The sequence below is a fragment of the Cupriavidus metallidurans CH34 genome (genome assembly GCF_000196015.1).
In the GTDB taxonomy this organism is placed as follows: Bacteria; Pseudomonadota; Gammaproteobacteria; order Burkholderiales; family Burkholderiaceae; genus Cupriavidus; species Cupriavidus metallidurans.
In genome coordinates this window covers 2,115,525-2,346,210 of record NC_007974.2, presented here as the reverse complement: position 1 = coordinate 2,346,210, position 230,686 = coordinate 2,115,525, and the positions used below count along the sequence as shown (strand labels likewise).

At 60.9% G+C, this 230,686-nt stretch carries 190 protein-coding genes, 1 tRNA gene, 2 pseudogenes, 1 riboswitch and 1 other annotated feature (2 of these 195 only partly in view); of the genes and pseudogenes, 109 read left to right on the top strand and 84 right to left on the bottom strand.

Annotated elements, in window-relative coordinates:
* From RMET_RS28565 to RMET_RS28550, 4 genes are all read left to right on the top strand, one after another.
* On the top strand, nt 1–1,324 hold the 3' portion of the coding sequence (locus tag RMET_RS28565; protein WP_011519999.1) for an MDR family MFS transporter. It extends 251 nt beyond the left edge of the window; only the last 1,324 of its 1,575 coding nucleotides appear in the window; its start codon lies off the left edge, out of view; it ends in the stop codon at nt 1,322–1,324.
* Nucleotides 1,325–1,326: 2 nt separating this feature from the next.
* On the top strand, nt 1,327–2,784 hold the full coding sequence (locus RMET_RS28560) for an efflux transporter outer membrane subunit (protein ID WP_011519998.1): 1,458 nt from the start codon (nt 1,327–1,329) through the stop codon (nt 2,782–2,784).
* Between the two features lie 303 nt (nt 2,785–3,087).
* Nucleotides 3,088–3,915 carry a mechanosensitive ion channel family protein gene (locus RMET_RS28555; RefSeq protein WP_011519997.1) on the top strand — a complete coding sequence of 276 codons (828 nt, stop codon included), beginning with the start codon at nt 3,088–3,090 and terminating at the stop codon, nt 3,913–3,915.
* A 21-nt stretch (nt 3,916–3,936) separates the two neighbouring features.
* A complete protein-coding gene (locus tag RMET_RS28550; RefSeq protein ID WP_011519996.1) occupies nt 3,937–5,541 on the top strand; it encodes a phospholipase D family protein in 1,605 nt (534 codons plus the stop codon).
* 20 nt (nt 5,542–5,561) lie between these two features.
* Here the strand turns inward: RMET_RS28550 and RMET_RS28545 are convergent, their stop codons facing one another.
* Both RMET_RS28545 and RMET_RS28540 read right to left on the bottom strand, forming a co-directional pair.
* Nucleotides 5,562–5,948, bottom strand: coding sequence for a hypothetical protein (locus tag RMET_RS28545; protein WP_011519995.1), 387 nt, complete (start codon nt 5,946–5,948; stop codon nt 5,562–5,564).
* A gap of 50 nt (nt 5,949–5,998) precedes the next feature.
* Nucleotides 5,999–7,000, bottom strand: a complete 1,002-nt coding sequence (locus RMET_RS28540) for a LysR substrate-binding domain-containing protein (RefSeq protein ID WP_011519994.1) — start codon at nt 6,998–7,000, stop codon at nt 5,999–6,001.
* Between the two features lie 166 nt (nt 7,001–7,166).
* Between RMET_RS28540 and RMET_RS28535 the strand changes: the two genes are divergently transcribed.
* Entirely contained in the window at nt 7,167–8,441 is a 1,275-nt protein-coding gene (locus RMET_RS28535) for an MFS transporter (protein WP_035821915.1), read from the top strand.
* A 133-nt stretch (nt 8,442–8,574) separates the two neighbouring features.
* A complete protein-coding gene (locus tag RMET_RS28530; protein ID WP_011519992.1) occupies nt 8,575–9,087 on the top strand; it encodes a hypothetical protein in 513 nt (170 codons plus the stop codon).
* A gap of 64 nt (nt 9,088–9,151) precedes the next feature.
* Here the strand turns inward: RMET_RS28530 and RMET_RS28525 are convergent, their stop codons facing one another.
* Both RMET_RS28525 and RMET_RS28520 read right to left on the bottom strand, forming a co-directional pair.
* Nucleotides 9,152–9,493, bottom strand: coding sequence for a hypothetical protein (locus RMET_RS28525; protein WP_008649522.1), 342 nt, complete (start codon nt 9,491–9,493; stop codon nt 9,152–9,154).
* Between the two features lie 32 nt (nt 9,494–9,525).
* Nucleotides 9,526–9,993 (bottom strand): hypothetical protein, encoded by a 468-nt coding sequence (locus RMET_RS28520; RefSeq protein ID WP_008649524.1) that lies wholly within the window; start codon nt 9,991–9,993, stop codon nt 9,526–9,528.
* Nucleotides 9,994–10,123: 130 nt separating this feature from the next.
* On the opposite strand from RMET_RS28520, the gene RMET_RS28515 reads away from it, so the two are divergent.
* Together RMET_RS28515 and RMET_RS28510 are read left to right on the top strand one after the other, a co-directional pair.
* Complete coding sequence (locus RMET_RS28515) at nt 10,124–11,716, top strand: diguanylate cyclase domain-containing protein (RefSeq protein ID WP_017514213.1); 1,593 nt, start codon at nt 10,124–10,126, stop codon at nt 11,714–11,716.
* A gap of 76 nt (nt 11,717–11,792) precedes the next feature.
* Nucleotides 11,793–11,879: transfer RNA gene (locus RMET_RS28510), tRNA-Leu, on the top strand.
* A 63-nt stretch (nt 11,880–11,942) separates the two neighbouring features.
* Here the strand turns inward: RMET_RS28510 and RMET_RS28505 are convergent.
* The 3 genes from RMET_RS28505 to RMET_RS28495 form a co-directional block, all read right to left on the bottom strand.
* Complete coding sequence (locus RMET_RS28505; protein WP_011519989.1) at nt 11,943–13,211, bottom strand: D-amino acid dehydrogenase; 1,269 nt, start codon at nt 13,209–13,211, stop codon at nt 11,943–11,945.
* Between the two features lie 173 nt (nt 13,212–13,384).
* A riboswitch (glycine riboswitch) is annotated at nt 13,385–13,484 on the bottom strand.
* A 34-nt stretch (nt 13,485–13,518) separates the two neighbouring features.
* On the bottom strand, nt 13,519–14,073 hold the full coding sequence (locus tag RMET_RS28500) for a cytochrome b/b6 domain-containing protein (protein WP_011519988.1): 555 nt from the start codon (nt 14,071–14,073) through the stop codon (nt 13,519–13,521).
* A gap of 2 nt (nt 14,074–14,075) precedes the next feature.
* Nucleotides 14,076–14,342: a PepSY domain-containing protein gene (locus RMET_RS28495; protein WP_011519987.1), complete on the bottom strand. Its 267-nt coding sequence runs from the start codon at nt 14,340–14,342 to the stop codon at nt 14,076–14,078.
* A 208-nt stretch (nt 14,343–14,550) separates the two neighbouring features.
* On the opposite strand from RMET_RS28495, the gene RMET_RS28490 reads away from it, so the two are divergent.
* Nucleotides 14,551–14,874, top strand: coding sequence for a DUF190 domain-containing protein (locus RMET_RS28490; RefSeq protein ID WP_011519986.1), 324 nt, complete (start codon nt 14,551–14,553; stop codon nt 14,872–14,874).
* A gap of 9 nt (nt 14,875–14,883) precedes the next feature.
* On the opposite strand, the gene RMET_RS28485 is transcribed toward RMET_RS28490, so the two are convergent.
* From RMET_RS28485 to RMET_RS28475, 3 genes are read right to left on the bottom strand one after another with little or no spacing between them, the layout of a single operon-like run.
* On the bottom strand, nt 14,884–16,107 hold the full coding sequence (locus RMET_RS28485; RefSeq protein WP_011519985.1) for an aminotransferase-like domain-containing protein: 1,224 nt from the start codon (nt 16,105–16,107) through the stop codon (nt 14,884–14,886).
* 29 nt (nt 16,108–16,136) lie between these two features.
* Complete coding sequence (locus RMET_RS28480) at nt 16,137–17,156, bottom strand: DUF1338 domain-containing protein (RefSeq protein WP_011519984.1); 1,020 nt, start codon at nt 17,154–17,156, stop codon at nt 16,137–16,139.
* A gap of 57 nt (nt 17,157–17,213) precedes the next feature.
* Nucleotides 17,214–18,206 carry a Bug family tripartite tricarboxylate transporter substrate binding protein gene (locus tag RMET_RS28475; RefSeq protein ID WP_011519983.1) on the bottom strand — a complete coding sequence of 331 codons (993 nt, stop codon included), beginning with the start codon at nt 18,204–18,206 and terminating at the stop codon, nt 17,214–17,216.
* A gap of 160 nt (nt 18,207–18,366) precedes the next feature.
* Between RMET_RS28475 and RMET_RS28470 the strand changes: the two genes are divergently transcribed.
* The 3 genes from RMET_RS28470 to RMET_RS28460 all read left to right on the top strand — a co-directional run bounded on the left by RMET_RS28470 (nt 18,367) and on the right by RMET_RS28460 (nt 21,782).
* Nucleotides 18,367–19,272, top strand: a complete 906-nt coding sequence (locus RMET_RS28470) for a LysR substrate-binding domain-containing protein (RefSeq protein WP_011519982.1) — start codon at nt 18,367–18,369, stop codon at nt 19,270–19,272.
* Nucleotides 19,273–19,482: 210 nt separating this feature from the next.
* Nucleotides 19,483–20,430 (top strand): Dyp-type peroxidase, encoded by a 948-nt coding sequence (locus RMET_RS28465; protein ID WP_011519981.1) that lies wholly within the window; start codon nt 19,483–19,485, stop codon nt 20,428–20,430.
* 353 nt (nt 20,431–20,783) lie between these two features.
* Entirely contained in the window at nt 20,784–21,782 is a 999-nt protein-coding gene (locus RMET_RS28460; RefSeq protein WP_011519980.1) for a LysR family transcriptional regulator, read from the top strand.
* A 3-nt stretch (nt 21,783–21,785) separates the two neighbouring features.
* Here RMET_RS28460 and RMET_RS28455 read toward each other — a convergent pair whose 3' ends face one another.
* The gene (locus RMET_RS28455; protein ID WP_011519979.1) at nt 21,786–22,292 is read right to left on the bottom strand and encodes a DUF6630 family protein; all 507 of its coding nucleotides are present in this window, start codon (nt 22,290–22,292) and stop codon (nt 21,786–21,788) included.
* Nucleotides 22,283–22,990, bottom strand: a complete 708-nt coding sequence (locus RMET_RS28450; RefSeq protein WP_011519978.1) for an ArsR/SmtB family transcription factor — start codon at nt 22,988–22,990, stop codon at nt 22,283–22,285. The genes RMET_RS28455 and RMET_RS28450 overlap by 10 nt, the downstream gene beginning before the upstream one ends.
* 933 nt (nt 22,991–23,923) lie before the next feature.
* On the opposite strand from RMET_RS28450, the gene RMET_RS28445 reads away from it, so the two are divergent.
* The 4 genes from RMET_RS28445 (at nt 23,924) to RMET_RS28425 (ending at nt 27,957) form a co-directional block, all read left to right on the top strand.
* Entirely contained in the window at nt 23,924–24,568 is a 645-nt protein-coding gene (locus RMET_RS28445) for a hypothetical protein (protein WP_152560207.1), read from the top strand.
* Between the two features lie 373 nt (nt 24,569–24,941).
* Nucleotides 24,942–25,454, top strand: a complete 513-nt coding sequence (locus tag RMET_RS31870) for a hypothetical protein (RefSeq protein WP_152560206.1) — start codon at nt 24,942–24,944, stop codon at nt 25,452–25,454.
* A gap of 6 nt (nt 25,455–25,460) precedes the next feature.
* Nucleotides 25,461–26,135: a hypothetical protein gene (locus RMET_RS28435; RefSeq protein ID WP_011519975.1), complete on the top strand. Its 675-nt coding sequence runs from the start codon at nt 25,461–25,463 to the stop codon at nt 26,133–26,135.
* Between the two features lie 1,054 nt (nt 26,136–27,189).
* Nucleotides 27,190–27,957, top strand: coding sequence for a hypothetical protein (locus tag RMET_RS28425; protein WP_029309874.1), 768 nt, complete (start codon nt 27,190–27,192; stop codon nt 27,955–27,957).
* Between the two features lie 174 nt (nt 27,958–28,131).
* Here the strand turns inward: RMET_RS28425 and RMET_RS28420 are convergent, their stop codons facing one another.
* On the bottom strand, nt 28,132–30,453 hold the full coding sequence (locus RMET_RS28420; protein WP_029309873.1) for an ATP-binding protein: 2,322 nt from the start codon (nt 30,451–30,453) through the stop codon (nt 28,132–28,134).
* Between the two features lie 191 nt (nt 30,454–30,644).
* Here RMET_RS28420 and RMET_RS28415 point away from each other — a divergent pair, with 191 nt between their 5' ends.
* Both RMET_RS28415 and RMET_RS28410 read left to right on the top strand, forming a co-directional pair.
* Nucleotides 30,645–30,959 carry an H-NS histone family protein gene (locus RMET_RS28415; protein WP_011519969.1) on the top strand — a complete coding sequence of 105 codons (315 nt, stop codon included), beginning with the start codon at nt 30,645–30,647 and terminating at the stop codon, nt 30,957–30,959.
* Nucleotides 30,960–31,230: 271 nt separating this feature from the next.
* Nucleotides 31,231–35,199, top strand: coding sequence for an XRE family transcriptional regulator (locus RMET_RS28410; protein WP_231138544.1), 3,969 nt, complete (start codon nt 31,231–31,233; stop codon nt 35,197–35,199).
* 235 nt (nt 35,200–35,434) lie between these two features.
* Here the strand turns inward: RMET_RS28410 and RMET_RS33060 are convergent, their stop codons facing one another.
* Nucleotides 35,435–36,313 (bottom strand): hypothetical protein, encoded by an 879-nt coding sequence (locus RMET_RS33060; RefSeq protein WP_152560204.1) that lies wholly within the window; start codon nt 36,311–36,313, stop codon nt 35,435–35,437.
* A gap of 197 nt (nt 36,314–36,510) precedes the next feature.
* Nucleotides 36,511–38,913 carry a nuclease-related domain-containing DEAD/DEAH box helicase gene (locus RMET_RS28400; RefSeq protein WP_011519965.1) on the bottom strand — a complete coding sequence of 801 codons (2,403 nt, stop codon included), beginning with the start codon at nt 38,911–38,913 and terminating at the stop codon, nt 36,511–36,513.
* A gap of 723 nt (nt 38,914–39,636) precedes the next feature.
* Here RMET_RS28400 and RMET_RS28395 point away from each other — a divergent pair.
* A complete protein-coding gene (locus tag RMET_RS28395; protein WP_011519964.1) occupies nt 39,637–40,059 on the top strand; it encodes an HU family DNA-binding protein in 423 nt (140 codons plus the stop codon).
* A 266-nt stretch (nt 40,060–40,325) separates the two neighbouring features.
* On the opposite strand, the gene RMET_RS28390 is transcribed toward RMET_RS28395, so the two are convergent.
* The 10 genes from RMET_RS28390 to RMET_RS28345 are packed head-to-tail and all read right to left on the bottom strand — an operon-like array spanning nt 40,326 to nt 51,030.
* Nucleotides 40,326–41,120: an enoyl-CoA hydratase/isomerase family protein gene (locus RMET_RS28390; RefSeq protein ID WP_011519963.1), complete on the bottom strand. Its 795-nt coding sequence runs from the start codon at nt 41,118–41,120 to the stop codon at nt 40,326–40,328.
* 38 nt (nt 41,121–41,158) lie between these two features.
* Nucleotides 41,159–42,268 carry a CaiB/BaiF CoA transferase family protein gene (locus RMET_RS28385; protein ID WP_011519962.1) on the bottom strand — a complete coding sequence of 370 codons (1,110 nt, stop codon included), beginning with the start codon at nt 42,266–42,268 and terminating at the stop codon, nt 41,159–41,161.
* A 4-nt stretch (nt 42,269–42,272) separates the two neighbouring features.
* Nucleotides 42,273–43,985, bottom strand: a complete 1,713-nt coding sequence (locus tag RMET_RS28380; protein WP_035821323.1) for an FAD-dependent oxidoreductase — start codon at nt 43,983–43,985, stop codon at nt 42,273–42,275.
* A gap of 14 nt (nt 43,986–43,999) precedes the next feature.
* Nucleotides 44,000–44,473: a Zn-ribbon domain-containing OB-fold protein gene (locus RMET_RS28375; protein WP_011519960.1), complete on the bottom strand. Its 474-nt coding sequence runs from the start codon at nt 44,471–44,473 to the stop codon at nt 44,000–44,002.
* Nucleotides 44,470–45,651, bottom strand: a complete 1,182-nt coding sequence (locus tag RMET_RS28370) for a thiolase C-terminal domain-containing protein (protein WP_029309869.1) — start codon at nt 45,649–45,651, stop codon at nt 44,470–44,472. The genes RMET_RS28375 and RMET_RS28370 overlap by 4 nt, the downstream gene beginning before the upstream one ends.
* Complete coding sequence (locus RMET_RS28365) at nt 45,648–46,937, bottom strand: CaiB/BaiF CoA transferase family protein (protein WP_011519958.1); 1,290 nt, start codon at nt 46,935–46,937, stop codon at nt 45,648–45,650. Before RMET_RS28365 ends, RMET_RS28370 begins: the two co-directional genes overlap by 4 nt.
* Nucleotides 46,938–46,951: 14 nt before the next feature.
* A complete protein-coding gene (locus RMET_RS28360; protein ID WP_011519957.1) occupies nt 46,952–47,920 on the bottom strand; it encodes a Bug family tripartite tricarboxylate transporter substrate binding protein in 969 nt (322 codons plus the stop codon).
* Between the two features lie 45 nt (nt 47,921–47,965).
* Complete coding sequence (locus RMET_RS28355) at nt 47,966–48,688, bottom strand: FadR/GntR family transcriptional regulator (protein ID WP_011519956.1); 723 nt, start codon at nt 48,686–48,688, stop codon at nt 47,966–47,968.
* A gap of 41 nt (nt 48,689–48,729) precedes the next feature.
* A complete protein-coding gene (locus RMET_RS28350; protein ID WP_231138545.1) occupies nt 48,730–49,689 on the bottom strand; it encodes a PDR/VanB family oxidoreductase in 960 nt (319 codons plus the stop codon).
* Nucleotides 49,690–49,710: 21 nt separating this feature from the next.
* Nucleotides 49,711–51,030 carry a Rieske 2Fe-2S domain-containing protein gene (locus RMET_RS28345; RefSeq protein ID WP_011519954.1) on the bottom strand — a complete coding sequence of 440 codons (1,320 nt, stop codon included), beginning with the start codon at nt 51,028–51,030 and terminating at the stop codon, nt 49,711–49,713.
* A gap of 516 nt (nt 51,031–51,546) precedes the next feature.
* On the opposite strand from RMET_RS28345, the gene RMET_RS31865 reads away from it, so the two are divergent.
* The 9 genes from RMET_RS31865 (at nt 51,547) to RMET_RS28295 (ending at nt 61,978) form a co-directional block, all read left to right on the top strand.
* Nucleotides 51,547–52,347: a helix-turn-helix transcriptional regulator gene (locus RMET_RS31865; RefSeq protein ID WP_157139118.1), complete on the top strand. Its 801-nt coding sequence runs from the start codon at nt 51,547–51,549 to the stop codon at nt 52,345–52,347.
* Nucleotides 52,348–52,467: 120 nt separating this feature from the next.
* Nucleotides 52,468–53,511, top strand: a complete 1,044-nt coding sequence (locus RMET_RS28335) for an aromatic ring-hydroxylating dioxygenase subunit alpha (RefSeq protein WP_011519949.1) — start codon at nt 52,468–52,470, stop codon at nt 53,509–53,511.
* Nucleotides 53,512–53,524: 13 nt separating this feature from the next.
* Entirely contained in the window at nt 53,525–54,583 is a 1,059-nt protein-coding gene (locus RMET_RS28330) for an alcohol dehydrogenase (RefSeq protein ID WP_011519948.1), read from the top strand.
* A gap of 16 nt (nt 54,584–54,599) precedes the next feature.
* Nucleotides 54,600–56,060 carry an aldehyde dehydrogenase family protein gene (locus RMET_RS28325; RefSeq protein ID WP_011519947.1) on the top strand — a complete coding sequence of 487 codons (1,461 nt, stop codon included), beginning with the start codon at nt 54,600–54,602 and terminating at the stop codon, nt 56,058–56,060.
* Nucleotides 56,061–56,496: 436 nt separating this feature from the next.
* The gene (locus tag RMET_RS28320) at nt 56,497–57,762 is read left to right on the top strand and encodes a CaiB/BaiF CoA transferase family protein (protein WP_011519946.1); all 1,266 of its coding nucleotides are present in this window, start codon (nt 56,497–56,499) and stop codon (nt 57,760–57,762) included.
* Between the two features lie 84 nt (nt 57,763–57,846).
* A protein-coding gene (locus RMET_RS28310) for an IS3-like element ISRme15 family transposase (protein ID WP_085960508.1) occupies nt 57,847–59,096 on the top strand; the annotation gives its coding sequence in 2 pieces (ribosomal slippage) (nt 57,847–58,141 and nt 58,141–59,096; 1,251 coding nt in all).
* Nucleotides 58,140–58,256, top strand: a sequence feature (AL1L pseudoknot). Its footprint overlaps the gene before it by 117 nt.
* 28 nt (nt 59,097–59,124) lie before the next feature.
* Nucleotides 59,125–60,303: a thiolase family protein gene (locus RMET_RS28305; RefSeq protein WP_029309866.1), complete on the top strand. Its 1,179-nt coding sequence runs from the start codon at nt 59,125–59,127 to the stop codon at nt 60,301–60,303.
* Nucleotides 60,300–60,725, top strand: a complete 426-nt coding sequence (locus RMET_RS28300) for a Zn-ribbon domain-containing OB-fold protein (protein ID WP_011519944.1) — start codon at nt 60,300–60,302, stop codon at nt 60,723–60,725. Before RMET_RS28305 ends, RMET_RS28300 begins: the two co-directional genes overlap by 4 nt.
* Nucleotides 60,726–60,823: 98 nt before the next feature.
* On the top strand, nt 60,824–61,978 hold the full coding sequence (locus RMET_RS28295) for an acyl-CoA dehydrogenase family protein (protein WP_011519943.1): 1,155 nt from the start codon (nt 60,824–60,826) through the stop codon (nt 61,976–61,978).
* A 176-nt stretch (nt 61,979–62,154) separates the two neighbouring features.
* On the opposite strand, the gene RMET_RS28290 is transcribed toward RMET_RS28295, so the two are convergent.
* Together RMET_RS28290 and RMET_RS28285 are read right to left on the bottom strand one after the other, a co-directional pair.
* Nucleotides 62,155–62,628 carry a MaoC/PaaZ C-terminal domain-containing protein gene (locus RMET_RS28290; RefSeq protein ID WP_011519942.1) on the bottom strand — a complete coding sequence of 158 codons (474 nt, stop codon included), beginning with the start codon at nt 62,626–62,628 and terminating at the stop codon, nt 62,155–62,157.
* 5 nt (nt 62,629–62,633) lie between these two features.
* Complete coding sequence (locus RMET_RS28285; RefSeq protein ID WP_011519941.1) at nt 62,634–63,212, bottom strand: DUF2889 domain-containing protein; 579 nt, start codon at nt 63,210–63,212, stop codon at nt 62,634–62,636.
* Between the two features lie 206 nt (nt 63,213–63,418).
* Between RMET_RS28285 and RMET_RS28280 the strand changes: the two genes are divergently transcribed.
* The 3 genes from RMET_RS28280 (at nt 63,419) to RMET_RS28270 (ending at nt 66,350) form a co-directional block, all read left to right on the top strand.
* Nucleotides 63,419–64,540: a CaiB/BaiF CoA transferase family protein gene (locus RMET_RS28280; protein ID WP_011519939.1), complete on the top strand. Its 1,122-nt coding sequence runs from the start codon at nt 63,419–63,421 to the stop codon at nt 64,538–64,540.
* Nucleotides 64,541–64,634: 94 nt separating this feature from the next.
* On the top strand, nt 64,635–65,606 hold the full coding sequence (locus RMET_RS28275; protein WP_011519938.1) for an NAD(P)H-dependent flavin oxidoreductase: 972 nt from the start codon (nt 64,635–64,637) through the stop codon (nt 65,604–65,606).
* Between the two features lie 51 nt (nt 65,607–65,657).
* The gene (locus tag RMET_RS28270) at nt 65,658–66,350 is read left to right on the top strand and encodes a nitroreductase (RefSeq protein WP_011519937.1); all 693 of its coding nucleotides are present in this window, start codon (nt 65,658–65,660) and stop codon (nt 66,348–66,350) included.
* Here RMET_RS28270 and RMET_RS28265 read toward each other — a convergent pair whose 3' ends face one another.
* Nucleotides 66,351–67,178 carry a FadR/GntR family transcriptional regulator gene (locus tag RMET_RS28265; RefSeq protein ID WP_231138546.1) on the bottom strand — a complete coding sequence of 276 codons (828 nt, stop codon included), beginning with the start codon at nt 67,176–67,178 and terminating at the stop codon, nt 66,351–66,353.
* Nucleotides 67,175–67,966 carry a FadR/GntR family transcriptional regulator gene (locus RMET_RS34410; RefSeq protein WP_267880293.1) on the bottom strand — a complete coding sequence of 264 codons (792 nt, stop codon included), beginning with the start codon at nt 67,964–67,966 and terminating at the stop codon, nt 67,175–67,177. Before RMET_RS34410 ends, RMET_RS28265 begins: the two co-directional genes overlap by 4 nt.
* Nucleotides 67,967–68,175: 209 nt before the next feature.
* Here RMET_RS34410 and RMET_RS28255 point away from each other — a divergent pair, with 209 nt between their 5' ends.
* Genes RMET_RS28255 through RMET_RS28235 form a run of 5 tightly spaced genes read left to right on the top strand, consistent with a single transcriptional unit; the run spans nt 68,176 to nt 73,439 of the window.
* Complete coding sequence (locus RMET_RS28255; protein WP_011519933.1) at nt 68,176–69,336, top strand: acyl-CoA dehydrogenase family protein; 1,161 nt, start codon at nt 68,176–68,178, stop codon at nt 69,334–69,336.
* 9 nt (nt 69,337–69,345) lie between these two features.
* On the top strand, nt 69,346–70,485 hold the full coding sequence (locus RMET_RS28250) for an acyl-CoA dehydrogenase family protein (protein WP_011519932.1): 1,140 nt from the start codon (nt 69,346–69,348) through the stop codon (nt 70,483–70,485).
* A 35-nt stretch (nt 70,486–70,520) separates the two neighbouring features.
* On the top strand, nt 70,521–72,050 hold the full coding sequence (locus RMET_RS28245; RefSeq protein WP_011519931.1) for an acyl-CoA synthetase: 1,530 nt from the start codon (nt 70,521–70,523) through the stop codon (nt 72,048–72,050).
* The gene (locus RMET_RS28240; protein ID WP_029309862.1) at nt 72,050–73,057 is read left to right on the top strand and encodes a phosphotransferase family protein; all 1,008 of its coding nucleotides are present in this window, start codon (nt 72,050–72,052) and stop codon (nt 73,055–73,057) included. Before RMET_RS28245 ends, RMET_RS28240 begins: the two co-directional genes overlap by 1 nt.
* A 16-nt stretch (nt 73,058–73,073) precedes the next feature.
* On the top strand, nt 73,074–73,439 hold the full coding sequence (locus RMET_RS28235; protein WP_011519929.1) for a DUF6285 domain-containing protein: 366 nt from the start codon (nt 73,074–73,076) through the stop codon (nt 73,437–73,439).
* A gap of 56 nt (nt 73,440–73,495) precedes the next feature.
* Here the strand turns inward: RMET_RS28235 and RMET_RS28230 are convergent, their stop codons facing one another.
* Nucleotides 73,496–74,632, bottom strand: coding sequence for a CaiB/BaiF CoA transferase family protein (locus tag RMET_RS28230; protein WP_011519928.1), 1,137 nt, complete (start codon nt 74,630–74,632; stop codon nt 73,496–73,498).
* Nucleotides 74,633–74,789: 157 nt separating this feature from the next.
* Here RMET_RS28230 and RMET_RS28225 point away from each other — a divergent pair, with 157 nt between their 5' ends.
* The 11 genes from RMET_RS28225 (at nt 74,790) to RMET_RS28175 (ending at nt 86,183) form a co-directional block, all read left to right on the top strand.
* On the top strand, nt 74,790–75,563 hold the full coding sequence (locus RMET_RS28225; RefSeq protein ID WP_011519927.1) for an SDR family NAD(P)-dependent oxidoreductase: 774 nt from the start codon (nt 74,790–74,792) through the stop codon (nt 75,561–75,563).
* A 2-nt stretch (nt 75,564–75,565) separates the two neighbouring features.
* Entirely contained in the window at nt 75,566–76,630 is a 1,065-nt protein-coding gene (locus tag RMET_RS28220; RefSeq protein ID WP_011519926.1) for a phosphotransferase, read from the top strand.
* A 40-nt stretch (nt 76,631–76,670) separates the two neighbouring features.
* A complete protein-coding gene (locus RMET_RS28215) occupies nt 76,671–77,708 on the top strand; it encodes a DUF7064 domain-containing protein (protein WP_011519925.1) in 1,038 nt (345 codons plus the stop codon).
* A complete protein-coding gene (locus RMET_RS28210) occupies nt 77,705–78,526 on the top strand; it encodes an enoyl-CoA hydratase/isomerase family protein (RefSeq protein ID WP_011519924.1) in 822 nt (273 codons plus the stop codon). Before RMET_RS28215 ends, RMET_RS28210 begins: the two co-directional genes overlap by 4 nt.
* Complete coding sequence (locus RMET_RS28205) at nt 78,519–79,394, top strand: MaoC/PaaZ C-terminal domain-containing protein (protein WP_011519923.1); 876 nt, start codon at nt 78,519–78,521, stop codon at nt 79,392–79,394. The genes RMET_RS28210 and RMET_RS28205 overlap by 8 nt, the downstream gene beginning before the upstream one ends.
* A 72-nt stretch (nt 79,395–79,466) precedes the next feature.
* Nucleotides 79,467–80,216, top strand: a complete 750-nt coding sequence (locus RMET_RS28200) for an electron transfer flavoprotein subunit beta/FixA family protein (protein WP_011519922.1) — start codon at nt 79,467–79,469, stop codon at nt 80,214–80,216.
* Nucleotides 80,217–80,234: 18 nt separating this feature from the next.
* The gene (locus RMET_RS28195) at nt 80,235–81,167 is read left to right on the top strand and encodes an electron transfer flavoprotein subunit alpha/FixB family protein (protein ID WP_011519921.1); all 933 of its coding nucleotides are present in this window, start codon (nt 80,235–80,237) and stop codon (nt 81,165–81,167) included.
* A gap of 446 nt (nt 81,168–81,613) precedes the next feature.
* Nucleotides 81,614–82,597 (top strand): PDR/VanB family oxidoreductase, encoded by a 984-nt coding sequence (locus tag RMET_RS28190; protein ID WP_029310149.1) that lies wholly within the window; start codon nt 81,614–81,616, stop codon nt 82,595–82,597.
* Nucleotides 82,598–82,626: 29 nt separating this feature from the next.
* Entirely contained in the window at nt 82,627–83,916 is a 1,290-nt protein-coding gene (locus tag RMET_RS28185) for a cytochrome P450 (RefSeq protein WP_011519919.1), read from the top strand.
* Nucleotides 83,913–85,352, top strand: coding sequence for an aldehyde dehydrogenase family protein (locus RMET_RS28180; RefSeq protein WP_011519918.1), 1,440 nt, complete (start codon nt 83,913–83,915; stop codon nt 85,350–85,352). The genes RMET_RS28185 and RMET_RS28180 overlap by 4 nt, the downstream gene beginning before the upstream one ends.
* 36 nt (nt 85,353–85,388) lie before the next feature.
* The gene (locus RMET_RS28175; RefSeq protein ID WP_011519917.1) at nt 85,389–86,183 is read left to right on the top strand and encodes an SDR family NAD(P)-dependent oxidoreductase; all 795 of its coding nucleotides are present in this window, start codon (nt 85,389–85,391) and stop codon (nt 86,181–86,183) included.
* On the opposite strand, the gene RMET_RS28170 is transcribed toward RMET_RS28175, so the two are convergent.
* From RMET_RS28170 to RMET_RS28150, 5 genes are read right to left on the bottom strand one after another with little or no spacing between them, the layout of a single operon-like run.
* On the bottom strand, nt 86,180–87,226 hold the full coding sequence (locus RMET_RS28170) for a helix-turn-helix domain-containing protein (protein WP_011519915.1): 1,047 nt from the start codon (nt 87,224–87,226) through the stop codon (nt 86,180–86,182). The two genes, RMET_RS28175 and RMET_RS28170, sit on opposite strands and share 4 nt — an antisense overlap.
* Nucleotides 87,227–87,264: 38 nt before the next feature.
* On the bottom strand, nt 87,265–88,125 hold the full coding sequence (locus RMET_RS28165) for an enoyl-CoA hydratase-related protein (protein WP_011519914.1): 861 nt from the start codon (nt 88,123–88,125) through the stop codon (nt 87,265–87,267).
* A gap of 13 nt (nt 88,126–88,138) precedes the next feature.
* Nucleotides 88,139–90,283: a 3-hydroxyacyl-CoA dehydrogenase NAD-binding domain-containing protein gene (locus tag RMET_RS28160; RefSeq protein WP_011519913.1), complete on the bottom strand. Its 2,145-nt coding sequence runs from the start codon at nt 90,281–90,283 to the stop codon at nt 88,139–88,141.
* Between the two features lie 8 nt (nt 90,284–90,291).
* On the bottom strand, nt 90,292–91,500 hold the full coding sequence (locus RMET_RS28155) for an acetyl-CoA C-acetyltransferase (protein ID WP_011519912.1): 1,209 nt from the start codon (nt 91,498–91,500) through the stop codon (nt 90,292–90,294).
* A gap of 31 nt (nt 91,501–91,531) precedes the next feature.
* Entirely contained in the window at nt 91,532–92,350 is an 819-nt protein-coding gene (locus RMET_RS28150) for an SDR family oxidoreductase (RefSeq protein ID WP_049799817.1), read from the bottom strand.
* Between the two features lie 187 nt (nt 92,351–92,537).
* On the opposite strand from RMET_RS28150, the gene RMET_RS28145 reads away from it, so the two are divergent.
* From RMET_RS28145 to RMET_RS28135, 3 genes are all read left to right on the top strand, one after another.
* Complete coding sequence (locus tag RMET_RS28145; RefSeq protein ID WP_029310147.1) at nt 92,538–94,223, top strand: AMP-binding protein; 1,686 nt, start codon at nt 92,538–92,540, stop codon at nt 94,221–94,223.
* A gap of 17 nt (nt 94,224–94,240) precedes the next feature.
* Nucleotides 94,241–95,398, top strand: a complete 1,158-nt coding sequence (locus tag RMET_RS28140; protein ID WP_011519909.1) for an acyl-CoA dehydrogenase family protein — start codon at nt 94,241–94,243, stop codon at nt 95,396–95,398.
* A gap of 61 nt (nt 95,399–95,459) precedes the next feature.
* The gene (locus RMET_RS28135; protein ID WP_011519908.1) at nt 95,460–96,014 is read left to right on the top strand and encodes a cupin domain-containing protein; all 555 of its coding nucleotides are present in this window, start codon (nt 95,460–95,462) and stop codon (nt 96,012–96,014) included.
* A gap of 118 nt (nt 96,015–96,132) precedes the next feature.
* Here the strand turns inward: RMET_RS28135 and RMET_RS28130 are convergent, their stop codons facing one another.
* Nucleotides 96,133–97,014 carry a crotonase/enoyl-CoA hydratase family protein gene (locus tag RMET_RS28130; protein ID WP_011519907.1) on the bottom strand — a complete coding sequence of 294 codons (882 nt, stop codon included), beginning with the start codon at nt 97,012–97,014 and terminating at the stop codon, nt 96,133–96,135.
* Between the two features lie 710 nt (nt 97,015–97,724).
* Here RMET_RS28130 and RMET_RS28120 point away from each other — a divergent pair.
* The gene (locus RMET_RS28120) at nt 97,725–98,864 is read left to right on the top strand and encodes a porin (RefSeq protein WP_011519905.1); all 1,140 of its coding nucleotides are present in this window, start codon (nt 97,725–97,727) and stop codon (nt 98,862–98,864) included.
* A 138-nt stretch (nt 98,865–99,002) separates the two neighbouring features.
* Here the strand turns inward: RMET_RS28120 and RMET_RS28115 are convergent, their stop codons facing one another.
* The 5 genes from RMET_RS28115 to RMET_RS28095 all read right to left on the bottom strand — a co-directional run bounded on the left by RMET_RS28115 (nt 99,003) and on the right by RMET_RS28095 (nt 103,382).
* Entirely contained in the window at nt 99,003–99,971 is a 969-nt protein-coding gene (locus RMET_RS28115; protein ID WP_011519904.1) for a Bug family tripartite tricarboxylate transporter substrate binding protein, read from the bottom strand.
* Nucleotides 99,972–100,180: 209 nt separating this feature from the next.
* A complete protein-coding gene (locus tag RMET_RS28110; RefSeq protein ID WP_011519903.1) occupies nt 100,181–100,996 on the bottom strand; it encodes an SDR family oxidoreductase in 816 nt (271 codons plus the stop codon).
* A gap of 2 nt (nt 100,997–100,998) precedes the next feature.
* Nucleotides 100,999–101,793, bottom strand: a complete 795-nt coding sequence (locus RMET_RS28105; protein WP_011519902.1) for an enoyl-CoA hydratase/isomerase family protein — start codon at nt 101,791–101,793, stop codon at nt 100,999–101,001.
* Nucleotides 101,794–101,804: 11 nt separating this feature from the next.
* A complete protein-coding gene (locus RMET_RS28100) occupies nt 101,805–102,203 on the bottom strand; it encodes a Zn-ribbon domain-containing OB-fold protein (protein WP_011519901.1) in 399 nt (132 codons plus the stop codon).
* A gap of 3 nt (nt 102,204–102,206) precedes the next feature.
* Complete coding sequence (locus tag RMET_RS28095) at nt 102,207–103,382, bottom strand: thiolase domain-containing protein (RefSeq protein ID WP_011519900.1); 1,176 nt, start codon at nt 103,380–103,382, stop codon at nt 102,207–102,209.
* Nucleotides 103,383–103,556: 174 nt separating this feature from the next.
* Here RMET_RS28095 and RMET_RS28090 point away from each other — a divergent pair, with 174 nt between their 5' ends.
* Nucleotides 103,557–103,802, top strand: coding sequence for an alcohol dehydrogenase catalytic domain-containing protein (locus tag RMET_RS28090; RefSeq protein ID WP_029310143.1), 246 nt, complete (start codon nt 103,557–103,559; stop codon nt 103,800–103,802).
* A 4-nt stretch (nt 103,803–103,806) separates the two neighbouring features.
* On the opposite strand, the gene RMET_RS28085 is transcribed toward RMET_RS28090, so the two are convergent.
* Nucleotides 103,807–104,948 (bottom strand): IS3 family transposase gene (locus tag RMET_RS28085; RefSeq protein WP_085960507.1). Its coding sequence is split into 2 segments (ribosomal slippage): nt 103,807–104,711 and nt 104,711–104,948, totalling 1,143 coding nucleotides; the frame shifts between segments, so codons are not numbered across the junction.
* 37 nt (nt 104,949–104,985) lie between these two features.
* On the opposite strand from RMET_RS28085, the gene RMET_RS28075 reads away from it, so the two are divergent.
* Nucleotides 104,986–105,783, top strand: a complete 798-nt coding sequence (locus RMET_RS28075; protein WP_082219905.1) for a zinc-binding dehydrogenase — start codon at nt 104,986–104,988, stop codon at nt 105,781–105,783.
* A 151-nt stretch (nt 105,784–105,934) separates the two neighbouring features.
* On the opposite strand, the gene RMET_RS28070 is transcribed toward RMET_RS28075, so the two are convergent.
* The 4 genes from RMET_RS28070 to RMET_RS28055 form a co-directional block, all read right to left on the bottom strand.
* Nucleotides 105,935–106,927, bottom strand: a complete 993-nt coding sequence (locus RMET_RS28070; RefSeq protein WP_029309990.1) for a Bug family tripartite tricarboxylate transporter substrate binding protein — start codon at nt 106,925–106,927, stop codon at nt 105,935–105,937.
* A gap of 92 nt (nt 106,928–107,019) precedes the next feature.
* The gene (locus RMET_RS28065; RefSeq protein ID WP_011519898.1) at nt 107,020–107,367 is read right to left on the bottom strand and encodes an NIPSNAP family protein; all 348 of its coding nucleotides are present in this window, start codon (nt 107,365–107,367) and stop codon (nt 107,020–107,022) included.
* Nucleotides 107,364–109,067 carry an FAD-dependent oxidoreductase gene (locus tag RMET_RS28060; protein ID WP_011519897.1) on the bottom strand — a complete coding sequence of 568 codons (1,704 nt, stop codon included), beginning with the start codon at nt 109,065–109,067 and terminating at the stop codon, nt 107,364–107,366. Before RMET_RS28060 ends, RMET_RS28065 begins: the two co-directional genes overlap by 4 nt.
* 14 nt (nt 109,068–109,081) lie before the next feature.
* A complete protein-coding gene (locus RMET_RS28055) occupies nt 109,082–110,047 on the bottom strand; it encodes a Bug family tripartite tricarboxylate transporter substrate binding protein (RefSeq protein ID WP_011519896.1) in 966 nt (321 codons plus the stop codon).
* A 368-nt stretch (nt 110,048–110,415) separates the two neighbouring features.
* Here RMET_RS28055 and RMET_RS28050 point away from each other — a divergent pair, with 368 nt between their 5' ends.
* Entirely contained in the window at nt 110,416–111,594 is a 1,179-nt protein-coding gene (locus RMET_RS28050; RefSeq protein WP_011519894.1) for a 4-hydroxybenzoate 3-monooxygenase, read from the top strand.
* A gap of 1,084 nt (nt 111,595–112,678) precedes the next feature.
* On the opposite strand, the pseudogene RMET_RS28045 reads toward RMET_RS28050, so the two are convergent.
* Nucleotides 112,679–112,927, bottom strand: a pseudogene (locus RMET_RS28045) (FUSC family protein); the annotation flags it as partial.
* A 762-nt stretch (nt 112,928–113,689) separates the two neighbouring features.
* On the opposite strand from RMET_RS28045, the gene RMET_RS28040 reads away from it, so the two are divergent.
* Both RMET_RS28040 and RMET_RS28035 read left to right on the top strand, forming a co-directional pair.
* Nucleotides 113,690–115,486 (top strand): ATP-dependent nuclease, encoded by a 1,797-nt coding sequence (locus tag RMET_RS28040; protein WP_011519889.1) that lies wholly within the window; start codon nt 113,690–113,692, stop codon nt 115,484–115,486.
* Complete coding sequence (locus RMET_RS28035) at nt 115,479–117,254, top strand: ATP-dependent helicase (protein ID WP_011519888.1); 1,776 nt, start codon at nt 115,479–115,481, stop codon at nt 117,252–117,254. The genes RMET_RS28040 and RMET_RS28035 overlap by 8 nt, the downstream gene beginning before the upstream one ends.
* Nucleotides 117,255–118,965: 1,711 nt before the next feature.
* Here the strand turns inward: RMET_RS28035 and RMET_RS28025 are convergent.
* Together RMET_RS28025 and RMET_RS28020 are read right to left on the bottom strand one after the other, a co-directional pair.
* On the bottom strand, nt 118,966–119,304 hold the full coding sequence (locus RMET_RS28025; protein ID WP_029309992.1) for a GrlR family regulatory protein: 339 nt from the start codon (nt 119,302–119,304) through the stop codon (nt 118,966–118,968).
* Nucleotides 119,305–119,459: 155 nt separating this feature from the next.
* Nucleotides 119,460–120,257 (bottom strand): DNA adenine methylase, encoded by a 798-nt coding sequence (locus tag RMET_RS28020; protein ID WP_011519883.1) that lies wholly within the window; start codon nt 120,255–120,257, stop codon nt 119,460–119,462.
* A gap of 760 nt (nt 120,258–121,017) precedes the next feature.
* Between RMET_RS28020 and RMET_RS33010 the strand changes: the two genes are divergently transcribed.
* The 4 genes from RMET_RS33010 (at nt 121,018) to RMET_RS27995 (ending at nt 124,213) form a co-directional block, all read left to right on the top strand.
* The gene (locus RMET_RS33010) at nt 121,018–121,563 is read left to right on the top strand and encodes a transposase (protein ID WP_124682078.1); all 546 of its coding nucleotides are present in this window, start codon (nt 121,018–121,020) and stop codon (nt 121,561–121,563) included.
* 111 nt (nt 121,564–121,674) lie between these two features.
* Complete coding sequence (locus tag RMET_RS28005) at nt 121,675–123,114, top strand: IS481 family transposase (protein ID WP_008651549.1); 1,440 nt, start codon at nt 121,675–121,677, stop codon at nt 123,112–123,114.
* The gene (locus RMET_RS28000) at nt 123,111–123,944 is read left to right on the top strand and encodes an ExeA family protein (protein ID WP_008651548.1); all 834 of its coding nucleotides are present in this window, start codon (nt 123,111–123,113) and stop codon (nt 123,942–123,944) included. Before RMET_RS28005 ends, RMET_RS28000 begins: the two co-directional genes overlap by 4 nt.
* A gap of 53 nt (nt 123,945–123,997) precedes the next feature.
* On the top strand, nt 123,998–124,213 hold the full coding sequence (locus RMET_RS27995; protein WP_011229369.1) for a hypothetical protein: 216 nt from the start codon (nt 123,998–124,000) through the stop codon (nt 124,211–124,213).
* Nucleotides 124,214–124,354: 141 nt separating this feature from the next.
* Here RMET_RS27995 and RMET_RS27990 read toward each other — a convergent pair whose 3' ends face one another.
* Nucleotides 124,355–124,855 (bottom strand): PIN domain-containing protein, encoded by a 501-nt coding sequence (locus RMET_RS27990; RefSeq protein WP_231138547.1) that lies wholly within the window; start codon nt 124,853–124,855, stop codon nt 124,355–124,357.
* 1,485 nt (nt 124,856–126,340) lie between these two features.
* Here RMET_RS27990 and RMET_RS27980 point away from each other — a divergent pair.
* From RMET_RS27980 to RMET_RS27930, 10 genes are all read left to right on the top strand, one after another.
* On the top strand, nt 126,341–127,324 hold the full coding sequence (locus RMET_RS27980) for a Bug family tripartite tricarboxylate transporter substrate binding protein (protein WP_011519879.1): 984 nt from the start codon (nt 126,341–126,343) through the stop codon (nt 127,322–127,324).
* Between the two features lie 10 nt (nt 127,325–127,334).
* Nucleotides 127,335–128,504 carry a mandelate racemase/muconate lactonizing enzyme family protein gene (locus RMET_RS27975; protein WP_011519878.1) on the top strand — a complete coding sequence of 390 codons (1,170 nt, stop codon included), beginning with the start codon at nt 127,335–127,337 and terminating at the stop codon, nt 128,502–128,504.
* Nucleotides 128,505–128,509: 5 nt separating this feature from the next.
* Complete coding sequence (locus tag RMET_RS27970) at nt 128,510–129,352, top strand: fumarate hydratase (protein WP_011519877.1); 843 nt, start codon at nt 128,510–128,512, stop codon at nt 129,350–129,352.
* A gap of 13 nt (nt 129,353–129,365) precedes the next feature.
* Nucleotides 129,366–129,929 carry a fumarate hydratase C-terminal domain-containing protein gene (locus tag RMET_RS27965; RefSeq protein WP_011519876.1) on the top strand — a complete coding sequence of 188 codons (564 nt, stop codon included), beginning with the start codon at nt 129,366–129,368 and terminating at the stop codon, nt 129,927–129,929.
* Nucleotides 129,930–130,041: 112 nt separating this feature from the next.
* Nucleotides 130,042–130,770 (top strand): GntR family transcriptional regulator, encoded by a 729-nt coding sequence (locus RMET_RS27960; protein WP_011519875.1) that lies wholly within the window; start codon nt 130,042–130,044, stop codon nt 130,768–130,770.
* Nucleotides 130,771–131,889: 1,119 nt separating this feature from the next.
* Nucleotides 131,890–132,549: a hypothetical protein gene (locus tag RMET_RS27950; RefSeq protein WP_157139117.1), complete on the top strand. Its 660-nt coding sequence runs from the start codon at nt 131,890–131,892 to the stop codon at nt 132,547–132,549.
* Nucleotides 132,550–133,157: 608 nt separating this feature from the next.
* The gene (locus RMET_RS27940) at nt 133,158–134,249 is read left to right on the top strand and encodes a hypothetical protein (protein ID WP_152560197.1); all 1,092 of its coding nucleotides are present in this window, start codon (nt 133,158–133,160) and stop codon (nt 134,247–134,249) included.
* Nucleotides 134,250–134,351: 102 nt separating this feature from the next.
* Nucleotides 134,352–134,660: a hypothetical protein gene (locus RMET_RS32990; RefSeq protein WP_152560198.1), complete on the top strand. Its 309-nt coding sequence runs from the start codon at nt 134,352–134,354 to the stop codon at nt 134,658–134,660.
* 139 nt (nt 134,661–134,799) lie between these two features.
* Entirely contained in the window at nt 134,800–135,291 is a 492-nt protein-coding gene (locus RMET_RS27935; protein ID WP_011519869.1) for a hypothetical protein, read from the top strand.
* A 999-nt stretch (nt 135,292–136,290) separates the two neighbouring features.
* Complete coding sequence (locus RMET_RS27930) at nt 136,291–136,638, top strand: hypothetical protein (protein WP_152560199.1); 348 nt, start codon at nt 136,291–136,293, stop codon at nt 136,636–136,638.
* 235 nt (nt 136,639–136,873) lie between these two features.
* Here the strand turns inward: RMET_RS27930 and RMET_RS27925 are convergent, their stop codons facing one another.
* Nucleotides 136,874–137,368 carry a DUF6471 domain-containing protein gene (locus RMET_RS27925; protein WP_011519864.1) on the bottom strand — a complete coding sequence of 165 codons (495 nt, stop codon included), beginning with the start codon at nt 137,366–137,368 and terminating at the stop codon, nt 136,874–136,876.
* A 201-nt stretch (nt 137,369–137,569) separates the two neighbouring features.
* Here RMET_RS27925 and RMET_RS31855 point away from each other — a divergent pair, with 201 nt between their 5' ends.
* From RMET_RS31855 to RMET_RS27880, 7 genes are all read left to right on the top strand, one after another.
* Nucleotides 137,570–138,127, top strand: a complete 558-nt coding sequence (locus RMET_RS31855) for an HAD domain-containing protein (RefSeq protein WP_049799813.1) — start codon at nt 137,570–137,572, stop codon at nt 138,125–138,127.
* 399 nt (nt 138,128–138,526) lie between these two features.
* Entirely contained in the window at nt 138,527–139,429 is a 903-nt protein-coding gene (locus RMET_RS31850) for a TnsA endonuclease N-terminal domain-containing protein (RefSeq protein WP_152560201.1), read from the top strand.
* Nucleotides 139,429–141,606: a Mu transposase C-terminal domain-containing protein gene (locus tag RMET_RS27910; protein WP_011519860.1), complete on the top strand. Its 2,178-nt coding sequence runs from the start codon at nt 139,429–139,431 to the stop codon at nt 141,604–141,606. Before RMET_RS31850 ends, RMET_RS27910 begins: the two co-directional genes overlap by 1 nt.
* Nucleotides 141,590–142,393: an ATP-binding protein gene (locus RMET_RS27905; protein WP_029309851.1), complete on the top strand. Its 804-nt coding sequence runs from the start codon at nt 141,590–141,592 to the stop codon at nt 142,391–142,393. Before RMET_RS27910 ends, RMET_RS27905 begins: the two co-directional genes overlap by 17 nt.
* A 24-nt stretch (nt 142,394–142,417) precedes the next feature.
* A protein-coding gene (locus RMET_RS27895; protein WP_085960507.1) for an IS3 family transposase occupies nt 142,418–143,559 on the top strand; the annotation gives its coding sequence in 2 pieces (ribosomal slippage) (nt 142,418–142,655 and nt 142,655–143,559; 1,143 coding nt in all).
* Between the two features lie 56 nt (nt 143,560–143,615).
* On the top strand, nt 143,616–144,071 hold the full coding sequence (locus tag RMET_RS27890; protein WP_035823017.1) for a hypothetical protein: 456 nt from the start codon (nt 143,616–143,618) through the stop codon (nt 144,069–144,071).
* 58 nt (nt 144,072–144,129) lie between these two features.
* Nucleotides 144,130–145,316 (top strand): IS3-like element ISRme13 family transposase gene (locus RMET_RS27880; protein WP_085960481.1). Its coding sequence is split into 2 segments (ribosomal slippage): nt 144,130–144,385 and nt 144,385–145,316, totalling 1,188 coding nucleotides; the frame shifts between segments, so codons are not numbered across the junction.
* A 37-nt stretch (nt 145,317–145,353) separates the two neighbouring features.
* Here the strand turns inward: RMET_RS27880 and RMET_RS27875 are convergent.
* The 3 genes from RMET_RS27875 to RMET_RS27865 form a co-directional block, all read right to left on the bottom strand.
* A complete protein-coding gene (locus RMET_RS27875) occupies nt 145,354–146,001 on the bottom strand; it encodes a 2OG-Fe(II) oxygenase (RefSeq protein ID WP_011519857.1) in 648 nt (215 codons plus the stop codon).
* On the bottom strand, nt 145,998–146,252 hold the full coding sequence (locus RMET_RS27870; protein WP_049799811.1) for a hypothetical protein: 255 nt from the start codon (nt 146,250–146,252) through the stop codon (nt 145,998–146,000). Before RMET_RS27870 ends, RMET_RS27875 begins: the two co-directional genes overlap by 4 nt.
* A 285-nt stretch (nt 146,253–146,537) precedes the next feature.
* Nucleotides 146,538–147,005 carry an ester cyclase gene (locus RMET_RS27865; protein WP_011519855.1) on the bottom strand — a complete coding sequence of 156 codons (468 nt, stop codon included), beginning with the start codon at nt 147,003–147,005 and terminating at the stop codon, nt 146,538–146,540.
* Between the two features lie 374 nt (nt 147,006–147,379).
* Here RMET_RS27865 and RMET_RS27860 point away from each other — a divergent pair, with 374 nt between their 5' ends.
* From RMET_RS27860 to RMET_RS27815, 10 genes are all read left to right on the top strand, one after another.
* Nucleotides 147,380–147,670, top strand: coding sequence for a hypothetical protein (locus tag RMET_RS27860; RefSeq protein WP_011519854.1), 291 nt, complete (start codon nt 147,380–147,382; stop codon nt 147,668–147,670).
* Between the two features lie 6 nt (nt 147,671–147,676).
* A complete protein-coding gene (locus RMET_RS27855; RefSeq protein ID WP_011519853.1) occupies nt 147,677–148,066 on the top strand; it encodes a hypothetical protein in 390 nt (129 codons plus the stop codon).
* A 63-nt stretch (nt 148,067–148,129) separates the two neighbouring features.
* Nucleotides 148,130–149,584: an MFS transporter gene (locus tag RMET_RS27850; protein ID WP_011519852.1), complete on the top strand. Its 1,455-nt coding sequence runs from the start codon at nt 148,130–148,132 to the stop codon at nt 149,582–149,584.
* A 4-nt stretch (nt 149,585–149,588) separates the two neighbouring features.
* On the top strand, nt 149,589–151,109 hold the full coding sequence (locus tag RMET_RS27845) for an FGGY family carbohydrate kinase (protein WP_011519851.1): 1,521 nt from the start codon (nt 149,589–149,591) through the stop codon (nt 151,107–151,109).
* A gap of 22 nt (nt 151,110–151,131) precedes the next feature.
* A complete protein-coding gene (locus tag RMET_RS27840) occupies nt 151,132–152,811 on the top strand; it encodes a glycerol-3-phosphate dehydrogenase/oxidase (protein WP_011519850.1) in 1,680 nt (559 codons plus the stop codon).
* The gene (locus RMET_RS27835) at nt 152,808–154,361 is read left to right on the top strand and encodes an FAD-binding oxidoreductase (protein ID WP_011519849.1); all 1,554 of its coding nucleotides are present in this window, start codon (nt 152,808–152,810) and stop codon (nt 154,359–154,361) included. The genes RMET_RS27840 and RMET_RS27835 overlap by 4 nt, the downstream gene beginning before the upstream one ends.
* A 3-nt stretch (nt 154,362–154,364) precedes the next feature.
* Nucleotides 154,365–154,955: a glycerol-3-phosphate responsive antiterminator gene (locus RMET_RS27830; protein WP_011519848.1), complete on the top strand. Its 591-nt coding sequence runs from the start codon at nt 154,365–154,367 to the stop codon at nt 154,953–154,955.
* Nucleotides 154,956–154,959: 4 nt separating this feature from the next.
* Nucleotides 154,960–155,268 carry a putative quinol monooxygenase gene (locus RMET_RS27825; RefSeq protein ID WP_029309720.1) on the top strand — a complete coding sequence of 103 codons (309 nt, stop codon included), beginning with the start codon at nt 154,960–154,962 and terminating at the stop codon, nt 155,266–155,268.
* A gap of 252 nt (nt 155,269–155,520) precedes the next feature.
* Nucleotides 155,521–156,036, top strand: a complete 516-nt coding sequence (locus RMET_RS27820) for a thioesterase family protein (protein ID WP_011519846.1) — start codon at nt 155,521–155,523, stop codon at nt 156,034–156,036.
* 170 nt (nt 156,037–156,206) lie between these two features.
* Nucleotides 156,207–157,844 (top strand): 3-(methylthio)propionyl-CoA ligase, encoded by a 1,638-nt coding sequence (locus RMET_RS27815; RefSeq protein ID WP_011519845.1) that lies wholly within the window; start codon nt 156,207–156,209, stop codon nt 157,842–157,844.
* 48 nt (nt 157,845–157,892) lie between these two features.
* Here the strand turns inward: RMET_RS27815 and RMET_RS27810 are convergent, their stop codons facing one another.
* Entirely contained in the window at nt 157,893–159,440 is a 1,548-nt protein-coding gene (locus tag RMET_RS27810; protein ID WP_011519844.1) for a long-chain-fatty-acid--CoA ligase, read from the bottom strand.
* A 197-nt stretch (nt 159,441–159,637) separates the two neighbouring features.
* Between RMET_RS27810 and RMET_RS27805 the strand changes: the two genes are divergently transcribed.
* From RMET_RS27805 to RMET_RS27775, 7 genes are all read left to right on the top strand, one after another.
* On the top strand, nt 159,638–160,801 hold the full coding sequence (locus tag RMET_RS27805) for an acyl-CoA dehydrogenase family protein (RefSeq protein WP_011519843.1): 1,164 nt from the start codon (nt 159,638–159,640) through the stop codon (nt 160,799–160,801).
* Between the two features lie 133 nt (nt 160,802–160,934).
* Nucleotides 160,935–163,610 carry a LuxR C-terminal-related transcriptional regulator gene (locus tag RMET_RS27800; protein WP_196776425.1) on the top strand — a complete coding sequence of 892 codons (2,676 nt, stop codon included), beginning with the start codon at nt 160,935–160,937 and terminating at the stop codon, nt 163,608–163,610.
* A gap of 146 nt (nt 163,611–163,756) precedes the next feature.
* Nucleotides 163,757–164,869 (top strand): CaiB/BaiF CoA transferase family protein, encoded by a 1,113-nt coding sequence (locus RMET_RS27795; RefSeq protein ID WP_011519841.1) that lies wholly within the window; start codon nt 163,757–163,759, stop codon nt 164,867–164,869.
* A 77-nt stretch (nt 164,870–164,946) separates the two neighbouring features.
* Nucleotides 164,947–165,918, top strand: a complete 972-nt coding sequence (locus RMET_RS27790; RefSeq protein ID WP_011519840.1) for an NAD(P)H-dependent flavin oxidoreductase — start codon at nt 164,947–164,949, stop codon at nt 165,916–165,918.
* An 82-nt stretch (nt 165,919–166,000) separates the two neighbouring features.
* A complete protein-coding gene (locus RMET_RS27785) occupies nt 166,001–166,783 on the top strand; it encodes an SDR family NAD(P)-dependent oxidoreductase (RefSeq protein ID WP_008641302.1) in 783 nt (260 codons plus the stop codon).
* A gap of 76 nt (nt 166,784–166,859) precedes the next feature.
* Nucleotides 166,860–168,038, top strand: coding sequence for an acetyl-CoA C-acetyltransferase (locus RMET_RS27780; RefSeq protein WP_011519839.1), 1,179 nt, complete (start codon nt 166,860–166,862; stop codon nt 168,036–168,038).
* 165 nt (nt 168,039–168,203) lie between these two features.
* Nucleotides 168,204–169,019: a crotonase/enoyl-CoA hydratase family protein gene (locus tag RMET_RS27775; protein WP_029309719.1), complete on the top strand. Its 816-nt coding sequence runs from the start codon at nt 168,204–168,206 to the stop codon at nt 169,017–169,019.
* 69 nt (nt 169,020–169,088) lie between these two features.
* Here the strand turns inward: RMET_RS27775 and RMET_RS27770 are convergent, their stop codons facing one another.
* Entirely contained in the window at nt 169,089–169,988 is a 900-nt protein-coding gene (locus tag RMET_RS27770; protein ID WP_035820417.1) for a lysophospholipid acyltransferase family protein, read from the bottom strand.
* A gap of 324 nt (nt 169,989–170,312) precedes the next feature.
* On the opposite strand from RMET_RS27770, the gene RMET_RS27765 reads away from it, so the two are divergent.
* Both RMET_RS27765 and RMET_RS27760 read left to right on the top strand, forming a co-directional pair.
* On the top strand, nt 170,313–170,600 hold the full coding sequence (locus RMET_RS27765) for a hypothetical protein (RefSeq protein WP_011519836.1): 288 nt from the start codon (nt 170,313–170,315) through the stop codon (nt 170,598–170,600).
* Nucleotides 170,601–170,701: 101 nt separating this feature from the next.
* Nucleotides 170,702–171,076 (top strand): hypothetical protein, encoded by a 375-nt coding sequence (locus RMET_RS27760; RefSeq protein WP_011519835.1) that lies wholly within the window; start codon nt 170,702–170,704, stop codon nt 171,074–171,076.
* Between the two features lie 69 nt (nt 171,077–171,145).
* On the opposite strand, the gene RMET_RS27755 is transcribed toward RMET_RS27760, so the two are convergent.
* From RMET_RS27755 to RMET_RS27740, 4 genes are all read right to left on the bottom strand, one after another.
* The gene (locus RMET_RS27755) at nt 171,146–171,400 is read right to left on the bottom strand and encodes a hypothetical protein (protein ID WP_008641308.1); all 255 of its coding nucleotides are present in this window, start codon (nt 171,398–171,400) and stop codon (nt 171,146–171,148) included.
* Between the two features lie 103 nt (nt 171,401–171,503).
* Nucleotides 171,504–171,755: a hypothetical protein gene (locus RMET_RS27750; RefSeq protein WP_011519834.1), complete on the bottom strand. Its 252-nt coding sequence runs from the start codon at nt 171,753–171,755 to the stop codon at nt 171,504–171,506.
* A gap of 507 nt (nt 171,756–172,262) precedes the next feature.
* Complete coding sequence (locus tag RMET_RS27745; RefSeq protein ID WP_011519833.1) at nt 172,263–173,417, bottom strand: acyl-CoA dehydrogenase family protein; 1,155 nt, start codon at nt 173,415–173,417, stop codon at nt 172,263–172,265.
* Nucleotides 173,418–173,765: 348 nt separating this feature from the next.
* Complete coding sequence (locus tag RMET_RS27740) at nt 173,766–174,677, bottom strand: LysR substrate-binding domain-containing protein (protein ID WP_029306975.1); 912 nt, start codon at nt 174,675–174,677, stop codon at nt 173,766–173,768.
* 375 nt (nt 174,678–175,052) lie between these two features.
* Here RMET_RS27740 and RMET_RS27735 point away from each other — a divergent pair, with 375 nt between their 5' ends.
* The 4 genes from RMET_RS27735 to RMET_RS27720 are packed head-to-tail and all read left to right on the top strand — an operon-like array spanning nt 175,053 to nt 179,790.
* Entirely contained in the window at nt 175,053–177,035 is a 1,983-nt protein-coding gene (locus RMET_RS27735) for an arylsulfatase (protein WP_011519830.1), read from the top strand.
* Between the two features lie 19 nt (nt 177,036–177,054).
* Entirely contained in the window at nt 177,055–178,113 is a 1,059-nt protein-coding gene (locus RMET_RS27730; RefSeq protein WP_011519829.1) for a formylglycine-generating enzyme family protein, read from the top strand.
* Nucleotides 178,106–178,921 carry a MetQ/NlpA family ABC transporter substrate-binding protein gene (locus tag RMET_RS27725; RefSeq protein ID WP_011519828.1) on the top strand — a complete coding sequence of 272 codons (816 nt, stop codon included), beginning with the start codon at nt 178,106–178,108 and terminating at the stop codon, nt 178,919–178,921. The genes RMET_RS27730 and RMET_RS27725 overlap by 8 nt, the downstream gene beginning before the upstream one ends.
* Nucleotides 178,915–179,790 (top strand): YkgJ family cysteine cluster protein, encoded by an 876-nt coding sequence (locus tag RMET_RS27720; RefSeq protein ID WP_085960506.1) that lies wholly within the window; start codon nt 178,915–178,917, stop codon nt 179,788–179,790. The genes RMET_RS27725 and RMET_RS27720 overlap by 7 nt, the downstream gene beginning before the upstream one ends.
* Here RMET_RS27720 and RMET_RS27715 read toward each other — a convergent pair.
* From RMET_RS27715 to RMET_RS27685, 7 genes are all read right to left on the bottom strand, one after another.
* Nucleotides 179,780–180,961, bottom strand: coding sequence for a M20 aminoacylase family protein (locus RMET_RS27715; RefSeq protein ID WP_011519826.1), 1,182 nt, complete (start codon nt 180,959–180,961; stop codon nt 179,780–179,782). The genes RMET_RS27720 and RMET_RS27715 overlap by 11 nt on opposite strands.
* 52 nt (nt 180,962–181,013) lie before the next feature.
* Complete coding sequence (locus RMET_RS27710; RefSeq protein WP_011519825.1) at nt 181,014–182,318, bottom strand: MFS transporter; 1,305 nt, start codon at nt 182,316–182,318, stop codon at nt 181,014–181,016.
* Between the two features lie 153 nt (nt 182,319–182,471).
* Nucleotides 182,472–183,380, bottom strand: coding sequence for a LysR substrate-binding domain-containing protein (locus RMET_RS27705; RefSeq protein WP_011519824.1), 909 nt, complete (start codon nt 183,378–183,380; stop codon nt 182,472–182,474).
* Nucleotides 183,381–183,535: 155 nt separating this feature from the next.
* Nucleotides 183,536–185,260 carry an arylsulfatase gene (locus RMET_RS27700; protein ID WP_104669947.1) on the bottom strand — a complete coding sequence of 575 codons (1,725 nt, stop codon included), beginning with the start codon at nt 185,258–185,260 and terminating at the stop codon, nt 183,536–183,538.
* A 462-nt stretch (nt 185,261–185,722) separates the two neighbouring features.
* A complete protein-coding gene (locus RMET_RS27695) occupies nt 185,723–187,711 on the bottom strand; it encodes an alkyl/aryl-sulfatase (RefSeq protein ID WP_011519822.1) in 1,989 nt (662 codons plus the stop codon).
* Nucleotides 187,712–187,784: 73 nt separating this feature from the next.
* Nucleotides 187,785–189,389 (bottom strand): GMC family oxidoreductase, encoded by a 1,605-nt coding sequence (locus RMET_RS27690; protein ID WP_011519821.1) that lies wholly within the window; start codon nt 189,387–189,389, stop codon nt 187,785–187,787.
* Between the two features lie 25 nt (nt 189,390–189,414).
* Entirely contained in the window at nt 189,415–190,893 is a 1,479-nt protein-coding gene (locus RMET_RS27685; protein WP_029309717.1) for a coniferyl aldehyde dehydrogenase, read from the bottom strand.
* A 159-nt stretch (nt 190,894–191,052) separates the two neighbouring features.
* On the opposite strand from RMET_RS27685, the gene RMET_RS27680 reads away from it, so the two are divergent.
* Nucleotides 191,053–191,691 carry a TetR/AcrR family transcriptional regulator gene (locus RMET_RS27680; protein WP_011519819.1) on the top strand — a complete coding sequence of 213 codons (639 nt, stop codon included), beginning with the start codon at nt 191,053–191,055 and terminating at the stop codon, nt 191,689–191,691.
* A 62-nt stretch (nt 191,692–191,753) separates the two neighbouring features.
* On the opposite strand, the gene RMET_RS27675 is transcribed toward RMET_RS27680, so the two are convergent.
* The 8 genes from RMET_RS27675 to RMET_RS27640 form a co-directional block, all read right to left on the bottom strand.
* A complete protein-coding gene (locus tag RMET_RS27675; protein WP_011519818.1) occupies nt 191,754–193,853 on the bottom strand; it encodes a site-2 protease family protein in 2,100 nt (699 codons plus the stop codon).
* Nucleotide 193,854: 1 nt separating this feature from the next.
* Nucleotides 193,855–195,204, bottom strand: coding sequence for an efflux RND transporter periplasmic adaptor subunit (locus tag RMET_RS27670; RefSeq protein WP_011519817.1), 1,350 nt, complete (start codon nt 195,202–195,204; stop codon nt 193,855–193,857).
* 5 nt (nt 195,205–195,209) lie between these two features.
* The gene (locus RMET_RS27665; RefSeq protein ID WP_011519816.1) at nt 195,210–196,031 is read right to left on the bottom strand and encodes an efflux RND transporter periplasmic adaptor subunit; all 822 of its coding nucleotides are present in this window, start codon (nt 196,029–196,031) and stop codon (nt 195,210–195,212) included.
* On the bottom strand, nt 196,028–197,548 hold the full coding sequence (locus RMET_RS27660) for a TolC family protein (RefSeq protein ID WP_011519815.1): 1,521 nt from the start codon (nt 197,546–197,548) through the stop codon (nt 196,028–196,030). Before RMET_RS27660 ends, RMET_RS27665 begins: the two co-directional genes overlap by 4 nt.
* On the bottom strand, nt 197,535–208,787 hold the full coding sequence (locus RMET_RS27655; RefSeq protein WP_080710324.1) for a VCBS domain-containing protein: 11,253 nt from the start codon (nt 208,785–208,787) through the stop codon (nt 197,535–197,537). The genes RMET_RS27660 and RMET_RS27655 overlap by 14 nt, the downstream gene beginning before the upstream one ends.
* A 479-nt stretch (nt 208,788–209,266) precedes the next feature.
* Nucleotides 209,267–209,794 (bottom strand): hypothetical protein, encoded by a 528-nt coding sequence (locus RMET_RS34035; protein WP_011519813.1) that lies wholly within the window; start codon nt 209,792–209,794, stop codon nt 209,267–209,269.
* 11 nt (nt 209,795–209,805) lie between these two features.
* On the bottom strand, nt 209,806–210,615 hold the full coding sequence (locus tag RMET_RS27645) for a DUF2092 domain-containing protein (protein WP_029309715.1): 810 nt from the start codon (nt 210,613–210,615) through the stop codon (nt 209,806–209,808).
* 319 nt (nt 210,616–210,934) lie between these two features.
* Nucleotides 210,935–211,468 carry a hypothetical protein gene (locus tag RMET_RS27640; RefSeq protein ID WP_011519811.1) on the bottom strand — a complete coding sequence of 178 codons (534 nt, stop codon included), beginning with the start codon at nt 211,466–211,468 and terminating at the stop codon, nt 210,935–210,937.
* A 549-nt stretch (nt 211,469–212,017) separates the two neighbouring features.
* Between RMET_RS27640 and RMET_RS27635 the strand changes: the two genes are divergently transcribed.
* Entirely contained in the window at nt 212,018–213,430 is a 1,413-nt protein-coding gene (locus RMET_RS27635) for a DUF2252 domain-containing protein (protein WP_011519810.1), read from the top strand.
* Nucleotides 213,431–213,501: 71 nt separating this feature from the next.
* Here RMET_RS27635 and RMET_RS27630 read toward each other — a convergent pair whose 3' ends face one another.
* From RMET_RS27630 to RMET_RS27610, 5 genes and pseudogenes are all read right to left on the bottom strand, one after another.
* On the bottom strand, nt 213,502–215,484 hold the full coding sequence (locus RMET_RS27630) for an alkyl/aryl-sulfatase (protein WP_011519809.1): 1,983 nt from the start codon (nt 215,482–215,484) through the stop codon (nt 213,502–213,504).
* Nucleotides 215,485–215,950: 466 nt separating this feature from the next.
* Nucleotides 215,951–216,766, bottom strand: coding sequence for an anti-sigma factor family protein (locus RMET_RS27625; protein WP_011519808.1), 816 nt, complete (start codon nt 216,764–216,766; stop codon nt 215,951–215,953).
* A pseudogene (locus RMET_RS27620) lies at nt 216,763–217,296 on the bottom strand (RNA polymerase sigma factor); the annotation flags it as partial. The gene RMET_RS27625 and the pseudogene RMET_RS27620, both read right to left, overlap by 4 nt.
* Nucleotides 217,297–217,335: 39 nt before the next feature.
* Nucleotides 217,336–218,775 (bottom strand): YncE family protein, encoded by a 1,440-nt coding sequence (locus RMET_RS27615; RefSeq protein ID WP_152560161.1) that lies wholly within the window; start codon nt 218,773–218,775, stop codon nt 217,336–217,338.
* Between the two features lie 62 nt (nt 218,776–218,837).
* Nucleotides 218,838–219,296: a DUF305 domain-containing protein gene (locus tag RMET_RS27610; RefSeq protein ID WP_011519805.1), complete on the bottom strand. Its 459-nt coding sequence runs from the start codon at nt 219,294–219,296 to the stop codon at nt 218,838–218,840.
* Between the two features lie 189 nt (nt 219,297–219,485).
* On the opposite strand from RMET_RS27610, the gene RMET_RS27605 reads away from it, so the two are divergent.
* Nucleotides 219,486–219,686 carry a hypothetical protein gene (locus RMET_RS27605; protein ID WP_011519804.1) on the top strand — a complete coding sequence of 67 codons (201 nt, stop codon included), beginning with the start codon at nt 219,486–219,488 and terminating at the stop codon, nt 219,684–219,686.
* Between the two features lie 60 nt (nt 219,687–219,746).
* Here the strand turns inward: RMET_RS27605 and RMET_RS34570 are convergent, their stop codons facing one another.
* Nucleotides 219,747–219,866: a BON domain-containing protein gene (locus tag RMET_RS34570; RefSeq protein ID WP_324615118.1), complete on the bottom strand. Its 120-nt coding sequence runs from the start codon at nt 219,864–219,866 to the stop codon at nt 219,747–219,749.
* A gap of 192 nt (nt 219,867–220,058) precedes the next feature.
* Between RMET_RS34570 and RMET_RS27600 the strand changes: the two genes are divergently transcribed.
* From RMET_RS27600 to RMET_RS27590, 3 genes are all read left to right on the top strand, one after another.
* Nucleotides 220,059–220,973: a polyphosphate kinase 2 family protein gene (locus RMET_RS27600; RefSeq protein ID WP_011519802.1), complete on the top strand. Its 915-nt coding sequence runs from the start codon at nt 220,059–220,061 to the stop codon at nt 220,971–220,973.
* Nucleotides 220,974–221,076: 103 nt separating this feature from the next.
* Nucleotides 221,077–223,839, top strand: coding sequence for a cation-translocating P-type ATPase (locus RMET_RS27595; RefSeq protein ID WP_011519801.1), 2,763 nt, complete (start codon nt 221,077–221,079; stop codon nt 223,837–223,839).
* Nucleotides 223,840–223,875: 36 nt separating this feature from the next.
* Nucleotides 223,876–225,483 carry an alpha/beta hydrolase gene (locus RMET_RS27590; protein ID WP_035820423.1) on the top strand — a complete coding sequence of 536 codons (1,608 nt, stop codon included), beginning with the start codon at nt 223,876–223,878 and terminating at the stop codon, nt 225,481–225,483.
* 20 nt (nt 225,484–225,503) lie between these two features.
* On the opposite strand, the gene RMET_RS27585 is transcribed toward RMET_RS27590, so the two are convergent.
* The 3 genes from RMET_RS27585 to RMET_RS27575 form a co-directional block, all read right to left on the bottom strand.
* Nucleotides 225,504–226,079: a DUF2478 domain-containing protein gene (locus RMET_RS27585; protein WP_011519799.1), complete on the bottom strand. Its 576-nt coding sequence runs from the start codon at nt 226,077–226,079 to the stop codon at nt 225,504–225,506.
* Nucleotides 226,080–226,307: 228 nt separating this feature from the next.
* Nucleotides 226,308–227,660, bottom strand: a complete 1,353-nt coding sequence (locus RMET_RS27580; protein WP_011519798.1) for a sensor histidine kinase — start codon at nt 227,658–227,660, stop codon at nt 226,308–226,310.
* Nucleotides 227,661–227,662: 2 nt separating this feature from the next.
* On the bottom strand, nt 227,663–228,322 hold the full coding sequence (locus tag RMET_RS27575; protein WP_011519797.1) for a response regulator: 660 nt from the start codon (nt 228,320–228,322) through the stop codon (nt 227,663–227,665).
* 149 nt (nt 228,323–228,471) lie between these two features.
* Here RMET_RS27575 and RMET_RS27570 point away from each other — a divergent pair, with 149 nt between their 5' ends.
* The 3 genes from RMET_RS27570 to RMET_RS27560 form a co-directional block, all read left to right on the top strand.
* Entirely contained in the window at nt 228,472–228,897 is a 426-nt protein-coding gene (locus RMET_RS27570; RefSeq protein ID WP_011519796.1) for a PepSY domain-containing protein, read from the top strand.
* Nucleotides 228,898–229,010: 113 nt separating this feature from the next.
* Nucleotides 229,011–229,478 (top strand): DUF2271 domain-containing protein, encoded by a 468-nt coding sequence (locus RMET_RS27565; protein WP_011519795.1) that lies wholly within the window; start codon nt 229,011–229,013, stop codon nt 229,476–229,478.
* A gap of 48 nt (nt 229,479–229,526) precedes the next feature.
* Nucleotides 229,527–230,686, top strand: partial view of a PepSY domain-containing protein gene (locus RMET_RS27560; protein ID WP_011519794.1) — the 5' portion only. Its footprint extends 1,039 nt past the window's final position; the window shows 1,160 of its 2,199 coding nt (coding positions 1–1,160); its start codon is at nt 229,527–229,529; the stop codon falls past the right edge of the window.

The window sequence follows — 230,686 nt, the reverse complement described above, 5'->3', positions numbered from 1 at the left end:
CCGCTTCCTGATGTCGAACGCGCTGCTGTTCACGGCGTTCTCGATGATGTGCGGCATGTCGCATAGCCTGACCCAAATGGTGGTCGGCCGTATCGGCCAGGGGTTTGCCGGTGGCGCGATGATTCCGACTGCGCAGACCATCGTGCGGACGCGGCTGCCCCGGCACCAGATGCCGATCGGGATGTCGATGTTCGGCCTGATCGTGTTGCTCGGGCCCCTGCTCGGCCCGGTAGTGGGCGGGTGGCTGGCCGAGAACGTCAACTGGCGCTGGTGCTTCTTCCTGAATCTGCCGATCACGGCGGTGCTGGTACCTCTGCTGTACTTCGGGCTGAAATCCGAGCGCGCGGATTTCAACGCATTCTTCAAGGCCGACTGGCTCGGCATCGTTGGCCTTGCGGTGGGTCTCAGCTCCCTGACCGTGGTGCTCGAGGAAGGCCAGCGCGAGCAATGGTTCGAGTCACACCTGATTGTCTATCTGTCGCTGCTGGCGGCGGGCGGCCTGGCACTGATGCTTGTCGGGCAGCTTACGGCGAAGCAGCCGATCGTGCGTCTGCGCCTGCTGCTGAACAAGAACTACGCAAGCGTGATCCTGATCGTGACCACGGTGGGCGCCGGGGTGTACGGCGTGTCCTACCTGCTGCCGCAGTTCCTGGCGACGATCGCCGGCTACAACGCCGAGCAGGCGGGCGGCATCATGCTGCTGTCGGGCCTGCCCGCGTTTCTGCTGATGCCCGTGCTGCCGCGTATGCTCGGCAAGTTCGACAGCCGCTGGCTGGTCATCTCGGGGCTGGTGTGCTTCTTCGCCAGTTGCATGCTCGATATCGGCCTGACCGTCGACAGCGTTGGCCATGACTTCTACGCATCGCAGATCCTGCGGGGCTTCGGCCAGATCCTGGCGATGATGCCGCTGAATCAGGCATCGATGGCCGCCGTGGCCACGCACGAAGCGGGCGATGCCGCGGGCCTGTACAACATGGCGCGCAACCTTGGCGGTTCGATTGGCCTCGCGCTGCTCGGCACGCTGATCGACCGGCGCAATGCCTATCACGACTCGGTGATCCGCGAATCGGTGACCGCTAACAGCGCGATCGGTCAGGAGCACATGACGTCGAGCATCGCGAGTTTCATGGCCCAGGGCGGCGACTATGCTCATGCCCAGTTGCAGGCGATTGCCCAGCTGAGTGGCCAGATTGCCCGCCAGGCGGCTGTGATGACGTTCTCCGAAACCTTCTTCGCGCTCGGCGTGGCCCTGCTGTTCTGTGTGCCGCTGGCCCTGCTGCTGAAACCGCCCCGTCCGGGCGCACCTATTTCCACCGGTCACTGATCATGTCTGTTTCCTTTCGTGCCACCTTGCTGACGCTTGCGGCGGCGATGTTCGCCGCGGGCTGCACCGTTGGCCCCGACTATCGCGGCGCGCCGCAGGTGGCTGGCAACGCGATCGACACCGGAAAATTTCCCCGCGCCGGGGAAGGCACCGACAGCCAGACGCCACGTGTAGCCGACTGGTGGCACGCGCTGGGCGACACGCAACTCGATGGACTGATCGAATCGGCGTTGAAGCAAAGCCCCGATATCCGCGTGGCGCGCGCGCGCGTGCGACAGGCACGTGCCGGACTGGCCGGAAACAAGGCCAACCTGTTCCCGACGGTTGCCGTCGATGCGGCCACGTTGCGCACGCGCTCGCCGAACCTGTCCGCGCTGTCGGGCCAGGGCTCGTCGAATGCCGGGCGCGGGCCGTTGTCGCTCTATATCGCAGCCTTCGACGCAAGCTGGGAGATCGACCTGTTCGGTGGCACGCGTCGTTCGATCGAAGCTGCGTCGGCCGAAGCCGATGCCGCCGATGCGCAACTGGCCGATGCCCACGTGCAATTGGCTGCCGAAGTGGCACAGGCCTACATCACACTGCGCGAGCAGCAGGAAAGCCTTGCGCACCTGACGTCGTCCGAGCAACTCGAAGCGGAGATGTTCGAGCTGACGCAGCAGCGTCGCGCACGCGGCGTGGCATCGCAGCTTGAGGTGGAGCGGCTGATGACGCAACTCGACAACACGCGCGCGCAGATGTCGCCGGTGCAAGCCAGCATCGCCGAATCGCTGGACCAGCTTGCGATGCTGACTGGCCGCTCGCCGGGGACGCTCGACGCGGAGCTATCGGCGCCGAAGCCGTTGCCCGGCGTGCCGGAAACCGTCGCCGTTGGCGATCCGGGCGCGCTGCTGAAATCACGTCCCGATATCCGTGCCGCCGAACGGCGTCTGGCATCGAGCACGGCGCAGATCGGCGTGCGCAAGGCGGACTGGTTTCCGAAGCTGTCGCTGCTCGGCTCGCTGGGCTTCGCGGCGACGGACCCCAGTCACCTCGCGCGCAAGGAAAATGGCACGTGGATGACGCTGCCGCGCCTGCAATGGAATATCCTCGATTTCGGCCGTGTGGCCGCAGGAGTCGAGGGCGCCGAGGGCGGGCGCGACGAAGCGGAGGCCAGCTACGAGAGCGTGGTGCTGAAGGCACTGCGCGATGCCGATGTCGCATTGTCGCGCTACGGCCATCAGCGCGAGCACGTGGTTGTGCTGCGTCGCGTGGAAGCATCCGCGGAACGCGCCTCGACGTTGCAGCAGCAGCGCTACCGCGCCGGCACGGCAAGCATGCTCGAATGGCTCGATGTCGAACGCACGCGAGTGGTGGCCCAACAGAGCCGCATCTCGGGCGATGCGGATCTGCTCAAGGATTTCGTCTCGCTGCAGAAGTCGCTGGGCCTCGGCTGGCAATCTTCCGCGGCGCCAGCCTCCTGACCCGGCGCGCTTACTGCGGCGCGTTTACCAGCGACGGGTAGGCTTCAACATCATCTCGATCCTTGTGAATGGCACCGCGCAGCGGCGGCAGGCGCGGGCGATTCTGCCCCCGTTCGACGATTCAGTTTTGATGTTCTGCATCGCGCCTCGGGGCAGCGGGACGGGCCCGGCACACAAAACCGGATGGAATACGCTGGTGCAGGGCGGTGCCGTGTGACTAGAATTCCCCAGGACAGGCGCGCCCTGCCACCGCTTTGTGCGTGACAGGCGACTTGGGGCGGCGCGAACCCGGGACGAATGACCATGCATTTCAACGCCAACGACAGCATCGTGATCAACGTGGTCACCAGCCTGTTCGTGGTCCTCGTGGGCACGATGGTGGTCAAGCTGATCAACCGCTTTTTCTCGGCCCGCCTGCAGGCCGACAATCGCGGCAGCTATCGCGCCTGGACCGTGGCATCGCGCAACTTCGTCGCGGCGGTGACCTTCCTGCTACTGCTTGGCATCTGGGTATCTGAACTGAAAAGCGTGGCGATCTCACTGGCCGCGTTTGCCGCGGCGCTGCTGTTGGTCGGCAAGGAACTGGTGATGTGCTTCCTGGGTGCGTTTATGCGCATGGTCACGCGACCGTTCCAGTTGGGCGATCTGGTGGAAATCGGGCCGTTCGGCGGCGAGGTCATCGATATGGATGTGATGTCGACCACGTTGGTGGAGGTAGCCCCGGCGCGTCATTACACAGGCTTCACCGTGCAGGTGCCCAACAGCATGTTGCTGACCACGGCGGTGCGCAACCATTCCCAGGCCGGTGCCTACACGCTCGATACCGTGCGCATTCCGCTGGAGGTGGGTGTGGACCCCGAGGATGTCGAGGCGCGCCTGATCAAGGTGGCGCGGCAGGCTTGCGAGGACTTCATGGAAGAAGCTGGCCGGACGCTGCGGCGCTATGGCGACATGCGGTTCGTCGACCTGTCGCAGTTCGAGCCGCGCGTGCTGTTCGAGCCGGTGGACGTGGACCGCTTCGACGCGATCGTGCGGTTTCCGGCACCGGTCAGCGCCAGGCTGCCGGTAGCGCAGCAGATCGTGCGTGGCTACTATCGCGAGCCGGTGCGGAAGAACGTAGCGCAGCAGTGAACCAACCACCTGGGGGCCGCCATGGCGCAGGCGTTGCAACAACGGAGTGCGAGCGTTGGCCCCCGATTTCTGCTGGCCTGTCTGTCGGCCTGCATCCTGGTACTGGCAGGGTGCGCCAGTTTGCCAGCGCATCCTGACCGCACGCCGAGCTACGCGTCGACCGATACCAGCGATACGTTGCTGGCCAGTTCCCTGGCACCACGGCTGGCGCGGAATCCGGGTCAATCGATCTTCTATCCGCTGGGTTCTGGGCCCGATGCGCTGGCGGTCCGCATGGCGTTGGCGCGCGCGGCGCGCAAGACGCTCGATCTCCAGTACTACTTATTTGATGCAGATACCACGGGCAGCGCCCTGCTTGGCGAGTTGATCGATGCCGCCGACCGTGGCGTGCGGGTGCGTCTGCTGATCGACGACCTGCATTCCACCAATCAGGACAAGCTCTGGGCGGCGCTCGACGCCCATCCGAACATCGAGACCCGGTTGTTCAACCCGTTTGCCAACCGCTCCGCGCGCTGGGCCGAGATGATGGTCGATTTCGGCCGCCTGGACCGGCGCATGCACAACAAGCTGATGGTGGCGGACAACCTCGTGGGCGTGGTCGGTGGCCGCAATATCGGAGACGCGTATTTCTCGGCCCGACCCGACGTCGATTTCAGCGACCTGGATGTGATGGTCGCCGGGCCCGTCGTGCAGGCCGCCAGCAAGGTGTTCGACCAGTACTGGAACAGCGAGAGCGCGTATCCGGTGGCCGCGCTGGTGCCCGAGGGCAAGGAGGCACCTGAGGAACTGCGACGCTTTCGCAAGGAAGTCGAGGCAAAGGGGGACGTGGCTCGTGCCAGTCCCTTCGTGCAGGAACTGCTGGACTCGGGGCTGGCGCGCGGCATCGAAGTGGGTCATCTGCCGGGTCACGTCGGCAGCGCGCGCGTGATTGCCGACTCGCCTGACAAGATCGAGAACGATCCCGACGATGCGTCGACACACGCAATTCCCCGCCTGCGGGCGCTGATGGAGGCGGCGCAGACCGAACTGGTGCTGATCTCGCCGTACTTTGTGCCAGACGATGACACCGAGAAATGGTTGGCCGCCATCGCCAAACGTGGCGTCAAGGTGCGGGTGCTGACCAACTCGTTTGCGGCCACGGATGTTTCCGCAGTCCATGCGGGCTACGCGCCACGCCGTCTGGCGCTGCTCCACGCCGGCATCGAACTGTACGAACTCAAGCCCACCGCCAGTACCGGATTGACGCAAGATCGTGGCAGACACGCTCGCACCTTCGCATCGAGCCGCGCAACCCTCCATGCCAAGGCCTATGTCGTCGACCGGCGGTTCCTGTTCGTGGGCTCCCCGAACCTGGACCCGCGATCGAGCCGGCTCAATACCGAGATGGGGGTCGTGCTCGACAGCCCCACGCTGGCTGCCTGGTTCGTGTCCGACGTGGACAAGCGGCTGCCCGAGATCGCGTGGCGCATTGGGGTGCGTACCGATGCGGCGGGTCAGGAAGGCCTGACGTGGACAACGATGGAGCAGGGCAAGGAAGTCACCACCGACAAGGAGCCCGGCATGAGCGTGTGGCAGCACATCGGCATCGACTTTCTGGGACTCCTGCCGCTGGAGGATGAGCTGTAGCCGAGGTGATCCGTGGTGTGTCAGGCGGTGGCGTCGGGGGGCTGGAGCAATTGCAGCAGATGCTCCTGAAGCTTCGAAAGCTCCGGCGCGATACCGCCCGGAAAGCCCTGCCGGTCGCCACGCTTGTCGATCAGCAGGTCGGCGAGGAATGCCGATACGGCGGCCGGGGCGGCCAGCCTGGCCAACTGATTGGCGATGCGCGGATAGGTGTGGAACAGTTCGAGCGGCCGGATTTCACGCGGCAACTGGGCGAGCCATCTGAGTGCTTCGGGTGTCAGCGTCTGTTCCATGGCATCCGAGGGCTGGCGCATCTCGGTCCAGTCGGTCCGCGCGGCAGGCGGCATATTCCCGTCGAGTACCTTCTTGGCTTCCTCGACAGTCACGAACTCGAACGAAAGGGGGTCCATGGTGGCTCCACATCTACACGCTGGACGCCATCCGGCGACCAACGACCATCTTATCGGATCAGACGCCCGTTTCTTGATGGCGGGTTTGCTTGCCCCACCAAAGTAGGGGTCGGGCGCGCAGGGGGTGAGTGGCTGGCGCCACCGGTTGCGGCTATGCCGGCGGCTTCACTCCGGATCCATTCCGCCACGCGCCGGACGTCCTCGCGTGGTTGCTCCCTGGCGTGAATCAGCCAGAAGGCGTTGGGGCTGGGCATGGCCGCACCACCAGTCGCGGCAACCACAAGCTGGCCGCCGTCGATCCACGACTGGATCAGTTCGAGGCGGCCAAGCGCCACGCCTTGCCCGGCCAGCGCTGCATGGATCACCTGGTCGTACTGGTTGAAGCGCAGGATGCCGCGGCGGCTGGCCTGGCGGTAGCCTTGCGCGCCGAGCCAGTTACGCCAGTGCAGCCATGGGCGTGGATCGTCGAATTCGATCAACGGCAGTTCCGCCAGCGCCTCGGGCGTCGCTACGCGGTGTGCGCCCACCGAGGGGTTCGCCACCGGGGCGATGGTCTCGTCGAACAGATGGACGGCAAGGGGCGGCGCCGCCGATGCCGGGCAATAGCGGATCGCCAGATCGATGCCATCGGCACGCAGATCGCTGATCTGGTTGTTGGCGGACAGGCGCACGTCCAGGCCCGGGTACTGGCGCTGCAGCGAGCCCAGTCGCGGCAACAGCCAGAGGCCCGCCACGCCAATGCTGGCCGTTACCGTCACGGGTTGTCGGCCATCGCGCTTGCGAAGCTCCGCCGCCACGTTTTGCAGTTGCAGCAAGGCGCCGTCGGCGCTGCGGAACAGCCGCTCGCCCTCTGGCGTGAACGCGACTCCCCGGTGCCGCCGGATAAACAGCCGGACTTGAAGCTGCTCTTCGAGCGCCCGGACCTGGCGGCTGACGGCTGACTGGGTCAGGCAGAGGTCCTCGGCGGCTTGCGTGATGCTCATGCGCCGGCCCACGGCGACGAAGCCCTTGAGCAGGTCGAGGGAGAACAACCGGGCGAGCGGTTCTGACATGACGGGGGCGTATGGCTGTGGCAGGGGCGAATGGCACCATTACAGCATGGCTCGCCGTCTCTTGCCATGCGTTCAGCGCATGACAAAACGCCCGAAATGTCGGTTGAACCGCCGCACCGGTGCGCATGAAATGGAGGACATTCAACGCCTTCATCCGACCGACAGCATGACCGACGCTCCCCGCTCCCATACTCGTGCCGCATCGCAGCCCGCGGCCCCGGCGCCATGGTGGCGCGATACCGTCTTCCTGTTGCTGGCCGGCGGGCTGGTCATGGGGCTGGCGCTGGGCGCGCGGCACGTGCAAGGGCTGTTCCTGCTGCCGATCATCGGCGACCGAGGCTGGACGCGTGAGTCGATTGGCTTGGCCATGGCCGTGCAAAACCTGACCTGGGGCATCGCGCAACCATTCACTGGCATGGTGGCCGACCGGTTCGGCTCCTGGAAGGTGATGCTGGCCGGTCTGGTGCTGTACGCGCTGGGCCTCTACGGGATGGCGGTGATCACGAGCGCGCCGGCATTCATGCTGGTCGCCGGGGTTTGCATCGGCGTGGCGCAGTCTGGGACGACGTTCGGCGTGGTCTATGGCGCGCTGAGCCGCATGGTGCCGCCAGAGGACCGCAGCCGCACGCTGGGCATCGCCGGGGCGATCGGTGGCATCGGCCAGTTCCTGATGGTGCCGTCCGCGCAGGCGCTGTTGTCGTTCACCGGCTGGACGAACGCGCTGATGGTGCTGGCGGTATGCGCGGCGGTGTTGATCCCGTTCGCGTTGCCGTTCCGCGATCGCGCGCCGGCATCCGATGCTGCTACCGGCGGCCAGCCACCGATGCCGATGCTGGCCGCCATCCGCGAGGCTTTCAGCCACTCGGGCTTCTGGCTGCTCAACCTCGGCTTCCTGGCATGTGGCTTCCAATTGGCCTTTATCGCCAACCATCTGCCCGCCTACCTGCGTGACAAGGGGATGCAGCCCGCTGACGGCATGGCCGCGCTGGCCATCATCGCGCTGGCCAATATCTTCGGCACCTATGTGTTCGGCTGGCTGGGCGGGCGACATACGCGGAAGTACCTGCTGGCCGGCATCTATCTGGCGCGTACGTCGGCAATGGCCCTGTTCGTGCTGCTGCCCCTGAGCTCGATGAGCCTGTATGCGTTCGCAGCGGTGATGGGCTTCCTGTGGCTCGGTACGGTGCCGCTGACCAGCGGCATCGTCTCCCAGGTGTTCGGCGTGCGCTACATCACCACGCTGTTCGGCTTCGTCTTCTTCGGCCACCAGCTTGGCTCGTTTCTGGGCGTGTGGCTGGGTGGGGTGGTGTTCGAGCTGACGCGGTCCTATGACCTGGTCTGGATGGGGGCGATGGCACTGGGCGTGATCGCCGCCGCGCTGCACTGGCCGATTGACGATCGGACGATCGCGCGCGTGCCGATGCGCCCGGCACGGGCATGACGGGCAATACGGGCTATGCTCTTGCGGAATAAACCCTGGTGCTTCGGTGTTTACGTAGCAGGCGAGATACGCGCTCAAGCAGTCCAAGTGGAGTATGCTGGGCACGAGAGTCTCACCGATACCGGAGCCAACCATGCAACTTCGTTTACCCGTCTGGATGGGGATCGCCGCCCTGGTCTTGAGCGCATGTGCGTCGCTGCAACCCGTGGAGACCGGGCAGAAGATGATCGGGAGTCCGCAGTCGGCCGTGAGCGATACATTTGGCAAGCCCACCGAGACGCATCAGCTTGCCGACGGCACGCTGCGCTGGATCTACTCGAAACAGCCCTATGGGTATGACGTCTACGCGGCCGATTTCGATGGGTCGGGCAAGCTGATCGCGTTCCGGCAGATGCTGACCGAGGCCGAAATCTACAAGGCACAGCCCAATACCTGGACCAAGCGGGACGTTATGGAGCGTTGGGGCATGCCGCGCGAGCCAATTCAGTACTACCCGTTGATGAAGCGCGAGGCGTGGTCGTACCGCATGTACCTGCCCGGCTACGTGCCTGCGCATTTCAGCGCCTACTTCGACGACAACGGGGTGCTGGACCGCACGATGATCATCATGGATACGTACGGCGCGGACCGCAGCCGTTCGAAGTAGCGGCCGCGGTACCCGATGCGGTACTGCCCTGGCGGCGAGGTTAGCCGCCAAGGCATCCGCGAAGCTAGCCCCGACGAACGGCGGTGACCTTGCCGCCCACCACGTCGATGGACCGGCGCTGCGGGTTGTAGTCCATCGTGGCCGGCAGGCTCTGGCCATCGCGGCTGCCAAAGCGCCAGGCACATCCCTTGAGCAGGGCGGCGGCCTCGGCTTCGGTCTTGCCGATCAGCGCCTCGTCGCCCAGCTTGTCGGCCTGGCAACCTTCCGGCGTGCCACGGCCACCCTGGGGGCCCGGGTTCGGAATCGGTTCTGCCGGCGGTTGCGACGCGCAACCGGCCACCATGGCGACGAGCGCGACAGCACTGGCGGTGGTCAGTCGCTTCAATTGGCGGTTCGATCGAGTCATGCGGAGGCTCCTTGTGAAGATAACAGCGATTTCTAGAGTTTCTGCGCTGCCGCCAGCGTGAAGATCTTGCTCCAGCGGTTGGCGGTGCTGCCGTCCGCGACGGGGATCTTCCAGTCTGCGGGCGTGTGGTGGTGCAGCGTCAGCGCAATGTGCCACTTGCCATCGGCGGCAACGGCGCGGGCCTCGCCGATATCGGCGAAGATCAGCACGACACGCCGGCCATTCATCTCCAGGACACCGTTCTTGCGCTCGGCGTCGAGCCTCAGGCTACCCCAGTCTCCGGTCAGCGCGAGCACTCGCTCGCCGTTGACACGCTTGCCGTGGATGGCCCGATAGCGTTGCAGCCAGCGCACGGCCAGCGCGGTCAGGGCGGCAAGCAGCGCAACCACTGCGGCGGTGCCGGCGATCGCGCCGTAAGCGGCGGCTACCTTCAGGTAGAGCTGCACGACGCCGTAGACAAAGGCAGCCAGTAACGCCAGCCCCAGGAGAATGATTGGCACGTTCGGTTTTCCGGATGTGTTGTGCATTGGCGGCGCCACCGGGCGCCGCGCCAGTGTCGGACTGCGCAAGCCTATAATGGTTCGCCCCGCACAGCCAGTCGGGGCCCCGATCTGGTTCGGCCGACCTTCCATGCCATCGTATCCTCTCGTCCTTTGTCTGACCATCGCCGTGGTGTGCAGCGTGGGCATGGCCATTGCCGCCTGGCCGCGCCGTGACGACCCTACGGTCAGGGCGTTCCTGCTGCTGGCCGGGGGCGTGGTGGTCTGGAGCGGCGGACGGTTGCTCGAGATCAGCGAATCGGACATGGCCGGGCGCATCTTCTGGGCGAAGCTCCAGTACCTCGGCATCGTGGCCGTGCCAATTGGCTGGCTCGTGGCGATGATCCATGTCAGCCGGCCGCATTTCGTGGTGCCCTGGTCGAAGCTATGGGTGCCCGTGATGGCGGCGGTCCTGTCGGTCGTGCTCGTGTTCACCAATGAGCGTCACCATCTGGTCTGGACCTCGATCGAACTGATGCCCCCCGGTGTATCACCCGGTGCCGTATTCCACCACGGTATCGGCTACACGATCATGGCGGCGTGGACCTATGCGCTGCTCGGACTGAGCCTGTACTTCCTCATCACGGCCAAGGTGCCGAACGCGGCGTTGTCGGTGCGCGGGCGGAATATCCTGGCGTGCGGCCTGGCGCTGCCGCTTGTTTTTCATCTCGCCTATCTGGAGCGCCTGACTGGCCCGCTCGGCGGTGATCTTACACCGGCCACGTTCTCGGTCATGACGGTGCTGGTCTGGTTCTGTGCGCTGCGATCGCATCTGGACGATGTCGGGCACTACGCGCGGCTGCGTGTATTCGACACCATCCGCGAAGGCTGCGTGATCCTCGGCCTGGACGGCACCATCGTCGAGTTCAACCCCGCAGCGGCGCGCATGTTGCCGGAACTGGCGCAAGGCGAGGTGGCGCCTGCCACGTGGCAGGACTTGCTGTCTTCGCCGGCCACTGCCGAAGACGTCGGCACGAATCCCGGGATTCCCCAGGGCGCGCAGTACGAACTGATGGTGGAGCCCGTCTGCCGGATGGATGGCAAGCCAATCGGCAAGCTCGTGTTCATGCGCGATATCAGCCGCTATCAGTCGCGCGAGCAGGCGCTGGCCATGCAGCTTGGGCAGACCGCGCAGGAGCTGTCGCGCGCCCAGGCGGACCTCGACGTCGATGCCCTGACCGGCATTCCGAATCGTCGCTACTTCCAGCGCGAGTCGCATGCCGCGGTGACACGCGCCTACGAACGCGGCACGGAAATCGGCCTGCTGATTCTGGATGTCGACCTGTTCAAGCAGTTCAACGATCTCTATGGCCATCCGCGCGGCGACGAGTGCCTGCGGCAGGTCGCGACGGCCTTGACCTGCGTGCTCGATGGCACGCAGTTTTGCGCCCGCCTGGGTGGCGAGGAGTTTGCCGTGGTGCTGCCGGATTCCACGTCCGAGGAGACGCGAACCATCGCACGCCGGATGGTGGCAGCGGTACGCGAACTGGGCATTCCCCATCATGGCACGCCGGTGCAGCCGTTCGTGACGATCAGCGTCGGCGCGGTCTGCGCCGTGCCCGACGCGCCGCGCCTCGAGCCACTGCTGCATCGCGCCGACAGCGCCATGTACCGCGCCAAGCGGGCGGGCCGGAACCGCTACGTGGTCGATGGCGGGCTCTATCTGGAGCTGCGCGGCAACTGACCTGGGAGGAATGCGAGAGAATTCACACGGGGGCTTGCAAATTCCTCAGGCTTCTGTAGAATTCGCGGCTCGCATCGCCCAGATGGCGGAATTGGTAGACGCACTAGGTTCAGGTCCTAGCGGTGGCAACACTGTGGAGGTTCGAGTCCTCTTCTGGGCACCAGATTCGAAAAGCCCCGCGCAAGCGGGGCTTTTTTCGTTTTTGGCCCGGAAAGAAGGGCTTCCCTCAGCCGTTGCCCACCACCAATCCGCCAACGCCCACGCGCCCTTGCTGCGCCGTGGCGGCGTGGCGCACGACATCCCCCACCATCTCGGCCGTCACGGCGGACAGCGTCCAGCCGAGATGCCCATGCCCTGTGTTGTAGAACACGTTAGCGGCATGGCCCCGGCCAACGCGCGGCATCATGTTCGGCATCATCGGCCGCAACCCCGCCCAGGGCACCACGCTACGGGTGCTGACGCCGGGGAAGCAAGCATGGACCCAGTCGATCAGCGGACGAATGCGATCGGCGCGGATGTCGCGGTCGACGCCGTTGAACTCGGCGGTGCCGGCTATGCGGAATCGGTCCACGCCCAGACGGCTGGTGACAAGCTTGGTTTCGTCGTCGAGCAGGCTGACCGTGGGCGCCGAGGCCTGGCTTTCGGCATCGTTGAGGTTGACCGTGATCGAATAGCCCTTGACCGGATAGATGTTCACGCGGTCTCCGAGTTGCCGCGCGAAATCGCGGCTGGCAACGCCGGCGCAGACGACCACTGCGTCGAATTCGCGCGATGTCGTCTGGCCATCGTCAGCCGAGACGATCGTCACTCGCCGGCCGCTGGTCGACACGGCGCTCACGTCCTGGTTGTACAGCATCTGGACACCCAGTCTGCGCGCCGCCGCAGCGATACCGGTGGTGAACTTGTGGATGTCGCCGGTAGAGTCGCTTTCCGTGTAGTAGCCGCCATAGTACTGGCCTGCCAGCGTCGGCTCGATGCTTCGCATCTCGTCCGGGGTCACCGCGCGCCGTTCGAGTCCGCCTTCGGCCAGGAGCTTCGAGACTTGCCCTGCGTGATCGAAGCCCGCCTTGTCCCGATAGATATGCAGGATGCCGCGCCGCTTGAGGTCGAAGTCGATGCCCTCCGCCTCCGCCCACGCAAACAGGTGCTGGCGCGCGGCAATGGCAAGCCGCGTGGTCTCCACCGTGTTGCCGCGGTAATGCGGGATCGATGCGATGAACTCGGCGAACCAGCTCAGCTTGTGCCAGGTCGGGCGCGGGTTGACGAGCAGCGGCGCGTCGTTGCGCAGCATCCACTTCAGGCCCTTGGCCAGCGTGGACCAGTGCGTCCAGACTTCCGCGTTGGAGGCGGAGAGCTGTCCGCCGTTGGCGAACGAGGTTTCCATGGCCGCATAGCGGTGCCGTTCGAACAGGGTGACGGAGAACCCGCGTTTGGCCAGGGCGTAAGCCGTCGTGGCGCCGGTGATGCCGCCGCCGATCACTGCGATGGATTTCATGTCGAAGGTCTTTCAGGACGTCGTGGGATGGCAGTCCGCCGCGCACCATGCGCGGTTGCGGACGCCCCCTCTGTCCTTGACCTGAGAGATTCGCGGCACACGAACAATACGCGTGCCGCTTGCTCCTTCGGTACCGCCGGCTGACGTGCAAGCCGGGGTTCTTCAGAGTTCAATGGCGGGTACCGGTCCTTTTGCCTGAGAGTTTCCGGGGCGGTTGCTCCTTCGGCGCCGTGTCGGCCGGGCGGCTGGCACAGACTCTCCCGATACACGCGGGGTAAAACGATGGCAACTATGCCATAGAAATCCGCTAGCGGCGCGGATCACGTGGCTTGCGGCCCGTGATCATGGCAGCGACGAGGTTCTCGCGGCCCTTGATGCTCATGACGATGGCTGCGGCCACATGAAGGATCACCAGCGCCAGCAGCGCGTTCGCCAGCCAGCGGTGGATGTCGACTGGCAAATCCTCGCCCCAGAACGCATCGAGACGCGAGATCCAGCCGGTGACGGCCAGCGCCAGGATCAGCGTCCACATGGCCAGCATGGCGACGGCGCCCAGCGGCGTATGGCTGACATGGCGCGGCGCGCGGCCGGCGATCAGTGCCTTGGCATAGGCCAGCACGGCGGACGGACGTGGCAGCCACGTGCGGAAACGCGCAGGCTGGCTGCCGATGAAGCCCCACAAGACCCGGAACAGCACCAGCCCCGCGGCGATGTAGCCGAGGGTTCGGTGCACCTTGTCTCCGGAGTCCTGGACGAGGTCAAAGCAGACGATGGCCGCTACGCTCCAGTGCGTGAAACGCACGACCACGTCCCAGACGCGAATCGTGTCGGGGGCGTTCGTCCGGTCCGCGGGCGCCGACATGCTTAGCTGCCGATTTCCGATTTGACGATTTCAAGCGTCTTGGTGTCGAAGTAGATCTCGGCCTTCTTGCCATCCTTGGTCGTACCGTAGATCTCGTAGCAATTGCCGTCCACCTTGAACTTCTTGATGTTGTAGCCCTGTTCCTGGATCTTGGCCTTGGCATCGGCTTCCGGCATCCATTCGGATTTCGGGTGCTTGGAGCAGTTGGCGCCGGCGAAAGCGGCGGTCGAGAACACTCCGGCAACGAGGAAAGCGGCAATCTTCTGCATGAACTTCTCCGGCAATAAGCCCCGCAAGGGGCGATGGCGGCATCCTAACTCAGAATGAGAGCCATTCTCAACACCGGGTTTCCCAGGGGGTGCCGGGCGCTCTCGGCCCGGCAGCTGGTCTTGGACCATTGCTGCCCCCTGGCATACGATGAAATTGCCACGTGGGGGGCTCCAGCTTCTGGCCAATCCAGATCCGCAGGGAGATGTCATGCAGGGCTATCAACTCACCTTCTACACGCAGGAAGGTCGGCGCCATCACGGCAAGCAGCTATCGCACTGGCTGATGCAGGTGATGCGGGAGATGCAGATTCGCGGTGCCACGCACACGGTGGCGGCGGAGGGAATCGGGCACGACCATCGCTTCCATTCCTGGCATTTCATCGAACTAGCCGATCGGCCGGAAGAGGTGACGGTGGTCGCCACCGTCGAAGAGGTGGAGGCGCTGCTGGAGCGCCTGCGTCACGAAGACATCCGCCTGTTCTATGCGAAGACGCCGGTCGAGTTCGGCTTCGTCGGCACGCTGGATGTCTGAGCGCCTGGCTTAGTCCGGATTGACGACGGATACCCCGGCACGCGCTGCGGCCCGGGCAAGCCGCGCCACGCCTTCTTCGATCTGCGCCGGGTCGGCGCCCACGAACGACAGCCGGAACGCGGGGCGCGCGCGACGCTCGGCGTAGAAGCCTGTGCCCGGCACGAACAGCACTTTCTCTGCGATGGCATGGGGCAGCAGCGCCGCCGCATCGTCGATGCCGTCCACGGATACCCACAGGAACATGCCCCCGGCGGGATCCGCAAACCGGATGCGCGTGCCGAACGCCTGGTGCAACGCCGTCGTCAGCCGATCGCGTTTGTCGCGATAGACCGCCACTTCCCGCGCGATCTGCCCGGGCAGGTTTCCGGCCTGAAGGTAATGCGCGGCGGTCAGTTGCAGCCATGGCGGCGTGCACAGGTCCGACACCTGCTTGGCGATCACCGCGCGACGCACGATCTCCGGCGCGGCCACCATCCAGCCCAGCCGCAGTCCTGGTGCCAGCGTCTTCGACAGGCTTGCGAGATGCACGAGCCACGGGCGCGCGCCGGACACCTGATCGCACAGCGCGAGCAGCGATGGCGGCGGCGGACCGTCGAAGCTTAGCGCGCCGTAAGGATCGTCCTCGACCAGCACGATCTCGTGCCGTGCCACCAGTTCCAGCAATTGAAGCCGGCGCGCGGGTGAGAGCGTGGCGCCGGTTGGATTGGCGAAGGTCGGCACCGTGTAGATCATGCGAGGACGTGCCGGCGCGTCTGCGAGCATCGCCTCCAGTGCGTCGACGTTCATGCCGTCATGGTCGGACGGCACGCCGCGCACGTCAGCGCCGGCCAGCCGCAGTGCCTGCAGCGTGGCCGAGTAGGTGGGTTCCTCCACCAGCACGAGGCTGCCAGGCTCCACCAGCGCGCGCACGAGAAAATCGAAGCCCTGTTGCGAGCCGCTGGTGATCAGCAGTTCGTCCAGGGCGACGGCCGCGCCACGCTCCGCCATCAGGGCCGCCAGCGCGTTGCGCAGCGCAGGCGTGCCCTCCGTGGCGCCGTACTGCAGGCACTCGGCAGGACGTTCGCGCAATGCCTGTGCGGATGCCGCGCCGATGCCTTCCACGTCGAACAACGCGGCGGACGGATAGCCGCCGGCGAACGAGATCATCTCCGGGTCGGAGAGATACTTGAACAGCTCGCGGATCGGCGAGCCTTGCGGCTCGCGTAGCGCGGGAACGAAGGGGTAGGCGGCCATGGCGTGCTCGTGGTTGCGGACGTCGCGCTTCAGCAGGCCGCCGCGGTCATCTTGAAGATGCCCTGCGCATTGCCGGCGTCGAAGCCCAGGTCCGTGCGCGTGATGGCCTGTGCCTCGTCCACATAGCGATCGCGCGTGATGAATTCGTAGAACGAACCCGGTACTTCGCGCACCACCTCGTCACCGCTGGCGCCAACGAACGCGCGGCGAACCGGATCGGCGCGGAACGCGGTCTGCTTCACGCGGCCGCTTTGCGACACCTCGACCTTTTCCTTCATGGGGCGGCCCACACGCTTCTGTTCGTCCGATACCGCGAAGACGTCCTCCACGCGGTCGGTGGCGTGGTTGAACGCATTCCCTTCGGTGGCAATCCACGCCATTTCCGACGACTCGGCCAGCAGGCGTTCGTAGTCGTTCAGGTGCGGCGTGGCGTGCTGACGCTCGAAGCAGCGGGCCAGCAGGTCGATCAGTTCCCCGGCATCGGCCAGCGGCAACGCGCCGTCACGTTCCAGCTCCCACAGTAGCGACTGCGCGCGCGGCGTGAGCGGATCGGCGGAGTTGCCGACGACGCGGCTCACGGCTTGCTGGAAGTCCTCGCTGTAGCGCTCGGGATGGAATTCGCTGAGGAAGAACTGCGCGATTTCCTCCGGCGCGTCGGCGTGGGCATACGAGCGGCCCGTCATGCCGATGCGGTCGAGCGGATACGTGCCATTGAGGCGGTAGCCAAGCGGGCGCAGGATACGCGTGAAGGCTGCCTCGCCTGCGGGCAACGCGCCGTTCTCCTGCCAGCGGACGGTGCGCAGCGCGCCGTGATCGAAGTGCACCTTGCCGCCCGTGGCCGCTACATCCTCCGTGTAGGCCTTGCCGGTGGGCACGCGATCCAGGATGCCGGCGAACAGCACCAGGTTCAGCGCATGTGCGATCTCGGCGCGCGTGGGGTGACCCAGCTTGCCGGCCGGCAGCGTGGGCATGGCCACCAGTTGCGAGAGCCGCGCGGCGGCTTCGGTGCCAAGGCTAAGGGAAACGAGCGAGGTGACGTTGGAAATCATGATGAGGTGCCGCGCGGGGGACGCGCGGAGAAGCAGTTGGAATAATGTGGGTGGTTTTCAGTCCACCGAGGCGCCGGACAGTCGGACGATGTCGCCCCATTTCTGGCGATCCTTCTTCAGAACCTCGGCGAAGGCGTCGGGCGTGCTCGGTGCCGGTTCGGCGCCGAGTTCGCGCATCTTGGCCTGCACGGCGGGCTCGCCGAGCACGCGCGTCAGGTCCTGGCTAATCTTCTGCGCAACGGCTGCAGGGGTACCACGCGGCGCGAGCAGGCCGAACCACGGGCTGGCGTCGAAGCCTGGCACCGGACCGGCGGCGGCGACGGTCGGCACGTTGGGCAGCGCAGACGAGCGTGCCGGCGTGGTCACTGCCAGTGCCTTGAGCTTGCCGGAACGGATGAACGGCAGCGATGCCGGCAGGTTGTCGAACATCACATCGACGCTGCCGCCCATCAGGTCGGCGATAGCCGGGCTGCTGCCCTTGTAGGCGACGTGGCTCATCTCCGTGCCAGTCATGCGCTGGAACAGTTCGCCCGCGAGGTGCGTGGAGGTGCCATTGCCGGCCGATGCCATGTTCACGTGCTTGGGATGCGCCTTCAGATAGGCGATCAGTTCGCCCAGCGTCTGCACATGGGCACGCTCGGCGAAGGCCGGCGACACCACGACCACGTTCGGCACCTTGGCGACCATCGTCACCGGCACGAAGTCGGCGGCGGCGTCGTAGGGCAGCTTCTTGTACAGCGTCGGATTGATGCCGAACTCGCCCACCGAGCCCATCAGCAGCGTGTAGCCGTCGGCCGGGGACTTGGCCGCCGTGCCGGTGCCGACGATGCCGCCTGCGCCGGGGCGGTTGTCGACGAGGACGGTTTGCTTCCACTGGATCGCGAGCTGGTCGCCGATCAGGCGCGCCACCATGTCGGTGGTGCCGCCCGGTGGATACGGCACGATGATGCGTACGGGTTTGGCCGGGAATTCCTGGGCGGCGGCGATGCCGGGAACAGCCGCGCCGAATGCGAGGCCGGCAGCTGCGAGGGCGCTGATCAAACGCTTCATGTTGTCTCCCTGTCCTGCTTGTCTTTGTTCGTTCTGGGGTGCCGCGTTAAGAGGGGGCGCGGCGGTGCGAGTTCGAATCGTTCCTCATCAAGCTGGCGGTTTCAAGCGAAATTTCGGTATAGGATGATGACTTTTAGTCAACAAGTCCCTCCCCCACCCCATGCGCCAACGTCTTCCGAGCCTGTCCAACCTGCGTGCCTTCGACGCGGCGGCGCTGCATCTGAATCTGCGGCGCGCGGCGGCGGATCTGTACATCACGGAGAGCGCGGTATCGCGCCAGATCGCCTCGCTGGAAAGCCTGCTTGGCGTGCAGCTTTTTCACCGGGCCAACCAGCGCATCACGCTGACGGCGGCGGGGGTGCTCTACAGCCGCCAGGTGCGCGAGATGCTGCGCAAGCTGCAGCGCGACACGCTGGACATCATGGCGCACGAAGGTGTGGGTGGCACGGTGGAACTGGCGTGCGTGCCAACACTGGCCGTCGAGTGGCTGATTCCACGGCTGCCGGGTTTCTATGCCCGCCACCCGCAGGTCATCGTCAACATCCGCGCGCAGTCGGATGTGTTCCTGTTCGAGGGCACGCCGTACGACGCGGCGATCCACTTCGGCGAGGCGGTCTATCCGGGCGCGCGGGTGGACCGGATGTTCGGCGAGGAGTCGGTCGCCGTCTGCCATCCGGACTTTTTCGGCGGCAAGAAGCGGGTCAGCGTCAACGACATCGCGCGATCGCCGCTACTGCACCTGGTCACGCGCAGCTTCGGCTGGAAGCAATGGATGGAGGCCGCCGGCATTGACGATGTCAATGCGCTGCGCGGCGCGCGCTATGACCACCACAGCATGGTCATCAGCGCGGCCCGCGCGGGGCTTGGCGTCGGGTTGGTGCCGCGTTTCCTGGTGGATGAGTACCTGACGCGCGGGCTGCTGGTGACACCCGTGGCGCGATCACTGCGCGCGACGAGTGCGTACTACCTCGTGGTGCCCGACACGCAGCCAATGAGCGATGCGATGGGGCACCTGCGCGAATGGTTGCTGGAAGCAGCGGGCGAGTTCGTGGGCGTTGCGACATAGAGGGAGCCTCGAGGGAACGACCTTGTGACTTTGCGTTGTGACTTCGCGTTGCGCCAAGGCTTGAGTGCCGTATACGATGGGGTGCGGAACATGGTCGTGGTCCCGGAAACCCATGCCAAGGTGTGGCTTTCACAACTAGGGCACGTGTTCTAGTCTTGAAGACTGTCTCGCGCAGTCAGCGTCTGAAGCTATAACCATACTCACTCCCCCATGCCAAACGACCCGATCGAACCCCAGGCCGTCTATCAACCCATTACCCGCAGCGCGATCTTCATCGTCGCGACGCTGACGCCCGGTGCCGAGCACGCCGCGACCGTGCGTGCCTGGTGCGCGGATGTCGCAGCGCTCGTGCGGTCCGTCGGCAAACGTGTGCCGGGCGGCAATCTGTCATGTGTCTGCGGCTTTGGCACCGACGCCTGGGATACGCTGTTCGGGGGCCCGCATCCCGCATCGCTACATGCATTCCGCGAGTTCGGCGCCGGCGATCGACGCGCCGTGGCCACGCGGGGCGATCTGCTGCTGCATATCCGCGCGGAACATATGGATCTGTGCTTCGAACTCGCGACCCAGTTGATCGGCCGGCTCGGCGCGGCGGTGACCGTGGTCGACGAAGTGCATGGCTTCCGCTACTTCGACATGCGCAGCATGGTGGGCTTTGTCGACGGCACTGAGAATCCGGTGGATCGCGAAGCTGTGGATTTCACGATCATCGGTGACGAGGACCTATCGTTCGCAGGCGGCAGCTACGTGATCGTGCAGAAGTACCTGCATGACATGACCGGCTGGAACGAGCTTTCCGTCGAGGCGCAGGAGCGCATCATCGGGCGGACCAAGTTGTCCGACATCGAACTCGATGAGTCGATCAAGCCGACGTGCTCGCACAGCTCGCTGACGACGCTGGAAGAGGACGGCAAGGAAGTGAAGATCCTGCGTGACAACATGCCGTTCGGCTCACCCGGCAAGGGCGAGTTTGGCACCTATTTCATCGGCTACGCGCGCTCGCCCGCGCCGATCGAGCAGATGCTCGAGAACATGTTCGTCGGGCGTCCACCGGGCAATTACGACAGGCTGCTCGACTACAGCAAGGCAGTCACCGGAAGCCTGTTCTTCGTGCCGTCTCAAGCGCTGCTCGAAGCGCTCGCGGAACGCAACCCATAGACCACTGGCCTCGAAGCGGGGTTGCGGGCTGGGAAGTGGCCTGTCCTGCTTCTTCGATGGCATGGAGCCCGGCGCGGGCCGCGACGATGATGATGGCCTCGGCATGTCCGTCGAGGCCGAGCGCCAATCGTTGAATCGACTGACGTGTTCAGCGAGCAGGCGCTGGAACTGCCGCAGCGCGCCAAGGCCACTTCAGACGCCACCGGATCCGATTCGCACCAAGAAAGCTGACCCTGTCATACTCCCGTAATACCCACACTATGAGCATGGACTCCATCATTGTTCGCGGTGTGGGACAATCGCGCCCCATCGGGTAAGGGTTTTCCCCGGTGTTCGCGTGAACAAGGTGCGCAATGAAATCGATCGACTGGAAGGACTGGGAAATCTTCTGCCGCGTGGTGGAAGGGGGCGGCTTCACACAGGGGGCCGAACTGGCCGAAGTCCCGAAGTCATCGGCGAGCGCCGCGGTGGCGCGGCTGGAAGGGCAACTCGGCGTGCGATTGTTCGAGCGGACCACGCGTCGGGTGCGCGTCACCCAGCGCGGCCAGCAACTGTATGATCGCGTGGCGCCACTGTTCGGCGAACTGCGCGAGATCAGCGCCGAAGCGGCGTCCGTCAGCGAAGAAGTCAGCGGCACGATCCGCATCGCCACACCCTATGAAGTCGGTTCGCAGCACCTTTCGCCGACGGTGAACCGGCTGCTCAAGCTGCATCCCTCGCTGCGCGTGCAACTCGATGTGAGCTGGGACCAGCCCGACCTGATCCGCCACGGCTACGACCTGGCCTTCGTCATGACAGACACGGGGTTGAGCGATAGCTCGTTTGCCAGCAAGCGGGTGGTGCTGATCGAACGCGCGTTCTATGCCGCGCCGTCCCTGATTCGCGAGCGCGGACTGCCGCGCACGCCGCAGGATTTGCAAGGCTGGCCCACGGTCGGCAATCTTGACGATACGCGTTGGGAATTCCTGCGCGATGGGGTGGAAACCTTCGCCATGGATGTGGAACCCCGCATCTGCACGCACAACGCGGAAGTGCGGTTCAATGCCGCGGTGGATGGCCTGGGCGTGACACGCCTGTCGCCGCGATTTGTACGCGAGGCACTTGTGGAGGGCAAGCTGGTGCGCGTGCTGCCTGGCTACGCATCGTCCCCGCTGAAGGTCTATGTGCTGATGCCCGCCCGCAAGCTGATGCCGGCCAGCGTGCGCGCATTTCTGGATGCGCTCGAGGAAACGCTCGGTGTGCCAGAAACGCGTCGGCCCGGAGCGCGCGTGACGGCCGCAACGCGCATTGAGGAGAGCGCGGAAGATCAGAACGATGACGATGGCGAGCCCACCGTCATCACCCTCGACTGAGCGTCAGAAAGGCTGGTCGCCGCTGCGGGCGTCGAAGCCCAGCGTGTCGGCGATTTCCAGCATTTCGTCGTCGTCCTCACTGCGCGTGATCCAGCCGGCATAGGCGTCGCCGCCCGTATCCCAGTTCCAGAGCGTGTAGCCCGCCACGCGGAGCTGATCGGCCGCCAGCTCCATGAGTTCGGGCACGCTGGTGCCTTCGAGGAAATCCTCATCCTCGGTATCGTCGGTGCCCCAATCGATCTCTAGATCGATACGCTCGCATAACTGGTTCAGGCAGCCGATGAAGGACTCCACGTCCTTCCAGTCGACATAGAAGCCTGATTCCCAGTCGATGATCTCCTTGATCTGAGAGAGCAATGCCTCCGAGTCGACGTCGTCTTCCTCGGCGTCTTCCAGGGCTTCCTCGAGGAGCGTGAGCTGCCGTGTGGTCTGTTGCGTGTCACCCAGGTTGATCAGCGCGAACAGCCGGCTTACGGCGTCCTGCGCATCGTCTTCCAGTTCTATCGCCATCTGTTCTCTCCTGCCGCTACCTTTCCGATTTCATTTTGCCCACGTGGTGTCACGCGCAACGCGCGCGACGTGCTTGTAGGTTCTATCCAGCCGTGCGCCAGCATCGCCTGCAGCAGCGCGGCCCCGAGCGCCCCGCCCAGATGCGGCTTGCGCTCGCTCCAGTCGGGGCATGTGCAGGCGAACTGCCGCCGCTTGCGCCGCGCCGCATCCACGTCGATGCCCAACTGCCCCATGGCCTGCGTGCCATCTCCGGTCAAGTCGACCCGCGTGCCGTCCACGGCGATCCAGCCCGCCTGCGACATTCGTTCGAAAAGCCCCACAGCAAGTTCCCCGGCCAGGTGGTCGTAGCAAGTTCGTGCCTGCTTCAGCGCAGGCGGCGTGGTGCGCGAAACAGGCACGGCACGCATGCGCGGCGGCTGGCTGGCCAGTGACGCGGTGGCCAGCGCCTCGATAGCCACGCCAATTTCCGGCGTGGCAAGCCGATAGTAGCGATTGCGCCCGCGAGTTTCCACCACCAGCAAGCCGCCTTCGGAGAGGCGGGTCAGGTGTCCACTGGTCGACGACGCGGACAATCCGGCGATCAACGCCAGTTCGCCGGCGGGCCGGGCGCTGCCGTCCATCAGCGCCCACAGCATCGCGGCGCGGCCCGGGTCGGCCAGCAACCCCGCAAGCTGGCTGATGCCAGGAGCGAATTCCATAGTTCATGCTTCCGTGAAGGGACGGATGCAGTATAGGGGAGTCGGGGGAGGGCCTGTGACCTTGCACATTAAAGATCTTGCAAAACATTAAAGCGCTTGCAAAACATTAAAGTGCTTGCGAAATGTATTCACGCAGATAGCTAGCTGGCGCTTTCGGGGGCTCGCCCGCAAGGCCGCGTTGCACGAATCTGCTCTCATATCTCGCACCCTTTTCCGAGTTGCAGCCTCGCCAAGCGGGGAAGGAGACCCTCTAGGCGATGGCGTCTCATGGCTTCAGTTGGTCGACCTGTAGTCATGCGCCGAGAACGAGCCAACGCAGGTTTTCGCCCTGTTGGGCAGCCGCGCATTCCAAGTCTCCATATCAAGTGTAGTTCCAGGCTAGCCTTCCTCGGTCGGGGCCGCCGGGCGCTGCTCCGGTCGCAGAGCCGACTGCAGAGTTGAGTCTATGGCGCATTGGGCAGACCCTCCCAAGTGCCGCCTCAGCGCAGCGCCTAGTTAGCCCGACCCTGCTCCTCCCAGACTCGGCTCGCGGCGCTCCAGGGTGCACGTGTCGACTCAGTCATGCCCGTCACCACTGCCTTCCCGCGGACCGTGAACTTCAGCCTTTCACGACGCTGCTTTCAGGCGGATCGATTCGTACTTTGCCCTGACTGCGCCTCGGCGGGTCGCCGTCGACGCAATGATCCTTCTCGAAATATTTCCCGAAGTGAGTCATTGCTAACGCTCGCGGGTTGTGAAGAAGTTTGGACCTGCACACGTCAGAAAATCGACGTTGCTGCCAAGGAAAATTCTCGATAGCAACGCTTCGAGAGCGTACGTGGGCTGCGATCGCTGTCAATCATCATCGACACGCGCACCTACACTCATTTACAGGCACCTGTCCTGGGCGAGCGGCAAGTCGGCCGGCCTCGCAACTCACAGTGAATAGTGCACGTGTCTCTTAACCTCAAACGCGTTAATAACTTCGGCGACGGTGTTCTTGCCCTCGGCCAAGTAGATTTCCTCCTTCGGTTCTTGAGCGACCCGAACCCCATCGCGGCAGGACTGCCGCCGTACGCTATGGCGCTGACTTGCCCGCTGGCAGTTCCGAGCATCCAGGACCTCCCACCCGACTGCTCGGCGCCGGCAACCATACAGATAGAGCGCGACATCCTCGATGGGCACCACATTCTTACAGTGAAGCTCTCGCTTGGCGAACTGAACATCGTATGGCTCACCGAACCTGATGATCCAGATATCTGGATGTTCATTGACGGCTGGAGGCAATTCGGCGTGGTTCCCATCGTGCTCGGCGTCGAAGAGGCGAAGGAAGAGCGATATCGCATCATCATGGCGATACCGGAGTGCATACCGTCGTTTGGGGACGGCCGAGGTAATCAGGAGCCCAGCGATATCCATGAGCGTTGGGCAAGCATCCTCGCATTCTGCGAAACCCATGGGGCAGCGTTTCCCCTCGTGAGTGAGCACGTGCCGCCTCTGCCGCGGCCGGACAATTTCAAAGCACTGAAGTATGTGAAGTCCTGTGCCGACATAGCGCTCCGCATCGCTACGCCATCACCGCTCTGCATCCGTACATAGCTACGCCGCGTAGGCCGCAGCAAATTGCCTCCGCCTGCCTGTTCGGTGGCGCGGGGGCATGTTGAGAGCCCAGCAATTCTCGTCAGCATCAGAAGGGCGCTGCCCAGACAGGAACACATGGCCGAGCATGTCACGCAGATCGTGAGACTGGTCGAATATCGCACAGATTTTGCGATCCTCGGTAACTAGAAAATCTCATTTTATTAGGTACGAGATTTTCGGTTTCACCGTCCGAAAACGCCTCAGGCCCTTCTGCCGCGCATGAATTTTCGCGTGCCACGGCGGTTTGAGATCGCTATATTCAAGTTCATGCATGCGACTCCAACGTGTCGCAGCGAACCCGTACACCCTCTATTTATTAGGATTAACGACAGTGAGCTACGCCCATCCCATCTACAGCGTCTTCAGCAATCTCAATCGCGTGGCATATGAAGATGGCATAGACAATGAATACATCCGCTGGGACAGGGAAAAAAGAAAATTTATCGGTAATTCCATATACATTTCACAGATTGACAGCCTGACAACCGAGTTCCCGCGCGGAGCGGAGTTTATGTACGACCGGTGTATTCATTACTCGCTCGCCGTCGGATGCGAAGGTCGAGATTGGCACGACGTACTGGCACAAATGGTTGGCTTTCACCCCGCCGGAGGCGCCGAACCGGGCGAAGAGGTTCCCTTCCGTGAAATTCTCCATCCGTCCAGGACATCGGCAACTTACGGGCCAAAGGCCGCCCAAAAGCTCGTCGAGGACTTCGCAGCCTGGGAAGAACGCGCTAAGACGTTCGCGGACCCTGAGTTCTACCTGGCGTACTGGTGGCTGAGCTGCTGCTTCGGGCACGCCTCAAAAGGCGGTGCCGTGCAGATGAATTGGGTGGAGGCCTGAATAGCAATGAGCGCGAACCTGCCCACCCTGAGAAAGACGATGCCGGCAGTAGCAGCGACTGAGTTTCCCGAGTTCGCATATCTGGTAAGCGACTTTGGCCATTTTGCGCCTCGCGGTTCTGAATATGGAGTGCAAGCGCCCGCCGGAATCAGCATTTATACCGCTATTGTCAGAGTGCCAATTACAGCGTCTTACGTCCATTGCATTCCCGAGGACGCAGATATTGTTGGCTTGAAGTTTGAGGCTATTCAGGGAAAGTACGGACGCGTACTAGGCATCAGATTCCAGTTTGAGAGACTTGAAGTCTCCGTGTTCGCTGCCATGGATGATTCGGCGGCCTCATCCGCAGTCTTAGATTGGCGGCACTCAGGCATCGTGCCGTTCATCTTTGGTACCCAACACGGCGAAGTGTGGAGGTACCACCTGAAGACGTGCCCGTTCAGCGAGGACGATTGGGCAGAAGCAAGTCGCGTGCTATTGGCGCCAGAGAACCAAGGCCAGCAACCAGAGAAGACGTGGGACGATATGTGCCGGCTTGCTGATGAGCAAACGGCGGTCGTGCCGGCCGATGCCATCAGCGAGGGTGAAGACGTCATGCACACACTCGGCTTCCCACACAATCGTCCGCTCTCGTTCGCTGGAATATTTCCCATTAAGCAAAGGCACATCGGCGTGTGTTAGTTCAACCTCTGGCTTATTGTCCATGCCGGCGAGCCCGGCCGGTATGGACGACCGACGATGCAATCGGCGATGCAGCGTTGAGCCGGGGCCCAGAGCACGCCATGGCGCCCGCGCGCGGCTGCCCACATGCACGGATCTATAGTCCACAATGGCACCGCCTGCGCAACGGTCTTGCCTATACTCGGCATGCAACCGCTATCGCCCGCCTACCTAGACGCACACGACCTCGCCGCCATCCTCAAGGTCAGTCCTGCTACCGTCCTGCGCCGTTTTAAACGGCAACCTCATACGTTGCCCGCGCCTGCTTACCTCGGACCATGCTTTCCACTTCGCTGGCGTCGCACAGACGTGGACGTTTGGCTTGCAGTGGTGGCCCGGGCCGATTGACATCGAATACTCGAGTCCTCGCGCTTCCTTCGCTCGTCAGATTCGAGACCAGTGCATCGCCAAGCGGCGGTTTGCCCCGCTCGCCGAGGCCTGATGTTTGGCTTGGTGTTTGTCGCGCGAGTGACTTAAACGACACAGTTCTTGAGTATCCGCTCAAGTATCCGCTCATTTCTGAGCGGATTCGGGGTCCGTTGAGCGAATTGGACCCCGGACGTCGCCCTGGCAGCCCAACTTTCGGCTCGCCGCAGCGGGGCGATTACACGTTTATCGACCGATGCAATGAGTGTTGCCGTCGGCTCCAACATCACTGCCGCCATCATCCTCCGCCGTGTCCGAGGTCACCCCAGACCTTGCCACCGCCCGCGCATCTCGGCCCTCGCTTTCCACTTCGCTGGCGTAGAGCCGATGTCGATCGTGGCAGACCGAGCGAGGCCGTCCTTGAAGGCCGAACGCCGCAGAGGGTGCACGGCCCGAAAAAACCTCGCTGTTTAGAGTGTTTCCCCTAATCTGAAACTCTCTGCTTATTTCAAACCAGTTTTTTCGGCGGGCTTCAAGGCGCTCCACGAACGGCTCATTTGGGCGCTTTCCCCTGCGAAATTCACGCCTTAACATGCGGTCATTCGCAGCTGGAAACCCTCTGCATCCGGATGATTCCGGGTCATGTCAGATGCAGGAGTTTTGGCGCTATACGGGATTGCAGATCGCAGACATCCACGACGGTGCATGGCGCCACGAGGATCTCATCTGCCGCGTTCGACTAGAGCGCGCAATCCCTAGTCATAACTTCAGCAGGACATTGGAAATGGATATTAACTACACTGTGGGCCCGAATCGTTTGCCTATCGGAATTCTGCGCGCATTGGACGAAGTGGGCGCCCCGTTCAGGCAAGCGCGAGGTTTGCCTGGCAACATGCCTGTACTTACGTGCGCAATCCCCAAGAAAAAACGACACCTCTTGGGCTCAACGTATGAAAAGTCGAACCTCGGCTTCGGGTGCATCGACCTTGACGAGGGGCGAAAGCTGCAGACGCTCCGGTTCCAGATGGGGGATTTGCAGTTCTACTTCGTGGCAGATATTCTCGACTCAACGATGTGGGCGGCAATCGACATGTGGCGGACAGTGGGGCGTCTTCCGTTCCTGTTCTACGTCGAAACAGACAACTCTTGGGACGCATCGTTCGTTGTTGTCGACGCGATAACAGGTCCGCTTCGAAATGAAGCCTTTAGGGGTGGCCCGGACGCGGTACCGAGCGCCAGTACCGCATATGAGCTGCGTGATTTGGTTTTAAGTGGCCAGTTGCAGAAGGCTGCGACGTCCGACATCCCAGGCGTGCCACTGCGCCATGTCTTTGTGAACATCATGGCAACCAGTTCGATGGCCCAGGCCCTCATGCCGCACGTTGAAGTTGGACGAAAGGCAAGAAGGTACGCTTAAGAGCTCTCAAGTGCGCGGCCTTCGTGGTCGCGCATTTTTTGCGCGGTGTATTACTTGCACAAGAAGTCTCACCTCATGCCTGTGCCTGCGATGGTCGGGCCAGGATATAGGCGCGCACAAATAGTCTCACCTCGTTCCTGGGTGCCCATGCCAATGCAATAGAACCCCGTTGGGCTAGATGATCTTCATCATTGCCTCGTAGTGATCTTTGTCATTTGTTTGGATAAGACTGAGCAAGTCCGTCAGTACAGCAGGCGCCTCGGATAGCACCGACAGGTCGTGGTCAGCTTCGACTTGCTCCATATGAGAGTGAGTGTGCAAAAACCGAACGACTCTAGCCTTCGTTGCCGCGTCGCCTTGGAGTGCATCCAGCTGCTGTCCCAGATTTCCCGCCCGGCCAGGTACGCGGAACGATAGGAAGGACTCCAGCAGCCGTCGCGCAATATTGGGCAGGCCATACACCTCAGCGAGACTCTTTGGCGCAGCCGCTTTGGAACCATCGCTGACGCACCGGAAAAGGTAGTGATACTCCGACTCGTATTCATGCAAGAGCGGGTCCAACGTGCGGAGGGTGGCACTTCGCTGCCCGTCTTCTAACGTCGGTGCGAGCATATAGAAGTGTGTGTCCTTGGACTTGGCGGGCTCGTACGGTTTGTTGTTGATCTTCCCTGCGTAGTTGAACCAATTCTTAACTTGTCGGAAGAAGCTAAAGTTGTGGGTAAGGATGAAGATCTGCTTTGCGTCTTTCGTACGCGTCTTCATGTAGCCGAAGGCGCAGTACAGCGAATTCGCGTCCAGGCTCGATACCGGGTCGTCAATGACTACAATGCCGTTCTTGATGTCGAATGTCGCGTCACTCAATGTCTTCAAGAAGTACATGAAGGCAATGGCAGTTCGTTCCCCGTCGCTTAGATGCATGGCCGGCAATGATCCACGCATGATGGTGTAACCCGTGTCCTTGACCTCGAAGTGCAGCTCGTCCCTTCCCAGGTAGGCTGCCATCTCGCGGTTGAGCTCCTCGGCGGGCTTGAGGTGCTGTCGAATCTCGCGCTGAAGATCTCTCACTTGGCCGGCAATTGGCCTCAGCCTGATGGCCGCATCGTCCGCTGCTACCGTGAGCTCGGTTATAGTCGCCGTTCGTGAACGCCAATCCTCAAAGTATTTCGCTCCTTCATCGAGCTCCAACGCGTCTCGAGCGGTTGCTGCTGCCGCATCAAAATTGTCGGTATGTTCGTTGTGCTTCTTGACCACGTTAAGTAGCCGCTGGACCGCCGAGAAGCCTGACAATGCGCTAATTGCCGTTACACCATTGAACATGAGTTCGATGAACTTGGCGAATCCAGAATCAGCGGAGACATCGAGCTTTGGAAGATAGTCGGTAAGAGTAAGCGAGTGGAAGGGCTCCTTGACCTTTTCCTCAAGAGCGCGTTGCACCCCCTTTAGATACATCTCGACGGCCAGAGTCTGACTTCTTAGTTGCGCGATGGCTGAATCAAATTCTGGGTGGAGATGGGGATAGAGGGCAGACCGCTCTGGGATGGTCTTTGCCAGCGCCTCACTGCGAAGCGACCCGACGGTGTCGATGAGCTTTTGCAGGCGATCTTGGTGTGCTTTGAAATCGTCGTTAAAGTGCGCAGCGAGCGTCTCTAGCCGAAGAAATGGCAGAGGCTGTTCACAAAATAGGCAGTTCGTCGCGTCCTGGCCATGCAGGTGAATACCTCTCTCTACCCAGTCTGCGAGCTGTGGGGAGCGAACGAGCTTTTCGATGGTGCTCGAAACAACTGTGACCCGAAGCTCGTCAATGACGGCTTGTGTGAGTTCGGGGAGCTGAATGTTTCCAGAAGTGGGCGGTGGAAGCTTGGGCATTGCCCTGCCTTCAATAGCATCTTCCAACCGTTTGCGCTCGGCATCGTCCAGCGGGACGGCCGCATTGTTTGCGCTTGCGAGGCGACGCATCAACTCTTTGAACCTTGGCGCTTCATAGTTGTTGTAGCGCGGATCACCGAGAAGAAGATTGCGAATGCTCCGGGCTTGGGTGGTGCAGAAGCTATTGAATTCCGCCGTGGCCGCATCTAACCGTTTGGAAGTCGAGGAGGCCTGTGTGTTGAGTTCGTCCCGGAGCTGAAGCAGTTTGGCGACCTGCTTTTGTTTGTTTGAGCTGTCCTCACCCAGATAGAAAACCGGCGGCAGCTCGTGGCCGGGCACTTCGAAGACGTTTCGATCGACAAAATCCCGGTTGAATACTCGGATGGGAGGTGGCGCGACAGTCCCGAAGTCTGCGCCTTTCATTACACCACTCTCCAACAGCAACTCCACCGAAGTCGCATCGGGAGCTTCGCCTCGTTGGAGGAATCGAAAGAGCGTGGAGAGAGACGTTTTCCCCGTGCCATTCCAGCCGTAGATTAAGTTGTAGCGACTGAAGTCAGGAAGCCCGTTCCACCTGAAGTTCCTGAAGATGCGGTAACCCTGAAGCTTCGTAATCTGCTTGATTGCCATGCTTCTCGCTTTTCTCTGGACGATTCGTGCCGATAGGCTCCGATGAACGGCGTCCATTTTACGCTGAATGTATCCATTTCAACGTCGGGGAAACCTTTGGCGATTTCTCAATCGCTTTCGAAACACGGTCGGAGGCTGTTAAGCTAGGTGTGCCAACGCTAGTTGACAAACCAACAAGGAGAACAACCACAATGGCAACCTACAAGCAACTGCTCGCCCAAAAGGAAGCACTGGAAGCTCAACTCGCCGAAGTCCGTGCCACTGAAGTGGCTGGCGTCATTGAGCAGATCCGCACTCTGATGGAGCAATACGGCTTGTCCGTCGAAGACATCCAAGGCAAGCGCCGTCGCGGTCGACCCGCCGGAGGCGGCGTTGCTAAGGCAGCCAAGGAACCGTTGCCTCCAAAGTATCGCGACCCGAAGACCGGTAAGACCTGGTCGGGCCGGGGTAGGGCGCCGGCATGGTTGGGCAAGAACCCGAATCGGTTCTTGGTTGCCGAAGAATAACTGCCGCATTCGCCATGGCGAAACACCCAATGCCCGTCGGATGGCTGCGCCATGGCAACCAACCAATTGAATGCGGGTCAGTCGCGTTTCAGGCCGAATTCAAACCTCATCGGTAAGGTAGCTGACACATCGAAAAAAGCACTTGACGCCCTGATTCCCCGTGTCACCATGACTTCATACCACATTTGTGAGGTCGGAGATGAGTGAGGGGGGGCTGGTCTCGGAACAAATTAAGGCTGCTCGAGCACTACTTGCATGGTCTCAGCGCGAGTTGGCAGAAAAGGCGAGCGTTGTAGCCTCGGCAATTGCAGACTATGAGCGCGGCTTCCGCCCCCTTTCTAATGGCGACAACCAAGCCATACAAGACACATTCAAGGCAGCAGGTATTCAGTTTGCAACCGACGCCGTCGCGGAATCAGCACAGCTGCCCGGGCTTAGCCTTCATCGTCCCGGCGGGCTCATACGCTGGGTAGATTCCACTCATCTTTCGCAATGGGCAGAGCGCCGGGACGGTCAGAGTGGGATGCCGGAACTAGTTCGACGCTTGATTTTTGCGACCGTTGGGCCAGCTGCCGAAGTTTGTTTCCCTGCTGGAGAGAGCGTCCAGTATCCCGGCTGGGATGGCCGGTGCAGAACCGTCGCTGGCTCTGGCTATGTTCCAAGAGGAAGCTCTGTGTGGGAGATTGGAGCTCAGCGGAACGCAGTTCGCTCAAAAGCCGATTCTGATTTCGATAAGCGTAGCGCTGATCCGCTTGGCTACGACCCTGCAGACACGACGTTTGTTTTTGTGACGCCACAGCGGTTCACTAGGAAGCTGGAGTGGATCGCAGAAAAAGCGGCACGCGGAGTGTGGCGAGACGTTATCGTTATTGATTCCGACGACCTCGTGCACTGGTTGGAGTTGTATCCGTCCGTGGCTCAGTGGTTGTCGGTCAGTATCGGATGCCGCCCGCAAGGGCTTCGAAACTTGGAAGAAGTCTGGTCCGAGTGGATACGCGCAACCGAATTGCCACTGACCACAGATGTCATTCTGGCGGGGCGTGATGATGACCAGACGGTGGTCCATAAATGGTTGAGGAACTCTCCTGGATTGCTTTCCATTCAAGCGGAGGCTCCGGAGGAGGCAGTGGCCTTTCTCTTTGCTGCTTTAAGTCCATTGCCGGAACGCTACCGGCTGTGGCATTTGGGTCGGTGCGTAGTCGCCGATACCTCTGATTCGGCCCGGCAGTTGATCGGCCTTGGTTCGCCACTCATCGTCGCACTTATTGAAGCGGACGCTGGTTTAGCGCGGCGCTTGGCTGACGATGGCCATCATGTCTTCATAGCATTTGGCCCCGCAGCAAACGGCCACGCAGGGAGCCTACGGCGACTGCGCAGGCCGTGGAAGTCTGACTTGAAGTCAGTTCTAATGCGGGCGGGAATGGAGGAAACAGACGCTCATCGGTTTGCGCACGCGTCTGGTAGAAGTATTACGGTTCTTCGCCGCATGCTGCCAGTTGCACCACATAGCCAACCAGAGTGGGCGAAGCGGGCAACTCCTGAGCTCGTCGCTGCAATGTTCGCGGGTGCTTGGGTAGGAACCTCGCCACAGGATAGGCAGGTCATAAGCGAATTGGCCGGCCGTCCCTATGAACAAGTCGAAGAAGTGCTTGCTGCCTTAACAGCTTCGGTCGGTGGGCCACTCGTTAGGTCTGGAGACCTATGGAAGGTCGTTTCCCTTCGAGACCTTTGGATGCTGATTGGCGGCCAGGTAAGTCCGAGCCAGTTCGAGCGATTCGAAGAGACGTTTCAGACGGTTCTTAGTGCAGTCAATCCCCGATTCGCAACTAGACCAAAGAGCATCTACTACGAAGCGGAGGGTGAATTCGAAGAGCAGCCTTCCAGAGCGATTCGCGGCGGCCTGACGGAAGCGATAATTGCAATTGCGTTGTTTCCAGAAAAGGCAACTCTCATCCCCGCAATCGGGCAAAGTGTCGATCGCGCTGTACGTAAGCTCTTTAATGATGCCGACGCGGCACTATGGTGGTCGCTCTCAAGCGACTTCAGGAATCTTGCCGAGGCAGCCCCTGACGCATTCCTAGATGCGATTGATAGAGGGCTGGAGGGTACGGATCCGCCTATTGCATCCCTGTTTCGCTCGGACGAGGGACTGTTTCACCCGAATGAATATCTGTCGGAGTTGCTCTGGGCACTTGAGATGCTAGCGCGGAGTCGTGATTATTTGGGTGCCGCTGCAACGTTACTAGCTCGATTGCATGAAATAGACCCCGGGGGTAAATGGAGCAATCGACCGTTTGCATCGCTCCGGCGGATCTTTGTTACCTGGTTGCCACAAACGTATGCCACAGCGTCAGAAAGGCTCAAGGTAATTGACCGCATCGTGAGAACGAGTCCTGCTATTGGCTGGCAACTGCTACTTGCCTTAGCCCCGCGTCCCCACGACGTTTCTGAGCCATCAGCAAAACCTAATTGGCGCGACTTTACTCCGGAGGAAAAGGAGGTGGTCACGCATGCGGCCGCAGCTACGGCTGCGAAAGCCATTGGTGAACGGCTTCTCACTCAAGCAGGGGACGACCCGGACCGCTGGCTGACGCTGCTAGCCTATTGGCCGAGATTTGACAAGAGTTGGCGTGCTGCGGCGGTAGACCAGCTTACGAATGTAGTCCGCTGTATCCAGGCGCCAGCGGATATTGAAGCGATTCGTGATGAGCTACGCGGCGTGTTGGCAAAGAATCGCGCATTTGCAGAGGCATCTTGGGCGATGGATGAGGCCACGCTAGCGCCACTTGAGGTGATATTTGGCATGCTTCAGCCGACAGAGATCCAAGAGACAGTTCGTTGGCTCTTTCGACCGGGGGCGGTAGAGTTGACGCCTAACGTGGACTGGGGGCAGCAGCAAGTAAGTTTGGAACTTGAGCAACGCAAGGCTGCCGAAAGATTGGTAGATGAACTTTCGGCTGATGAAATATTCACGTTTGCATCGTCGGTCACGATGCATCGGCCACTTGGCGTGGCGATTGCAGCGACAAGCAAGACCCAAGAGTCGAAGATCACGCTCATGAAGCACGGAATATCGGCCGCTCACATGGTCGATATTGAGGTCGGGCTCGGAATTCTCTATGGCCTGAAGGTGCAGGCTGGATCCGAAGGAGACCGACTAGTTGGAAGCTTGTGGCAGCTGGCTATTGAAGAGGCTTGGGGCGAGCAAGCAGAGCTTCACTTGGTCCAAGCGCTTCCAGCTTGCATGTCGACGTGGGCAGAGATTGATAGTCGCGGATCGTCGCTGAGCGAGAAATACTGGCGCACACTGCAAGTGTACTCAGTGGGAGGCGAGTTCGAAGTCGCGTACTTCGCCGAGCAGCTGTTGAAAGCGGACCGAGCAGTTGACGTTGTAGGTTGGATGGGTGGCCATATTCAACTGAGGCCCGATAGTCGGCTCCTCATTTCCTCTTTGCACGCCGCAGCAAATGCTAAGCAGCCGGTGGAGGGTAATGCGGCGACGATGTTTGCTCATCACGTTGGCGTCATCCTTGACTATCTGGCAGATAGTCCGAACGTCAACGAGGAAGAAATTGCTGGCCTGGAGTGGGTGTATTACCAGGTGCTCCGGTACTCGCAGCGCTCCCCGCGTAAATTACATCGAGCGCTGACACATAATCCCGCGTTCTTCGTCCACCTCGTAAAGCTCATCTGTGGTCCTGAAGAAGGTAGCGGCATTGTGGAGCCGGAGCCAACAAACCTGGAGCGTATGCAGAGCTTGGCAGGCCAAGCGCTTGATGTGCTGCATGACTGGGCTCAAGTACCCGGGGCCGATGACCAAGGAAAGATTGACAGCAGAGTACTTGATTCCTGGGTAACGCAAAGCAGAGTCCTTCTCGCCGAGTCGGGGCGGGCAAAGTATGGCGAAAGTAGGATCGGCGAGATACTCTCGGCTGCCAGGCCGGAGGGCACCGATGCTTGGCCGCCGGCCGCTGTGAGAGATGTTATTGAAGTAAATCGGAGTCGTGAAATAGAACGAGGCTTCGAGAGAGGAGTCTACAATCGCCGTGGTGTAACAGTTCGGATGCCACACGATGGAGGCATCTTGGAGCGGAACGCGGCCATGAAGCTCCGACGTGATGCCATAGCCCTGCGGTTTGAGTACCCCCGGACGGCCGCCTGCTTGGAGCGTATAGCTGAAATGTACGAGTTCGACGCAACTCGCCAAGATATCAGCGCCGAACAGCGAGACTGGCTTTGAACTAGTACTTCTCCTGCTGCGTGAAGACTCGCTACCCTGCCGGCATTGCACGAATTGCTTCTTTCGGTTCTAATGTCGGCGGCACCGGGTTGTGTCGCGAAGATGTAAGACGGCAACGTCGTATCTCTGAGCTCAGTACGCTATCAAGCAACGTAATATAGTTGCCGCGATTAGACTTTAGCTAGGTCATTTCCGGCAGAGCGTTGAAGCAAGTACTGGCAGCCCGTTGCCGCATCTACGTCTTCAGATAAGCTGAACGCAAGACTACACGACGGTCGATAAGCTGAGAGAGCATGACATTGCACTCCCAGTTTTCAGGATAGCGAATTTCCTCCACCACACGGATGTGTGCTACGGCATCAGTAGTTGCCAATGTCGCTGTATCTATGATCTTCACCTGGTCGTACTTCATCAAATGCTCGCACACTCGATAAGTGTAGCCTTTGGAGGTGAAGGTCTGATGCTCCGTAATTGCGTGCTGTGACGGAGATTGCCGTAGGAGTTTATCTAAGTAAGGAATGAGATCCATACTTGATGCTTTGTTTTTCTTCCGTCGGCTTTTTCGAAACATGTGTCGCCAGCCAAGCCGTGTTAGCTCAATCTCACCGATTGCTGGGCAAAGAATTTTCTTGAACGAACGATAGGCAAGTTGAACTCGTTCTCGGCGCGGCTTATCTATCGGTGTTGCGCTCCGTTGACGAATGATGATTCCGCGGCCGCCGGTGCTCCCGGAACGCTTATGATTGGCGCACCTCGCGAGGTCATAGATCATTGCCGGCGTAACGCGATGATAGGCGCCATACTCCTGAGGGCGCACCGAGGTTGTCGGGTGAACGTAGGCCCAATAAATCTCGTTTGCATCTCGATCGACCCACGCGAGACAAATTTCGTGACTAGTCTTTACCGCTTCCTTCTTGGCCCGCGTCGTAAGCTTGAAGCCACTGTTTTGGGACGCGCCGTAGCTATTTCCAGACTTCACTTGCGACAAAATGACGAGCCGTTCTCCCTTGTACCAAGGATGCGCGGCTGAGAAGAACATATCGATCTTGGAATTATCTTCTTCGCGTGACCCCCATTGGCCTTCACCTCGGCATGCCAAGATGATCTTTGCCATCGCGTAAGATTCAGAGTCACTGCCATTAATGGGATTCTGTTGGTTGCTCTGGAGTGCGACTCGCGTAGGCGTGGATAGTAATAGACTTGACATGGACAGTACTCGTTCAATGAAATGAGTTTTAGCAGCGTTGCATTTTCCATAGCAGTCAGAAAGACGCGTAGCATTTAATGCGAAGGGTTGTCGGCACCTAGAACTTAGGTCAAGTGTTCCTCGGATATAAGAAAGCGATACCTCCGTTCACTAGTCTTCGTCATCTTGCCGGTATTGCACAGTCCAGAAATAGCTCCGCCGATAATTTTTTGGATTGAGACATCTGGATCGAACGTAAGATAGCCCGCTATCCAAGCATCAATCTCTTCTCGCTGGACTTCCCGGGATAGCGATTGGCCATGAAAGAGCAAGATGATGCGTATCAACATCTGCCAAATGTCGTTTGTAGGCGTGGATACTTGGTGGGGCGGACCAGCAACGAATCCAGACGGCTCAATCAAGCGAATAACATTTACGATCGATTGAGCAAGCGAAGGTATCGGAGGGTTGCCGCCTGAACGCACGCATTCGATATCGTCCAACACTGCGAAGTCCGGTGAGGGTGCGTCGCATGAGACGCAGTTCAGTTTTGGATATGCATGAGGAGTCCATGTTCCACAGCTATCGCAAGGCATCACCTCAAGAGCGTGTCCGAGCCAGTTTTCTACGGTATTGACACCATAGATATGGATACCGGTGAGCGTAGCTAGAAATGCTGCCCACAACTGTGAAACGGTGTTGGGAAACTTCTCACTCATGACAATCCAGCACCGCCAACTCGGCGAATAAGAAAAATCGCAGCCTCCTTTGGCATGGGCATAAGTGGGTAACCCGAATTGGATGATGAGATTCTCAATGAAAATTGGCTTATCACGACGCTCATCGTATTCCTTGAGTACTGATAGTTTCGCAGTCAAAGAACTCCGAAGATAGATAGATGCGATTTTGTGTGGCGCAGTTATAAAACTTGAAATATCAGCGAGAATGATCGCTTGCGTAGTGCATCTTCCCAATGCACATGCCAGGGTGTTGTTGTCTGTGTCAGCAATCGGCAAGACGATAACAATAGGTTTCTCCATCCCTCGAAAAGCACCAATTGTCGAGCATTGCACATCTAGGATTGAATATTTCACATCGTAATGCGTCAGAAGGATAATATCCTCTGCCCGAGCACCTTTTGCAAGCAATTCTATGATCCATTTCTCTATTGATTTTTCGAGATCATATACGAAATATGTGTCTATTTTCCCGTCTTTGTCGGTGCGTTTATTTACGATTTCGTTTGGTTCGTGGATGAGATCCAGAATCCTTTTTGTTACACAATGCGGGCTTCGATAGACTGAAGAAAGTCTGTATGAATTCTTGCTGTCCAAATTGTAGATGCTCTGAAGGCGAACATGGTCCACCCCGGTCTCGTACGCCCTGAAGATTTGATGCTCGTCGGTAAATATATATTTCCTTGCGTTTCCGAAATGAATGTTCAACGAGTTATGCTCTTCCTCACTTAAGCCTTGCGCCTCGTCAACTATCAGACAGTCGATCTCGAGATTATTACGGGTTAGTAGATATCTATGGAGCGTGGCGAACTCTTCAGATTTGAAATTTCCATCCGATCCTACCGCATCGCAATACGCATGGAAGGTGGATACCTCTATCCACTTGCTGAGATGATTCTTGGAAAATTCTTCGGCCAGATGAGCCGCGATTTTTCGATTCTTAAGCAAATAGAGTACTCGGCGACCTGTTTCTGCGTGTGAGATTGCCGTAGCGCTGGCTAACAACGTCTTTCCGGTACCTGCGAAGCCAGCGACGAGGACTTTTTCATTCGTCATGCAAGCTTTAACAATACGATGTTGGCTCGCGTCGAACTTGAGCCATACCTGCTCATCGAATGCAATTTTTCGACCAATGGAATCGTTCAGTGCCTCTTTCGGCCAGACCGTATTGACGAATTTGTCTACTTCCTTACCAAAATCGCCGCGTCCTGCGAAGTCTGACGTGTTAGACCAGAAGTCGAAAAGCTCAACGATCCTTTCGGCGATTCGATGTTCATGCTGTTTGAGAATCAGAATCCCGTCTGCGAGCTTGGATGCACCGATTGGCGCAAGACCAGGATGCAAATTTGTGGTGTCGATTGAACTAGAGTCAAGGTAGATGGCATAACCAACCGGGCATTGGATGTGACGCTCTTTGATTAGATTAATAACGGTAAAAGCGTTGTCTTTTACCTGTTCGAGCGGATCGATTGTATTGTTACTATATACGTGAACAAATTTCGATCCATGCTGTCGGTATTCGCCACCTTTGGCCTCGATGCAAAGTAGCCCGTACTTTGGATGAGCGATGATGAAATCAATCTCACCCGTAACGTTAGTTCTTTCGTTGCGAAAAAGATTAATGTATCTGTGCATTTCCTTGGAGAAGATTCGCTTCGCGGTTGAGCGTAACCAAGGGCAGGAATGAATGACTGTAAAGTCGTCGCTGAGAGCCGCGAAGAGTTGATGAAGCCCATGCTCGGCTTCGCTTACGAAGCTCGTTTGATCATATGTCGGTAAAAATATGGCCATTGTTTTTTCACAGTCTTGCCAGAAGAGAAGATTATAGATGCGTCGAGCAGGATCATGGTGCAGTCTCTATTTTCTGGCGAACTTGCTTGAGGTCCGTTGAAAGTTTTGGGAGCTATCCTATCTCCGAAGATAGTGGTAGATCGCTGCAGAGATACATTTTGGACGAAAAAGCACCGGCCTCAGTCTCTATCGGCAATTGACTGGAGAATTTGAGATGTGCGGGAACGAAGGGAAGGCGACGTACGAATTCTGCTCAAGACTGTCGAAGCGGGAGAACACACGTTCCAATAGCCTAGTTCCCGCTTGGCGCAGTGAGTGATGCTTATATTTCGAGACTTGCAGCGTCTGGATGGAAGTGGATCAGGTCCGGAACATGGAGCAGCGCCGGCGGGCTATTAAGCCGGCCGGCGCCGATGGCCAAGGTAGGGGAGATCTCGCCATTAGAGTCTTGAGCGATTCGCTAAGCACCCTCTACCGCTTACCCAGCTTCAGAACTTCTGCCAAGGGTCCAGCGCACTTGTCCCGGTATTGAGCGCCCTGGGTGTAGTCACACACGCCAAGGCGATCAGGCTCGACAGAGCTGACTGCCGGTAGCCCCGATCGGGGCGGGGGGTGTAACACATCGCAACATACTATGAGCCGCCCCCATTGCGGGCCAGCTCATATCTTCGCTATGCTGCGCGGATACCGGCAATGGTGCCGATATCCTGTAATAGGAGCCTCATGGCAACGAAGAAGACAGCCGCTACGAAACCTGCGGCAAAGAAAGCGACAGCGCCGGCAAAGAAGGCTGCTCCGGTAGCAAAGAAGGCTGCGGCGGCGCCGGTGGCCAAGCCGCTGAAGGACACGTTCAACAAGTCGAGCCTGCTGGCCCACCTGGTTGCCCAGACTGAACTGGACAAGAAGACTGTGCAGACTGTTCTGGTCCATCTCGAGAACACCATCGTGAGCGCGATCCATAAGAAGGGCGCTGGCGAATTCACGCTGCCCGGCCTGTTTAAGGTGGCTGCAATCCAGGTTCCGGCCACGAAGAAGCGCTTCGGCAAGAATCCGTTCACTGGTCAGGATCAGTGGTTTGCTGCCAAGCCGGCATCCGTCAAGGTAAAGGTTCGTCCACTGAAAAAGCTGAAGGACGCGGCTCTGTAAGCCGTGCGGTGCGTGCAGGATGACAGGGCGCTACGGCCCCCCTGTCACGTTGTAGTCAGTGGGCATGGCACGGTTGACCATTTCAGCGTGCGGACTTCCAGGGCAAGCGCTACCGTGGTCCACCCGTTGGAAGCGTAGCCGCCGAGGCACCCAAGGAATCAAGGAATCGTCATCTCCGCAGTACCGCGATCCGGAGACCGGCAAGACCTAGTCGGCCGCGGTATAGCTCCGGCATTTTCTAGCGCCGCGCCGCTTCGGAGTGGAAATTATTTCCCTTGGAATGTCGGAGTTCGCTTCTCGAGGAAGGATCGTAATCCTTCGCGAGCATCTTGGGATTCATAGCAGACGTTCTGGGCAGCAGTCTCGCGGGCCAAGGCTTCGCGCAACCCTCCGAGATTGTGCTGTTGGACGGCTCGTTTCGCCAAGCGAATCGGAATAGGAGCGTTGAGCGCAATAGCTTGAGCCATCGTGCGGGCTCGATCCATTAGAGTCGAGGGTTCCACCACATCGCTAACCAAGCCAAGCCTCAACGCTTCCTCGGCATCCAAAGTGGCGCCTGTACAGATGAGCTCGTACGCCTTTGAGCTACCCAACAGCGCCGGTAGCAGATACGTGCCTCCATAGTCGGGCATCATCCCGCGCATCGTGTGAGCTTGGGAGAACCGAGCTTCTTTCGACGCGATACGAATGTCTGCGGCCAGTGCCAGGTTCATTCCCGCGCCCATGGCCGGGCCATTCACTGCCGCTATCACTGGCTTCTTTGCCTCATACACCGCGAGGAGTGTCCGGTCACGAATGGGCTCTGTTTTCTCAGCGATCGTCTGTCCCTGAACTGCGCGGAGATACAGCTCGTTCAGGTCTCCGCCCGAGCAGAAGGCACTTCCAGCACCCGTGAGAATAATGGCTCGAACGCTATCGTTTGCCTCAGCGACCGCCATCACTTCGATGATGTCTTCCCGAATCGTGCCGCCCAAGGCGTTGCGAAACTCGGGCCGATTTAACGTCACGATTGCCACGCTACCTTTTACCGCGTAGAGGACGCTGCCATATCGTAGGCTCATCTTTTCTCCATGTTCTGCGCTCTGAAAGAGGGCAGGGGTTACCTGTTGTTTGTGGATTCCCACTGTCGCGAGATGTCTTCTGCCGTCGTCAGCAGCCTATCGAGGTCGGAGATGACTGTGGGAGTCCGAGAGAACCTAGGGGCAGGTGCCGGGCAGGCTACGCCGTCAACCTCGGTCAGAGCTCCGCGGGCGGCCATATGCGGATGAGATGAAACCTCGCCAAGTGAGATCACAGGTGAGAAGCAGGAATCTGTCCCTTCGAGCAACGCAGTCCACTCTGCTTGTGTTTGGCCCTTGAATATCTGCTCCAGCTCGGCTCGCAATATTGGCCAACGCTTGCGGTCATTTTGCGCATCACGCAGTTCCGGTTTTACGCCGAGCTTCTCGCACAAAAGCGCGAAGAATTGCGGTTCAATCGCGCCCACGCAGACCACCTTGTCGTCTTTCGTGCGATACGTGGTGTAGTAAGGTGCGCCGCCATCGAGCATGTTGCTACTGCGTTGCTCCTTAAACAAGCCGTTGAGCCGTTGACTCTGCGCGAATGTCATTAGTGACATAGCACCGTCGCAGATTGCAGCGTCTATGACTTGTCCGTGCCCGGTCTCGCGAGAGTTATGCAGTGCTGCGAGGATGCCAACGAGGAGGTATAGACTTCCTCCACCGTAGTCGCCGACCAGGTTAAGCGGCGGCACTGGCAGTCCGTCGCCATCACCGATCGCGGCAAGTGCCCCGGTAAGTGCTATGTAGTTGATGTCGTGTCCGGCAGCCAGGGAGAGGGGGCCGTCCTGGCCCCAGCCCGTCATTCGTCCGTACACCAGGCGGGGATTGATATTCAACAGCGTATCGGGCCCCAAGCCGAGGCGTTCCATTACACCAGGACGGAAGCCTTCAACGAGGATGTCTGCCTGTGCCAATAGTGAGCGAGCTCGTTCGATATCACCTTCGGCTTTGAGGTCCAGCAGCACCGTGCGCCTGCCGCGGCCAACTAGATCGTTGTCACGCGCTTTCGTCCCCGGCCGGTCAATGCGGACAACGTCTGCACCCATGTCGGCCAGCATCATGCAGGCAAACGGTGCAGGTCCTAGCCCTGCAAACTCGACAACGCGCACTCCATTGAGAGGTCCACGACCGTGCTCAGGTTTCAGCATTGCTCTATTGCTCCTCATAGACTCGCGCTTCTTTTTGGGACGATGTCAACGTTTTCCGTTGTGCATGAAGCGCAGCGCGGTAAGCGAACACGATGGCCGGTCCCAGCGTAGCGCCCGGGCCAGGGTAGGCTCCCTTTAAGACAGACGCCATGTCGTTGCCACATGCGTATAGTCCATCGATGGAGGTTTCCGTGTCGTCAAGGACTCGCGCATCTTTGTCCGTCCGAAGGCCCGTACAACTTGCCGCGTCAGCAGGGAACACTTGGACCGCATAGAATGGTGGCGCTTGGACCGGACCTAGGCATGGGTTGGGATGTTTGCTTGCGTCGCCGTTGAATCGACTGACCGAAGTCTCGCCTTTTCCGAAGGCGCTGTCCTTGCCGTCAAGAGCGTCGGCGTTGTATTGCTGCAGTGTCGCCGACAGTCCAAAAGGGCTGACGCCGATCTTCTGCGCAAGCTCAGAGATAGAACCTGCGGAAACCAAGTATCCGGATCGCTTGAACGGGCTTAAATTGCGACAGCCTGGAGGGACAACGCCGATCCCATATTTCTGAATGAACTGGTGGTCGCATACGAGATAGGCAGGCAAGTTTTCATCCAGAGTCTTGCCGGAACCCATCATGCATTCCGCGAAGTGGTGATATGACGCACCCTCGTTGACGAATCGCTGCCCCGCCGAATTCACTGCGATGAGACCAGGTTTAGCGCGGTCGAGGTAGAGATGGGGAAACAAGCGCCATCCACCGTTTCCGTCTGGGACTCGGGAGACCGGTTGCCACAGGAAGTCACGCGCCTGGCGTTCGATGATTGCTCCGACATCCTGCGCTGCGGCTAGTGCATCGCCCCGTACGGACGGAGGGGCGAGCGATTCGACGGCTCCGGTCGGCAGGTCACGGCGTAGCTTTTCGTTGTGCCCAATTCCGCCGGTCGCGAGAACTACGCCGAGACGCGCGCTGATGCTTGAGGTAACGCCGTTTCGTTCGACTACGATGCCGGATACCCGATTGCCCGACTTTTCAATCGAGAGTAGCCTCGTACCGAATCGGATCTCCACACCTGAGTGCCGCAAGCGAAAGAGCATTCGTCCGACCAAAGCGTTACCCATGACAAGGCGAGTTCCTCGTGCATAGGAAATCCTGTCGCGGAGATAGCGTAAGACCAATTGAACCGTTCGCCTGAATGCTGGCCACGAGCGATAGCGGCCGAGAAGTGCCAGGACGTCGGCCTTGTTCGCCATCATGCCACCGAGGACAAGAAAGTCCTTGAGGGGAGGGCGCACACGGTCGAAATCTGCACGAAGCAGGCGTCCGTCAAACTCTTTGGGCGATATCGCTCGTCCGTAGACGGCGGCGCCGGGGAGGTCCAGATAGTCCGGGTGCTGGCCGGAGCTAACGAAGGCCAGTCCGCATTGCGTCTCGAGGAACTCGATGGCCGGCCCAGCGCTTTCGAGAAATGCGTTCCTCCGCCCGAGATGGTCATCGGGCCCGATCAGCGCGTCTAGGTATTGGCTGCCTGCAGCGGTGCTGTCGCCATGGCCGGCTTGGAGGCCATGGCGATTTCCTGGTAGCCACAACGTTCCAGCCGAAGTAGATGTGGTGCCGCCGACCTGTTCGGTGGCTTCGCAAATCACGACGCTGAGTCCGAGTTGGGCGGCCACCAGCGCGGCCGTCATGCCACCCGCTCCTGCGCCGCAGACTACGAGATCGTAAGTAGTCATATCTGCAGTGCTGCTCAGTCGATCGAACTGACGGGGGCCAGTTGCCACTGCAGCAAGGAAAATGGCGGGTTGGCGTCTGGGTGGTGTTCAAATACCCCAACGACTTCAGAGCCGATGACGACGTCTTGCATGGGGTCTCCTAGGAGATTTCCCACAATGCGAACATTCCCGGCGTCTGGCAGCTCGACCAGAACAGCAAGATACGGTGGGTGTCCGGTCAGTGCGTCGTGAGAGGCGTGCCAAACACGTTCCCAACTGTAGATACGGCCACGAGGCTCAACCTCTCGCCATCCTGGATCAAACTCGTGGCACTGGTGGCACAGCCATTCGGGGCCGAACTGCCAAGTTTGGCAATGATTGCAGTGCTGGAAGAGCAGACGACCTTCGCGCAAGCCATTCCAGAATGGAGCGGAGAGTCCGTCCGGTTCAGCCACGGGAATAGGCAGACCAGGAGGGAGGTATGGGGTATCGACGGTTTGGTCGGTCATTGCGCCACCTCCTGCGATGCCAGCAAAAGATTGCTGACAGGGGTTACCATCGGCCCACCGATTACCAAGGCAACATCGTTCTTCGGAGCCTGGTTGCACGATGTACCGCGAATTTGACGGACAGCTTCAAGGACGAGTTCGAAGCCATGCATGTAGCACTCTGCAAGGTTTCCTCCGCTCGTGTTTAGCGGGAGCTTCCCGGACGGAGCGATAAGGTTTTCCAGGGTCAGGAACTCGTTCGCCTCGTCCGGCTTGAAGAATCCGTGCTCCGCAAGCGCCATCACCACGCCACCCGTGAAATTCTCATAGCTCTGAACTACACCCACATCGGTATGGCTGATGCCGGCCATCTTGAATAGGTCGGGCGCTACAGTGTCGAAGCTGGCGCTGCCATAGAGCGGCGAGTTATGGGGGATGGCGCCGGTTCGATACCCGGAGCCTGCGGCGGCTCCGAGGATGTACGCCGCTTTGCCCGGAAAATCCTTCGCACGTTCTGCCGATACGAGGATCACGGCCGCAGCCCCATCATTTTCCATGCAGCAGTCAAACAGATGGAACGGTTCGGCAATCCATCGCGACTGGTCGTACTTCTCCTCGCTCAGCGGCTTTCCGTACATAACGGCCCGAGGATTGGACTGCGCGTGGTGGTAGGACGCCAATGCAATGGCGCGCAGGGCTTCCTGCCGGACGCCGTGGTCATGCATGAACCGTCGTGCTCGCATGGCAAAACGCTGAGGCGGCGTGAGCACCCCGTAAGGCATCAGGTATGCCTTTTCCCCGGAAATCGTATCGACGCCGGAAGTGCGACCAAAGCGTCCAAACTGGCCCTGAGCGAGGGAGCGGAAGACAACCACGCAATCCGCCAAGCCGGCCTGAATGGAAGCTGCGCCATTGGCCACTGCCGCACAGCAGCCGCCACCGCCGCCCCCCCATTGCATCGTCGTCGCCCTAAGCCTGGGAAGGCCCAGTGCAGCGGCAATTCGCGAAGGATCGTTACGGTCATCACTGAACGACGAGAAGCCGTCAATCTCGCGCGGATCGATGCCGGCATCTTTGCAAGCAGCCAGAATGGCCTGCAGTGCAAGCTTGAATTCACTGTCGGGCGATTTGCCGTGGCGATAGTACTGACTCTCGCCAATGCCGATCACCGCAACTTGTCCCTTGAGCGTTCGCGTCACGATGCGGATTCCTTGGATAGTTCGCGCTGGCCTTTGCCCAGGCCTCCGGCACGTCGCAGACCTTCGACCTTATCATCGTCATAGCCGAGCACATCCCGGAGTACTTCCAGTGTGTGTTCGCCGACCGCGGGCGCCGGCGTTGGATCGACCATAGGCGTATCGCTGTAGCGAATCGGGGAGGCGATGTTCGGAACCCAACCGACCTTGGGGTGGGGGATTCGGCTGACAATCCGGCTTTCTCGTGCCTCGGGCGAGCGAATGGCATCGCCGACACTACGCAGTTCTCCGCTGGGGATGCCTGCCGCACGCATCAGCCCTTGCCAGTGGCTCCAGGGGTGTTCTGCGAACGCATTGCCGAGAATCTCGAAGAGCTCGTCGCGACGGGCTCGGCGCAAATCGCCCGTCGCATAGTTTGGATCGGCAGCTAGCTCCGGACGGCCGATAACTTGCGTCATCAGGCGCTGGAAGATGCCGTTGTTGCCGGAGTTGATATAGAAGGACTTGTCCTTTGCCTTGAAAACGCCAGACGGGCAGGTGTCCGGGCTCGTGTTGCCGTGGCGTTGAGGGTCGGCGCCGCTGAACAGGTACTGCATCGGAGCGTAGCCAGTCATCAGAACCGCGTTGTCGAAGAGTGCAATTTCGACAGCCTGGCCCTTACCTGACTTCTCACGAGCCAGCAGAGCTCCCAAAATGGCATTGCAGGCCATCATGGCCGTACTGATGTCCATCACCGGCGACAGCGCGCGGACGCCTTCGCGGTCGGAATATCCGTTCATCGAAACGAAGCCGCTTTCTGCCTGGGCGATTGGATCGAATCCAAGGCGGTCAGCGAAGGCACCGGTGCGACCATACGCAGATACCGAGCAATAGACCAGACGTGGGTTGTCGGCTTTGCAGGTTGCGTAGTCGAGGCCAAACCTTTCCATCACGCCGGTGGAGAAATTTTCGACGACTACGTCAGCACTGGCGATGAGTTCTCGCGCGACATCGAGACCTTCCGGCGTCTTCAGGTCGATGGCAATGCTTCGCTTATTGCGATTGGACCAGAGAAACGGCGCACCTTGTCCGAGGTCCGAGTGAACTGGCGGATACTGGCGGAAGTCGTCGCCACGCCCCGGCGCTTCAATCTTGATGACGTCGGCGCCCATGTCGGCCAGCATCATTGTTGCGAACGGGCCGGCAATGAAGTGAGTGAAATCTACGACGCGCAGGCCGTCGAGAGCAGTCGGTGCATCGGCAGGGCGCGGAACGTGCGGCGGAAAATCCGCTTCGATATTATTCAGCATGGCTAGATTGGGCTTTAGAGGCGGATGTTGAACTTCGTGATAACCGGGTTCCATTGCCCGATCTCGTCGCGGATGAGCTTTTCCAGGTCTTCTGCGCTGCCGCTGCGAGGTTCGACTTTGCGGTCGATAAAGATCTTGCGCACCTCGGGCTGTGCGACGGCTTTGGTGATTGCATCGCGCAGCTTCTTCTCTACCTCCGGGGGGATGCCCTTGGGTGCAAGTACGCCAAACCAGGCTTGACTCTTGAAGCCGGGAACATCCTCGGCCATGGTGGGAAGACCCGGTACGACCTCAGTTCGGCCGGGAGAGGCCACGGCCAAGTACCGGACTTTGCCCGACCCGACCATCACGGCGCCGTCAAGACCGGTTACGAATGCAGCTTGGACCTGACCGTTCAGAAACGCCGTCATCAGAGGGGCGCCACCCGTGTACGGAATGTGCTCCATCTTCAGTCCAGCCATCTCGTTGAAGTACTCGCTCGTGAGATGCGACAGCGAGCCATTGCCAACCGAGCCAATGTTCATCGCCGTGCCTTGCTTGCGGGCATACGCGAGAAACTCCTTCATGGACTTCGCTGGGCTGTCGGCCGGTACGGCCAGAATCATCGGTGCAATCGCGACCGTGGAAATCGGACGGAGGTCTCGCAGCGTGTCGTACGGCACCTTCCGCAGCAGCTGAATAACGGCATTTGGCCCAGTGTTACCGAAGACGAGGGTGTATCCGTCGGGCGCCGATTTTGCGACCACGTCGGTACCAATGGCGCCACCTGCGCCCGGCTTGTTTTCGACAACAACGGGTTGTCCCAGATACTCGCTCATCGGCTTTTGAATGATCCGAGCGAGCTGATCGGTGCTGCCGCCAGCAGCGTAGGGAACGATGAGCCGGATCGGCTTATCGGGGTATCCCTTGGCAAAAACGAAGGGCGATGCCAAAAAAAGGGCGAGCGAGAGCATCGCACGCAGGTTCAAAGACCGGGGGCGCATGGTTTTGTCTCCTAGTTGTGGGTCGCGGCTCGGTGGCCGCTAGGTTCAGGTTTCCAGGTAGCTGGACCAGTAGGTGGTTGCTCGATCCATATGCTGGAGGATTAAGCGTTCAGCTTTTGAGATGTCGCGGTTGCTGATGTGCTCCAGCATTTGGCGATGCTCGCGGGCCGACGCGAGGCCTTGGGTATGGTCAGCAAACAGTACTTCTCGTCGGCGTGCGGTAAACCGATAGAAGGCGTTGAGGGTGCGAACCAGCACTGAGTTGTGTGCGGCGTCGACGACGGCGATATGGAAATCCGTATCCATCTCGGCGATGTTTCCGCCAGCCTCGAGCGTTTGGTCAGTGCGGGCAAGGATCGCTTCCATCCGGGCGAGGTCTTCGTCGGTGCGGCGTTGGCACGCCAGGCTGACGGCGAGCAACTCAAGATGGGCACGAACCTCCATCGTCTCCGTCACCTCAGTCGGGGTGGGCGTTGCGCCAATGTCGGTCAGCAGTACGAGCGCTTCGAAGCTGCTTTCCCGGGACATGTGACGCAGATAGACGCCGGAGTTGGGGCGCGACTCGACCACCCGAAGTGTGACAAGAGTCGCAAGCGCTTCACGAACAGCATTTCGGCCAACACCGAGTCGCTCGGCCAGGTCGCGCTCAGATGGCAAGCGATCGCCTGGTTGCAGGCGCCGGTCCTGCAAATACGCCAGGATGCCGGCAATAACGTTCGTGCCGGCGCTGGCGCGCGGTTCAGCGGTGGCTTCTTGTGCGTAGGTCATGATTTGCTTTCCATTGGCGTTCTGTTGCCCTGTCCCGCCGATCAAAGGTCTAGCACTAGCGTCTTGGAGCGTGCGCCAGAGCAGCAAACCATGATGGCCTGGTTGGCCTGCTTCTCTTCGTCACTGAGGAAGTCATCGCGATGGTCGGCTTGACCATCGATGATCTCCGTCCGGCAGCTTCCGCAGACGCCGTTGCAACAGGAATAGGGCACTGCAACGTTATTATCTAACAGCACATCCAGGATGGTCTTGCCGGGCTCCACGCGGTACTTTGCGCCACTCCTATGCAAGACCACATCAAAGCCGCCCTCCGTTGCCGCCTGTTGGGCTGCACCGAAGCGTTCGTAGTGAACTGTGGACGGGTCTCGCTCGGCGGTGACTGCCAGGAAGTCGTCAATCATGCCGGTGGGGCCGCAGCAGTACACATGCGTTGAAGCGGGCAGTGCTGCAACCGTGGCACGGATCTCCAGACGCTGACCAGGCTCGGAATCATGAAAATGGACAATCCGGCCTCGCCCGGCATCGATGCGCTGGAGCTCTTCGGCGAAGGCGGTTTCGCCCGGTGAACGGCTGGCGTACATCAACTTCCATTCTCGGCCGATGGCGTCGAGTCTGCGGAGCATCGGAAGGACAGGGGTAATTCCGATGCCGCCCACGAAGAAAACGGTGCTCGACGCACATTCGTCAAGGGGGAAGTCGTTCTGTGGAGGCGTGGCCCAGACCTTGTCACCCACGCGGAGTTTGTCGTGGGCCCAGCGGGAGCCACCTCGGCCATTGGGTTCGCGCTGGACGGCGACACGGTAATACAAAGGATCTGCCGACGCTGCATTGGCAAGGGAATAGCTGCGGATCATTCCCTGTTGGAGATGCAGGTCGATGTGTGCGCCGGGTTGGAAGCCCGGTAAGGGATTCGCATCAGCGGAAACAAATTCGAACGAAGAGATGCGCTCTGCTTCGAACGTGATTCGCTTCAGTCGAAGTTCAATTTGCGAGGTGTTCATGCTCATTTCCAGTACTACGTATCAGGGCGTGTAGCCAAAGTCCTTGCCCGGTTCGGCGCGCATTGCTTCTTCGCCTAGCTTCGTCCAGTCGCCGCCAAGTGGGATGGTCAGCGACACGGCACGCCACCGGAACGCCGCCGGTGCATTGCTTGAAACCGGATGCTCACCGGTTGCAACCAACTTCTTGACTGCCTCCAGCAGAACTCGGCGCATGCGAGCAACACCGGTGTCACTCGTGCCGAGGTGCTCCTTGCTCCGGTCGAGAATCGGCGTTGTGCCCGACTGACAGGCTGCGTCCTGAATCCACAAACCTGGCATGCCGGAGTTGTACTTTTCCACTTGGGACTGGTAGTCGAACTGGTAAGCGTTACCTCGATTGAACTTGCTCCAGTAGGTGTGATACGGCTCCGTTACTGGACGCTTTTCAAACGCGTTGTCCGAGTGGTGACCGGTCTCACGCCCGTTGTGTCCTTCCTTAAAGAGCTTGCGAGTGCGCTCATAGAAGGGCTTTGCAGGGTGGTACGAGAACATCAGGCACAGCGTGTGCTCATCGTCGATGGGTACCCATGCGTGGCCGCTCAGTTCAGGGAACTGGGATTGGGGGGGGACCAGGGTCCAAAACGGCATCAGGAACTGATTGACGCGAACATAGTTTTCGCCGTCCGGCGTCTTCCGGCGTGCGCCAATGCTGATTCCGGCGTCGTGCTGCACACACTCGAACGTGGGGCTCAGATCCTGCGCCTGGCGCCATTGGTTGATGACGCCGCCTTCGCCAACACGGCCGTGGAGAATGGCGGCGTGCGCGGAGTCGAGTTCGCCTTCCAACGCCTGAAGCCAGTTGCATTCCTGAACGCGCATGGAAATGGCAACTTGCTCCTCCGGCACCATGTTCCATTCGACGTCGGGAAGCTCCGGGGCATTCTCGGCATCAGGGCCCATGTAGGCCCACAGGATGCCGTTGCGTTCCTTGACAGGGTAGGCCTTGATTTTCATCCGCTTGCACATCGGGCTGTCTGCAGGCTCGCAAGGCATCTCCTCACATTGGCCGCTGACCTTGAACTTCCAGCCGTGATACACGCAGCGCAGCCCGTCATTCTCGTTGCGACCAAAGACCATCGGCGCGCCACGATGAGGGCACGTGTGGTCGACCAGGCCAACATTGCCGCTGTTGTCACGGAATGCAACCAAATCCTCGCCAAGGAGCCTGACGCGGTAAGGCTGACCCCCGGCAGTTACCTCTGAGGACTTGAGGAAAGGGATCCAGTACAGCCGCATCATCGTGCCCATGGCCGTGCCAGGCCCGACGCGCACGAGCAGTTCGTTGTCTTCGCGAGAAAGCATTGTGAGGTCCTTTTTGGTAATCCAATCTGGTGGGGCCAATTCTAGGGGTGAAAGACCGCGAAAAAATCAGTAGTAACCCTTACGCGGAGGACATTTGATGAGCAATCGTGCCATATGGCGGCCATTTTTTGGCATTTAAGTGGCGTATAAAGCTCTTGTCTGTGAGACCGGGAATTCCCTCGGTACGCTTCCTTGCACATATCTTCTATAGTGCTCGTACCAAAGTGGCCCCACCAAAATGGTTGGAAGCGCAGCGAGCTTGTGCACGCGTTGGTCGACGCCAAGGAACTGGAGCGCGCTTGCGGATGCAAGCATCCCTCTCTGCGGAAAACCGGCGCAGTCGGAGCCACTAACGCGTGGCGCTATCCGGTAGTGGCTTGGCCACTTATGCGTCAGCCGGCGCTTTGGTGTTTGTTATGCTTGGCGTCGGGATAGATAGGGCCGATGACAAGACCTCGAGAGAGAGCGAAGACGTCGCTGATGTAAGTGCAGATGACGCGTGGGGAGACAGCCAAGATGGGTGCAGGATCTGCTGATGACACAAGCTTCATGGCGGACGCCGTGGGAGCGATTGGTACTGAGACGTTTGGATCGCAACTGGACGTCTTGGTGGACCACTATTGCCGCATCGATTTTTGTGCATGCTATCGAATCGCCTCAGATCGCGTCGACGTGGTTGCCATGAGCGATCCGAATCGATTCGAATCGGCGACGCGCATTGACACCTATGCAAATGGCAAGCTCTGGGAAACTGATCCCGCCTTGCACCAAGCTTTCGTTGGTCTCGAATCGAATAGTCTCTCGTATGCACGGCTTAGGCGCACCGACATCGCGGATCATCGTCTGCGGGACGTTGTCTACACGCATCTCGTGGACAGACTCCTTGTTTGCTACAAGAACAAGGCAGCAACCTACGCAATTAGCCTTCTGCGATGGCGGAGCAGTGCACCGTTCCTGTACGGAGACATCGAATCACTGCTGTCCCGGAGTCCCGTCATCATGGCCTTGGTAGATCGACATTTTGTCTCTTCTGTCAAACACGGCCGTCCGGCGGACGCGTTCGCATCAAGGGAGCTGGCTGAGCAGTGCCTTCGTGCCGTAAGCGGTATGCCAGCGAGAGAGTGCGAGGTCTGCGCGCGGGTCATTTTTGGCTTCTCCTTGCCGGCAATCGCAAGCGACCTAGGTATTAGCGTAGATACCGTAAAGAGCTACGTGAAACGGGCCTATCAGAGGATTGAGATAGGCTCTCAGCGCGAGCTGGTTGTTGCGTATCTCGAGTACTGGGAGGGGTGGGCGCGCTCACGCATCCTGAGTTGACGTTTGTCACCCGGTCGGGTGGCAGACAGTGTTTGAGCGAACGCATAGAGTGAGTTGGACCTCAACAAAAGCGCAAAGCGCAGCCGAATCTGCTGCCGTGCGACATAAGGAGACAACTCTATGTACCTCAAAAACGCCTGGTATGTGGCCGGCTGGAATTCGGAATTTCAAAAGGACCAGCTGGTTTCCCGTCGACTTCTCGGTCAAGACATCGTGTTCTATCGTCGCGGTGATGGATCAGTTGCCGCGCTGGAGGACAGGTGTTGTCATCGCGCCGCGCCGTTGTCCAAAGGGCAGCAGGAAGGTGACCAAATCCGCTGCATGTATCACGGTCTTCTGTTCAACTGCGCGGGCCAATGCGTGGAGGTTCCTGGGCAGGAGCGGATCTCCGACAAACTCAAGGTCCGCAGTTTTCCGACAGAAGTTCGGGACAATCTTGTCTGGATCTGGATGGGGCAGCCAGAGCTGGCTGACGCTTCGGAAATCAAGCAGGTGCATTGGCACAATCGTGAGGGATGGCGTGTCGAGGAGGGCGGATATCTCCGTTATGCCTCGGGCGTCCAGTTGATTGTTGACAATCTGCTGGATTTCTCGCATTTGGGCTTCGTTCACAACAAGTCCATCGGCACGCGTAAGCAAGGGAATATCCGTCCGGAGACCGAGTTCCAGGGCGAAACGGTGTCGGTCAGATTCACAACGCTAGGCAGTCCGCCCCCGGCTTTTGCTCGAGAACTCGGTCAGTTGCCGGAGAACGTAGATCGCTTTAACTACTACGTTTGGCACATCCGGGGAAATCTCTTCGTGCAGGACTCGGTCATCGCTCCGGTAGGGGAGGGATATGAGAGCCTTGATCCCGCCACCATGAAGCTGCACACGTTCATTGCTTTGACGCCATGCGACGAAAACACTGCCCACTACTTCTGGGCGACAGCTCACAACAATTTTACGTCGACAACCGAGGATTTGACACGCCGTCTGACAGAGCAGGTCGCCCACGCTTTTGATGAAGATCGAGAAATTATCGAGGCACAACAGGCGGTTATTTCGACGGCACCTGATGCGCCGATGGTCGCCATTGCCGCAGACGGCACTCTGCTGAAGGTACGCCGCATGCTGGACGCCCTCCTGCTGGAAGAACGTTCGCCCAAAGCGGCGACGCAATAAGCGGAGGAACGACATGAAGAGCTACGACATCGTGGAGTGGGGCAAGCCTCTCCAGGAGGTTCTGCGAGACAGACCAAAGCCGGTCGGTACTGAGGTTCTCGTAAAGGTGCAAGCCTGTGGGATTTGCCATAGTGACCTCCATATTCGGGATGGCTTGCTGGATCTTGGCAATGGGAAGCACATTTCTTTCGAGAGTGTTGGGGTAAAGCTGCCCTTTACGATGGGCCATGAGATCGTTGGGGTCGTTGCAGAGGCTGGCAGTGAGGCGTCAGTCAAGGCGGGGACGCCTTGTGTTGTCTACCCGTGGCACGGTTGCGGGACTTGTCTGAATTGCACCAACGGCCGTGAAGTTGACTGTGAGAGTGGGCGGGCGCTCGGTACCCGTAAGCCGGGGGGATACTCTGACTACGTCGTGGTACCGCATGAGCAATACCTCCTGGATTACGGAAATCTCGATCCGCTGCTTGCAGCTACCTGTGCCTGTTCTGGGCTAACCTCGTTCAGTGCATTGAAGAAGCTTCCTCCCATGCTCGAGGCAGACACGCTAGTACTAATCGGCGCTGGCGGGTTAGGGCTCGCGGCTCTTGGTTTGGCGCCGCAGCTCACTTCTGCGCGGCTAGTGGTCGCAGACATCGATGACGAAAAGCTCGCCCGCGCATCAGCGGCGGGGGCACATGAGGTGGTCAATCTTCGCTCCGAAAACGCGGCTCGGGATTTGCGAAAAGCAGCGCCAAATGGGATTCGAGCGATTGTCGACTTTGTCGGCTCGGCGCAGACGACGGGCGTGGCGCTGGAGAGTGTGGCCCGCGGAGGCACCGTCGTCGTCGTGGGCCTTTTTGGGGGCGCCATCTCTTTGTCGACTGCACTTTTGCCCATGCGGAACGTGACTCTGAGGGGCTCCTATGTCGGCTCGGTGGAGGAAATGCGAGCGCTTTTGGATTTGCTACAAGAGAAAGGAAAGGGTTCGCCGGTCAATCTCAAGTCGCTCCCAATGTCTGCGGTCAATGAGGCTTTAGAAGAGCTTGCACAAGGTCGGGTTGCTGGCCGTTTGCTGGCCATCCCTGGTCAGTGATCGAGTGAGGACGTCTATGAAATACCTAACTGCGGACGCAATTTCTGAAGCCTTGCGAGGCAATCCGGTCCGGCAACTGATTAACGGTTCGATGGTTGATGGGGCCGAAACGCTTGAAGTCATTAACCCAGCTACCGGCGAGGCTTGCGCCATTGCGCCCGTGGCTTCTTTGCGACAGCTTGACGAAGCTGTCGACGCTGCCCGGCGTTCGCAACAAAGCTGGGGTGGCTTGCCATTGACAGAGCGCAGAACGGCTCTAAAGGGGTTAGCCACGATTCTTCGGGAGCATGTTGCGGAGTTGGCTGCGCTGCTGACGCTAGAGCAAGGCCGACCTCTCGCCCAGACTGAAGCGGAAGTGATGCGTGCCGCCATGCTGCTCGAGGCCATGCTCACGATTGACATCGACGACGAGATTCTTCGCGAAGATGAATCTGGTCGGGTCATTCTGCAACACAAGCCGATTGGCGTTGTCGGTGCCATTGCCCCTTGGAACGTTCCCATCGGACTCGCCGTTCCGAAGATCACCCATGCACTCTACGCTGGCAATACTGTTGTACTAAAGCCGTCCCAATACACTCCTCTGGCCACGCTGCGACTTGGTGAGTACGCATCGAACCTGTTCCCCCCTGGAGTGCTGAACGTCTTGAACGGTGGAAATGATCTTGGGGAAAGGATTTGCACGCACCCGGACATCGCCAAGATCTCCCTGACTGGATCTGTGCCAACAGGGAAACGAGTTATGGCGTCCGCTGCAGCCTCGCTGAAGCGCTTAACGCTTGAGCTAGGTGGAAACGACGCCTGCATCGTCCGCCAGGATGCGGACGTTGACAAGATTGCACCCGCGCTGTTCGCTGCGGCGTTCATCAACAGTGGTCAGGTTTGCATGGCGATAAAGCGCCTTTTCGTACATCAGGATCTTCATGAGCGCCTGGTTGAAAAGCTGGGAGGCCTAGCTGCTAAAGCCAAAGTAGGCGATGGCTTTGACTCGACGAGCCAAATGGGGCCGGTTCAGAATCGTGCGCAATACGAGTCGGTAAAAGCAGTTCTGGCCGAAGTGGCCGCAGACCCGGCAGCAATCATTGTCGCGGGTGGCGAAGCGTTGAGCCGCCAGGGATTCTTCATTGCTCCCACAGTCGTATCGGGCGTCAGAGAAGGAAATTCCCTTGTCGACAAGGAGACGTTTGGGCCAGTGCTTCCAGTCCTATCTTTTCAAACCGATGAGGAAGCGATCGAGCGTGCGAATGCCGGATCGATGGGATTGGGTGCGTCTGTGTGGGGCAATGATCTCAAAATGGCAGAGCACGTAGCGCGGCAGTTGGTAGCTGGCACCGTATGGATAAACAGACATGTGGGCGTTGACCCCTTGGTGCCGTTTGGCGGAGCAAAGGAATCCGGTCTTGGACGGCAGTTCGGAAAAGCAGGGTTGCTAGAGTTCACCGAAACATCCGCGCTGTTTGTTCCCAGAGCCAACAAATAGCAATTCTCTGAAGCCGTCCAACGTCAGGATGTTACTTGGCATTGGGCGGTTTCCTTTTCGATGGCCGGCTGCACTGTGGTCCAAACCATCGCAAACCGGTGCGCGTCTGCTGCGTCGCACAACGACGTACCCTTGTGACGGCATTGAGCATCTCCCGCTGCCAAGCCTCATCCTTGCAGTACTTGCGGATGTCGGTCCGCGCCTCCCGCCTGTTCGGGCACCTCGTCTCCCCCTCAGTTGGTTTCACTGCTTTTGATCCGCGAGTGCGGGCAGTCGCATGTCCGTCAATCCCATTGACGTCTCGGTCTCGGCTTACGTAGAATAGTTTGGTAGAACCATTAAACGGATCAACCAAAGCGGCCGATTTGACCGCGGCTAACAAAACAGAAGCAGAAAGAGGCTTATAGGGCTCTTGCTGCGGAACGAGGGGAGAGACATGTTCGACCAAGCTCGCGTTGAATCCTTACCGGAACATGAGGCTGGTGGGCCAAAGAGCGGCGGCGTCCTGGATGGCGTCCGTGTAATTGATTTCACGCACTTTGTCGCCGGACCATTGGCCACGATGACGATGGCCGACTTTGGTGCCGATGTCATCAAGGTAGAGGCGCCCGTGAAGGGCGATGATTTTCGGTACTACCCGCCGATGGACCCGGAAATTCCGGCTCAGGGTGCTCCCTACCTGTGGACCAACCGTAACAAGCGAAGCATCGGCATCGATATGAAGTCGCCGGAGGGCCTGGCCCTCGCAAAGTCATTGATCGCAGAGGCGGATGTCGTTGTTGAGAACTTCTCGACCGGCGTGATGGAGCGTTTTGGGCTCGACTACGAGACCTGTCGCAAGCTCAACCCAAGGCTCATCTATTGCTCGGTCTCGGCGTATGGGCGGACAGGGCCCTATGCGGATCGCCTCGGATTCGACCCTATCGCGCAAGCTGAGAGCGGCTTCATCTCGATGAACGGCTACTCGGACCGCCAGGGAGTCCGGACCGGCGCCGCAGTGATGGACATCAGTACCGCAATGATGGCGACTAACGCGATCCTTCTCGCCCTGCTGGGACGCGCGAAGGACGGCGAAGGTCAGTTTGTCGAGGTCGCACTTTTCGACACAGCCATTCTGATGACTGGGTTCGCAGCCATGCAGCATTTGACGACCGGCTATGAACCTCAGCGTAACGGTAATACCAGCCCGGATACGTGTCCGTCGGGCGTTTTCCACTGCCAGGACGTGCCGTTCTACATCAACTGCGGCAACGACGGGATCTTCGTCCGGCTGTTTGAACAGGTACTTGATCGCCCAGACATCGCTCATGACCCCGTCTTGTCGAAGCGGGCCAATCGCTTGGAGCGACGCGACGAGCTATTCAAACTCATGGGGGAAGAATTCGGCAAGCATCCGTGGGCCTATTGGCAGCCGAAACTCCGCGCAGCCGGGGTTCCAAGTGGTCAAGTCAAAACGCTGGCTCAGGCACTCTCGTCTGACGAAGCAGCCTCTCGCAACCTGGTTAGCCGAATCCAGCATCCAGTGAAAGGTTGGATTCCCAATATTTCTACGCCTCTTAGGCTTAGTCGTACGCCAGCGCGGGCTGCAACGGCCGCACCCGCCGTCGGCGCTGACACCGAGCAGGTGCTCAAGGACGTTCTCAAACTCAGCGACCGCCAAATCTCTGAACTCACAGCCTCCGGGGCGTTTGGTGCGAAGTAGGTTCGACTCAACCACGGATATGACCAGAAACGTAGCAATTATTGAATCGCCCCGGGTTTTGCGGAGGCTCTCACTCTTGAGAGAATGCGAGCCATGAGCAAGAACAACGCAAACAAGTTTTCCCCGGAAGTGCGCGAGCGCGCCGTGCGCCTGGTGCAGGAGTCGCGCGGCGAGTACCCGTCGCTGTGGGTGGCGGTCGAGTCCATCGCGCCCAAGATCGGCTGCTCGGCGCAGACGCTGCTGACCTGGGTCAAGCGCCACGAAGTCGACAGCGGACAGCGCGAAGGCGTCACCACCAGCGAGCGAGAACGCATCAAGGAGTTGGAGCGGGAGAACCGAGAGCTGCGCCGCGCCAACGACATCCTGCGCACTGCCAGCGCTTTTTTCGCGCAGGCGGAGCTCGACCGCAAGCTGAAGTCGTAAACACCTACATCGACCGGCACCGGGAGGTTTACGGGGTCGAGCCGATCTGCAAGGTGTTGCAGGTTGCCTCGTCGGCCTATCGGCGCCATGCCGCACGGCTGCGTGATCCGTCACGGCGCAGCGACCGTGCGCGTCGTGATGAACGGCTCATGCCGCAAGTCCAGCGAGTGTGGCAGGAGAACCATCGCGTCTACGGCGCCGACAAGGTCTGGCGGCAACTGAACCGCGAGGGCGTGACGGTTGCCCGCTGCACGGTCGAGCGATTGATGCGCGCCCAGGGACTGCAAGGTGTGCGGCGCGGCAAGCGGCTGCGAACGACCATCGCTGACGACGCCGCCAGTCGCCCGGTGGATCGCGTCAACCGGCAGTTCCGGGCCGACCGTCCCAATCAGCTCTGGGTCTCGGACTTCACCTACGTCTCGACATGGCAGGGTTGGCTGTACGTGGCCTTCGTCGTCGACGTCTACGCCAGGCGCATCGTCGGCTGGCGCGTGAGCAAATCCATGACGACGGACTTCGTGCTCGATGCGCTGGAGCAGGCCCTATACGCTCGCCAGCCTGGCAACGACGGTTCTCTGACCCACCACTCCGATAGGGGATCGCAGTACGTCAGCATCCGCTATAGCGAACGCCTGGCCGAAGCCGGCATCGAGCCGTCGGTCGGCAGCCGTGGCGACAGTTACGACAACGCCTTGGCCGAGACGATCAATGGCTTGTACAAGGCCGAGCTGATCCATCGCCGCGCGCCTTGGAAAACCAGGGAATCCGTCGAACTGGCAACACTGGAATGGGTCGCTTGGTTCAACCATAAGCGCCTGCACTCATCCATCGGCTATATCCCGCCCGCCGAGGCTGAGGCAAACTACTACAACCAACTCGGCAAAACCGCCGACGAGGCCGTTTTACTTTAACCAAACAGCCTCCGCGAAAACCGGGGCGATTCATATTGGTGCCAGTGCCATTCCGGTGGGGCGCCACCAAACTGCAGATGATGCAGCGCTCCAGACATTGGAGCACGAAATCATGACCCGCCTTGTCGTGGATGCCGTGAAAGATGCGGGGGTCGACAAGCAGGATATTCAAAGTCTGGTGTTCACGCTCCCTCGTCCATACACGCGCCAGAAGTACTTTCACACTTTCCTCATGGGCCAACTTCGGCTGTCTTGCCGGGGCAACGTGATGGAAGTGATGGGTAACGGCATGACTGCTGCTCTGGCTTTCGACCAGGCCTGCAATGACATCATGCTGGGCAGGTCTGAGGTGTCGCTTGCTCTCGGTATCAACATGGAGAGCGCGGTATCGGCCGCAGAACACATGATGAGCAGCATGCGGACGACCGGCGATGTCGACTTTCACACATCAGCTGGCTTCACGCCCATCGCTTGGTATGCCATGGACGCGATGCGGTATATGCATGAGCACGGAGCTACGAGGGAGGAACTGTGCTCCGTTGCCGTGAAGAACCGTTTTCACGCCTCCATGAATCCGCTTGCGCAGTATCGCAAGCCGGTGACGCTGGAAGAAGTCGTTCAGCAGCGTCCCATCGTCGAGCCGCTGGGACTCTATGACGTTCCGCCGCGTGGCGATGGTGCAGCGTGTCTGGTTCTGGCAAGTGAGGATGTCGCACGCGAGCTTGGCCGCCCATATGTGCTCGTAAAGGGCCGAGGATTCTTCCATGATGGCAGCCATCAGATCAGTGATGTCCCCAACGACATGATTGCATTCGAGTCGGCGAGACAGGCGGCTTCTGTCGCCTATGAACAAGCTGGCATCAGCGCCAAGGACGTCGACGTCGCTGAGTTGTATGCGCCTTGCACGATTGTCGAAGTGCTGGTGAGTGAGGCTATTGGACTTATTCCGAAGGGGCATGGTGCGCGCGCGGCATTCAATGGAGAGACACGTCTCGGCGGCCATATTCCTATCTCGACCTCAGGTGGTTTGACATCCCGCGGCCACCCTGCGTACGTCACCTCGCTCTACAACTACGTGGAGCTCGCTGAGCAACTGCGGGGACGGGCAGGCGAGCGCCAAGTCAAGAATGCGCAGTTCGGTCTGGCTACAGGAGAACTCGGCAACTACAACGCGGCCATGATTCACGTTATGGAGGCCAAGCAATGACCCTCGAAGCATTGATTGTCGACGGTGAGCGTGCGTACCCGCCGCGGGAATCCGAATTCACCAAGGAATTCTGGTCGGAGCTAGCACAGGGCCGCTGGATTACCACGCAATGCACAGATTGCGGCAAGGCAACGTTCCCGCCAAAGCTTGTCTGTCCCCATTGCTGGTCAACCCAGGTGGAATGGAAGGCCTTGGGCGCTACGGGAACGCTTTACTCGTGGACGCGTATTCACGCTGCGCCCGCAGTGTTCGCTGCCGAGGCCCCCTACGCATGCGGCATCGTGGATCTCGATTGTGGAATTCGGTTGGCATGTCGACTCGTAGAAGACGACGGCGTGCCTTTGACGATCGGTCAGCCAGTCGAAATGGTGGTTCTGCAGTACAAGGACGGTCCTCTGTTCGCAGCGCGGCCCCGCAATTAGGTAACTTTCTTAACCAGCATCAACCGTGGGCCGGCTAGCTCAGACGCAGCGCTGTGGCCCCGTGCTGTTGCAAAACTCATAGTAGTTAGGAGATAACAATGTCGTTGATTAACACCGTCGGGCTGACTGAAGATCAGCGGATGATGCGCGAAGGCGTCCTGGACCTGCTCAACCGGGTCCTCCCGTGGGAGAAAGTCCGGAAGATGGACGAGGCCCGCGAGTTTCCGCTTGAAGCCTATGAGGCACTGGCAGATGCTGGTTACATCGGCCTGTTTTATCCCGAGCACCTAGGCGGGATGGGCGGTTCCTACCGCGACATCACTGTCTTGCTCGAGACGCTTGGCTACTACTACACGGGAATCGCCCAAGCCATTACGACTTCGGCGGTCTATGCCGGTATGCATATCGCGAAGTTTGGGACGCCCGAGATGCAGCAAGAGCTGATTCCGAAGATCATTTCTGGCAAGGCCAAGCTGGCACTGTGCATGTCCGAGCCTGGCACGGGCTCCGACGTGGCAGGCCTCAAGACCTACGCCGAACCCGCCGGTGATGAGTACATCCTGAACGGCAATAAGGTCTGGATCACCTGCGGCCATGTGGCTGACTACTTTGTCGTCATTACGCGAACCGACAGGGAAGGTGGCCGCCATCAAGGAATCAGCACGCTGCTGGTTGATGCAAAGGCGCCTGGCGTTACCGTGCGCCCGCTGCAAATGCTGGGGCGTCGTACGACCCATGCCAATGAGGTCTTCTTCGACAATGTTCGAGTGCCTGCGAAGAACCTGTTCGGTGGCGAAGGCCGTGCCTGGAAAAACATCATGAGCTGCCTCGGCCTCGAGCGCCTTGGCTTGGCTGCAATCTCGGCGGGGCACTGCTTCAAGATTACTGAGTATGCCCGCGACTATGCGAAGGAGCGCGTGCAGTTCGGCAAGCCGATTTCCGATTTCCAGGTCATCCAGCACAAGCTGGCGGACATGCTCATCCTGTCCGAGACTGCACGTCAGGTAGTCTACCGCGCAGCCGACGTGCTCGACGCCGGCCAGGCTGCAGTTACCGAAGCATCGATTGCCAAGGTGGTTGCAAGCGAGAACAATTTCAAGTGTGCAGACATCGGGATGCAGATCATGGCAGGTGCTGGCTACTCGATGGAGTACGACATGCAAATGTTCTTCCGCGACTCCCGCGTTGGTCCTATCGGTGGCGGCACCAACGAGATTCAGCGCAACATCCTTGCGAAACAAATGGACCTGTAAGTTGAGACTCGGGTAGTTGGGGGCGCGGAAGCGCCCCTTTTTTCTTTGCCCGATGCTCCGGGGTTTCCGTTGCGAGGCGCTCGAGCCGTTCAAAATGGAAAGAGTGGGGCGAACAACAGTTCGCCCCCTCCTTTTCCCCTCCGTGTGGCTGACCAGGATACAGCAGCTAGAAGGCCTTACTGCGGACGCAGACGATACAGCAGCGTCGTAATCATGGAGTGGACGACCTCGCCTCGTTGATTCTTGACCTTCCGGTCAAACGTGACGATGCCGGAAGTGCCCTTGCTCGACTGCTTTTTCTCGATGGGGGTAATCACGACATGGATGGTGTCGCCGTGCTTGACGGGCAGATGCATGCGCCATTGGTCGTTGCCTAGCATGGCAATAATGGTGCCGTCATTGATGCCGCTGAGGCATTGGAGACCACCTGCGATGGCCAGCACCAGCGGACCGTGAGCGATCGGTTCTCCATAGGATTGCGTCTTGCAGAACTCATGGTCGATATGGGGTGCATTGTGGTCACCGGACAGGCAGGCAAAGTTGACAATGTCGGTCAGCGTCACCGTGCGACGCGAGGTGACAATGGTCTTCCCAATCTCGAAGTCTTCGAAGTACATGCCGCGGGGCTTGCGTTCTTCAATTTCTTGCATTGCTCTCATTCCTTACCCGGCTCTGCGCCGGCGACAGCGTTCGGTTGATAAAACTGAGGGAGATGTTCGCGAACCACCGGACCATCGATACGCCAGGACTTGCACTGATTCAAATAGTGAGGTCGTGTGCCATTAAGAGGATCCTCACCTTGTTGCTTACGTTGTTGGGCTTGCCACGTTGGAATGGCTTGGAATGCCGCCGTGGCCATATTGATGAGTAGCTCGCGTAGGTGGGTGCAGCTTTCAGTGCCGCCAAGGCGCTCATTGATGGTGTGGCGCCAGCCATAGCCCATGCGTACGCCCACCATCGTCTTCAGGCTGTTTTCAATCTCCCGGCAGACGCGGAAGGGAACAGCTTCCATACGACTGACGACGTTTTGCACAGCCAACTCTTCGTCCACTACCAGTGCTATCACCATGTGATGGACGGACGTGCCGGCTGGAAGATTGCCTTTTTCAGCCACCACCGTGTCGTAGCTGCGGAAGTCCCGCATTTCGCCTTCGATTTCCCACAGCCCGTCACCGCGCCGGTAGCACCGGTACTGCACCTGGCGTGTGTGCAGCAAAACTCGCTCATCGTTCATGGGACTGCCTACTATGGTGTTAATGGTTGAGCCATTGTATAGTTGCACCAACAGTCAACGCAATGGCCTTTAGGCCTCAGTAGACGCTCAGTTGCCCTGCCGCTCTGCGAGAGTCTTCCTCTGCGCACAGCTGAGTCAAAACGCTGGCACGACGGTATTCAATCGTGCGTGGACATGACCCCTAACTTTCAAATACCGGAGACTTCATGGCTAGAGAGAGCGATTCGCCAACTTTGGGACCACTCGCAGGGTTGCGTGTGATTGAGATAGCGGGTATTGGCCCCGGGCCATTCGCTTGCATGCTGCTTTCTGACCTGGGTGCAGAAGTCGTTCGAATTGATCGGAGTGATGCAAAGCTGGGAGATCGCTTTGACATTGTTGGCAGAGGCCGGAAGACAGTACTCCTAGACCTCAAGAAGCAAACAGACGTCGAGAAAGTGCTCGACCTTGTTTCGGAGGCCGACGTGTTGGTCGAGGGTTTTCGGCCGGGTGTGATGGAGCGTTTGGGTCTTGGTCCTGCAGATGTGGAAAAGCGCAATCCAAAACTCGTGTACGGTCGCATGACAGGCTGGGGGCAGGATGGGCCGCTAGCGCAAGCTGCTGGCCACGATATCAACTACATCGCTATCTCGGGTGCGCTCGCCGGTATTGGCGAGGCGGGACGTGCACCGGTTCCTCCGCTAAACCTGGTAGGCGACTACGGTGGCGGAAGCTTGTACCTTGTCGTTGGGATTCTGGCTGCTGTATTTGAAGCGCAACGCTCGGGAAAAGGGCAGGTCGTTGATGCGGCGATCTGCGATGGAGCAGTGTCTCTCACGAGTCTGTTTCACACTCAACTTTTGCGCGGTCACTATGTCGAGAAGAAGGCAAGCAACACGCTCGATGGTGGGGCGCCTTACTACAAGTCTTACGAGACCTCCGACCACCAGTACATCTCCGTTGGCCCGATTGAGCCAAAGTTCTTCGCGTTGCTCTGCGAAAAGCTCGGTGTTCCGGACGACTTGCAGAAGTCCCAGAACAATCGAGAGAGGTGGTCAGAGCTTGAGAAATTCTTCGGTAGGACCTTCCGAACGAATACCCGCGCGCACTGGTGCGAGCTTTTAGAGGGGACGGATGCTTGCTTTGCTCCGGTATTGACGCTGAGTGAAGCTGAAATGCATCCACACCTGCAGTACAGAAAGTCATTTGTTTCGGTCGGCGGCGTACAACAGCCCGCGCCCGCACCGAGGTTCTCGCGCACGCCAGGTTCCGTTCAGGGGCCGGCGCCCCAAGAAGCGGCGAGTTTGCCGGACCTTCTCGAAGCATGGCGGGGCGGCAACCGCTCCTGAGGGTATCAATGCCTCGGCTGTGGGGGAATTTCTCCAAGACAGCGAGGCCTGGAGTGAAGCAGATTCCGTTTCAGATAACCGCTGGGCTTTTTACATGAAAACTCGTATCACGGAATTATTGAATATTGCCTATCCCATCATACAGGGTGGGATGCAGTGGGTAGGTCGCGCCGAACTAGCATCAGCCGTGTCGAATGCTGGCGGCCTCGGCGTTCTGACCGGGCTGACTCAGCCAACGCCGGAAGCGCTGCATCGCGAGATAGGTCGTTGCCGCGAAATGACCGACCGACCATTCGGCGTCAACATGACGATTTTCCCGACAATTGCGCCTCCACCGTACGAAGAGTATATCGACGCGATCATCGCTAACGGAGTGGGTGTCGTCGAGACGGCGGGAAACAAGGCTCTTGAGTATCTTCCAAAGCTCAAGGATGCCGGTATCAAAGTCATCCACAAATGCGTGGCAGTACGGCACGCGCTCACCGCGGAACGCCTCGGTGTGGACGCAATCAGCATAGACGGCTTTGAATGCGCTGGCCATCCAGGTGAGGAGGATATCCCGGGGTTGGTGCTTATTCCCCTAGCGGCAAGCCAGCTCAGTGTGCCGGTTATCGCGTCGGGAGGCATTGCGGATGGCCGCGGAATGGCAGCCGCGCTTGCGTTAGGTGCGCACGGCGTCAATATGGGAACGCGGTTCTGTGCGACCCAGGAAGCTCCGATTCACGAGAACATCAAGCAGCGGCTATTGGCAGCAAGCGAGAGAGATACCAACCTTATCTTCAGATCCCTGAAGAACACGGCGCGTGTGTTGAAGAATGCGGTCTCGGACGAAGTTGTGGCTGCCGAGCGCCGGCCGGGTGGTTGCGGATTTGAGGACATACGCCATCTCGTTGCTGGCGCACGGGGACGAACTGCTTTGCAGGAGGGCGATCCTGATGGCGGCATCGTTACCGCTGGGATGGTGGTCGGGTTGATTCGAGATTTACCAAGCTGCGCCGAGCTACTTGAGCGGATGGTTGCGGAGTGCCGCGAAAGTTTGCTTACTGCGAGCGCATTTGCGCGATAAGAATTGCTGGACCTAGGCCAGCGACAGCTACGTATCTGAGGAGTCGAAGGTATGAGTATTCGAGAGCAACTGCCGAGCGTCGTGCTCGAAGGGCTTCTTGCAGCCCGGCATAGCTGCCGTGCATTTCTACCAGACGAGGTGCCACAAGACATCGTCGAACGCATCGTATCTCTCGCGCAGCGTACGGCGTCATGGTGCAATGCGCAACCATGGCAGGTAGTCATTACGAGAGGGGCGGCCACTGATAGATTTCGAGAGGTGATGCTGGCGCCGAGTGAATCGGACGATGAGAAGCGACCTGACTTTGAATGGCCGCGGGAGTACCAGGGGGTGTATCAGGAGCGTCGCCGTGAATGCGGTCTGGCGCTTTACGATGCAGTTGGCGTGGCGCGTGGAGATCGGGAAGCGTCAACCCGCCAAGCGCGCGAGAACTTTCGTCTTTTCGGCGCCCCACATGTGGCGATCATCACTAGCGATGAGGCGCTCTCCACATATGGTGCTGTGGATTGCGGTGGATATGTCGCCAACTTCATGCTCGCAGCCACGAGCCTTGGTGTAGCGACCATCGCCCAGGCAGCGTTGGCGGCCCGACCACATCGGGTGCGCGAATGCCTGGGCCTGCCGGCCAGTCGACGGATTGTGTGCGGGATCTCATTTGGCTACCCCGACACCCACCATCCTGCAAACGGCTTTCGGACTAGTCGTGCCGAGTTGTCGTCCGCAGTCAAATGGCTTGATGCCTGATCAAGTGCCCTTGCGGGGAGCGGCACGGCGTCGAACCGTCCGTTCCGCGTCGCTTTCCGTTACGCGCGAGAGATATGCTTGTTGAAGCCGTTTGAGACTGGCTTCCATTTCAGCTACGGCCGCTTCGGCATCCTTCGCGTGCATATGCTTCATGAAACGCTTTCGGGACGGAAGTACGAAATTGTTTTCGTATTCTCCAATGCTATTTACGAAGTTAGCCAGTACGGCAAGCAGCCCATTCATCATGATGACCATGATGGGATTGCCCGACATCTTGGCAAGCGTTCGGTGAAAGTCGAAGTGAAGCTCTGCCCGACGGGGAAAGTCGCCTTCTTCCGAGGCACGCGCCGCTTCTTCGATGTTCCTCTCGAGGGCGGCCAGGTCGTCGGCAGTCGCTCGCTCGCACGCCTCGCGGACAATAACTGACTCCAGCCAGATCCGCGCCTGAGTCAGTTGGTCGGGCGTGATGGATCCTACGTGGTAAAGGTCCATCAGGCTATTCGAGATAGCGAGTCCGGAGCCTTCACTGATAAACGCACCGCCGCTTGCACCTTTTTGAAGTCGCACAAGTCCCGAGTGCTCAAGGGATCTAAGCGCTTCTCGCAGCGTGTTCCGGGATACGCCGAACTGAACGGCCAAGGCTCGCTCAGCGGGGAGTCGACTGCCAACCTTCAATCTCCCCTGGGCTAGCTCGGCTCGGATCTGATCTGCAATCTCTTCAAACGCACGTGCCGAGCGTACCGCCTCGAAGCGCGGCGTATTCGTTTCCAAAGGCGTGTCCGCAGTTTTCACAGTGGTGGTCATTGTGTCCTTCTCAGCCTGGGTCATGCGGCAATCTTCTTCTTACGCGCAGATTTCTTACTTTCGCTTTCTAGGTAGTCGCTGACGTGACGGAGATGAGTCGCCATCGCGTCACAAGCTCCCTGGGCGTCGCGTTGTCGGAGCAGGGTGAGGACCTTGCGTCGCACCTGCATGATGTCCTTGCGAGGTTCGGGCGCGATTTGCGCCAACAGCTTGCGAATGATCTCCGAAAGCGCGTCCACCATCAGAACGATTACAGCGTTGTGCGTAGCTTGCGCAATCAGGCGATAGAACTCAATCACCGATTTGGAGTTACGTGAGCCGTCACCTTGTCGGAACAGTTCCGTGTGGTAGCTGATGTCGGCCTCAATGGCATCCAGCTCCTCTTCCGTGGCCCGAGCGCAGGCCAGACGGATTGCGACGGCCATCAGTTCCACGCGAGCCTCGGTAACGTTCGCAATGGACACTTGGCCGAGGGACACTAGGTCTTGGACTGTTTGTGTGAGCCCGGTCGTGCTACTCGTACTCCGGATAAAGAAGCCGCCGTTGATACCAGTTCGGGCTTCCACAACGCTGGCGGCCTCAAGGCTTCGTAACGCCTCGCGTACAGCACTTCGGCTGACGGTAAATTGCTCGGCGAGTTCGCGCTCACCGGGGAGTCGGTCGCCTGGACGCAACTCTCCCGACGCCAACTGCTGGCGGATCTGGTCGCTTACAGCCTCGAATGCTCGCCGTGTTCGAACCCGCCTAAATATAGGGCCTGCAGGACTCGGGTCTTGTTGGTCAGGTACGGCAGGCTTTGTTTTCGTAGGCATTTTGGGCGTGTCTTGCATTGGATCAACCTCTGCACATATGTTATCAGAGAGTGTATGCCTCATACGGCACTTGAGGGTTTCCTCCACTGCATTCCTTGCACCGAGCATGGCCTCCCACATCTCACAATCCTCTTGCGTTAAGTATAATGGTTGAACCAAAATAACGCACGTACTCGCACGGCGCGAGTCGACGTAGGAGGAGAAGAAGGATGGATCTACGATTGTCGCCTGCACAAGAAGCCTTTCGTGCAGAAGTTCGTGCCTTTATTGAAGAGAGGCTGCCTGAGGACATCCGTGCTCGGCTGCGCGCAGGGCACCCGGCCCAAAAGGAAGACACGGTGACGTGGCAGCGGATTCTCAATGAGCGCGGCTGGGCAGCGCCCCATTGGCCGCGGAAGTTTGGAGGAGCCGAGCTCGGGCAGTTGGAAAGGCTCATTCTGCTTGACGAGATGTTCCGCGCACCGACACCGCTTCCTCAGGTGTTCAACGTCACGATGCTGGGGCCGGTGCTGATGAAGTTCGGTACGCCGGAGCAGTGCGAGTACTTCCTGCCCAAGCTAGCCAATCTCGACCTCTGGTTTTGCCAAGGCTTTTCCGAGCCAGGTTCGGGCTCGGATCTGGCTTCCTTGCGGACCGCCGCCAAACGAGACGGCGACCACTATGTTGTCAATGGACAGAAGATCTGGACCACCACAGCTCATTGGGCGGATTGGGTGTTTGCACTTGTTCGGACCAATCCCGAGGCGAAGAAGCAGGAGGGGATTTCGTTCCTGCTGATTGACCTGAAGTCGCCTGGCATCACGATCCGTCCTATCCGCTCCATTGATGGCGACCATCATTTGAATGAGGTCTTCTTTGATGATGTCCGGGTGCCCGTCGAGAACCTTGTGGGCGAGGAGAACAAGGGCTGGAACTGCGCAAAGTTCCTTCTTGGAAACGAGAGAACCGGCATTGCCAATGTGGGCCTGTGCCGAGAGCGTTTGGATTACGCGCGCGAGCTCGCAGATCGCACTGTTCAGGGTGAAAACAGGCTCATCGACGACCCCAAGCTGCGATCGGAGATCGCGACGCTGGACGCCGAAGTACGAGCTCTAGAGGTAACGAACTGGCGTTTTCTTCTTACCCCCAATGAGCAGGCGCGCATCCCCGCGTTCGCATCGGTGCTGAAACTCAAAGGTGTCGAGCTGCAACAAGACATCAATGCCCTGCTGGCTCGCCTTGCCGGACCACAGGGCTTGGAAAAGCGCGGCAAGAGGGATACGGACCGTGGTCCGCTAACGCCACGCTATTTCTATTCGCGTGCTGCAAGCATCTATGGTGGGACGAGTGAAGTGCAAAAGGACATCCTGGCCAAGGCAATTGTAGGATAGGGAGACAAAGTGAATTTCGAACTGAACGAGGACCAGCGGGCTCTCCAGGAAAGCGTTCATCGGCTGCTAAACGAACGCTATGGATTTGAGAATCGCCGGCAATACGTCGAAGCTGACGCCGGCCACGACGAGAAAACTTGGAGCGCGCTGTCAGAACTTGGACTGACGGCGCTGTTGGTTCCCGAGGACCTCGAGGGATTCGGTGGGGGCGCTGTCGACCTGTTTCCGGTTATGCAGGAGCTCGGGGCAGTCTTGTCCCTGGAGCCGCTCCTTGCAACCAATTTCCTCCCGGCCACGGCGCTTCGCACCTACGCGGGGGACGCTCGTGCCAAGGAAGCACTGCAGTCCATTGCATCCGGAGAGCGTCGGATTGCGTGGGCTCACGATGAAGTCGAGGCGCGTCATACGGATTGGTGGATCAGCACTAGAGCAACCAAGACCGGCGAAAAGTGGCTGCTTAGCGGTCAAAAGTTCAACGTTGTTGGGGCCAATGATGCCCATCAATACTTGGTCAGCGCGCGTGTCCAAGGCTCCACTGAGGACACCGACGGTTGCGCGCTGTTCCTGGTGAATGCCGATGCAAAGGGGCTGAGTGTTCGCAACTACAAGCTCGTGGACGATACGCCTGCCGGTGAGCTGACCTTTAGCAACGTGTCGGCCTTGCCGCTAGGCGAGGCTGGGGACGGACATCAATCGCTAAGAGCCATCGAGAGCGCGTTGGCCATGGGCATTGCCGCCGCCTGTGCAGATATGGTCGGCGCAGCAGGTGCAGCGTTCCAACTCGCCATCGAGTACGTGAATACGCGAAAGCAGTTCGGAAGGCTGATCGGCGAGAACCAAGCGCTCCGCCATCGCGCTTCGGAAATGCTTGTGAGCCTGGAGCTCGCGAAAAGCATGGCCATTGCGGCGGCGGTTGCGGTGGACGATCAAGACTCGGAAGGTGCAGAGCTCGATTTGCACCGAGCGAAATTGTCAGTAGCAAAGCATGCCCGGGCGGTGGCTCATGGTGCGATTCAGCTGCACGGAGGCATTGGCATGACTGAGGAGTACGCGGTAGGACACTACCTACGCCGAGTCCACGTCCTTGACCAACTTTTCGGCGATGGAGAGGCGCATACGGCAAGACTGGCCTCGCTGCTTCACGCATAGCAGCCCAACAAATACTACATGGAGGGAGACAGATTATGAGCGAAGCCACAATCTATCTGGATGGCCGCGCGAAAGCGCGAGATGAGGTCCTGCAGCAAGCAATGCGCGCTGCCACGGGATTTGACAAGATGGGAATCCGCGAGGGGGACACCGTCGCCTCGCTCTTGCGCAATGATTTCTCGTTCTTTGAGGTCCAACAGGCTGCGGCAGCCGTCGGGGCGTATTCAGTTCCATTGAACTGGCACGGCAAGACTGAGGAGCTCACCTATATCTTGAATGATGCAAAGCCCAAGGTGCTGGTAGCTCACGCAGACTTGCTAGAGCCCTTGCGGCCGCACATTCCACAAGGCTTGCAGGTGCTGGTAGTGCCGACGCCTCCGGAGGTTCAGTCTCGTTACGGGATCTCGGATGCTCTGGCAACGCCAAAGGCGGGGGACATTGGTTGGCCAGAGTGGTGCCAGACGTTTGAACTCTGGACTCAGCCTCCAAAGCGCGGGCGGGCCACCATGATCTACACGTCCGGCACCACGGGTCATCCCAAAGGTGTGAAACGCGATCCGGCAACGCCGGAGCAGGCCAAGGCTTATGTGGACATCATCGAACGCGTTTACGGCCTGACGCCGGGCGTCAGGGCACTCATTACCGGACCTCTTTATCACGCATCGCCGAATGCTTATGGCCGCCAAGCGATCACGGCTGCAGATGTCCTGGTGCTGCAATCGAAGTTCGACCCCGAGGAGACCCTGGCAGCCATTGAAAAGTATCGCATTACCAATGCGGTGATGGTGCCGACTATGTTCATCCGCATTCTTAAGCTGCCCAAAGAGGTGCGCGAGCGATACGATGTCAGCTCGTTGAAGTGGGTAACACATACCGGCGCTCCGTGTCCTCGTGAGGTGAAGCAGGAGCTCATGGAGTGGTGGGGACCGGTCGTCTACGAGACCTACGGTGGCACCGAGGTTGGTACCGCAACGCTTGCCACCCCGGACGATTGGCTCAATCACCCTGGGTCAGTTGGTGTGCCTACGCCGGGTACTCAAATCGCCTTCTTTGGTGAGGATGGGAAGCCAGTAGAGGATGGAACTCCTGGTGAGATTTATATGCGCGTGCCTGCGTACGCGGACTTCACGTATCTCAATCACGAAGAGAAGCGAAAGAGCGTAGAGCGAGACGGCTTGATCAGCGTTGGCGATGTTGGCTACCTGAAGGAAGGCCGTCTATATCTGTGCGATAGGCGCTCGGACATGGTTATTTCTGGGGGTACCAATATCTACCCTGCCGAAATTGAGATGGTGCTCACGCAGTGTCCGGGGGTCCATGATTGCGCTGTGTTTGGGATACCAGATGAGGATTTCGGGGAATCGTTGGCCGCTGCTGTGGAACTTATGCCAGGTGCCGAGCTAAGCGCCAGCGACATTCAGAAGTATCTGGAATCGCATCTCGCGAAGTACAAGGTGCCAAGGCGCATCGACTTCCATGCATCGTTGCCGCGAGAGGACAGTGGCAAGATATTCAAACGTCGACTCCGAGATCCGTTCTGGCAGGCTGTTGGCCGGAAAATCTGATGTCGGAGCAGACGACAGACCAAAAGCTTCTGGCGTCGCAACTCGAGCGGGCACTCCTTCGGGAAGAAGGGGTGCCTGGCGAGATCGCTAACCTTCGGCGCTTGTCCGGGGGAGCAACGAAGCAAACTTGGGCATTCGAATGGCGCTGCGGCAGCGCGGTCCAGCAACTGATACTCCAGTTGACAGGGGCCACCATAGGGGCTGCAGGCAGGGCGCCGAAACTTGAGGCTCGCGAAGACGCATCGGTCATGAAAGCGGCGCGGGCTGCAGGTGCTCCGGCGCCAGTGGTTCGGGTGATTCTTGAGCCAGAAGATGGAATGGGCGCTGGCTATGTGACCGAGTTTATTGAAGGAGAAACGCTCGGTCGTCGTGTTGTCCTGGACGAAGCTCTTTCGGGTGCACGGTCTGTCTTGGCTCGGCAGTGCGGGGAGGTCCTTGGAAAAATTCATCAAGTTCCAACGACAGACCTTTCCTTTCTGAAGGTGCTTACGCCTGAAGATGAGTTTGCAACCTACAGAGACCTCTTGAGCGAGTGCAATGTTCAGCATCCGGCGCTTTCATTCGCGATCCGCTGGATTGAAGAGCACCTGCCAGAGATGGAAACGGCCGGCCTGGTTCATGCAGACTTCCGAACTGGTAACTTGATCGTAGGGGAGCAGGGGTTGCGATGCGTGCTGGACTGGGAAATCGCGCGTATCGGGGATCCGATGCAGGACTTGGGCGTTCTCTGTATGCGGAGTTGGCGCTTCGGCGGTCGAGGTGATGTTGGGGGATTCGGCGCGCGAGACGATCTATACGCTGGCTACGAAAGCGTGACTGGACGGGTTGTCGACAAGCAACGAGTGCATTTCTGGGAGGCCTTCGCCAATTTGAAGTGGGCGATAGCATGTGTGCGTCGCGGCTCGGCGCAGGCTGCAGGTGGCAGCCAAGCAAGTCTGGAGTTGAGTGCCATTGGTCGGCGAATGGAAGAGCCGTTGTGGGACTTCATGAATCTGGTCAAGCCTTGAAATCAAGAGGATTACCATGTCGACATTTGTACCCGATGCCAATCGCCTCCTGCAGGCAGCCGCGGAGTACCTCGAACGCGAACTTCTTCCCACCCTAACCGGCTACCATGGATTTCAGACCCGAGTCTGTATCAACGTGCTCAAGATTGTCGCGCGAGAGCTTGAAATGCGGCCCGAAGCTCAAGCCCGCGAAAGGAGGCGTTTGGAGGATATTCTCGGTAAGCAAGGGGATGTCGGGGCGCTAAACCGCGAACTTGCCACCAGGCTCGGGGCAGGAGACTTGCCTTTGGACCATGTCGGCGTGGTGGAGCATCTGATCTCTACCCTTCAGGATGCGCTGAGCATTAACAGTCCGCGATGGGCGAAGCAGGTGAGTGACTGAGTTCCCCAAGGAGGCGTACAGCAGTTGCCTGCCGTGCGCCTCGTCCCTTATGACGCTTAGCCGAGAATCCCAGCGCTTTCCAGTTGTGAGATCTCGTATTCGTCAATGCCCCAAGCCGTCAGTGTGGCGCGATCATCGGTCTTCGCCGGTGTCCAGGGCAGTGGCTGTGCCGGGACGGTCCGACTAAATCTTGGAGCTGGGGCAGGCTGGATGATGCCGTCGACTTCAATGAATGTGTTTCGAGCTCGCAAGTGGGGGTGGCCTGGTGCTTCAGCGAGAGACAGCACAGGTGCAAAGCAAGCGTCTGTACCTTCCAGCAACTTGGACCATTCCGCGCGGCTTCTTGTGCCGAATACGGTTGTAAGGCGTTCCGTCAGGGTTGGCCAGCCGCTGCGATCGAATTGGTCGGGCAAAGTCTCATCGGAGAGTTCTAACAGGCGAAGGAGTTCCGCGTAAAATTTCGGCTCGGCCGCGGCAACAGAAATGTATTGTCCGTCGGAAGTCTCATACACCCGGTACCAAGGGGCTGCTCCGTCAAGGACATTCTCACCTCTTTGGTCACTCCAGCGTCCCGACGCTCGGGCAGCGCACATGTAGGCCATCATGGCCGCGGCGCCATCGACCATCGCTGCGTCGACAACTTGGCCCAGCCCGGAAGTCTGAGCCTCTAGGAGTGCGCAGACAACGCCGAACGCCAGAAACATCCCACCACCGCCGAAATCCCCGACGAGGTTCAACGGAATCGGAGGAGGAGCGTCACGACGTCCGATAGCGTGAAGCGCCCCAGTAAGCGAAATGTAATTCACGTCATGGCCTGCGGCTTGTGCCATAGGCCCATCTTGACCCCATCCAGTCATGCGCCCGTACACCAGGCTCGGATTGTCGGCGAGGCAGATCTCCGGTCCCAATCCGAGTCGCTCCATCACTCCCGGACGGTAGCCCTCGATCAGGGCATTCGCAGACGAAATCAGTCTTCGCAACACTCTCAGTGCAACAGGATTTTTCAGGTCCAACGCCAGTGAGCGACGATTACGGTGCAGTACGTTCGACGCAGTCGGTTGGCAATGCTGTGCCGCAGTAGGACGTTCAATGCACAGCACCTCCGCACCCATGTCGGCCAACATCATCGCGGCGAATGGCCCTGGAGCAATTCCCGCCATTTCTACGACCTTGATGCCTTTCAACGGCCCCATGTGATTCCCCCTTTAGTTGAGCCTGTGGTCCATATCGACCCGTCTCGCGCACGACAGGTGCGCCCTAGACGCTTTCGTTGCGCCCGTTCTATTTCCCATTGACGCCGATCCACTTCCAAAATATCATTGGTTCAACCAAACTAAAAGGGGTACGGAGATGTCGCAAATCGTTTCGTTGGAAGGTCGCACCATCGTGGTTACGGGCGCTGCACAGGGTATCGGCAAGGCAGTTGTCGAACTCGGCATTGAGCTCGGCGCAAACGTTGTCGCCGTGGATCTGAACGGTGAAACGCTGAACGCTGCCCTCGCTCCGTTGCCCGCGGAGCGCGTGATGGCCGTCGCAGGCAGCGTCGCAGATTCGGCGCTTGCGACCCGCGCAGTGGCTGACGCTGTGTCGCGATTCGGCGCCGTTCACGGTCTCGTCAACAATGCCGGCATCATCCGTCCTGCAATGATCGATAAGATGACTGACCAGCAATGGACGGATGTCATCGATGTACATCTGAGCGGTTCGTTCTACTGGACCCGCGCTGTTGGTCAACACATGGTCTCGCGCGCAAAGGACGGTGACAAGACCGGCGGCTCGATCGTCAACATTTCGTCTGACGCAGGGCGCAAGGGCTCGATTGGGCAAATCAACTATGCAGCGGCAAAGGCAGGCATGCTCGGAATGACGATGACCGCCGCTCGCGAATGGGGCCGCTACAACATCCGTTCCAACTCCGTCTGCTTTGGCGTGGTTGAAACGCCTATGACGGAAGTCGTTCGCGGCGAGAAGTTCCGCGACGGCATGCTCGCGCAAATCCCCCTGGGCCGCTGGTCGACTCCCGAAGAGGTCGTGAAGACTGTTTGTTTCCTGCTTTCTGACGGTTCAAGCTACGTTACGGGCCAACACCTCGGGGTTAACGGCGGATTCCACATCAGCCTCTAATCATGGACGCCGGTGCCGTCTTTCATGAGGACCCCAGCGTAGGCGAGCGGCTGGCCGCCTATATCCGCGGCCAAGTCGCGCCGTTCGCCGGCGCGTTGGACGTAACGCGCATACAGGGTGGTCAATCGAATCCGACCTACCTTGTGAAGGCGGGTGAAGATCGCTACGTACTTCGTCGAAAGCCGTCAGGCACCTTGCTGCCATCGGCTCACGCAATTGAACGGGAGTACCGTGTAATGCGTAGCCTGGCTTCGAGCACTGTTCCGGTGCCACGAGTGCGGGCTCTATGTGAAGACGTTGGGGTAATCGGCAGCGCCTTCTACATCATGGATTTCGCAGAAGGTCGGATCCTCGATGACCAGACTCTCCCGGAAGTCGCGCCGGCCGAGCGACAAGCCCTGTACGCCGAACTAAATCGAGCAATTGCCGCGTTGCACTTGGTGGACTACAAGCAGGTCGGTCTGGAGGGCTACGGGAAAGAGGGGCGGTACGTTGAGCGGCAGATTGAGCGCTGGACGAAGCAATACCGGGCATCCGAAACGCGTCGCATTGAAGCGATGGAGCAGTTGATCATTTGGCTGCCCACTAATGTTCCTCCACAGACCACAACCGCCATCGTTCACGGGGACTATCGGTTAGACAACGTGGTCTTTCATCCGACTGAGCCGCGAATTATTGCCATTCTCGACTGGGAACTGTCCACCCTCGGTGATCCGATGGTCGATTTTGCCTACCACTGTTTGAACTGGCATGTCTCTTTGGGGACGCACCGCACGCTTGCTGGGGTCGACGTCAAGAGCTTGGGAATCCCGAGCGAAGCTGATTATGTCGCCATGTACTGCACGCATGTTGGCATGGATCCGAAGGCCGGCATTCCGCGTTGGAACTTCTACATGGCGTTCAACATGTTCCGACTTGCCGCGATACAGCAGGGAGTTGCGCGTCGAGCGATGGATGGAAATGCTGCCAACGACAGGGCCAACGACGTGGCTATGCGAGTAGCGTCCACCGCTGCGGCTGGAGTGTTGATGGCCCAGGCCGATAACGCCGAGATTTCAAGGCACTGACGAACATACCTGGTGTGGCAATTTAAAAGGATATCGTTCGATGTACAAGCCCCCAAACACAAAGCTTCGATTGAGTCCGCAGGATGAGTACACGCACGCCCCGGAAGCCGCGCGGAACTATAACGAAAGCATGTATTTCAACGCCTTCGACACGGCGAAGGGCGTAGGGCTGTGGTTGCGCATTGGGAATCGCGTCAACGAAGGCTACGCTGAGATGAGTTGCTGCGTGTACCTTCCAGGCGGAAAAGTCGGGTTCATGTTCGCTCGCCCAATGATCACTCACAACGATGCCATGGATGCTGGAGGGATGCGCTTCGAAGTGATGGAGCCATTTAAGCGTTTGCGAGTCAAGTATGAGGGCGAACTTCTCATCATGGACGAGCCTGCTGCAATGGCGGATCCGAGCGCGGCGTTCAAGCGGTATCAGAAGCGTCCGTCCACCATCTACCTGGAGTTTGAAGGGGTGTCGCCGATGCACGGTGGCGAGATTGTCAATCTCGACGACACGCCTATTGACCTTGATCCCGAGAACTCCGTGTATCGGGGGCACACCGAGCAGCACATGGCAGTGAGCGGGACAGTCACGGTGGACGGTACGAAATTCAAGTTTGAGAACGGGACCGGATACCGCGACAAGTCTTGGGGCCCTCGGCACTGGCATAACTTTTCCTGGTACAAGTGGCTACCGGTTGCCTTTGACCGGGACTTCGGAATGCTCTTCTCTGTCAAAGATCCGACAGCAGCTGCACTACCCATCAGCGGCAACGTTCTGTCAAACGGTGAGTATGAGCCCGTCATTGATGGACGTATCTGGACGGAGTACGACGACGACTATCACCCCAAGCTGCTCACTGCGTGGATAACAACTACCAAGAAGACCTACATCGTCGAGGGGAAGGTCCTGTCGACAGTACCGCTTCGGCATAGGAAGGCGGGTGGAGATGCTTCTTCATACACGCGAATTACCGAGAGTATGACGGAGTACACCTGCGAAGGCAGGACTGTGCTAGGCATGACTGAGTATTGCGACATCATTCAAGATGGTGTTCCACTTTCTGTGCGGCAAGGACGAGCATGAACGATTCGGATGATGTCAAACTGACCTACGACGGAGGCATCGCCCTCGTTACGTTGAACCGTCCTCAGGCAAAGAACGCGCTGACGCCCGCAATGACGGTTGCGCTGACGGAGATGTTCCGCTCATTCCGCTCCGATGAGCAAGTGCGGGTCGTCGTCTTCGCAGGAGCTGGGGCTGACTTTTGCTCGGGCGGTGATGTCAAGGCAATGGGAGGTGGAGCGCCGCGAACTACCGAGCAACGCCGCCAAGGGATGGCGCCTTACCGAGACCTTGTCTTGGCTGTATCGGCTTTGGATAAGCCAGTGATCGCCGCAGTTGATGGCGTTGCCTACGGCGCAGGACTAAGCCTGGCGCTTCTTGCGGACATTGTCCTTTGCTCGTATCGCGCGCGTATGGCTGCGGTATTTCATCGAATTGGCCTGGTGCCAGATGTCGGTGCCTGGTACACCCTTCCGCGTGTGGTGGGTCTTCAACGCGCAAAGGAATTGGTGTTCTCCGCGCGAGAGTTTGGCTCCGACGAGGCGAAACGGATGGGGCTGGCCATGGAGGTTCTGGCACCTGAAGCGTTGATGACGCGGGCTATCGAGATTGCACGTAGCTTCGAAAGTGCGTCCGGTACGGCGATGAGCCTCTCCAAACAGGCGCTGCAGAAGTCGCTCCAGTGCGACCTCGAGACGATGCTGGATCTGGAGGCTACAGGTCAGGCGATTGCTGCGGGTAGCGATTACACGCGTGAGTCTATCAGGCGCTTTGCTGCAAAAGAATCTCCTCAATTCCGTTGGGCTCCCTTGCCCGCAACCGAGTACAAAAATGATTGACTATCAAAAAACGAAGGCCTGGCAGTCGGGTGACGTGATCCACAACTACACGGAGAAGGACAGCATTCTCTATGCGTTGGGTCTGGGAATTGGCTCTGATCCTCTGGACGAAAGCCAACTTCGATTTGTGTATGAGAAGAATCTCGTGACGCTCCCGACTATGGCAGCAGTCATTGCTTCGCCAGGCTCCTGGATGCGCGACCGGAAGGAGCTAGGGATTGACTTCCTGAAGTTGGTGCACGGGGAACAGTGCGTGACGGTGCATAAGGTTCTTCCATCCGCCGGCTCGTTGATTGGTCGCAGCCGTGTGGTGCGCATTGTCGACAAGGGCGAAGGTAAGGGAGCCGTGCTGCATGTCGAGAAGAATCTGTATGACGCCAAGACAGACGAGCACGTCGCGACAGCCGAACAGGTCTTGTTCCTTCGTGGAGATGGTGGCTTTTCTCAGAACGGAGGCGGTGACGAGCCTGCGGCGGCGGCCCCTCCGACCCCAGAAGGCTCCCCGGATATCAGGGTCGAACTGCCCACTCGCGCCGACGCTGCGCTGCTATATAGGCTGTCAGGCGATACTAATCCGCTGCATATCGATCCTGCGGTCGCTTCGAAGGCTGGCTTTGCTCGTCCAATCTTGCACGGTCTGGCGACATATGGGGTGGCTTGCCACGGAATCGTCAAGGCGTTCTGCGACTACGATCCTAGCCGCATCACATCCATCCGCGCACGTCTTACTTCGCCCGTTTATCCGGGAGAGACCATCGTCCTCGAGTGCTGGAAGGTCGGTGTAAATGAGATTGCGTTCCGTGGGCGTTTGAAAGAACGCGACGTCATTGCGCTTGCAAACGGACGCGCGACGTTGAGCGCAGCATAACGGGCAGATTCCGTCGCTTCTCCTTCCATATCTGTGAAGGAGCTGGCAAACACCATAGACTAGGGTAGAGCAGTGAAGATACTTGTCGCAGTCAAGCGAGTCGTGGACTCCAATGTCAAGGTCCGCGTGAAGTCGGATGGTACGGGTGTCGACCTGGCCAACGTCAAGATGAGCGTGAACCCGTTCGACGAAATCGCCGTCGAAGAGGCCGTGCGGTTGAAGGAAGCCGGCGTCGTTACCGAGGTGGTTGCCGTGTCGTGCGGGGGGGCGCAATGCCAGGAAACCCTGCGTACCGCGATGGCCATCGGCGCCGACCGCGGCATCCTGGTGGAGTCGAACGAAGACCTGCAGCCGCTGGCCGTGGCCAAGCTGCTCAAGGCCCTGATCGACAAAGAACAGCCGGGCCTGGTGATTCTGGGCAAGCAGGCCATCGACGATGATTCGAACCAGACCGGCCAGATGGTGGCCGCGCTGGCTGGCCTGCCGCAAGCCACGTTCGCCTCGAAGGTGGTGCTGGCCGACGGCAAGGCTTCGGTGACCCGTGAAGTGGATGGCGGTCTGGAAACCGTGTCGGTCAAGCTGCCGGCCGTGGTGACCACCGACCTGCGCCTGAACGAGCCGCGCTACGTTACGCTGCCGAACATCATGAAGGCGAAGAAGAAGCCGCTGGACACCGTCAAGCCGGAAGATCTCGGCGTCGACGTGAAGCCGCGTCTGTCGACCGTGAAGGTCATCGAGCCCGCGAAGCGCAGTGCTGGCGTGATGGTCCCGGATGTGGCCACGCTGGTGCAGAAGCTGAAGACGGAAGCCAAGGTTATCTGAGCGCGGGGGAGATAGAACATGACTGCACTCGTCATTGCTGAACACGACAATCAATCGATCAAGGCCGCCACGCTGAACGCCGTGACGGCTGCTGCCCAATGCGGCGGCGATGTCCACGTGCTGGTGGCCGGCTCGAACGCCAAGGCTGCCGCCGATGCCGCCGCGAAGATCGCCGGCGTGTCGAAGGTCCTGCTGGCCGACGCACCGTACTTTGGTGACGGCCTGGCCGAGAACGTTGCCGAGCAGATCCTGGCCGTCGCCAGCGACTACTCGCACATCCTGGCTCCGGCAACCGCCTCGGGCAAGAACATCCTGCCGCGCGTGGCCGCCAAGCTGGACGTGGCCCAACTGTCGGACATCACCAAGGTCGATTCGCCCGACACGTTCGAGCGCCCGATCTACGCTGGCAACGCCATCGCCATCGTGAAGTCGTCGGACAAGATCAAGGTCATCACCGTGCGCGGTACCGGTTTCGACGCCGCCGCCGCTGAAGGTGGCTCGGCTTCCGTGGACACGATCCCGGCCGTGACCGACGCTGGCATCTCGCAATTCGTGTCGCGTGAAGTGACCAAGAGCGACCGTCCGGAACTGACCGCCGCCAAGATCATCGTTTCGGGTGGCCGTGGCGTGGGCTCGGGCGAGAACTACACCAAGGTACTGACCCCGCTGGCCGACAAGCTCGGCGCCGCGCTGGGCGCATCGCGTGCGGCAGTCGATGCCGGCTTCGTGCCGAACGACTACCAGGTCGGTCAGACTGGCAAGATCGTTGCCCCGCAGTTGTACATCGCCGTCGGTATCTCGGGTGCGATCCAGCATCTGGCCGGCATGAAGGACTCCAAGGTGATCGTCGCGATCAACAAGGACGCTGAAGCCCCGATCTTCTCGGTGGCGGACTACGGCCTGGTGGGCGACCTGAACACGATGGTGCCGGAGTTGGTGGGATCACTGTAACGTGTCCTGTTGACGACTCCTGTGCGTTGACGCAGGGACCAACCTGTAATAATTTCGGGTGGTGACTTCAACCAGCTTTATCCTGCTGGCTTACGGCGGCGCTGAATGGCGCCGCTTTTTTTTTCGACTTCACGAAGAATGTCCAGTGGATCCGGCACGTCACCACGCAGAGTAAGCTATACGGCATCACCGATCTTTGACTCATGGCCGGTCACGTCTAAGCCCAACGCTCTCTAACAGCGACCTACCCGGCAGCACAATCTCTTCCTTGACCGGTGTGTCATCCTCGGCACACAACGACCTGATTCGGCTTTACCTTGGGTAATTTCGGCCAGCAAAGTTGACCGATTCGGTCATCGTCGTTTCCTGCACGGAACTCTAAGCTATCTCCACGCATTTTCCGGCCCATCTGACGAGGGACGGGAGCGAGAACGATGGAGACAGAGATGAGCAACCATGCAGGTGACGCGCCGTTCCTTGAGCTAAGACTCTCCGAGAGACGAAAGGAGGCCGACGGCATCTTGTCATTCGAGTTGGTGCATCCTGACGGGGAGCAACTGCCAGCTTTCGACGCCGGCGCACATATTCTGGTGGACATTGTTCCCGGAGTATCTCGAGCGTACTCCCTGTGCAACGATCCAGCCGAGCGACATCGCTATGTTATTGCCGTGCTCCGCACTGAAGATTCACGAGGCGGGTCCGTCGGCATGCATCAGGCCATCGAACCTGGCCAACTGGTCCGAGTAAGTGCGCCACGAAACGAGTTCGAGTTGGTCCAGAGCGCGGGCCGTAGCCTGCTTTTCGCCGGCGGAATTGGGATTACCCCGCTGCTGTCAATGGCTGAGACGCTAGCAAATGCAGATCGAGAGTTTGAACTCCACTACTGCACACGCGACGCGGCGAAGACGGCCTTCACGTCACGCATAGAGACGCGGTTCTCTAAGCAAGCCCGCATCTATCACGACCTGGCGTCGAAAGAACAGCCATTCGATGCGCGAAAAGTATTGAAGCAGGGCGGCTCCGATGATCATGTGTACGCCTGCGGACCGTCGGGCTTCATCGAACATATCTTGTCGACTGCGGCAGAGCTCGGTTGGGAAAAGCGCCAGCTACATAGAGAGTTCTTCGGTTCACCAACTACACAGAATGATGGCAGTGCTGAGACTGCTTTCGATTTGATTCTGGCCTCGTCTGGGAAAAAGGTGCACGTGCCTTGCGGCGTGAGCGCCGCTACTGCGCTCCTTGAGGCGGGGATCTCGCTCTCGATGTCCTGCGAGCAAGGAATTTGTGGAACCTGCGTTACCACAGTTCTGAACGGTATGCCTGATCACCGGGACCATTACCTGACCGACGATGACAGAAGCCGAAACGATTGCTTCATGCCGTGCTGCTCGCGGTCGCTGACGGCGGAGCTACTGGTTGACCTTTGAAGATATCAAGAAAAACTGAGGAGACGAGAATGACGATTGCTTCTGATTTCGATACTGAGCTGGCAAGCCACGAAATCTATTCCGATCCAGAGCGGATGCACGAGATGTTTGAAACACTCCGACGCGAGGATCCGGTGCATTGGACTACAGCCCCTGGGCATCCACCGTTCTGGGCTGTCACCAAGCAGGCTGACGTCATTGAAGTCGGGAAGCACCCCGACGTGTTCATTGCCTCGCCAAAGAGTTTTCTGATGAATGATGTGGAGCAGCGTGTTCGTATTGAGGAGACCGCTGCAACGGGAGGAAAACTAGTCCGAACCATGATTCACATGGACGATCCGGATCACAAGAAGTATCGAGGCTTGACGCAGTCTTACTTCATGCCAGCAAACATTAAGCGCCTCGAGTCCGTCATCCAGGAGCGAGCCAGGGCGCTCGTCGGACGGCTGATAGAGAAGGGAACAAGCGAGTTTTGTAGCGAGATTGCTGTTTGGTATCCGCTCCAGATCGTCATGACGTTGTTGGATGTACCGGAGAGCGAGCATCCCTACCTCTTGAAGTTGACGCAGCAGTTTCTCGCGCCGAAAGACCCCACGCTAAGGCGCGATGGACCCGATGAGCGGGGAAAGGGCGCAGTTGCAAAGGAGTATTTCGCCTATTTTGGCAAGATGCTGGCCGAGCGTCGTGCGGCGCCGTTGAAGGAGGATCTAGGATCGCTGATCGCGCACGCTACCGTGGACGGCGAGCCATTGCCCCTTATGGAGGCGGTTTCCTACTACGTGATCCTTGCTACTGCGGGCCATGACACCACTAGCTCGTCGATGTGCAGTGGCCTGTATTACTTGTTGACGCAACCGGGCGAACTGGACCGACTTCGCGCGCGACCAGAACTAATGCCGTCGGCAATTGAAGAGATGTTCCGCCATGGAAGTCCGGTCAAGCACTTCGTACGGACAGCAACTCGAGATTTTGAGTTGCGTGGAAAGAAGATCCAGGCCGGAGATGAGGTCGCGTTGATGTATCACAGCGCGTCCTTCGATGAGGAGGTGTTCGATGAGCCCCGTAGTTTCCGTATCGACCGCGGTCCAAATAAGCATGTGGCCTTCGGATTCGGTATCCACGCGTGTCTTGGCCAGAATCTGGCGAGAGCAAGCATGCGGACATTCTTTACGGAACTGCTTGCGAGAACCGAGAGCATCGAGGTAGTGGGAAAGGCTGAATTCATCGCAAGCAACCAGGTCGGGGGGATGAAGACCCTGAATATTCGGGTTACTCCGTCAAAGCAGTCGACAACTGACCGAATCGAGGTGGCAGCATGACGACATTGCAAGGCACTCCCGTCGCCAGCTCGTTTCCGATGACTATAGATGGGACGTCAATCGATACACCTTCGACGATTGAGGTAGTTAACCCTGCTACGGGCGAAGTATTTGCCCAGGCTCCAGACTGTAACGCCGAGATGCTCGATGCCGCAGTGTCCGCCGCCCGTAATGCGCTCCCAAGCTGGGCGAAGACGACATGGGCCGAGCGTCAGGAGCTTCTAGGAAGAATCGGGTCGGTCTACCTGGCGCACCAGGAGGAGTTGGCAAGGCTGCTGACTGCGGAGCAAGGAAAGCCACTGTCTCGAGCGCGAACCGAGGTAGCCGGCGCAGCATACTGGTTTGCGGAGTTCGCGCGGATGACACTTCCCGATCTCATCGTGCAGGATAACGACCAGGCGTACATCGTCGTCCGTCGAGTTCCAGTAGGTGTGGTCGGGGCAATGGTGCCTTGGAACTACCCGGTAATCCTGGCCGCGTGGAAAATTGCTCCAGCACTTCTGACGGGCAATACCCTAGTACTGAAGCCATCTCCGTTTACTCCGCTCGTAACACTTCGGGTAGGGGAGCTCATGCGTGACGTGTTGCCGCCTGGTGTACTAAATATTGTCAGTGGCGGCGATTCGTTGGGTCCCCGCATGTCGGCGCATCCCGGTTTCGACAAGCTTTCGTTTACTGGCTCGACAGTGACGGGAAAGCGGGTAATGGAAAGTGCGTCAAAGGATCTCAAGCGATTGACGTTGGAGCTGGGTGGGAACGATGCCGCGATTGTCATGCCGGACGTCGACATCGAAGAGGTCGCCACGAAGTTGTTCTGGGGCGCCTTCGTCAATAGTGGGCAGATCTGTATCGCTGCAAAGCGCGTCTTTATCCACGAATCCATCTACGACAAATTCTCGGAGGTGCTCGTACGGTTGGCAAAATCAACACCGATGGGGCCGGGCGATCGTGATGGAGTTGAGCTTGGCCCAGTTCAGAACCGTGCACAGTTTGACCGTCTGTGTGGGTTGCTGCAGGACTGCAAGGACCGCGGCTTCAACTTGCTGACGGGGGGGGAAGTCGAGAAGGGGCCGGGTCTGTTCTTTCCCGTCACACTCGTGGATAACCCGTCCGACGACTCCAGAATCGTCAGGGAGGAGCCGTTTGGCCCGATTCTTCCGCTGCTCAAGTTCAGATCCATTCCGGAAGTAATTGAGCGAGCGAATGCCTCGGAATACGGGCTCGCGGGCTCAGTATGGTGCAGGGACGAGAGTATCGCCATGGACATCGCACGTCGTCTTCAGACAGGGACGGTTTGGATCAATCAGATTCAAGCCGTTACGCCTCATACGCCTATGGCCGGTCACAAGCAGTCCGGGCTGGGCGTCGAGAATGGGGAAGAGGGCCTGGCGAGCTATACGTTACCGCAAACGCTATCAGTGAAGCGTGCCGCGTGAATTCACCGTCTTTGACAGCCTGAGGAAGAGGAATCTATGCAACTTGAGAAAAAAGTCGTTTTGGTAACGGGTGCGGCCAGTGGAATCGGACGTCAGACTTGCGTCACGTTGGCAGCTGCTGGGGCGCGTGTCTTCGCAAGTGATCTCAATGAAGAGGGTGCCGCGCAGACCGTTGCGCTCATTCGCGACGCTGGCGGTGTCGCCGACAGCCTGGCGCATGATGTCACTGAGGAGAGTGCGTGGCATGCAGTCGTGCAGAAAATTGAGTCGGCGTCTGGCCGGCTCGATGGCCTGGTCAATAGCGCAGGGCTAATGGTTGTCCGACCATTCCTGGAGACCGACCTAGCATTGTATCGCCGTCAGCAGGCCGTCAACGTTGACAGCGTGTGGCTCGGGTGCCAAGCAGTCTGCAAGTTGATGACGAAAACGGCGGCCGAATTTGGGAGCGCCTCCATCGTGAATCTCTCTTCTATCCTTGGCCTGAAAGGTGGAAGCATGCACTCGGCGTACTGCACGTCGAAAGGTGCAGTTCGCTTGCTTACGAAGGCACTCGCCGTCGAGCTCGGAAGATCGCGGATTCGGGTCAATTCGGTCCACCCGGGGCTAGTTGAGACCCCGCTTGGGTTAGGGTCCATGAAGGACATGATTAGCCACGGGGTCCCGCTGGGTTCTCTGGACGCCGCCGTCGACATGGTTGCACACCGCACGCCTCTAGGTCGATGGGCACAACCCGTTGACGTGGCGAATGTCATCGCGTTCCTTTGTGCAGACGAGTCTCGATTCGTCACTGGCACTGAGCTTACTGTCGACGGAGGCTACAGCGCTGCCTAGTTGGGGTCCACCGAAGCTTGGCGCCGAAATTGATTCGGCGTCAGGCCTGTTGCTCGGCGAAAAGCGCGGTGAAAGGCGCTGGGCTCTGAGAATCCCAGGCGGATCCCAATTTCGGCAACGCTGAGTCTGGACTGCTCGAGAAGCCGTATCGCGGCATCACGCCGAAGCGCGTCGACGATGGCTCGGTAGCTCTGTCCTTCCTGGAACAGTCGACGGCGCAACGCCTTGTCGGTCAGCCCCATCGTAGCAGCAAGCTCCGCTTGGGCAGGGAGATGCGCGATATCCCGTTGAATAAGGCGTTTTCTAACCTGGACAGCTAGAGGAAGTTTCTCGCTGTAAGGTGCCATCTTTCGGATCGGCCAATGAAGCAGGAACGTTCTCAATCCCCCGATGTCTGTCACAACTCGTTCGTTGAGGTGGCTCGATTCGAAGCTGATTCCACTAATGGAGGCAGCGCGTACGGGCGCTTGGAACAAGGCGTCCGCGGGGGCGAGGGATGGATATGACGCTGGAAGCGTGACTTCATGCACGGCAATCGGTCGCTGGACCATCCAGGACATGAGCCCGATGGCGCCGTATAGCATCATGAGGTGTGCGATGCTTCGGAATGTACCTGGTGGTGAAGCGTCGACTATCTCCAGGCGAGCAACATCGCCATATATGCGAAGACGGGGTGAGAAGTCCTCGATGACAAGTCGATAGAGGCTGCAACCAAGTCGAAGCGCTTCTCCCAGCGTTGTACATTGCAGCATCTGGCGGACGACGAGCAAGAACGTACCGGGACGAACTGGGCGGTCGGTGACGGCAATCATCTCGTCATGGAGCAGTCTCCGCAAGCGCCGCAGAATTCGCGCGAACTGCAGCATCGTGACGATTTGATTTGGCGAACTGTCTAGAGCAGACAAAAGCCCATGGTGCCGCAACAACGCGTCCGTGTCGTAGCCCTTTGCTCGGGCCGGCAATAGCAGCAACTGCAAGTAGCACAGTGGGATGCCGTCTCTCGGCGTCTCTGCGCTTTTTGACAAACTCTCAGCGTTACTCATGTCGGTCAGTGCCTCTACTTCATGCCGTAATGCGGCTTCTATTCCGACTTTTGGAACTGCGTGCGCACTGGGAGGTCTGCGAAATTTGCGGAGGCTCGCCCGGCGTTCGCCCTGGCGGCGTCCAGTATTTGTTCGCTGGGATTCATGCCCGCTATCCAAAGCGCAACGTGATCTAACGTATCGGCGGTGCTGTGGTCGCGCCCGTAGTTAATCAGACGCTTGGTGCCGGCGATGGCGATGGGTGCCTTCGATGCGATCTCCCTGGCAACAGACTTCGCCTTGTCCAACAGGGAATTATGGTCATCGAAGACTTCATTCACTAGGCCGCGGAAGTGCGCTTCGCGAGCGTCCATTCGGCGCCCGGTGTACGCAAGCTCACGTACCACACCCTCCGGCAGGAAGCGGGTGAGTCGCGGCAAGGTTCCCATATCTGCAGGCATGCCGACATTGATTTCATAGACCGAGAAGAAGGCGTCACTGGTGGCATATCGTATGCAGCAAGCGGAGAGGAGGTCTAGTCCAGCACCGATGCATCCACCTTGCACGGCTGCGATCACCGGCAGCCGGCACTGCTCGAGAGAACTGAAGCTTCGCTGGAAGGCGACGATGCCCTCATAGCGAGTCAAGGGGCCGATAAGTCGGGCCCGGCGCTCTGCATCCGGCCCTTTCATGTCAGGTCTCAGGGAGCCCAGCATTGCGATATCTATCCCACTACTGAAATACGGCCCCGTGGAGGAGATTAAGATCACCCGTGCTTGGGCGCCGTCATCGAGTGCTTGGACGGCCTGCGGCAATTCAGTCCAGAATGCGCGAGACAAAGCATTTCGCTTCTCGGGCCGATTCAGCACAAGGTGGGCGACGTGGTCTTCCACCGATAACGTAAAACTATCCCAAGTCATGGGTGATCCTTCGTTACTGGAAGCGTTCGTTGCGTTCGGCCTTCTCCAGAAGGAGGGCCGGGGGGGTAAACCGTTCACCGTATCGCTGTGCCAGTTCTGCGGAGCGCTCTGCGAATCGACGGGTACCGACCATGTTCACGTACTGCAGCACACCTCCAGTCCAGCGAGGAAAGCCTATGCCGAGGATCGAGCCGATGTTCGCGTCGCGCGTAGTATCGATAACCCCCTCTTCAAGGATCCGGATGGATTCCAACGCCTGAATGTAGAGGATGCGATCACGCAGGTCATCCAACGGAACATCCCCCGCCGACTTTCCGAATTCGCTCACCAAACCAGGCCACAAGTACTTCTGGCCATCCTTCGGATACTCGTAGAAGCCGCCACCGCCGGCTCGGCCAGGACGCTTCAGTCCATCGGCCATGCGTTCGATGACCGCCCATCCCGGATGTTGCGGCATGCTTTTACCTTCTGAGGCAAGATCCGTTTCGGTCTGCCGCTTTACCGACAAGCTGAGGGCCATTGAGGTCTCGTCCATGACCGCCAATGGACCGACCGGCATTCCGACGCTAAGGGCCGCGTTCTCGATTACCGCGGCAGGGACACCTTCCGAGAGCATCGCCGCACCTTCTTTGGTGAAGGTGCCGAAGACCCTGCTGGTAAAGAAGCCGCGAGAATCGTTGACGACGATAGGCGTCTTGCCAATCTGTTTGACGAAATCGATAGCGTGCGCCAATGTTCGGGAGGAGGTCTTCTTTCCCTTGATGATTTCCACCAGAGGCATTCGATCCACTGGAGAGAAGAAGTGCAGGCCGATGAAGTTTTCTGGGCTTGCGCTTGCTTCGGCCAGGCCGGTAATCGGCAGAGTTGACGTATTTGACGCAAACAGGCCGTTTTCCGCGAGATGCGGCTCCGCTTCCCTGGTGACTTCGGCTTTCAGCTCACGCTTTTCGTAAACCGCTTCGATGATGATGTCGCAGCCGGCGAGGCCGGAAGCATCTGCCGTAGGGGTAATTCGTTGCAGGACTTCGTCTCGCTTCGATGGAGAGATCTTCCCCTTACTCACTCCTTTCTCAAGGAGCTTCTCTGAGTGGAGCTTTCCTTTGCCCGCGTGGTCAAGGCTAACGTCCTTGAGAACGGCCTCGATTCCGCGCATAGCGCTGGCATATGCAATGCCCGCGCCCATCATGCCTGCTCCCAGGATCCCGACGCGCTTGAACGTGGCAGGAGGAACATCTGCCGGTCGGCCCTTGTTGGCCTTGATGTCATTCATCTGGAAGAAGAATGTGCTGATCAGGTTCTTGGCTACAGGACCCGTCGCCAATCCAACGAAGTAGCGAGTTTCGATAAGGGATGCTGTGTCGAAGTTGACGACTGCACCCTCTACAGCAGCGGAGAGGATTGCCAGTGGGGCAGGGTAGCAACCGCGGGTCTTCTTCATAAGAGCCACCGGTGCGGTTCGCAGGAACGTCAAAGATGCCGGAGACTGCTCAGTCGAGCCTGGCAGGCCCCACCCCTTCTTGTCCCAAGGCTGAGCGGCCTCAGGATTTTCCTTGATCCAATCTCGGGCCATCTTTACCAGACCAGCCGCATCGTCCGCGATGCTGGTAAGAAGGCCCTTCGCTAGCGCTTGGGCAGGCGACAGGGAGGTGCCCTCAAGAAGGAGAGGCATTGCAGCTTCGAGACCTAGGTATCGCACGAGTCGCACGACGCCACCGCCGCCGGGAAGGAGTCCGAGATTTACCTCAGGGAGGCCCAACGCGATTTGCGGACTGGCAAGTGAAAAACGTGCGTGGCAGGCGAGGCAAAGTTCGAAGCCGCCCCCTAGCGCGCTGCCATTGATTGCGGCAACAACGGGCTTTCCAAGAAGCTCAATGCGCCGCATCGCTGCCTTCAGCTCGGTGGCACGCTTGAAGAGTTCCTCCTTTTGTTCAGGCGTTACAGCGAGAAGTCCATTCAGGTCGCCACCGGCAAAAAATGTCTTCTTTCCGGAGGTGAGGATGACTCCAGTAATACCGTCTTGCTCGGACTCAAGCTGAGACGCGACCGCAGAGAAGTCGGTTCGGAATGCCTGGTTCATCGTGTTGGCCGACTGGCCGGGCATATCGACCGTCAGCGTGACAATGCCGTCTTGGTCTTTCTGATATTGGATTGAGCTCATATTCTCTCTCAGACGCGTTCGATGATGGTGGCGATTCCCATACCGCCGGCGACGCACAGTGTGATCAAGCCGCGCTTGAGGTTGCGGCGTTCGAGTTCGTCAAGGAGTGTGCCGAGCAGCATGCCGCCGGTCGCACCGAGGGGGTGTCCCATAGCAATCGCGCCACCATTCACGTTGACCTTGGCTGGGTCAACCTGCATTTCAGTCATGAACCGCAGAACGACTGACGCGAACGCTTCATTCACCTCGATAAGGTCGATGTCGTCGATGCTAAGGCCGGCCTTTTTCAATGCCAGGCGACTCGCCGGCGCCGGGCCGGCAAGCATGATGGTCGGCTCGGCGCCGACTGCTGCAACAGAAACCACGCGCGCTCGTGGCGTGAGGCCCAACTCGCGCCCCTTTTGCTCTGACCCGACGAGCAACAGTGAGGCGCCATCGACAATGCCCGAGGAGTTCCCGCCGGTATGGATGTGACGCACCTTTTCGACTTCCGGGTACTTCATCTGTGCCAGCGCGTCAAAACCTCCGAGTTCGCCCATCGCCTGGAAGGAGGCCTTGAGTGCGCCAAGCTTCTCGAGAGTAGTGTCTTCGCGGATTAGCTCATCCTGTTTCAGAATAGTGAGACCGTTGGCATCCTTGACAGGTACAACAGAGCGGTCGAAGTATCCGCTGGCACGGGCATGGCCGGCACGCTGCTGGGATTGCAAAGCGTAACGATCGACAGCTTCGCGCGTGTGTCCGTCCAAAGTAGCCATGAGGTCCGCAGCCACGCCAGTCGGCACTGGTTTAAGCTGAAAGACCATGTCAGGTTTTGTGTCCCGAGGACCAGGCGCACCACCCATCGTGATACGCGACATGGACTCGACGCCGCCAGCGACAAGAAGATTCTCCCAGCCAGAGCGGACCTTTGCGGCAGCGATATTCACTGTCTCCAAGCCAGAGCCGCAGTATCGGTCAAGCTGTACGCCTGGTACCTGCCAATCCCAGTTAGCACGCAAAGCCGCCGTTTTGGCGATACATCCGCTTTGCTCACCGTTGGGCATTACACAGCCGATGAGCGCATCCTCAACTTGGGCAGTGTCGAGATCATGTCGCTGCTGGAGCTCGGTCATAAGTCCAGCGAGGAGGTCGACTGGGTTGACTTCGTAGAGACTACCATCGGCACGTCCTCTGCCGCGGGGGGTGCGCAATGCATCAAAGATGTAGGCCTCGTTCATATTTTTCCTTGCACGACCGTGGTCGAAATATTCAACGTTGAGTTGCTTTAAGAAGCGCATCTGCGGAGGCGTCCCCTAGGCCGCTTCCCCCGTCGCAATCGATGATGGCGCCAGTGATGTACTTTGCGTTGTCGCTGGCAAGGAACAGTGCGGTGTCGGCGATGTCTCGAATTGACCCGTACTCGCGCAGGGGCAGGCGCGCCTTGATTTGTTGCTCCCGTTCGGGCGAGGCGGCGAGCTTCGCCATGCCGGTTGTTCCGGAAATTGGTCCAGGGGAGATTGCGTTCACGCGAATTCCAGCGGGACCCCATTCCATCGCCAGGCACTTCACCGTCATGTTGATGCCCGCCTTGGCGGAGTTCGCATGCACCTGAAAAACGGAAGGGTGCGTACCGCCTGGTGCTGTAATGGACATCAGCGATGCACCAGGCGTCCTGAGAAACGGGAAGCTGGCCCGCAAGACATTGAAGTTACCAATCAGGTCTATGTCGACGACCGTCTTAAAGCCGTTGGCGGAGAGCGAGGCAGCGGGTGCGTGGAAGTTTCCCGCAGCGCCAGAGACGACAACATCAATCAGACCGAATCTTTCGGATGCCTCCTTAAACACGGATGCCACCGCTTCAAAGTTGCGTACGTCGGCTGCCCGTCCATAGGCCACATGGCCGGCGTCTGTGATTGTTCTTGCTGCTGCGGTGATGCGTTCTTCGTCTCTACTCAGAATGACGACCTTTGCACCTGCGGATGCAAAGCGCTGCGCGATACCAAGGTTGATGCCGCTAGAGCCGCCGGCGATGAGGGCAACGCGGCCTTCCAGTGGACGGGGCGAAAAAATGTCTCCGACTGATGTCATGGTTCCCACGCTCAGATTTTTATGTAGATCGACTATCGTCAATGGTCGAACCAAATCCTATGTGGGCGATCAGTGTGCAGTCAAGAAAAATCTAATGGTTGAACCTATGATTATTGTGAGCTACGATGGCCTGAGGAGACATCCGTCGACGTCGACGGCTATAAACCATCAAAGAGAACAGATCGCCATGAATGAGGAACGCAAGCCTCCCCCCTTTTGGCCAAAGGGGTTGCCAATCGTCCAACACGTACCGCGCCTCACGCTGCCGCAATGTCTGGAAGTAGCAGCTCTTCGGTTTGCCCAGAAGCCGGCATACGTGATTTACGGGCATGTCGTGACCTACGAGAAGCTGTTGAATGACGTGCGGAGCTTAGCGGGGTGGCTGCAGCAACGCACCGGCGTGCGGCAGGGAGACCGAGTCCTTTTAAGTGCACAGACTTCCACTCAGTTTGTGACGGCCTACCATGCGATTCTCAGGGCGGATGCAGTCCCGGTTCTGGCCAACCCGATGTGTCGGAGCGCGGAGCTCGAACACCTGATGAACGACAGCGGGGCAAAGGTGGCGATTGCGGCGCAGGAATTGTGGCCGCAAATGGAGCCGCTTCTTGCCAAAGGCCTTGAAGACGTGATGCTGTTTTCCTATCAGTCAGGCTTAGAGGGCATCGGGGATGCAGATGTGCCAGACTGGTTTAGCGTGCCAATTGCGCTTCCCGAAAACGAGAAAGTTTGTGGTTGGGGAAAAGCGCTTTCTGCCAACCTGATCCCCTGGCCTGCTCAAGCCCGTGCAGACGATCTTTGCCTCATCGCTTACACCTCGGGCACCACGGCGCATCCGAAGGGCTGCACGCATACTCACTATTCGCTGATGACAGCTGCTGTAACGGCGGCAAACTGGCGCGGGGACACGACCGAGACCGTCTTCCTTGGTGCAGCCCCGATGTTTCATATGCTTGGGCTCCAGTCGCTCGTCAACACTGCGATCCACCTTGGCGCGACCTCTGTGCTTCTTCCACGCTGGGATGCACGCAAAGCGGCCGAACTCATCGCCCGGTACAGAGTGAATCGATGGGGCGCTGCTCCCCCAATGCTGTTGGACCTGCTCGGTCTGCCGAACTTGCCGGATAGTGCGCTCGAAAGTCTCGCCCTCATCAACGGCGGTGGTGCAGCGCTGCCGGAGGCCGTTAACAAGCGGTTATCGGAGGAGCTAAGGATTCATTACATGGAAGGTTACGGGATGACAGAAACTGCGGCCATGGTTATGGCCACGCCGCTACAACGCCCAAAGCGCCAATGCTTAGGTATCCCGACCTTTGGTGTAAGTGCTGCGCTGGTCGACCCTGCGACGTTGGAGTTCTACCCGGACGGGCCCACGACGGAGAGCGGAGAGTTGTGGATTTCGGGCGACCAAGTAAGCCCTCACGGCTACTGGAATAACGAGCCTGCTAACCGCGAGTCGTACGTGGAGCGGGGTGGAAAACGATGGCTGCGAACGGGTGATCTTGCCGTGCGTGATGAGGACGGCTATTACTTCCTGGTGGACCGCCTCAAGCGAATGATCAACGTCGGGGGCTACAAGGTCTGGCCTGCCGAGGTCGAATCACTACTGCATAGTCACCCAGCTATCCAGGAGGCCTGCGTCATTGCGGTCACAGACGAGCGCCGCGGCGAGCGAGTCCGGGCGCTCGTGGTCGTGCGCAACGGCGCATCGCTCACCGAGGAAGAACTGACTGAATGGTCGCGATCGAATATGGCGGCCTACAAATGCCCGCGAGAGATCATCTTTACCGACCGATTGCTACGGTCGCCGACAGGGAAGATTGATTGGCGCAGGATGCAGGAGCGCGCCAACATGCCAGAAGAACGGGCTAGCTGAGAAGACAAGGAACAACCATGCAGAACGCACCATGGATGAATCCCGAGCTGGAGACTCTGCGCGACAGCGCAAGGCGATTCTACGAGGCGGAACTTCTTCCGCATGAAGAGCGGTGGGCCCAACAGCAATGTGTTGACCGGGACGTTTGGTACAAGGCAGCGGAGGCCGGCCTTCTTTGCGTCGGCATTCCCGAAGAGTACGGCGGCGGGGGAGGTAACTTCCTGCATGAGGCCGTCATCTTCGCTGAGCAAGGTCGCATGCTATGCCCTGGGCTGGGCAATTCACTCCATAGTGGAATCGTCGCACATTACATCCACAACTTCGCTTCTGAGCAGCAAAAGCAGGAGTGGTTGCCGAAGATGGCCAAGGGAGAGTTAGTCGGAGGGCTTGCCATTACTGAGCCCGGCGCGGGGTCTGACGTGCAGAGCATTCGTACGGCGGCTCGGAAGGAGGGCGGTGATTACGTCATCAACGGCGCGAAGACCTACATCACTAACGGCAGCACAGCAAACCTCATTTGCGTCGTAGTTAAGACGGATCCTAACTTGGGAGCGAAGGGCATTTCGATCATCGTTGTCGAAACAGACAAGGTAGAGGGTTTCCGGCGCGGACGAACCCTATCGAAAGTGGGACTTCATTCGCAGGACACAGCAGAGCTGTTTTTTGACGATGTGAGAGTTCCCCAAGCCAACCTTCTCGGCAACGTAGAAGGACAAGGATTCAAGCAACTCATGAAAGAGTTGAGTCGAGAACGCGTGATTACCGCCTTCATGTCGATGGCATGTATGGAGCGAGCCATCGAAGAGACCTTGAAATTTGCTGCGGACAGAAAAGTATTCGGTCAGACCTTGCTGTCCATGCAGAATACGCGGTTCAAACTAGCCGAGTGTGAAACGAAGTTGACGCTCGCGAAGGCGATGCTCAGCCATTGCAGTGCCAGTCTCCTGGAAGGCCAACTGAGCAGCGAGATAGCGGCCATGGCCAAGTGGTGGATCACCGATGCTTGCGGCCAGGTCGTCGACGAGTGCGTGCAGCTCCACGGTGGAGCAGGATTCATGCTCGAGTATCCGATTGCTCGGCTGTATCAAAACGTGAGAATCCACCGCATCCTTGCAGGGACCAACGAGATTATGAAGGAAGTGATAGCCCGAGAGCTTGAAAAAAGAGCTGTCTAGCCCAGCATGGGGGACGAAGTCCCCTGGTCTGATGAAAGGTTTTGTCAGGAGGGAGACAACTATGGCGACTGAAAAGACTAGTACGAGTTCCTCGGAACATCGGCGACCCAAACGGATACAGTTCTTCCATGCCGCAGATGCACAGGACCTTCTCGAGTCCGGCGCGATGCATTTTAAGCCGTTGCCCCCGGAAAGGGCGGAGCTCAACCCGGTCTTTGCGCAAGGTGTCAAGGAAGGGTCTGTATCGAGGCTGCTCTTCCAAGCGGAAAATGGCTTCAGCCTCGTCTACTCTTGGTTCAAGAGCGGCTTCCGGCTACCTGCGCACTCGCACGATACGGACTGCTTGTATTACGTAATCTCCGGTGAGATCCGCTATGGTACGCAGGTGCTCGGTTGTGGCGATGGCTTCTTTGTGCCGGCACATACCGTCTACGGTTATACGCCTGGTCCGCAGGGTGTTGAAATTCTTGAGTTCCGAAGTGTTAGCGAGTTCGACATCGAGTTGATCAGCGCACCGATGTCGGCTTGGGAGCGTGCGGCCCATATGGTGCAAAGCAGTCTTGAGAGGTGGCGCTCGGAGAACCCGCCAGCCCGTGCTTCATCGGGATTGGGATAATTCTGGTGACTACCGCGGTACAGACGATGGCGTCCGTACCGCGGGACGGGGCGGTTGGCGCCGTCGTCAGGAGCTTCTAGAATCTTGGGCTACCTGTTCGCTGGTGCGTACGCAGCGACTACCAACTCAGCCTTGCGACGCCGTCACCGAAGGGCTTGTCGCGCTTCTCTGCTGCACCCTTGAATCCAAGGGCACGAACATCTTCGTCAAATTCGGCCTTGGCACGTGTGAGATGGGCTCTCGCGTCCATTTCGGCAGCCAGGCGCTGAAGCACAGAGGCGCCGCCAACTTCGAGAGCCAGGTTAACGATTCGCTTGTTGCAGGCAAGCAGCTCAGGGTCCAGCGAACCAATGCTGTTGGCAAGTCGCTCCACTTCTTGGTCGAGGTCGCTTTCGGGGATCGAACTCACAGCAAGGCCGATCTTTGCTGCATCCTTGCCTAAAAGTACGTCGCCAGTTAGCAATAGCCTTTTCGCCCATTGCGGGCCGACGTTGTAGATCCACATGTGGTTGGGCGGGGAGCCCATTGCACGTGTCGCGGGAAACCCAATGCGGGCGTTGTCGGCTGCGATGATCATGTCGCAGTATAGAGCTAAGTCGGTCCCACCCGCGACGCAGTTCCCGTGAACCTTCGCAATGACAGGTTTATGAATGTCAAAGGGGGTCCGCAGCATTTCCTGGGAGCGTTCCAGCTTCCAGGAGTCATCGTCAAAAGAACCGATTCCGGTTCGATAAGGGCTCGCTTCATCGCCGTGCTCGGATGCGTAACGGGCATAGGCTCCCTTCATGTCATAGCCGGCACAAAAATCCTTGCCGTTTCCAGCAACGACGATAGCACTTACAGCCCGGAGATCATCTGCTTCAAGCAGGGCTGACCGGTACTCAGCGAGGAGTTCGGGGGACAGTGCATTGCGGCATTCTGGCCTGTTTAGGGTCACGTATGCAACACGGCCTTTGACGGCGAACTCGATGCTCTCGGTTGTTCTAAGCCACTTGCGCACTATCAGGTCTCCTCGCGATTCAGTTGAATAGTCTCAATGTGAGTTCGTCAGGCAGAACGCCTGACTACGAGCCAAAAGAGGTACCGAAACAACTGACTCTGCCGGCTCGCTTCCGCGACCAAGGACTGCGTGAGCTCCTTAGGCCATCGAACGGAGAGTTCACTGCCCGCGGCCATAAGCAGGACGGACGACTGATAGTCCCCTCGCACTAACGATTCGTCGACAACTGAGACCAGAAGCGCCTGACGCTGAGTCTGCGTCAGCCTGGAGGAAACGTCGACGATGGACCTCGTCAGCGCACGGAGGTCCTTAAGCAAACACGACCTCGCTTCTTTGGTGGCCTCGGTGGGGAAGCCAACTTCCGAAGCGCGGCTGCGAATGACTTCTTTCAGGGAAGGGTGGTCGGTTTGACTCATGACGACATCTGCAAAAGGTGTGAACTCGCGAGTTCGAACTCGCCGAATGGGGGCGTGCAGAGCACGTTCGATGACCAAAAGCTTGATCTTCTGCGCTCCACGCTTGTCCTGACATGAGGCGCGCCTGCTCAATCTTATGCAGTGGTTGAACCAATGTAAAGATGTGATTGCGCGGGGTTTTCCACTATATCGATGGTTCAACCAATCATATTTAATCACTGCGAGGCGGACAAGGCGCAGAGATCGGAAATCTGCACCTGAGCGCTTCCTAGCGAGGCGGTGACCTTGCGAGACATGCAAAAAATCGGAGGAGACAAGGTGAAAAGAGCGTTGCTTGCGTCGACGGCGCTGGGGCTGTTGCTGTGTACTGGCTATGCCCACTCAAGTGTGACGTTGTATGGCGTGGTCGATTCGAACATCGAGTACGTGAATAAGTTGACGAATGCCAGTGGCGCATCAGGCAGCGTCGTCCGGAATAGTGGCGGCGGCTTCGCCAGCAACCGTTGGGGCGTGCGCGGGGTGGAGGATCTCGGCGGTGGGCTGAAGGGAATTTTCACCGTTGAAGGCGGCTTCAACGTGGATACCGGCACGCAGTTCAACGCAAACAAGCTGTACGATCGACAGACGTTTGTTGGAGTGAGCAGCGATGAGTACGGTCAACTGACGTTCGGGCGGCAATACAGCACCATCTTCCGCGCTCTGGCCAACTTTTCGCCTAGTGCGTATGCGCCGATGTATGAGCCGTTGTCGTTTCTTTTGGGTATGAATCTGAGAAACGACAACAGTGTTAACTATGTCATCCAGCGAGGCAGCATCGGAGCACGATTACACTGGACTTTTGGGAATGGTGTGTTCGGTGCAGGCGAGACTCCGGGGGAGATTAGGGCGAATGCTGGCTATGGCGCTTCGCTCGAGTACTCAGCAGGTGAGTTTGGCGCATCGATTGCGTACGATCAGTTCTATCCGACGCTCACAACGCTGGGTGATAACGGAATTGGTAACTTCCGAAAGGCAGCGATCGGCGCGGGCTACAACCTCGGAAAGTTCCGATTCTCCGGCGGCTATCGGTGGGGGCGCAACGAGTTCTCGAATGGTAGCGTGGCGCTGCGCGACGACTTCCTCTGGTTTGGCGTCAATTATCAGGTCGCGCCGAAGGTCAATCTGATGCTTGCTTATTACTACGACAAGCTGCACACGCTCAGGGCGCAGTACAACGGCGCAGAGCTTGACCGACCCAATCCTTACCAAGTCAGCTTCATGGCGAGCTATGACTTCTCGAAACGGACTAACGTCTATTTGACTACGGCCTACTCTAAGAACGTCGCGCTCGCCTTTGGCGGACTGGCGACTACGGCTGCGAGCGGGGCGTACTTGCTCGGTGCCGGCAAGAGCAGCCAGGTTGGTGCGGCATTGGGCATCCGGCATATCTTCTGAGCACCTACACGCATTCATGCTTTTGGCGCCCTTGCGGCGCCTTTTTTTGTTCGTTTGGAATGGAGTGGGCTTCTGCGGGTCACGTAGATGCGCATCACGGATGCCATAGTGTGCTTCCGTGAGCGCATTTGCTCATCGCTATTCCACCCGAATCGCGCTGTTTTCCTTGATGGCCAGCCACTCGTTTCGAGATTTGCGCATGAGTGCCTCAAACTGATCTGGACTCAGCGTCGGCGCTACTTCCAGGCCGTTGTCCAATAGTTGACGCTGCAACTCTGGGGTCTTACATACGGTCGTAATTGCCGCGTGTAATTGATCCACAACGACGCGTGGGGTGCCAGCGGGTGCAAAAATCCCCGCATAGGTTTCGGTTGTCATTCCTGGAACGCCAAGTTCAAGGAAGGTCGGCACGTCTGGAATGGCTTTCCAGCGGTGAGATCCGGATACTGCAAGATTTCGAATGCGGCCGTCCTTGCCATACTGCAATGCGGTTGCGCTTGATACGACAGCGGCGTCGAGCCGACCACCAATCAGGTCCGGTATGATGGGACTTTCGCCTTTGTAAGGCACATGATTAAGTCGAATGCCTGCGGCGCGCGCGAACATTTCACCGAAGTAGTGTGAGCTCGACGCATGGCCGGTAGTGGCGAAGCTGAGGGGGTCCTTTGCCTTCTTGGCGAGTCCGATAAATTGCTCGAGTGTCTGTGCCGACTTTGGGGGTACCGACCACACTGCCGGGATCTCATAGATCCGACCTATCGGGACAAACTCCTTGAGCGCATCGTATCGAGCGTTCGGTTGCAGGATAGGATTACTAACCAGCGCCGTCATATTGAACAGCAGGGTGTACCCGTCCGGAGCGGATCGAGATACCAGCTGGGTGCCGATCAGCGAGTTTGCCCCTGGCCGATTGTCAATGACAACCGGCTGACGGAGGGTGGTCTCCAACTGGCGCGCTACACTGCGCGCGACGGCGTCTGTCTGCCCACCGGGCGGAAAAGGCACGACCAACATAATCGGCTTGCTTGGCCAGCGCTGGCCCTGAGCGAAGCTGGATCCCATTGCTAACGCCGAGAGCAATCCCAACGTCTGTCGTCTAGTGGTCATCTTGTCTCCTCCAATCCTATAGTTGTTGATTGGTCCGGTTCGAGATGATGCAATCTGTTCTACCAGACCATTGTTACGACGCAATACTTGTCACGCTGTTCTGAACGCCCCGCATGACGGAGCGTCCTGACTTCCGAACGCGATTGCAAAACAGAGGGATGCGGGGAAGGAGCAGGGTCGGTTGCTCCTGGTGTAATGGTACGAGAGGATTAAACGAACGAGTCCGGGATCAGGTCGGATTCGGGGCAGTCGCTGTATTGGCTGAAATCGGTAACGCCTTCCTGACGGAGGACGGATTCGTCGACGCAGAAGTTCCCGGTGAAGGATGTGTCCTTCGTCAGGATGGCATAGGCAGCGTCGGCGACGATCTCCGGGTGACGGGTGCGCTTCATAGTCGTCTCGCCGCCCAAGATGTTCTGGACGGCCGCCGTTCCAACGAAGGTCCGAGGCCACAAAGCGTTGATCGCCACCTGTCCACGAAACTCCCCGGCCATCCCGAGCACGCACATGCTCATGCCGAATTTCGCCATCGTGTAAGCGACATTGGGCGAGAACCAGCGCGCCTCCATATTCAGAGGAGGCGAGAGCATCAGGACATGAGGGTTGGATGACTTCAGAAGGTGCGGAAGGCAAGTTCTCGTGACGAGATACGTGCCACGTGTGTTGATGCTATGCATCAAGTCAAACCGTTTCATGTCCGTGGCCAATGTGCCAGTCTTGCTGATTGCACTGGCGTTGTTGATGCAGACGTCAATCCCTCCGAAATGTTCAACGGCCTTGTCCACTGCCGACTGTACTTGTTGCTCGTCACGAATATCTACGACGAGAGGCAAAGCTGTCCCGCCTGCCTCTTCGATTTCACGAGCCGCTGTGAAGATTGTTCCTGGTAGCTTGGGGTGAGGCTCGGCGGATTTGGCTGCGATGACGATGTTCGCACCATCTTGAGCCGCCCGCTTTGCGATTGCCAGGCCGATGCCGCGACTCGCCCCGGTGACGAATAGCGTCTTGTTCTTGAGAGATCGCATGATTACGAACGCCGTGGAAATCCGCGAAACGGAGGAGGTTGTTTGGACAGGAGTGCTTCGATTGCAGCGCGCGGTTCCTTCGTCGAGAAAGCTGCAGCTTGGCTGGCCGCCTCGAGACTAAACATCGTTTGCTCATCGGAATCCAACGAAACGTTCAGCGCCGCCTTCGTCAGTGCGAGGGCGGTCGGGGCAGCTTGGACCAGGCTCTCGGCAATTTCTCGAGCACGCTGCTCAAGTGCCTCGCTCTCATGTACTTCCATCACAAGCCCCAGGCGATGAGCCTCTTCCGCGTCCAGTTCTCGGGTTGAGAACATCAACTCCTTGGCTCGTTGCAGTCCAACTGCTCGGGGAAGAAGGTACAGCGCGCCGAGATCCGGTACCAGACCAAGGCGGAGGTAGGCCATAGAGAAGCGTGCACGAGGACTTGCCAGCACGATATCTGCTGTCAGAGACAACGCGAATCCAGCTCCGAATGCCGGGCCGTCTACGGCAGCAATAACTGGGCGACCGAGATTCAACATATCGTGGATGAATCGAAGGCCGGTCTTGATGCGCTGCTGCCAGTAGGCGGGGCCAGAGTCGAGGTTGTCTCGAAGAACATGGAGATTCCCTCCCGCGCAGAATGAGCCAGGATGGCTCGTAAGCACGAGGACCCTGATGTCAGCATCGTCTCGAACACGCTCCAAGACGGTCATCAGGTCGGCGCGAAGCTCCGCATCAAACGGATTGTGCTTCGCGGCCCGATTCATGCGAATCCAGCCAACGTTGTTCACTACTTCGAAGTCGAGAGTATCCATGTTCCCTCGCTTTAAGCAGGTGTGAACATCGGGATTGGACTGTCTCCTTCGGAAGGCTTGAAGCAAGCCTTCACGCGCTGTCCGATCTTCAGCGAATCCAAATCGCAGTCGACAATGTTTGTGAGCATCGTCGGGCCCTCGTCGAGCGTAACGTATGCGATGGCATAGGGGATTGGCCCTGCTTTGCGGGTTACGCTGACACTGTAGATTGTGCCGTTGCCCGAAAGGCATTCCCATTCCGTTTCGCCTTGGCAGAACGGACAAAGGGCGCGAGGATACCAATGCAGCTTCTTGCAAGACTTGCAGCGTCGTGAGCTGAGCATGCCTTCACGCGCATAGCGCCAGTAGCTTTCGTTGCTTGCGTCAACAACTGGGGCAGCAAGAGGGCGATCAACGTGGGGTGTAGTCATGGCTCATTCCCTTTCCAAGATGAGAGTTGCGCTACCGTGGCGCGAACCGAGGAGGCCGCCGGTACCTTGAGCAAGCGCGAGAGTGCAGTTGGGAACTTGCACCTTGGGATGTGCCTCCCCGCGCAACTGACGGACTGCCTCGATGACTTTGGTGATGCCACCGCGGTTTGCCGGGTGGTTGTTGCAAAGGCCACCGCCATCCGTGTTGAAGGGCAGCTTGCCTACGCCGGAGATCAGATTTCCATCAGCGACGAACTTGCCACCTTCGCCTTTCTTGCAGAAGCCAAGGTCTTCCAACTGCATCAGAACGGTGATGGTGAAGCTGTCGTAGATTGATGCGTACTGGATGTCAGACGGCTTGATTCCGGCTTCTTCAAAGGCGACCGGTCCCGACACCGCTGCCCCGGAATAGGTGAGGTCGACGTTCCCGCCCAGTTGGCCTTTGATCGTCTCGCCCGCACCCAGTACTTTCACGATGGGACGGTTGAGCTTTCGGGCGATTTCGGGTCGCGCTACGACAAGCGCGCCGCCACCGTCACTGACAACGCAGCAGTCAAGTTTATGCAGCGGGTCAGAGATCAGAGCTGAGCCGAGCACATCCTCGACGCTAACGAGGTCGCGGAGCATCGCATTCGGGTTGTGCTGCGCATGGGTGGCAGCCGCCACCTTGATCCATGCGAGTTGTTCGGAAGTAGTGCCGAACTCGTACATATGCCTTGCCGCTGCAAGGGCGTACATGTTCACCGTGACCGGGCTATAGGGCATCTCCCAAGATGCATCGGGCGTCGCAGCTGTCACCAGTCGCGCGCCGACGCCAACACCGCTGGCGCCTTCCGTGCGGGGCCGCCCCGCGAGCGTAATGAGCGCAACGTTGCACTTGCCCGCCGCAATCGCTTGCGCTGCGTGAGAGACGTGGATTAGATATGCGGAGCCTCCGGTGTCCGTCGTGTCGACATGCCGCAAGTTCGTGAGGCCGAGGTAATCGGCCATGCTGTTCGCGCCAAGGCCAGGAGCGTCTCCTGCGCAAAAGTAGCCGTCAACATCCTGCAGCGTCAGTCCTGCGTCCTCCAGTGCCCCCTTCGCGCACTCTGCGTGCAACTGCGCAACCGTCTTATCCGGTGCCTTGCGTGTTGGGTGCTCGTAAGCACCCACGATGCATGCCTTACCTTTGATCGTCATGTCTACTCCAGTTGAGTCAGTCTCCGTAGTCGATGATATCATTGGTTCAACCATAATGAAATGAGCGGCGAGGCAGTTTTCGATGGCTCATGCAAAGGCGCATCAAGGTCGGGAACTGACGCGCGTCAGGCCTGATATGCCCTTCATAGAATCGTCGTCCAGGAGGAGAGCAGAATGCAGATTTCGCAGATGCAGGCGTGGCAAGTCGAAACCATCGCAGACGCCGGAACGATGGCGTTACGAGATGTCCCAGTGCCAGTTCCGAAATCCGACCAGTATTTAATTCGTGTAGAGGCATCGGGACTTGCGTTCGGCGATACGCTGATTGTCCGCGGCCGCTATCAGGTCAAGCCGGCGGTGCCTTTCATCCCAGGCTCAGAGGTAGCGGGCGTGATCGTTGGACCGGCCAGAGTTTCATAGACACTCACGAGCCGTTTAGCGCGTAGCGCCGCTCAAACTCTACAGGTGACAGGTCGCCGGCGGAACCGTGCCGGCGAATCGGGTTATAGAACATCTCAATGTAATCGAATACGTCCGTGGCAGCAGTCGCCCTGTTCGGGTAGATGCGCCGCTTGATTCGCTCCTTCTTCAATGCACTGAAGAAGCTCTCGGCAACGGCGTTATCGTGACAATTACCGCGACGACTCATGCTCGGCACCATGTTGTGTGCCTTCAGGAATGACTGCCAATCATCGCTGGTGAACTGGCTGCCCTGATCCGAATGCACCATAACACCTGCCCTCGGTTTGCGTTTCCAGACTGCGGCTAGCAAGGCCTGCAATACCAGATCGCTGGTCATCGTTGATCGCGTGGCCCAGCCAACGATCTGACGCGAGTACAAATCCATGACTGCCGCCAGATACAGCCAGCCTTCGTAGGTTCGGATGTACGTGATGTCGGTGACCCAGACCTTGTTCGGCGCATCGGGGGCGAACTCTCGATTCAAGACGTTCGCCACCACGCCGACCGGACCGCCACGATAGCGTGGCTTGCTGCCGTAACCAACCTGTGCGCGCAGGCCTTCTCCTTTCATCAGTCGATGCACACGGTGACGGCTGCAAGCTTCGCCAGATTCACGCAGATCTACCGTGATCTTGCGGTAGCCATAGACGCCACCGCTGGCCAACCAGTGATGCTTGATCAGACCCAGCAGCCGATCATCCTCCCGCCGGCGTGGGCTGGATGCCTGGCGTTGCCAGACGTAGTAACCGCTACGATGAACGCCCAGTACCCGACACATCGTGCGCAGGCAATATTCACTGATGTGGGAGCGCATGAATGCGTACCTTGCCGCTATCCCTTTGCAAAGTACGCGGCGGCTTTTTTTAGAATGTCGCGCTCCTCTGTCACGCGCTTGAGCTCGGCCTTCAGTCGTCGAATCTCGGCGTTCTGATCCAGTTCGGCCCGCTGCACGACGTCCGGTTTCTCGAACTTCCTCTTCCAGGCGTACAGGCTATGGGTCGTGATGCCCAACCTCTGCGCCACATCCGCCACCGAATGACCGCGCTCAGTGACTTGCTTGACTGCCTCAATCTTGAACTCATCCGTGTACCGCTTGCCGCTCATACTGACCTCCTCGGTTGCCACAAATTATGGCTCGAAGATGTCTACGAAAGGCTGGCCGGTCCACGTTGCGAGCGAGGGTGGACCGCTGGCGGTTGGAACCCGGGTTGCCAGCTCTTGCCATTTGGGCGGCTACGCTCAGTTCGCAGTCATACAGAAATCGGAAGCCATCGTTATTCCCGATGGTGTCTCGAACGCGGCTGCACTTGCACTTCGTAGCAACTACCCGACATCGCTCTATGCGCTAAGGGAAGTCGGGCAGTTGAAGGCCGGGGAAACGGTGCTGGTTCATGCAGCGGCAGGGGGAGTTGGGAGCGCTGCTGTTGCGTTAGCGAAATGGTTGGGCGCGCGAGTTATCGGTACAGCGGGTGGCGCAGAAAAGGTTAAAGCCGCACTTAGCCTAGGCGCAGATGCTGTCGTCGACTATCGAAGGGACGACTGGGTCGATATGGTCAAGCAACTGGCACCGCAGGGCGTTGACGTGGTCTACGATCCTGTCGGGGGCGAGATTGGCGGTCAAAGCCTGCGCTGCCTGGCATATGGGGCGCGCTATCTGATAATCGGTTTCGCGGGCGGCACACTAACCCAACTTCCGGCCAATAGACTGCTTCTAAAGAATGCAACTGCTCACGGTGTACTTTGGGGAGAAGTGCGGAAACGAGATCTTGCGCTGGCCGAGAGACTCACAAAGGATTCCTACGATGCTTACTCTGCTGGAGTGCTGCAGGTGCTCGGTGGTCAGGGCTATTCGTTTTCGCAGGCACAGGCTGCGATGGTCGCACTTGAAGGCCGGAATAGCGTCGGGAAGGTCTGGTTAGACCAGAGGGGAGTGGAATAGTCCAGGGGCGGGGAGGGGGCTTCCCCTCTGCGGCAGTTGCCATCTCTCGCGTTGGGCGAGCGAGGACCGTAGTCTGTTGCTCGCTCATCCAGAGAGAGGCCGCCAAGTGCGTGAGCTTTGCGTCCCAAATACTGATGTGTGACCTGTAGCTTTATTCCAGCTTAATGTTGTTGTCGCGGACGATCTTGCCCCAACGCTTGATGTCGCTGGAAATAAGGTCAGAAAATTGAGCGCTTGTTGTGCCGGTTGGTTCGAAACCCATCTCGAGAATCTTCTTCTGGACCTCGGGCAGCGCAACAATCCGACGAATCTCTTGGGTGTACTTCTCAACGATCGCCGGCGGAGTCTTTGCCGGGAGGAACACACCGCCCCAACCAGGAATGTTGATTTCCGGGTATCCGGCTTCGGCGAACGTAGGCACGTTCGGGAAGGTCTTGAGCCTATTAGGGCTGGCAACCGCAATGAGACGTACCTTGCCTCCGCTCAGTTGGTGAGCGTAGAAGCCGACAGAGCCGTAGGCTAGTTCAATGTTTCCTCCGACAAGATCGGTGAACGCTGGGGACTCTCCTTTGTAGCCAACGTGTTTGATCCGAATGCCGGCAAGGTTGTTCAGGCCTTCGCCAATGATGTGGCCGCCGGAACCGACGCCGTAGCTGCCGAAGCTGAGTTTGTCGGGCTGCGCCTTTGCGAGCTTGACTACGCTAGCGACGTCCGTTGCGGGAAGCTTCGCGTTGGCAGCAAGGGCTACGGGAAACCAGGCAACTTGGGAAACCGGTACAAGGTCGTTGACTTTGTAGGGCGGATTCGGTTGTAGCACCAGATTTTGTACGAACCCGCTGAGCGTCATGAGGACCGTGTACCCGTCGGCAGGCGATCGCGCGACTGCGGTAGTCGCCAGCATGGAGTTTGCCCCGGGCTTTGAGTCAACGACAACCTGCTGCCCCCAAGCCTTGCTCATATGCTCGGCCAGAATGCGAGCCAAAATGTCGATGTTTCCGCCTGCCGCAGTGGGCACAATCATCCGGATGGGGCGAGTGGGAAATGCTTCCGGCTGCGCCAGGGCGTTGATGCTCACGCTAAGCAACAGCGCGCTAATGCCTGCAGTCAAAGCCCGGCGAGTCAATTTGGGTAGGGTTGTCATCATTGTCTCCGTTATAGTCATTTTGTGGTCACCGGCTCGGCGCCATCAGTGTGTGTGTCCGTGGATTCGGGGTATTTGGGCGTTGCCGACCGAGGTTATGCACGGGCGGCGGCCGTTGCCACAAAGCCGTCGACGGTACGAATCAGGCGGGTCTCTTGGGCGGTAATGAGATGGCCGGATGCAGCAAGATATTCGCCGAAGCGAGGGTGGCAATCCCTGGCGCGGCAACGACGCTCGTAGTCGGCGAGGTCCTCGTACGCCCACAGATGCACAAATTGGTTCTGCGGGCCAACCATGCTGGTGTAGAACCCCAAAGGATGTTCGAGCGTTTCCATCAGAATCGGCATAGCCAGTCTGTTGAATACTTCCATGAACTCAGGCATCTTCCGCAGCGCAATTGTGTAGACCCGATGGTCTACGAGCGGGCGTGCGATTGCCGTCATTCCGCTCCGGCCTCTTTGGCAATGTGCTTCGCGGTCAGATACGCAAAGGTCATGTTGGGTCCGTGCGTAATTCCGGCGCCAGGATAGTTACCACCCATCATGCTTGCGCGATCGTTTCCTACTGCGTAGAGCCCGTCGATACGCGTACCGTCCTTCCTGAGAACCTCTCCTGTCACGCTAGTCGCGAGGCCGTCAAAGGTACCAAGGTCTCCCATGACAAGCTTGATGGCGTAGAAAGGTCCCTTTTTTAGCGGCGCAACGCAAGGGTTGGGCTTGTTGTCGGGGTCGCCCAGAAAGCGATTGAATGAAGTCGTTCCGCGACCAAACGCTGGATCATTCCCAAACTGGGCCGATTTGTTGTACTCATGGACGGTTTCCGCTAGCCCAGCGGGATCAATGCCTGTAGCGTGTGCAAGCTCATCAAGCGTGCGGCCCTGGTACAGGTAGCCGTTTCGAAGGAAGCGTCCGATGGGCATCGGCGACGGTTTGACATAGCCGAGACCGTACTTGCCGAGGGTCTCGCGGTCGCAAATAAGCCACATGGCTGTCTCTTTGAGACCCGCACACGCTTCGATCATCGCCGAGCCTACGTCGTGGTAGGAGTTCGACTCATTGGTAAAGCGTGCGCCGTTGCTAAGTACGCCAATTACGCCCGGTTTGTAGCGATCCAACAGGTGGGGGAACACGCCGATTTCCCCATTTCCGAAGTCGACTTTGGTCACGGGCATCCAGGCTGCCGGTGACGTGTATCGAATGTCAGCGTGGCCGCCGGCAGTCTCGGCGAGCGCCACACCGTCTCCTGTATTGCTCTTCGGAGTCGGGGAGAGGTGTTCATGGCCACGTCGCAGATGCGGGTAGGCCGCACCAATACGATTGAGGTCATGTGGGAATCCCCCACATGCAAGCACCACACCATTACGCGCGAGGAACTCCCTTTCGCCGTCCTCGGTATTCGCTACCACGCCCTTAACATGGTCTCCGTCGGTGATGAGCCGGGTTGCTGGAGCGTTTGTGAGGATCGGAATGTTGAGGTCCAACGCCGATTTGGCAAGACGAGCGGCAAGCGCGTTGCCGCTCGTTACCTGCACCGCGCGCCGGTAGAGAGCGATCTCCTTGACATGATTGGCGAGCCGGCGTGCCACATACAGGAAGGACCGGAAGGATTTCGTGGCACGGAAAAAGTGCTTGAGATCGGCATTGGACGAGTTGAACATCATCCCCATGAAGGTGATGGTCTTCAATGGTGGCTTGAGCCGCTGCATGTCCTTACCGAGGCTTCGGATATCAAATGGGGCGGCGAGAATGGATCGACCCACGTCTACGCCCCCGGGCGCGATGGGATGGTAGTCGGGATACAGAGTCGGGACGAACTTCATCTCTGTTTCTCGCTCGAAGAAGCTGACCATCTCCGGACCGGCTTCGATAAACGCCCGCGCCACTACCTCATCGTAGAAGTGACCGGTCTCGCTCCGAAGGAACTCCTGTACGGCCTCAATGGAGTCTTGGGGATTCTGTTTCAACCCATGATGAGTCAGCGGTACCCAAAGCACACCTCCCGATAGGGCGGTTGTACCCCCGAAAACGGGTTCCTTCTCCAAGACAACGACATTCATTCCCTTCTTGCGCGCGGTGATGGCGCAGGAGAGACCCGCTGCGCCAGAACCAATGACGACTAGATCGTAAGTGAGCTGTTGAGACATATCGGGGTGAAAGACTATTCGGCTTCGATCTTGTACTTGGTGATGATGTCCTGCCACTGCGCGGTTTCCTTCTTCAGGATGGCAGCGAAAGCATCAGGCGTGGACGGTTGCGCTTGGGCGCCTGTCTTGATGAACCAATCCTGAAGGGCCTTATCGGCCATGACCGTCGAGATGGCGGCATTGACCTTCCGGACGATGGCGTCAGGCGTGCCGGCGGGTGCCAAGAGTCCAAACCAGGCTTCCGCTGTGAAGCCAGGTACGGATTGATTGATTGTGGGCACCCCTGGAACAACAGGAGAGGGCTTCTCCGTCCCGACACCAAGCATCGTGAGACCCCCGGGTCCCACTTGTGCGAGCATCGTCGGCGAGGGGGTCGTCAGTAGCATCTCCACTTCCCCGGCCTTGGCGGCGAACGTTGTGCCGGCTTCCCCCTTGTAGGGAATGTGATCGACTTTGATGCCCGCCAGTTGTCCGAACCGCACGGTCGCTAGGTGGCCATACGACACGGTGCCTGCCGATGCGTAGCGAACACCGCTGGGCTGCTTACGGGCGTACTGAAGGAACTCTTGGAGATTCTTGGCTGGGACGGCTTTGTTGGTGACAAGGACCAGAGGCACCGAAGTTACGGTGCCTACCGGGGTAAAGTCCTTGAGCGGGTTGTAGCCCGACTTCTTGTAGAGAAGCGGGGCGATCAACAGGCCGTTGTTGGCGTACAGGAACGTGTACCCGTCCGGCTTCGCGCGGGCGACAGCCATCGCAGCGATGCCGCCAGATGCACCAGCCTTGTTGTCAACGAGGACGGGCTGCCCTAGAAGCTTCGACAGCGGTTCCTGAATTTTGCGTACCTGAACGTCGCTGGTACCCCCTGCCGGATAGGGAACAACGATGGTAATCGGCCGAGAGGGGTAGGGCTCTTCAGCGATTGCGAGGCCCGCGACCAAAGCGCATGCCGCCATGAGAGGCAACTTCAGGTAACGCATTTTGTCTCCGTCTCTTGTGATTGTTCAATGGTTGGTCCATTGATTATATCGAACGATCTTGCTTGCGTGTCAAGGCGAACAGGAGTCGGGTATGTCCTGAGTCCTATGCTCGCGGAGCTTGCGTGCGCACCTATATGTTAGTAAGTGCTATCATTGTAAGTGCCTTTCCATATGAAGCTTGAGTCAAACGTCCCTCAGCTCCCATGCCCGTCTGGGTCGCCTTGGTGTACATTCAGAAATGGTTATACCATTGACTTTTGGAGATGTGGACTGATAGTCTGAGTCTTGAGAGGTCTCGGTGGCCGTCAGGATCCGCCTGGGATTTTTGCTGCGGATACACCCATGGGTGCAGGGACGGAGACGAGATTTTGCGAACTCAGGTAGGAATCATTGGTGCAGGCCCGGCTGGCCTGCTGTTGTCGCACCTCTTGCACCTCAAAGGCATCGACTCGGTCGTGATTGAGTCGAGGACCCGAGAGGAAATCGAATCGACTATCCGTGCTGGAGTCCTCGAGCAGGGAACAATGGATTTGCTTCAGGACGTTGGGCTTGGGAATCGGATGGTGGCGGAGGGCGCCCTGCACCAAGGGTTCGAGCTGACTTTCGAAGGAGAACGCCACCGCATTGATCTAACTGATTTGACCGGCCATGCCATCACGGTCTATGCACAGCACGAGGTCATCAAAGATCTCGTCGCGGCTCGAGTCGCTGCGGGAGGTAAACTGGTGTTTGGCGTGTCGAACACGTCCTTGCACGACGTCGAGTCGACGAAGCCTTCCATCCGTTATGAGAAGGATGACGACACCTGCGAGATTCACTGCGATTTCGTGATTGGCTGCGACGGCTCCCAAGGCCCCAGCCGTAGCGCCATTCCTGAGGCGGTGCGCAAGGACCACCAACGGCTTTATCCGTTCGGCTGGTTTGGGATTCTCGTTGAGGCGCCCCCTTCGAGCGACGAGCTCATCTACGCGCGCCATGACCGCGGTTTTGCGCTCATCAGTACGCGTTCCCCGACGGTTCAGCGCATGTATTTCCAATGCGACCCCAGGGACTCCGTTGAAAATTGGTCTGACGACCGAATCTGGTCCGAACTGCATGCTCGCCTCGACCAGGCAGACGGCTGGCGAGTTACAGAGGGCCGCATCTTCCAGAAGAACATCGTAGGGATGCGTAGCTTTGTGTCCAACGTTATGCAGCATGGTCGACTGTTCCTTGCCGGTGATTCCGCCCATATCGTTCCGCCGACTGGAGCGAAGGGGATGAACTTGGCAGTGAACGACGTCAAGATCCTTGCCGAAGGACTTGATAGCTTCTACAAAAACGGCACGGAAGATAAGCTGAACGCCTACACGGCCACTGCGCTTCAGCGCATTTGGCGAGCAGAGCATTTCTCCTGGTGGATGACTAGTATGCTGCATCGGTTTGCGGATGCGACACCGTTTGATCAACAGCTTCAGGTATCGGAGCTTCGATACGTAACGTCGTCCCGTGCCGGTGCCACAGCCTTGGCTGAGAACTATGTAGGGATGGTTGGCCTGAGCCACTAACTATGTTGATGCGACGGCGTGCACGCTGGAGCCGGGCCTAGCGGGGCGATTCACGCACGCCCGTCTCAGTTCCTTGGAGGTAGCGCGGGGCACGGACCCGGCCCGGGTCTCGTTACCGAGGAAGCTGGGGGCAAGGGAAACAAAATCCGTGCCAAAGCCGGAGCCCCTGATAGGCGTGCGTGCAAGCCCCACGCTCGCCGGCCTGCCTGCCCAACCGCGAAGCGGTGGGCGATACTCTGTGTGTAAAAGGGAAGGGTGATGGAACACCAGAGCGAGCTGAAGCGGGGCAAGGCTCCTGAGCCTTCAAAGCTGTGATTCGAAACCCCTGACCCCGAGACCCGCCTTGAAACCGGAGCGGCGCAAGGAAACATGTATGCGCCATAAACCTGTCCTCCTGGTTGCCCGCCCGCGAAGCGGGATACGTGCACGCGACAAAGGAACCATATCAAGATCGCGCATATCCACAGAGGTTATTCCGGTACCGTTTCCTAGCGTCGTGCCCCAAGAAAGGGAATAACCCTAAACATCTCCTCACGTGAGAAATTCGATGCTTTTGTGAGGGTATCCTTCTTGAGGTATGAAAGGGACAGCCGAAGGCCCCCTATGCGCAAGCTTGGGTGTCGCCTTCCATCAGCCAACACGCTGATTCCGACAGTCATTTCGAGCCGTGCGCTATCTTCGCCCGCACGCTGGTCTTCTCAGCTCTCCCCCCACAGAGACCAGTATCCCCTCGCCGCTGCCGTATCAAGCCGACCAACGAGGCGGTCACCACCGAAGCCTTCACGCTTGAAAGGCTGGGCACTCCCGCCGGGTCGCCATTGTGGTCGGCCGACGTGTGACATACACGTATACGTTCGCTGGAGGGGTGTGATTGATACTAAATTCGAATATCAAAGGTTATTCGAATATCCGGATTATTATAACGAGAAAAAGCTCCCTGAAATTAAGAGGTTTTTTCTTCAGGCAGTCGCGCGCGACCATCGCCACTTTGTCCGGGCCGTGGTCACAGCCACGAAGTAGCTCTTCGGCAATCGTCAAGTTCCAGCCGAGAATCGATTCAGCGCAGCTGCCATGGCCGCTTGCCGGTGTAGCCGGCAAGCGTGAAGATGTAGCTGCACGGGGTGCGATCTTGTAGCGAGATGTAGAGGCAGAGGGAGACCCACCAGGCCATCGCCAGGCACAACAGTTCTGGCATTTGAACGAGGTTCGGTACGAGCGCAACGGTTGCTGCTGCCCCCAAGAGCGTGCCGATCAGTCGGTACACGGCCTTTGACCTGGTCGCCCCTGACATGGATTGGGAGACGACAAATACCGTCGCCACTGCCCATGCTGGATGGGCGGTTGGCAGTCATAGACGCCACCATCCGTCATTACTATCGCTTGACGCTCGGCTCCATCCTCGAGCTTCCGAGTCTTCAAAGAGGTTTAGCTCGTCTTGAATGCCGTAGTACTGGAGAGCCGCCCAGAGGCAGAAGGACTTCACCAGGCTCTGCCACAAACGTAGGGTTGTCGTGAAAATCATTGCCGGACTGCTGGGCGAACTCGCGCCAGGGTGCGTGCCACGCACCCTGAGCCCCCCTGACTATTCTGTTAATGGTAGAACCAATATACAACACTTCCGACCTGCTACGCAACGCAGATCGATGTGATTTTGGCTGCGCGGCATGTCGCGGGGCACCGTGCGGCGGTCGCGTTCTATTCGTCTGCGGCAGATTGCGATGGCAGTTGTCGAGGAAAAAGGGCGGGAGTTGCAGAAGAGCGAAGCTCTAGGAGCGGAACGAAGGTTTTCACTCCCAGTGAGTTCGGGTGTGAGTCTTTCATCAATCTGTCCGGAGGGCAACGTGCAACTGGCAAGGTGGCGATTGAGCTGGGCAAATCGAGACTGTCCCAGCGGGGCGGATACTCAGCGGCTTCAGCCTCCTACTCTCGCGGGATGGCCCTATTGTTAAGTAGCTAGCAGAATAGGGTGCCCGCGAATTTCGACCTCCTGCACGCGCGCACCCATGCATATGCTGGCAGCGCAGTCCTCTAGTGAGGAGCATCGCAAGAGGCCTTTACAAGAACCTACCAAGCGAGCGCTATTCGCTCTAGAACCATGAAGTTGAAGCGCATCTATATCAGCAACTTCCGCAACTTCGAACAGATTGACGTTGCATTGGACGGAAGTGTAGTTGTGGTCGGCGAAAACAGGGTTGGCAAGAGCAACCTGCTCTTCGCCCTGCGCCTTATCTTGGATCCGAGCCTCCCTGATAGCGCTCGCCAGTTGGGGCAAGGGGATTTTTGGGATGGCCTAGGTGAGCCTCTAGAGGACGAGCGCATTACCGTGTTCGTCGAACTCATTGAGTTTGCTAACGACATGGATTTGCTTGCTGTCCTGACCGACTATCGGCTGGACGATGACCCTGACACCGTGCGGCTAACCTATGAGTTCCGGCCTATCGCCGGCCTCGCTGGGTTTCCGCAGGCTGATGAGGATTATGAGTTCATCTGTTTCGGGGGAGAGTCGGAGAATAAGCGGTTTGGGCACGATGTGCGCCGGCGTGTTGCAATGGACCTGCTTCCAGCCTTGCGAGATGCTGAGGGTGACCTTGCAGTTTGGCGCCGTTCGCCACTTCGGCCTTTGCTAGAGCGCGCATTTGCGGAAGTTCCCAGCCAAGACCTCGGGCAAGTGAGGGATGTGGTTCAGCAAGCAACGCAGCAACTGGCCGAATTCCCGACGGTGCAGGCTCTCCAGCAGCGTTTGAGAGACCTCTTCGTCTCCATGAGCGGTCCTAAACAGGACATTCAGCCAGCTCTCGGCTTCGGCACCACCGACGTAACCAGGCTCATCAGAAATTTGAAGCTGCTCATCGATGGCGGCCTCAGAACCATTGGTGATGCGAGCTTAGGGTCGGCCAACGTGGCGTTTCTAACCCTTAAGGCCCTCGAACTGCAGCAGTTGATGAGTGAAAACCGTCGGGACCACACGGTGCTGGCCATCGAGGAACCTGAAGCTCATCTGCATCCTCACTTGCAACGATCTGTATATCGACATCTATTTGAGGATTTGGCCGGAGCACAAGGTGAACAACTCTCCCTTATGCTTACAACACACTCGCCGCATATCGCGAGTGTGGCGCCTCTGAGGTCCCTTGTTCTATTGCGAGAGTCTCCGCAGAACGGCACTGTGGGGACATCCTCTGCAGAAATTTCTCTCACCGAGGATGAAGAAGATGACCTCGCTCGCTATCTCGACGTTACGCGGGCAGAAATGCTGTTTGCTAGAGGCATCATCTTGGTCGAGGGCGACGCTGAGAAGTTCTTGTTGCCTGTGATGGCCGCTTCGATGGGGCACGACCTTGACCATCTGGGTATTACGATATGCTCGGTGTCGGGAACGAACTTCACTCCCTATGCGAAGTTCCTCACGGCGTTGGGCATCCCATTTTCCATCATTACGGACTGGGACCCAAGAGTGGGGAAGAAGCCGCTAGGTTTTAACCGCTCATGGCGTCTGGTCGAGAGCATCGAGCAGACACTTACAGGAGTTGCGCAGCCGAAATTGGTTCAGGAACTCGTCGCCATAGCCGACTACGATGACTTCTGTTTGCGATGCGAGGACTTCGGCATCTTTTCAAACTTCGTCACGTTGGAAGTCGACTTGTTTGATGACCAAGATTTTACCGGCGAGATCATCGCAACCCTTCGAGAGTCGAATTGGAGCGAGGAACGCCGTGCGTGGATCGACGCATGGGAGGACGACCCTGACAAGTTGAACGCCGAGAATTATTTGAAACTTATCGATGGTGTCGGAAAGGGGCGTTTTGCCCAGAGGCTAGCGTCAAAGATTGTGGGTGCCATCCCTCCTGAATACATATCTAAAGCGATCTCCTACGTAGTCAATCGTGTCTAATCGCGCCGCCTATCTTCAAGCTGCCGAGGAGCTTCGCGACAATCCTGGGCAGTGGGCAGCTTACGAGTCGCGAGGACACTGTGTAGTCTTGGCTGGTCCTGGTAGCGGCAAGACGAAGACTCTCACTACCAAGATGGCACGGCTTCTCGCAGAGGACGTAGCCGAGCCGCGGGGTGTCGCATGCATTACGTACAACAACGAGTGTGCTCGTGAGCTAGAGGCACGACTTTCTTCGCTAGGCGTAGAGCCAGGCGGGCGTGTTTTCGTAGGAACTGTGCACTCATTCTCGCTTACGCAGGTGATCTTGCCCTACGCGAAGGTGGCGGGTTTGGGATTACCAGATGACTTCCGTGTCGCCACCAATGCGGAAGCGCTTGCGGCTCTGGACGATGCGGCCCAAGTTGCCATGGGTGCGGTTCCCAATCTGCAAACCATACGCTCGCAAATGGGGAGCTATCGTCGCTCAATCCTTAATCGGGACAGCGACCTATGGCGGGATACGAATCCTCGTTTGGCAAGGTTGGCTGAGGCCTATGAGGCCGAGCTCCGCGTTCGTGGGCTCATTGACTTCGATGACATGCCTCTTCTCGCAGTTCGTGCGCTGAGAGAGAACCCTTGGCTTCAGACAGCATTGCTTGCGAAATACCCTGTCCTGGTCGTTGACGAGTATCAGGACCTCGGTGCGGCTCTGCACCGCATGGTTATGGGCCTCTGCTTTAGTGCTGGTATGCGGCTTTTCGCAGTGGGAGATGTCGACCAGTCGATTTACGGCTTCATTGGAGCTCAGCCGCAAATGTTGCAGCGTCTGGCCGAGAGGGAGGATGTGGAGATCATTCGCCTTCAGCTCAATTATCGGAGCGGACATCGAATCGTGGCCGCGTCTGGCGCTGTTCTTGGGGTGGATCGCGGGTACGCGGCGGTGGACGGGGCGCCGCAGGGTGAAATTTTCTTCCATTCCCTCGGGGGTAGCTACGAGGTGCAGGCTCGTCGTCTCATGACCGACCTCCTTCCCGCCGCTATGGCGCGTGAGCCAGGTGTTCGCTACGACGAAATTGCCGTCTTGTATCCCGCCGCCTGGATTGGCAATGCTGTCGCAGAGGCGGCGCGCCACGCCGGAGTTCCGTTTATTCGGACGGATGGTAACGCTCTATATCCCAGGTCGAGCCGGTTGATGCAATGGTTGGAACTGAGCGCTCAATGGTGTTGCGGAGGGTGGCGGACTGGTAGCCCACGGTTTTCCCAGTTGGTATCGGAGGGGCGAAGGCTGTTCGGGGACGCCATCCGAGCAGAATTGGACGCAGCGGCATTTCATCGAGCGCTAGTGGCTTGTCTATGGGAGATGCGAAGACCCGACATGGTGCTCTATGACTGGCTACAGCGATTCAAGCGCACCGTGTTGGACCAACATGCCCAACTATCGCCGAACCTGAGGGATGAGCTCAACATCCTGGGTTCGTTTCTGGAGAGAGTCTCGCCGGATGCCGACTACGCGGAGATGACTGTTGCGGAGTTTGCCGGCGAACATACATTCGACAGGCTGATGCTGTCCACGCTTCACAGCGCAAAGGGCCGAGAGTTTCGCTTCGTATTTCTGTTTGGGATTGATCACGGGCGATTGCCACGGAATGGCGCCAGACCTGATGAGATCAATGAAAGTCGTCGGCTATTCTATGTGGGCATAAGCCGAGCAAGAACAGAGGTCCACATTGCCTACACACACGGCAACTCGTCAATCTTCGTGGATGAGCTTCAAGCGCGGTTGAACTGACCAGAGCAGCCCTTTATGCGCAGCCAGATTGCTCCGGTGCGCAACGGTTGCCCGAAGACCGAAACGATATCAGACGAAGATTCGGCACGCTGTACGAGCAGTCTGCCAAAAAACTCAAAAGGAGGTCCAGTGCCTACTGTAAGAGGTTTTTTTCTATCGACTTGCGTTGGTCGCGGCGGGAGTCTCGGCGCTCATTCTCGCACTCATCGTCATTGCGGCAGTCTTTGCCCTCGGCGTGCGGACGATCTTTCCAGACCCGAGCCGGTCACTGCGATGGCCTGCAGAGCAATCAGGGCTAAATGGCATAGTAGCCTGGGCCCATGGCGGTGACACCGGCGGCAAGCAACCAAATGCCGAGTTCAATGCGGCACGACTGAATGGCGAGGCAGTCGATCGTTGGATCACCAGATGTACATCCGATCTACTACAAAAACCAGTGATTAACGCTCGCGTGCGAGCACAGTTCGGAAAATATGGCGAAAGCTACGCAGCGGATCCGTCAAACCTGTTGACTCAAGATGCAGTCTTGCCAGCCGCAACCGACTTGCGGTTCCTGTCTAAAAGCCTATTGATAGGCCGCGGAGAGAACGCCTTAGCTGCCGCAAACGCATATCTGGTGCTGCAGATCGCAACCTTAGTAGCTATCGCGCTGGGCTTGGCGACAACCGTGCTTGTGAGCCTCAGTTCCACGGAGTTTGGGAAAGGAGACGGTCGGACGGCACGCGCCATTCGTATTCTTGCGATCGTTTTTCCAGCCTTGGGAACCGCTACGGCGGCGGTCGCGGCGTTCTACGCCCCAGGCCAGTCCTATGCACGCGCGTCCCAAGCCCTCGCGGGCTTTAGGCAGGTTCATGACCAGATTGCAAGTGACCTAGGGGAACTCACATGTCCGACATCTTCAGACCCAGGCGCAGCAAACGATCTCTCAGCCAAGTTGGCTGGCTGGAAGAAGTCTCTTCGGGATGTGCAGTCGTTGGCACAAGCGGCAGCATTGGCTGCCGCTGACGCTACCCGCGGACAAGTCCAGCCCGGAGGCGGAGTTGGTAACACTGGGGACGGGCAGAAGAGGTGACGCCTAACTCCATCCTCGATCGAGTCGACCCGCTCCGGCAGGCGGACTTGGCTCGTCGAAAGATCGAAAGATCCACGAGTTTCACGACGGAGTGTTATGTAGGGCTCGCCGGCCCTCTGCGAGACACCGCCCTCAGCGAGGCCTTTCTAATCGGCTGGGAGCGAATCCGGAGTGTTGCTGCCAGAAGTCGCTCCGCCCCAAGCGAGGGCCGCATCGTGCTGACGTCTCGTGATTTCACAGTGAGCGACGTGGCAGGGCGAGTCGGCGGATCCTAGTCTTCGGTTGCACCTCAACTTTGGCCAAACGCCCATTGCACGTTTGCGAGGAAATTCGCTATGCTGCGCGGATTACATTCGATGTAGAGAAACGCTGAATGATGATGTGTTCGTCGGTGCGCAACTAACAGCTCAAGGCTTGGTAACTCTCAACTCAGTGCCACGGTCCATTGACGGTATTGGATCATTGGGGCGTCGCATGAAGTCGGCATTGTCGGGCGGTGCCAAGCATGTGGTCGGGAAGCTGGCTGAAGAGGCAATCAGTGCCGGCTTCCAATTAATGACGCGAGGCATGCTCCCGTAACCCGAAGGGTTGCGATTTTCGAGCTTGCAACAGAGGGCCCGCAGGCAGCGGGCCCGGTGGTTACAGCGTCAACGCAGCCACACGGCTGCCGTGAATCGAAATTTCCGGTATGCCCGCGATAGGAGCGTTGCCGGTGAGGTGGAAGTTGTCGCCCGAAACCGTGCCACTAAGGGAAAGCGTGAACTTCCCTCCAGCAGTGTTGAACACGGAAACAGCGTTCGGCTGGTAGGCCGACACGGAAATCTGCGCCGTCAACGAACTACCGTTCGTCGCGATTTTCCCGGCATAGAGATACTGATCGTCGGCGCCACGAACAACGCCGTTTTCCACGACCACCACTCCACCTGCACCCTGTACAGCGGCGCTAAACTGGACCTTGTAAAAGCCGTCTTTGACCATAAATCCAACCTCCACGAAAGCCGCGCCATTGCGGCTTTGGGGAGCTTGGGGCGGGGGTTGGCATTTCAATATCTACCAAAGTAGGGTAGTGCTGACAGTTGTAAGCGTGAAGGCGGCGCCCGACCATCGCTGCACAAGAGTAGTGCGAGGGTTACTCAAGTCTTGAAGACAAAAATCCCTTCGGCGACCATTTTTCTGCTGTGTGCCTGGGCGGCTACGCTTCGCCTTACTTCGACTTCATGGCATTCAGCGCCGCGATACAGTTCCCGCGTTTCCGCAGTCAGATGGTTTGAGATGACAACAGGGATGCCTCTCGCCGCGGTAGCGCGAGCCAAATCTGCCAGTTCCTGCTGGCGTTCTCGCGGGAAGCCTTCAGCGGTGTACTTCGTGAACGACTGCGCATCGACCAGGTCCACATATGGAGGATCGCAGTAAATGACATCGCCAGGCACCGCAAGCTTGAACGCATCCGTGAAGTCGCCTTGCACGATGACCGCCTTGTCTCGCGCACGCTCGCTGAACACTCGAATGCTTTCTTCGGGTAGCGCCGGCGCTTTGACCGACCGTCCCCAGGGCACGTTAAAATTGCCCTTGGCCGAGTATCGCGTCAGGCCGTTGAAGCCAAATTTGTTGAGGTACAGGAAGTACGCGGCCCGGACGTCAGCAGGCGCAGCTCGATTGAATGCTTCGCGGACATGAGAGTAGATGTCTTCGTTCGCCGCATATTGGGAAAACAGAGGGCGCGCCAGTTCGATGATTCGCTCGGGACGCTGGACCATCTGCTTGTACATGCCGATGAGGTCTACGTGCGCGTCGAGCAGCAGGTAGTTTGGAAAATCAGTGCCTAGGAACACGCTGGCGCCGCCGAGAAACGGCTCTACGAGACGATTTCCCACTGGCAGTAGCTTGCGCAGTGTCGGCAGGAGCTGTGTCTTCCCGCCAGGCCATTTCAAAATCGGCCCAGCCGAAGCTGGGATATTGGAGAGGGACGGAGCGCCGGGTTGTCCGGTTTGGAGTTGAGGATGATTTCGCATCCTCAGTATAGGTGTGCCGAGAGTTCATGCTGCGCACGAGTTCAATGCGCGGCCAACAGGATGGCAGCCAGGCAGGTAAGGAGAGCCGGAATAATCAAAACGCCGATGTCCGTTCTCGCGGCCAATCTTTACATTGAAGCCGGCCCGCGTCTCCAAGGCCGTGCCATTCTTCAGAAGTGGTAGGTAATAGCCCCTTCGGCGTCGCTGATGGATCGATTGGCGATGAGCTTGGCGATGATGGACTCCACCTCGCGCTCGGCAATTGCGTGAGCCTTGAACATGGCGTGGATGTGCTTAGCCAGAGTCGCTCGCCGGCGCGGCCGGGCTGCCTTCTGAGAACGGGCCAAGATCTGGCGCGTGAGCTCGGCGTTCGGCTTGGCGCCCCCCTTCTTGCTCTTGCCCTGCTGGGGCTGCGCAGCCTTCTTGGCGGGCGCTTTCGCCGAATCGGCATTGGACGCCTTCGGAAGTTTGGGCGCCGTCGGCTTGGCGCTCGCACTTGGCTTCGGGGTAGCCGCCGGTGCCGTGGCTGGAGCCGGCGTCGCGAGTGTGCATAAGCAGCTTTCGTGATGCCGAAAGCGTGGGGATTTGAGCAAGAACGGTGATGGACGCTGGAGGGGTTCCCTCAGGGAGCGTGCATGCACGCGCCTGAGGGAAGATGTCGCCTTTATTGTGTCGAGCAATGAAGGAGACCTCAGCAGTGTGCCATGCCTTGCTACAAACGCCAGCGTTTTTTGCCCTGTTGCGCCGGATCGACGAAGACTTGATGAAGGTGGCGCGAGACAGGGGCTGCTGCCATTGCGGCTCTGTGCTGCACAGTGCCAACTATCCGCGTAAGCCGCGCGGATGCCCACCGGCAGCACACCCGGACTGCAATACGCGCCTGAGCCTGTGCTGTGCCGGATGCCGCAAACGCATGACGCCCGATTCGGTGCGCTTTCTCGGCCGGCGTGTCTGGCTGGCCATTGTCCTGGTACTGCGATCGAGCCGTGCCACTGGCGCCTGCCTGGACGGCCTGCCGGCGATCAGTTGGGCCACGCTCAAGCGCTGGCGTCAGTGGTGGACCGAGACCTTCCCCAAGACCCCCGTCGGTCGGTGGCTGCGTGGCCTCATCCCGCCAACGCCCGAGCCGTTCATCTATCCCGACTGCCTGCTGCAATCGGTCGAGCACGACAGCGAAGACGAGCGTCTGGCCGCGGTGTTGCTTCTGCTGCTGGGCCCGGCCTGACCACGCTGGCTGAGGGATGCGCCAGATAGGGGAATCTCCCGCAGAACATGTCGATGGCGGGTCACCCGCACTGCCCGTAGCCTGCTCCCGTTATCCCCCCAACGGAGAGTCATGTCACTATCGATTGATCATCGCAACCGATGGGCGCGCTTGCGCTTCTCGGTCATTGGCCCTTTGCTGGCTTCGCCGCCTGCCAAAGGAGAATTGCAGCAAGCGTTCCAGGCACTGGCCGCCAAGGTCTGGCGGCACCCCATCACCGGCGCCGACGTTCAGTTCGGCGCGTCTTCCATCGAACGCTGGTATTACCGGGCCCGTCACGTCCAGGATCCGGTCGATCAACTCAAGAACCGACTGCGCGACGATTGCGGCCACTTCGTCAGTCTGAGCCCAGCCATCATCGAAGCGCTGGTCGAGCAGTACCGTCAGCACCCCGGCTGGACCATGCAGTTGCATTACGACAACCTGCGCGTCGCGACCAAGGATGGCCCGGACACGCTGCCGTCCTACACCACGGTGTGCCGGTATCTGAAGGCGCAGGGTCTGGTGCGCAAGCCAACCCCGCGCTCGAGCACGGATGGGGCCATCGCTGCTGCGGCTCGCCGCGAGGCACGCGAGGTGCGTAGCTACGAGGTCGACCACGTGGCCGCGCTCTGGCACCTGGACTTCCACCATGGTTCGCGCAAGGTGCTCACCCCCGATGGGCAGTGGCACAAGCCGCTGCTGCTCTGCATTATGGACGACCATTCGCGGCTGGTCTGCCACCTGCAGTGGTTCCTCGACGAGACCACTGCCTCGCTGGTGCACGGCGTCTCGCAGGCGATCATGAAGCGAGGGCTGCCGCGGGCCATCATGACCGATAACGGCGCAGCCATGATGGCCGACGAGTTCGTCGAGGGGCTGGCCAGTCTGGGCATCCTGCACCAGACTACCTTGCCCTACAGCCCATACCAGAATGCCAAGCAGGAACGCTTCTGGGGACAGCTCGAGTCCCGGCTGATGGCCATGCTCGAAGGTGAGTCGCACCTCACCCTGGAGCAATTGAACCTCGCCACGCAGGCCTGGGTCGAGCAGGAATACCACCACAAGGAACACGCCGAACTCGAGGCGACGCCTCTGCAGCGCTACCTGTCCTGTGCCGACGTCTCGCGCCCCAGTCCCGAGGCGCTGGCCTTGCGCCGGGCCTTCCGTATCCGCCAGCATCGCCGCCAGCGCAGAACCGACGGCACCTTCACGTTGGACGGCGTGCGCTTCGAGATCCCCGGCGCTTACCGCCACCTCGAGCAAGTCTGCCTGAGCTACGCGCGCTGGGATCTCTCCCAAGTCGACCTGATCGATGCGCGCATCGGCGCGATCCTGGCCGCCGTGTTCCCGCTGGACAAGTCTGCCAATGCCGACGCACGGCGCGCGCATCTCACGGCCAAGGGTGCCTCGCCTGCTAACGAGGAACCCGCGCAGGCTGGCACTGCGCCGCTGCTGCGTCAGTTGCTCGCCGAACACGCCGCCACCGGCCTGCCGCCGGCCTATCTCCCACCCGCACCCACCAAGCTATGAATCAACCCAACCTGCTGGCCTTGTACGGTCTGAAGTTCAACCCCTTCGCCCAGGACATCCCCGTCGAGGCCGTGTTCGTGCCACCCAAGCTCGATCACTTCTGCTGGCGCATTGAGAACGGTATGGCCCGCGAAGGCGGCTTCGCCATGGTGCATGGCGACCCCGGTTGCGGCAAGAGCGTCACGCTGCGCCTGCTCCATCAGCGCCTCATGCGCGTCCCCGATCTGATGGTCGGCTCGATCGCTCACCCACAGAGCAATCTGGCGGACTTCTATCGCGAGCTCAGCGACATCTTTACCGTACCGCTCAAGCCCCACAATCGCTGGGGCGGCTTCAAGGCGCTGCGCGAGCGCTGGCTCACCCACATGGAGGCCAGCCGCCGCCGCTGCGTGCTGCTCATCGATGAAGCCCAGGAGATGGCGGTGCCAGCCCTCTCGGAACTGCGCCTGCTCGCACAGGCACGCTTCGACTCGCAATTGCTGCTGTGCGTGGTGCTTGCCGGCGACGCTCGCCTGCCGGAGAAGTTCAGCCGCGAGGACCTGATCCCGCTGGGCAGCCGCATCCGCTGCCGTCTGGCGCTGGAGAGTGCGAGCATCGACGAGCTGCAGGCCTGCCTGGACCACTTGCTGGCCGCCGCCGGCAACGCCACCCTGATGACCATGCCATTGCGCCAGACCCTGTGTGAGCACGCCGCCGGCAATTACCGCATCCTGATGAACCTGGCGGGCGAGCTTCTGGCCCAGGCCGCGCAGCGGGAGCTACCGCAGATCGACGAGAAGCTCTATCTGGAAACCTACAGCGCAACCCTGAACCGCCGCGCCAGGCGGTGAGTGGCGCCGTTGGCCATCGCCGCCACGTCCATCAACACAACGACGACATCACCATGACCTTCCACCAGCCATCCGGCATCGCCCAGGGGCTGCCCCTGCTCATTGATGCCAACTGGACGCCCGCGCAGGCCTGGGCTGTGATCGAATTGCTCGACGATCTGCGCGACCGTCTGCATGCTCACTATCAATTGGCCTTGGCCCAGTGGCTGGCCGAAGATCGGCAGGAGCATCCTGATGGCCTTGGCGATCTCGCAGATAACGACTTCTGATCCAGTAACAAGGGGCCCGCCGGGCCCCTTGTTACATCAGTGCCGCTGCTCCGCATCCGGTCCACCGCGATAGATCGCCACGTCCATCAGCGTTGCCCGACGGCACGCAACATTGGTGATGGACGGTGCCGCAGCCGACCATCAATTACCGTGCTCGCGCATCCATCGAATCTCGTGCTCACGCACAGCGAGCACGGGTTCTGTGGGCGTGGGGCGCGGATGAGCCTGCCCCAACGAAGCCTGACCGCCAGCGGCGCCCGCGTCAGCAAAGCCAGCGCCGAATGCCTCGGCAAGTGAGGTGACGCGTCGCGCAGGAATCCCTAGCTCCACGCCGAGCCAAGCGAGCAGCGAATCGAACCCTTTATCGCGGGAGAGTACGAACACAGGGCCCTGCTCGCCATCCTCTACCATACGGCCGATTTCGAAGGCGATGTGGAAGTCGAGGGCGTTGGGGCCGACCCCGCTCGAGCGAACCCACCGGGCGCGCTCGCCAAGCGCTTGCAGTCCCATGGCTACTTCGATGGGGACCTTCCTCTGGACCTCGCCGGCGAACACCACCAAACGCGCGTCCGCAAGGTGGGAGAAGTCGATGGCTTGGACGCTCTCGAAGTCCACCAGCACTACGGCGCTGGCGCCCATCATTGGACCTCCCGTGGCATCCTCGTTACCAGCGTCAAGGCAAAGGCCGTCATGGCGACGCGCCAGTCAATCCTCTTCTGCAAGACCCCCATGACTCATGCTCCCGATTATTTTTTTGGCTCCGTGTCCATTCTACCCAACGTAGTGGAGCACTATCGAGAAGCAGGGGCATGGCGTTGACCCCTACGCCTCAAGGCAGCGAGTAGCACGAACAAGCCCATCGTCTGAGCTCTTGCTTCCGCCTCGCTCACTATCCGGAGCGGTGCAATCGCGCTTGCTGTTTTCGATGTCGCGAACCTCCTCCATGCCAGCTTCCGGTGGTTGCACGATGAGCAGATAAATCGCGCGAGAGAGCATAGCAGTCACCACAAACATGGCGACTGCTATGGCAACTTGAACGAGAAATCTGGTCCAGGTGTGCATGGGCAAGGGGATTCAGATTGAGACTGTTAGCGGGCTAGTAAGCTCCCAAAGCAATGTTTATGGATTCGCACGCTGAGCGTGTGAGAGCCAATTGACACCACTCGCTTTCGTCGCCGCCTGCTTTTGGCTTCCTGGTTGGCCCACGGCTCAAAGCAAGTCGTCTGTTCGCACCGGCTCAGCCCGATAAACCGACCAGAAGTAGTGCGAGTGTCGATGGTGCCGGGCGAGTTTCTTCTCGGCGAAGAAACGAACCTTGCCAACCGGGCCGGCCGCGAGCTCTATCTCCTGGTGAGATGCTGTAGTCGAAGCTGCGGGCGGAAGCAAATTCACGGCAGCCGAAACGTATTGGCTCGGGATCCGCCCAAGAATTCCGTTTGCGCCAGGCGTTGGGTTCTCGGCTGGCGAGTCTCCAGGAAGATGGCAGTTCGCTGCTAGTCGATTGTTTCCCATGATGCCGTTCTCATTCCGCATGCTGGTCGCCGCACGACCTCATGTTCGACCTGGTCCGATACGAACCCCGTGCTTGTCTCGCTGGATGAGGGGTAGGTGACCGTATGCCCGGAGCCTGGCGGCGAGGTCCTGTCGCGTAGTCAGAGGGACGGCCAGCCCTGAGAGCGCAGCCGATTCGATGCCAAACGAGCCGCAGGTCGGGCACGTGTATTGGAATCCCCGCAACTGGGACGACCGAATCCGTTCAGCGGCCGTGCCGCACAACGGGCAATTCGCTGGTTCTGGAAGCATAGCCTCGGTGAAATTCGAGCACTGTATGGATATACAGTGTATCCGATTTCAAGCCGAAAGAAAGCCAGCTGCGGGGTGCCCGCGGGCTGGGATAGCTATCCGGGGGCAATCGCAATTTGGGCTATTGTCGGGTGCTCTATGGGTAACGTTGGCCCCACTCATGAGATAGCCCCTTGCCCCGCTAGTTGGTCAGCTTGCTCGACGCGAGATCAGGAGGGCGTTGCCGCTTTCGCTGGAGCTTGACCGTGCAAGAAGTCTTCATCTACTATTGGACCGTACCAATAAAATAGTAGGTACCATTAATATTCCCCCAGGAGGAGACACATGAAGAAGCGGAAACTGCTTCTGGCCGCGGCCGGGCTATTCCTTGGCGCAGCCGTGCCCGCGGCAAATGCAGCAGGTGCATGGCCTACGGCCCCCATAACTATCGTTGTGCCGTTCGCGGCAGGGCAGACTGGCGACATCATTGCTCGCCTCCTTGGCAAAGAGCTGGCGGAGCGTCTGAAGCAGCCGTTCGTCGTGGACAACAAGGGAGGGGGTGGCGGTCGGATCGGGACTGCGTTTGTTGCCAAGGCCAAGCCTGACGGGTACACGCTACTGATGACGAGTACCGGTCCCTACGCGATTGCGCCGGCGCTTTATCCGCGCACGATGCAGTACGACCCGGTGCGCGACTTCACGGGCATCGCCGAGACGGCTACGACGCCGCAGATCATCGCGGTGTCCCCGAAATCGGGCATCAACACGTTTGCTGACCTAGTAAAGCAGGCCAAGAAGAGCGATATGTCATATGGCTCGGCCGGCAACGGCTCAACCCAGCATCTGACGATGGAGCTTCTGAAGAAAGAGCTGAACTTCCCGTTGGTTCACGTCCCCTTCAAGGGCAGCTCCGAGTCGAAGACGCAGGTCATCAGCGGGATGATTCCGGTGACATCGGATTCGCTGCCCGCCATCTACACGAACATCAAGTCGGGCCAGATGAAGGCCATTGCAGTAGTGGACAAGCAGCGCTCCGCCTATCTGCCTGATGTCCCGACTCTTGCAGAATCCGGCTTCCCGTCGCTCTCGACGGTTGCCTTCTTCGGCCTGGTTGCACCGAAGAACACGCCCAAGGAGGTGGTCAACCTCCTGAACAAGAACCTGACGGAAATCTACCGGACGCCCGACTTCCAGCAAAAGATGAAGGAACTCGCGATGACTCCACCGGCAGAGAAGACTGCTGAGCAGTTCACTGCCTACCTGACGGAGGAGGTCGCGCGCTGGAAAAAGATCGTTCAGGACTCCAACGTAAAGGTCGAGGAATACTGAGGTCGCCGCAATGCGTATTGTCAACATCTTTCACAAGCCACTGCGCTTGCAGACCAACATCGCCAACGCGCTGGTCAATTTTTCAGAGCACACCGTTTCGCTCGTCGCGATGGTGTCTGACCAGGTCCGCAATGGCCGCCCCGTGGTGGGCTATGCCTTCGACTCGATTGGTCGTTACGATCAACAGGGCATTCTCGGTGGCCGGATGATTCCGCGCTTGCTGAAAACGGAACCGGAGACGCTTCAAGACGACGACGGGCGTCTCTCGCCAGCGAAAGTTCTGCGCTGCGCCATGCAGAACGAAAAGCCGGGCGGGCATGGAGATCGAGCTCATGCGGCAGCTGCGTTGGAACTGGCGGCTTGGGATCTGGTAGCCAAGCTCGACGACGTCCCGGCGGCCGTGGCCATTGCCCGCCATTGCGGCCGAGAGGCTGATGCGCGCATCGGCGTCTACGCAGCGGGAGGCTACTACTACCCCGGCGAGGACGTGGTGGGACTGCGCCGTGAGATTGAGCGGCACATTGCCCATGGGTTTGACCGGTTCAAAATCAAAATTGGCGGCGCTCCTCTTGGCCAGGATCTGGAGCGCGTGCAGGCCGCTGTCGATGCGGCTCGGAAGATTGGCCAGGGTGCTCGTGTTGCCGTGGATGCAAATGGCCGTTTCGACATAGAGCAAGCGGTTTCGTATGGCAACGCCATGCGCGAGTTCCCCCTGATGTGGTACGAGGAGCCGTGCGACCCACTCGACTACGCCAGCAATGCGGAACTGGCGAGTCACTACAAAGGCGCACTGGCCACTGGCGAGAACCTGTTTTCCTCGCAGGACGTCAAGAACCTCGTCCTGTTTGGCGGCATGCGACGTGACCTCGATATCTTCCAGATGGATTCGGGACTGTCGTATGGCGTAACCGGATACCTTCACATGCTCCATGAAATGGAAGAGCGGGGTTTCTCCCGGCGCTTCGCATTTCCACATGGCGGCCAACTCCTGGCCCTGCATGTGGTTGCTGGTCTCGGCCTCGGTGGCTGCGAGGTCTATCCCGACATTTTTCAGCCGCTCGGCGGCTTTGGCGACGATACCCGCGTTGACGCCGGCGCCGTGGCGCTTCCCTCGCTTCCTGGATTCGGCTTCGAAGGCAAGGCCGAATTGTGGCAAGAACTGGCTTCACTCCAATCCTGAATATCATGAGAGAGATTCACGTAGACACCCTGACCGATGCCGTCGCCAAGCTGTGCATCGATGCTTGCCACCGCTTGCCCGACAATCTGGTGGAAAGCTTTCACAAGGCTGCCGAGAAGGAAGTATCCCCGCTTGGCAAGTCGGTGCTCATGAAGCTGATTGACAACGACCGCATCGCTCGCGAAAACGATGTCTCGTATTGCCACGACACTGGACTGGCGATTGTCTTCGTGGAAGTTGGCCAGGATGTGCATATCGTCGGCGGGAGCTACGAAGATGCCATTCAGGCGGGTGTACGCAAGGGCTACGCCGAAGGCTACATGCGCAAATCGGTCGTCTCGGACCCGTTGCTTCGCGTGAACAGCAATGACAACACGCCGGCGGTCGTCCATACGGAAATTGTCCCCGGAGACAATATTGAAGTCACCGTGGTCCCCAAGGGTGGTGGAAGCGAGAACTGGAGCACGATGAAGTTCCTGCTTCCGGGCGAAGGTGCTGAAGGCGTAAAGAAGTTCGTGCTGTCGGCTATTGAAGCTGCGGGCGGTGCTGCGTGCCCACCCCTGACAGTAGGTGTGGGCATTGGCGGCAGTTTCGACAAGGTCACGGCCATCGCAAAGAAGGCGATCCTGCGGGATATTGGTGTTCATCACAAGGAACCGCACGTTGCCAAGCTGGAAGCCGAGCTTCTTGATGCCATCAACAAGACCGGTATCGGCCCGCAAGGTTATGGCGGTGTCAACACGGCGCTTTGGGTCTCGGTAGAGACCTATGCTTGTCACATCACCGCCTTGCCGGTAGCTGTGAACATCCAATGCCACGCTGGCCGCCGCGCCACTGCGGTTATCTGAGGAGCGGGCCATTATGGCAACACATCGACTCACCACGCCTCTGACGGAAGAGGCAATTCGCCAACTCAACGTTGGTGATGAGGTACTGCTGTCTGGCACGATTTACATGGCACGTGACGCTGCCCACAAGCGTTTCGTCGATACGCTGGCGCGCGGCGAACCGCTGCCGGTCGACCTCAAAGGACAAGTGGTCTTCTATGGCGGTCCGGGTCCCACCAAGCCTGGTCACGTAATTGGGGTGGTGGCACCGACCTCGGCCTATCGCATGGACCCCTATGCGACCGTGCTGTTCGAATATGGGGTGAAGGGTGCTATCGGGAAGGGTGACCGGGGCGACGCCATCAGGGCATCGTGCAAGTCCAACACAGCGGTCTGTTTCTCTGCGATTGGCGGCATTTCGGCCACGTTGTTCTCGTGCATCAAGTCCGCGGAGATCATTGCCTACGAGGATTTGAAGACAGAGGCCGTCCAGCGCCTCGTCATCGAGGACTTCCCGTTGCTCGTTACTAACGACGCGCAGGGCCGGGACATGTACGAAGAGGAAGTGACACGCTTCAAGAAGCTGCTGAACAGCTGACAGCCGGACTTTGTGTACGATAGCGCCTGTCGAAGCCCGGGCGCCCGCCCGGCTTCCTTTATATTGAGCCGGGCGCGCACTTGGGCCCGCCTGTTTGGGGACCGATTGAACAGTGCGTTATACAGAACTGGCTAATACTCTCGTGAAGGGCATCACCGAGGGAAAATTCGCTGTTGGAGACCAACTGCCAAGCGAGCTGGCCCTCGCAGATCAGTATGACGTCAGCCGCACTACGGTCCGTGCTGCCCTCGACATCGTCGAGGGCCTGGGTTTAATCACGCGTCGACGCCGCGCGGGCACCATCGTTTGCTCAAATACCACCTCGAATACCTATACAAAGTCCGTCAACACGATTGAGGACCTGGTCAACTACGCCAGCCATACCGAACGAGAGGTTCTCGGCGTGGCGAATGTCGTGGCGGACGAGCGCCTGGCCGCTGCCCTGGAATGCAAGCCTGGGGCCACCTGGTTGAGAATTCGAATGCTGCGCACCGAGATGGACAGCGAAGGTACGCCGCTATGCTGGAACGATGCATATGTTGACCCCGACATTGGCCAGCGAATCGCCCCCCTGGTTCCCAACGGCACCGGTCTGCTCAGCCAAATTATCGAGCAGACCGTGGGTGTCACTGTCGCGGATATCAAGCAGACCATCGGCGCAACGACCATTACAGGCGAGATGGCGCGGCGATTGCTGGTTGAGCCTGGGGTCGCGGGGCTCGAGATCACTCGAACCTATCTTGATGACGCGAAGAAGCCGTTCCTCATCACGGTAAATACCTACCCGGCGGACAAGTTCCGCTTCACGTTTTGGATGCATAGAGCCCCGACATCCGGGTGACAAATCGAGGGGGTGAAATCTTCCCGGTGACCAACGGCGCCGAGACGATGGGAGTCACGTCCATTCACCCTCAGCTACGAGCTCTGCCAGGACGACGCCTTCCACCTGCATCTCGTACATCTTGCGGTAGCAGCAAGGGCACGGCGCCCAATCACGCAGCGCCGTGCCGCCCAAGTCGTAGGGGATCATCTCGTGGATTCTGGCCGGCACGCCGCACTCGCGCACAACGATTCAGGTTAGTTCCATAAAGTCTCCCTGTCGTGGACGATTTCAGCACTGAGCGGGCGAGACCCGAGATTCGGTATTCGAAACCCCGACCCCGAGGCTCGGCTGTGAAACCGGAGCCGCGAAGCAACCTACAGTTTTCGGACAGAGTGGGGTAAGAAACCTACACAAATCGGACAAATCACCCCGATTCATGCCCCGGAATAGCTCAGGATTCGGTCAAAGCAGACGGTGAGGGGACGCCGGCGCGGATTACGCGCAGGACTGCAACGTGCGAGCACCTCTTACCAATAGGGGCGTAAAGGGAGCCTCGCTTCCATCTCTCCTTCCCTGGCTGCCCGACCGCGAAGCGGGATTGGAGCTGGAAACCTGAGGCAAGGAGAGCGCATCAACGCTGCGTAGCTGCTTCAATGGGTTATTCCAATAGGAGAATCTCTAGGGGATCACAGAGGCTCAGGAATAACCAGATACATATCCTCAATTGAGACAATTTCTACGCTGTTTTTGGGAGGATATCTTTCCTTTAGGGATGAAAGGCAATGCCGAAGGCCCCCTAGGACCGGCATAGGGAGCCTCCTTCCATCGTCCAGATTCAACGATTCCGACAGTCATTCGAGCCACGCACTATCTTCGCCTGCGTGTTGGACGTCTCAGCTCTTTCCCCACAGCGTCCAATCTCCCTCCATCGCTGCCGTCTTCTAGCCGACCAATGGAGCGGTCACCTCCGAAGCCTTTCATCTGGAAAGACAGGGCACTCCCGCCGGTCACCATTGTGGTCGGCCGACGTGTGACCTACTCGTATACGTCTGGTTGAGTCTCATGATTGATACTAAATTTGAATAACCAAGGTGACGTAGATCGTGCATGAGATATAACGCGGGAAAAGACGCCGTAATGGTGGAAGATCTTCGCACCGCCCGGTGCAATCCGAATTTCCGCCATCTTGCGAACAAGTTGCCAGGCGGAATCCAAGGGCGGCTTCCGGTCGCAAGACGGCCGTCCTCGCTTCAGGCGTTGCAGCGTCTGTCAACCCTGCTTTCGCCTACCCTCGCCGTGCTGGAAGTCCGTGGAAAATCTGCTCCCGGAGAAATGGACCAGCCACTACTAATTGACCCGATGAAACGTGCTCTGAAGATCGCAGCCCTCTTGATACCGTTGGCCGCCTTAGCAGCCGAACCCGACCCGCGAGTGGTCTACACATATAAATCAGTCGGAAACAAGCCGTCCGAAGCCGTCGTGTCGGGGCTTGTTAACATGGACGAGATCTTCGACAAGTCGGGCGACAACTGCCAGCAATTCGTGGGGACAGCGACAGTTGAAGGAGTTCAGTTCAGCTCGAGCGGCGCGACGCTTGAAAGCTTTCGGTTTACCGATAAGAGGGGCAATCAATGGTCGGTTCCGACCAACATCGGCAAGCTCCCCGGGGCTGCACGGGGAGCTGCAAACAATTTCATCCGCGTCGGGCGACCGTACTTCCTGCAAGTCCAAATATGCGGTAGCGGCGGCTTCCCCTCGTTGATTAACGCATACAGCGCGGCCCAATTTGGGCAGTAGGGCAAGTCGAGATCGAGGTAACGAGCTGCTGGATGCCCATGTTGACATCATCAGCTGTGGGCTAGCGTCGCGTGCCGTCGCCGCTAGTCATGAACAAATGGAGGGGGTATGTGGAAAAACGGGCGCCTGTTCGCCTTTCTGGTCGCAGCTAGCTTGGGAGGCCTTGCTTCCGAGGCCAGTGCACAATCGACGGCTCTCTTGCTGTTTGGGGGAACCAGTCACAAGACGTTCCTAGGGTGTCTGAACTGCGGGCAGTACGAGAGTAGCTCAGTCTGTAATGCCTACGGTGAGTTTGGCTCACCATATCAGGCGGACAGTATCTGGAATCCCTACGGAACTTACGGTTCGAAGTACAACAATGAGTCTCCCTGGAACACATACGGCACTAGTGCCCCCGCTATTGTCGACAAGGATGGCAACTTCTATGGCTATCTATCCGCCAATCGATACCTCGCTAAGCGCACGACTATAAAGGGTCTTGTCGCATTAACTGAGGCAGCTGAAGAGTTCGATGATCTCGAGAAACTGTCAGATGCATTTTGCCGGCGGCGATAGCCGAGACTTGCTTCTTTGTTTCTAGCGATAACACCAAGAAGGCGTTCACAGAAATGGAACTGACAGGAAAAACAGTCTGGCAGCAAGCGGCGGGCGACACGAATCGAAATTACGTGGACATCTGTTTGAACTGGGATGTAATTCTAAACGGACCAGGTTATGCCGGTCCCATGCCGGATGCAAAAGAGACCCTTTTGAAGGACGACTGGTCACCGCGGAAAGTCACCGACCTACGACGTTTTTCAAGTGATATGCGACCCGGCGACATCGTTGTACTCCGTCTTGGAACGAGCCAAGTGCATGGGGTAGGCGAAGTAGTCGGTCCGTACGAATGGCACGACGAATTCGGCGATATTGACGGCTGGGACCTTCAGCATGTGCGTCGAGTGAAGTGGCTATGGAGGCCAGTCGGCGGCCCCAAGACTTTTCCAGCTTATGCCCTGAATCAGGGAGATACGACGCAGCGATTAAGCAATGGTCCGGTCTTCGATTGGCTCAAGACGCTCACGCTCTCGCCAAGCGGGGATTCAACTGCACCGAAGCCCTTACCCAATGTCTCACACCGCGAGATCTCTCTGTCAGAGATTTCTTCATTCTTGTTCGATCACGGTGTAGCAAGTGCTTCAATTTCGAACCTTCTAGCAGAGATCGGCGAACTCATGCGAATCGGCCATTGGTACAAGCGGTCTAAGATGCCATCCGAGCATGAAACAGTGGCTTATCTCGTTGTTCCGCTTATGCGCGCACTGGGCTGGACGCCGCAGCGTATGGCGGTGGAATGGAACCGTGTCGACTTGGCGCTCTTTGAGCGCCTGCCACGAGAAGACAAGAATCTGTGTGCGGTTGTTGAAGCAAAGAAGATGGACGATTCATGTCTGACGGCTATGTCACAGGCGCTGGGATACGCACAGACCAGGTCAGAATGTCACCGCCTAATCGTGACGGACGGCATGCGTTTTGGTGTCTACACGCGGCCAGGCGGAGGGGAGTTCAAGCTACATGCTTACCTCAACTTGACCAGGTTGCGTGACGAGTACCCTGTGTACCAATGTGGTGGGGCCCGCCAGGCGCTACTCGCACTTGCTCCTGAGTGGAAGCCTACGTCGGCGCTCCCTTCTGGCGGCCAAGTGGAAGAAGTCGCATAGGCCAATCGTCTATCGAGTTTCGCCAGCTTAAACATCGAAACCCATGCGGATATGGTCTCGGGTCCAGAGTAAGAAACGGCCCATACCCAGCACTTGTTGCCGGTGGCAAAAGGGCTTTTTGGCAGCAGGCGTCAGGACCGCACTCTGTGGATTGCCGGGGTGGATTGTGCCGGTGTGCCAACAATTTCGCCGCACGTATCGCAAACGGCTACAAGAAAGTTCTTCACCGAACCTTTGCTGTTTGCAAACGCGAGATTGCGACGAAGGAAGGTCGTAGCAACAACCTTGCCGCAGCGCGAGCAGATCGCCTTACTTTTGTTCGCCTTCCCGGAAATGCTGAAAACTTTTCTCGACCGGACTGAACTAGAAATCCCAAAGCGCTGCAGGGAGTTTTCTCTCTACGCCGTCTGAGATGCCCTCTAACGCTTGTCGCGATAGGCTCTCATGGACGATTTTTCGACTATACGTCCTGGCAAGCCATTCTCTGCGGCATGCATCACATGACTAGGCGTGCAATCACGCATCGCGAATCGAATATTGGAGAGCAAATATGAGCTTGGGCCCGTTCTATGCAGCAGTGAAGAACCTGACGAAACTCGAGGGCTACGATCCGGACTACCCTGGCACCTGGCCTCACAGAACGATTGAAATCGAGGTCGACGCCGAGTACCCGGAATACCCGGAGGGATTGGAGGTCGGCGCGCTGTATCAGTATGAAAGCGAAGAGAATTATTGGCTCAACGCCGACCAAGATATGTACTTCTTTAAGTGGCGCGAGAAGCTGGTTCAGATGGTCGGGGAAAAGAGTGTCGAAGAAGCGGAGGGACAGTTTCCGTTCTGCGAGCTGATTCGCCATCAAGGAAGCACGGGAGGTACTATCGGCCCTGTCGTGTGCGAGAAAATTGCTTCAGACTTTGATGCATGGGAAGCCGCGGCGCGGTCGCTGGGCGACGAGAGGTTCTTTGAGTACTACGTGCACATTCGCCGAGCATTCGAGTTCGCGCGAGGCACTGGTGCAGTAAGCCTGTGTGTGTTGTTCTGATGTGGGGATTGCGAAAGGGAAGTTGAGCAACATCTACGGCGGGCGCTTGAGCGCTCGCTTTTTTCGCTTCCGCGATCGCTGCGCCTCCCGCAATTCCACGCCGCTCCTGGCTGCCCTTGAAAACCCAACAAAAGCGTCTACACTCGACCTCAAGCGCCGCTCGGTGCTTCCTGGATTGCCCACCACAACGAGAACGACAATTCCCGGGCAGTCACTTCCCTTGGTTCGTCCACATTGAGTTCAGCAGGAGCCAGTAGCTCTTGCTTTCCGCGCTCATCATTCGCTGATGCAGCCGCGCTGCGTTCGTCCGAGCGCTTCGTGGTCGATGAGCTGCGGCTACCGATGGGCGTCCCTAGCAAGGAGCACGTATGCCTATTTGGAGAGTGGCCGCTGTCGAAGAACGGCCGCAAATAACCCTCGGTCATTGGACCGTCTACGAAACTGAACGCGGCGAGCGACACTTCGTCGGCCGATGTATGGACAGCGGATCAGGGCGAGTCAGCTCCGCAATCGAATCCTTCGATGCCGCCGCGCGGACCGGTACGACCAGAAGCGGACGCACCTATGTCCTTTCTGGCGGCCCAGGTCATGACCCCGATGGGATGCACGTGTGGTCAGTGTGGAAGTTGGTCAACGCCGTAAAGGAGGAGAAGAACGTCACGCCTGACTATATCGAACCCGCTCATCGAATCATCTAACTGGGCCGTGTTCGGAGCTATCTCGCTGTGCTTTGGCGAGGAAACTTACGCTTTCTTGCTGGCAAAAATCAGAACCATAGAGAAGCCAGCTCTTTTTGCGTTGCGTGCCGCTTTCGGATGCGCTGCGTAAATCTGTCCGATTGTAGTCCTTGAGGCATCTAACCAATGCATGACTAAGTACCCCTGAGAAAATCTCAGTGGATACGGCCAATCGAAGGGCTACGTTCATCGTGATTAGGAGAACGAAATGGGACCCTCAAGAACGAGAGAAGAGAAGTTCATTCAGCGGCGTGAGCGTGTGATGCCACTGAAGCCTGAGCAGTTTGATGAGTTGAGAAATTGGCCGCTCCAGCTCGTCGACATAGTTTTTGTCGAGGAGTGGAGGTTGATCAGAACGCCAGCTGGGAGGGTGCATCTTGTCGGGCGATTTTCACCAGGTGGCCGACTCAAGGCCTCGCTGCCATTGGCAGCTCTCAATCTGTCGTCACGCTCGGTGGTGACGCTGACGGGCAAGAAACTCCGGCTGCAGGGCGAGCCGGGTTGCACCGCGATCGGGAAGTGCATTGCGTCAATGTATGGGATCTTCGATAGGCGGATGCTCGAGGCCCAGGATGTCACGGACGCTTACGTTAGCCTCACGGCCGAGTAGGGTGTGCACCGTCGGGCTGTGGGCTTAAAGGACGAAAATCCCCTTGCCTTTCTCGCCCGACGGACTACTCTAGAGGTGCGATTTTCATCGCACTACAGCAAGAGCCCACAGTAGAACGACATGGCAGCTTGCTAGCTTGATGCTCGGCATAGACCGGGCTCTATCCATCTGCTCACCATGTGAGCCATATCTTTGGGCGGTGTTTCAGCCCGTGCGAAGCTCCCGGAATAGACGCTCAGGGCTTTCCTTGGAAAGCGCTGAATTCCCTGTCGCCTGCAGCTTCCAGCAGGTCATTGCGATCAACGAATCGCGTGAACTCTGAGACTGGCACTACCAGCGCCAATTGCAAAAACGCCGTGAATGGAAGCTCTCCATTCGCGAGCTGCGCTTCGACCTTTTCTGGCTTAAGCGATATGCCTAGTTCTTCAAGTCGGTCGGATAGGTCCTTGACGCTCAGCCCATGGGCTTTCATCTCATGGAGGAAGACATGTTTGGCAGCATTTTCCCAGGACTTATTCGAATCAATGAATTTTGTCCATTGCGTAGGGTATTCCGCTCCAACGACATCAAGCATTGCCAGAAAGAAGGCAAGGCTATAGGTGCCTCGATGGATTTTGCTCTCCGTTCCGCGCAGGGATTCAGGCATTCCATCAACGGAGATGCGTTCGGCTAGTTGGGCAAAAGAGAAGTCCTTGCGCGCAAGCACTCCTCGTGCAGTGCGCGTAGCCAATCTCGACCATGGAGTATTCGTGTGCGCCAACTCGGATCCTCTTGCAGTTTCATGGGGCAACAGTCCAGCCCCTCTCAGGATGCAGTGCGTCGAGAGAAACTTGGTTCGTCAGCCGACAGGTTGCCACAGCCATTCTATCGCTTCTTCGAGCCCGCAGAGCAAGGGTTCGTTCGTAGCGGAACAGTTCGAGGAGGTCATGCAATGACCACCATGCCCACGTTATACCTTGCCTTCGACGGCGTGCTTCATCCGAACTTAGTTTCGTTTCACGGAGGGTGTGCACCGCGCCTTCGCGCTGGCGGACATACGCTGTTCGAGAACAACACAATCCTCGAACAGCTCATGGATGCCTGCCCATCGACCGTCGTCGTCCTGCACAACTGGTGGGTACAGATTGTGGGCTACCAGGGTACGTTGCGCCTGCTCCCCGAGTCCGTTCGCTCGCACGTCATTGGCTCTACGTGGCGCGAATGCAGGGGGCCTCGTGCCAGAGTGACCAACAATCGCTCGCGACGCGACTGGCTGCAAAACGACCTTGTTCGGCGACAGCCTGAGCATCCTGTGCTTGTCGATTGCGACGCGCGTCAGGTTGTACCCCAACTTCTCGACAGCGCCTGCATCGTTGACAACTGGCGGGGGCTGACTGAACCAGGTGCGTGGGAGCGACTCGTGACCTTGCTGACGACGAGGCCGGAGCAGACGCAGATCTCGGGGTATTCCTTGGACCCGCGGCACTTGAAGGAACGCGTCGCCGCCTGACGAGCATCCGGCGCTTGCACGGAGCCGCAACATCGATGTTGGTGTACCGCCAAAGGGTGCCAATGGCAAGCAGCGCACGCCGGCGGCAGGAGCCATCTGTCTTGGGTCTCGATTGACGCGAGTGGGGTAGATAGCTCGCCCGTGCTCGGCGCCACTGTATCGCAGCGGGCTGCGCCTGAAATGTGATTTAAAGAATACTTGCATGTCAGATCGGCGATGGGTGGCGTCCCCTACTAGAAATAAATCTCCCCGAAATATTCCCTCCCAGCGTTGGACTTTTCGTCATCCGCATCCAAAGCGCACGAGCCCGGCATTTTTTCGGCCTATACGCTCGCACGGGACTTTAATGTGCACGCCACAAAAGCTAGTCCCGGCTTTGAACAATTATCGGAGTTGGACTTGACCAAAAAGTCACAAGATTTGTCGGCGGTAGCCAAGCGTCTTCTCAATCCCGCAGTGTCGGGCCGCGCGAAGGGGAAAGAAGTCATACGTACGCGGAAGGCCGGCGTATGGTCTCCGTTTGAAATGAATCCACAGAAATTAGAAAGATTTCTGCGTGAAGGGCGAGGAATGGGAAGCGGGAACGCGTACCGTCCGTGGATTCAGGTCAACGACTTCTCGTCCCTGGGCCGCGTCCATCGCACGTCGTCGGCACTCACGGGCTATCGAACACACCATCTACTGTCTGACAACGAGTACTACGCCTACCTGGAAGCATGGTGGGATGAGGAGATGCTGGACATTCGTGAACAGTATCCGCTGCTCCCGGTCGCGCTCACCTGCGGCATTGCCGCCGAGTTGGGCTTCAGGCATCCCTACAGCACGAAGTACCGACTCGCCATTCCCCTTACAACGGACCTGCTGCTCGTCAGGAAGCGCGGACTCGAAGCCGTCGCAGTAGTGGAAGACGCCCACTACGAAGAACAACGTACGGAAGAAAAGCTGGCGATCGCCGAGGAATTTTGGCGGCGACGGGGTGTTCCGACGCGGGTTGCGCTTTCCTCAACGCTGAAGGTGCAGCGTTCCCGAAACCTGCATTGGATTTATCAAGCGCGTCGCGCGCCCACCGAGCGTCCGTATGCGCCTGGTGCGAATCCTCTGCATGATTGCCTGGTAGGCCAAGTCGAGGGCGGACCTATGAGTTTCTGGGAGCTGGCCTTCCGCGCGGACCTCGCGCTTTGCCTTCCCATGGGGACATCCATCGCTGCGATTCGCTGGCTGCTGGCCGAGCGTGTCCTCTCGACCGATATCGACGACGGCGACATCACTAAGGATTGTGAGATTTTCGTTCGGAGCAAGTGATGAGCAATCTCCAAATCCAACGTCTGCCTGAGCTGGCCACCAACATGTTGTTCCGGCTGCGGAATGACCCGAAGAGTCCGCTCCAGCGCATCGTTTGGACAGGTGGCCAGTCGTACCACACCTTCTATGTGCCGGTAAGCGGTGATGATTGGCCGCAAGCATGCCTCACGGACGAACTGAGGGCACGGTTCAGTCCTGACTACGTTGGCGACGACGCTCTGGTCTTCGTTGGAGAGGACCCGTACGCAGTCAAGGTCCGGGCTGAGCCTAGTGCCTTTGCCCTTGAACGAATGCGCTGGATTTTCGATTTGGTTAAGGGAAAGAAGCTGATCGACATTCTGACCCCGAGTAAACGCGGCAAGGCTATCGAGGAGCAGGTGGCCAAAGTGGGGAAGCCCCGGGCTACGCTCACCTTTCAGCTCAAGCGATACCTTGCCCGTGGAATGACGGTCTCCGCTCTGGAGGGCGATCTGGCCAATTGCGGCGGCCGCGGCAAGCAAAGGAATGCACTGAGTAAGGTCGGGGCAAAGAGGAGCGTGAAGGCAGGCGATGGCACACAAGTTAACGAATCCAACCGCTCCATACTTGAAGCCGGCGTAAGTTACTTGCTCGGTGCGCCGAAGCGCACGCTGCAACTGGCTCTCGACTTTATCCACGAGAAGTTCTGTCACGACTGGCCCGCGACAAAGCTCTTCACCAGACGCCAGCTTCAGCATCACCTGTACTTCACGCGCCCGTTTACCCAGCGCAAACGCAAGAAGCATGGTGAACGGAGATTCAATCTTTCGATGCGCGCGTTCAACGGGACGGTGGATACGTACGGGCCGGGTGCGCAGTATCAGATAGACGCGACGATTGCCGACGTGTATCTCGTGTCGGCTCTGGACAGGCTTTCGATTGTCGGTCGGCCGACGATCTACATCGTCTCAGATACGTTCTCTCGGCAGATTGTTGGTGTGTACGTCACTCTCTCCCCTCCTTCAATTGAGGGGGCCGCGCTGGCGATGGAGAGCGTTGTGACGCCGAAGGTTGCCCTTTGCGCCGAATACGGAATCGAAACCAAAGAGGAACACTGGCCTGCGCACCATTTATCGAGTCAGCTACTTGGAGACCGCGGCTCGGAATTCATCAGCGTCAAGGCGTGGGATCGCATCGTTCAGCGAATGATTATGGACGTCGCTAATACGGCGGCGTTCCGGCCCGACTGGAAGTCGATTGTCGAGTCGCGCTTCAATCTGCTCAACGCCGTTTGGGCGCCGTTTGTGCCGGGCTACGTCGACAAGGACTTTAGAGAGCGGGGCGGCAAGGATTATCGACTGGACGCGGTGCTCACCCTCCGCGAGTTCACAGCGGTGTTCCTCGTCAGCGTCATCGAGTACAACAACCGCCCCCTCCGCACGAAGAAGCAGATTCCTGAGATGGTTGCCGCAAAGCTGAGTCCAACCCCCGTGGAACTGTGGAAGTTCGGTATCAGCAAGCTCAGTGGAGCACTCCGGACTGTTCACATCGACGAGGTTCGAGCCTGCGTGTACCCGCGCGGTGAAGCCGTAGTCTCTGAATATGGTATCGGGTTTGCGACTCGCTTCTATGAGACACCGCGTGCGATGAAGGAAGAGTGGTTCCCCCGATCCCGAAAGAAGAACTTTAAGGTCGAGGTCGCATATGACCCGATTAATCCGGCAAAGCTGTTCGTCCTCCATGAAGACGGATCGTTCGAGAGAGCGACGCTTCGGATGACGGCAGGGCAGCAGTATGACGAGGTAGTGAGCCTGGCAGAAATCGAAAAGCTGCAGAAGGACGCTGCGCGCACTTTGAATGATGGCTTTGACAACGCGGAGCCACTCAAGCGTGCACTGCGTGACCAGAGGGAAGCCATCGTCGAGGGAGCCATCAAGGAGAAGGAAGAGCGCATGGTCGCAGCCGGCGTCAAGCAGCTAGATACGAAGAGTATCCGCGACGCTAAGGCAAATGAGCGCGAACTCGAAGACCTGCTACGCAGCGGTCAGGTGCCTGAAATCCTGCGCAACGAACCTCCTGTCGAGACACCCAAGAAGGTGGAAGAGCAGGCCGAGGAGTCGTGGGAAGACTTCGGCGATCTTTCAATCGCGCTCCTGGAAGCAGCAAAGAGAAACCCTCCAGATGACCTGAAAGGAGACAAAGATGAAAACCAAGCCTAACGAATACATACTCCCTTCACATACGTTCGAGGGGGAGCGCGATTTCATCGAAGCGGAGTACCTGCCGTCGCTCATCCCCGAGTTCGCAGGGAATCCGCTCGTCGAGGCGCTGCCTCAAGACTATTACGGACAGGAGACCATCAAAGGCTTCGCAAGCTATCCGTCGTTTTCTGACGAGCAACGGTTTATGCCTCGAAGCTTTCGACTTCATGCAGTCTCGCGATTGCGTACGTTTCTGGAGACCTTGCCTTGGCATATCAGCGTCATGCAAGACATCTTCAAGAACGTCTGGAACGGGTACGCGTCCCGCAATCCCTTAGTGAACAGGCGGCAGACCCTCCAGGAACGATATCGGCTGGCTATGCAAACAGGCACTGTTCTGCCGTTGCAGGCTCATATGCCCTCTCATGCAGCGACCTTTGGGTTGCTGGGGCCTTCTGGAATCGGCAAGTCGACGGTCGTCGATCGCTCCCTTCAGTGTTTGCCTCAGGTGCTGAAGCACTCCAAGCATGGAATCGTCCAGCTCGTGTGGTTGAAGGTTGAATGCCCGCCAGACGGCAGCTTGAAGCAACTGATGTATTGGATTTTGGAACAGGTCGATGAGCAACTTGGCTCTAAATATGCCAAGTACATCACGAAGCAAATGGGTCTGGACGACCGCATGGCGTTGGTCGGGCGGACCTTGGAAAGACACTTCACGGGTCTGCTAGTTCTCGATGAAATCCACAATGTACTTCGCGATGCAAGGTGGACCGGCCAGCCTTTCGTAGACATCTTCGAGCCATAATTTGTGGCAACCGAGGAGGTCAGTATGAGCGGCAAGCGGTACACGGATGAGTTCAAGATTGAGGCAGTCAAGCAAGTCACTGAGCGCGGTCATTCGGTGGCGGATGTGGCGCAGAGGTTGGGCATCACGACCCATAGCCTGTACGCCTGGAAGAGGAAGTTCGAGAAACCGGACGTCGTGCAGCGGGCCGAACTGGATCAGAACGCCGAGATTCGACGACTGAAGGCCGAGCTCAAGCGCGTGACAGAGGAGCGCGACATTCTAAAAAAAGCCGCCGCGTACTTTGCAAAGGGATAGCGGCAAGGTACGCATTCATGCGCTCCCACATCAGTGAATATTGCCTGCGCACGATGTGTCGGGTACTGGGCGTTCATCGTAGCGGTTACTACGTCTGGCAACGCCAGGCATCCAGCCCACGCCGGCGGGAGGATGATCGGCTGCTGGGTCTGATCAAGCATCACTGGTTGGCCAGCGGTGGCGTCTATGGCTACCGCAAGATCACGGTAGATCTGCGTGAATCTGGCGAAGCTTGCAGCCGTCACCGTGTGCATCGACTGATGAAAGGAGAAGGCCTGCGCGCACAGGTTGGTTACGGCAGCAAGCCACGCTATCGTGGCGGTCCGGTCGGCGTGGTGGCGAACGTCTTGAATCGAGAGTTCGCCCCCGATGCGCCGAACAAGGTCTGGGTCACCGACATCACGTACATCCGAACCTACGAAGGCTGGCTGTATCTGGCGGCAGTCATGGATTTGTACTCGCGTCAGATCGTTGGCTGGGCCACGCGATCAACGATGACCAGCGATCTGGTATTGCAGGCCTTGCTAGCCGCAGTCTGGAAACGCAAACCGAGGGCAGGTGTTATGGTGCATTCGGATCAGGGCAGCCAGTTCACCAGCGATGATTGGCAGTCATTCCTGAAGGCACACAACATGGTGCCGAGCATGAGTCGTCGCGGTAATTGTCACGATAACGCCGTTGCCGAGAGCTTCTTCAGTGCATTGAAGAAGGAGCGAATCAAGCGGCGCATCTACCCGAACAGGGCGACTGCTGCCACGGACGTATTCGATTACATTGAGATGTTCTATAACCCGATTCGCCGGCACGGTTCCGCCGGCGACCTGTCACCTGTAGAGTTTGAGCGGCGCTACGCGCTAAACGGCTCGTGAGTGTCTATGAAACTCTGGCCGGTCCAAGGCGACATTACAGAAACATCGACTTCTTCATGACTTTCGCCAACAGGATTCGCGTTCCATCCCTGCATGTTGGGCTGCCGACCGCTATGGAGCTTTACCCGGACAACATGCATTCAAAGCGCCGGGCTACAGACTCGGGTATTCGCCTGTTGCCGCCCCAGATGGCTGACCGGGAATGGAAGTTGTACATCAGAGAACTCGTTAGGTATCAATGGCTGGAAGAGTTGGCGACCTTCGAGGAATTGGACGTCATACTCCGTGAAAAGTCGCAGAGGAATCCAGCCGTGTGCTCGCGGATTTTCGAGTTGGCACAAACCATCGCGATAGAAACAGGGAAAAGGAGATTGACTGCCGACTTCATCGCGAAGGTTGCCGATACACGTTTCACCATGCTGCGCCCGCTAATCGAAGCTATCAAGGCAAACAATGCCGAGATGGTGGCCAAACACAGCGCCGCGCTCAAGGCTGCAGAAGGTGAGGTCTGAGCTTGCCCCCGCAAAACGAATCCCTTGCTGAGGTTAAACTGAAGCAAGGAGAGATGTGATGACAAGCAAGACAAAGCGGGCGCAGTACACGCTGGAATTCAAGCTGGAAGCGGTACGGCTGGTGAAGAGCGGGCAGAGCATGGCAGTGGTTAGCGCGACCCTGGGCATCAGAGCGCAGACGCTGCATAACTGGGTCAAGGCGGAGCGGGAAGGCAAGCTGACTGGTGCGGGTATGAAGCCGGTCAGCCCGGAGCAGATGGAGCTGGCCCGGCTTCGGGCGGAGGTGGCGCGCTTGAAGATGGAGCGCGATATTTTAAAAAAAGCCGCAGCATACTTTGCGAAGGAGTCGGTGTGAGGTATGCGTTCATCGAGCGAAACCGACGTTACTGGCCGGTCTCGGTCCTGTGTGAGCTGTTAGGGGTCAGCCCCAGCGGCTATCACCAGCGCAAGCAACGCACAGTAAGCACCGACAGGCCAGATAGAGGCCGACTCAGTGACGATGCCTTGTTGGCCCACATCAAGGCGATTCACGCCGGGGTCAAGGGGGAGTACGGCTGGCCGCGCATGTGGAAGGAACTGCTGGCGCGTGGGGTGCGGGTGGGCAAGGAGCGTGTTCGCAAGCTGATGGCGCTGCACGGCATCCGTGCCCGCCACAAGCGCAAGTACATCGCGACAACCAACTCGAACCACGATTTGCCGGTGGCCCCCAATCTGCTGCAACGCGACTTTAGCCCAGCAGCACCCAATCAAGTCTGGACGAGCGACATAACCTATGTGGCGACCGCCGAAGGCTGGCTCTACCTGGTGGTCATCATCGACCTGTTCAGCCGGCAGGTGGTTGGCTGGTCGATGCAACCACACATGAAGGCCGAATTGGTCACGGACGCGCTGCGCATGGCCTGGTTCCGGCGCCGCCCGGAAGCCGGTGTGATTGTGCACACCGACCGGGGAAGCCAGTATTGCAGCCATCTGTTTCAAGACGCCCTGAAGGCGTATGGCATGCGCTCGTCAATGAGCCGCAGGGGCGATTGCTGGGACAACGCGCCGACTGAGAGTCTGTGGGGGTCGTTGAAGGTCGCTCGCCTGCACGGTCGCCAGTTCGCTACCCGCCGCGCCGCAATGGACGAGGTAATTGACTGGCTTGGCTTTTATAATGCCAGCCGACTCCACTCGACGCTGGGCTACGTCAGCCCCATGACGTTCGAGAAAAACTGGTCCGCAGCTCAGCAACACCGGGCTGCCTAATTCCCTCGGTTATGGGATTCGTGGAACAGGGGCAAGGTCAGAGAATGCGGCTGACGCCATGGCGCATGGAGACTTTGCGAGCGCCACTCCGTCCCATCGCAGGCCGATGATTCACGGTAAATACCAACGCGTCACCCTTACGCAGCGAAACCACATCCGCGCGCTGACCTTTTGTGGAACGCTCTGTCATGACGAACTCTCCGCCAGCGAAATCCTTGCCGGGCTCCGACAGCAGGATGGCCACCTGCAGCGGAAAGACGTGCTCGCCGTATAGGTCTTGGTGAAGACAGTTGTAGTCGCCCTCACCGTACTGAAGGATCAGCGGTGTCGGCCGGGTCTGGCCCGCCTGGTGGCACCGTCGCAGGAATGCGACCAGATCATCCGGGTACTGCACGTCGATTCCCAACTGCAGATTCCAGCGATTCGCAATCGGGGCTAGCCGGCGGTACAGCGCGTGGCGTAGCTGTTCCAGCAGCGGTGGCAACGGGTAAGCGAAGTACTTGTACTCGCCGCGCCCGAATCCATGGCGCGCCATGACGATCCGTGTGCGGTAGCCTTTCTCATTGGGGTAGAGTGCCGCGAGTCCATCGCATTGCTCCACCGTCAGAAGGCCGGGCAGCACGGCGTTTCCATAAGCATCGAGCGAAATCCCGATGTTCATCCAGTCGTAGGCCTCGGGTGTCATGGAGTAGCCTGCTGCAATGTCTCATAGAAGCGTATCGGGCTTCGCTCGATTGGTGAGCCGGAATCCGCCAGGACATCCAATCTCGCGGCCTGCTCGATGTCCAGATCGAGAAGACGCAACACGAGGTCTTCAAGTCGCATTCCATCAAGGCGCGACGTGGAGACATCCCGCGGCGGTAAGCCATGCTTCACCGCCGTCACCCAAGCCAGCAGTGATTGCGCAACAGGGTCGGTGCTTGCAGTCTTAGTCATGGTGCAGATCCATCGAAGTAGGGGTAAAGCAAACAAGAGCGCCAGCCATGAGAGGCTGGCGTTGATGGAATGCCGCCCGCCTCACAAAGCGAAGGTAATCCAAATGTACTGCCGAACTTGATTTACTACGCTCCGTTTCCTGCGGTGTAACTCGGAAGATCGCGTAAAGAAAATACGTGCTCGTAGATGAAGTAGGCCCGCAAGAATTGCAGGCCTACTTGTGCCGATCGGGAGCGTTGTTCCGCGCCAGAAAGGCGCGGAACAACTTGCCTCATTTAGTACTCATCAAGCGTCGCCGTTCTTGGTGGTGGCCTTGATGAGACCGAGTTGCGTCAGCGCGGTAACGCCATCGTCCAGTCCGCGCTCCTCTGCGATCTTGCCGTCGATCACCTTCAGCACCGTAGTGCCGGTGAAGTGCATCTTGCGTCCAGTTGCAGCAGGCAGGCCACCGATCAGGAAGTCATCGTGCGCCGGGCCGGTGTGCGTGCCACCACCTTCCCATTGGCCAATCACGTAGTCGCCTTCCGCGATCAGGTCGGCAGTGCCCCAGAAGTTGAGGTCGGGGAACGCCTTACGGAAGTCAGTCATGAATGCCCTGATGTCCGCGCGGCCGCGACGGGGCTCATGCAGCGAATAGTGAAGCAGCATGTCGGGCGCGGCGATTTCGTCGATGACCGCCAGATTGGGATTCTTCCCCCAGAATTCGGTGAACCACCGGCCGACGACGGCCTTGTTGTCGTCTTCTTTGCTCATTTGGAATCCTCATGGATAGTTTCGGAAGATCAACGAAACCGCTCGATGATCTGAGCGAAAGAGTAGACATCGCTTCGCGATTCAAAACTCCGGTTCTTGCGACGAAGTTCGGAGATGTTCTACGACACACGCCGCGCAACTCGCGGACGTCTTTGTCGTGCTGCGCGCGTGGCGACTACCGCCTTGATCTGACTTTGGTGTTCCTGTTGAAGTTAAAAAGGGCACCGCAAGGGGTGGAGTATTTCTAGCGCAAGAAACAGAGAGCGCCATCAAAGGCGGATCACTACTCTTCGTTCCAAGCGAGAAATACGACGTCTCGCTTCCACGAGTCAGGCGCGTCACCGGCCTTTGGCTGGACGCAAGGGGAGTCCGTCATGTCCATTCGTTTGATCCAGCCAGGTGCGTTCGCAGATCGCGGCGACGTTTGGCTGCGTGACCAGTTGGCCCGCCTCACGCAAAAGCAGGCGCAGTTCGGGAGCCACCACCGGTTCGACGCCGATGCGCTGCTGGCAAGATCGGCACGCATCGCCAGAGAGGCAAGTGCGGCAGCAGCGCCCGCCGCGCCGAAGATCTCGACTGGCGACCGCTTCCGGCGAGCGACGATTGAAGCTATCGAACATTGCTCGCGACTGGATGGTCATGCAGCAGCAGCCATTGCGCGTTGAGTCCACGTGAGCTCGCTTCTAGACTCGAGCCTGCACGCGCAGACAGTGCTCGCCATTCCCAGCGAGTTCTTTCCCATTCACCGGCCCGACCCAACTCCGCATGACGAGTGGATGGCGGTGCTGCCTGACAACACTGAAATCGTCGTCACCGACATGGCGGGCAAGCCCACCCCGCTCGGCATCGAGAAGGCTATCGCAATCGCGCAGAGCCGCGCCTATTCTGAGGCGTTGGCGCGCCAGCTTCTCGTGCCGCTTAGCGCAAGGGAGATCCTCCCGCGCCTCCGGCAATCCATTCTTGTAGCGAATCGTCCCGGCACAACCGGGTTTTCCCGGTTGACACCACCTGGCGGAGCGCATACATTCGCTGGGCAGATTCAGATAAGAGACCATCTGTAAGATGGTCTCTTAGCGCGTGCAGTTTGCTGCGGCCTCTTACAGAACAACGACAAGGAGACCGCCGTGCAAACCTCTGCCATCAAGATACGTGGCATCGATGATGTCATCGCCTTCATAGATTCCTGTCCAGGCATTCGCGGCCGCGCCGGCGTCATCTGGTGGCTGGCACTGGGCGGACTGTTCCTCGACGCATTCTCCAATTCCGCACTGAGCGCGGGCCTAGGGCCCATGACGCGCGACCTGAAGCTGGAACCGGCGCAGGTGGCATTGCTGACGTCGTTCGCTTCGTGGGTGGCCATCGCCTTCAATCCGCTGGGTGGCTGGATGGCTGACCGCTGGGGCCGTGTCAAACCGCTGATCCTGGCCAAGGTCTTTGCCGTCGTGGGTGCCTTGCTGGTGGTATTCGCGCCCGATTTCAACGCGATTCTCGTGGGACGTTTCTTCGTCGGTGCCGCGTACGGTATCGACTTCGCCATTGCCATGGCGGTATTGGCGGAGTTCACGCCCGTGAAGCTCAAGAGCCGTCTCAATACCTGGCAGGGCATGTGGTACACGGCTGTTTGCCTGAACCTGCTGCTCGCGTTGTTGTTTTACTCGTGGCAAGTCGGTGACACGATCTGGCGTTACTCGGTGGCGGCCACGGCTGTGTTTGGCGTCGGCATCCTGATCTTGCAAGTACTGTTCCTGGTGGAAAGCCCGACATGGCTGGCGCGCAAGGAGCGCCTCGAAGCCGCCGCGCAGGCCATGACACGCATCTACGGTCGTCCGTTCGAAGCTGCGCCACTGGCCGAGCGCGTTCCGGTGACCAACATGGCACGCCGCGGTCTCGCCAACGTGCTGCTGATCTTCCGTGGCATCTATTTGCCCCGCACGATTCTGGCGGCCACCGTGCAGATCGGTCAGTCGATCCAGTACTTCGGCATTGGCTGGTATCTGCCGCTGATCAGCGCGGCGCTGTTCGGCAAGGACTTTGTCTATGCCACGATTGGCGCGCTGGTGTTCAATGTGTGTGGCATCTTCGGTGGCTTCCTGTCACCGGTGATCGGCCGCAAGCTCGGCCTGCGCCGTGCTTCCGCGTACGGCTTCGCGGCGGTGTTCGTGATGCTGCTGATTCTTGGCCTGTTCAACGGCAAGATGCCCACATGGGTGGCCGTGGTCGTGCCGTCGCTGTTCATCCTGTTCCACTCGGGCGGCCCTGGCGCCAATGGCAAGAGCTTGTCGTCGCTGTCATTCCGCAGCGAACTGCGCGCGGGCGCCAACGGCGTTATCGGCGCGCTGGGTGCCATCGGAGCCGCGCTGGGCCTGCTGGTATTCCCGCTGTTTCGCGCGCGCTACGGGCTCGAAACCACTTTCCTGATTCTCTCCGTCGTGCCGCTGGTGGCCAGCATTATCTGCTTCCTCATTCGCTGGGACCCCACGCGCACGGCCATTCATCCCGATAACGAAGCCGATGCGCCGCAGTTCCGCAGCGATGCACGCGACGGCGCCGGCTTCATGCATCCCGCTACAGAGAAGTAACACCATGAAAAACAGGAACGTCATCCTGGCGATCGACGAAGGCACGTCTGGTACGCGTGCCGCGGTGGTTGCCAGCGACGGCCACGTCTCGTGTCAGCAGTACACCACGCTGCAGGTGGATTCACCGCGTCCCGGCGTGGTGGAGCAGGACGCCAACGTGCTGCTGGAAAAGACACTGGAAGTCTGCCGCGCCACGCTGGCCGAAGCCGAACGCAACGACTTGTGCATCGTCGCGCTGGCCATCGCCACGCAGCGCTCCACCGGCGTGCTGTGGGACACCGTAACGGGGCGTGCGCTGGTGCCCGCAATGGTCTGGCAGGACACGCGGTACGCGGCGGACCTCGATCAGATGGCATCCACGTGGGACCCGCGCTTGCGCGCCACCGTTGGTCGTCCAGCCGGCGTGCGCTCGGCTTACCTGTGGGCCGCGCGACATCTGCGGGAGACGCGCGCCGTCGCCGATGCGTGGCGCGATCGCCGGCTTGCGTTCGGCACCGTCGATAGCTGGCTGCTGTGGCACCTGTCCACCGAACGCGCGTGTGTGACCACACCGACGAATGCCACATCGTGCAGTGCCTATGTTCTTGGTGAACACCGCTACCTGACGGAGTGGGTCGAGGCGCTCGGATTCCCGCAAGAGTTGCTGCCAGAGTTGCGCCAGGATGCCGACGACTTCGGGCGCACGCGCCGCGACCTGCTTGGCGTCGACGTGCCGATCCTCGCCTGCGCGGGCGACCAACTGGCGGGCGCAGTCGGCCTCGGTTGTCTCGACGCCGGCCAGTCGATGTGCCTGCACGGCACCGGCAGCTTTGTTGATCTCGTCATCGGCCCGGACCTGCCCGAGCGCAGCGGGCAGTCGGACAGCACGCTGACGATGACGGCACGTCGCTTCGAGGGGGTTTCGCACTTTTCGGTGGAAACGTTCGTGGCTACTACCGGCTCGGCGCTGAACTGGGTTTGCGACAAGCTGCACTGGTTCGAAAGCGCGAAGCAGATCAGCGCATTGGCTGCGTCGGTGCCGTCATCGCGCGGCGTGACGTTCATTCCCGCGCTGACGGGCTTGCGTGTGCCGCAGATGCGGCCCGAGGCGCGCGCTGCGTTGAACGGGGTGTCGATGGCCACCACTCAGGCGGAGATCGCCTACGCAATCCTGGAAGGCATCGCGCATTCCGTGGCGTCCTGCATCGATGCCAACCGCGATATTGCCGGCGTGCCGGTGCGTGATCTCGTCGTCGGCGGGGGATTGTCGGGCAGCGACGCGCTGCTGCAGATGCAGGCTGACCTTACGGGCCTGCCGATTCATCGGATGCAGGAGACCGACCGGGCCAGCCTGCGTGGCATTGCCTATCTGGCTGGCGCATCGGGGCTGATGTGGGATTCGCTGCAGCAAGCCCGCACCACCACGTTGCCGGATGCGGTGTTCATGCCGCGCATCGGCGACGACGAACGGGAGGAACGGCGTGCGCTCTGGCACGCGCGTGTCGCTTCCGAGCTTTCCCACGTGCAGGCATTTGCCGCGCATTGACCGATCAGGAGAAGCAAGCAACATGATGGGTTTTCCATCCCGCAGCGCAAACCGCGAGCGCGCCGCCATGACCCGCGTCGAGCCGCTTCGGCTGGTGCGCAGTGAACAGCTCGACCGGCTGGAATCGGAAGCATTCGACATCCTCATCGTCGGTGGCGGTGTCACCGGCGCTTACGCGGCGCTGGACGCCAGCCTGCGTGGTTATCGCGTGGCCCTGGTCGAGAAGAACGATTTCGCATCGGGGACGTCATCCAAGTCATCGAAGATGGTGCACGGTGGCCTGCGCTATATCGAGCAAGGCAACCTCGGTCTTGTCCGCCATTCGCTGCTCGAGCGTCAGCGGCTGCGCCGCAATGCACGGCACCTGGTCCAGCGCCTGCCGTTCCTGTTTCCGGTGATGGAACGTGACGGTGTGTTCGACAAGCGCCTGGCCAAGGCCTTCGAAGGTCTGTTGTGGACCTACGATCTGGCCGGCGGCTGGCGTGAAGGCATCCTGCACCAGAAGCTGACGAAGGCGGAAGTGCTGTCGCATTGTCCGACGTTCAACGATGAACATCTGAAGGGCGGCTTCCTGTACTTCGATGCGCGCGTCGATGATGCGCGGCTGACGCTGAACATCGCACGCACCGCCGCGTTTCACGGAGCGGTGGTGACCAACCACGCACTGGTCACGGAAATCACGCGTCATGCCAGCGGCAAGGTGGATGGCGCGATCATTCAAGCCGACGGCCGCGAGATCCGCGCGCGTGCGGACGTGGTCATCATGGCCACCGGTGTGTGGCTGCGCGACTGGACCGGTGGCAGAAAGGGCGAGCAGAAGACCCTGAACATCCGGCCCGCCAAGGGTGTTCACGTCGCCATTCCGTGGCTCAAGATCCGCAACGACTGCACGGTGACGATTCCCGTGCCGGGCCGCAGTCGTCGCGCCACGATCACGCGCTGGGGCAACGTCTCGTACCTGGGCACCACGGACGAAGATTACGAAGGCGATCTCGACAATGTCATGTGCACGCGGCAGGAGCTTGATTTCCTGCTGGAGGGCGCGCGTTCGGCGTTGAAGACCGATATCGCGCCAGAAGACGTGGTTGGCAGCATCGCTGGCTGTCGTCCACTGGTGGCACCGCCCGGCGGCAAGACGCTGGAAGTCCGGCGCGACCATCACATCCATATCGCTGGTGATGGGCTGGTGACGATCGTCGGCGGCAAGCTCACCACTTCGCGCCATATGGCGGAGCAGACCGTCGACGCGGCGCAGAAGGTTCTTGGCAAGCGTGCGAAATGCCGGACGAAGTCGGCCTTTCTGCTTGGCGCTGCCGGATACGATCCACAAGCCATCGTTGCGTCGGGAGGCATGTCCGCGCACCTGGGCGAGCGCTATGGCACCGAGGCGCGTTTCGTCAGTGACATCCTCCAGGCCGACCCGGCGCTCGCGCGGCCCATTGTCGAAGGCTTGCCGCATTCCGAAGCCGAGATCGTCTATGCCGTGCGTCACGAAATGGCCGGCACCGTCGACGACGTGCTGTCGCGCCGCATTCGCGCGCGGCTGATGGCGCGTGACGCATCGGCGCAGGCCGCGCCACGCGTGGCCCAGATCCTCCAGGCCGAGCTCGGACTTTCCGGGCAGGCCGTCGCGCAGCAGGTCAGTGACTACCTGGCCGCTGTCGCCCTCGAAAAATCCGTCCTAATGGGAGAAGCAACATGATCAGCAAGGAAGCCATCAAGCGCGGCTACAACCGTGGCAACTACGTCGTCGGCAAGCACACGCCGCCTCACTTTGCCGGGAGTATCACGGCGACGCCAGACGCGCCGGGCCTGCAGCGGGATGCCGTCGCGATCGACAACGACACGCTCGACGCGTTGCGCAAGGCCGCCGATCACGTTCTGACCGCCACCAGTGACGTGGTTGAGTGGACGCGCGACTGGTGGGCTGGCTCGATGATGACCGAGACGGGCGGCAAGCCCGCCACGCCGCGTGGCGTGATCGTGCGTGTCTCCACGATCGAGCAGATTCAGGCAGTGATGCGCATTGCGCACGCCAAAGCCATTCCCGTGACCGTATCGGCCGGCCGCAGCAACGTGACTGGCGCGGCGCTGCCCGTGCGCGGTGGCATCGTGCTCGATGTGTGCGATGTGAACAGGCTGCTGGGCTTCGACCGCGAGAGCCAGATCGTCGAAGTGGAGTCGGGCATGTTCGGCGATATCTTCGAGCAGACGATTCAGCAGGAGTACGGCATGACGATGGGCCACTGGCCGTCGTCGTACGCGATCAGCACGGTCGGCGGCTGGGTGGCATGCCGCGGCGCAGGCCAGCTTTCCACGCGCTACGGCAAGATCGAGGACATGGTGGTCGGCATGGACGTGGTGCTGGCCGACGGCAGCCTGGTGACCGTGGGAGGCTATCCCCGCGCCGCGCTGGGCCCGGACCTGATGCAGGTGTTTATCGGATCGGAAGGCACGCTCGGGGTAATCGTGCGCGTGCGCCTGAAGCTGCATCGGCTGCCCGACTATGGTCGCGCTATTGCCTACGGCTTCAAGACCTTCGCGATCGGCCTCGACGCGTGCCGCGAGATCATGCAACGTGGCGCGAATCCCGCCGCGCTGCGTCTCTACGACGAACTCGAAAGTGGCGTGCAGTTCGGCCTGCCCGAGACCAATGTGCTGCTGGTGGCCGATGAAGGCACAAAGGAAATGGTTGACGCCGTGATGGCGATCAGCGAGCGTGTCTGCGCCGAACTTGGTGACAGGCTCGATGGTGACGCGATCTTCGAGCGCTGGCTCGACACGCGTTACCTGACTGGCAAGAGTGCCGAAGGCTTCAAGCGCAGCCCCGGCTTCGTGGCCGACACGCTAGAGATGGCCGGCCCGTGGAGCGATCTGGCCGCGATCTACACCGACGTGGTGGCGGCGATCAACGCGGTGCCCGGCACGCTGGCGGGTTCCGCGCACCAGTCGCATGCCTATGTGGATGGCGCGTGCCTGTATTTTTCGTTGCGCGGTGACGTGGCCGTGGGAGATCGCCAGAAGTGGTATCGCGCGGCATGGGATGCGGCCAACGCGGTGCTCATCCAATACAATGCGGCGCTGAGCCACCATCACGGCATCGGTCTGCTGCGCGCGCCCTACATGGCGCCGTCGCTCGACACGGCGTTCCCGGTGCTGGTGGCAGTGAAGCGGGCACTTGATCCGCAAAACATCCTCAATCCGGGCAAGCTCGGCCTTTCGGACGTGCTGCCCCACGAAGTGAAGAAGTAAGCCATGGACAGGTCTCTCGGCGCCCGCCTGACACGACACCCTGTAATCGCCACGCTGTACGGCGCGGACCAGATCGATGCCTTCATCGACAGCGAGGCGGAAGTCTCGATTGTCGCCAACGTGGAACTGCGGCGGCTGCAGCCCGTGATTGCCACGCTGACGAAGGCCGGCAAGTACGTGATCGTCAATATCGATAGCTGCGAAGGGCTGTCGCAGGACAAGGGCGGCGTCGAGTACCTGGCCGACATCGGCGTCACCAGTCTGGTGTCGACGCGCGTGGCCACCATCCAGCGTGCCAATCGCGCCGGGATGATGACCATGCAGAAGGTCTTCGTGACCGACCGGTCAACGTGGCCACGCAGCGTCAAGGCGCTGGAACAGAGCGATGCGAACCTGGTTCAGTTGATGCCGGCGCCAATGCTGCAGCACCTGCCCGGGTCCGTTCGCAAAGGGCTGCCGCCCATTGTGGCGTCCGGCTTTGTCAGCACCCAGGACGATATCCGCAGTGCCATCGCCCATGATGCGCTTGCGGTATCGACCAGCGATCAGCGCTTGTGGGCATGTGATCCGCAAGCCAAGACAATCAGGAAATAATCCCTTGACCACCTCCTATCTGCAGGTCATCGCGCACTACCACGCGAAGCCGGGCAACGGCGACCAGGTGTCGCGGCTTCTGGCCGAGTTGGCCGAGGCCACGCGCACCGAGTCCGCGAATCTCTATTACGAGTACTTCCGCTCGCCCGCCGATCCTAACCACTTCGTGATCCTGGAGAAGTATCGGGATGCCGACGGACTGACGGCTCATCGCGAGTCGGCGCACTTTCAGCACCTGGGCTTCGGGACCATCATCCCCCTGCTGGATCGGCGCATGGTGGAAAGCCACTGGGTGGAGGCACAGGCGGCGTAGTTGCGAGCCATGCAATACGCCCTCCAATCGTGCCCCTTTGCTGCACTGCAAACTTGCGTTCCGCCGGTATGGGCGGACTCCCTATCGCGCGAGCGTCAACAAGAAAAATTTCAAATGAGTCCGCGATATGCGGAAATGTTGGGGTATACGCGGAGGATCAGCGGGGCAGCCGAATACTGAGGCATTGGCGTACCATTTGCGGACAACAACATCGGCAGCCAATGTGTAAGGCTGCGCAGATCAGGAGACGGCATGTCCGCATGGTCCGCATGGTCCGCATGGTCCGCATGGTCAGAAAGGCCTGAACTTCCTAGCTCGACATTCGAAGTGGAAAAAGGCTGGATCGACGAGTACGGTCATATGAACGCTGCCCGGTATGTGGAGGTGTTCGACCGCGAGGGCTTCAAGCTGCTTGAGCAACTCGGCGTGGGGCTCGGCTACACCGAGGCCACCCGCTGCGGGATCTACACTGTCGACATCCATGTGGCCTACTACCGCGAACTGCTGGTCGGATCTCCGGTTGTGCTGCGCGTGCGCGCATTGCAGTCCGACGACAAGCGTCTGCTTTGCCTGATGGAACTCTCCCATGCCACCGAGGGATACGTGGCGGCCACCATGGAACAGCTCTCGGTACACGTGAACCTGGAAACGCGCAGGGCGGCACCGTTCCCCGGGGCGCTTGCCGAGCAGCTGGCGCTCGCCGTCAAGGCTCACGCCGCGCATCCGCTGCCGGCCGGCTGCCGCACCCTGCTGTCCCTGAAGCGCTGAGCGCGAACACCCGTCAGCGCCGAAATTCGTCGCTTTCGACGATTACCTGCCGGGCCAGCGCGGCCGACACTGCTGGCGGGAAAGCCAACGACGAAAAGCCAGGCCCGGGCCCCGCCGCATCCTGGCAGCACACCGACAAGCACACCGATACATAGAGTGGAGGAGACACGATGCTGGGACTGATGCAGGACCGACCGCTGTTGATTTCATCGCTGATCGAGCACGCGGCTACGTACCATCCAACGCGGGAGATCGTCGCGAGAACGGTAGAGGGCCCGATCCACCGTACCAACTATGCCGAGATCCATCGGCGTGCCAAACGCGTTGCCAACGCGCTGGCGAGTCTCGGTGTCGGGGTGGCGGACCGTGTCGGCACGCTTGCCTGGAACACGCATCGTCATTTCGAACTGTATTTCGGGGTGTCCGGTTCGGGCGCGATCCTGCACACGGTCAATCCACGTCTGTTCCCCGAGCAGATCGAGTACATCGTCAACCACGCGGAGGACAAGGTCCTGTTCTTCGATATTGGCTTCGCGCCGCTGGTCGAGAAGCTGGCGCCGGCCTTGAAATCCGTCCAGCACTACGTCGCCATGACGGAGCGGGCGAACATGCCGGCGATCGACGTGCCCAACCTGCTTTGCTACGAGGACCTGCTTGCGGAGCATAGCGATACGTATGACTGGCCGGAATTGGACGAGCGCGCGGCGTCGTCGCTGTGCTACACGTCGGGCACCACCGGGAATCCGAAGGGCGTGCTGTACTCGCATCGGTCTACCGTGCTGCATTCGCTCGTGGCGTGCGCGGCGGATGCGTTCGCCGTGGGCGCGTCAACGTCTGTGCTGCTGGCGGTCCCGATGTTCCATGCCAACGCCTGGGGAATGCCGTATGCGGCGGCCATGGTCGGGGCCAAGATGGTGATGCCCGGGCCACACCTCAATGGTCAATCGCTCTACGAACTGATGCGCGACGAAGGCGTAACTGTCTCCCAGGCGGTGCCTACAGTCTGGCTCATGCTCTTCCAGTTCCTGGACGAGCACCCGGAGATCGACATGAAGGCGCTTGGCCTGAAGATCATCGGCTCGGGCGGCGCCGCATCGCCGCGCAGCATGATCGAGCGCTGCGAGCGCGACTTTGGCGTCGAGTACCTGCAGGCATGGGGCATGACGGAAACCAGCCCGATCGGTACCACCGGCCGCCTGCTGCCCAAGCATGCCGCCCTGCCAAAGGACGAGCAGACCACGATCAAGATGAAGGCCGGACGCGCGGTATGGGGCGTAGGTCTGAAGATCATCGGCGACGATGGTCAGGAACTGCCGCACGACGGACGCGCCTTCGGTCATCTGCACGTGCGCGGGCCGTGGATCGCAAGCGGCTACTTCAAGCACACGGGTGGCGAGGTGCTGGACAAGGACGGCTGGTTTCCCACTGGCGATATCGGCACCATCGATCCGGACGGGTACGTGCAACTGGTGGACCGTGCCAAGGATGTCATCAAGTCGGGTGGGGAATGGATTTCCTCGATCGACCTGGAAAACGCGGCGATCGGCCACCCTGCCGTGCACGAGGCGGCGATCATTGCCGTCGCGCATCCGAAGTGGCAGGAGCGCCCACTGCTGCTGGCGGTGAAGCGTCCCGGCAAGGATGTCACGCGCGAAGAGTTGCTGCAGTACCTGAGCGAGCGCGTCGTGAAATGGTGGGTGCCGGACGATGTCGTGTTCGTCGATCAGCTGCCGCATACCGCGACTGGCAAGCTGCTCAAGACGAAGTTGCGAGAGGACTACCGCAACTATCGATTGCCGACGGCGTGAATCGGGCAGGCGCGGGCATTGCCCGCGCCACGTCTGCCTTGCTACCGCTCAGATCCGCCGGTCGCGCGACTGCCAGTAGACTTCACGCAGCTTGTACTTGAGGAGCTTGCCCGCCGCCGAGAGCGGCATGTCGGCGCGGAACTCGACACTGCGGGGGCATTTATAGCTGGCGATCCGCTCGCGGCAATGCGCGTGCACCGCATCGACAGACAGCTCGTGACCGGGGCGGACCACGATGACCGCATGCACAGCTTCCCCCCATTTCTCGTCAGGGATGCCGATCACCGCGCACAGCTGCACCGCGGGGTGCGTGAGGATCGCATTCTCGACTTCGGTCGAATAGACGTTCTCGCCGCCGCTGATGATCATGTCCTTGATGCGATCGGTGACGTATAGAAAGCCGTCCGCATCCAGGTATCCGGCATCGCCGGTGTGCATCCAGCCATTGCGCAACGCGCGGGCGGTTTCTTCCGGCTTGTTCCAGTAGCCCAGCATCACGCCCGGGCCGCGCACCGCGACCTCGCCCACCGTGCCCGTCGGGCAGTCTTCGTCCGTTGCCGGATCGACGATGCGCACTTCGCACGCGGGCGCCGGGCGGCCGGCCGCCTTCAGCCTCGGACTGCCGACGACGTGACAATCGGCCGCCAGTATCGCCGAGACAGGCGAGGTCTCCGTCATCCCATAGGCCTGCAGGAACTGGCTGGACGGAATCTGCGCCATGGCGCGCTGCAGCAGTGCGCCGTCAATCGGGGCAGCGCCGTAGATGATGTTCCTGAGACTGCTCAGGTCATGGTCGGCGAACGTGGGATCGTCGAGCATCATCTTCAGCATCGTCGGGACGGTGAAAACCTCGTTGATGCGGTAGCGGCTGAGGTCGCGAATCGCTGCCTTGGGGTCGAACCCGGGCAGGATCACCTGCGTGGCGAGGCGCGTCACGGCCTGAAAGACGAAGCTGAGCGCCGCGATATGGAACATCGGTGCCATCTGCAGGATCGACGTCACTGGCGGGCGCGATGCCGCTGCCAGTGACGACAGCACGTTGCTGGCGATATTGGCGTGCGACAGCATGACGCCCTTGGGTGCGCCGGTGGTGCCGCCGGTGTAGAGCACTGCGGCAAGATCGTGGCCACTGCGCAGGCTGTCGGCAATCGGCGCGCTCGACCGCACCAGTTGCTCGTAGTCGATCATGCCTGCCGGGGTCTCGGCGTCGCCGCAATAGATGACGGTCTGGATGCAGGGGCAACGCTCGCGCAGTGGCCCGATCAGATCCAGGAAGTTGTCATCCACGAGCAGCACGCTGGTGCCGCAATCCTCCATCGAGTAGGCGATTTCCGCGACGCTCCACCGGGTGTTGACGGGGTTCAGCGCCGCGCCGGCCCAGAGCGTGCCGAAGATGTACTCGACGTAGCGGTCGGAGTTGAGCGCCAGCATGGCGACCCGGTCGCCCGCAGCAACGCCCTGGCCACGCAAGGCGCTGGCCAGTCTTGCAACCCGGTCGATGAGCTGGGAGAACGTCGTGCTGCGTTGCGCAAAAATCGTCGCGACGCCAGACGGGTTTTCGCGGAATGCCTTGTGCAGAGCCTGTGTCAGATACACGAACTGTCTCCCGTTATCGGTTGTCGGAGCACTGCCTGCGAAGCATTGTCAGGCGGCGATACGGCTGGCGCGTCGTCGGAATGGATGATCTTGCGGCTCCGGATTTTCCCTAGGGGAGATTCGTCGGATTCGACGAGGCACGGCTGTGGCACCGGTCCTAAGATCGGCCATCGGTCGTATCCCTTCCTTCCATCACCATGTCCCAGACCCGCCGCCTGATCTTCGATGCCGATCACGAGCAGTTCCGTGCTTCGGTCGCGCGTTTCGTGCAGAACGAAATCACCCCGTATGTGGACCAGTGGCGCGAGCAGGGCTGCTGCGACCGTGCCATCTTCGAGAAAGCCGGCGAGCAGGGCCTGTTGCTGATGTGGGCCGATGAAGCCTATGGCGGCGCGGGCGTGACCGATTTCCGCTACGAACAGATCCTCTTCGAAGAGCTGATTCGCCACGGAGATGTCGGCGTGTATCTGACGCTCCATTCGCGGCTGGTCGCGCCATATATTGGCCGGCTGGGCACGGAGGCGCAGAAGCGCCGGTGGCTCACCGGCGCGGCCAGCGGCAAGACGATCCTGGCGATTGCCATGACAGAGCCGGGCGCCGGCTCCGATCTGGCCGGGATCGGCGCACGTGCCGAGCGGCGCGACGGCGGCTGGGTCATCAACGGCGCCAAGACGTTCATCTCGAACGGGCACAACGCGGATGCCGTCATCGTGGTCGCGCGTACCAATCCCGACGAGCGACGTGCCTTCGGCCTGTTCGTCGTCGAGCGCGGCATGGCGGGATTCGAGCGGGGCCGTCGTCTGAAAAAGCTGGGACTGGACGCGCAGGACACGGCGGAACTGTTCTTCAACGATGTCTTCGTCCCGGACGAGAACGTGCTGGGCAATCCGGCGCGCGGTTTTGCCTATCTGGCGGAGGGCCTTGAAGAGGAGCGCCTGCTGTGCGCGTGCCAGTCGATCGCGCACGCGCAATCCGCGTTCGATCTGACGCTGCCCTACGTCAAGGAGCGCCGCGCATTCGGTCGTCCGATCGGCGCCCTGCAGAACACACGCTTCGTGCTGGCCCGCCGCCGCGCCGAGCTCGACGCCATGCAGATCTGGCTCGATGCGCTCGTCATGGAGCACAACGCCGGCCGGCTGGATGCCGTCACGGCGGCGTCTGCCAAGCTGCTGAGCACGGAGTTGGAGAACCGCGTGATCGACGACTGTCTGCAACTGCACGGCGGCTCGGGCTATATGGACGAATACCGCATCAGCCGCATGTATCGCGACGCACGCGTATCGCGGATCTTTGCCGGCGCGTCCGAGATCATGCTCGAGATCATCAGCCGCTCGTTGGGTCTGACGGAGAGAATGGACTAGAGCCCACGGATGGGCCAAGGATGGATCAGGCGGCGACATAGGAGGGACGCTTTGCTAAACTGCCCAGTTCGCGTCCAGCCCAATCTTCCAGCAAATGACTTCGCCGCCGAGCATGACACGGCATGTGCCGAGCATGAAGCTCAGGCCGCCAGTTGCCCCCGCATCCCAGGTGATCCGGCAAGGCGTTGGCGACATGCTGCGCGCCGCGTCGTCGGCCAGGCTCGTGATCGTCCGGGCGCCTGCGGGGTTCGGCAAGACGACCGCCATGCTGCAGTACCGCGCGCGGCTGGAGGCGGCCTCGGTGGCAACCGCATGGCTCACGCTCGATAACGCCGACAACGACCCGGTACGCTTTCTATCCGGCTTCGAGGCGGCGCTGGCGGCCATCGTCGGGGACGACGCCATCGCGGATATCGGCCGACCCGCGCCACGCACCACCGGCGAAGCCGCGCTGCAGAGCATGGACTGCCTGGCAGGCTACCCGGAGCCGTTCGCATTCTTCCTCGACGATTTCGAAGTGCTTCAGGAGCCCGGGGTCATCGCCTGGGTGCGCGAGATCATCGACCATCTGCCGCATAACGGGCAGCTCATCATCGGCTCGCGCAGCACGCCCGATGTGAGGCTGGGCCGCCTGCGCGCCCGCGGCCAGTTGCTGGAAATCGATGCCACGGCCCTGCGTTTCTCGATCGAGGAAACCGAGCAGTTCTTCCGCACCGTGCGGCCGATGCCGCTTGCGGCAGATGATCTGCAGCGCCTGTATCGCAAGACGGAGGGCTGGGCGGCCGCGTTGTCGCTCGCATCGGCTTCGCTGGAGCGCAGCGAAGCGCATACTGAGTTCATCGACCGTTTCTCGGGCACCAGCCGGTCGGTGGCCGACTATCTGGCCGAAGACGTGGTGGCCCGGCAGCCCGAGCCGGTACGCCAGTTCCTGCTGCGCACCAGCATCCTGCGCTATCTGAACCCGCAGCTGTGTCACGTGTTGCTGCCCGATGTGGATTGCGAGGCGATCCTGCGGCAGCTCGAGTCTTCCAGCCTGATCGCGCCGATCGAGAGTGAAGACCGGGCGTGGCGTTACCACAGCCTGATCGCCGAATTCCTGAAGGCGCAATTGCAGCGCGAAGCGCCTGCCGAGGTGCCGCGCCTGCACCATGCCGCCGCCGGATGGTTCCAGTCACAGGATCGTCCCGTGCCCGCCATCGACCATGCGATCGAAGGCGGAGATTACGCGTATGCCGTGACGCTGCTGATCGCACACGCGCCGGCGCTGCTCGGGCAGGGGCGTATGCGGCTGCTCACACGCTGGTTCGACGCACTGCCCGAGGACGTCCTGCGCGATCACCTGCCGCTGCAGGCCATCCGGATCTGGGCCCTGACGTTCACGCGCGGCCCCCTGGAGGCGATGGACCTGCTGGAACGCAGCGGGCTGCGGGACTCCGACGATCCGGCGGTGCGTCCGCATGTACTCGCGCTGCGCCCGACGCTGCTGTCGATGATGGACCAGCTCGAGCGCGCGCTGGAAGTCGGGCGCGAATGCCTGACGCACTGGCCCACCGGCGTGGCCTTCGCGGACATGGTGCTTGCCAATGCGATGGCGAACGTGTTCGCGGTGTCGGGGCAGCATGTCGAATCGCGCCGTCTGCTGGAAACCGCACGCCGCACGCAGGGCGCCGACAGCAGCGCCTTCAACATGATGTACTCCGAAACCGTCGAGGCCATCTTTGACCTGCAAGGCGGGCGCCTGCGCGAGGCCACGGCGCGTCTGCGGATCGCTGTTGGTAGCGGTAGCACGCAACACTACGGCTACACGGGCGGCAATGCCTGGGCCGGCGTGATGTATGCGGCCACGGTCTATGAGGCGAACGATCTGGCCCAGGCCGCGCATCTGCTGCGGGTCTATGTGCCACTCGCGCGCGATGTGCTGCTGGGCGATCACGTCACGCTCGGGCACGTCATGCTGTCGCGCATTGCCTTTGCCAGAGGCGATGTGGACGAGGCGTTCGAGACGCTGACGCAGCTCGAGTATCTGGGCCACGTCAGACGCCAGGCGCGCGTGGCGGCCGGCGCCAAGCTCGAACGTGCCCGCATCCTGCTGATGCAGGGGCATACCAGGGCCGCGAAGGACGAACTGGCGCGTGCCGACGACCCGGCCCTGTGGGAACGTGTGGGCCGTCTGCACCTGATCGCCAACGATCTGGATTACCTGGAACTCGCGCAACTGCGCTGGGAGGCGCTGGCCGGCGACGCACAGGCCGCGGTGGCCCGCCTGCGGGCAGCCGCCGAGTTTGCCGACCACGATGGGCGTCATCGACGGGCCATGAAGCTGCGGTTGCTGTGCGCGCTGGCGTATCAACGCGCCGGCGAACCTGCAGCGGCGCAGGCGATATTGGCGCCTGTGCTGAAGGCTGCCTGCGCGGAAGGCTTCGCGCGATTGCTGCTCGACGAAGGCGGCAATCGCATCGGGCCGCTGCTGGCGCAGTTCTCGCGGACGCTGGAGTCGAGCGGCGGCGCCCAGCGCGATCCCGTTCTGGCCGAATTCGTGATGCGGCTGGTGCAGGCATGTGGGCCGCTCGAGGAGTCTCCGGAGCCAATCGCGGGAGACCGGCCGCAACTGCTGGATCCGCTGACGCCAAAGGAAATCCGCGTGCTGCAGCTGCTTGCCGAGGGCTATTCCAACAGCGCCATCGCGGAGAAACTGTTCGTCTCCGACAGCACCGTGCGCACGCATCTGCGCAACATCAACAACAAGATCTGTGCCCACAGCCGCACGCAGGCCGTTGCCATCGCGCGCCGCCTGGGTGTGATTGCCTGAATCCGCGGCGGAACGCTCAGGAGCGTTCCGCCAGGCAACGCTCGCGCATGGATTTCGTCGCTTCCGACGATTCGTTGCCCCCTTGTTTGACGCACCATAACGGCGTTGACCGTGATGTGAGCGCCGCTGGCGCGATAGGGGCTGGTATGGCAGGTTCGCTGGAAGGTTTGAATGTTGTCGAGTTCGCCGGGTTGGGGCCCGCGCCGTTCTGCTGCATGTTGCTGGCGGATCACGGTGCCGATGTGCTCCGGATCACGCGCCCCACGGCGCCGGGCGTCGAGGCAAAGGTGAATCCTGCGGATGTGCTGGCACGCGGCCGGCGCACGATACCGCTGGACCTGCGTGAGGCTTCCGGAAGAGATGCCGCGCTGGAACTGATCGCCCGCGCGGATGTTGTGGTGGAAGGCTTCCGGCCCGGCGTCATGGAACGGCTCGGGCTGGGGCCGGATGTCTGCCTCGCGCGCAATCCTCGGCTTGTCTACGGGCGCATGACCGGCTGGGGCCAGTACGGTCCCCTGGCGCAGGCCGCCGGCCACGATATCAACTACATCGCCATCAGCGGCGCGCTGCACGCGATTGGCCGGGCCGGCGAAGCGCCGGTGCCGCCATTGAACCTGGTTGGCGATTTCGGAGGTGGCGGCATGATGCTCGCGTTCGGCCTGATGGCTGCACTGTACGAGGCGCGCCAGTCCGGACGCGGTCAGGTCATCGATGCCGCGATGACGGATGGATCGGCGCTGCTTTCCGCCATGCAGTACGGCATGAAGGCCGGCGGCCGCTGGAACAACCAGCGCGGCGAGAATCTGCTCGACGGCGGCGCGCCGTTCTACGACACGTATGCCTGCGCCGATGGCAAGTATGTTGCGGTTGGTGCGATCGAGCCGCAGTTCTACGCGGCGCTGCGCGAGCGTTGCGGCATCGAAGACCCTCTGTTCGACGGCCAGATGGAAACCGCGCGCTGGCCGCTGCTCAAGCTGCGGCTGGCGGACATCTTCCGTACCCGGACGCGCGCCGAGTGGTGCGCGCTCCTGGAGGGTTCCGATGCGTGCTTCGCCCCGGTGCTGGATTGGGACGAGGCGCCTGAGCACCCGCACAACCGCGAACGCGAGGCCTTCGTCACCTTGCAGGGCGTGGTTCAGCCTGCCGCGGCGCCGCGTTTCTCGCGCACCCCTGCGGCCGCGCCGCAATCCGAACGAAGAGTTTCCCTCGATGCCGCGCTAGCGCATTGGGGCGCGCTGCAGCCGGCGAGCGCAGGCTGAGCAACACGTTTTTGCAGACTGGTGGGGGCAACACCAGTCCTAACTTGATTCAAGGAGTCACTATCGTGAGCAATCCCATGCGAACCCGCGTCACGCGTTTGCTTGGCATCGACTATCCGATCATCCAGGGCGGCATGCAGTGGGTGGGTCTGGCCGAACTGGCATCGGCCGTGTCCAATGCAGGTGGCCTCGGCATCCTGACCGCGCTGACGCAACCCACGCCGGATGCCCTGCGCAACGAAATCGCCCGCACACGCGAGATGACCGATCGTCCTTTCGGCGTGAACCTGACCATCCTGCCGTCGATCAATCCGCCGCCGTATGCCGAGTACGTGGACGCAATCATCGATGGCGGCGTGCGCATCGTGGAGACCGCAGGCAACAGCCCGAAGGACTTCATCGCCCGCTTCAAGGCGGCGGGCGTGACCATCGTGCACAAGTGCACTACCGTGCGACATGCGCTCTCCGCCGAACGCAATGGCGTGGACATCGTTTCGATCGACGGCCTCGAATGCGCCGGCCATCCCGGCGAAGATGACGTGGGCGGGCTGGTGCTGATCCCCGCCGCCGCCCGGGCGCTGGAGATTCCGGTGATCGCATCCGGCGGCATCGCGGACGGACGTGGCATGGCCGCCGCGCTGGCGCTGGGCGCCGAAGGCGTGAACATGGGCACGCGCTTCTGCGTGACGAAGGAGGCGCCGATTCACGACAACATCAAGCAGGCGCTGGTCAATGGTTCCGAGCGTGACACCGCACTGATTTTCCGCACGCTGAAGAACACGGCGCGCGTCTTCCGCAACGCCATCGCCGAGGAAGTGGTGTCCATGGAACGGCGCCCCGGCGGTTGCGTGTTCGACGATATCCGTCCGTTGGTGACCGGTACCCGTGGCCGCGCGGCGCTGCAATCGGGCGAGGTCGACAACGGCGTGGTCAGCGCCGGCCAGTGCATCGGCCTGATCGACGATATTCCGACCTGCGCGGAACTGATCTCGCGCATGGTCAGCGATTGTCAGAACCGCATCGAAGCGACGCGCAAGTATTTCATCTGAACCCCGCATTGCCGATGCCGGCGGCATGTGTCGCCGCCTGGCCAGATGCGACGGCAGTCTTCCATTCACGCAAGGATATGCAATGAAACTCGATTCCAGCATTGCCGCGGTCATCACCGGTGGCGCTTCCGGCCTGGGTGCCGCCACCGCGCGACGCCTGGCCGGCGCCGGCGTCAAGGTGGCGCTGTTCGATCTGAATGCGGAGCTGGGGGAAGCGCTGGCGCGCGAGCTTGGTGGCGTGTTCTGCAAGGTTGACGTGACCAACGAGGAGCAGGTCGACGCCGCATTTGCCAAGGCGCGCGCGGCACATGGGCAGGAGCGCGTGCTCGTGAACTGTGCCGGCACCGGTTTCTCCGCCAAGACGGCGGGCCGGGACAAATCGACGGGAGAAATCCGCCACTTCCCCGTGGCCAACTTCAACCGGATAATTCAGATCAACCTGGTGGGCACCTTCAGCTGTATCGCCAAATCCGCTGCCGGAATGCTGACGCTGGACCCGCTCGATGACGGCGAACGCGGCACCATCATCAATACCGCGTCGGTGGCGGCGGAGGACGGGCAGATGGGCCAGGCGGCCTACAGTGCGTCAAAGGCGGCGATCACTGGCATGACGCTGCCGATCGCACGCGATCTGATGAGCGAAGGCATCCGCGTGAACACGATCATGCCTGGCCTGTTCAACACGCCGCTGATGCAGGGCCTGCCCGACAACGTGAAGTCCGCGCTGGCCGCGTCGGTGCCGTTTCCGAAGCGGCTCGGCGATCCGGACGAATACGCGCAACTGGCCGAGACCATGATCGTCAACCGCTACTTCAACGGTGAATCCGTGCGTCTGGACGGCGCGATTCGCATGGCGGCGCGCTAACCGGCATTCCCGCTTTCAGGGTGGCGCCCCGACGGAAGATCGGGCGCCAGCCCGTCATCTCATCACTGGAGACACCATGTCCGAAGCCTATATCGTTTCCGCCGTCCGCACCGCCGGCGGCCGTCGCAATGGCCGCCTGTCCGGCTGGCATCCCGCGGACCTCGCGGGGCAGGTGCTCGACGCGCTTGTCGAGCGCAGCGGGGCCGACCCGAGCATGGTGGAGGACGTCATCATGGGCTGCGTCGGCCAGGCGGGCGAGCAGTCTTCGAACATCGCGCGTGGCGCGGTCTTGGCTTCGAAGCTGCCGGAATCGGTGCCGGCTACCTCGGTCGACCGCCAGTGCGGATCTTCGCAACAGGCGCTGCATTTCGCGGCGCAGGCCGTGATGTCGGGCACCATGGACGTGGTGATCGCCGCCGGCGTGGAAAGCATGTCCCGCGTGCCGATGGGCACCCCGAGCACGCTGCCGCGAAAGAACGGCCTGGGCCACTACGTCAGCCCGCAAATGCAGGCGCGCTATCCGGGCGTGGAGTTCAGCCAGTTCACCGGCGCGGAGATGATCGCGAAGAAGTACAAGCTCGATAAGACCGCGCTCGACGCCTATGCGCTGCGCAGCCACCAGCTCGCCGCCGCGGCCACGAAGGCGGGGCGCTTCGAGCAGGAGATCCTGCCGCTGGCCGCGCGCATGAATGACGGCAGCGATCTCGGCGAGTTCCACACCATCGACGAAGGTATTCGTTTCGACGCGACGCTGGAGGGCATCGCCTCGGTAAAGCTGATCGCCGAAGGCGGTAGCGTCACGGCGGCCACCGCCAGCCAGATCTGCGACGGCGCGAGCGGCGTCATGGTCGTCAACGAACGCGGGTTGAAGATGCTGGGCGTCAAGCCGCTGGCACGCATCCACCATATGAGCGTGCTCGGACATGACCCGGTGGTCATGCTGGAGGCCCCGCTGCCTGCTACCGAGCGCGCGCTGAAGCGGGCCGGCATGCGGATCGACGATATCGATCTCTACGAGGTCAACGAAGCGTTCGCGCCGGTCCCCCTGGCCTGGCTGCAGGCGCTGGGCGCCGACGCGGATCGCCTGAACGTCAACGGCGGCGCGATCGCACTGGGCCATCCGCTGGGCGGCTCGGGCACCAAGCTGATGACGACGTTGATCCATGCACTGCATCAGCGCGGCAAGCGCTACGGCCTGCAGACCATGTGCGAGGGCGGCGGCATGGCCAACGTCACGATCGTCGAAAGGCTCTGACCGCGCGGCACACGTTTTCCAAAGCCCCGTCGGAGTGCACGCGTGGAGCGTGTCCGACGGGATTTTTTTGGTCTGCGGTGCCATGTTCGGCGCGCCCTGGAAGCCAGTTACCGAAATCCGGGATGTGACCGCTGCAACATGCTGTATCAAAGAGAAGCCCTTGGAATGACTGCTGACAACTCCCAACGTATCGTTGTAACCATCGAGGAAGGCGTGGCCGAAGTCCGCCTGAATCGCCCCGACAAGATGAACGCGCTGGATCAGGCGATGTTCGACGCATTGGTCGACACGGGCCGGCAACTGGCCGAGATGCCAGGTCTGCGTGCTGTCGTGCTTTCCGGTGAAGGCAAGGCGTTCTGCGCGGGTCTGGACATGGGCCGCATGGCCAGTCTGAGCGAAGGGACCGACCCCTCGCTCAAGCGTGGCCGGCTGACGCCGCGCACGCATGGCATGTCGAATCACCCGCAATACGCCTGCATGGTCTGGCGCGAACTGCCCGTGCCAGTGATCGCCGCGGTGCATGGCGCTGCCTTTGGCGGTGGGCTCCAGGTGGCGCTGGGCGCGGACCTGCGCTACGTGACGGCCGATGCCAAGCTTTCGATCATGGAGATCAAGTGGGGTCTGGTGCCGGATATGGGCGGCATGTTGCTGACGCGCGGGCTCGTACGGCCAGATGTGCTGAACGAACTGATCTACACGGGACGCATCATCAGCGGCACCGAGGCGGTGGAACTGGGGCTGGCCACGCGCGTGTGTGAAGATCCAAGGGTCGCGGCAATGGCCGTCGCACGCGAGATCGCCATGAAGAGCCCGGACGCGATTCGTGCGGGCAAACGCCTGATGCGGGTCACCGAGGATGGCGACGCGCTGGCGATTCTCCAGGCCGAGTCTGTCGAGCAGGACGCGCTGATCGGCGCGCCCAACCAGACGGAGGCGGTACGCGCCAATATGGAGAAGCGGGCGCCGCGATTCCTGCCGTGATGGCTTGAGTCTTGTCTCGGGGGCGCGCTACCGCTGTGGCTGGCCGTGCGCGGACGCCCTTCGGGTACATCAAGGGGCGAGAGGTGCTGGCGGACCCTGGATAACGGAGGCGTCGTGTTCTGGGACAACGGCTGAATCGGGAGCCGGAGCGCCGGACGGGACCTTGAAGCGGTTGTATCCCCACAGGTACTGCAGCGGAAAGCGCCGGATCATCTCTTCCAGTTCGGCGTTGATCCATGCTGCCTGCGCCTCGGCGGTCGGCGGCAATGGTCCTGACAGGCGCTTCACGTGCATGCGCCAGCCACGCCCACCGGGCAGGCGTTCGCCCGCGGCAACGATCAGCGGCGCCCCCGTTTGCGCTGCGAGCTTTCCTGGCAGCGTTATCGTATAGGCCTTGCGGCCAAAGAACGGTACCCACACGCCTTCACCCTTGGGCGCCTGATCGGGCAATAGCCCGATCGCTTCACCCTGGCGCAGCGCGCGGACGAACGCGCGCACGCCTTGGGAAGTCGCGGGAACTGTCTTCAGACTCGAGGTGGCACGTACCGATTCAAGCAAGTCCCGCAATATCGGCTTGCGGTGTGGTCGGAACATGACTGTCAGCGCGATGCGCTCCGCGGCATAGCGGGCTGCCAGTTCGAAGCATCCAAGGTGCGGTGTCAGCATGATGAGTCCGCGACCTTCCGCCAGGGTCTGCTCGATCACCGTCCAGTCATCGCAAATCACCTGATCGCGACACGCCGGGCCGCGATACCACACGCGTGCCAGTTCGATCATCATGGCGCCGGTCTCGCCTGCGGCCTGCCGGGCAAATGCCGGATCGGAAAAGCCAGCCTGGGCGGCATTCTGCTGCACGTGCTGTCGGTATCGCCCCGGGAGGGCATAGACGAGCCGCCCCAGAACGCGGCCTGTAGCGTGCGCAATCGGTAGCGGCACGGCGGCAATCAGCCGGATGAGAGTGGACAGCACCCTCCGCGGCGGAGGTTGATTTCGGTGCATGGTCACTCCTCGGGGGTTGAGTATTGGGTGTCGCGGGACAAATTTCTTCTACACGAAGAATCGGGCAGATACTTGTCCGGATTGTTAGGGGCCGCTCTTCGCGAAGACTTATGGACGGAGCCCTGGGGCGACTCGATCGGACCTGGCCGGTGCAAGTCAAGTCAGCAGCTTCGAAATGCCGAACTCCCTTGTTTTCGGGCTTGGCAGATGTTCGCAGGGTGAAATTAGGTCACGCCTGGCCTCGCAAGAAGAGTAGAGTGAGCAATGAATACCGCAAAAGCTTAGGAGTACGCTATGGATGCTTACCCGACTGCCACTTACAAAGGGTATGACATTTACCCTCTAGTCTACAGACATACCGACGGGGCGCGTGCCTGGGGGGAGCCCAGGCCGGATCGGTCCTTCAACGCTGCGGTGGTGATCTGCCGCGAGGGCGCGCATCCCGATAGCACGCAGGCCCGCACGTTTCACCTGGACACAACGCCCTGGGACAACGTGGGCGCCGCCCGGCGCGCCGTGCTGCGCTATGCCGAGGAAATCATCAACGGAGAAGTGACCGGTCAGTCCGTTGTTTCCCTGTAACTGCCTCACTGTCACTGGCATTGTCAACTGACCCGGGTATAGTCCTAGCTTCCCGCCGTATTCAGACGAACGATAACGTAGCTCATGAGGACATCTCAGGCATGACGAACACCGCCGCGCCATCCAGTTTTCTGTGCACGTTACCCGGCCAGGGCAAGGGAATTGCCTATCATGTGGCCGTTAGCTTTGCGGATGCGGCCCAGCCCACGGGCGTCAGATTCACCAGCTTTGTCGGTGATGGCAGGCGTTCGTTCGGTGTGGTGACCGGAGCGGGATCGCTTCAGGGCGAGATTGCAGCGAACTCGGAGGCACTATGCCGCCTGGCGATCGGGCAGGCAGTCCGGGACCACCTCTACGAGAAAACCAAGGAAGGCGACACCGCGCTGGATCTGGGCGCCGAGCCTTGGGACGGCGAACTCAGGCCCGTCGGGGCGGGCGCGCCCACGGGCGGGCTACGGCATCGTCCGCTAGGCTGAGTACGGGTGTGAGGTTGAGTGCGTGATTCGCAGGCGGCGGATTGTCCCACCGCCTGTGGCGCACTTGGCTTAGATGCCGAATTCCGGGCTGCCGTAACGCGTCAGCAATGACTCGATCAGTGCCATGTCCTGCGTTTGCGGCGTGCGATCCTCGATGGCGCGCGATGGGCCGCCATAGGTAGCGGTCACGTGGCGGCGTACCGTCAATACGGCAGCATCCGGTGGCGTCACGGCAACCGGCTGCCACGGCGTGTGCCGGTAACTGCCGGCAATCCATCCGGCCGGGGTCAGGTGGAGTTCTTCCCATTCTTCGTTGTTAGGCATGTCTTGCTTGCTCTCCTGTATGCGGATTGGATGGTGGGCAGCACGGGTACCTGCGTCAGGCAGGCGTCGCGCCGTTGAGAGGGTGCCCGAAGTGGGCCTTGCGTCACGCTTGACCCGATGGGGCGCGTCGTTGCGCGGAACGTTGCATGCGGGCTGCGGCGCTCTTGCCCGCCTGTCGGGCGGCCTGCTTGGCCTTGGCTTCCGAGCAATGCGTGGCGTGCCGCATGGAGACGTTGGCGACGACACGCTCCGCGCCGTTCCTGTACTCCGAGATCATGTAGTTGGCAAACCATACGCCCGGCTCTTGCTGGATCGGGTACACGGAAACGGTAAATGGGGTGGTGCTCGTATTCAAATTGGTCCTGTTCAGTGGCGCTCGGCCCGGAAGCTTCTTCTGCCGCCACTTCACATGTGCGGCGCGCTTGCCGGCTGTCGAAAGCCATTGGATAAATCAGTGTCGCTTCGCACGTAGGCGCAGGCGGAAAACTGGCGTGAGGTAGACCGTGCTTACGCGGACTGAGGCGCCAGTACAGGTGCGACAATCGCGGAGCGGACGTGCCGCCGGTCAGGTAGGTTGCGGGCGATGTCTGTCACCCAGAATGAATCGGGTGTACGCCCGACAGGCCGCTGGTGTTCTTCTATGAATGTGATGTCTAGCGGCCGCAGCCTCGACGCCGGGCGATGCCGGCGTATGGCAGGGAGCGTGGATGATACCACCAATGGTGGTCGGCTGCCGGTGGGCGCGCCAGTTGCGCGAGCCAGGGATCACGTGCGTGGCGGAGAGCGCACGCAGGAAGGGGGGATGACGGAGGCCGAGATTCATCCCGGCCCCGCTTGCCAAGCGCCGAGTTTCAGCCGATTGTCAGCCGTTGGTCGGGCGCTGCGAGAACGTCCTGCCGAAGACGCCTTCAGCGACGCGGTTCTTCAGGATTTCGATGGAGCCACCGGCGATCATCCAGCCGCGCGTCCGCCGCACGCAGTACTCCACGAGAGATTCCTGGCTGAAGCCCATGCCGCCCATCACCTGCAGCGCTTCATTGGAAACCTCCCAGCCAGCCATGTTGCAGGCCAGCTTGGCCATAGCCGTGCTCTGCGCGCTGGGCAGTCCGTGCTCGCCTTCGAGAGCGGCGCGATACAGCATCATCTGCGCCTGCTCCAGCTTCATCGCCATATCCGCGAACTTCCACTGAATGCCCTGGAATTCGCAGAGCTCGCGGCCGAACTGCTTGCGGGTCATGGCATGTTCCCGGGCCACGTTGAACGCGTGGCGCCCCAGCGCCAGCGCGCGTGACGAGTTGCCCAGACGCTCGACGTTGAACCCCGAGATCTGCTTCTTGAAACCGCCCGGTCCGAGCAGCACGTTTTCCACCGGGATACGGCAATCATCGAAGTAGAGCTGCGACCACTGCTCGCCGTTCATGAACGATGATGGCTCGCCGACCTGGAAGCCGGGCGTGCCGCGCTCGACCAGCACGGAGCCGATGCCACCGACGCCCGGGCCGAAGCGTACATAGATCAGGAAAAGCTCGGCGTCGGGGCTGTGCGTGGAGAAAACCTTGCTGCCGTTGATGACGTAGCTGTCACCGTCGAGGCGCGCGCTGGTTTTCAACTCGGTCACGGCGGACCCGGCATCGGGTTCGCTCATGCCCAGCGAGACCACCTTGCGGCCAGCCAGGAGGTCCGGCAGGTATCGCGCTTTCTGCTCGGGCGATGCGTATTCCACGAACGTCCGAATCGGCCCGAAGTTGCCAGCCTGGACGATGTCGGCGCTCCTGGGGCAAACCAGCGCGATTTGCTCGATCGCCAGCACCGCGTGCATCAGCGTGCCGCCCTGGCCGCCATCTTCTTCGGAGAAGGCGATGCCCAGCAGCCCCTGCTCGGCGAGCAGCGCCGCCGTGTCCCAGGGGTAGTGGGGCGAATGTGCCCGGGCCAGCGCGCCATCCTTGAGTTTGTCCTGCGCAAAACGGGCAACCGAGTCCGCGAAAGCCTGATGTTCCTCGCTGAGTTTGAAATCCATGTGTGTTCCTGCGTCTGTTCGGGATGTGTGACGTCGGAATGGTGCCTGTGGCCCCGAGGCCTGAGAACTTCGACTTTTGTCAGCAGCCCGAACAAATACTCATACCAGCCCCACATCCGGGAAGTTCTCCGTGCGGCTTGCATGACGCCGCGAAGCGGCGCAGGTGGACAAGACCATGCTGGCCAACGTGCTGAGGCCTGGCCCGGCCGATTTCTTCGCGTTGTGGCTGAACGGCTAGAAATACCTCGCGCGCGGCGAGTTTCTGGAGAGGAACGATTACCCGGTCGGGTATCGCATGATTCGGCGCGGGTAAGGGGCCGAATCCGCCGGCCTTGGCGCCATAAAGCATCAGCCTGGTGTCATGGGCTTGCTTTCCCGGGCCTCACGCACCAGCCATTCCTTGAAGGCCGCGATCTTGCCCGAGTAACGCTGTACCGACGGCGTCACGATATAGTGGTCCCGCCCGGTACGCAGCGGCCTTGCAAACGGGCAGACCAGCCGTCCAGCCTTGAGGTCGGGGTCCAGCATGTGCTGCTGGCCGATTGCGATGCCAAGGTTGTCCGTGGCCGCCTGCCACGTGAGGATGGAACTGCTGAAGACCATCTTTTCGGCCTTGTCGAACACGTGACCCATGCCGACGTGCGCGAGCCACGTCGGCCAGTCATTCTTGCGGTACTTGGAAACCAGCAGGCGCTTGCTTTGCAGCGACTCCAGCAACTGCTCCGTGCTGCCATGGAAGGCTTCCAGGAACGCGGGCGAGCAGACGGGTTCGATGACATCCTCGAGCAGCAGCGTTGCCTCGGCGTTTGGCCAGTTGCCATCACCGAGGACGATCGCCAGGTCGCATTGCTCTGTGCCGAAATCGAGCGGCGCGTTGCTGTTGGTAATCAGCACTTCGACGTCGGGGTACTGCAGCTTGAAATGCGGCAACCTGGGAATCAGCCATCGCGCTGTCAGCGTGGTGTAGGTGCGCAGGCGAATGACGTTGTCGGAGTACTTCTGGGTGACGAACTTGGTGGCCTCCGAGATTTCCTCGAACGCCGGGCCGATGCGCCGCGCGTAGGCCTCACCAACCTCGGTCAGTTTCACGCCAATGCGTTCGCGGGTGAAGAGCTGGACGCCCAGGTATTCCTCCAGCACCGCGATCTGACGGCTCACTGCCGATTGACTGACCCGAAGTTCGTTGGCGGCGGTCGTGAGGTTCTTGGCTCTGGCCACGACCTCGAAGACCTTCAATGGGTTGAGCGGAGGAATCTTCATCACGTCGCTGGTCTTCCCAGTCTCTCGTGTGCTTGCCGGACGACGCATGGTCCGGCTGTAGGTGCGTCTGGACGTTTCAGGGGCGCTGTGATCTGCCCTGCGAGACGAGCCGTGGAGGCTGATCGGGGAGATCTTAGCATGGCTGTCGAGCGCGGAATCGACGTGTCTGCCAGCGATGGCCACCCCTTCGCCACACCGGGTCCGCGATCACGCATAAGCGCTATCAAGCCGCGCTGATATTGCCGCTGGGCCCGCTTCCGGCCGGGTACTGGCGCGCTTCGATAATGCATATGCGAAACCATTCGTTCTGTGAAGCCGATGTGATTCATAGCATGGCTCTCTTTCTCAACCCCGACGTTGAAGCGAGAGACGCATATGAAAAGAACGAAAGCGGCTGCCTTCCCACAACCGGTGCGACGCGCGCTGGCCACCCTTTGCCTGGGCGCGGTGGCGCTGGCCGCAGGTTGCGGGAGCGATGGCACCGAGAGCGGCACGCTGGCCGTGGACAGTGGCACGCCGGTCACCACCCCACCGCAGGTCGTGGCGAAGAAGCCCAACATCCTGTTCATCATGGCCGATGACCTCGGGTACTCGGACCTGGGCGCGTTCGGCAGCGAGATCCGCACGCCCAACATTGACGCGCTGGTGCGCGATGGTCGCATCCTGACCAATCACCACACCGCCGCCGTGTGCGCGGTGACGCGTTCGATGATCATCTCCGGCACCGACCATCATCTGGTCGGGCAGGGCACGATGGCGAACAGCGACCCCAATTACGTGGACGAGAACGGCAAGCCCATTCCCGGCTACGAGGGCTACCTGAACGATCGCGCGCTCTCGATCGCGCAACTGCTGAAGGACGGCGGCTATCACACCTACATGGCCGGCAAGTGGCACCTTGGCAGTGGCTTGCCCAACGCAACGAACCAGGGCGCGGCGGTTGGCACATCGGCGCCGGGGCAGACGCCGGTCTCGTGGGGTTTCGAGAAGAGCTACGCGCTGCTCGGCGGCGGCGGGGATCACTTCGGCCGTAACGGCGCAACCGCCTACGTGGAGGACGATCACTACGTCACGCCCAACACGACCAGCTTCTTCTCGTCGGACTTCTATACCTCGACGATCATCAAGTACATCGACTCGAGCACGGGCAAGAACACCGATGGCAAGCCATTCTTCGCCTACCTGACCTACCAGGCGCCACACTCGCCGCTGCAGGCGCCGGCAGGCTATATCGATCGCTACAAGGGCGTCTATGACGCGGGCTACGAGCCGATACGCGCCGCACGGCTGGCCCGGCAGAAAGCGCTCGGCCTGATCCCGGCCGACTTCACGCCCAATCCGGGTCGTGATGAAACACTCGCCGTCACGCCGGCCACGGCGAACTGGGGCACGCCTCAGGCGTCGTACGTCAGCGCCACGCGCAGCGTCGCGCAAGGCGGTGTGGATACCCGTGTGATGAACGCGAACAAGAAGTGGGACAGCCTGACTGCGGACCAGAAGAAGGCGCAGGCCCGCTACATGGAAATTTTCGCGGCCATGGTGGAGAACCTGGACGACAATGTTGGCCGGCTGGTGCAGCACCTCAAGGACATTGGCGAGTACGAAAACACCGTCATCGTGTTTCAGTCCGACAATGGCCCCGAAGCCAGCTACTACGAGTTCAGCGGCAAGTACGACCAGGACTACGACACGAAGAACGCCGATCCGGCCGTGTTCCCCACGCTCGGCACGCCGGCCTACAAGGGCACGGCCACGATCGACTACGGCCAGCGCTGGGCGGAAGTCAGCGCCACGCCATTCAAGCTGTGGAAGTCGTTCCCGTCAGAGGGCGGGCACTCCGTGCCGACCATCGTCAAGTTGGCCGGCACGGCATCCGCGCCGCCGCAGAGCAGGGTGACGGCCTTCACCCACGTGGTAGACCTGGCGCCGACGTTCCTGGACCTCGCCGGTGTCAGCGCACCGACCAAGCCGGCCGCGCCGCTCTACGACAGCAAGGGGATCGACCGCAATGCGGGCAAGGTCGTGTACGACGGTCGCAATGTCTATCCGATCACCGGCCTGTCGTTGCTGCCGACGCTGCAGGGCAAGACAACCGGCCCGTCGCGCACCACGTTCTCCGAGGAGCTGTACGGTCGCACCTATGTCTATAGCGACAACTGGAAGGCCGTATGGATCGAGCCGCCGTTCGGCCCGGCAGACGGCGAATGGACGCTCTACGACATTCGCGCCGATCGCGGCGAGACGAACAACCTCGCAGCGCAGCGCCCGGATGTGCTGAGCGACCTGAAGGGCAAGTGGAACGACTACGCCGCGCGCGTGGGCGCGGTGCTGCCCAAGGTACCGGGCATGATCTACTGACATTGCGGAACCCGTGGACATGGTCGTGAACGTGTTGCGAAACAGGGGACGCTGGCGCACGCCGCTGGCGGTAGCTGGGCTGGCATTCGCGGTGGGTGTCATCGCGTCGCTGGGCGTGCATGCGGTGCCGGGGGCCGCCATGCCTGACGGCGCCACACTCGGTTCGGTGCAGCGATGCGCCGCCTACTCGGGTTTGCCGGCCGGCTGGGGCAAGTCGCGGACGGCTGGCATGGCTCGGGTGACGGGCGGTGAGTTCGTGCCCGGTACCACGCTTGGCTATCCGGACGAGCGGCCCGCAGGAAAAACGCGCGTCGGCAGCTTCTGGATCGACCGTACCGAGGTGACGGTGGCCCAGTTCGCGGCGTTCGTGCAGGCCACCGGTTACGTCACCGATGCCGAGCGACAAGGTGCGGCGGTGGTCTTCCACAAGCCGACCGACGCAGAACTGGGTCAACGCCCCTACGCGTGGTGGACGATGGTGACAGGCGCCAACTGGCGGCATCCGGAAGGGCCGGCCGCTGCCAATTCACATGGCTACGATCACCGACGTGACAACCAGCCGGTGACGCTCGTCACGCAGGCCGATGCCAGGGCCTATGCGAACTGGCTCGGCCATGACCTGCCCACGGAGGACGAATGGGAGTTCGCGGCCAAGGCGGGACGTAGTGATGCCGGACTGGAAACGGCACCGCAAACGGCCGAAGGAACGCCCACCGCCAACTACTGGCAGGGCGTGTTCCCGGTGCTCAATACCTCGCGCGATGGGTTCGCGGGGCTCGCGCCGGTGGGGTGCTACACCGCCAATGCGCTCGGCTTGTTCGACATGATCGCCAACGCCTGGGAGTGGACTGGCGACGCCTACACCGGCCCGCGTCAGTCGCACGCCAATGGCGATACGGCAGTCGTGGCGGCAGCGTCACGGTCGCGCAAGCCGGCGGCGACCAGTGTAATCAAGGGCGGATCGTTCCTGTGCGCGCCGGACTTCTGCGTGCGCTACCGTGCTTCGGCGCGGGAGTCTGCCGAAAGCGACTTGCCGACGTCGCATATCGGCTTCCGAACGGTGCTGCGCGATGGCTGAGAAGACTTACCTCCACCGTCGCGGCGTGCTGACGGCGTTGCTGGCGATGGCATTGCCATCGCCAGGATCTGCCACGGCGGCATCCGGTTCTGTCCAGCCGCGCTACACGGTGCGTATCGGCGTGGTCGCGGAACCAGACAGCGAGTTGGTTGGCGCGGCCAGCGATGCGGCGTTGCGTGAAGGCGTGCGGCTGGAGACGGTGCGTTTTGCCAGCGTGGCGCAGGCCAATGCGGCGGTGACTACGGGCCGGATCGAAGCAAACATCGCACAGGACGGGCCGTCGCTGGCTCGGGCCGGCAGCGGCCTGCTGCCCGTGGCCCATACCGTCACCTATCCGATGGGGCTGTATTCGCGCACGCTATCCGATCTGCGCGGATTGCCGCCTCGATCCGTTGTCGCGTTCCCTGCCGAACCGTCCGCGCAGGGGCGTGCCCTGCTTCTGCTGCAAGGTTACGGCCTGATCCGGATATCGTCTGATGCGGGATTGAGCCCGCGCACCACGGATATCGTGGAGAACCGGCGAGGGCTGCGCTGGCGTGCCGTTGCGGAGGCGAGGCTTGCCGCCGCGCTCGACAACGCCGCACTTGTGGCGCTTCCGTTTGCCGCGGCATCGGCAGCCGGTCTCGCGCCCGCGCGCGACGCGCTCGGCATGGAGGACTCGCGCGTGCCCTTTGCCAATGTGCTGGCCATCCGCGCGCGCGATCGCGATGCGCCGTGGTTGACGCCAACTGTGCGCGGCCTGCATTCGGAGCCCGTCAAGACGTTCATCCTGGCGCGCTTCAACGATTCGGTGCGTCGTCCGTGGTGAAGCTGGCCGATATCGCCGTGATGCACGAGCGGACGTTCTCATTCCATTGCAGCACATGCGGCAAATGCTGTAACTCGTCGCCGCTGCTGACGATGGCCGAGTTATTCCGTCATCAGGACCGTTTTATCGGCTGTCTGTCGTTGCGGCGGGTGCACCCGTCGCACCCGGACGCCCGTGAGCTGGCGGCCATGCTTGGGCATGTCTTGCCCGGCGGTGACAGTCTCATGCTGGCGATTCAGGGTGTCGACTATCCATCGCTGGCCGCCTGTCCGGCACTTGGCGATGACAACCTCTGCACCATCCACGCCACGCGCCCGACCACTTGCGCCGTGGTGCCGCTCGATGCGTGGACACCCGATGCGCTGCAGTCGGCTGTGCTGGCTAGCCGGAGAAACGGTGCGGCCTATATCGGCGCGGACTGTATATCGGAAGGCATGCGCGATGGCTATCAGGAACTGGTGCGACATGGGCGCATCACGTCGCCGGCTTACGCGGCAGCGCTGGCGCAACGGCGCGCCGTCGAAGCCGCGGAGAAGGCGGAGTGGGGCAACGCAGTGTTCCGGCTCCTGTTGCCGGAACTGCTGGCCGCGCCCGGCGGCATCGCTGCCCTGCCCGTGGAGGGGTATCGCACGCTGGCGTTGGCACCGGTGTTAGCCGTGATCGCCGCGGGCTCCGAGCCGGATCGTTTGCGCTGCCTGGCGTTCATCGACGCGCAGGTCGCGCTGATTCGCCGCCACGCCGCGGCGGCCATCGCACGGAAACAACCTGTCGACCGCCCGGTCACCGCCACGTTGCGCGGCTTCGAGGCGGTGTTGCTGAGTCTGGCGGTCAGGTTGCGAGAGGGGCAAGCCGTGACGATCACGACTTGAGATAGCCCTCTGCCAATGCTACCCAGCAGGCGGCGCCGAGCGGAATTAGCGCATCGTTGAAGTCGTAGCCGTCGTTGTGCACCGAGCAACCTACCCACTCGCCAGTGCCGTTGCCAAGCACGAAATAGCAGCCGGGCACCTTCTCGAGCATCCAGGCAAAGTCCTCGCTGCCCATCTGCGTCGAGGGCGGGACCTGGATGACGTTGTCATTGCCGAGCACGCTGGCGACGGCTTCGCGCGCGATCGCCGCTTCTGCCGGCGTGTTGCGGATGGCCGGCACCAGATGCAGGTACTCGATCTCGGCCTCGACACCGGCCGACGCGGCCTGATGCGTGACCACGGCACGGATGCGTTCCTCCAGCAGCTTGCGGACCTCGGGCAACGTGGCACGCACACTGAGCTTGAGCGTGGCAGTCTCCGGGATGATGTTGTAGGTCGTGCCCGCTTCGATCTGGCCCACGCTGATCACGCCCGCATCCACCGGCGCCACGTTGCGCGCGATGATGCCTTGCAGGGCCACCACGGTGTGCGCCAGCGCCAGCGTGGGGTCGGCGGCACGATTCGGAATCGCGCCATGCCCGCCCTTGCCGCGGAAGGTCACGGTCACGCGGTCCGACGATCCGCCCTGCGCGCCAGACTGGACCACGGCCATGCCGACCGGCAGGCCCGGCGCGTTGTGGAACGCGTAGATCGCGTCGCACGGAAAGCGTTCGAAGAGACCATCCTCCATCATCGACAGGGCGCCGGTCATGCCTTCCTCGTCAGGCTGGAAGATCAGGTTCAGCGTGCCATCGAAGTTGCGCGTGGCCGCGAGATATTCGGCAGCGGCCAGTAGCGTGGCCGTGTGCCCGTCATGCCCGCAGGCGTGCATACGGCCGGGTACTTCGCTGGCATAGGGCAAGCCGGTGCGTTCCTGCAGCGGGAGCGCATCCATGTCGGCCCGAATGCCGATGCGGCGCGGGCCGTTGCCGACATTGAGCTGGGCCACGATGCCGTGGCCGCCAATGCCGGTATGGACGTCGTAGCCCCATTCGCGCAGCAGACCGGCCACCATGGCGGCGGTGCGCGGCACGTCGGCCCCGAGCTCCGGGTGCGCATGGATGCGATGGCGCAGATCGGCAAAGCGGCTGGCTGCGGACGAGATGGCGGCGGGAATGGGTGTGGTCGTCATGATGAATGGGGCTGAGCGTTGTGGGGCAATCGGGGCATCTTCAAGGCGGCGCTCAATCGCGGCCCGGATGGCTGGGGAACAGCAGAAGGGCAGTAAAGCTGATCAGCGACGCGCACAGCATGTATCCGACCGGCGCCATGCGGCTACCGGTGGTAGCGATCAGCCACGTGACCACCAGCGGCGCGAAGCCGCCAAAAACGGTCACGCCCACGCTGTACATGATCGACATACCGGTGGCGCGGTGATGGCGCGGCAGCGATTCCATCATCAGCGCCGATCCCGCGCCGCCGCCTACGGAACTCAACGTGACCGATAACGCGATGCAGGCCAGCGTCAATGGCAGCCCCGGGCCAGAAGACAGCAGCGCGAAGTTGGGCACCATCACGCTGATGGCGACAATGCTGTTGGCGATCAGCAGCGGCTTGCGGCGCGGCAGCCGGTCCGCGAGCAATCCGAACAGCGGCGACATGACCAGCATCGTCAGACCTGCCACGCAGGCGCCCAGGAACGCGGTCACGGGCGGCATGTGCACGGTGTTGACCAGATAGGTCGGCATGTAGAACACCATGATGTACATCGACGACGTGCTGCTCGTCATCAGCAGCACGCCGAGAATCAGCGTGCGGCGATGCTCGCGCACCACCGTCATGAGGCCGGCGTGGGCGGTGTTTTCGGTTTGGGTCTCTTCGAGATGCCGGCGGATGTAGATGCCGACCGGGGCGATCAGCAGGCCGAGCATGAACGGCACGCGCCAGCCCCATGACTGGAGTGCTTCGGGGCTCAGCAGCGCCGACACCGCGGCGCCGGTCAGCGCCCCCAGCAATGCCGCAGCGCCCTGGCTTGCGCCTTGCCAGCTCACCGCGAAGCAGCGCCGTTGCTTGCCAGTCGACTCCATCAGCAGCGCGGACGCGGCGCCAACCTCGCCGCCAGCGGACAGGCCCTGCAGCAGACGGCCCACCACCACCAGCGCAGTGGCGGTCACGCCGATGCTGGCGTAGGACGGCGTGAAGGCCAGCAGCGCCGTGCCGGCGGTCATCAGGCCGATCGTCAGCGTCAGCGCGGCCTTGCGGCCCCGCCGGTCGGCCATGTTGCCGATGAGCACGGCGCCGAGCGGGCGCATCACGAAGCCAGCACCGAACGTCGCAAAGGAAAGCAGCAACGAGGCGAGCGGACTGCTGGCGGGAAAGAACAGCCGGCCGATGGTGGCAGCGAAGAAGCTGTAGACCGTGAAGTCGTAGATCTCCAGTCCATTGCCGATGGCAGCCGCGATGACGGCGCGGCGGCCCTGCGTGCTGGAAGCGGGCGCGACGACGCGGGCTGCGGCATCGCTGCCCAGCGAAACGGTGGCTTCGTTCATGAGGCTCCTCGTGGTGGTCCGTCCGGGCAGTCGCTGAATGGCTGCCCGTGTTCTTATGGGTTTCTGTTCGACCGGACGATCTTAGGTGCCTGGCACCCATGGCGCACGCAGCTTTTTTTCATGGGTATGAGCGTTGGTAATCACGGGGTGGCGTCAATCCGCCGTGGGAAACTCCTGGCGCAATGCGTCCAGCAAGGCATCGTGCAGCCGTGCCGCCGCCCAGGTGAGGGTGTGGCGGTCACGCGATACCAGCGCGATGGTGCGATCCGGCATGGTCTCGTCGACGTCGATGAAGTCCATGGTTTCGACGAGATAGCGACTGCGGCGGGATTCCTCGGAGAGCAGCACCAGCAGGTCGCTCTGCCGGCACATCTCCAGGGCCAGGGTCATCGACGTGCATTCGACAACGCGCGACGGCAGCGTCATGCCGTTGATGACGAAGAGCTGATGAAACGGCGTGCCGGTATCGGAGAGCGGATCGAGTACGAGCCACTCCGCCTCCAGCAACGCGCCCAGCGAGCGCGTCTTGCGCAACGGATGATCCTTGCGGCCAGCAATCAGCGTCGGCACGTGGCAAGCCTGGGCGCAGTCGAGGCCATGCGCGGTGGCCAGGGACTGGGAGGTCAGCGCGAAGTCGATGGTGCCTTCGCGCAGGTGCTCGAGCATTTGCGCGGGCCGCATTTCCTGCACGCGCAACTGTGCGCTCGGGAAATCGCGCCGGAACGCCGTGATGCAGGCGCCCGCCGGGCGCAGCAGGGCGGTGACCGGCGTGACGGCAACGGTGATCTCGCTGACCACGGTCCCTTTCATGTCCTCGAGATCCTGGCGCGCGCGCCTGACGTTCTCGCTGATCAGGCGGGCGTGGCCGACCAGTCGTTGCCCGTATGGTGTGAGTTGCACACCCTTGTTCGTGCGCACGAACAGCGCGGCACCCACGCTGGCTTCCAGTTCCTTGATGGCCTTGCTCAGTGCTGGCTGGGTGACGTGGAGCAGGCGGGATGCCTCCTGCATGCTGCCCGTCTCGGAGACGGCGGCCAACGCGCGCAATTGATGGAGCTTCATGAGGGGTCTCCCCGGAACGACCCGCAATCCGCTTGCGGAAAGCCGCCATTCTAGGCGCGACGAGACCTCCTGCGTGTTTTCTGACTGCCCAGAATGCCACCGGCCGGCGTTCCGCGAGGCGGAAGCCGGCCGGTGGTGTCAGACGCTATCCGGTGTTACTTGGCTGGCGTCTTGTCCAGCGTCTTCATCAGTTGCTCGACCGCCTGGTCGATACTGAAGCTCGCGGGACGCTGGCTGGGCGGATAGTCCTTGAACGTTTGAAGGAACGGAATCACGCGATAGACGCCGTACTGCATCAGGTAGGCGTTCTTCGTGGCCCAGTCATAGTATTGATCGGATACCGTATCGGCGCGCTCGTATGGGTCCATGCGCAGGTTGAACGCCTTGGGTGCGCGCAAGCAGGTGAACGGGTTGGACCACACCTGGAAGCCGCCTGGCTGCCGCTGCTCACAGAAGACGATTTTCCAGTCGTTGTAGCGATAGGCGACCAGTTGCCCGTCATCGTTGAAGTAGTAGAAGTCCTGGCGCGGGCCGGTATTGGTCTGCCCGGTCAGGTACGGCAGGAAGTTATAGCCGTCCAGATGCACCTTGAACGATTTGCCACCAAGGCTGGTGCCCTTGAGCAGTCGTTCCTTGATGTCGGTATCGCCCGCGGCCGCAAGCAGCGTGGGGAACCAGTCAAGGCCGGACATCATCGTTGTGGAGACCGTGCCCGGTTTGATGCGGCCCGGCCACTTCACCAGCGCCGGCACGCGGAATGCGCCTTCCCAGTTGGTGTCCTTCTCGCTGCGGAACGGCGTGGTTGCCGCATCCGGCCAGCTGAACTGGTTCGGGCCATTGTCCGTCGTGTAGACCACGATGGTGTTGTCGGCGATCTTCAGGTCGTCGAGCGTCCTGAGCAGCTTGCCCACGTCGGCGTCATGCTCGAGCATGCCGTCCGCGTACTCGTTGCCCGGCATACCGCTCTGGCCGCGCATCGACTCGCGTACATGGGTGAACAAGTGCATGCGGGTGGTGTTCATCCACACGAAGAACGGCTTGTCCGCCTTGACCTGCTTCTCCATGAAGCCGATGGCTGCTGCCGTGGTCTCGTCGTCGATGGTCTCCATGCGCTTGCGCGTCAGTGGGCCGGTGTCTTCCACCTTGCCGTCGGAGAACGAGTGGATCACGCCACGCGGCGAATTTGCCTTCACGAAGGCCGCATCGTTCTTCGGATAATACGGACGCTCCGGCTCCTCTTCGGCGTTCAGGTGATACAGGTTGCCGTAGAACTCGTCGAAGCCGTGCGCGGTCGGCAGGTATTCGTTGCGGTCGCCAAGGTGGTTCTTGCCGAACTGGCCGGTGGCATAGCCAAGCGGCTTCAGCGCTTCGGCAATGGTCGCGTTCTGCGCCTGCAGGCCCACGGTCGCGCCGGGGATGCCGACCTTCAGCAGGCCGGTACGCAAGCCGACTTCACCAGTGATGAAGGTAGAGCGGCCCGCGGTACAGCTGTTCTCGCCGTAGTAGTCGGTCATCATCATCCCCTCACGGGCGATGCGATCGATGTTCGGGGTGCGGTAGCCAACCACGCCATGGCTGTAGGCGCTGATGTTGGTCTGGCCAATGTCGTCACCGAAGATCACCAGGATGTTCGGCTTCTTGCCTGAATTGGCCACCGGCGGCAGTGCCGGCGCGGAAGCTGCCGACTCCGGTGCATTCGCGGCGACAGGGGGATTCTCGCGGGCGGCCTGCGGCGCTGCAGGCGCCTCGGCGGAAGATTGCGCGGCTGGTGCTTGTGCTGCCGGTGCCTTGGGCTCTTCCTGCTTGCCGCAGCCCGCCAATGTCAGTACGGCAGCGGCAATGGCAAGCGTCGCCAGTCCCCCGATTCTTGTCTTTCTCATTTCAGCTTGCCTCATGAAAGTGCCTCCGGTGCAAATCGCAATGGCGCATAAGTCTCGTGAAGTATCGCTGTTGAGTGAGATCAACGGAATTCAGTTTATTGGAGGTATGAAGTGAATTGTTTATGAAGCGCTCGGAAACTGACTTCACAGACAGGGATGTCCGAAGCGGGCGGTATGGCAGGTCGGTTTCCCCCGGGGATAGCCGTCGCACGGGTTCTGCCTGCGGGAAAACGCGAGAGCGCAAACGGTTCGCGTGCCAATTCCTTTTATTGCAGTATTTGATTTAGTCAAAAATAAACAGCGAAATTTACCAAATTGACTAGATGGCGGCTCTGCACGCGCTGTGATGACAGCAGGGGCGAATCGACCTGCGCGGGTGCCGGGCGCAGGGGCCACCACCCGGCTCCTGGGGGAGGGCCGGGTGCCGGGTAACGGTTCAGCGGGTGAAGACGCCAGACGGCATCAAGGCGTCACGATATTGAACTGCGGGTCGAACTTGTCCAGCATTCCCATCCATGACTTCAGTACAGCCGGATCGCCGTCCACCTTGGCGCGCCCGGCCGAGAGTTCCGCGGGCAGCGTGGTCTGGCCCAGCAGCGAGCCGATCAGCGCGCTGCGCGGCATCGTCAACGTGGCACCGGCGTCGTCGAACTGGCGCTCCGGCTTATAGAGGAAGACACCGTTTTCCACCGACAGCGCATAGCGCTTGCCAGTATCGGGTTGTACCCAGTTGAACTTCAGGTCGTGGCCGGCGGCGCGCTCGCCATTGAGACGCACGGCCAGGAAGTCCAGGAACATCGTGTCGGTCATGGCCCCGATCATGTCTGGGCTGGCAGTCTGGGTGCCCTGCAGCTTGGGCACACCATTGCGCAACTCGTAGGCGCCCACCAGATAGGCACTGCGCCAGCTTGCGGCCTCGGTCTGGTAGCCGAGCTGTTCAAGCGCGTCGGCCTCGAGCTTGCGGGCCGCCAGGTTCGACGGATCGGCGTAGACCACGTGCTTGACCACCTGCGCCACCCAGCGGTAATCGCCTTGGGCGTACGACTTGCTGGCCTGAGCGAGGATCTTGTCGGCGCCGCCCATGTACTGCACGTAGCGTTGCGCGGACTCTTCCGGTGGCAGCGGGTGCAGGTCGGCCGGGTCACCGCTGTACCAGCCGAGGTACCGCTGGTAGACGGCCTTGGCGTTGTGATTCACCGTGCCGTAGTAGTCGCGAAGGTCCCATTGGCTGGCCAGAGACGGCGGCAGCTTCACGCGCTCGCCTACCTCGGTCATCGTGTAGCCCTGGTTGGCCAGGCGCAGTGTCTGGTCGTGGATGAACTTGTAGGCGTCGCGCTGCCGCGAGAGGAAGCCGGTAATGCTCTGCTGGCCCCACTTTGGCCAGTGGTGCTGCGCGAAGATGACGTCAGTGCGGTTGCCGTAGCGGTCGATGGTCTCGTCGAGCGCGCGCCACCACTGGTTGGCGTCGCGCACCTGGGCGCCGCGGATGGTGTAGAGGTTGTGCAGGTTATGCGTGGCGTCCTCTGCCGCGCACAGTGCCCGCCACTGCGGGAAGTACATCAGCATCTCGGCCGGCGCCTCGGAGCCGGGAGCCATCTGGAATTCGATCCGCACGCCGTCGATCGTGCGGGTTTCGCCGGTCTTGCCGATCAGGTCGGTGGGCGGAATCAGTGTGATCGTGCCGAGCGAAACGGTCTTGCCGAGGCCGGCGTCCACCTGCCCCTGCGGGCCCTTTGGCAGCAGGGCGCCGTACATGTACTGCGCGCGGCGGCTCATGGCATTGCCGGCGAAGATGTTCTCGCTGATGGCCTCTTCCATAAAGCCTTCGGGCGCGTAGATCTTCACCTTGCCCGACTTGACGTCATCCTGACTGACCACGCCCTTCACGCCGCCGAAGTGGTCCACGTGGCTGTGTGAGTAGATCACCGCGACGATGGGCTTCTTCGGACGGTACTTGTAGTAGACGTCGATCGCCGCGCGGGCGGTTTCGGCGGTCAGGAGCGGATCGATCACGATAAGGCCACTGTCGCCCTCGACGATGGTCATGTTCGAGAGGTCGAAGCCACGTACCTGATAGATGCGGTCGGTGACCTTGAACAGGCCGTGCTTCAGGTTGAGCTGCGCCTGGCGCCAGAGGCTCGGATTGACCGAGGCGGGTGAGGCATCGTCACGCAGGAAGGCATAGGCGTCGAGGTTCCAGACCACGCGACCATCGGCATTGCGGATCTCGCCACTGTCGAGCGATCCGACCCAGCCACGTTGGGCATCTTCGAAGTCCTGCCGGTTGGCGAAAGGCAGGCGCTTCAGGACGTCCGCATTGGCATCGCGCGTGGCGGCCGTTGCGTCGTTGGTGGCAATGGACTCGGTGGGCGCGGCCATGGCGCTCATCGGGAACAGGCTGCCCACCAGCACGGAAATGGCCGCGTGAAACGCGGCGGTCTTGCATTGCATGGAGTCTCCTTTTCGGGCTCTTGTTATGCGGGTTTGCTATTTGGCTTTTGTGATGCGGCGTTGCGATGCGCAATCAGGCGGCAGCGCGGCCCTGCCAGTCTTCCGCGATCATCGCGGCACCCTTCTCTCCGATCATGATCGAGGGGGCATTCGTGTTGCCGCCGATCAGCGTCGGCATGATCGAGGCATCGACCACGCGCAGTCGTTCCATGCCGCGCACGCGCAGGCGCTGGTCGACCACGGCCATGTCGTCGCTACCCATGCGGCAGGTGCCCACCGGGTGGTAGATGGTGTCGGTGCGGCGGCGCAGCAGGTCGACGAGCTGGTCGTCGCTGCTCACACCCTTCACGTACAGTTCGCGCCCGGCGTAGCGGGCCAGCGGCTGGGCGTGCATGATCTCGCGCGAGAGCTTGTAGCCCTTGAGCAGCGTCGTCACGTCGTCGTCGTTGCTGAGGAAGTTCGGGTCGATACGCGGCGGCGCCAGCGGATTGGCGGAGTTCAGGCCGACCGTGCCGCGGCTCTTCGGACGCAGCACGCAGACGTGGCAGCTCATGCCGTGTCCCGTGTGGAGCGTGCGGTTGTGGTTGTCCACGATGCCGGTGACCCAGTGCAGTTGCACGTCGGGACGCGACAGCGACGGATCGGTGCGCAGGAACGCGCCGGCCTCGCCGAAGTTGCTGGCCAGCAGACCTGTGCGCGACTTGCGGTACTCGAAGAACGCCTTCGTCATGGCCGCCGCGCCTTGCAGCGACACGCCCATCAGCGATTTGTCGGGGCTCTTGAAGGGCAGGATGTAGTCGGGATGGTCGATCAGCCCCTTGCCGACGCCGGGCAGCGCGTGCTGGACGGCGATGCCATGGGGACGCAGGTCTGCTTCGTCGCCGATGCCCGAAAGCTGGAGCAGTTGGGGTGTGCCGAACGCGCCGGCTGCCACGATGGTCTCGCGGCGCGCGTGCAGTTCCACGTCACGGCCTTTCACGCGGACCGTGACGCCTTCCGCCGTGTTGCCGCGCAGGATCAGCCGGGTGGCATGGCCGCCCGTCAGCACGGTGAGATTCGGGCGCTTGTCGCGGAGGGGATGCAGGAACGCCACCGATGCGCTGCAGCGCTGGCCGTTGCGAATGGTCACATGATAGTGGCCAACGCCTTCCTGGTCGGCGCCGTTGAAATCCGCATTGACGGCGTGGCCGCTCTTGCGGCCGGCTTCGATAAACGCATGCGTGGCCGGATGGGCGTCGAGCGCGCTCACGGTCAGCTCGCCGCCGGCGCCGTGATAAGCGTCGGCGCCGCCGAAGTAATCCTCGGATCGTCGGAACCAGGGCAGCACACCGTCGTAGGACCAGTCGGGATTACCCAGCGCAGCCCAGTCGTCGTAATCGGTGCGGTGGCCGCGGATGTAGATCATCGCGTTGATGGCGCTGCTGCCGCCAAGCGTCTTGCCGCGCGGCTGGTAGCCGAGACGGCCCTTCAGCCCTGGCTGCGGAACTGTCTCGAATGCCCAGTTGACGTGTCGGGTCGGCAGGATGCCGACGATGCCAGCCGGCGTGTGGATCAGCGGAGAGCGATCGACCGGGCCGGCTTCGACCAGACAGACGCGCACGGAGGGGTCGGCGCTCAGGCGGTTGGCCAGCACGCAGCCAGCCGAACCCGCGCCAATGATGACGTAGTCGAAATCCATGATGTTGTTCTTGGGAACTTGGGAATTAGTCTTGGGATGCCGTCACTGGCGAGGCTTCGGTTTGCACGGGGGGCGCTGCGGTAGGCCGCCCCAGGAACATCCGCAGCGTCAGGCGCTGGATGAACGTGCCGTAGGGCGGATGAAACAATTCGATCGGGAACCACTTCCGCTCGGAGAACACGGCCTTGGCGTGCGATAGCTCGCGGAAGCCCTCGGCGCCGTGATAGTTGCCCATGCCGGACGTGCCGGTGCCACCGAACGGCAGGTCGTGATTCAGCACGTGCCAGCCCCAGTCGTTCAGCGTGACGCCGCCCGCGTGCGTGCGTTGCAGCAGGGTGGTGGATTCGGCCTTGTCGTCGCCGAAGTAGTACATGGCGAGCGGGCGCGTGCCGCCGCGTATGTGCGTCACGACGTCCTCGAATGCGCGATAGGTGAAGACCGGCAGGATCGGGCCGAAGATTTCTTCGCGCGCGATGCGCATCCGGGGCGTTACGCCGAGTACCACGTGCAGTGGCACGCGGCGTCCATCCTCGGGCATGGCCGAGCGCATGACCTGCGCGCCGTGGGCACGCGCGTCATCGAGCAGATCGTTCATGCGCTGGTGGGCGCGGTCATGAATGATGCTTGCGTAGTCGTCGCGATCCGCCGGGAACAGCGCTGCGGATGCGTTCAGCACTTCCGTGGCAAAACGGGCGGCGAGCGCCTCTGGCACCAGGGCGTAGTCCGGCGCCACGCAGATCTGACCGGCGTTGACCGTTTTGCCGTGGGCGATGCGCCGTGCCGCGGTTGCCAGGTTCGCGCTGGACGACACGATGGCAGGCGATTTGCCACCGAGTTCGAGCGTGACGGGCGTCAGGTGTTCGGCGGCGGCACGCATCACGTGGCGGCCGACCTCGGGCGAACCCGTGAACACCAGATGATCGAACGGTAGGCCGGTGAACTGGCGTGCCACGTCGGCGTCGCCTTCGACGATGGCGACTTCGTCCTCGGTGAACGCCTCAGCAAGCAAGGCGCGCAGCGCGGCAGAGGTCCGGGGCGCGAACTCCGAGGTCTTGATCAGGCATCGGTTGCCTGCCGCCAGCGCGGTGGCCAGTGGCCCGAGCGCCAGATAGACGGGGAAGTTCCAGGGCACCACGATGCCAACCACGCCCTTGGGTTGATACACCACCTTGGCGCTGTTCCCGAGGAACAACAGTTCGACACTCCTGCGCGACGGTCGCATCCACCGGCGTAGCCCGCCAAGCAGGTGGTTGATGTGCAGCACGGACGGCAGCACGTCGACCATCATCGTCTCGGCATGGGCGCGTCCGCCGAAGTCCCGGTCCGCCGCCTGCGCCAGGCTGTCGGCGTGCTTGCGAACTGCATCGCGCAAGCGCCGCAGGCCCTGCTTTCTGTCGGCCAGCGCCGGGTAGGGCGCGGCGGCAAAGGCTGACCGCTGCGCTTGGAACAGACGCTCCATCCCGTCACGCGTGGATTCTCTTGTTGTTTGTGGAGTATCGGGCACTAGAAACCCCTTAAAAATAAACTGAACAGTCAGTACAATTTGAAGTGTCGGAGTTGGGGCGGATCGGTGTCAAGCCAGGAAGGGGAAACCTAGGGCAAGTCCGGAGGACCGATATGACGCCGCTGCTACAATTTGCGGCAAGCTGAATGGGTGAAGTCGATGAGTGCAAACGAGACGGGCGACGTTGTCGCCATTCCGAATGGGACAACGAAATACCGCCGGGGCCTCGAGACCCGCAATCGCGTCATTGCGCTCACGAAGTCATTGATTTCCGAGCACGGCTATAGCGAAGTGACGCTCGATCAGATCTCTGCCCAGGTCGGCGTGGCCAAGAGCAGCCTGCTTTGGCATTTCGGCAGCAAGGAAATGCTGCTTGCCGAGGCGGCGATCAGTCTGTTCCAGGAAATCGAGCTTGCGCTGCGTCCCGACGATCTGGAGGGAAGGCCGCTGGCCGAGCGCGTCGACGAGATCTTTGACCGGGTGGCCGACTATTTCACGCGCAATCCGGAAACCAAGGGGGTGGTGATGGCGCTGCTGTTCTCCGCCAACACCCCCCAGTCCGTGCGCGAACATATCCGCGAAGGGTGGAACGGCCATGTCCGCGTGCTGGTAGAGGCGTTGGGCACGCCGGAGCGCCCGCTTTCTCCCGACGCCGCCCGCCTGCTGGTGGCCATCTTCCACGGCGCGTACTGTCACTGGTACGCCAACGGCCGCACGCAGCCGATTGGCGACTACCTGCACCCGGCACGGGACCTGTTCCTGAACTGGATCTCGGCGGAGAACGCATCCCGGCGTTGAGCGGGACGTCGCACCGTGTTCGCCACCTTCGCAATTTTCGGCGCCGCCTTGGTCCCCGGCACCTAGAACCCACTCTCGCGAATCACGACGCTGTAGATGTTACGCATCCAGTCCGCCAGTCGGCTGCGAGGCTCGCCGGCCAGAAGAACGTTGCCGCGCAGCTCGACCAGTGATGGCGGCGGCGCGGCCAGGTCGATCTGGACGAGATAGAGTGCGGCGTCCGGAATCAGCGCGCCTTGCTTGTCGACGGCGGCGATGGGCCCGCCGTGGGGTGTGGTGAGTTGCGCCGCCGGAATCTGCGCGCTGCGCGACGGCGCGATGGCCCGTATCACGCCGCAGTGGCGAGCCGGACGCGCATCGGGGAAAAAGCAGGCGCGGGCCCCAATGCGCAGATACTGCACATCGCTTTCGTCGACGAAGGCATCCACCATCCAGTGCGCCGGGTCGATCAGCCGGCCCAGTACCTGTTTGGAGCCCACCCAGGTATCGGCGCGAATGTCATCCGGTACGTCCACCCATGCGCCATCGAACGGCGCCGCAAGCAGCAGTCGGCGTTCTTCCGCGTGGACGGCGCGCGCGCGCGCCAGACTCTGCTGCAGTTCTTCGAGCGTGGCGGCTTGTTGCTCGATACCACGGCGCAGTTCGAGCAGGCCCGTCAGCCGCGCATCGTTGCCATTGATGCTGGCCTGCGCCGCCATTGCCTCGCTCACAAGTTCCGGCTGACGCAATTGGATCAGGGCACTGCCGGCGCGCACGTGGCCCGGGGGCGTGGTGGATACCAGTTGCGCTGGCGCCGGTGCGTATGCGGTCCATTGGCGCGCGCTGTGCGCGAGCGCCGGCGCCCGCAAGCCGGTTGGCCAGGGAATCGCCAGCACGATCAGCAGCGCGGCCAGCGCGCCCCACAGCAACCGGCGGCGCGGGCGCGTGGTCTCCGCCCGCCGCCGGAACCACACGCGGAGCTCCCGCCAGCACGGCAGCGCGATAAAGAACACGATTTCGACCAGAAAGAGCGCAACGCCCAACGCCTTGAAGAAGAGGTGATAGACCACCAGTGCGATGCCGAGGAATACGGTCAGCCGGTAGCACCACGTGACCCAGGCAAAGGCGATCAGCCGGTTGCGAAGCGTCGCGGGCAGCGGCTCTGGCCACGGGTCTGGCCAGCCCAGCAGCAGACGCCGCAGCGCCGTGCGCGCCAGCGCGCCCGCCCGCTCGTGCAGGTTCGGCAGGTCGAGCAGATCGGACAGAATGAAGTAGCCATCGAAACGCATGAACGGGCTGGCATTGAGCGCCAGCGACAGCACCCAGCTGGTGGTGGCCAGGTAGAAGCACGCCTGGCGCAATGGGCCGGGCGCCAGCAGCGCCCAGCCCAGCGTGGCCAGACCGCCAATGATCAGTTCGGTGACGATGCCCGCGCTGGCAATGGCCAGCCGCTGCCGCGCGTTGGTCAGCCGCCAGGACTCGCTGGTGTCCGTATAGAGCATGGGCCACATCACGAGAAACGCCACGCCCATGTGTCCCACTCTGACACCGAAGTGGGTCGCGACCAGCGCATGACCGAGTTCATGCAGCGTCTTGGCAACGACCACGGCGCATGCGAAGCCCACCGCGCCTTCCAGCGAGATCGATTCGAACAGCGTATGCCGGAAGGTGTCCCATTGCCGCAAGGTCAGCACGACCCCCAGCAATGTGAGCCCCAGTACGATCCATGCCGTGGCCGGCTGGAACAGCCACTGCAGATGCCGGTACAGCGACTGGATGCGGTAGGTCGGCCGCAACAGCGGAATGCGGAAAAACAGGTAGTGGTGCAGCCACCAGCGCCAGCTCAGCCATTCACGTGGCTGGCGGGTGGTGGCCATCTCCTGGCTGCGTCCGGGCGATGGCCGCAGCAGCGCATTGCCCTGCAGGAATGCGGCAAAGCCGAGCACCTGCTCGCTTTGCGCCTCGAGCGGCGTGCTGGCGCGCACCTGCTCCGCGATGGCGCGCGGCGTCATGTGCCAGCGCTGCAGGCATTCGAACTCGAGCCAGCCGATCCGGAAATGGCGGTTGCGTACGGGGTCTTCGATGATCCACGCCGGGCTGCCGTCGGTATGCGGGGCGCCGGGGAACAGGCGCAAGTCCTCTCGCAGCAGCGGCAGCGGCAGTTGGTCGGGGCTGGCCTGCATGTCAGATGCCCGTCCACGCGCGCAAGGTCGCCAGCGGCCGGCGCAGGATCTCGTAAGCCAGTACCGACCAGCCGCCCTTGATGCGCGCGGTTCCCTTCAGGCCGATGCGGGCGTGTTGCGGATCGCCGTTCTCGATATCGGCACGCAGCCGGTAGCTCGGCACGCCGTCGGGCGTGAGCGCCGCCTGGTAACTGGTTTCGATCAGCTTGCCGGAGAGCGGTTGCAGCGGGCGCACCGTGAGGAACAGGCTGACCGGCGCGCCCACGTCGAGCGTGAGCGCATCGGCCACCGGCAGGTGGATCAGCATGGCCGGCCGATCCGGATTGGCCAGTTGCATGATGCGCTCGCCGGTCACCACCGGCTTGCCGAGCCAGTCGTTGATATCGGCGAACACCGCGACACCGTCGCGCGGCGCCACAACGGTCTGGCGCTGCAACTGCGAGCGGATCGATTCCAGCTCGGCCCGGCGTTCTTCGGCACGGCTCTGCAAGGTGGTCAGCTGCGCCTTGCTGTCGTCGCTGCGGAAAGCATTCTGACGCGCTGCCAGCAGTTCCGCGTCGGCCACCGCCACGGCCTGCGAGGCCACCTCCAGGCGATGGCTGAGCGTGGTGTCGTCGAGCGAAAAGAGCGGCTGACCGGCTTTGACGGTCTGGTTGGGCCGCACATGCACTTCCTTGACCACGCCTTCGATGGGCGCGCTCACCATCTGCAGGTCTAGCGACGTCACTTCGGCTGGTGCCAGCGCGCTTTGCCGCACCGGCATCAGCAGAATCAGCACCGCAGCCGCGATCGCAATACGGCGCGTTCGACTGCCCCACAGCCAGGAGACATCGCGCTCGCGGCGAGCCAGCATCTCCCAGTGATAGCCCCAGGCCTGCGTAAGCCGCGACATGGCGATGCCCGCGCCCGCGCCGGGCACTTCGTCGAGCAGGAACACCACCCAGCCCTGTACCTGTCCCGCGCGACTGCGCAGTGGCAGCGCCCATGCGCCATTCGGCCACCATTCCTCCCAGCCGCTACGTACGACATCGCTGGCGAGGGCGGCATCCTCCTGCGTGATCCACTGTGGCTCGCCGGACTCCAGCCGCTCGCGTAGCCACTTGCGCGCATGCCCGAGCCACACCACGTAAGGGGACTGCTCATCGATCGACACGAGCCCCGAGATATTGAGCAGGTGCCACGCTGGCGGTCTGACATCGAACACCAGCGCCTGGCGATAGCGCAGCAGCGGATGGGCGTCATTGGCAATGTGGAAGGTGAGCTGTTGCACGCTATCCGCCTGGCGCGCCAGGCTTTCCAGCTCGGCAAGCTGCAGCAACAGCACGACATCGCTTTGCGTCGGCATCTGCATGGGCGTTACTTCGTCTGCTGGAACTGGGCCACGCCGCTCATGCCAGGCAGCAGCTCCGCCGCTGGCGCCGTCAGGCGACCCTCGATCTCGATCGACTGCTCCACGGCATCCACCCTGGCGTTGATGGCCGACACCTTGGCCGTGTAGCTTTTGCCTGTCTCGGTGACGTTGACGTTGAACTGGCTGCCAATGCGCAGGTCGCGCAGCATCCGCGATGGCACGTTCAGGCGCAACTTGAGCGGTCCATCGCTGACCAGGTCGAGCAGCGGCGCGCCGGCGTTGACGCTTTCATGCGGACGCACATAGACGCGGGCCACCCTGCCCGAGAACGGCGCGGCTACCGTGCAGTAGGCCACCTGTGTGCGCGCCAGTGCTACAGCGGCGGAGGCCCGGTCGGCGGCTGACTTGGCGAGGTTGAGCTCCATGTCGCCCACTGCGTCGAGCTTGCGCAGCGCGGACTTGGCCGTGAGCGTTTCGCGCGCGCCGGCCAGTTCGGCATCGGCCATGCCCAGCCGCGCGCGCGGCTCGGCGCAGTCCATCTGCACCAGCGGCCGTCCTTTGGTAATGGTCTGACCGAGGGTGACGCCCAGGCTCTGGACCGTGCCATTCATCGTGGCGGCCATCGTTGTTTCGGGGTCCGCGCTGAGCAGCACCCGAATGGCGCCGGGGTCAACGGCCCGGCTGGGCGGCGACGGATCGTTGGCGCCGACTGCTACGCCTGGGAACAGGGCGGCCGAGACAACGGCGAGACCAGCAAGCCCGGAAAGACCGGAAAGACCGGAAAGACCGGAAAGACGGAACGAAAAGCGAGATGATGCGTTGCTCATGATTTGCTATCGACGGCGCTTGGGTAGAGCTTCTGTTGCCAGCCCTGCATGGTCTGTTCGATCTCCGATGCGAGGGTCGGGACGTCATGGCTGGCGATCGCGTCCGGCATGACGTCGAGGCCAACCGAGTTGTAGAGACGTCCCCAGGCGGCCTGCGCCTCCGAGTAGGCGGCGTAGCGCTGGTATTGCGCCAGCAACATGCGCGCATCGGCACGGATGAACTCGAGTCTCGAGTCGGCCGATACCTGGGCGCTGGCCTCGGCGAATCTGCGCAGGCGGTTGTCAACCTGCAGGCTTTCCTCGGCGAAATCGAGCTGCTCGAGTGCCAGGTGGTAGCGTTGCAGCGCCACGCGCACCTGCGTGAGCACGGCCATGGACAGCGACATGCGGCGCAGGTCGCCTACCTTGTTCTGGCTGTCCTGCGCCTCGTTGAGCACGGGGATCTTGAGCAGGTTGAAGATGTTGTACGACAGGCGCAGGCCGATCGCGGACCACGCGTTGTTGTAGAGGTAGGCGTTCGAGTCGTAGTGGCCGCCCAGGTCGACGGACAGGCTGGGCCACAGTTCGGCCTTGGCGATCTTGATGTCGTTGTCGGTGACGCGCTTGCGGTACCACTCTTCCATGATCTCCGGCCGGCTTTCGAGCGCCATCTGTTCCAACCCGGCGACGTCAAACCGATCGTTCGGCATGCGCTGCTCGGCCTCGTCGGCAAGCGTGAAAGGCTGGTCCGGCGGCAGCGACATCAGGGCGGCCAGTTCCGCGCGCGCCAGTTCCAGGTCCTGACGCCGCGCCGACAGCAGGCTGACGGCATCGAGCAGCGCGCGCTGATAGGCCAGCGCCTGCTGGCGCGGCAGCAGGCCCTTTTCGTCGGCTTCCTGCGCGGCCTTCAGACCCTGGCGAACCTTGTTCAGCAATGCGTCGACCTGGCCGATCAGACGTTGCGCGCCAAGCGCGCGCCAGTAGGCATTGCGGACATCCTGCAGCACGTTCTGCACGACCTTGCGACGGCGCTCCTCGGCCATCAGCACCTGATCGGCCTTTTGCTGGGTCCGTTCGTAGGCCACCAGGAAATCCAGCGTGCTCCACGTCAGGTCGAGATCGGCCAGACGGTGGTAACGCTGTTCGGAGGTGGAGGGCCGCAGGCTGATCTGACCGTCCTGGATCCCCACCGAGACACCTCCCGAGTCGTTCGACCGATGCGTGTAGCCAGCGGATGCCACGAGCTTCGGCAGCATGTCGTGCTTGGTCACGTCCACAAGCTGCCGCGACAACGTGCTCTCCATCAGCTTGAGGCGATAGTCGAGGTTGTACTTGAGCGCGCGCGCGGCGGCTTCGTAGAACGTGATCGGGCGGGTGACGGGTTCCTGGTCGCTGTACATGCCGCGCCGATCTTCTTCCACGCGCTGGCGTACTTCCTCCTTCGAGTAGGGCTGGGGCACGCTAGGCGCTGTGGAGCAGGCGGTGGTCAGCAGCGTGGCAGCAAGTGCGATGGCTAGGGGCTGGCTACTTTTTCGCATCTTCGTTGGTGCTGTTGTTGGCGTGGGACAGGGCGGCCACCGTGCTGGGCCGCGACGCCAGTTGGCGGATTTGATCGGTGAAGGAGGCTGCGGGGCGCGCAGGTTCCGTGAGTGGCGAGGCATGGCGGCCCGGGTGCGGTTTCGTGGCCTTGCCGCGCTTGTCATGCTTGCCGTCCGAAGGGGCCACCTTCTCGGGGCGGGCCTCGATGCCCTTGAGCGCGAAGACCGACGGATCGCGCAGCAGCCCATCGGCGGACAGCGACACGATGCCGTGCCGCCCGGCCGTGCGTTCCGCTTCGAACTGCACGATCGCTTCGAGTTGCCGCAACGCGGGCCGCAGGAACTCTCCCGACGTCATCCCGAGACCTGCCGCCAGCGAGGGCGACTGGATATGCGGCGGCGTCACCATGTCCAGGTTCTCGCCGCGCAGCAGGCTGTCGTTGCGCTGGTGAACTGGGAAGATGCTCCGCACCTCGGGCGTGACGTACACCACCGGATCGACGCCGAGGGTGGTGCCGAACCGGTCCCGGTGCCATTCGTCGTGCAGGAAGTACTCGTGGTCGCCGGGGCTTGGCGGCGGCACGTAAGGCGCGTCGATATTGAGCGAGATGACCAGTTGCGCAGAATCCGTCGCGCCCGCGCGGTCGGCGATCGTGTAGGTGAAGACATCCTTGAGGATGCTGCCGCGCCCGGCCGCGGCCTGCACGGCCGGATTGGTCAGGTCGATTTCGTAGGTATAGCTGCCGTCGGCATTGATCTGCAGGTAGCCGTAGCTTCCGGCAATGCGCGTGCCGGGCGGCGTTGATGCGCCGCCCGCGTCCTTCGCGCCGGGCCGGATGCCAACCACGGTGAGCTGGTCGCCGGTGTCGACGTCGGCGTCGTTCGGCAGCACGTTGCCGCTGGTGATCGGCTGCCCGTGGATATTGTCGACGTTGTTGCTGTCGTCACGCGCCACGGGTGCGTCGTTCTGGCCGTGAATCGTGATGGTCAGCGTTGCCGTGGCCGTGGCGCCCGCGCGGTCGGCCACTACGTAGACGAAGGTCTCCGTCAGCGTTTCGTCCGACGTGCGCAACGCCTGCACCGCGGCGTTGTCGTTATCGATCACGTACCGGTAGCTCCCATCGGCCTGTACCGTCAGCGTGCCGTAGCGGCCCGCCGTGGTACCCGCCACCGCGCCCGCGCCAAGCGGGCCATTGATGGCGGTGACGGCCTTGGTCTCGCCATACTGGTCGACATCGGTGTCGTTGTCGAGCACATTGCCCGTGGCATCCGCGCCTGGCGTGGCGTTGTGTTGGCCACCGGCTTCGATGGCGTTGCCGGCATCGTCATGCGCCACCGGGTTGTCGTTCTGGCCAAGGATCAGTACGCGCAGCGTGGCCTGATCCGTGGCGCCGTGGTCGTCGCTGACCGTGTAGGTGAAGGTGTCTACCAGCCCGTCGAGCAACATCCGCAGCGCCTGGATTTCGGGCAGGTTGTTATCGACGGTATAGGTAAAGCGACCGTCCGCACCCATCACCAGGGTGCCGTACTGCCCGCGCAGCGGGACGCCCACGATGCCGCTGGTCCCTTTGCCGTTCTCGGTCCCGGTACGCAGGGCGACGATGGTCAGGGGCCCACCTTCCGGGTCGACGTCGTTGAAGGTGGCGACGCCGCTCGGGTTGCGTCCCACCGTGCCATTGGCCACGCCGCCTGCCTCGCGCGCCAGCGTGATCACGTCGGAGGCGACCGGCCGGTCGTTGATGCCGTGGATCGTGATGGCCAACTCGGCGGTGTCGGTCAGGCCGCCGCCGTCCGCCAGGCGGTAGGTGAAGCGCTCCACCAGCGTTTGTCCCGGCGCCAGTGCCGCCACGATGGTATTGGTTTCGTCGGCGTGGTACTGGAACTGCCCGGTCGGATCGATGTCGAGCCAGCCGTAGAGACCGTTGATACGCACCTTGCCCGACATGTCCTGCAGCGTCGCGCCGGTGCTTTCGGCGCCGGATCGGATGCCGGTGACGGTCCGGCTATCGTTGGCGTCCACATCCTTGTCGTTGGTCACCACGTTGCCGGTGGCGTCCACTGGTGGGGTATCGGAGGTGGCAGGGGTGGCGTCCGCGGCATCGTCAACGGCAACGGGTGCGTCGTATCGCCCCCGGATGTTGATCGTCAGCGTGGCGGTACTGGTCAGCCCGGCCGTATCGCGTACGGTGTAGGTGAACGTCTCGGTCAGCGTGTCGCCCGGTTTTAGGGCCTGCACGGCGGTCAGCGCATCGTTGATGTTGTAGACGTAGTCGCCATTGGCCGACAGTGTGAGCGAGCCATACAGCCCGGTCAGGCTTGCACCCACGGTACCCCCGACACCTGCCGCAGTCTGGAAGGCGCTGACGGCCTTGGTGTCGCCCGCGTCCACATCGGCGTCGTTGATCAGCACGTTGCCCGTGGCTGGCTTGCCGGGCGTGCCGTTGAACGTGCCGCCTGCTTCGATTGCCTCACCCGTGTCCGGCTTGGCGACCGGCGCGTCGTCGCGCCCGTGGATGGTGACGTGCAGCTCGGCGGCGTTGCTCAGACCGCCGGCATCCGTGACCGTGAAGGTGAAGACGTCGGTCAGCGTATCGAAGTTGGTGCGCAGCCGTTCCACCACCGGGTTGTTGTTGTCCACCACGTACTGGTAGGTGCCGTCGGCATTCACCAACAAGACGCCATAACGCCCTTGCAGGTAGGTGCCGAGCGTGCCCACCGTGCCGCCGTTGTCGTTGACGGCGCCAGTGCGGAACGCGGTGACTGCGGCGGTGTCGCCCGTATCGGGATCGTACAGACCCAGCAGCAGGTTGCCGCCGGGGTCCACGCCCGGCGTACCGTTCAGCGTACCACCGGCCTCGATGGCATCGGCGCGCTGGCTGGCAGCAACAGGTGCATCGTTGGCGCCGTTGATGGTGATGGTGAGCTGCGCCAGATCGGTCGCGCCAGCGGCATCCCGCACCTTGTAGGTGAACACGTCCTGCCGCGACTCGCCGACGTTCAGCGCGTTGACGATCGGGTTGCTGTTGTCCACCAGGTAGACGTAGGTGCCGTCCGCGCGTATCAGCAGGGTGCCGTACTGGCCTGTCACCAGCATGAAGTTCGTGCCGCTATCGGCCACGGCGCCTGCGCTCTTGTCACCGGCGCGTGCGCCGGCCACGGTCTTGGTTTCGCCATACTGATCAACGTCGGTGTCGTTGGTCAGCACGTTATCGGAGGGATTGATGCCGGGTGTGTTGTTGTCGATACCACCCGCTTCGCGTGCGACCGCGGTATCGTCGACGCCGATCGGATTGTCGTTCTGTCCGGTAATGCGAATCCGGATTTTGGCCTGGGCGGTCAGGGTGCCGTCGCTGTCCGTGTATGTGAACGTGTCGATCAGCACGTCGGTGCTGCGCCGCAGTGCCTGGACAGCGGTCAGGCTGTCATTGACCGTGTAGGTGAAAACGCCATGGTCGTTGATGTTCAGCGTGCCGTAGGCGCCGGCGATGTCGATCGAACCACCGACGGGTATATCCAGCGTTGTGCTGCCGAATGCGATCTTGATCACCGAGATCGCGTCGCCATCCGGATCGATGTCGTTGACCGTGGCGTCGCCGGTTGCTTTGGTGCCCGGCGTGGTGTTATTGACGCCACCGGCTTCCTTCGCGGTGGCCGTGACGTCCAGTGCCACTGGCGCATCGTTGACACCGTGAATAATGATGTTCAGGTTGGCGGTCGACGTTCCGCCGTGCGGGTCCAGCAGTGTGTAGACGAAGCTGTCGGTCACCGTGTCGTTGGGGCCGAGGGCGATCAGCGCGGCATTGGTGTTGTCGATCAGGTACGTGTAGCTGCCGTCGGCGTGGATCACCAGCGTGCCGTAAGTGGCGGGCAGGGTCGTGCCACCGGCGCTCACCGGGGTGTCGCTGCCGCCAGCTGAGCGGATCTGGCTTACCACCAGGCTGGAGACGGGATCGTCGACATCGCTGTCCACCTGGCCAATGGATGAGGGGTCGTGCTCGTCGGTGATGACATTGCCAGCCGGGTTGATCGGTGTGCCGCCCGCCGGGTTGCTGGCCGTCGGTTGGCGCGCGGTGTAGCCCTGGGCCTCGTTGTCGACCGCCACGGGATTGTCGTTCGCGCCGTGGATCGTGATGGTCAGTGCGGCGGTGTCGTTCAGACCGCCCGCATCGGTCACTGCGTAAGTGAACACTTCTTGCAGCGTGTCGCCCACATTCAGCGCCTGCACCTGCGCATTGTTGTTGTCGATGCGATAGACGTAGCTGCCATCGGCGCCAATCACCAGGGTGCCGTACAGACCGGCGATGGGCAGCCCGCCGTTCGTGGACGTGGTGCCCGGGGGAACCACGGAAGCCGGGCCGCCCGCCGCCTCGGTGCCGGTGCGCACCCGGGTCACCGTGAGGCTGTCTCCGGTATCGATATCGCCATCGTTGAGCAGCACGTTGCCGCTGGCGTCGGAACCGGGCGTGCCATTGGCCGCACCACCCGCCTCGGTGGCGTCGCCGGTATCGTCGCCGGCCACCGGCGCATCATTGGCGCCACGGATGGTCACGGTCAGCGTGGTGGTGCTCTGGACACCGGCAAGGTCGCTGATGGTGTAGGTGAAGACCTCGGTCAGCGTGTCGGTCGACAGTCGCAGCGCCTGCACCGTGGCGTTGTTGTTGTCCACCACATACTGGAAAGCGCCGTTCGCGCCGATGCGCAGGGTGCCGAAGAGACCGGCAATCACGGTCGATGCCGTACTCGTTACCGCCGAACTGTTTGCGCCGAAGGCGATGCGCTCGACCTTCAGCACATCGCCATTCGTGGCAATGTCCACGTCGGTGTCGTTGGTGAGCACGTTGCCGGACGGGTTGACGCCTGGCGTGCCGTTGGCGGTGCCGCCAGCCTCGGTTGCAAATGCGGTATCCGGATTGGCCTGCGGTGGGTCATTCACCGGAATGACCGTGATGGTCAGGGTATTGATGGCGGTGAGGTTGTCCAGCACCGGATCGAACGGGATGCCGTCTCCATTGGCATCGCCGCGCTGGCCAAGGTCGTCGGTGCGGATGGTCAGCGTTTCGTTGCCGTTGTAGTTCAGCGAGGGCGTGTAGAGCAGCGTGGCGAGTGCCGCGCTGATATCGGTCTGGCTGCCCTCCAGCGTGAACGTGGCCGTGCCCAGCGCGCCGGCGACGACCGTCGTGGCCCCGGGGGTGAGCGTCAGTGTGCCGTGCAGCACGCTCAGGGTGACCCGGATAATGCCGTTGCCGGCGTCGGGGTCGCTGACCGCAAGGCCCACGATAGGCAGCGCGTTATCTTCGAGGGTCGATGGCGAAGCCGGCAGGATGTTGATCGGCGGGTCGTTGCGTTCCACGTAACCGACGTTGCCGGCCACCGCCGCGCCACTGTCACCGCCCGAGAACTGCACGCGCGCGAGCGGGCTGGAGGGATCGCTGTCGATGCGGGCATTCACGGTGCCGGTGGGCGTTGCCAGCACGATGGTCGGTGGCGCGTCGATCCGGAATACACCGCGCCCCAGGACGCCGAAACTGTAGAAGCCGTTGGCGTCGGTGGTCGTGGTCCAGGTCTGGTTGTCGGCCGTGGTGTCGAGGTTGTTGTCCGCACCGCCCCAGGTGAGCGTGACGGTTTGCCTCGCAATGGCTGGGCCGTCCGGCGCCGAGCTGCTCGTAGCGGAATCCGTATCGTTCCAGAGCGTGCCCGATACATAGCTCACGCCGGCCGCATCGCTGTCCTGGTAGTTGTTGGGCCCCACCAGGCTGCCGGTGCGCTCTCCGGTGGCACTGCCTGCCGGCCCGACGTTCGAGCCGCCGAACGTGGTGAAGGCGTTCGACAGGCTGGTATAGGTAACGGTAGCCGCCGTATCGGCCAGAAGTGTGTTGTTCGGCAGGCTCGCCGAGTAGATCAGCGAAACCTTGCCACCCTGGGGCATATAGTCGATGTTCAGCGTGACCTGGGTGCCGGTGTTGGTCAGTGTGAATCCCGGGGGCAGGGCGCCAGGACTGTATGTCACACCATTCACAACAACGCCTTGCACCGTGAGCGCCTGGCCGCCGGGCGGCAGGCTGTCGGTCAGTACCACGTCGTGCGCGGCGGTTGTGCCGGAGTTGCTGAAACTGACGCTGTAGGTGGCCTGGCCGAATGCGCTGCCAACGCCGGGATCGAAAGCCACGACGGACTTGTCCAGATCGACGATACGCGGCTCCACCACGCGCTCGACCACCTGTGCGGTGCTGGTGCGCAACTGGCCTTCGCTCAGGAAGTCGGCGTGCACCGGAAGCAGCGCGCCGGCGGCCACATTCGCGGTGTTGTCCACGCGCACGTTGAACTCGAAGTAGAAGCCCTCGAAGTCGGGGTCCTGGTTCAGGTTCACGAGCGAACCCAGTGGCAGGACGATCACACGCCCGTTCGAGGTGTCGATCAGCGACGTGTTGACGATGCCCTGGGCCCGTAGCTGGCCACCGAGATCCGCCTGCAACAAGGTCTGGCCCGAGCTGGTGACGCCGCCATTGAGATAGAGGGTGCCGCCGACGGCCAGGTTGCCCAGCGTGGTCGTCAGGCCGGGCGTGCCGCTGCTGTTCGGGTCGGAGATAAAGCTGATGGCGGCGGAACCGTCGTTGAGAAACGTCAGCCCTTCAGGCAGGTAGATCTGTACCGAGCCGTCCAGCACGACGCCTTCCGGTACCACGAATGCCACCCGGTAGTGAATGATCTCACCCACGGCCACGTCTTCCTGATCGACCACGGTGGGGCCGAGCGGGGTATCGGGGTCGCCACCAACGTGGCTGATGGAAGAGCCGGCTGCCACGCGCGTGGCATTGACGTTGTTGATCTGATAGTCGTTGAGGACGCCGCTGTTGAGCACGCCATCCGTGCCGGTGCGCTCGCCGGTGTTGGCGCCGTCCAGGCTGGTCCACGTGACATTGACCTGGTTGTCCACCGTGCCGGACAGGCCTGTGAGAATGCTCAGCGTGCCGGTGAACTGGATGGCGACGGCGCCGCCGCGCGGAATGTCGAGCTTGGTGCCTGGCGCGCTTTGCAGCACGCCATTGACGATCACGAAGTCGCCGGGCCCCGAGATCGTTGCGCCGCCCGACAGCGTGACGCCGGTGATCTGCACATTGATGAGTTCTTCGGGCAGGTTATCGACGAACCACACGTCGTAGGCGTTGAAGTCGCTGGACGATGTGCCGTTCCTCAACGTGATGGTGTAGGTCATCTGGTCGCCGCGGTCCACACCGGCGATCGTGCCAGTGGAAGTGACGTCCTGCCTGACGGTCAGCGTCGGCTCGACAATCGTTACCGTGGGCTGCGTGCCGGTGAGTGCGATTCCGCGATCCACGCCGGTGGCGCCATTGGGCACGTCGCCGTCCGGATCGGTGAACGTGATGGCGGCGTTGTTGGCGAGCTGCCGTCCGGCCTGGTTGCCGATTACGTTGCTGGCCACCAGCCGCACGCGGATGACGAAGCTGTTGTTGGCAGTGTTGTTGTCGCCAATGGCCGAGCTGGCGCTGAACGTCAGCTGCATGTCGGTGCCGTCCGCGCCGGCCGCCCCACCGACGGGGCTGATGCTGGCCACGTTGACCGATCCGGCAAAGTCGGCGGCAAGCGCGGCGCTTCCGGCCCGCGTGATGATGAGTTGATAGCCGCCGTTGCCAAAGCTGGTGTCGAGCGTCAGGCCGTCGGGCACGATATCGGTCAGGCGAAGGTTCTGCGTCGAGCCCTCCGGCAGCGTCACCACGATGTCGTACAGCATGCTTTCGCCGATCACCAGATTGGCGCCGGTGGTGTGGCTGGCGCTGGAATCGCTTTCCGCCGGTGTGCTGCCGCCACCAGCGAAAACCTTCGTGACCACCGGCAATGCAGCCAGTTCATCCGCGGTGTCGGTCAGATCGGTGGGCGTGAAATCGGTCCCGCCATTGATGCTCGCGTAGTTGGTCAACGCGGCTACCGTCTGCAGGTTTTGTCCGGCCAGCACCGACTGGGTTACCACGGTGTCATAGGTGATGATCACCATGTTCGTGCCGGCGACGTCATTGGCGCTGCCGGGGCGGCCGGACAGGAACGTGGCCTGGTTGCCGGCATCGAGGAAGGTGATGGTGTTGCCCGATACCGAGTAATCGACGCCAGCCTGCAGCAGCGTGCCGTCGCCGCGGCTGATGCGCAGGTTTGCTGCCGCAAGGCTGCCGTTCAGGAATGTCAGGTTGGGCGGCAGCGTCAGCGTGGTGACGACGTCGTAGGCGCCGCCACCGCCGGTGTTCTCTATCGCCGTGGCCAGACGGACTACGTCGCCGGCGTCAATGCCGGTGACGGTGCCTTCCACTGCGTTGATATCGGTCATGGGTTGTGTGAAGGCCGCGCCAGCGCTGCCAGCGGCTGCCCAAGTACCGGTGGTGCCCGTAACGGTGCCATGAGTACTCGACACGACGCCGTGCTTGATGCTGAGCACGGGTTCGGCCACCGAATGCACTTCCTCGACATCCGTACTGACCAGCACCTGCTGGGTGATCGTGGTGGTCTGGCTCGATTGCCCCACCACGCTGATCGAACGCTGGTCGGCAAACGGCTGGTCGCTCACGCGCATGGTGAAAACCAACTCGATGCGGTTCTGCCCGGCCGCGCTGCCACTCAGGATGAAGTTGCCGAAGTTGAAGACGACGGAATTGCCCGCGCCACCGCTGACGCTCAGCACGCTACCCGGGTGGGTGTCGCCGCTGCCATAGCTCCATTGATTGATGCCGGTGCCGTTGCTCCAGGCCACGGCGGCGTCGAACAGCGGCAGCGGCAGGAATGCCGAGAGCTTGAAGTTCTCGTAATCGCCAGTCACGAGGTCATAGCTGAGCCGGAACGTCACGGTATCGCCCGGATGCAGGTCGTAGCTGGCCGGCGGCGTGGTGCCGTTGATCTGCGTGACGGCAACGTCGACCTGGCTGGTGGGAACGGTGACCGTGGTCTGCGAGTCGTCGGTATCGGTGCCGCCGAGGTTGAACGGCCCGATCACCACCGTGCCGGTGATCAGGGCGTTGTTGCCAAGGCTGTCGCCCTCGTTGATCTCGCTCTGCGGATAGGTGGTCTGGTAGGCCTCGTCGATCACGGCGTTGTAAATTACCGTGGCGATGGTTCCCGACTGGAGCGTGCTGTCGCCAGAAAGGTCGCCGGCCAGGATTGCAATGGGCAGCCCCGCGTTTCGGATCGACGTGGCAAGGTCGAAGGTGATGGTCGTTCCACCGGGTCCCTTGGCGCCAATGGTGTAGACCAGGGGCACGGTATAGGTGACACCATTCTGGCGGAAGGTGATCACCGGCGTGCCGCTGAACGTCATGCCGTCGCCGAGGTGATCGGTGACGGTTAGCTGGCCGTTGTGCAGCAGGGTCTGACCGAACGCGAAGTAGTCGGATACTGCGATGTCGTAGCGGAACTGCAGCGTGTCGCCAGGCGACACGCCCGCCACGCCGGTGTCGTTAGCCAGCGCGGCCGACTTGTGCAACGTGATCGATTTGGCCGTGAAGGTGACCGGGTCGCCATCGTCGGTCACGACCACGAAGGGCGGCGGCGTCTGCGGCACGTCACGTGGATCGAGTGGCTGCCAGTCCGCCGATACATGGGGCGCTCCCACGGTGATCGTCTTGCTGGCGCCGCTGATCGGGTCCAGGATCGGTGTGCCGGTGCTGTCCGTATCGCCCACGTAGAAGCCCACAACCGTGTTTGTTGCCTGCGTCAGCGTCGGATACACGACTGTGTACGAGCGCAGGTACGCGCCGCCTGCCAGGGCGTTGGCAATCGCCGTCTGGCCGGTGACGACGGTGCCGTCCGCCAGCGTGATCGACAACACGAGTCCGCCCGCGCCGGGCGTGATGCTCTCCACGCGAATCGTGTCGGGCAGGTCCTGCGTGACTTGGACATTGTGCAGCGTCTGGCCGGGAGCCGGCGTGGTCGTGACCGTAAGCGAGTGGGGGAAGTTTTGCCCGGTCACGGTCTCGCCTTCGACCATGTCGACCGTCTGGGTGATCTCCAGTGGCGTCGATTCCAGGGTGTACGTGTCCCATGACGCTTCGATCAGCGTCGGGTCCTGCGTCGGATTGTCGAGCGCGTCGTTCCCGTACTGGAAGCCGCCACGCACACTGATCACGTGTGGCTGGTTGGCATCGGCCAGTTCGCTCAGCTTGACCGTGAGGTCGACCGTGGCGGAGGGCTGGCCGTTGCCGAAGCTGGCGTAAGGCAACTCCAGCACGACGAGCTGGTCGCCGGCGCGGTAACCGTAATCGGCGGCGCGAAGAATCAGCGGGTTGCCGCTGGCGTCCTTGGCGATCGGATGAACGGCGGTACCGTCCGCCCCGAATGTGATGATTTGCGCGTTGAGTGCGATGCCCTGGTAGGTGGCCGAAACGAATGTCGCGCCGTCGTCGCCGTCATAGCCCGTGGCCGGCAGCAATACGTCGATATAGGGCGCATAGCCCGGCTGGCTGGACGGGTTGGTAAAGGTCACCTCGAAAGTGGCGGTGCCCCCGAGCAAGATGGTCTCGCCACTGCTGCCGAGCGTTGTGGTGGGGCTGGCATTGGCCAGCAGCCCGTTGTAGTGGGCCAGTTCGTCGGCATTGATATCGAGGTGGCTCTCGATCGGGCCGGTGCTCTTTTCAAGCGTCCAGTCACCGCCGGCGGCAGCCGAACCTGTGTCATTGGTCGAGGCGGCCACGTCGGCGCCAGTTACGGCGGCAAGGCGCTGGATCAGCGCTTCGCCGCTGTCGCCCGCACCACTGCGGCAACCGTAAAGCAGAATGTCCGCGCCCGCGCTCAGGTGGCTCGCCCACTCGGCGGTGCGGTTGGTGTCAGCGGATGCGGCGGTGAGCTGGCTGGTGCCCAGCGTGATCTCGCCGGGATTGCCGTGGCCGAGAATCTGGATCGAACTGACTTGTCCGAGTTGTTCCAGCGCGGCCTGGATCGCCGCTACGCCGTCCTGGCCCGCAGCCACCACGACGACACGCGTTCCCGGCGTGGCGCTTTGCGCAAGTTCGTTGGCGCCATTGATGCGGGCATCGATCACCAGCAACTGCTGGGTTGCCGCATGACTATCGGGCGCCGGGGCGTGTGCGTCGGTCGGGGCAGTCCTGGCTGCGTCTGGCTGGGCCTGTTGTTGCAAGTGCTGCTGCTCGACAGCGGCACCAGCAGCGGCGTCGTATAGCAGGCGAGGCTCCAGTGCCAGGGTGCGGCTCGATGGCTGGAATTTGAGGGCGGCTTCCGGTTTCATCGCGAGGCGTGCTTTCTCATGCGTCGCAGGCAGAAGCGGTCATGCGTTGCGCAGCCTGCAAGCGGAACGGGAGTAATTCAATTCAACTCAATATAAGAGTTGCGTCCTCGGTTCGGGTTGAATTCTTTGAGAGCGCCGCTTTAGAACCTTCGATATCGCGGGAAATTTCGAGTCGTCAATTTTTGACGATGTCAGCGGCCAGACGTGAGTGCATTCGCGCGTGGTGTGGGGAAAAGAAGGACCGGTCCTGGAAGGCAGATTCCCGGACCGGGTCCCGGAAGGGCTACCCGTCGCTGCACAGGGTCACCATGAAGATCCATACCATCCGGGGCGAGCGCCTCGAATGAACGTCTTGCGGTGCATGTCGCGGGATCCGCGACATGCACCGGCTCATGCGGCCGTCAGTTTCCGCTTTGGACCGAGCCGCAACGTCATCGGCCTGCGAATGCGATGCGGCGGAGAAACTGCTCAGGTTTCCATCAGTACGGCGCGTTCACCACCACGTACTGTGATCCCTGCGGTTGATACCACGTGGTGCCACACTGCTGGTAGACCATGCCGCCGTAATTGACTGGCGCACAGCTTGGCGGAACGGACCGTACGACGGAGCCGATGACGGCAGAGGTCACCGCCACGGTCGCCGTGACTGCCGCCGCGGTTGCCACCGGGTGATAGTCGTTGTCCCAGCCGCCGCCGCAGCAACCGCCGTGGTTTTCAACGTTGACGTTGACGTTCCGGTTGGTGTTGACGTTGACGTTCCGGTTGGTGTTGACACTGTTCACGCTGGTGCTGCGGACGTTGTTGGCGCGTGCGTCTGCCGGCCTGTTTGCCTGCGCGTTCATTGCCGCGCCACCACCACCCCGTCCACCGCCGCCCCCACCTCCGCCTCCGTGAAATCCACCACCACCGCCACCGCCGCGTGCTTCGGCAACGGGTGCCCATCCACTTGCCACCACGATGACTGCACCCAGCAGCGCTACGATCGCCTGATTGAGAGAGTGTTTCATTGGTGGCTCCTTCATTGATTCTTGAGGGGGACGAACTCGGCGACTTTCGCTCCCTTGGGCGGCGTGAAATGGAAGGTGGAAGCTGTGAACTTCGGCTTCAGGTTCCAGGTCAACCACGTCACGGATTGCGGCCGCGCTTCATCGCTCCGGTTTGTGACCACGATCTTTCGCGGCAGTGGCTGGTTACCGGAGGCGATCCAGATCTGCCAGTCGATCATGCCCTGACGGAATGCGTACTGGTCGCACAGCTGGCCGTCGATCAAGTCCTGTCCCGCGACCATGGCGGATGTGATGCCGTTCGTTGGTGCATTCGGCGTGCCCCACAGGAACAGGTCGTCAACCGGTACCTCGATGCCGAAGCGCTCCCGCAGTTTGACCACGAGGTTGCTCAGGTTGTCGCTCGAGTCGACCGTGCTGTAGTAGTTGCTTTCCGGGTAATAGAGCGCAACCTTATGCCCGTCGTAGTACAGGTCACGCTGTGCCCGTGCACTTCGCATCTGCACACGCATCTTGTCGGGTCGATCGGCATCGACGCGGGCACTGGCCGAATGCTGTAGCTTCTGTCCGTCTTCAAGCACGCGTTCGCCATCGAGGTCGATCTTGACGGAGAACTGCTTCAGCGTCTGCAGATATCCACCCATGTCCTTCAAGGCCTGGATGGCATCGGCGTTCACTGCGTTGGCGTCAGGCTTGCTTTCGGGCGGCGGCGCCTTGGCAGCCGTCTGGGTGTCTGGCGCGGGCGATGAGGTGGCCTGCGGGGCCGGACTGCTGCACGCGCCCAGCGAAATGGCCAGCGCGGCAATACACAATGCACGATTCATAGCGAACCCCCTTGGATATGGATGCCTTCGCCGGATTCCGGTGGTGGGCATGGCTTGCTGAGACGGCCGCCATTGGCGACCGTGGAAGAACGGGTTTGGCTGACTGCAGTACTCATGGATCGTCCGAGCCACCAGATCGGACGAGGTCGCTGGCTGCATGGAATCCCGTAACGGTTCAACCGCGCAGGTATGCGGAATCCACGCTGCGGCGTTGGCGCGCGGCGATTGCGGTGCACGTGCGAGGCGGGGGCGGCAGATAACACGATCGCGATGCATGGGACGAAGTGGGATCAGCGCGGCAACGCGGTGAGTGTGATGATCAGCCTTCGTTGACGGACCGATTGGCCAGGTTGTCCGGGAGCGGCCCGAAGAACGCCCGCTTGAATTTTTCGCGACCAATCGCACGCGCCATCTCGGCGAGGGTGCAGTACATGAGCACCAGCGTCAGCAGCAGAATCTGTATTGCCCAGAACCGCGGCCAGTTGATCTCGGAGACCAGCAGCTTGTTGGCTGCGGCAAAGCCGGGCGCCTCCTTCCAGAAATCGTAAAGGCGCTCCAGATAATGAATGAACAGGGCTACCAGGCTGTACATCACTGTCTTCCATCCAACATTCCAGATCAACGGCTTTTCCGGGAACCGGTTGATGAACGGGAGCATGTCGGCCAGCAACACGGCCTTGCCGAGGATCAGGGCAGCCAGTGCCACGGACGCAGTGGTCTCCAGCTCGATGCCAGTTCCCTTGACCATGAGTGCCCGGATGATCGCGACGATATGAAGGATGACGAAGAAATAGATCGTCGGCGGCAGCATCTCCATGAATTCGTGCTTGATCGTCCCGATCAGCTTGCTCATTGCAATCCCCTGATTCAGTGGCGCCCGCGGCGTTGGCTGCGTGGCGAATGAAACACGGCTGGTGGCGCAAGGACACCCTCAACGTTATAGGCCAGATGGCGTACGCGTGAGAAGTGCAATGTCGCCGGCAGTCGACATCAGACTATCGCTGAAGCCGGTTGCCTTATGAAGTGAATCTTCTCTTGTGCGTATGAAAAGGATTCAGTCGATGGTCATGCGTTGCTTCAAGCGCGTCCGGAAAAATGGCGTGGCAATGACGGACGTGTCAGAAGCTGCGGTGGCACTGCTGGCTCGATGGTCCCAAGCCGGGCCAGTAGCCATAGGTAGTCGGTGCAATCAATTACCCTTCAGGGCAATGCCTGGCGCGCCATGATGTCCGGTGTCTCGCAAGTGGAAAGCGGGATACATTGAGTGGCGATGCGCACACAGCATGAACGACAGTTGCCATACACTAGATTTCCTCCGTATGCCCAGCCTTGCGTTCGGAAGGCTGGCATCCGATCCATTCACGCAGCAGCGTTCCGCATCCCACCTACAGGAGGCCCGAAAATGGCAGACATCCGCACCCTGGCAGAACGGCAGGCGATCGGACGTGAAGCACGCAGCCGCGCAAAGCGATCATCGAATGCCGAGATCGGCAACACCGACCGTGATCCGGTGGCGTTGCTGGAGCAGAACAGCGCGGGGCGCGTGGAGGCGCTGGTGCCGCTGCGCTATGGGCGCATGTCGGTGTCGCCATTCACGTTCTTTCGTGGCAGCGCGATTCTCCAGGCGCACGATCTTGCCGCCACGGCAAATGCAGGCATCGCATTCCCAATCTGCGGCGACGCGCACCTGATGAACTTCGGGGGCTTCGCTACGCCGGAGCGGCAGCTTGTCTTCGATCTGAACGATTTTGACGAAGTGGCCGTGGGCCCCTGGGAGTGGGACGTCAAGCGCCTTGCCGGAAGCCTGGCCATTGCTGGCGAGCATATGGGTATCGCCCGGGACACCGTCAGCGACATCGTGGCGACGGCTGTGCACGAATACCGCGATCGCATGGAGGAATACGCCGGGTATAGCGCGCTGGATCTCTGGAACGAGATTGTCTCGTTCGAACGCATGCTCGAAGCCGCGACGAGCGAAGAGGGCCGTCGAACGATTCTCAAGGCGAAGGAGAAGGCCGCAGGGCGGACCAACGAAAGCATGTTGAACAAGATGGCCGCGCAGCGTGACGGCCAATGGTGGATTCAGGACGCGCCGCCGGCGATCTTTCATCCCAGTGGCCCCACTTCGCTGCTTGGTGAGCACGACCAATGGTCCAACACCGAGGCGTGGCGAGGCAAGCTGGCCCGCGCGTTCGACGGGTATCTGAAAACGCTTCCCTCGGAGCGACGCGCACTGATCGATCACTTTTCCCTGCAGGACGTTGCCTTCAAGGTGGTAGGTGTTGGCAGTGTGGGTACCTTCTGCCTGGTGCTGTTGATGGTGGATAGCCACGAGCAGCCGCTGTTCCTGCAGGTCAAGGAAGCGAGGGACTCCGTGATCGCGCTTCACTATGACGCCGAAGGTCCGGCGCATCAGGGTCAGCGTGTCGTTTCGGGTCAGCGCCTGCTGCAGGCGGCCAGCGATGCGTTCCTTGGCTGGACGTCTGGCCCGGCCAATCGGCAGTTCTATTTCCGTCAGTTACGCGACATGAAGGTATCGGCCGACGTCGAACGCATGAGCAACGGAGTACTGCAGGGATATGCGCGCTTCTGCGGTTGGGCGCTGGCGCGCGCGCACGCAAAGGCAAGCGGGAAGGCAGTGGAGATCGCGGCCTACCTGGGCAGCGGGGAGCGGTTCGCCGATGCGATCACCGAATACTCGTTCGCCTGCGCCACTCAGAATCTGAAGGACTACGAGGCGTTCAAGCTCGCGTGTCGGACGGGCAAGATCGAAGCCCGCAGTGACGAAGACATGGCGGCGGATTTCCGCATGTAGCCGCCGCGTTTGAGACTAACGCGCGGCAAAAGGCCCCGGCGCTTTAGGCAAGCGCCGGGGCCTTTTTTGCATTACGGCGTGACGATATTGAACCAGAACTCGAAGTTGTCGAGGTAGCTCACCAGTTCGTCGAGCTTGGCCTGATTGCCAGTGACCTTCGCCGATCCGTTCTTGATCGCGTCGGCCAGCTTCGTCTGTTGCAGGATGATGCCGTTCAGCGTGTCGCGTGACATTGCCACGGAGGCATCAGCGTTTGCGGATTCAACGCCTGCCGTGTGGTTGAGCACGCCGTTCTCAAGTTCGAGCAGATACTTGCCGCCTTCCTTGCCGAAGTCGACATTCAGCGCGATCTTCGCATTGGCCGCCTTGGCGCGGTTCACGCGAACGCTGAGATAGTCGAAGAACATCTCCGGCGTCATGGCCTTCACCGTATCGCCGCTCGCGGTGTTCGGCGTGGGCAGCTTCTTCACGCCTTCGCGCAATTCCTTGGCACCGGTCAGGTAGAAGTTGCGCCACGGGCCGGATTCGGCCTGGTAGCCCAGTTGCTCGAGCGCGTCGGCCTGGAGGTTCTTGGCCGCCTTGTTCGACGGGTCGGCAAACACCACGTGATTGACCACCTGGGCCACCCAGCGATACTCACCCTTGTCGTACGCCTGCTTGGCCTTCGACAGCACGGCATTGGCGCCGCCCATGAACTCGACGTAGCGCTTGCTGGCTTCCACCGGCGTCAGTTCGTCCAGCGTGGCGGGGTTGCCATTGAACCAGCCGAGGTAAAGGACGTAGGTAGCCTTCACGTCGTGGCTGACTGAGCCGTAGTAGCCACGGTTGGCCCACATGTTGGCGAGATCGGGCGGCAGCTTGAACTTGTCCGCGATCTCGACCATCGTCTCGCCCTGGTTGGCCAGGCGCAGCGTCTCGTCATTGATGTAGCGATACAGGTCGCGCTGCTGGCGCAGCAGGTGTACCACGTTCTTCTGGCCGAAACTCGGCCAGTGGTGCTGGGCGAACATGACATCTGCCTTGGCGCCCCACATGGTCAGCGCCTGATTCAGGTACTTCGACCAGGGCAGCGGCTCGCGGATCTTGGCGCCGCGCAGCGAATACGTGTTGTGCAGCGTGTGTGTGCAATCCTCGGCTGCGGAGATCGCGCGCTTTTCCTCGATGTACCACAGCATCTCGGCCGGAGCTTCCGAGCCAGGAGCCATCAGGAACTCGTAGGTCAGGCCGTCGATGACGCGCTTTTCACCGGTCTTGGTGATCGTGTCCGTCGGAGACAACAGCGTGACGGTGCCGGCCGAGGTCGTGGTGCCGAGACCGGCGCCGACCTGGCCCTTTTCATCGGCGGGCAGCAGATTGCCGTACATGTAGCTGGCGCGGCGGCTCATGGCATTGCCGGCCATCACGTTCTCCGCCACCGCGGCTTCCAGGAAGCCCTCAGGCGCGTAGATCTTGACCTTCCCGGAGGTGACGTCGTCCTGGCTGATCACGCCACGCACGCCGCCATAGTGGTCAACGTGGCTGTGTGTGTAGATCACCGCCTTCACGGGCTTGCGGCCACGATTGGCATAGTAGAGATCGATTGCGACCTTGGCTGTTTCTTCCGAGACGAGGGGGTCGACCACCGTGATGCCTTCCTTGCCCTCGATGATGGTCATGTTCGACAGGTCCTGATTCCGAACCTGATAGATGCCATCGGTCACCTGGAACAGGCCGCTGATGTTGATCAGTTGAGCCTGACGCCAGAGGCTCGGGTTGACCGTGCCCGGTGCCTGGGAACCTTCCTTGATAAAGGCGTACTGGTTCGGGTTCCAGATGGCGTTACCCGACGACCCCTTGATCACCGTGTTCGGCAGTGGTGCGACAAAGCCGCGGTGCGCGTCATCGAAATCGGAACGATCCGAGAAAGGCAATTCGCTGAGGAGCTTCTGGTTGGCGGCCTTTGTCGCGCTAGTGGCGTCCTTCCGCGCGTCCTGGGCATAGGCCGCGCCGAACTGGGAGAGCACCGCGGCGGAGACGAGCGTCACGACGCTCGCGCGAAATCGGCTGTTCTTCATGTTTTCCTCTTTGATTGTCCCAATCGAATTTGTGCCGGCCTGGTTATGGGGGCGTTGGCCAAGTGTGCAGACCCGTGTATCCCGACAAATACGAGCCTGACTGCACAGAATTCTGAGTGAACTTCCTGAGTGTCAGAAGTTAGTTTTTTGGGTGCAGGATGCGCCTCGACATGAAATATTTGCTTTAGATTTGCCCAGCAGTTCTCGATGGAATACGTATCTGAGAATGCCGTTCCTGTCGTTGTAGATTTTGGGTGTTACGTGGCAAGCGGGTCGTTCGGCCGAGTCTTGTCCGTGAAGTGCGCAACCGGTCGTGCTGCCGGATTGCGTGGATCCGTTCGCAGTTCTTGATCCTCCCAACCCGGTGCCCCGGTGAACAGTATTGATGGCGCATCGACCGCACGCCATTGGGGTGACGGGCAAAGGCATTGCCCTTGGGGCAAGCGGCAGTTGGTGGTGCCGTTCCCTACAGAGAGGGATGTTTGCTGCCGGCGTCTACCGACCCGTCCCGTCCATTGATCTGCCGGCGCATCTCGTCGGCCAGTGGGTGGAGGCCGCTGGTGGACGCCGACGCCACCAGGCTGTATCCAAGGCCCTGATTGGCCCATGAGTATCCCGCCACGCCGGCCTGTACGTGTGCCTTCATCGGTGTGTCGCCTTCGATTGCCATCGGGCGTACCAGCATCGCCAGGCGCGTGCCGTGGCCGTCCTCGTACATGAAGAGGCCGGCGGGACCATGCTCGGTGGCGACGAGACGCCCGCCGATGTAGCGATAGCCTGCCTTGCCGAGGTCCGGCACGGCAATCGGGCGACGCAGCCGCGAGGAGACCCAGTTCACCAGGTCGTTGCTGTCAGCGGCCCCCATTTCGACGGGACGTATCGGGTCGGCGGCAAATACCTGGAAGCTCGCCGTGGCTTCGCGCGCCAGTGCGGCAATGCCGCCGGTGGGCGGCTCGGTCGCGCCGCGTCCCATCCAGCCGCCGATGCCACCAAGGCACATGGCGACGAAGACAGAAGCCGCCAGCCGCCACGGATGGCTGGCGCGGGCGCGTCGAGCCGTCAGCATGTGCCGCAGGTTCAGTTCTGGCGGAACCGGTTCGTCTGCGATCGGGGCGAGCGCGGCGCGCAGTTGATCGCGCTGCGCCATGTAGCCCTCGACGCGGGTCGCGACGTCGGGATGCTGCTGCAGGTACGCCTCGATCTCGCGCAGGCGCGTGGTGTCGAGCGCGTGGTCGACGTAGGCCAGCAGTTCCTCTTCCTGTATCGGTCGATGCTCGTTCATTTGACCCTCCGCAGTCCGGATGTCGGGGCCGCCTTCAGGCCGGGTTCCATCTGCCTCAGTAGTTTTTCCCGCGCGCGAGACAGGCGCGACATCACGGTGCCGACGGGAATCTCAAGAATGCGTGCGGTCTCGGCGTACGACATCTCCTCCACCGAGACCAGCAGGAGCACACTGCGCTGTTCGGCGGGAAGGGCATCGACCGCGCTCAGCAGGTCCCGATAACGCAGTGCGTCTTCCTGGGCCGGCGGCACGGTCATGAGGGACTCCGCCACGTCGTCGATCGCCACGTGCAACCCTTGCGCGCTTGCATGACGGCGCAGGGCCGTCATCGCAAGGTTATGCAGGATGGCGAATACCCAACTACGGGTGTCTGCGCGGTTGCGGCGGCTGTCCCAGTACGTGATGACCTTTTCCAGGCAGTCCTGCACGAGATCGTCCGCGGCCGCCTGCTCGCGCAATAGCGCGCGGGCATAGCGGCGCAACGCCGGAATCATCGGTTCGACCTGTTGCAGCAAGTCCTTCACGGCAGCGGTGTCTCCGTCAGGGGTGGCAGCATGATCGCACGCGGGCTAGAGCGCCTGCACCTGAACGGGTGCGGCGGGTTTGCCGTTTTCCGACGGGGCGATGACGAGATAGCGTCGTCCCTCCACAGTGGCGTTGTCCTGCACGATCTGCCGGATGGGGCCGATTGCATTGACAATAGCCGAGCCGGCGGGATTCGTCATGAACGAGGCCAGCGGCTCCAGCGACCCGGTGCCGTCCGCATGGCTGGCCAGCGCCAGCACGTACGCATGCTTCGGTTGCAGCCCCGTTGCCGAGGCCTGAAGGACCTGCAGCACGCCCTGGTCGAACAGCGTCACGCTGGTAGGTGCGTTGTCTGTGACCACCGGCTTGCCGTTCTCGAGATGCAACAACTTCAACTGCGTGCTCTGGCCAGCCAGACCCGGCGATTGCAGTCCTTGTGTGCCATCGCCATCGGGTACCGCATTCGGCACGTAGGCAATCGCCTGCGGCGCCTGACCTACCGGCACGTTGGCGACGACCTGGTTCGTGGCGGTATCGATGACGGCCAGCTTGTCCGCATTCTCCAATCCGACGTAAATCCGGCTCCCATCGCCCGACGGCCAGACACCGTGAGGCAGGCTGCCCACGGGAATGGTGGCCACCGGGGAGAAGTCGTCGGTGCGGAATACCTTGACCTGGTTCAGGCCGCCGATCGTGACATAGGCAAGCGTGCCCGCCGCCGTGTGCGCGAAGTTGACGTGATTGGTGATCGGGCCCGTCTCGATTGTCCTGATCGGGCGGAACGGAGGCTGCGCTTCGAACACCTGCGTCTTGCCGATGTCTTTCAGCGTGAACCAGACCTGTTTGCCATCCGGTGTGGCCGCGATGTTCGGGCAGAACGGACTTTCCTGCTTCACGCGGCCCACGATCTTGTGGTCGGCCACGCTCACAACCGCCGTTTCCGGATTGAACGACGAGCAGACGTAGCCGTACTTGCCGTCCGGCGAAAAGATCTGCATGCCCGGGCCGTCGGCAACCTTGATGCGGGCGGTCTCCGCGAACGTCGCGGCGTCGAGAACCGCAATGTAGTTTTCGCCGCGCACGGTGATCCAAACTTCCTTGCCATTCGGCGTGTAGAACGCCTCATGCGGCGAGCGTCCCACATAAGTGACATGCTTGACGGCATTGGTGGCCGTATCGATGAACGACACCGAGTTGGACCCGATGGAGACGATCGCGAGCGTGCGATGGTCCGGCGAGAAGCCCATGCCGTGAACCAGCAGTTGGCCCCGGTACAACGGACTCAGGTTGCCGGGCGCGGGGTCGCCCAGCCGGATGACACCGAGCAACCGGTTGTCGGCCGGATCGGTGACGGAGACGGTGTTCGAGAACTGCTCGGCCGCGTAGACGCGGTCCCGGTGGCTGATGGGCACGTCCGGCGCATTCAATGGTCCAGGGGCCTGGCCGGCAAGGGCAACGCTGGCGATGCCGGTGGCGCCGAGCATCCATGCGAGGGAAAGCGAAATGGCATGTCGGAGGGGGCTAGGTTTCATGATCGGGCCTTGCATCAGTGCGCGTGGGCGGAGTGGTCGTGGGAAGCTGGCTGCGACGGCGACGGTGTGGAGGCCGCCGGCTGGGTTGGCGCAGGCACGGACGGCGGAGGCGGCTGTCCAAGCGCCAGCCGCATCGCGGCGATCTCCTGCATCTGATCGACGATGATTTCCTGCGCGATGCGCCTGAGCTGCTCGTTCTTGCCGTAGCGCAGCTCTGCCATGGCCATGTCGATGGCACCTTGGTGGTGCGGGATCATCATCGCCGCGAAGTCTTCGTCGATATTGCCGCTGGGGTGGACCGACATGCCGTCCATCATTCTTGTCATCGCCACTTCGTTCTCCGCCGCGAACCGCTCGGCGTCAGAGCCAGTGGCGGTGGCGGCAAGAGCGGGTGCGGCAGCGGTCAGCGCCGCCAGCAGGAGCAGCACCGCACCAATGGCTGGTGGTGTGGGCAGTCGATAGAAGGAGACCATGATTCCTCGCGTCGTTCCATGGGCCCGGAGCGGGCCGTTGTCGGGTAGACGCGGGGAGGGGGGTGCTTATTCCACCCACAGCGGATTTATTTTGCGACGGTTCTGACCTCGTTACACGCGATTACCAGCTTCAAGTTCCCCCGCGCGGAGTGCCGTAGTATCCTTTTTTTGATTTTCAGGAGGGAAAGAATGATGAAGGCTCTGCTGCTGGCTGTCGTCTCATGTGCCGCATTGCTGACGGGTTGCGCTGTCGGCCCGTACCCCTATGATGATTCCGCCGCCGGTCCGGGCTGCCCGCCGGGGCAGGCGAAGAAGGGTAACTGCCGTGTCGACCAGTACGGAAACGAGTCCTTCTGCCCGCCCGGCAAGGCCAAGAAGGGCCAGTGCTAGCCGCCGTCAGGCTCGTCTGCGGAGCCTGACCGTTTTATCGCCGGTCGCTTTCGCGCATCCTCAGTGTGCAGCCACCTTCAAGCTGTCGTGAATCGAGCGAACCCCATCCACGCTGCGAATCGTCTCCAGCGCGATATCGTGCTGCACCTTGCTTGGCACCGGGCCGCTGACCTTGGCAATGCCGTCCCTGGCAAAAAGTGACAGATAGGGCTTCCGGTTTCCGTGTGACCTGCTACAGTCAAATTAGAGTCGGGACGGCAGCAAGCGCATCGCGCTTCGCTTGTCGCGGCTATCGAGCCCTGGAGCAACGTCAGGGCTTTTTTGTTCGTTGGCAGTGCGTTGCCGACGACCGAAGCTGGGGAGGAGTTGGCAATGCCTCGCAAAGAGATACTGGGCACCCTGGGGAGCTATATCAATCCGTTCCGCATCACGCAGGGCGAGGAGTTCCGTCTGGCGGACTTCGATCCTGCCGATACGCTGGGCTTCGAGATGAAGAAGGGCGAGGCGGCGGACCTGCTTCGGCACGGATCGGAATGGTTGGCGATAGAGCAGGACGTGCTCTACGCGCAGGACTCCTGGTCGGTGCTGCTGGTGTTCCAGGCCATGGACGCGGCCGGCAAGGACGGGACGATCAAGCACGTCATGTCTGGCGTCAATCCGCAGGGGTGCGATGTCTTCTCGTTCAAGCAGCCGTCCCATGAAGAACTCTCGCACGATTTTCTCTGGCGATACCTTGCGAAGGTGCCCCAGCGCGGACGCATTGGCATCTTTAATCGGTCCTACTACGAGGACGTGCTCGTGGTGCGGGTGCACCGGCACCTGCTGGAGGCGCAGAAGATCCCGCCGGCGCTCATTACCGACAAGATCTGGGACGAGCGGCTGGCCGATATTGCGCGCTTCGAGGACTACCTCACGCGGCAGGGCGTGATCATTCTCAAGTTCTATCTGAACCTGTCGTACGAGGAACAGAAACGGCGATTCCTGAAGCGCCTTGACAAACCGAACAAGAGTTGGAAGTTCTCTCCCTCCGACGTGCGCGAGCGCCGGCACTGGGACGAGTACATGCAGGCCTACGAGGCGGCGATCCGCGCGACTTCCACCGAAGCGGCCCCATGGTATGTCGTGCCCGCCGACAAGAAATGGTTCACGCGACTTGTCGTCGCGGCGGCCGTTGTCGAGGCCGTGGAGAAGTTGAATCTCCAGTACCCCGAGATCTCGTCTGACCAGGCGAAGGCGCTGGCGAAGGCGCGTGAGGAACTCGAAGGGGAAAAGAAGGCGGCGAAGTAGGCGGAATAGCAGGCGGCGAAGCGAAAGCAAGCGGGACATCAGGTGAAGCAGTGCGACGGCGAATGGCGCCGCATGACGGACGCCGCAACCTGGAGGATGCAAGATGAGTGAAGCGGATACCGTAGTATCAGGCGTGGAGGAAACACCCTGGCACGCCATGACCGCCGATGAGGTCGAGCAGCGTTTCAAGGTCGATCCCTCGCAGGGCCTGGAAGCCGACGATGCCGCCGCGCGGCTGGGTACCTACGGACCCAACCGGCTGCCCCAGGGCAAGAAGCGCGGCGCCATCGCGCGCTTTGTCTCCCAGTTCAACAACATCCTGATCTATGTGCTGATCGCGTCGGCCTTCACCAAGCTGATGCTGAGCCTTTGGCTCGACGCATCGATCATCTTTGCCGTCGTCATCCTGAACTCGTTGCTGGGCTTCCTGCAGGAGGGAAAGGCCGAAGAGGCGCTGGATTCGATCCGCAACATGCTTTCCACTGATGCACGCGTGTTGCGTGGTGGTGCGGCCCGCCTGCTTGACGCCGAGGAACTGGTGCCGGGCGATGTCGTGCTGCTGGAGTCGGGCGACAAGGTCCCCGCCGATCTGCGCCTGGTGGAAGCCAGGAACCTGCGCACAGAGGAAGCGGCGCTCACCGGCGAGTCTGTGCCCGCCGACAAGACGACGGTACCGATGCCCGCCAAGTCCACTGTGGGAGACCGCGAGAACATGGCGTTCTCCGGCACGATGGTGGTCTCCGGCCGAGCCACCGGCGTGGTTGTGGCAACGGGAAGCCAGACGGAACTCGGCCGCATCAACGAGATGCTCGGGCAGGTCAATCCGCTGGAGACGCCGCTGCTGCGGCAGATCACGAAGTTCGGTTACGTCATCACGGCGGCCATCGGTGTTCTCAGCGTCGTGCTGTTCTCCTGGGGGCACTGGCTCGGCAAGATGAGTTTCGTGGAGCTGTTCCAGGCGATCGTCGGCATTGCGGTGTCGATCATCCCGGAAGGTCTGCCTGCGCTGATCACCATCACGCTCGCGATCGGCGTGAAGCGGATGGCCCAGCGCAATGCCATCATCCGTCGTTTGCCGGCGGTGGAGACGCTGGGCTCCGTCTCGCGCATCTGCTCGGACAAGACGGGCACGCTGACGATGATGGAGATGATGGTGACATCGGTCGTGACGGCCGATGCATCGTATGCAGTGACGGGCCACGGCTACGCACCGGAAGGCGCGCTCAGCACGGAGGGCAAACCGCTGGACGCCGTGCCGTTGCCGCTGGCGCTGATCGGTCGCGTGTCGATGCTGTGCAACGACGCCGAGCTTTTTGAGGATGATGGTCGATGGAAGGTGGAGGGCGACCCCACCGAAGGCGCGCTCTATCCACTCGCCACCAAGCTCGGCATGGACCGCACCGCCGAGGGGGTGGCCGCGCCACGGATCGACGCCATTCCATTCGAGTCCGAGCACAAGTTCATGGCGACGCTGAACCGCTCGGCCGACGGCGAGATGCTGCTGGTAAAGGGTGCGCCGGAGGTGATTCTGGAACATTGCGATCACCAGCAAACCGCGAATGGCGCGGTGCCGCTCGACCGCGCGTACTTCGTGAGGGAGGGCGATCGCATGGCCGCGCAGGGTGAGCGGGTGCTGGGACTTGCCTGGCTGCCAGATCCGGGCCTGCCGCAGGGCGGTCTCGAGCCGAAGGACTTGCCGAGTACGCTCGTGTTCCTCGGCCTCGTCGGCCTGATGGACCCGCCGCGCAAGGAGGCGATCGACGCCGTGCGGGAATGCCATGAAGGTGGCATCCGGGTGACGATGATTACCGGCGACCACAAGGTCACGGCGGCCGCCGTGGCGGGAATGCTCGGGATCGGCGATGGCCGCACCGCCGTGGCGGGTACCGAGATCGAGGCAATGAACGATGCGGCCCTGCGCGAATGCGTGCGCGAGGTCGATGTCTTCGCCCGCGCCAGCCCCGAGCACAAGCTCAGACTCGTGAAGGCGATGCAGGCCAACCGGCAGGTGGTGGCAATGACCGGCGACGGCGTCAACGATGCACCCGCGCTCAAGAAGGCCGATATCGGCGTCGCGATGGGTATCAAGGGCACCGAGGTGACGAAGGAGGCCGCGGGGATGATCCTCGTCGACGACAACTTCGCGTCGATCTCGGCGGCGGTGAAGGAAGGTCGGACGGTCTACAACAACATCGAGAAGGCGATGCTGTTCATGCTGCCGACGAACATCGCGCAAGGCGCCGTGATCGCCATCGCGATCCTGATCGGGTTCACGCTGCCAATCACCGCGCCGCAGATTCTGTGGGTGAACACGGTCTCCTCCGTCGCGCTGGGCCTGGCCATGTCGTTCGAACCCCACGAGGCGGACGTGATGGGCCGGCCGCCACGCTCGATCGACCGGTCGATCGTCACCGGTTTCGGGGTATGGCGAATCTGCTTCATCGGCGTGGCGCTCGTCATCTACACACTCGCGGCGTTCTTCGTGATGAAGGCGCATGGCGCGGCGGATGAAATGGCGCGAACAGCGGCCGTCAACGCCATCTCGCTTGGCCAGATCTTCTACCTGATCAACAGCCGGCACCTGCTCGAATCCTCGCTGTCTGTGCGCGCTCACACGAGCAATCCGTATCTCTGGTACGGCATCGGCGGCGTTGTGGTGCTGCAGTTGCTGTTCACGTACTGGTACCCGTTCCAGTTGATCTTCGATACCCAGGCACTGACCGTGGAGCACTGGCTATGGCTGATCGCCGGAGCCGTGGTGCTGTTCTTCGTGGTGGAGTTCGAGAAGCTGGTCATTCGATCCTTCCCGCCACTGACCGCATTGGTGACGTCGCAGCGGGCCGGCGCGGCCAAGCGCAAGCCCTGAACGCATGTCGCAATCAGCATGGGCCCTGTTCCGCAGATGAAAGCGCGATCCCGTCTGACCAGCAAGGTGCGCATCGCCGCGATCGTGCTGGTCGTGCTTGGCGTGGCGCTACTGGCGCTGCGCGCCTATGACGCGACACGAGGGCCGGAGCTGCAGCTCTGGCACACCTTTGTGCCCGACGAGCTTGGTGTCGAGCAGATCGACCGGTCCGACTGGAGCCGCTATCTGAGGCAGGAAGACGCCCTGTTCGAGCAGGTCAGGCGGCACGTCAGCGACCGTCTGCCATCTGCGGCGCGGATCCCTTCGAACCGCTATTTCGAGGGCAGCCCGATCTACCCGGGACGCTTCGAGCACGACTGGAACCGTTCGTACGAAATGCGTCCAGCCGGAAAGCCCGTGGGCGCGGTCGTCCTGCTGCATGGCCTGACCGATTCGCCGTACAGCCTGCGACATATCGCCCAACGGTATGTGGAGGACGGCTTCGTCGCGGTCGGCATTCGCCTTCCCGGCCATGGCACGGTACCGGCCGGGCTCTCTGACGTCGAATGGGAGCGCTGGATGGCGGCGACGCGGCTTGCCGTGCGCGAGGCGCGGCTTCAGGCCGGCGCGGATCGTCCGATCCATCTGGTTGGCTTTTCCAATGGTGGCGCGCTGGCGATGAAGTACGCGCTCGATAGCCTTGAAGACCCCAGGCTGGAGCGGCCGGCCCGGATCATCCTGATCTCGCCGATGATCGGCGTGACCCGCTATGCGCGGTTCGCCGGGCTGGCCGCGCTGCCGGCGTTGCTGCCGCCCTTCGAGAAGGCTGCGTGGCTCGGGATCGTGCCCGAGTTCAATCCATTCAAGTACAACTCGTTTCCCGTCAACGGGGCGCGGCAATCCCATCGGCTGACCGTCGCGTTGCAAGACCAGATTGCGCGTGTCGCGCGGGAGCGCGGGCTGGAGGGCCTGCCTCCCGTGCTGACTTTTCAGTCGGTGATCGACTTCACGGTGAGCACTCCGGCAATCGTCAGACGGCTTTACGCGAGCCTGCCGGACAACGGCAGTGAACTGGTGCTATTTGACGTCAACCGGCGTGCCAAGCTTGGGCCCCTGATCGATCCGGCTTCAACGCAGGCGCTTGCCCGGCTCTTGCCCGCGCTGCCGGTGAGCTACAGGCTGACGATGATCGGCAATGAAGCGGAGGGGGCGGACGACGTGACAGCGCGCGTGGTGGACGCAGGCGCCACGGAGGAGACAAAGCAGCCAGTCGCGATGACTTACCCGGCGCAGGTATTTTCGCTGTCACACGTGGCGATCCCGTTCCCGATGGACGATGAGCTATACGGGATACAACCCATGGATGCGGGGAATCCGCGCTTCGGCGTGTCGCTTGGCGCGATCGCACCGCGTGGTGAACGCGGCGCATTGATGGTCAGCCTCGATTCGATGTTCCGGATCTCTTCCAATCCGTTCTTCCCGTACCTGCTTGCGCGCATCGACGAGGTGATCGCCAAACCGGCCCGCGCGTCGGGTGCCCGGCCAGGTGGTGCTCGCCGCGCGGGGCCTGCGGCGGAAGCGAGTTTTCCGGATACCGACCCCGAGTTCGATGAGATGCTGCGCAAGGCGCAGGACGTGGAGCTTGATTCAGTGGTGATGCCGTAGCGAGGGGCCGATCGCCTGCTTCATGAACGTGCGTGGCGCGCGCGGAGGCCCGCGAACCACAGGTACATGGCCTCGATCGACGGCTGCAGCTCCGTGCCCGAATCGCCCGTGAAGGCGCGCCAGGCCCGAAGATAGTCGTTCGAGAAGATGGTCAGCAGCGGAATGCCGGCGGCGGCCACATTCAGCATCTCGGCAGCGAGTCCACCGCCCTGGGCTTCGAGCCCACCGAAACGGTTGGCCACGCAAAGGTCAGGTCGCGCCTCGACGGCGCGGCGCATGGCGACGCTCGCCGCGGCAATGCTGCCTGCGTCGACGCAGCACGATGTCGAGCCCGAGCCGAGGTTCTGGAACAGGGGGTAGCGTTGGCCACTGTGCTGGTCCACAAGCATTGTGGATGTCTTGTCGCCATTCTCCGCGCGTTCCTGCACGAGCCCGTGAATCCGCAGTCCGGCATGGCGCAGGCCGTCGACGAACTTGGTGAGCAGGCGGTCCGTGCCGGCGTGGTCCGCATGGACGATTGCAGCAATCGGCAAGACTTGTGCCGTGCTATCGCCAGCGTGGTCTGGCTTGGATCCGCGATGGGAATCCTGTGGCATTTGTCGTTTCCTGTGGCGTTCAGAACGGATAGCGAAAACGGTCGTTGTGGCCGGTCAGGCTAGTGAATCCCGCCACGCAACGGACACGCTTTGTCAATCGCAATATAGTGAGCTATATGACGCTATCATGCAGAAGCTGGCCAACAGTTGATAGTGGTTAAACGGAATGAGATTCGCTGGCTGCGGATTTGCTGCCAGGCGCCACATATCGCTGAGTTGGCGGAGGGGTCACCGAGGCCCCATCGTGGCAAGCGGCAAGCCGTCGATTGTGATCCACAAGCCATCCGGCCACCCCGGTGCCGGACTATGCGCGGTAAGCGTGGCGCCAGCCCCGCGAACAATTGCCTCGACGATGGCCAGCCCGAGGCCGCTGCCCCTGGCTGTTGTCGCGCCACGCTCGAACGGCTTCATCAGGCGTGCCAGGTCGTTCTCGGCCAGCACAGGCCCGCGATTCGCCACGGTGAATGCCCCCGCCTCCGACAGCGACACTCGCACGGGTTCTCCGCGTGCGCCGTGCTTCTGCGCGTTGTCGACCAGATTGCGCACCACGATCGCGAAGGCGTCGGGATCGATCCAGGATTCGACGGGCTGATCGGGCAGGTCGAGCGTGATCGGGTTTGGCGTGTGCGCGATGCGCCGGAAGTCCTCGATCACGAGTTCAATCACCGGACGCAAATCCTGCGTCGCGTCACCGAGCACACGCCCGTTCTCGGCCTTCGCGAGCTGCATCAGGCTTTCGCTGAGCCGCGCCAGCGTGCGCAATGAATGTTCGACGTTCTGCACGCGCTCCCGCATGTCGTCGGTCGGCATGTCGGCTTTGAGACGCTGCGTCTGCGCGAGCGCCGCCGCAATTGGCGTGCGCAGTTCGTGCGCGCTATTGGCGGTGAAGCTGCGCTCGGCAGCCAGCGCGCGATCGAGGCGCGCCATCAGGCCGTTGACCGCATCAGCCACCGGCGCGATCTCGGTGGGCAGTCCGCTCTTTTCAAGCGATGTCAGATCGCTCTGGCCGCGCGCGGCGATGCTGCCGCAGAACCGGCGGATAGGCTGAAGTCCCGTCCGGACGATCAGCCAGATGCCGATCAGGCCGACGGGAAGAAACAGGATCAGAACCCTGACGACCGAGAGCGCGGCCGCGACTTTTGCTTGCCGCCGGGCGGCAAGTGGTTCGGCGATCGTCAGGGCTACCGTTCCTTGCAATCCGGGTTCGGTGTAGATCCGATGTGAAAGGGTGGAGGAGAATCCCGGCTTCAGGCCGGCCGGAAAAACACTGAGATCGGCGTCATGCGACTGCAGCAGCAGACTGCCCTTGTCGTCGCGGACCACGTAGGTCAGCAGTTCGTCGTGGGGCCGCACGGCGGTGACGCGGCTGCTGTCGTCCTCATCGTCATCGGCCTCGCGACGCATGATTTCGGTGAGCGCCAGTGGCAGCAGGCGCTGCGCGGCTTCCTGCAACGCGCTGTCCGACATACGATCGACTTCCTGGCGCAGCACGTGGATCGATGCCGCCGCCGCCGCGCACGCCAGCACGACCAGCCCCGCCACCAGCGCCGCCGAGAGTCTGCCCTGCAGGCTGCGCAGCATCGTCAGTCCCGCCTGAGTCGATAGCCTAGCCCGCGCAAGGTCTCGATGACATCCGCGCCAAGTTTCTTGCGCAGCCGGCTCATATGGACCTCGATGGTGTTGCTGCCGACTTCCTCGTTGAAGGAGTAAAGCCGTTCCTCGAGCCTTGCCCGCGACACGATCATGCCCGGATGCTGGATCAGTGCCTCAAGCAGCGCCCATTCGCTGGCCGTCAGGTCGACGCGGGTTTCGCCGCGCATCACGCTATGCCCGGCCGTGTCGATGCGTAGGTCGCCAAGATTCACCAATGGATTCGGATTACCCGCGTACCGACGCGCCACCGCGCTGACGCGCGCGGACAGTTCGGACAGGTCGAACGGCTTGACCAGGTAGTCATCCGCGCCGGCGTTCAGACCGGCAATGCGATTCGACACCTGATCGAGCGCGGTCAGGATGATGATGGGCACGTTCGATCCGCTCGCGCGCAGTTCACGCAGGAAATCAAGGCCGCGGCCATCGGGCAGCAGCAGGTCTAGCAGGATCAGGTCGTAGGTTGCGGCCGCAAGATGTCGGCGCGCATCGGCGAGATTGGCCACGAAGTCGGTCGGATGCCCGTCCTTTTCGATCTGGTCGCGGACGGCCTGCCCAAGCCACGGTTCATCCTCGATGAGAAGAACTCTCATTACGGCTTCCCTGAAGCATGTATCACATGATATTGCCACGCGAACCTGTCGCGAACATGAAGAAAATTCTCTGCCATCGCAAGGTTCGCTTCAGGTTCGCGGCGCATTGTGGAGTCCAAGGAAGCCACACGTAACAAGGAGATGCCGCAATGAAACGCCTTCGGATTGGTATGGGAAAGACCCTCGTGCTCGCGATGCTCGCGCTCGGTGGTGCCACGGTGGGTATTCACACGGTGCAGGCGCACGACCGCGATGACTGCGAGGCGCCGATCAACGACTGGAAGCCGCGCGATGCGGTCCGGGCCATGGCGCAACAGAAAGGCTGGCAGGTCGACAAGCTCAAGATCGACGATGGTTGCTATGAAATCAAGGGCCGCGATAAGGACGGCCAGCGCTTCAAGGCCAAGATTGATCCCGTCACGCTCGACGTCGTGCGCATGAAGCGGGAAGGGGATCACGGCGATCGCGGCGCGGGCAGGACACCGGCGAATGCAGTGGTGAATACAGCGCCCGCGAATGCGGTCACCGACAGTTCGTCGACGCCGGCTACCAAGCCCCAGGTCGAGATCCGCTGAAACCAACTGCGGATCCACACCGCGTACTCCTCGCCAGCGGCACCGCTCACGCAGCGTGTGTGCCGACTGGCCAGGAACGACGACCCCGCTTTGCACAGATCAGGAGCATTCAGATGAAAGCCGCACTTCCCGTCGCCATGCTTGTGGGCGCGCTCGCCGTGCCGTCACTCGCTTCCGCGCGTCAGGTCTCGTTCGAGACGCAGATGTCCAACTATGGCGGAGACGGTGCCTACGTCGCCCTCTATTTGACCGACAACGCCGGACGCTATCAGCGCACGTTGTGGGTGGCCGGGCCCAAGGCCAAGTATCACAAGAACCTGCGCGACTGGTATCGCGCCGCAGGGGGCACCGCGAAAGTGGATGGCATCTCCGGCGCCAGTGTTGGCGCCGGGAAGACGTTGCGCGTGACGCTGGATCTGGCGGACACGCTGATCGATGCCGGATATCAGGTGCATATCGATACCGCTGTGGAGGATATGAAGGCGTACCCGTCTGAGGTTGTCGTGCCGCTGACCAGATCCGGCGTGAACAAGCCGGTGAGCGGCAATGGTTACGTGAAGTCGTTCCGCTACGCCTTGTAAGCAGGGCGGCCACGACAACACGCGATAAAGGAAAAAGGAGGTCCACCGATGCTACGCAAGTTCCATCTGGTTCCAGGACTCGTCGCCGCGTTGCTGATGACGATCATCGCACTATCGGGCGCGGTGTTGTCGGTGAATCCGGCGCTTGAACGTGTGGATGCCGTTCGCGCGGGCCAGGCTTCGGTAAGCGTGGCCACGCTCGCGAGCCGCGTACAGACGGAGATCCCGGGCGTCGAAGCGCTTGCGCGGCGGCCGTCGGGGACGTTCATCGCGTATCACGAGGTCGACGGTCAGCAGCGCGCCTCGATCATCGACCCTGCCAGCGGCAAGGCGACGGGAGACTATGTCACCTCGCCGGTTTGGCGATGGATGAAGAACCTGCATCGCAAGCTGTTTCTCGGCGACGCAGGCCGGATTGCGGCCGGCGTGACGGCCGCATTCATGCTGCTCGTCACGATTTCCGGGCTGGCGTTGCTCGCGCGGCGCATGGGCGGGTGGAAGCACCTGCTCGGCCCGATCCGCGGCAACGGACTCCAGCGCGTGCACAACGAGACCGCGCGCGTGGCGCTGCTAGGGCTGACGCTGTCGGCGGTGACCGGGCTTGTTATGTCGATGACGACATTCGGGCTGATACCGGAAGGCGGCGGCCAGGACCCTGTGCTCAGCGTGCCTGCGGCGGTGGCGCCGGCAATGCCGCTGGAGCGGATGCCCGCGCTGGGTATCGACAGCGCAGGCCTGCACCAACTGACATTCGCCCATGCCGATGCCCAGGGCGACGTCATCGAACTGGATACGACCGACGGCGTCGGGTATGTCGATCCGGCGACGGGGAAGATGACCGCCTTCCAGCCCACCGACGGCTGGCAGCGCGTGCAGGCGGTTGTCCGCATGTTGCATACGGGCCAGGGGATGTGGTGGCTCGGGTTGATGCTTGGTGCGTCGTCGCTGTCGGTGCCGGTGCTGGCAGTGACGGGCCTGCTGCTGTGGCTGCGTCGTCGGGGAACCATGCCGACCTTGGCCGGCAATGTGCCGGCACGCGACGCGGATACGGTGTTGCTGGTGGGCTCCGAGGGCAACACCACATGGGGCTTTGCTTCTGCGCTGCATGCCGCGTTGACCGAGGCAGGCCTGCGCGTGCATACCGCGCCGATGAATGAGCTGGCGGACAGCTATCGTGGGAAAAAGCGGCTGCTGGTCCTGACCGCCAC

What these genes read in the sequence shown, in the direction of transcription:
- RMET_RS28560 (WP_011519998.1), top strand. Translation starts at nt 1,327, where the DNA reads ATGTCTGTTTCCTTTCGTGCCACCTTGCTGACGCTTGCGGCGGCGATG.
- RMET_RS28555 (WP_011519997.1), top strand. Translation starts at nt 3,088, where the DNA reads ATGCATTTCAACGCCAACGACAGCATCGTGATCAACGTGGTCACCAGC.
- RMET_RS28550 (WP_011519996.1), top strand. Translation starts at nt 3,937, where the DNA reads ATGGCGCAGGCGTTGCAACAACGGAGTGCGAGCGTTGGCCCCCGATTT.
- RMET_RS28545 (WP_011519995.1), bottom strand. Translation starts at nt 5,948, where the DNA reads ATGGACCCCCTTTCGTTCGAGTTCGTGACTGTCGAGGAAGCCAAGAAG.
- RMET_RS28540 (WP_011519994.1), bottom strand. Translation starts at nt 7,000, where the DNA reads ATGTCAGAACCGCTCGCCCGGTTGTTCTCCCTCGACCTGCTCAAGGGC.
- RMET_RS28535 (WP_035821915.1), top strand. Translation starts at nt 7,167, where the DNA reads ATGACCGACGCTCCCCGCTCCCATACTCGTGCCGCATCGCAGCCCGCG.
- RMET_RS28530 (WP_011519992.1), top strand. Translation starts at nt 8,575, where the DNA reads ATGCAACTTCGTTTACCCGTCTGGATGGGGATCGCCGCCCTGGTCTTG.
- RMET_RS28525 (WP_008649522.1), bottom strand. Translation starts at nt 9,493, where the DNA reads ATGACTCGATCGAACCGCCAATTGAAGCGACTGACCACCGCCAGTGCT.
- RMET_RS28515 (WP_017514213.1), top strand. Translation starts at nt 10,124, where the DNA reads ATGCCATCGTATCCTCTCGTCCTTTGTCTGACCATCGCCGTGGTGTGC.
- RMET_RS28505 (WP_011519989.1), bottom strand. Translation starts at nt 13,211, where the DNA reads ATGAAATCCATCGCAGTGATCGGCGGCGGCATCACCGGCGCCACGACG.
- RMET_RS28500 (WP_011519988.1), bottom strand. Translation starts at nt 14,073, where the DNA reads ATGTCGGCGCCCGCGGACCGGACGAACGCCCCCGACACGATTCGCGTC.
- RMET_RS28495 (WP_011519987.1), bottom strand. Translation starts at nt 14,342, where the DNA reads ATGCAGAAGATTGCCGCTTTCCTCGTTGCCGGAGTGTTCTCGACCGCC.
- RMET_RS28490 (WP_011519986.1), top strand. Translation starts at nt 14,551, where the DNA reads ATGCAGGGCTATCAACTCACCTTCTACACGCAGGAAGGTCGGCGCCAT.
- RMET_RS28485 (WP_011519985.1), bottom strand. Translation starts at nt 16,107, where the DNA reads ATGGCCGCCTACCCCTTCGTTCCCGCGCTACGCGAGCCGCAAGGCTCG.
- RMET_RS28480 (WP_011519984.1), bottom strand. Translation starts at nt 17,156, where the DNA reads ATGATTTCCAACGTCACCTCGCTCGTTTCCCTTAGCCTTGGCACCGAA.
- RMET_RS28475 (WP_011519983.1), bottom strand. Translation starts at nt 18,206, where the DNA reads ATGAAGCGTTTGATCAGCGCCCTCGCAGCTGCCGGCCTCGCATTCGGC.
- RMET_RS28470 (WP_011519982.1), top strand. Translation starts at nt 18,367, where the DNA reads ATGCGCCAACGTCTTCCGAGCCTGTCCAACCTGCGTGCCTTCGACGCG.
- RMET_RS28465 (WP_011519981.1), top strand. Translation starts at nt 19,483, where the DNA reads ATGCCAAACGACCCGATCGAACCCCAGGCCGTCTATCAACCCATTACC.
- RMET_RS28460 (WP_011519980.1), top strand. Translation starts at nt 20,784, where the DNA reads ATGAAATCGATCGACTGGAAGGACTGGGAAATCTTCTGCCGCGTGGTG.
- RMET_RS28455 (WP_011519979.1), bottom strand. Translation starts at nt 22,292, where the DNA reads ATGGCGATAGAACTGGAAGACGATGCGCAGGACGCCGTAAGCCGGCTG.
- RMET_RS28450 (WP_011519978.1), bottom strand. Translation starts at nt 22,990, where the DNA reads ATGGAATTCGCTCCTGGCATCAGCCAGCTTGCGGGGTTGCTGGCCGAC.
- RMET_RS28435 (WP_011519975.1), top strand. Translation starts at nt 25,461, where the DNA reads ATGAGCGCGAACCTGCCCACCCTGAGAAAGACGATGCCGGCAGTAGCA.
- RMET_RS28425 (WP_029309874.1), top strand. Translation starts at nt 27,190, where the DNA reads ATGCAGGAGTTTTGGCGCTATACGGGATTGCAGATCGCAGACATCCAC.
- RMET_RS28420 (WP_029309873.1), bottom strand. Translation starts at nt 30,453, where the DNA reads ATGGCAATCAAGCAGATTACGAAGCTTCAGGGTTACCGCATCTTCAGG.
- RMET_RS28415 (WP_011519969.1), top strand. Translation starts at nt 30,645, where the DNA reads ATGGCAACCTACAAGCAACTGCTCGCCCAAAAGGAAGCACTGGAAGCT.
- RMET_RS33060 (WP_152560204.1), bottom strand. Translation starts at nt 36,313, where the DNA reads ATGGCAAAGATCATCTTGGCATGCCGAGGTGAAGGCCAATGGGGGTCA.
- RMET_RS28400 (WP_011519965.1), bottom strand. Translation starts at nt 38,913, where the DNA reads ATGGCCATATTTTTACCGACATATGATCAAACGAGCTTCGTAAGCGAA.
- RMET_RS28395 (WP_011519964.1), top strand. Translation starts at nt 39,637, where the DNA reads ATGGCAACGAAGAAGACAGCCGCTACGAAACCTGCGGCAAAGAAAGCG.
- RMET_RS28390 (WP_011519963.1), bottom strand. Translation starts at nt 41,120, where the DNA reads ATGAGCCTACGATATGGCAGCGTCCTCTACGCGGTAAAAGGTAGCGTG.
- RMET_RS28385 (WP_011519962.1), bottom strand. Translation starts at nt 42,268, where the DNA reads ATGCTGAAACCTGAGCACGGTCGTGGACCTCTCAATGGAGTGCGCGTT.
- RMET_RS28380 (WP_035821323.1), bottom strand. Translation starts at nt 43,985, where the DNA reads ATGACTACTTACGATCTCGTAGTCTGCGGCGCAGGAGCGGGTGGCATG.
- RMET_RS28375 (WP_011519960.1), bottom strand. Translation starts at nt 44,473, where the DNA reads ATGACCGACCAAACCGTCGATACCCCATACCTCCCTCCTGGTCTGCCT.
- RMET_RS28365 (WP_011519958.1), bottom strand. Translation starts at nt 46,937, where the DNA reads ATGCTGAATAATATCGAAGCGGATTTTCCGCCGCACGTTCCGCGCCCT.
- RMET_RS28360 (WP_011519957.1), bottom strand. Translation starts at nt 47,920, where the DNA reads ATGCGCCCCCGGTCTTTGAACCTGCGTGCGATGCTCTCGCTCGCCCTT.
- RMET_RS28355 (WP_011519956.1), bottom strand. Translation starts at nt 48,688, where the DNA reads ATGACCTACGCACAAGAAGCCACCGCTGAACCGCGCGCCAGCGCCGGC.
- RMET_RS28350 (WP_231138545.1), bottom strand. Translation starts at nt 49,689, where the DNA reads ATGAACACCTCGCAAATTGAACTTCGACTGAAGCGAATCACGTTCGAA.
- RMET_RS28345 (WP_011519954.1), bottom strand. Translation starts at nt 51,030, where the DNA reads ATGCTTTCTCGCGAAGACAACGAACTGCTCGTGCGCGTCGGGCCTGGC.
- RMET_RS31865 (WP_157139118.1), top strand. Translation starts at nt 51,547, where the DNA reads ATGGGTGCAGGATCTGCTGATGACACAAGCTTCATGGCGGACGCCGTG.
- RMET_RS28335 (WP_011519949.1), top strand. Translation starts at nt 52,468, where the DNA reads ATGTACCTCAAAAACGCCTGGTATGTGGCCGGCTGGAATTCGGAATTT.
- RMET_RS28330 (WP_011519948.1), top strand. Translation starts at nt 53,525, where the DNA reads ATGAAGAGCTACGACATCGTGGAGTGGGGCAAGCCTCTCCAGGAGGTT.
- RMET_RS28325 (WP_011519947.1), top strand. Translation starts at nt 54,600, where the DNA reads ATGAAATACCTAACTGCGGACGCAATTTCTGAAGCCTTGCGAGGCAAT.
- RMET_RS28320 (WP_011519946.1), top strand. Translation starts at nt 56,497, where the DNA reads ATGTTCGACCAAGCTCGCGTTGAATCCTTACCGGAACATGAGGCTGGT.
- RMET_RS28300 (WP_011519944.1), top strand. Translation starts at nt 60,300, where the DNA reads ATGACCCTCGAAGCATTGATTGTCGACGGTGAGCGTGCGTACCCGCCG.
- RMET_RS28295 (WP_011519943.1), top strand. Translation starts at nt 60,824, where the DNA reads ATGTCGTTGATTAACACCGTCGGGCTGACTGAAGATCAGCGGATGATG.
- RMET_RS28290 (WP_011519942.1), bottom strand. Translation starts at nt 62,628, where the DNA reads ATGCAAGAAATTGAAGAACGCAAGCCCCGCGGCATGTACTTCGAAGAC.
- RMET_RS28285 (WP_011519941.1), bottom strand. Translation starts at nt 63,212, where the DNA reads ATGAACGATGAGCGAGTTTTGCTGCACACACGCCAGGTGCAGTACCGG.
- RMET_RS28280 (WP_011519939.1), top strand. Translation starts at nt 63,419, where the DNA reads ATGGCTAGAGAGAGCGATTCGCCAACTTTGGGACCACTCGCAGGGTTG.
- RMET_RS28275 (WP_011519938.1), top strand. Translation starts at nt 64,635, where the DNA reads ATGAAAACTCGTATCACGGAATTATTGAATATTGCCTATCCCATCATA.
- RMET_RS28270 (WP_011519937.1), top strand. Translation starts at nt 65,658, where the DNA reads ATGAGTATTCGAGAGCAACTGCCGAGCGTCGTGCTCGAAGGGCTTCTT.
- RMET_RS28265 (WP_231138546.1), bottom strand. Translation starts at nt 67,178, where the DNA reads ATGACCCAGGCTGAGAAGGACACAATGACCACCACTGTGAAAACTGCG.
- RMET_RS34410 (WP_267880293.1), bottom strand. Translation starts at nt 67,966, where the DNA reads ATGCCTACGAAAACAAAGCCTGCCGTACCTGACCAACAAGACCCGAGT.
- RMET_RS28255 (WP_011519933.1), top strand. Translation starts at nt 68,176, where the DNA reads ATGGATCTACGATTGTCGCCTGCACAAGAAGCCTTTCGTGCAGAAGTT.
- RMET_RS28245 (WP_011519931.1), top strand. Translation starts at nt 70,521, where the DNA reads ATGAGCGAAGCCACAATCTATCTGGATGGCCGCGCGAAAGCGCGAGAT.
- RMET_RS28240 (WP_029309862.1), top strand. Translation starts at nt 72,050, where the DNA reads ATGTCGGAGCAGACGACAGACCAAAAGCTTCTGGCGTCGCAACTCGAG.
- RMET_RS28235 (WP_011519929.1), top strand. Translation starts at nt 73,074, where the DNA reads ATGTCGACATTTGTACCCGATGCCAATCGCCTCCTGCAGGCAGCCGCG.
- RMET_RS28230 (WP_011519928.1), bottom strand. Translation starts at nt 74,632, where the DNA reads ATGGGGCCGTTGAAAGGCATCAAGGTCGTAGAAATGGCGGGAATTGCT.
- RMET_RS28225 (WP_011519927.1), top strand. Translation starts at nt 74,790, where the DNA reads ATGTCGCAAATCGTTTCGTTGGAAGGTCGCACCATCGTGGTTACGGGC.
- RMET_RS28220 (WP_011519926.1), top strand. Translation starts at nt 75,566, where the DNA reads ATGGACGCCGGTGCCGTCTTTCATGAGGACCCCAGCGTAGGCGAGCGG.
- RMET_RS28215 (WP_011519925.1), top strand. Translation starts at nt 76,671, where the DNA reads ATGTACAAGCCCCCAAACACAAAGCTTCGATTGAGTCCGCAGGATGAG.
- RMET_RS28210 (WP_011519924.1), top strand. Translation starts at nt 77,705, where the DNA reads ATGAACGATTCGGATGATGTCAAACTGACCTACGACGGAGGCATCGCC.
- RMET_RS28205 (WP_011519923.1), top strand. Translation starts at nt 78,519, where the DNA reads ATGATTGACTATCAAAAAACGAAGGCCTGGCAGTCGGGTGACGTGATC.
- RMET_RS28195 (WP_011519921.1), top strand. Translation starts at nt 80,235, where the DNA reads ATGACTGCACTCGTCATTGCTGAACACGACAATCAATCGATCAAGGCC.
- RMET_RS28190 (WP_029310149.1), top strand. Translation starts at nt 81,614, where the DNA reads ATGAGCAACCATGCAGGTGACGCGCCGTTCCTTGAGCTAAGACTCTCC.
- RMET_RS28185 (WP_011519919.1), top strand. Translation starts at nt 82,627, where the DNA reads ATGACGATTGCTTCTGATTTCGATACTGAGCTGGCAAGCCACGAAATC.
- RMET_RS28180 (WP_011519918.1), top strand. Translation starts at nt 83,913, where the DNA reads ATGACGACATTGCAAGGCACTCCCGTCGCCAGCTCGTTTCCGATGACT.
- RMET_RS28175 (WP_011519917.1), top strand. Translation starts at nt 85,389, where the DNA reads ATGCAACTTGAGAAAAAAGTCGTTTTGGTAACGGGTGCGGCCAGTGGA.
- RMET_RS28170 (WP_011519915.1), bottom strand. Translation starts at nt 87,226, where the DNA reads ATGAGTAACGCTGAGAGTTTGTCAAAAAGCGCAGAGACGCCGAGAGAC.
- RMET_RS28165 (WP_011519914.1), bottom strand. Translation starts at nt 88,125, where the DNA reads ATGACTTGGGATAGTTTTACGTTATCGGTGGAAGACCACGTCGCCCAC.
- RMET_RS28160 (WP_011519913.1), bottom strand. Translation starts at nt 90,283, where the DNA reads ATGAGCTCAATCCAATATCAGAAAGACCAAGACGGCATTGTCACGCTG.
- RMET_RS28155 (WP_011519912.1), bottom strand. Translation starts at nt 91,500, where the DNA reads ATGAACGAGGCCTACATCTTTGATGCATTGCGCACCCCCCGCGGCAGA.
- RMET_RS28150 (WP_049799817.1), bottom strand. Translation starts at nt 92,350, where the DNA reads ATGACATCAGTCGGAGACATTTTTTCGCCCCGTCCACTGGAAGGCCGC.
- RMET_RS28145 (WP_029310147.1), top strand. Translation starts at nt 92,538, where the DNA reads ATGAATGAGGAACGCAAGCCTCCCCCCTTTTGGCCAAAGGGGTTGCCA.
- RMET_RS28140 (WP_011519909.1), top strand. Translation starts at nt 94,241, where the DNA reads ATGCAGAACGCACCATGGATGAATCCCGAGCTGGAGACTCTGCGCGAC.
- RMET_RS28135 (WP_011519908.1), top strand. Translation starts at nt 95,460, where the DNA reads ATGGCGACTGAAAAGACTAGTACGAGTTCCTCGGAACATCGGCGACCC.
- RMET_RS28120 (WP_011519905.1), top strand. Translation starts at nt 97,725, where the DNA reads ATGCAAAAAATCGGAGGAGACAAGGTGAAAAGAGCGTTGCTTGCGTCG.
- RMET_RS28115 (WP_011519904.1), bottom strand. Translation starts at nt 99,971, where the DNA reads ATGACCACTAGACGACAGACGTTGGGATTGCTCTCGGCGTTAGCAATG.
- RMET_RS28110 (WP_011519903.1), bottom strand. Translation starts at nt 100,996, where the DNA reads ATGCGATCTCTCAAGAACAAGACGCTATTCGTCACCGGGGCGAGTCGC.
- RMET_RS28105 (WP_011519902.1), bottom strand. Translation starts at nt 101,793, where the DNA reads ATGGATACTCTCGACTTCGAAGTAGTGAACAACGTTGGCTGGATTCGC.
- RMET_RS28100 (WP_011519901.1), bottom strand. Translation starts at nt 102,203, where the DNA reads ATGACTACACCCCACGTTGATCGCCCTCTTGCTGCCCCAGTTGTTGAC.
- RMET_RS28095 (WP_011519900.1), bottom strand. Translation starts at nt 103,382, where the DNA reads ATGACGATCAAAGGTAAGGCATGCATCGTGGGTGCTTACGAGCACCCA.
- RMET_RS28090 (WP_029310143.1), top strand. Translation starts at nt 103,557, where the DNA reads ATGCAGATTTCGCAGATGCAGGCGTGGCAAGTCGAAACCATCGCAGAC.
- RMET_RS28075 (WP_082219905.1), top strand. Translation starts at nt 104,986, where the DNA reads ATGTCTACGAAAGGCTGGCCGGTCCACGTTGCGAGCGAGGGTGGACCG.
- RMET_RS28070 (WP_029309990.1), bottom strand. Translation starts at nt 106,927, where the DNA reads ATGATGACAACCCTACCCAAATTGACTCGCCGGGCTTTGACTGCAGGC.
- RMET_RS28065 (WP_011519898.1), bottom strand. Translation starts at nt 107,367, where the DNA reads ATGACGGCAATCGCACGCCCGCTCGTAGACCATCGGGTCTACACAATT.
- RMET_RS28060 (WP_011519897.1), bottom strand. Translation starts at nt 109,067, where the DNA reads ATGTCTCAACAGCTCACTTACGATCTAGTCGTCATTGGTTCTGGCGCA.
- RMET_RS28055 (WP_011519896.1), bottom strand. Translation starts at nt 110,047, where the DNA reads ATGCGTTACCTGAAGTTGCCTCTCATGGCGGCATGCGCTTTGGTCGCG.
- RMET_RS28040 (WP_011519889.1), top strand. Translation starts at nt 113,690, where the DNA reads ATGAAGTTGAAGCGCATCTATATCAGCAACTTCCGCAACTTCGAACAG.
- RMET_RS28025 (WP_029309992.1), bottom strand. Translation starts at nt 119,304, where the DNA reads ATGGTCAAAGACGGCTTTTACAAGGTCCAGTTTAGCGCCGCTGTACAG.
- RMET_RS33010 (WP_124682078.1), top strand. Translation starts at nt 121,018, where the DNA reads ATGAAGGAGACCTCAGCAGTGTGCCATGCCTTGCTACAAACGCCAGCG.
- RMET_RS28005 (WP_008651549.1), top strand. Translation starts at nt 121,675, where the DNA reads ATGTCACTATCGATTGATCATCGCAACCGATGGGCGCGCTTGCGCTTC.
- RMET_RS28000 (WP_008651548.1), top strand. Translation starts at nt 123,111, where the DNA reads ATGAATCAACCCAACCTGCTGGCCTTGTACGGTCTGAAGTTCAACCCC.
- RMET_RS27995 (WP_011229369.1), top strand. Translation starts at nt 123,998, where the DNA reads ATGACCTTCCACCAGCCATCCGGCATCGCCCAGGGGCTGCCCCTGCTC.
- RMET_RS27990 (WP_231138547.1), bottom strand. Translation starts at nt 124,855, where the DNA reads ATGATGGGCGCCAGCGCCGTAGTGCTGGTGGACTTCGAGAGCGTCCAA.
- RMET_RS27980 (WP_011519879.1), top strand. Translation starts at nt 126,341, where the DNA reads ATGAAGAAGCGGAAACTGCTTCTGGCCGCGGCCGGGCTATTCCTTGGC.
- RMET_RS27975 (WP_011519878.1), top strand. Translation starts at nt 127,335, where the DNA reads ATGCGTATTGTCAACATCTTTCACAAGCCACTGCGCTTGCAGACCAAC.
- RMET_RS27970 (WP_011519877.1), top strand. Translation starts at nt 128,510, where the DNA reads ATGAGAGAGATTCACGTAGACACCCTGACCGATGCCGTCGCCAAGCTG.
- RMET_RS27965 (WP_011519876.1), top strand. Translation starts at nt 129,366, where the DNA reads ATGGCAACACATCGACTCACCACGCCTCTGACGGAAGAGGCAATTCGC.
- RMET_RS27950 (WP_157139117.1), top strand. Translation starts at nt 131,890, where the DNA reads ATGGTGGAAGATCTTCGCACCGCCCGGTGCAATCCGAATTTCCGCCAT.
- RMET_RS27940 (WP_152560197.1), top strand. Translation starts at nt 133,158, where the DNA reads ATGGAACTGACAGGAAAAACAGTCTGGCAGCAAGCGGCGGGCGACACG.
- RMET_RS27935 (WP_011519869.1), top strand. Translation starts at nt 134,800, where the DNA reads ATGAGCTTGGGCCCGTTCTATGCAGCAGTGAAGAACCTGACGAAACTC.
- RMET_RS27930 (WP_152560199.1), top strand. Translation starts at nt 136,291, where the DNA reads ATGCCACTGAAGCCTGAGCAGTTTGATGAGTTGAGAAATTGGCCGCTC.
- RMET_RS31855 (WP_049799813.1), top strand. Translation starts at nt 137,570, where the DNA reads ATGACCACCATGCCCACGTTATACCTTGCCTTCGACGGCGTGCTTCAT.
- RMET_RS27910 (WP_011519860.1), top strand. Translation starts at nt 139,429, where the DNA reads ATGAGCAATCTCCAAATCCAACGTCTGCCTGAGCTGGCCACCAACATG.
- RMET_RS27905 (WP_029309851.1), top strand. Translation starts at nt 141,590, where the DNA reads ATGAAAACCAAGCCTAACGAATACATACTCCCTTCACATACGTTCGAG.
- RMET_RS27890 (WP_035823017.1), top strand. Translation starts at nt 143,616, where the DNA reads ATGACTTTCGCCAACAGGATTCGCGTTCCATCCCTGCATGTTGGGCTG.
- RMET_RS27875 (WP_011519857.1), bottom strand. Translation starts at nt 146,001, where the DNA reads ATGACACCCGAGGCCTACGACTGGATGAACATCGGGATTTCGCTCGAT.
- RMET_RS27870 (WP_049799811.1), bottom strand. Translation starts at nt 146,252, where the DNA reads ATGACTAAGACTGCAAGCACCGACCCTGTTGCGCAATCACTGCTGGCT.
- RMET_RS27865 (WP_011519855.1), bottom strand. Translation starts at nt 147,005, where the DNA reads ATGAGCAAAGAAGACGACAACAAGGCCGTCGTCGGCCGGTGGTTCACC.
- RMET_RS27860 (WP_011519854.1), top strand. Translation starts at nt 147,380, where the DNA reads ATGTCCATTCGTTTGATCCAGCCAGGTGCGTTCGCAGATCGCGGCGAC.
- RMET_RS27845 (WP_011519851.1), top strand. Translation starts at nt 149,589, where the DNA reads ATGAAAAACAGGAACGTCATCCTGGCGATCGACGAAGGCACGTCTGGT.
- RMET_RS27840 (WP_011519850.1), top strand. Translation starts at nt 151,132, where the DNA reads ATGATGGGTTTTCCATCCCGCAGCGCAAACCGCGAGCGCGCCGCCATG.
- RMET_RS27835 (WP_011519849.1), top strand. Translation starts at nt 152,808, where the DNA reads ATGATCAGCAAGGAAGCCATCAAGCGCGGCTACAACCGTGGCAACTAC.
- RMET_RS27830 (WP_011519848.1), top strand. Translation starts at nt 154,365, where the DNA reads ATGGACAGGTCTCTCGGCGCCCGCCTGACACGACACCCTGTAATCGCC.
- RMET_RS27820 (WP_011519846.1), top strand. Translation starts at nt 155,521, where the DNA reads ATGTCCGCATGGTCCGCATGGTCCGCATGGTCCGCATGGTCAGAAAGG.
- RMET_RS27815 (WP_011519845.1), top strand. Translation starts at nt 156,207, where the DNA reads ATGCTGGGACTGATGCAGGACCGACCGCTGTTGATTTCATCGCTGATC.
- RMET_RS27805 (WP_011519843.1), top strand. Translation starts at nt 159,638, where the DNA reads ATGTCCCAGACCCGCCGCCTGATCTTCGATGCCGATCACGAGCAGTTC.
- RMET_RS27800 (WP_196776425.1), top strand. Translation starts at nt 160,935, where the DNA reads ATGAAGCTCAGGCCGCCAGTTGCCCCCGCATCCCAGGTGATCCGGCAA.
- RMET_RS27795 (WP_011519841.1), top strand. Translation starts at nt 163,757, where the DNA reads ATGGCAGGTTCGCTGGAAGGTTTGAATGTTGTCGAGTTCGCCGGGTTG.
- RMET_RS27790 (WP_011519840.1), top strand. Translation starts at nt 164,947, where the DNA reads ATGCGAACCCGCGTCACGCGTTTGCTTGGCATCGACTATCCGATCATC.
- RMET_RS27785 (WP_008641302.1), top strand. Translation starts at nt 166,001, where the DNA reads ATGAAACTCGATTCCAGCATTGCCGCGGTCATCACCGGTGGCGCTTCC.
- RMET_RS27780 (WP_011519839.1), top strand. Translation starts at nt 166,860, where the DNA reads ATGTCCGAAGCCTATATCGTTTCCGCCGTCCGCACCGCCGGCGGCCGT.
- RMET_RS27775 (WP_029309719.1), top strand. Translation starts at nt 168,204, where the DNA reads ATGACTGCTGACAACTCCCAACGTATCGTTGTAACCATCGAGGAAGGC.
- RMET_RS27765 (WP_011519836.1), top strand. Translation starts at nt 170,313, where the DNA reads ATGGATGCTTACCCGACTGCCACTTACAAAGGGTATGACATTTACCCT.
- RMET_RS27760 (WP_011519835.1), top strand. Translation starts at nt 170,702, where the DNA reads ATGACGAACACCGCCGCGCCATCCAGTTTTCTGTGCACGTTACCCGGC.
- RMET_RS27755 (WP_008641308.1), bottom strand. Translation starts at nt 171,400, where the DNA reads ATGCCTAACAACGAAGAATGGGAAGAACTCCACCTGACCCCGGCCGGA.
- RMET_RS27745 (WP_011519833.1), bottom strand. Translation starts at nt 173,417, where the DNA reads ATGGATTTCAAACTCAGCGAGGAACATCAGGCTTTCGCGGACTCGGTT.
- RMET_RS27740 (WP_029306975.1), bottom strand. Translation starts at nt 174,677, where the DNA reads ATGAAGATTCCTCCGCTCAACCCATTGAAGGTCTTCGAGGTCGTGGCC.
- RMET_RS27735 (WP_011519830.1), top strand. Translation starts at nt 175,053, where the DNA reads ATGAAAAGAACGAAAGCGGCTGCCTTCCCACAACCGGTGCGACGCGCG.
- RMET_RS27730 (WP_011519829.1), top strand. Translation starts at nt 177,055, where the DNA reads ATGGTCGTGAACGTGTTGCGAAACAGGGGACGCTGGCGCACGCCGCTG.
- RMET_RS27725 (WP_011519828.1), top strand. Translation starts at nt 178,106, where the DNA reads ATGGCTGAGAAGACTTACCTCCACCGTCGCGGCGTGCTGACGGCGTTG.
- RMET_RS27715 (WP_011519826.1), bottom strand. Translation starts at nt 180,961, where the DNA reads ATGACGACCACACCCATTCCCGCCGCCATCTCGTCCGCAGCCAGCCGC.
- RMET_RS27710 (WP_011519825.1), bottom strand. Translation starts at nt 182,318, where the DNA reads ATGAACGAAGCCACCGTTTCGCTGGGCAGCGATGCCGCAGCCCGCGTC.
- RMET_RS27705 (WP_011519824.1), bottom strand. Translation starts at nt 183,380, where the DNA reads ATGAAGCTCCATCAATTGCGCGCGTTGGCCGCCGTCTCCGAGACGGGC.
- RMET_RS27700 (WP_104669947.1), bottom strand. Translation starts at nt 185,260, where the DNA reads ATGAGAAAGACAAGAATCGGGGGACTGGCGACGCTTGCCATTGCCGCT.
- RMET_RS27695 (WP_011519822.1), bottom strand. Translation starts at nt 187,711, where the DNA reads ATGCAATGCAAGACCGCCGCGTTTCACGCGGCCATTTCCGTGCTGGTG.
- RMET_RS27690 (WP_011519821.1), bottom strand. Translation starts at nt 189,389, where the DNA reads ATGGATTTCGACTACGTCATCATTGGCGCGGGTTCGGCTGGCTGCGTG.
- RMET_RS27680 (WP_011519819.1), top strand. Translation starts at nt 191,053, where the DNA reads ATGAGTGCAAACGAGACGGGCGACGTTGTCGCCATTCCGAATGGGACA.
- RMET_RS27675 (WP_011519818.1), bottom strand. Translation starts at nt 193,853, where the DNA reads ATGCAGGCCAGCCCCGACCAACTGCCGCTGCCGCTGCTGCGAGAGGAC.
- RMET_RS27670 (WP_011519817.1), bottom strand. Translation starts at nt 195,204, where the DNA reads ATGCAGATGCCGACGCAAAGCGATGTCGTGCTGTTGCTGCAGCTTGCC.
- RMET_RS27665 (WP_011519816.1), bottom strand. Translation starts at nt 196,031, where the DNA reads ATGAGCAACGCATCATCTCGCTTTTCGTTCCGTCTTTCCGGTCTTTCC.
- RMET_RS27660 (WP_011519815.1), bottom strand. Translation starts at nt 197,548, where the DNA reads ATGCGAAAAAGTAGCCAGCCCCTAGCCATCGCACTTGCTGCCACGCTG.
- RMET_RS27655 (WP_080710324.1), bottom strand. Translation starts at nt 208,787, where the DNA reads ATGAAACCGGAAGCCGCCCTCAAATTCCAGCCATCGAGCCGCACCCTG.
- RMET_RS34035 (WP_011519813.1), bottom strand. Translation starts at nt 209,794, where the DNA reads ATGAAACACTCTCTCAATCAGGCGATCGTAGCGCTGCTGGGTGCAGTC.
- RMET_RS27645 (WP_029309715.1), bottom strand. Translation starts at nt 210,615, where the DNA reads ATGAATCGTGCATTGTGTATTGCCGCGCTGGCCATTTCGCTGGGCGCG.
- RMET_RS27640 (WP_011519811.1), bottom strand. Translation starts at nt 211,468, where the DNA reads ATGAGCAAGCTGATCGGGACGATCAAGCACGAATTCATGGAGATGCTG.
- RMET_RS27635 (WP_011519810.1), top strand. Translation starts at nt 212,018, where the DNA reads ATGGCAGACATCCGCACCCTGGCAGAACGGCAGGCGATCGGACGTGAA.
- RMET_RS27630 (WP_011519809.1), bottom strand. Translation starts at nt 215,484, where the DNA reads ATGAAGAACAGCCGATTTCGCGCGAGCGTCGTGACGCTCGTCTCCGCC.
- RMET_RS27625 (WP_011519808.1), bottom strand. Translation starts at nt 216,766, where the DNA reads ATGAACGAGCATCGACCGATACAGGAAGAGGAACTGCTGGCCTACGTC.
- RMET_RS27615 (WP_152560161.1), bottom strand. Translation starts at nt 218,775, where the DNA reads ATGCTCGGCGCCACCGGCATCGCCAGCGTTGCCCTTGCCGGCCAGGCC.
- RMET_RS27610 (WP_011519805.1), bottom strand. Translation starts at nt 219,296, where the DNA reads ATGGTCTCCTTCTATCGACTGCCCACACCACCAGCCATTGGTGCGGTG.
- RMET_RS27605 (WP_011519804.1), top strand. Translation starts at nt 219,486, where the DNA reads ATGATGAAGGCTCTGCTGCTGGCTGTCGTCTCATGTGCCGCATTGCTG.
- RMET_RS27600 (WP_011519802.1), top strand. Translation starts at nt 220,059, where the DNA reads ATGCCTCGCAAAGAGATACTGGGCACCCTGGGGAGCTATATCAATCCG.
- RMET_RS27595 (WP_011519801.1), top strand. Translation starts at nt 221,077, where the DNA reads ATGAGTGAAGCGGATACCGTAGTATCAGGCGTGGAGGAAACACCCTGG.
- RMET_RS27590 (WP_035820423.1), top strand. Translation starts at nt 223,876, where the DNA reads ATGAAAGCGCGATCCCGTCTGACCAGCAAGGTGCGCATCGCCGCGATC.
- RMET_RS27585 (WP_011519799.1), bottom strand. Translation starts at nt 226,079, where the DNA reads ATGCCACAGGATTCCCATCGCGGATCCAAGCCAGACCACGCTGGCGAT.
- RMET_RS27580 (WP_011519798.1), bottom strand. Translation starts at nt 227,660, where the DNA reads ATGCTGCGCAGCCTGCAGGGCAGACTCTCGGCGGCGCTGGTGGCGGGG.
- RMET_RS27575 (WP_011519797.1), bottom strand. Translation starts at nt 228,322, where the DNA reads ATGAGAGTTCTTCTCATCGAGGATGAACCGTGGCTTGGGCAGGCCGTC.
- RMET_RS27570 (WP_011519796.1), top strand. Translation starts at nt 228,472, where the DNA reads ATGAAACGCCTTCGGATTGGTATGGGAAAGACCCTCGTGCTCGCGATG.
- RMET_RS27565 (WP_011519795.1), top strand. Translation starts at nt 229,011, where the DNA reads ATGAAAGCCGCACTTCCCGTCGCCATGCTTGTGGGCGCGCTCGCCGTG.